Genomic DNA, 226,856 nt, shown 5'->3' on the forward strand with positions numbered 1-226,856 from the left:
CCGCCCGGCGCCGACGCCCTGTCCACCGAGCAGGTCGGCGAGCAGCCGTCCGTCCCGGCCGCGCTGGCCGGGCGGATCGCTTCGGTACCCGGGGTGCGCGCGGCGGTCGCCGAGCAGAGCTTCCCGGCGCAGGTCGTCACCCGCGACGGGCGGGTGCTCGCCGACCGGGAGTCGCTGGGGCACAACTGGGACGCGGCCGTGCTGGCGCCGTTCACCCTGCGCGGCGGGGACGCACCCGCGGCCGCCGACGAGGTCGTGCTGGACGCCGATCTCGCGCGCCGGGCCGACGTCGGCATCGGCGGCCAGGTCCGGATCACGACAGCGTCCGGCACGGTGCCGGTCAAGGTGAGCGGTGTCGTCGACGGCGGCTCGCGCCAGTCGGCGGTGTTCTTCACCCCGGAGCGGGCCGCGGAGCTGGCCGGACGGCCCGGCCAGGTGCACGCGATCGGTGTCCTCGCCGACCCCGGCGTCGCGCCGGAGACGCTGGCCGAGCGGGTGCGGGCCGTCGCCGGCGGCGCCGAGGTGACCACCGGCGTCGAGCGCAGCAGCATCGAGTTCCTCGACGTCAGCCAGACGCGGGTGCTGCTGCTGGCCATCGCCGGCTCGTTCGGCGGGTTCGCGCTGCTCGTCGCGGTGTTCGTGGTGGCCAGCACCCTCGCACTGACGATCAACCAGCGCCGCCGCGAGTTCGCGCTGCTGCGCGCGGTCGCGGCGACCCCGCGGCAGATCCGCAAGCTCATCGGGACCGAGACGACGCTGATCGCGCTCGTCGCCGGCGTGCTGGGCAGCGCGCTGGGCCTGGCCGTCGCCGGTGGGCTGCGGGACGCGTTCGCCGCGATCGGGGTCATCCCGGCCGACTTCGGGCTCGCGATCGGCCCGCTGCCGCCGGTGGCGGCGGTCCTGCTCGGCCTGGGCGCGGCCCGGCTGGCGGCCTGGGCGGCGTCGCGGCGGCCGTCGTCGATCCGGCCCGTCGAAGCGCTGGGCGAGGCCGCGGTGGAACGCCGTGAGCTGGGCCGCGGCCGGCTGCTCACCGGCTGGGGCCTGGTGCTGGCCGGGGTCGGCGGCGCACTCGTCCCGCTGTTCCTGCGCGGGGACATCGCCGCCGCGATCTCGACGATGTCCACCCTCGTCGTCGTCATCGGGCTGGCCGTGGTCGGTCCGCAGGTGACCGGGCTGGTGATGCGGTTCCTGGTGCCGGTGCTCGCGCGGCTGTGGCGGATCAGCGGGTACCTCGCAGGGGCGAACGCCCACGCCAACGCCCGGCGCGTCGCGGCCGCGGTGACCCCGCTGATGCTGGCGGTGGCGTTCGCGCTCGCCACCTTCTACGGGCCGACCGCCATGACCGCGGCCGCCCAGCAGGAGTCGGCGCGGTCGACGACCGCCGACTACGTGCTCGCGGCGCCGGGCGGGATCTCGCCGGAGGTGGCCGCGGCGGCCGGCCGGGTGCCGGGGGTCGCGGCGGCGACGCCGGTGGTGCGCACGTCCGTGATCACCGCGACGCCGGTGGGCGACAGCGTGGAGGTCCAGCGGACGCCCGCCCAGGGCGTGGCGGGCGACCAGGCGGGCGCCGCCCTGGAGCTGGGCGTCGACGCCGGGCGGCTGACCGACCTGACCGGGGACACCGTGGCGCTGAGCCGTTCGGAAGCGGACTGGCTGGACAAGAAGCTCGGCGACGACGTGGAGTTCTACTTCGGCGACGGCGTCCCGGCCAAGCTGCGGCTGGTCGCCACCTACACGCACGACCTGGCCTTCGGGGACTTCGTGCTGCCGGTCGCGCTGGCCCGCGAGCACATCGGCGGCCGGCTCGACGATTCGGTGCTGGTCCGGCGCCAGCCCGGCGCCGACGCGGGCGCGGTGGCTTCGGCGCTGAGTGCGTTGCCGTACCCCGGTTTGGTGGTGGCCCCGGCGTCGGTCCTCGCCGCCCCGGAAGGCGGCGAACGGCAGGCGCAGTTCTACCTGAACCTCGTGGCGGCCGGCGTCATCGTCGGGTACCTCGCGATTTCGGTGGCCAACACGCTGGTCCTGACGACCGCGCAGCGCGGCCGCGAGTTCGCGCTGCTGCGGCTGGTGGGCACGAGCCGCCGCCAGGTGACCCGGATGATGCGCCTCGAAGCGGTGGCCACGGTCGGGATCGCGATCGTCATGGGGACGCTGGTCGCGCTGATCCCGCTGGCGCTGCTCAACTTCGGGCTGCGGGGCAACCCGGTCCCGGCCGGCTCGCCGACCGTCTACTTCGGAATCATCGCCGGCGCGGCCGTGCTCGGCATGGTGGCGATCGGGCTGGCGACGTCGGTGGCGCTGCGGGCCCGGCCGATCGACGCGATCGGCGTCCGCGAATAGCGGAGCGGGGTGAGCCGGTCCGGCTCACCCCGCCCGTGCGTCAGCAGGCCGTGTGGGTGTCCACGCCGTCGTAGGAACTGACCAGGTACTGGGTCGTCTGCCCGATCAGCACCGCGGTGCCCGCCGGCACGCACTTTTCGCCGATCTTGGTGCGGAAGACGCCGTAGGTCACGCTGTACACGTCGATCTTCGTGGCGGCGGAACCGCAGTTGCCCCAGTGGTAGTCGCGCGCGTTCGGCCCGGACGCCCCCTGCGTCGTGTAGGTGCCGCAGGTGACCGACTCCGACGCGGACGCCGTGCCCGCCGCCAGGGGCAGGGCCGTCACGGCCAGCCCGAGCACGGCCGCGGCCGCAATGCGTTTCATGGAACCCCCCGTTGTCTGGGAAACAGTGCGGCACCCACGCTAGCGCTTTTCCGGGAACGGCAAATCCGCCGCAATTCCCGGGGTTGACGGAACAGGGGCACCGCGAGATCATCGAAAGTTTCCGAAAGTTATTGCCCGACCACTGGCCGCACTCGCATGCTTTTGCCATCCTGGCTCGCCTGCCAGCCTCGACGAGGAGGAAGCATGCTCACCAAGAAACGCGGCCGCAGCAGGGTGTTCGCCGGCGGCGCCGTCCTTGCGCTGATCGCCGCATTCCTGCCCGGAACCGCCTGGGCCGACACGGTCATCACGACCAACCAGACCGGGAACAACAACGGGTACTATTACTCGTTCTGGACCGCCGGTGGTGGCTCGGTCTCCATGACGCTCGGTTCCGGCGGCAACTACCGGACGAACTGGAGCAACGTCAACAACTTCGTCGCCGGCAAGGGCTGGAGCAACGGCAGCCGCCGGACGGTGAACTACTCCGGCAGCTTCAACCCCTCCGGCAACAGCTACCTGGCGCTCTACGGCTGGACGTCCAACCCGCTCGTCGAGTACTACATCGTCGACAACTGGGGCAGCTGGCGGCCGACCGGGACGTACAAGGGCACCGTGACCAGCGACGGCGGCACCTACGACATCTACCAGACGACCCGTTACAACGCGCCGTCGGTCGAAGGCACCAAGACGTTCAACCAGTACTGGAGCGTCCGCCAGCAGCGGCGGACCGGCGGCAGCATCACCACCGGCAACCACTTCGACGCGTGGGGCCGGGCCGGCATGCGGCTGGGCAGCTTCAACTACTACATGATCCTGGCGACCGAGGGCTACCAGAGCAGCGGCAACTCGAACATCACGGTGGGCTGATCATGCGCCGGCTGAGCACTTTCCTGGCCACGGCGGCCGTCGCCGTGGCGAGCACCGTCGCCGTCACACCGGCGCACGCCGCCGCGTGCGGCGGGTACGTCGGCCTGACCTTCGACGACGGGCCCTCGAACGCCCACACCCCGGCCATCCTGAGCGCGCTGCAGCAGAACGGGTTGCGGGCCACGATGTTCAACGAGGGCCAGTACGCGGCCGCGTACCCGGCGCAGGTCCGCGTCCAGACGAGCGCGGGGATGTGGGTGGGCAACCACAGTTACACGCACCCGCACCTCACCCAGCAGAGCCAGGCGCAGGTCGACTCGGAGATTTCCCGGACCCAGCAGGCGATTTCGGCGGCGGGCGGCGGCACGCCCCGGCTGTTCCGCCCGCCGTACGGGGAAACGAACGCGACGGTCCAGTCGGTGGCGGCCAAGTACGGCCTCCGCCAGGTCATCTGGGACGTCGACTCCGGGGACTGGAACAACGCGAGCGTCAGCGCGATCGTCGCGGCCAACGCCCGGCTCACGAACGGCCAGGTCATCCTGATGCACGAATGGCCGGCCAACACCCTGTCCGCCATCCCGCAGATCGCCCGGACGCTGGCGAGCCGCGGGCTGTGCGCGGGGATGATCTCGCCGCAGACGGGGCGGGCGGTCGCCCCGGGCTGAGGCGGGTGGAGGGTGGCGCGGCGCTTGCACCCGCCGCGCCGCCCTCCGATCTTCGACACTCCACAATGGATTCCTTCGCGGCCGCGCGGTGGTAGCCTGCCTCCCGGCACCGGGAGGGGATCATGGGGGAACCGCGGGTGATCAGGGTGGTCGTGGTGGACGACCAGCAGGCCGTGCGCGAGGGCCTGGTCGCCCTCATGGACCTGCTCGACGACGTCGAGGTAGCCGGTTCCGCGGCCGACGGCGCCGAGGCGCTCGCGCTCCTGCGGCGCCTCGACCGGGTCGACGCGGTGCTGATGGACCTCACCATGCCCGTCATGACCGGCGTCGAAGCGACCGAGCGGATCGTCCGCGACCACCCGGACGTCGCCGTCCTGGTGCTGACGACCTACGCCGACGACGGATCGATCGCCGGCGCGCTGGCCGCCGGGGCCCGCGGGTACCTGACGAAGGACGCGGGCCGCGCCGAAATCGGGGTCGCCCTGCGGGCCGTGGTGTCCGGGCAGCTGACCTTCGGCGCCGGCGTGTCCGGCCGGGTGGCGTCCGCGCTGTCCGGCCGAGGCGGCGAACCGGACCGGCTGCCGGACGGCCTGACCGCGCGCGAGGCCGAAGTGCTCGGCCTGATTTCCGCCGGGCTGAGCAACGGCGAGATCGCGGCCGAGCTGGTCATCGCCGAGGCGACGGTGAAGACGCACATCAACAACGCCTTCGCCAAGATCGGCGTGCGCAACCGGGTCGAAGCACTGCGTTACGCCGTGCAGCACGGACTGGGCCGGGGCCTCACGCGCTGACGCTCAGCGGCCCAGTTTCTTCAGGATGATCGCGATCACGCCGAGCAGCAGGACCAGCAGCAGAATTCCGCCGCCAATCACGGCGAACCGGAGAAATACGAAACCGAGCACTTCGTTCATCGAGCTTTCCCTTCCGGATGATTCCGACGGAAAGAAAAGCTAATGGGACGGCCGGGTGGAGGGGGACCACCCGGCGGTGGAGATGCGGGTGGATCACTCGGCGACGCGGGTGCGGCCGCACCAGGCGAACACCGGCACCTGGTCACCGCTGTCGGTCGTGGTGAACTCGCCGTGGTGGGAGAAGTGCTCGTAACCGGCGCCGAAGCTGACCTTCGCGACTTCGCCGATGCTGCCGACCGTCCATTCGCGGTGCCGTTCGATCAGCTCGGCGGGACCACCGGAAAGCGTCACCTTGATGTCCGTCATGATTCCTTCTCCGTGGGTTCGGCGGAGCAGTGAATGTGGCCTTCGTCTCTCGACGATGCCGGAGCGCCGAATGTCGTGTCAAGATATTCGGCGGCAGCTAGGGGAATTGCTGGAAAACAGGGGTTGACAACCCTTTTGTTTGGGGTTTTCGGTGTCGCGGCCCCGCGCCGGGCCCGGGTCGGTCAACTCGGACATTTCACCGGCCCGGCGACGGCCGTCCGGGTGCCGTTCCCGCGGCGTTCACCCCGGTCGCCCGCTCCCGTTACTTGCGGTGCCTAAGTTTCCCCGCGTGGACGCACCCTTGGCCGTCAGAGCCCGCGGGATCACCAAGTGCTTCGGCGACGTCGTCGCGCTCGACGGCATCGACTTCGACGTGGCACCCGGCCGGATCCACGGCCTGGCCGGCCCGAACGGCGCCGGCAAGACGACCCTGCTCGGCCTCCTGCTGAGCCTGGCGGTCGCCGACGAAGGGCGGCTGGAGATCCTGGGCGCGCCGGTCGGCCGGGCGCTCACCGCACCCGACGGCGTCTCGGGGTTCGTGGACGGACCGGGCCTCTACCCGTCGCTGACGGCGCGGCAGAACCTGGCGGCGCTGGCGAAGCTGGGCGGCCACCCCGTCGGTGACGTCCTCGAGCAGGTCGGGCTGGCCGACGTCGCCGACGACCGGGTCCGCGGCTTTTCCCTCGGCATGCGCCAGCGGCTCGGCCTCGCGGCGGCGTTGCTCACCTCGCCGCGGTTGCTGGTGCTCGACGAGCCGGCCAACGGCCTGGACCCGGCGGGCAAGAAGCACGTCCACGGAGTCCTGGAGCGGCTGGCGGCGGCCGGGACGGCGGTGGTGCTGTCGAGCCACCGGATGGACGACCTCGAGGCCCTGTGCACGGAGGTGACGATCCTCGCCACCGGCCGCGTGGCGTTCACCGGCCCGCTCGCCGAGCTGTCCGCGGAGAACGGCGAGCTGGAGTACCGCCTGCGGACGTCGGACCCGGCCGCCGCCCGCCGGGTGATCGAGGAGACGCGGGCGAGCATCGTGCCCCCGGAACCCCGGACCGACCCGGAGGTGCTGCTGGTTCGCGCGAAGGTGCCGGCCCTCGACGAGCTGGTCCGCCGTCTCGTGCACACCGGTGTGGCGGTCCGTGAACTCGCCCCGGTGGTCTCGCCGTTGGAAGCCGCCTTTCTGGCCTTGACCGGGCAGGAGGCCCTCCGATGACCACTCCCGCCCGGCCCGTTCCGCTCTCCCGCGCCTACCGCTTCGAGCTCGTCAAGCTGGTCGCCACCTGGCGGATCCGCCTCCTCGTCCTCGCCTGCTGGCTGGCCCCCGCCCTCTTCGTCGCCGCCGTCGGCGAACAGAGCTCGCTGCCCGTCGACACCCTCTTCGGCCGCTGGATGAACGCCACCGGCTGGGCCGGGCCGCTCGTCATGCTCGGGTTTGCCGGCACCTACGCCCTTCCGCTCCTCACCTCCGTCGTCGCCGGAGACGTGTTCGCCGCCGAGGACCGGCTCGGGACCTGGCGGCACCTGCTCGTCGCCGTCCGGTCCGCGAGGCGGCTCTTCGCCGCGAAAGCGCTTGCGAGCCTGACCGTCCTCCTCGTGCTCGTCGCCGGGATGGCCGTCTCCAGCACCGCCGGCGGCCTGCTCACCGCCGGGAACCGGGCGCTGGTCGGCTTCGACGGGCACCTGCTCGCCCCCGGTGACGCCGCCGCGAACGTCCTGCTCGCCTGGGTGAGCGTGCTCGCGCCCACGCTGGCCCTCGCCGCCATCGGGCTGCTCGGGTCCGTCCTCGGGGGACGGTCGCCGATGGGCCTGCTCCTGCCCGCCGTCGTCGCCCTCGCCATGGCGCTCGCCCAGCTGCTGCCGCTGCCCGTCGCCGTGCGCCTCGCGCTGCCCAGCTACGCCTTCATCGCGTGGAACGGCCTCTTCACCGACCCCGCGCAACTCGGGCCGCTGCTGGTCGCGGCCGGGGTCAGCCTGGCCTGGGCCGTCGTCGCCACCGCGCTCGCGTACCGGCTGTTCGTGCGCCGGGACTTCACCACCACCGCGCCGGAAGGACGGTGGTCGCTCGCCGCGCTTCCCCTGATCCTGCTCTTCGGCGCCACCGCCGCGGTCGTCGCCGTGGCGACACCCGCGCTGGGCTCCGGGATCACCCAGGACAAGGTGCAGCAGTCGGTCGCCACCGCGTTCGCGCACCTCTACCGCCTCCAGGCCGCTCAGCTGCACCGCCCCGACGTCACCGAAGCGCAGCTGGCGGCCACGGCGGCGTGAACCAAGGGCGACGGCCTGGTCGACGCCGACGGCCCCGGCAACGACTGGCGCTGCGTCGTCACCTGGCACCTGCCCGGCGTCGCGGCCACCGGAACGGCGATCTACCAGCTGGACGTCACCGCGGACGGCCGGTACGTCGCCGACGGCGACGGGCCGAAAGAAGTCAACGGCTACTTCCAGGTGCGGACCCCCGACGGGGACCAGCCCAACCCGCTCTGGCAGTTCGACGCCAACGTCGAACTGCTCGCCTCGACCAACCCGAAGGGATGAGCCCATGCAGGTAACACGCCGCAGAAGGCGGGCCGTGAAGGGCCGGTCCGGGCACCGGTTCCGGTTCGCGACGGCCGGGTCCGTCACGCTCGTGCTCGTCGCCACCGGCACCGGCGTCGGTGGCGCGTCGACGCGGCAGTTCGGCGAAGACCAGGTCGGCCAGGTCACCGCGAACGGCCAGGTCGTCGCCGCCGACCAGTACCTCCAGCCGATCGGCGACCGGCTGGTCGTGAACAACGGCAAGATCATGGCGTCCGCCGTCAGCCCGGACGGCAGCCACCTCGCCGCCTTGACCACCGACGGCGGGATCGCGCTCACCGTCGTCGACCTGAAGAGCTGGCGGGTGCAGCAGCTCGTCGGCAACTCCGCGACGGCGAACCTGCGCATCCCCGGCAACGACGTCGGCCAGGAAGGCCCGTCGTACTCGCCGGACGGCAAGACGCTGTGGCTGGCCCAGACCGACGGCTACACCAGGTTCACGGTGAATCCGGACGGCACGGTCGCGGCGCCCACCCCGGTCAAGATCCCGGCGGACGGCGCGAAGCACGCGCTGGTCGCACAGGCCGCCTTCTCGGCCGACGGGTCCACTGTGTACTCCGCGGTCAACGGCCAGAACCGGGTCGTCGCCCTCGACGCGGCGACCGGCGCGATCGAGCGGAGCTGGGCCGTCGGCAACGCCCCACGCGACCTCGTCCGCGTCGGCAGCAAGCTGTACGTCAGCAACGAAGGCGGCCGGACGGCGCGGCCCGGCGAGCCGACGCTGAACTCCTACAACACCCAGGTGCCCGCCAGCCCGTTCACCGGCGCCACCACCAGCGGCACGGTCAGCGTCGTCGACCTCGCGCACCCGGCCGCCGAGCCGAAGAGCATCGACGTCGGCCTGCACCCGACCGCCGTGTACGCCAAGGACGGCGCGCTGTTCGTCACCAACACCGCGGGCAACTCGGTTTCGGTCATCGACACCGGCCGCGACCAGGTCGTCCAGACCATCGCAACCCAGCCGTGGCCGGAGGCGGCGGTCGGCTACGAGCCGGACGGCGTCACCCTCACCGGCGACGGCCACCTGCTGGTGACGCTCGGCCGCGCCAACGCCGTCGCCGTCTACCGCTACCGCCGCGCGCAGGAACCGGTGAGCTACGTCGGCCTGCTGCCGACGGACTACTTCCCGACGGCGATCACCGCGTCCGGCCAGGACGTCCTCGTGTCCAACACCCGCGGCATCGACGCCCGCCGTCCGACCACCGCGGCCGGGCACGGCACCCACGACACGACGTCGAGCCTGCAGAAGTTCCGGCTGCCGTCCGACACCGCGATCCGCGGGTACACGGCGAAGGTGTTCCGGCAGAACGGCTGGACGCCCGGTTCGGTCCAGGTGGCCCACGACAACGGCCACCGCAAGCCCGTGCCGGTCCCGGCCCGGCTCGGCGACCCGTCGACGATCAAGCACGTCTTCCTGCTGGTCAAGGAAAACCGCACCTACGACCAGGTGTTCGGCGACGACCCCCGCGGCAACGGCGATCCGACCGTGACGCAGTTCGGCGAGAACGTCACGCCGAACCAGCACGCCCTGGAACGCCAGTTCGGCTTGTACGACAACACCTACGACATCGGCACGAACTCCGCCGAGGGCCACAACTGGCTCATGCAGGCCGACAACCCGGAGTACACCGAGTCGTCGGCGGGGGAGTACCTGCGCAGCTACGACACCGAGGACGACGCGCTCGGCCACCAGAGCTCCGGGTTCCTCTGGACCGGCGCGCTGGCGGCCGGGAAGTCGGTGCGGGACTTCGGCGAGTTCCAGCAGTTCCTGACCAAGCCGGCCGGCGCGAGCTGGCAGAACCTGTACTGCGACGCCAAGAACATGGCCGCGACCGGGGAACCGAGCGCGTACCCGCTGGTGTCGTCGTCCCCGATCCCGTCGCTGAACGACGTTTCGGTGCCGGGCTTCCCGAAGTTCGACACGGCGGTGCCGGACGTCTACCGCTACCAGATCTGGAAGGACGACTTCGAGAAGCACGGGCCGGCCGACCTGAACATGTTCTGGCTGTCCAGCGACCACACCGGCGGCCCGCCGAACGCGGCCGCCCAGGTCGCCGACAACGACCTCGCCGTCGGCCGGATCGTCGACACGATCTCGCACAGCCCGTACTGGAAGGACTCGGCGATCTTCGTCGTCGAGGACGACTCGCAGGCCGGTCTGGACCACGTCGACGGCCACCGGGCGCCGGTGCAGATCATCAGCCCGTACGCCCAGCACGGCGTCGTCGACAGCCACTACTACTCGCAGATCACGATGATCCGCACGATCGAGCAGATCCTCGGCGTCAAGCCGATGAACCAGAAGGACAGCGCGGCGACGCCGATGAGCGCGGCCTTCACCCAGCGGCCGGACTTCACGCCGTTCACCGCGCTGCCCAACCGCACGTCGCTGACGGCGGGCCTGGCCACCCCGCCGTCGTGCGGACCGGACACCCCGGCGGCACCGGACCCGGCCGCCGCACCGGTGCCGTCGTCGGCGGTGCCCGCGGACAAGCAGCAGGTGGCGGCGCAGTGGCAGGAGTGGACGGCGCACCAGCGCCTGACCGGCCCGGACGCCGTCGCCGACTACGCCAACCCCGCGCAGATGAACCACTTCACGTGGTACCAGACGCACGGGTGGCAGCTGCCGTACCCGGGGGAGAACCAGGTGTACGCCCCGGCGCAGGTGCCGGGGGCGTACCTGCCGTCCGCGGAGTCGGACGGCTGATCGCCCGAGCCGGGGGGCCTCCGGGCCTCCCGGCTCAGCGGGCCGGGCGCAGGTGTTCGGTGCGCCAGTGCCGTCCCCGCCGGGGCGTCCGCCAGTGCCGTCCCCGCCACGGGCGTACCGGGCCGCGGGCCGCCAGGAACGCCGGCTGGTGCTCCGCGAAGCCCTCCGCCGTGATCCCCATCAGCACCGGATACCGGACCTCCCCGCGCCGCAGTTCGGTGTCCCGCGGGCGGCCCTCCTCGCGGAAGCCGAGCTCTCCGTGCAGCGCCAGCGAGGCGAAGTTGCTGCCGTTGATGCTGACTGCGCACTTGCGATACCGCTGCAGCTCGAACATGTACGCCAGCAGGACCGTGACCGCGTCGGCCGCGTAGCCGCAGCGGCGGTACTGCGGCCCGATCCCGATGCCGTAGCTGAAGTGGCCGGTGGCCGGGTCGGCCTGGATCCAGATCGAGCCGACCAGCGTCCGGTTGTGCAGGGTTTCGATCGCGAAGTGGAAGTCTTCGCCGGAGTCGGCCGCGCCGCGGTGGGTGGCCCAGTGGCGGTAACCGCCGAGCTGGCGGCCGGAATCGCGGTCGAAGCCGATCAAGGTGCGGTGATCCGCCGGGCGGACCTCCCGCAACCGCACTTTCCACCCCGCCCAGCTCATCGGCAGTGATGGTACAGCCCGGGTAACGATCAGGCAGGCGAGGGCGAAGGACAGGACACGATGAACCTGCTGCCCCTGCCGGATCGTGCCGGCTCCGAGACCTTCGGACGCTGCCTGGCCGAGCTGGTCGAGCTGTGCCGCGTCCACCTCCCCGTCCGGACGGCCGAAGCCCCCGAGGACGAGGAGGAGCAGCGCATCGTCCTGCGCCGAGCACTGGGCTACCTGGACCACACCTGCCCCGACCTCCCGGAGCCGTTCTTCGACCCGCTCGTGCGCGCGGCGGTCCACGACCCGGACCCGAGCTTCAACCGGCAGTTCGTCGAGCCGCTCTGCGCGGCCTTCGGCGCGCGCCGGACGCAGGAAGCGCTGCTCGGAATCCTCGCCACCGGCACCAACCCGGAACGCGCCGGGGCGGCCCGCGCCTGGTACTGGGCCACGCTCGAGACCTTCGACGACCTCGATGACCGCTGGAACCGCGCCGCACTGCACGAGTTCGTGACCAACGAAGATCTCGACGTCCGCCGGTGTGTCCTGCCCGGGCTCACCCTCGACCCGGCCGAGTACCCCACCGAACTGCACCCGCTGGTCGCCGAGGCCGTGCGGATCGCGCGGACCCACCCCGACGACTACCTGCGGCACCGCGTCGAACTCCAGGTGGCCGACCCGGACGACTGAGTGTCACAAGGTCCGCCCCGCCGGTGTCTTGAGGTCGTTCCACCCGACGACACCAGTGAGGACGAAACCATGGACACCCGCCTCGACCTGTTCAGCACCGAAACCGGCTCCCGGCTGGGCAAGCGGTTCGCGAGCCTCGGCCAGGTGATCGACCGGGCGCCGCTGCCGAAGCTGACCCGCGAACTGGTCAGCCTGCGCGCCAGCCAGATCAACGGCTGCGGCTGGTGCCTCGACATGCACGCCAAGGAGGCCGCCGCGGCCGGGGAGTCGCCCGTCCGGCTCGCGCTCGTCGCCGCCTGGCGCGAGTCGACGGTGTTCACCGAGGCCGAGCGGGCCGCGCTCGCCCTGGCCGAGGAGGGCACCCGGCTCGCCGACGCCGCCGAAGGCGTGTCCGACGAGACCTGGGCTCGGGTGCGCGAGCACTACGACGACGAGCAGGCCGCCGCGTTGGTCGCGTTGGTGGCGCTGATCAACGCGGCCAACCGGCTCGCCGTGATCCTGCATCAGAAAGGTGGCTCCTACGAGCCGGGGCTGTTCGCCGCGTTCGCCGAGGAGCGCTGAGCAGGCTCCAGAAGACGGCGACCCCGGGCGCCGACCGGCCGTTCCACCGGGATCACCAGTCCGATGAGGACGATCGCGGCGGCCGCGAGGGGTGCCGTCCAGCCCCACAGCGAGGTCGACGCTCAGTGCGCGGCCGGCACGGTGATCGTCTTGTACTCGGTGTAGGTGCCGAGCCCCGCAGCGCCGTACTCGCGGCCGAGACCGCTGGCCTTGAACCCGCCGAATGGGCCGTCGAAGCCGATCGGGGCGCCGTTGATCGTCACCGTGCCGGTCCGCACGCGGCGGGCGACGGCGAGCGCGTGCGCCGGGTCGGCCGACCACACCCCGCCGGACAGGCCGTATTCGGAGTCGTTGGCGATGCGGACGGCGTCGTCCTCGTCGTCGTAGGCGATGACGACCAGGACCGGCCCGAAGATCTCCTCCTGCGCGATGCGCATGGAGTTGTCGACGTCGGCGAACAGCGTCGGCGTCACGTAGTTGCCCGCTTCCAGCCCGGCCGGGACGTCCGGGCCGCCGGTGACCAGCCGCGCGCCTTCCTCGACGCCGAGGCGGATGTAGTCGAGGACGCGTTGCTGCTGGTCGCGGCGGATCATCGGGCCGATGAACGTCGTGTCGTCGGCCGGGTCGCCGACACCGAGGGATTCGATCAGGTCCTTCAGCCCGGCGACGACTTCGTCGTAGCGGCTGCGCGGCGCGAGCACTCGGGTCTGCGCGATGCACGATTCCCCGTTGTTCAGCAGGGAACCGAACTTCAGGCCCTGGATCGCCGCGCCGAGGTCGGCGTCGGGCAGGATGATCGCCGCCGACTTGCCGCCGAGTTCGAGGCTGACCCGCTTGAGCTGTTCCCCGGCCAGCGACGCGATGCGGCGCCCGGCGCGGGTGGACCCGGTGAAGGCGATCTTGTCCACGTCCAGGTGCTTGACCAGGTACTCGCTGGTCTCGCGGTCGGCGGGCAGGACGCTGATGACGCCCTCGGGCAGGCCGGCCTCGGCGAGCAGTTCCGCAAGGAGGTTCATGCTCAGCGTGTTCTCCGGCGAGACCTTGAGGACGACGGTGTTGCCGGCGAGCAGCGCGGGGACGATCTTGGCCGACGCCGAGGAGAACGGCGAGTTCCACGGGATGATCGCGGCGACCACGCCGATCGCCTCCCGGCGCACGACCGACCGGAACGGCGCGGCCGGGTCCGACGGCTCCAGCGTCTCCTCCCAGCCGAACTCCTCGGCCGCCTTCAGGTAGGCGTTGGCCTGGCGGGTCAGGCTCGGCTGGCCGGCCTTGGTGAACCAGAGCGCCGAGCCGTTCTCCGCCGAGATGAGCGCCGCGATCTCGTCGGCGCGCTTCTCGCGCAGGGCGGCCAGCTTGCGGACGACGGCGATCCGCTCCGCGGGCGAGGTGCGCGGCCACGGCCCTTCGTCGAAGGCCTGGCGGGCGGCGGCGACGGCCCGGTCGACGTCGGCGGGGAGCGCCTGCGCGGCGCGGCCGATGACCGAGTTGTCGTGCGGGGACCGGATGTCCAGCAGTTCGGTACTGCTCGGGGCGGTCCAGGTGCCGCCGATGAAAAGTGCGTCGTAGGTGATCACTTCTGGCTCCCTAGGAGTATCTGTCACACCAGCGTAGCACTTAACTGCCTCACGGCTGTGGCAGTTACTGCTAGGGTGTGAGAGTGAGAGCCGACGCCGCACGCAATCTCGAACTGCTGCTGACCACGGGCGCCCGCATGCTCGCCGATGACCCGGCCACGAGCATCGCGGCGATCGCGGCGGAAGCCGGTGTCGACCGCAGGACCGTCTACCGCCGGTTCGCGAGCCGGGAAGAGCTCCTGACCGCGGTCTACCAGGCCCGCATGGACGCGATCGAAGCGGCGATCGAGGCCGCCCAGCTGCAGGAGGCGCCGGTCCTGCCGGCCCTGCACCGGTACGTCCGGGGGATCGTCCCGGTAAACCGCACCTGGCCGGCCGAGGTGAGCCGGATGCGCTCGGATCCGGAGATCTGGGCCCGCCGCCTGCACGCGATCGAGGAGGTCGATCGGTTCCTCAAGCGGGCCACCGTCGAGGGGTTCCTGCAGGCGGGAGTGCCGATCCGCTGGCTCGGGACCGTCCTGGGGTTGCTGGTGCGGTCGTCCACGAGGGACCTGATCCCCCTGAACGACCTCCAGGCCGCGGACGTCATCGTCGACACGTTCCTCCGCGCCTTCGGCACCAGCGCCGCACGAGGCTCGTGGTGAGTGGTGCGGTGGGTGGGAACCCGCCGCACCACTCACGACAAGGCTAGAAACGCTGGTTCTCGCCCGGCGCGTTGGTGCCGGTCTGGGAGCCCGAGAGCTGCCGGGCCGTGTTGACCAGCTCGACCATGCTGAATGCGGGGGTGTCCCACTCGGTCGACATGATCAGCGTGTCGCCGCGGTACGAACGCCGGGTCGCGGGGCCGCCGCTCGCGGGGGCGAGCCGCCACGTCCCGGCGTGCTCGTCGTCCAGCAGGGCGGCGAAACACGCCGGGGAGTCGAAGCGCGGCAGGCACAGCCAGTCGATCGCGCCGTCGCGCGAGAGCAGCGCGGCCGTGTGCAGGTCGCCCAGGATGGCGTAGTCCTCGATCGGGGCCATGGCGATCAGTGCTCGAGGTCGAGGACGACCTTGACGTCGTCGTCGCCCGCTTCGAAGGCCTCGGCCGCCTTGCCCAGCGGCACCCGCCGGGTGATGAGCCCGCCCAGCCAGTCCAGGTCCGCGCGGCCGAGCGCGTCGGCGGCGGCCCGGTAGTGGCGGAGGTTGGCGTTCACCGACCCGATGACGGCGTTGTTCTCGAGGACGATCTCGCGGTTGATGGTCCCGGCGTCCACCGTGAGGTTCCGGCCGGTGGGGGAGACGCCGGTGAGGCAGACGATCCCGTACGGGCCGGTGCCCGCCATCGCGTCGAACACCAGCGAGCCGACGCCGGTGGCCTCCAGCACGATGTCGGGTTCGAGCGCGGACAGCACCTTCTCGATCGGGTCGTGGTGGTAGGTCGCACCGAGAGCCTCGACCAGGCGGGGCTTCGGGCCGTCGGTGACGCGGTCGAGGACGTGCACCTCGAGGCCGCGCTGCACGCCCAGCAGCGCGCCGAGCAGCCCGATCGGACCCGCGCCGGTGACCAGCACCCGCTTCGGATCGAACCAGGCGCGGTCGCCGACGCGCTGGATCTGCTCCCACGCCTTCGCGACGACCGTCGTGGGTTCCATCAGCATGCCGACGTCCCGCAGGCGCGGATCCAGGCGCACCGCGTAGTCCGCCTCGACGGTCCACAGCTCGCTGCCGTAGCCGTCGATCTCCTTGATGCCGCGTTCGGTGTAGCGGCCGTTGCGGCACATGTCGAACTCACCGGCCGCGCACGCGCCGCACGGCACCGGGTCGGGCCGCCGGACGACCCCGACGACGAGGTCGCCATCGGCGAAGTCCCCGGCCGGATGAATCACCCGACCGAGTGACTCGTGCCCCAGCACCAGCCGCTCCCGGCCGGGCGGCGCCCAGCCGTACTCGCCGCGGGCGATCTCCTTGTCCGTGCCGCACACGCCGAGCGCGAGACCGCGCACGAGCAGTTCGCCGTCCGCCGGTACCGGGTCGGGCACCGTACCGACCTGCAGGGAGCCCTGTTGTTCCGGCACCACGGTCAAAGCCCGCATCTCTCCGCTCCTTCCGCGACGGCGCGTTCGCCCAGGAGTTGACGCTCTTGCGTTCCGCAAAACATGCGAAAAGTACGCACCGAGCGGGCAAATGCGACAACGGCCACCCGATCGGGTCGACGGCATCCATCTCATGCCGCCGCTCGCACCGCCCGATCCGGCCACGTTGGACGACCTGCATCGGGTTATTACCCGGGATGAGCTGCTCGACAACCTGATGCTCTACTGGCTGCCCGGCGCCGGTGCCTCATCCGCCCGGCTGTACTGGGAAAGCCTCCGGCAGGTCAACGAATGGATCTCCGGGTCGGCCGGCGCGCCGGTGACCGTACCCGCCGGCTGTTCGGTCTTCCCCAAGGAGCTGCAGCGCCCGTCTCGGCGGTAGGCGGAGCGCCGGTTCCCGAACATCCGGTACTGGAACGAGCCCGGCAAGGGCGGCCACTTCGCGGCGTTCGAGCAGCGGCGTTGTTCGTCGACGAGGTCCGGTCATTCTCCGGCTGGTCCGCTGATGGTCACCCGTTCTCGGTAAGCGGCTTGCTGAAGATCAACAAGTGCCCATCGGGTGTCCGTACGTTGAAGTCGCGCATCCCGTAGGGCCGGTCAGCCAGTGGCTCGACGATGTCGGCGCCGCGGGCGTGCAGCTCGTCGTGGCAGGAATCGACGTCGTCGACGATAACCGTCACCCTGGCCGGGTCGACGCTGCTTTCGGCGTACAGGTGGAACTCGGCGGTGTCGCGGACCACGGCCGCGTAGCTAGGTGGGTTCTCCCAGGTGAATATGGTGTTGAATCCGAGCACGTCCGTGAAGTACGACCGCGCTGCCTGCACATCTCGGCACGGCAGCACGGGAACCGCCACCCGCATGACCATTCCGTCACCTTACCGGACTTTGGCTCAAGATCGCTGATCTTGGGTAGGTGTTGGCTGTCGACCTGCGGTTTCGTCGTGTGAACGGCGAAAATCTGCGCACTGAGCGGCCGGTTCTGGACTGTCTCTCGTGGCGTATGTGCGCACGGTGAAGACGGCGTCGGGGGCCAGGGCAGTGCAGATCGTGCACTCCTCGCGTCGCGGGTCGCGGGACGTCGAGCACATCGGCTCGGCGCATGATGATGCGGCGTTGGAGGTGCTCAAGGCGATGGCGAGGCAGCGTCTGGCTGTGGCGCAGCCCGAGTTCCACATCGAGAAGTCGTTCCGAATGTCTAAACACGACCTACGTGCGCGGCCGATCTACCACCACAAGCGCGAGTCGATCGACGCGCACCTGACGGTCGTGTTCGCCGCCCTGGCCGTCAGCAGGTGGATCGAGCAGACCGCCGGCTGGTCGATCAAGAAGTTCGTGCGCACCACCCGACGACCTCCGCGATGTCCTCACCCGCATCCACGACCGCGGTACGCACTGAATTTGAGCCAAGTCAGGTGCGAAAAGAACGCACCGAGTGGGCAAATGCGACGTTGCGGCGCAGATGGGCCCGGACGGGGGCCGGAATCCCGGCCCCCTCCGCGCGAGCAGGCTCAGCCGGCAGCGACGATGCGCCACCGCTGGTTGGCGCTGCCGCTGTCGGCGTACTGGCCGAGCTCGGTGCCGCTGCCGGTGCGGCCCATGCCGTCGAGGTACTCGCCGGTGCTGCTGTTGCGGATGCGGACGTTGTTCGCGTCGGTCACCACCGACCACTGCTGGTTGCCGCTGCTGCTGCCGCTGTACTGGCTCACCGCGGCGCCGTTGGTGGTGCGGCCCGCGCCGTCGAGGTAGAGGCCGGTGGCGCGGTTCTTGATGCGCACGCGGTTGCCGGAGTTCTCGATGACCCACTGCTGGTCGTACCGGCCGGGGTCGCCGCTCGACTGACCGGCTGCCGAGCCGCTGGAGGTCCGGCCCAGTCCGTCGACGTACAGCCCGGTCGCGGCGTTCACGATCCGGACGTACGTGCCCCCGCCGGTGCCCTCACCCCACGCGTACCGCAGCCGGGTCAGCCCGCTGGGGTTCGACAGCGACAGCTTGGTGGCCGCACCGGTACCGGTCCTGGTCGTCATGCTGTACCAGTCGCCGTCGCGCAGGCCCGGCCAGTAAACGCTGCCGACGCCGAGGCTCCGCAGCTTCTCGCTGACGCCCCGGATGTAGTCGGCGAAGAACGACCCGCTCGGGACGCTGTAGTCGAGCGTGTCGTAGTGCACGCCGTTCTTGCTGCCGGGCGACATCGGCCCACCCCATTCGGTGACGACGGTCCGGGCCGCGTACGCGCCGATGTAGCCGCCGATGTGGTCGGCCCACTCGGTTTCGCTTTCGTAGCCGGCGAAGAACGAGTAGTCGTGGGCGGCCAGGAGCGTCCCGTCGAGCCGCCGGTCGCCGCCGACGGCGGGCACGTTCTGGGCCAGGCCGGCGCCGTCGAGGATCACCCGGCCGCGCGGTACGCCGGGGTATCGGGCCAGCCAGGCGTTGTAGAAGTTGTTCAGGTCGGTGGTGCCGAAGCCGTGCGGCTCGTTGATGACCTCGAAGTAGGCGTTCGGGTTGCTGCCGTACTTGGCGACGACCGTGTCCCACATCTGCTGGAACCGGCCGGTGTCCGGCGGTTTGCCGCCGGTGTAGGCCCAGTAGGCCAGGATCACCTTGCCCTTGGTGAGCGCGGTGTCGATCGCCCCGGTGTAGGTGCCCCAGTAGCCGGAGACCGTCGGTTCGTTGATCGGCAGCCGGACCGTGTTCGCCCCGGTGATCGAGTACAGCTGGCCGACGACCTGGTTCGCCGTGGCGGCGGCCGAGGAGTAGGTGTCCGAGGCGCTGAGCCCGGACACGTAGAGCACGCCGTTGACGAAGTTGTCCCGCGTGTCGGCCCAGTTGACGCCCTTGAGGTCGGCGGTGGACGCCTGGGCCTGCGGCGGGACGGCGGCCAGCAGCCCGCCGGCGAGCGCGGACAGCGCCAAGAACCGGAACGCCTTGGACAGCGTCCTGCGGAGCGCGGAGTGGTTCGGTCTCATCGGCTCGTTCCTCCCGGATCCTGCGCAGCCGGAATGTTCCGGACACTCGTAACACCGAATCCGGGGAAGCGGCCAGGCTTCCGAAGCAAAACGCTCAGAATCGGTCAGGAAAGAACACGCCCGTGCCGCATTGAACAGCAGCGTTGCCGTTCAATGCGGCACGGGCCGGAATGCGTCAGCCGAAGTTCACGTCACTGCACCACATGTACGTCTGGTCCTGGTGCGAAGCCTGCCAGATCGTGAAGACGACGTGGTGCCCGCGGTAACCGCCGGAGGTCTGGACGTTGAAGGTGATGTCCTTCGCCGGGGCGTAGCGGCCGGTCTGCGTGACCTGGTCGAGGTTGCCCCAGCCGAGGCGCTGGGTGGTGGGGTCGTAGCCGTTCTTGCTGACGTAGACCCGGATGAAGTCGGCGCCGTGGCTGGCCTGGTCGTAGAGGTGCATCGAGAAGCTGCTGCCGACGTTGGTGGTCCGCCACTGGCCGGGGGTGTTCAGCGCGTTGTTGCGGGCCAGCCCGTTGCTGCACAGCTGCCCGTCGGGCGTGGCGCCCTGGAAGTTGCCCTTCAGGCCGTCCCGCAGGGCGCTCATCCAGTTCCACATGGTGTCGGCGTTGGCCTGGAAAGCCGCCCAGCACATGGGGTCCTGCTGCTGCATGGCGGGGTTCGTGTGCTGGCTGCCCCAGTCCTTCCAGCACTGGTAGGCCCGGGTGGCGGGGTCGACGATGGTGCCGTGTGCCGAGGCGGCGGGCACCCCGACGAACAAACCGGCCAGCCCGGCGATCGTCAGGGCGACGAGGCTGCGCCAGGTGGTGCGAGACCCGGAGAACTTGCGCCTGCGCATGGATGATCCTCCATTCTCGAAAGAACGTGCGGTTCATGTGGGAGCGTTCCCAGGGTGGCAGCAGCTTAGAGCTTGTCTCATGTGGTGAGTTTGCGGAGTTTCTTGTAGCAGATGAGGCTGGCTCCGAGGAGGAGGAAGGCGAGGAAGTGTTCGGCTTTGCGTTCGTAGCGCAACGTGAGGCGGCGGTATCCGGTGAGCCAGGCCACGGTTCGTTCGATCACCCAGCGGTGCCGGCCGAGTTTGTCCTTGGCTTCGATGCCTTTGCGGGCGATGCGGACCTTGATGCCGCGGTCGCGGACCCAGCGGCGCAGGCCGGGCTGGTCGTAGGCCTTGTCGGCGTGGAGCTTGGCCGGCTTGCGCCGGCGCGGGCCACGGCGTGATTTGATCGCCGGGATCGCCATCACCAGCGGTTTGAGCGCGGCCGAGTCGTGCGTGTTCGCGGCGGAGACCGCGACGGCCAGCGGCAGTCCGGCGCGGTCGGACAGGGCGTGAATCTTCGAACCGGGCTTGCCGCGATCCACCGGGCTCGGACCGGTCAAAGATCCCCCCTTTTGGCCCGCACGCAGGCACCGTCCACGATCGCCCGGCTCCAGTCGATGAGGCCCTGGCTGCCGAGCTCGTCCAGCAGCGCGTGATGCAAGCGCCGCCACAGCCCGGCTTTCGTCCACTGACTGAAGCGGCGGTGCGCGGTCTGAAACGGCACCCCGAACGACGGCGGCAGATCCCGCCACGCACAACCGCTGGTCAGCACGTACACGATCGCCGTGAACACCGCACGAGCATCCACCGGCGCCGTGCCACCACCCTGCGGACGCGGCGCGAACACCGGAATCAACGGCTCCACCAACGCCCACAGCTCATCCGGCACCAACCGCAACGACAACCGATCAACCACAGCAAAGATCATCGCTCACCAGCGACCGATCACCACGTAAGACACGCTCTTATGCGCGATCCGGACAAACGTCAACCAAACTCCGGAACAGAATTGGGGTTATTCCCCGCCGAGGTGGTTTTCGAAAAGAACGGGTTCTCCGCCGAAACTTTCGGAATTGGAGAGCCGGACGGTGCGGGAACCCCTTTCGCCGGTGGGGTTCCCGCGCCGAACCTCAGCCCTTGGCGGTCAGCTCGAGCAACCGGCCGGTGAGGTCGAGGTGTTCCTCGACGCCATCGGTCAGGTACGTGAGGTCCACGAACGTGTGGTCCGGCTCCACCAGCTCGACGATCCTGGCGACCGACTCGGCGATGGCCCCCGCGTCCGTGCCGGGGTCGGTGTTCACCCGCAGGGCCACGCTGAGCGCCTGCGGATCGCGGCCGGCGCGCTCGGCGTCGGCGCGGAGCTTGGCCAGGGTCGAGGTGATCACGTCCGCGGGGTACTGCTCGGGCACCGACCAGACCGGGAGCCAGCCGTCGGCTCGTTCGGCGACCCGGCGCAGCGACCTCTCGCCGAAGCCGGCCAGGTGGATCGGCGGCTTGCGCACCGGCTTGAGGCCGATGTGGGACTCCGCGACCCGGTAGCCGACCCCTTCGTGGGTCACGGTGTCCTGGGTCCACCACTTCTCGAGCAGGTCGAGCAGGTCGTCGAGCCGCTTGCCGCGCTCGGCCATCGGCACGCCGACGGCCTCGTACTCGTCGGGGGACCAGCCGATGCCCAGCCCGGGCAGCAGCCGTCCGTTGCTGGCGACGTCGAGGCTGGTCAGCAGCCGGGCGAAGTTCACGGCCTGGTACTGGGTTGCGTTGATGGTGCTGGAACCGAGCACCGCGGTCTCCGTCACCGCCGCCGCGATGGCCAGTGCGGTGAACGGATCCTGCGCGGTGTGGAACTCCTCGGGCATGGTGTCGTAACCCGGGTACGAGACCACCGGCTTGACCGGTGACAGCAACCGGTCGCCGACCCAGAATCCGGCCGCGCCGGCCTGTTCCGCCTCGCGCGCGTACCGCGCGATCCCGCCCGGCGTGGCCGCCGCCTTGCCGAACACCGGAAGGCTGAAACCAAGTCGCATTGCTTCTCCCCTGAAGAGTGAACGGACCCGATCGGTCCTGAAGCCACTACTACTCGCATTCAGTTGCGCCTTCAAGTACTTAGCGGTTCGACTGACCGTAACGAGCGGGACTCGCTGTGCGACTGACTGGACGCGGGAAGCCGCGGTTTCCCGCGCGGACGTCACTTCCGACGAAGTGGGGGACCCCCGTGCGCGCACCGGCCCCGGAACTCCAGCCGCTGGTCGACCGCCTTTCGCGCCGCCTGCCCGGTGTCGCGGTCACCGCCTACGACGGCAGCCGGAGCGGCCCCGCGGACGCGTCGACGACGCTGGTGATCCGCACGCCCACCGCGTTCGCGCGGGTGCTGCGGGCGCCGCGCGGGCTCGGCCTGGCGCGGGCGTGGGTCGCGGGTGACATCGAGATCTCCGGCGACATCGCGCCGGTGGCGGCGCACGAAGCCGATCTCCACCACCCGGCCGTCGCCGCCGGCCTGCTCACCACCGCGCTGCGGGTGACGGCCCGGCGCGGGTTCCGCGACCTGGCCACGGCCGGGGCCACGGCGAGCGAGTACCGCGCCGCGCGCCCGGGACGGCACACCGTCGGCCGCGACCGGGCCGAACTCGACTTCCACTACGGCCTGACCGCCGATTTCTACGCCCTGCTGCTCGGCTCGTCGATGACCTATTCCGGGGCGATGTTCACGAAACCCGCGGATTCCCTGGAAGCCGCGCAGGACCGCAAGCACGCGCGGATCGGCGAAAAACTGGAACTCGGCGCGCATTCGACGGTGCTCGACATCGGCTGCGGCTGGGGCAGCTTGCTCGACCACGCCGAAACCACCTTCGGGTCGCGGGGAATCGGGTTCACGGCGTCCCGCGAACAGTACGAATACGCCTCGCGACGGTTTTCCGGCCGTTCCGGCGTGCGGATCGAGTACGGCGATTACCGGCAGCTGCTGCCGGTTCCCGGGATCACCGCGGCGGCCAGTGTCGGGATGTACGAACACGTCGGCGAACGCCACTCGCCCGCGTTCTTCTCGCTCGTCCGCCGCTCGCTGCGGCCCGGCGCCCGTTACCTCAACCAGGCGATCACGCGCCGCGAGAGCGGGCCGCGGCGGCTGCGCGCCAACGCCTTCGCGCAGCGGTACGTGTTTCCGAACGGCCAGCTGCTCCCGCTGTCGCGGCAGCTCGCCGACCTCGACCGGGCCGGGTTCCGGGTGCTGTCCACCGAAAGCTTCGGCGAAAGCTACGCGCGGACCACCGGCGCCTGGCTGGACAACCTCGAACGGAACTGGGACGCCTGCGTCGCCGCCGCCGGGCTCGAGCGGGCGCGGGCCTGGCGGGCCTACCTCGCGGGTTCGCGACGGCGGTTCGAGGACGGCAGCATCGACGTCACCCAGGTGCTCGCGGAGGCGAGGTGAGGCGATGGCGGTCTCGCTGGACAGCCTCAAACCGCAGCTGATCGGGCGGTCGTTCGGCCGGAACCGGCAGCTCACCGGCTCGACGCGCCCGCTGCGCGCGAAAGCCGGGTTCAACTCGTTCGGCGTGTTCACGGCGCTGGTGATCCTCGCGTTCGCGGGCCAGCAGCAGGTGCTGATCAACACCTCGGAGGAGCCGTCGGCGATCGCCGCGGTCGTGCGGGCGCCGGCCCGGTTCGACGGCATCGGGATGCCGCTGCTGCAGGACCCGGTGGCGCTCGTCGTCCTCTTCACGGCGCTGGCCACGCCGCTGTTCTGCCTCGAGCAGGTCGAGTCCATCCGGGACTTCATCCCGATGACCGTGCGCAACATCGGCGACGACGTCCCGCACTTCGACCCGCGCGCGGTCCAGATCCTGATCATGCGGGCCAACGGGCGGTTCCGCCGGATCGGCGGGAAGAAGGTCTCGCTCGGGCTGTTCCTGCTCAGCGGCTTCGGCGCGTACTGCCTGCTGCGCTACCTCCAGACGGGCGGCCTGCTGGCCGGGTGGAACCCGGTGCCCGGCAAGACCGAGCCGTGGCGCGCGGCCGTCTACGCCGGCTGGTGGGCGAACGGCAGCGCGCACCCGGTGATGGCCGTCCTGCTCTGGCTGCTCGGCGCATACATGTTCTACTTCGTGCTCAAGCAGCTGCTGATGGGCCTGATCTTCGCGATCTTCGCGCAGACGGCGACCACGGTCGGCTTCGGCGTCACGCCCCACCTGCGTGCCAACAACGACGGCTACTGGGGCCTGCGGACGCTGCGCCGGTTCATGCAGTGGACGTACGGCTCGACGCTCGCGCACTTCGTGACGACGCTCGGCGTGTGCATCGTGTGGCTGCCGTTCACGCAGTGGACGTTCTTCATCGTCACCGCCGTGATGATCGTCAACAGCACGCTCGTCATCTACCCGACGATGATCGCGCACAAATCGGTGCTGCAGGCGAAACAGAATTACGTCGACGACCGGCTCTTGTCCGCGAAAACAGAGGAAGAAAAGAAGACCGCGGCCGAGGAAGCGGAAAAAGTCTGGCAGAACCCCGACCTGCCGTTCCGGACGCGTGCGACGCTCACCGCGGTATTCGTCTACCTGCTCGCCCCGATCGTGCTTGCGCTTGTTTCGTGGCTGCTGAAGCGTTAGGATCCGGCAAACTCTGGCGAGGAGGCGTGTGGTGGCCGAAATTCCCAGCCTGCTGGAGCCGATCACCGAATTCCGTCCCGGCCGCCCGCTGGTCCTGTTTCTGCCGGGAATGAGCGGCAACAAACGGCAATGGGACTTCGTGATCCGCCGGCTGGACGGCGTCGACGCCGACCTCGCGTACGGCGCCCCGGTGCTGGCGCACGCGGCGTTCGGCCACACGCGCCCCACGGTCTCCCAGCTGGGCGAGGCGATCGCCGCGGAGCTGACGGCGGCCGGCCGCGACCGCGTGACGGTGGTGTCCCACTCGGTCGGCGCGTTCGTGGCCCTGGTCATCGCCCACGAGCTGCCGTCGGCGGTGCGGTCGGCGGTCCTGGCCAACGGCGGCCTGTCGAGCGTGGCCCGGTTCATCGACCGGCCCCTGCGCCGGGTGCCCGGCACCACGACATCGCGCCTGTCCTACCTGCGGTTGTTCGCGCTGGTCGGCACCCCGGTGCCGCCGGTGGTGAAGCGGGCGATAGCCAGCCGCGAGTGGTCGAGCAGGCTGCTGGTCGGGCGCCGGCTGGTCTCGCGGCCGGCGCTGGCGTCCCGCGAGGCCCGCGACTCCCTGATGGAGGAGGCGGGCAACGCGCAGACCATCGCGGGACTCTGGCAGAACCGCCACTACTGGCGCGAATTCGAGCGCACGGCCGCCGAAATCCCGGCCAAGGTGCTCTTCCTGGTCGGCGGCCTGGACCCGATGACGAGCGTCGCCGACACGGGGGTCATGGCGGATCTGCTGCCGGACGCGGAAATCCGGGTGCTGCCCGGGGTGGGCCACGCGGCGCCGCTGGAGGCGCCGGACGTCGTGGCCGCGGCGGTCGAGGACGCACTGGCGGTGACCTAGGCACGCCCGGGGTAGGTTCACCCACGGACCCGAGGGGAGCTGACCGAGTGGCACGTCTGCACGTCGGCTGCGCGATGTGGACCCACAAGGCGTGGGCCGGGCGGTTCGTGCCGTCGTCGCTGCCGGCCAAGGAGCGGCTGCGCGCCTACGCCGGCTGGTGCACCGCGGTCGAAGGCAACACGACGTTCTACGCGACTCCCGCCCGCGAGACCGTCGCGGGCTGGGCGCAGCAGACCGGTCCCGACTTCCGGTTCGTGGTCAAGGTGCCCAAGGTCGTCACGCACGAGCGCCGGTTCGCCGGGGTCGAGGCCGAGATGCGGGCGTTCCTCGACGCGCTCGAACCCCTCGGCGAACGGGCGGTCCTGTGGACCCAGCTCCCCGGCTCGTTCGGGCCGCCGGACGTCGATGCCCTCCGCCGGTTCCTGCGCCGCCTCCCCGCCGACCGCCGGCGCGCGGTGGAGGTGCGGCACCCGGGATTCTTCACCGACGCGGGCTCGGCATCGGCGTTGGAGGCCGCGCTCGCCGACGCGGACGCGGAGTGGGTGCCGTTCGACACGACGGTGTTCTTCCAGAAGCCGCCGGTCACCGAAGCCGAACAGGACACCTGGGCCAAGAAGCCGCGAGTGCCCCGGCGGACCCGCGCCCTGACCGACCGGCCGATCGTCCGCTACCTGGGCCGCGACTCGGTGGCGGAGACGGTCGAGGGCTGGCAGCCGTGGACCGAGGTGGTGGCGGGCTGGCTGCGGGAGGGCCGCAAGCCGACAGTGTTCGTGCACACGCCCGACAACGCCGACGCACCGGCACTGGCCCGCCGCTTCCACGACGACGTGCGAGCGCTGGTGCCGGACCTCGACGCCCTGCCGGAGCCGGAACCGGTCGAGCCCGCAACCTTGTTCTGAGGTCCCGATCTAGCCGGGCGCGGCGCGTGCGTGTTTTTCGGCGGCGCGAAGGATGTCGTTGCCGAGTTGTTCGAGGAACGTCCCGGCGGCGGCGAGCCGGGTACCGACGGCGGTGCCGGCGCCGAAGATGCCGGCCCCGCGCAGCGCGGTGGCGGCGAGTCGCTGGTTGGCGTGGACACCGGCCACCGCGGAACGGATACCCGCGTTCTCGTCGAGGAAGTAGCGATGACGTCGGCTGTCGCGGCCGACGCGGATCAGTCCGTGCCGGCGCAGGAGGGTGACCGCGTGCGAGACGGTCGCCGCGCTGACCCGCAGCTGCTGCGCCAGCTCGGCGGCCGTGTGGCTGCCCGTTTCGGACGTGAACAGGCACGCTAGCACGCCGGCGGCGGTGCGGGGCATGCCGGTGTCGACGAGAGCCGCGGTGAGTTCGGCGACGAAGGCCGTGGCGGCGCCGGCGCTGACGTCCGGCTTCGCGGGCGGGGCCGGACGGCGCCGGGCGCGGTGGGTGGTCGCGAGCTGCGCCAGCTCCGCGCGGTAGCGGCCCGGCCCGCCGTTGCGCGCGACCTCGCGGCTCACCGTCGAAGGGGGACGGCCGAGGCCGCGGGCGATTTCGGCGTAGTCCAGGTTCTGGGCCAGCCCTTCGGCGATCCGCTGCCGGTCGGCGCTGGTCAGCCTGCGTCCTGGCATTCCGGCAGGCTCCTCCGCTCCGGGGGTGGGTGCGGCCAGTATGCGGACCGCTCGGCGATCTTTGCAACGAACGTGCATTAGCCGTCACGGTCGTTGCAACGACCATGACCGGCGTGAACTGCGCAAACGATGTTGAATGAGAATTCCTTCGTTGACCATGGTTTTGCTGCGTACTAAATGTTCCGGGATGAGAGCTCGAGGCATCACGTACGACACCGGCTTCAACCCGGGTGGCAAATGTTCGCGGCCCGTGTTCGGCACGGAGGCGGTGCGGCGGGAGATCCGCGTCATCGCCGAGGACCTGCACTGCGACGCGGTCCGGATCACCGGCGGCGACCCAGAGCGGCTGGCCGTGGCGGCCCGGCACGCCGCCGACGCCGGGCTGGAGGTCTGGTTCTCGCCGTTCCCCTGCGAGGTGCCCGCGGCGGAACTGGTGCCGTACTTCGCCGACTGTGCGGACCGTGCCGAAGAAGCGGGAGCGGAGGTGTTCGTCGCCGGCTGCGAGCTGAGCCTGTTCACGCCCGGTTTCTTCCCCGGCCACGACAGTTTCGCCAGGATCGATGCCCTGGCCGGTGGCGCGCCCGAGGCCCTGGCTCAGGTCGCCGCGGCGTCCGCGAAGCTGAACCCGGTGCTGGCCGCCGTCGCGGCCGCGGTGCGCACCCGGTTTCGCGGCAAGCTCACCTACGCCTCCGGAACCTGGGAACAGATCGACTGGACGCCGTTCGACATCGTGAGCGCCGACGCCTACGGCGATCCCGGGGACGCCTTCCGCCAGGGCCTGCGCGGATACGCCCGGCACGGAAAGCCGCTGGCGGCCACCGAGTTCGGCTGCTGCACCTACCGGGGAGCGGCCGAGCGCGGCGGCTTGGGCTGGCTGGGCGTCATCGATCACGACGCCGATCCGCCGCATGTCAACGGGGAGTACGTTCGCGACGAGGAGGAACAGGCCCGCTACCTGCGCGAGATGATCGCGCTCTTCGACGAGGAAGGCGTGGACACGGCGTTCTGGTTCACCTTCGCCGGTTACGAATACCCGCACCACCCCGACCCGCGCTTCGACCTCGACCTGGCCTCTTACGGAGTCTGCAAGCTGATGCCCGACGGCAGCCTCGCGCCGAAGCGGTCCTTCCACGCGATGGCCGCGGCATACCGGCGAGACCGATCGCCCGGCCCCGCCGGACACGGGGGCAGCGCGGTCCGGGTCGACATCGACGGCTCGCGCGGCCCGGTCCGGCTGGTCAACGTCAGGGACGCGAGGAGGTGAACGGTGCGGCCACGGGTGTCGGTTCTGCTCGGCCGGACCGATTTCGCCACCGGGACCTGCAGCGTCACCTGGTCAGCTGAGGTTTGCCCGGCTGGTAGAGCCACGTCTGGAAGAACGAGGCGAGGTTCCGGCCGGTCAGCCGCTCGACGAACTGGATGAACTGCCGGGTCGAGACGGTGCCGTACCGGTTCGCCGTCGGCCACTGCTTCAGCACGTCGAAGAAGGCGCGGTCGCCGATCTTCGTGCGCAGTGCCTGCAGCGCCATCGCGCCGCGGTTGTAGACCAGGTCGTCGAAGATGTGGTCACGTCCGGGGTCGGCGACCTTGCCGCTCCAGTCCTTCTCGTCGGCGTAGGCCTTCGCGAAGGTCTCCTGCACCGGGACGTTGTTGAACTTCTCCTGATAGAGCCATTCCGAGTAGGTCGCGAAGCCTTCGTTGAGCCAGATGTCCGACCAGCGCACCGGGGTGAGGCTGTCGCCGAACCACTGGTGGCCGAGTTCGTGGGCGAGCAGGTCGCCGTCGACGTCGCTGGTGTCCTGGTCGTAGACCGGCCGGCTCTGCGTCTCGAGGGCGTAGCCGACGCCGACGTCGGCGAGGATGCCGCCGGTCGAGTCGAACGGGTATTGCCCGTACATCGACGATTCCCACTGGACGATCTGCGCCGTGGTTTCGTTGAACACCTTGCCCTGACCAGGTTGGGTATCGATCGACCGGCCGATCGCGGTGATGTTCGGCAGGCCGCCGACCGCCACACCGCGGGTCACGTCGTAGTTCCCGATCGCGAGCATGCTCAGCTCGCTGGCCATCGGCCGGTTCATGGACCAGCGGAAGGTGGTCTGGTGATCGTGCGTGGTGGTGGGCCCGGGTTCGCCGTTGGCCAGCACGGTGAGCCCGGCCGGCACGGTGATGGTCTGGGTGTAGGTGGCTTTGTCGGCGGTGGTGTCGTTCACCGGGTAGTAGGTCGCCGCGCCGATCGGCTGGTTGAGCGCGACCGCGCCGTCCTTGGTGGCGACCCAGCCGGAGACGCCCAGCGCGGGATCGTCGATCTTCTGCGGGACACCGGCGTAGGAAACCGAGACGACGAACGGGCTGCCCTTCCGCAGCCCGTACGGCGGGGTGATCACCAGCTCCTGGGCGCCGCTGCGGGTGAAGGCGGCGTTCCGGCCGTTCACCGAGAGCTTGCTGATCGTCAGCGGTCCCTGGAAATCCAGGTCGAACCGGGAGAGATCCTGGGTGGCCGTGGCGAAGATCGTCGTGGTCGCGTCGATGGCCCCGGTACCGGGGCTGAACGCCAGCCGGATGTCGTAGTGGCCGACGTCGTAGCCGCCGTTGCCCATGTCGGGGAAGTACGGATCCCCGGCGCCGGGCGCACCGGGGGAGAACCGCGGCGCTGGTGCCGTCGCCGCACCCGCTGGCGTGCCCGTCGCGGCCAGCAGGCCCGCGGTGAGGGCAGAGATGACCAGCAGGTGGCCACGGCCCAGGTTTGCGCCTCGCATCGGTCCTCCTCGGCAAGCATCGACGCTGAAGAGTAGGTCCGACCCGACACCCGGATCAACCCTGTTGCGGCAGGTCAGAAGTCCGGTTCGGGCGGTTGGTGGCCGGTTGTACCACTCGGGTTCCCCGGAGCGGTCAGCACGTCCTGACCTTGCCGCCCGGCACAACGCTGCTGTCGCCGCTCGCCGCAGTCATGGCCCGAGACAGCGCTGCCGTGATGGACTGCCCCGATGGTTTCCCACTACGCCCAGACCGACCGATTCCGCGGTGCTCGGATCCACCTCTGCGACCTCGCGGCCTCGAAATCCGCGATTGCGAGGTGAGCGGCCTGAAGATCGTCGACTGCTACGGCCGCGACATCTCCTTCGCCGGCCCCGCGCGGGCGCTGGCGCGAAACGCGGCTTCACCCGAGGACTACCGGGCGGCCTGGAACGCGATCGAGGCCTTGTGGGGAGCGACGCTCGACCGGGCGAAGCGGCTACCCGAGGCCAAGCTGCACGAGCAGGTCGACGGCGAGTGGTCGTTCGTCGAGACCCAACGGCACCTGCTGTTCGCCTCCGATGCCTGGCTCGGCAACGCCGTCCTCGAGGAGGAAGCGCCGTACCACCCGCTGGGCCTCCCCGCCGGGGGAACACCGCCGGACGAGGCGGCGAAGCTCGGCCTCACCCTCGAAGCCACTCCGACGCTCGACGAAGTGCTCGCACCCCGGCTCGCGCGCATGGCAACGATGCGGCGCGTCTTCGACGGGCTCACGGCGGCCGAGCTCGACCGGGTGTGCGCGCGCAAGCCGGCCGACATGTATCCCGACCAGGAGTACGTCACCCGCCGCTGCCTCAAGGTGGTGCTGAAGGAAGAAGCCGAGCACCACCGGTACGCGGTCCGCGACCTCGCGGTGCTCGAGGGCTGACGCGGTGCCCTCTACCCGGAAGCCACGCCGGTGAGGTCGAGTTCGGCCCACACGGTCTTCCCGGTGGGACGCTGCCACTGACCCCACGAGACGCTCATGCCGGCGACGAGCTTGAGCCCGTGCCCTCCTTCGGCCGAGGGCGGCCGCGGGCAGGCGGGGTCCACGCACGTGTCGTCGACCTCCACGGAGAGCCAGTTGCGTTTGCGCAGCAGGCGGACCTGGCGGGGTGGACTGCCGTGCCGGAGCGCGTTCGAGGCCAGCTCGTCGACCACCAGGAGCGCCTCGACCCGCTGCTCTTCGGGCAGGTCCTGCAGCAGCCGATCGGCCCAGGCCCGCACCCTGGCCAGCTCGGCAAGATCATCGGCGACTTCGAGCGCGACCACACGCAACGAGTCGTCCACCTGGGGCGTCTGCTGTTCGGTGGGCATCGGGGAGGCCCTTCCTGGTCCGCGACTCCGCGTTCGTAGTGCGGGGAGTCGATGTTGGACCCGTGATTACCCAGAGATCGCGACACTGAACCTGCTGACGGCGTGGTGGCCCCGTTCAGGTGGCCCGTCCGAGCAGTCGCGCGTAGATCTCGCGAGGCTTCTTCGCCCAGCGCCAGAGCTTGGTGGCGAAGACGGCTTGGAGTTCCGCCTCGAGACGGTCGCGTTCGGCTGCGGTGCGGCCCACCTCGGCCCGGAGTCGGTGGATTTCCTCGTCGAGCCGCTCGGCGTGGGCGATGGCGGCCTTTCCGGCTTCTTCGGCTTCGGCTTGTGCCGCGAGAGCGGCGGCGAGGTCGTATTCGGTTTCGCCCATGAGGGATTCGCGGTAGCGGGCGTGGGTGACGGGGACCGTGAAGTCCTTGTCGCGTGGGTCGAACGAGACGGCGATGAGGCCGTCGCCGCTGACCGATTCGCCGACGGTGTGCTCGGCGATGACGTGGGCGCCGGCGTCGAGCAGGTTCCGGAGGGCGTTCTGGTGAGTGAGGGGATCGCCGGAGATGCTGTGGTGGTGAGTGGAGACGACCAGGAACCTCACCCGGCCGGCTTCGAAGTCGCCGCGGGCGCGTTCGATCAGGATCGTCTCGGCCCCTTGGACGTCGACGAGGACCAGGTCGGCCCGCTCCAGGCCGGTTTCGGCCAACAGCGACGCCAGGTCGTGCTGGGGGACGTCGTAAACCTGTCCGTCGCTCTCGGCTTCGAACGCCAGCGGCTCGCCGGGCTCGGCGCCCATGGCACCCCGGACGAACCGGACGCGGTCCTCGTAGCCGTTGAGCGCGGTGTTGCGGCGGCCGACGTCGATCCACGCCGGGTCCGGCTCGAGGCCGACCGCCCGGCCGGTGGGGATCGCGTGGCAGAACCAGAGGCCGTAGTACATCCAGAAGCTGCCGAACTCGATCATCGCGGGCGATCCGCCGTCCGCGGCCAGGCGCTCGAGGATCCGGTGGAACACCACCTCTTCCTGGGGTTCGTGGTGACCCCGCAGAGCCCGGATGATTTCGGTCATCCAGGCGCCGTAGTAGCCGCCTTCCTCGACGAGCAGCCCGTTGTGCATGACCTGCACGCGCGTGCCGTCGTGGTCACGGCACGTCCCGGCGTCTTCGACCTTCGGGATGCCGTCGGCGTCGGTGCAGGCCACGGTGGCCCGCATCCGGCCGGCCAGCGCCGGGTCGTACCCGCTGACGTCGGGAACCAGCCGCTCCACAGAGCCTCCAAGTCGGAAAGGGAATTGGAGCCTAACGCCCAGTCAGAGCGCTCATTCCGTCAGTTCAAGATGGACAGGTCGATTGAGTCGGCCATCACGGCGTAGCCGCTGTCGTTGAGGTGGATGCGGTCGCCGCTGTCCCACGCCGGGTTGACCCAGTTCTGGTAGTCGGGTGCGCCGGCATGGGGGTAGTTCGGGTCGGTGTTGCGCACGATCGCGTCGAAGTCGATGACCGCGTCGAAGTGGTCGTCGGTGCGGATGAACTGGTTGACCTGGACACGGTTGGTGTCCTTGGCGTCGTCGTCGCCGAACCACCCGCCGCGGCGCGGGGTCACCGTGGCACCGATTACTCGGAGGCCGGCGGCGTGTGCCCGGTCGGCGAGCTGTTTGAGTCCGTCGATCAGGGTGGCGGCGTCCGTGCCCAGGTAGAGGTCGTTGGAGCCTTCGGCGATGATCACTGTTCGGGCGCCGTGGTGGCCGAGTACGTCCCGGTCGAACCGTTGGGCCGCGGTCGGGCCGATGCCACCGGGGGTGATCAGGGCGTTGCCCGCGACTCCTTCGTTGACGACCGACAGCGGCGTGCCTGCGGCCTGCAACCTGCGCGAGAGCACGTCCGGCCAGGTGCTGAAGGTGTTGACCGTGGCGTGTGCTCCGTCGGCGACCGAGTCACCGAGGACGATCACGGCGCCGGTGGTGTGGCCGCCGGCCACCTCGATGCCGGACACCCAGGCCACGTTGATCCCGCGGCCGGGATACGGGCCGGGATCGGCTGTGTGGTCCCCGGCGCCGCCGCCGAAGTCGGTGCAGTACTCACCGACCAGCCCGAGTTCGTGGTTGGGGTACTCGGTGACGGACCCGGCGGAGAACACGCTGACCGCGAGTTGCTCGCCCGCGGTGACGGGCATGGGTACCGGGTCGCTGAACACCTCGCCGCCGGCCGGGATCGTGACCACGGGTCGGCCGCCGAAGGTGACTTCGTGCAGGGTGGCGGGGACGATGGTGCTGTCGGTGCCGCGTTGCGCGACGGTGACCCGGTTGAACGTGGTGGGCGTGCGGACGAACTGGTTGGTCAGCCGGATGCGGATCTGCGTGCCGTCCGCGCTGACGCGTTCGGCGTTGCGGCAACTGAAGTTCGAGGCGTTCAGCGGCATCGCCTCGTGCATGGCAGCGCCCCAGGCCGCGATCCACTCGGTGCCGGTGGTTCCCGAGGATGCCGACCCGGCCACGCACGCCACGGCCGTCAACGCAGCCAGGCTGACGCCGATACTCCTGATCCACGGGTTCAACAACTGCTCCGGGTCGTAACAGCACAGGTGCGGTTCGTGTTCACGGCGATCCATTGCAGGATGTCCGGCGAAATGAATACGCCGTTCGCCCTCTTCGATTCCCCCATTCGTCGCAATGCGACAAATTGCCACGACTGGCCCAGGTAGGATGTATGGTCCTGCGTGACAGCGCCAGACTAAAACATCAATCTGTGAAACAGCGTTGTGAGGTCAGCCACAATTCAGGTGGCTAAATAACAAAACAGGCGCCAACCGCGTCAGGTGACGCGAAAGACCGGCCAACCGATCTCGGTGCGCCACCCAGCGGGATCGCTCGCGTCACGAGGGCCGACCACGTAGACCTCGCGCACCGGCCCGGCCACCGACATCGCGTTCTCCACCACCCAGGTCCCCAGTTCGCCGTAGGTGACCTCGACGCCGTCGTGCTCGCCGACGTGGGTGGTGACGGCCAGTTCCGCGGCCGGGAGAACCACGGGGTGCACGCGTCCGGTGCGAGGCGGCGCAGCGGTCGGCAGGTAGACGAGCGCGTGACCGCGTTCCTGTTCGAACAGGGCGTTGTCGTAGCAGCCGCCCGGTGGTCCGGTGACGGCGGTGCCGACGGCCGCCTCCAATTCGGCCATCGCGCCGGCGAACCAGGCCGCGACGTCGCCGTGCCCGACCACGGCCTCCACCGCCGCCACCGTCCGGGCGGGCTCCGCACGCAGCTCGACGTCGATCGGCGCGGGGTCGGGCCGGAGCAGGCGCCGCAGCGACACGACCGCGGCCCGGGTGCGGTCGAGCACGTCCTCGAGGCGTTGCAGGTGGTCCGCGACCAGGGCCGCCCGGACATCGGGGTCGGGGGTCCGCAGGATGCGCTGCACGTCGCTCAGGGGGACGTCGAGTTCGCGGAGCCGGTGGATGACCTGCGCGGTCGGGATCTGGTCGACGCCGTAGTAGCGGTAACCGGTGGTCTCGTCCACCACGGCGGGCTCCAGCAGGGCCGCCTCGTGGTACCGGCGCAGGGTCCGCACGCTCAAGTGGGTCAGCCGCGAAAACTCCCCGATGCTCAGCACCTCTCCATTCTGGACTCTCTCCCCCGGGGAGAGTCCACGGCTTGACCCTCCCACGCAATGAGCTCACACGATGGGCTCATGACACAGCACACCGATCTCCCGTCCGACCTGCTCCCGGCCACCGTGCGCGAGTTCTTCGCCGCCCACGTCGTCCGCGACGCCGACACCGCCTCGTCGTTCCTCACCGAGGACGCGGTGATCGTCGACCAGGACGAGACCTTCCGCGGCCGCAAAGAGGTCCACGCGTTCCTGTGGGACGCCGGGTCCGAGTTCGAGTACACGACCGAGCAGATCGGCGCTCGCCGCGTCGACGACACCCGCTGGGTGGTGACCGTGCGGCTCGAGGGCACCTTTCCTGGTGGCGTCGCCGAGCTCGATTACCGGTTCACGCTGCGGGACGACCTCATCGCCGAACTCGTCATCGCCAACCACGCAGCCTGACCTACGTCGATTTTCAGTGGAGAAAGAAATGTCTGGTTCACATCGTGATCGTCTCGACGGCCGCCGGGCGCTGGTCACAGGCGGCTCGAAGGGCTCCGGCAAGGCCGTCGCGGAGAGGCTCCGGGAAATGGGCGCCGACGTGTACGTGACGGCGCGAACGATGCCCGACGGGTACGAGTACCCCGACCGGTTCATCGAAGCGGACGTGACGACGGCCGAAGGCACCAACGCGGTGGCCGCTCGGATCGCCGAGACCGGTGGCGCGCTCGACATCCTGGTGCACGTCGTCGGAGGTGCGTCGACGCCGCCCGGTGGATTCGCGGTCATCACCGATGATCAGTGGCTCACCGAGCTGAACCTCAACTTCCTGGGAGCGGTGCGCCTCGATCGGGCTCTTCTCCCGGCGATGATCGAGTCCGGCGCGGGCGTGGTGCTGCACTTCACGTCGATCCAGCGTGAGCTACCCCTGTACGAGGCGTCCCTGGCGTACGCAGCGGCGAAGGCCGCCCTGCGCACGTACAGCAAGGGACTCGCCAACGAGCTCGCGCCGCGCGGCGTACGGGTCAACGCGATCAGCCCCGGCGGGATCGAGACCGAAGCGTACGAGAGGTTCGTGGACCGGATCGCCGAGGGCAACGGAATCACCCGTGAAGCGGCCAAGCAGACCATCTACGACTCCCTCGGAGGAGTACCGCTGGGACGATTCGCGAACACCGCGGAAATCGCGGACCTCGTCGGATTTCTGGTCTCGGTCCGCGCCTCGGCGATCGTGGGCGCCGAATACGTGATCGACGGCGGAACCGTCCCGACGGTCTGAGCCAGCGCGGCGTCGGCATCTGGGACCGGTCCTCGAACGAGACGCCGTCCACGTTCGTCGACGTCGGGTCGGCCGAAACGTTCCGGGACGAGGACGTCGCCTACGCTGGGTCGTCGTGGAGCCGCGGTCAGCGGTGTGCGGAGACGAGGTCGTAGGCGGCGGCGCCGAAGGCGTGGACGCGGGCGGTGGCGTTGTCGGTGCGCCAGAGCAGGCCCCACTGCAGGGGTGGTGCGTCGTGGAGGTGGACGTAGACGACGTCGGGGCGGGCGTAGTAGCGCCGGACGTTGGCGCCGACGGGGAAGACGCCGTGTCCGGCGCCGACGAGGGTGAGCATTTCCTGGAACGTGGCGGCCGTGCGGCCGGTGCGGATCGGGTGGCCGGCCGGGGTGGTCGCGGGGGTGCGGTCGGCGCGCAGGGAGTCGGGCAGGGTGTCCGGCAGCTGCAGCATGGTGACCGTGGCCAGGTCTTCGACGGAGACGGAGTCACGCCCGGCGAAGGCGTGACCGACCGGGACGGCGAGGAAGCGGGCTTCGGACACCAGCACGGGTCCGCTGTCGATGCCGGGCTCGTGTACGGGGAAGGTCGCCAGCGCGAGGTCGACTTCGCCGTCGCGCAGCCAGGGCATCAGTTCGGCCAGCTGGGCTTCGCGGATGCGGACGTCGCAGTCGGGGTGGCGTTCCCGGAACAGGTCGGTGGCGCCGACCAGCAGCTGGCCGGCGGCCGCGCCGGTGAAGCACACCTGCAGGGTTCCGGTGAACCCGCGGCCGGTCTCGATCGCGTGCGCCACCGCGGCGTTGACCGCGGCCCAGGCGGGCCGTAGGTCGTCGCGGAGCCGGCGGCCCACGGGGGACAGTTCGACCCGGCGGCTGGTGCGGATGAACAGCGGGACCCCGACCCGGCGTTCCAGTTTGCGGATCGTCTGGCTGATCCGGGCGGTGGACACGTGCAGCCGCTCCGCTGTGCGGCCGAAGTGCAGTTCCTCGGCCAGGGTCAGGAACGCCTCCAGCTCGTGCCGCTCGAGCATGTCCGTCCTCACTTCGTTAAGCGTGGCTTCACGATCATGGCACACATCGGCGTTGTTCCGGGGTTCTGCCCGCCGGAGAGTGGAGGCAGCGGAAACCAGTCCACAAAGGAGCAAGGATGTACGTCACCGATGACCACGCGCTGGCCGCCGGGAGCGGCGCGGCAGTCGTGGCCCAGCTGCGGGACCGGGTCGAGATCGTCGACGCGCTCCACCGGTTCGCTCTCGGCCAGGATCTGAAGGACAGGGCACTGTTCGCGTCGGCGTTCACCGCGGACGCCGAGCTCGACTTCCGGCCGGCCGCCGCGAAGTGGGGCGCGCGGCCGCCGCTGATGGCGGCCCGGGACACGATCGTCACCACCATCCTCGGCCTGTTCACCGGCCGGGTGGACACCACGCACCAGGTCACCAACCTGCGTGTCGCCGTCGAGGACGACACCGCGCGGCTGACCGCGCTCGTCGAGGCCCAGCACCTCCTGACCGCCGACCACGGGGTGTTCGCGTTGTTGAAGAACCCTTATGACGTCGAACTGGTCCGGGATGGCGCGCGCTGGCTGATCCACCGCATGCGGATCGACAACACGTGGTTCACCGGCGACCCTGTCGCGATCTTCACCGCCTGACCCCTCCGGAAACGCGAACAAAGGAAGAGCACATGAAAGCCGTCAGAATCCACCAGCCGGGCGGGCCGGAAGGGCTCGTGTACGAGGACGCGCCCGAGCCCTACGCCGGCGTCGGTGACGTGGTCATGCGGGTGCACGCCGCCTCCTTCACCCCCGGCGAGCTGGACTGGCCGGTGACCTGGGTCGACCGGCGTGGCCGGGACCGGACACCGGCCGTTCCGGCCCACGAGGTGTCGGGCGTGGTCACCGCCGTCGGATACGGCACCACCGGGCTGCGGGTCGGCGACCGCGTGTACGGGCTGACCGACCGCCACCGCGACGGGGCGGCGGCCGAGTACCTCTCCGCCGAGGCACGCGATCTGGCGGTCCTGCCCGACACGGTGACCCACGTGGCCGCGGCGGCACTGGCGATGCCGGGGCTGACCGCGTGGCAGGCGCTGTTCACCCACGGGCGGCTGAGCGCCGGTCAGTCCGTCGTCGTCCACGGCGCGGGCGGCGGCGTCGGCACGGTGGCCGTCCAGCTCGCGCGGGATGCCGGCGCGCACGTGATCGGCACCGGCCGTGGCACCCACCGGGAGGCGGCGATCGAAGCGGGGGCGCACGCGTTCGTCGACCTCGACCGGCAGTGGGTCGAAGGCCAGGCCGAGCTGGTCTTCGACACGGTCGGCGAAGACGTGCTCGCCCGCTCGGCCGCCATCGTGCGTCCCGGTGGGACGCTCGTGTCGATCTCCGCGCCACCCCCGGCGGTGCCCGGCGGACGGGCGGTGTATTTCATCGTCGAGCCCGACCGCGCCCAGCTGACCGAACTCGCCGACCGCGTCCGGGCCGGGCGGCTCCGCCCGACGGTCGGAGCCACCTACGCCCTGCCGGACACCCGGCAGGCGTTTCTCGCCAAGCAGAGCGGTGTGCCGGGGAAGGTCGTGCTCAAGGCGGTCGACGACGACTGACCTGGGCGAAACCGCCTACCATGCCCTATGTGTTCGCCGCGGCAGGCGACGCGGTTTCGCTTTCGAGAGGTGGCTGTGGGCATCGAGCAGATGAGCCCGTACGAGCTTGCGGCGTGGCAGGACATCGAGCGTTGGCGTGACGAGCGGTTGGCCGCCGGCGAGCGCCGTCTGGTGCCGCCCCGGGTTCGTGATCGCGTGGTCAAGGGTGGCCGGATGGCCAAGGGACGGCTCGAGCAAGTGCCCGGCGCGGAACAGCTGACCGAGATCGTCGGCAACGCGATCGACGGATTGCTGCGGTTGGTGAACAAGACCAGCGAGGCGACGTTGCGGCGCAAGGCGGTCGTCGCGGCTTATGCCAAGCGTGGGCACACCGTCACCGAACTGAGCGACATCCACCAGCTCGAGTTGGCCGACATCGACAAGGCCAAGCCTCGGCTGGGGCTGCGCTACACGGCGTTCAGCGCGGTCGAGGGCGCCGGCGCCGGGCTGGCGGTCTCCGGCGGTGAACTGCTCACGACAGCCGGCGGCATCTTCGGTGCGGGCGCCGGCGCGGCGCCTGGTGCCGGCACGGTCGCCGCGGCGATGGCGGCCGACGCCGTGCTGGTGCTGGGTGCGATGACGAGGGCGATCGCCCACACCGCCGCATATTACGGCTACGACACCGAATTGCCCCACGAGAGGGTCTTCGCGCTCGGCGTCCTCAACTTCGGGATGGCCCAGCAAGCCGGCAAGACCATCGCGTACGTCCAGTTGAACAAGCTCGTGAACGACCTCGCCCGCAAGGCGGCATGGGACCAGCTGAACAAGAACGGCGTCACGAGGATCGTCAAAGCGTTCTACGAGCGATTCGCACTTCGGCTGACGAAGCAGAAGCTCGGACAGGCCGTACCGGTGGTCGGCATCGTGATCGGCGCCGGACTCAACGCGCGGTTGCTGCACAACCTCACCGAGGACGCCGAGCACCTTTACCGCGAGCGGTTCCTGCGCGAGAAGCACAACCTGAGAACGGTCGATGTCGCCGTGACCACAACGGACGCCGACCTTGTCTCGGACGACGACACGATCCACATCGCGGAGATCGTCGAGGAAGCGACCGCCGCCGAGCAGCCCCCTCGCCAGTCCTAGCGGGGGAGGAGGAAGAGAAGATCCACCGCCACGATGGCGGTGGGCACCGCACACCCGAGCCTCCGGATTCCGGCACACCGAGGCCTTCGAAATAGGCTTGGACATCCGCGAGCAGCGCGTTCCGCATGCTCCGGTCGAACGAGACGTCCAGTTCGGCATCCGACCCGAGGTCGAACCTGTTTTGACCCGTATCCGGGTCGGACGCGATGGCACTGTCGATTTCCAAGGCGTAACCGTATCTGGTGAACGTGTCCCTGAATCCGGTGAAGTGCGGATGACGTTGTCATCCGCGGGTCCAGGCGTCGGATTGGGGTGGGGTAGCTTTACCGGCGCCTGTAACGCCCATCGGACGCACACCGATGGTTCGCGTGGGTCCTGTCGGGACGCACGCGGGGGGTCTTGCGGCGCTCATACCGGACGGCAGTCGCCGGGGGCCGCTGAGGAAACAGAGCCAGGGGGGCTTCGAACATCATGACGTCCACGGTCAGCGCCCGCGCGTCCGTACCCACCGCGCCCGCGAGCACCGGCCACAAACAGCGCGACGACATCCAGGGTCTGCGCGCGCTCGCCGTCGGCCTCGTGCTCGTCTACCACCTCAGGCCGGGGTGGCTGCCCGGCGGCTTCGTCGGCGTCGACGTCTTCTTCGTGATCTCCGGCTACCTGATCATCGGCACCCTGACGGGTGAACTGCGCCGCACCGGGCGGGTCGGGCTGCTCAGCTTCTACGCCCGGCGCATCCGGCGGCTGCTGCCCGCGGCGACCGTCGTGCTGCTGGCCACCGTCGCGGCGACGGTGCTGCTGGTGCCGGTGTCGCGCCGGCCGGAGATCCTGCGCGAGGTGGTGGCGTCCGCGCTGAACGTGCAGAACTGGGTGCTCGCCGTGTTTTCGTCGGACTACGCGACGGCCACCGCCTCCGCCTCGCCCGTGCAGCACTTCTGGTCGTTGAGCGTCGAAGAGCAGTTCTACCTGGTCATCCCGCTGTTGCTGCTGCTCAGCGCGGCGATCGCGCGGCGGTCCGGTTCACGTCCGGTGGCGGTGGCGTTCGGCGCGATCACGGTGCTGACGGTGGCGTCGCTGGTGTTCTCCGCGGTCTACACGCAGATCAACCACGGTCAGGCGTACTTCATCACCCCCACCCGGATGTGGGAGCTGGGCATCGGCGGCCTGACCGCGATGGTCGTCCGCCGGGTGCGCGTGCGCTTCGCCGCGCGGCTGGCGCTGGGCTGGCTGGGCCTGGGCGCGGTGCTGGTCAGCGCTTTCACCTTCGGCACGCACATGGCGTTCCCCGGCTGGATCGCCCTGCTGCCCACGCTGGGCACGGCCGCGCTGCTGGTCGCGGGCACCGCCGAGCGTCCCCGGGCCGGCGAACTGTCGCCGCTGCTGGGCGTGCTGCCGCTGCGCTACGTGGGCGACATCTCCTACAGCCTGTACCTGTGGCACTGGCCGGTGGTGGTCTTCCTGCTGGAGGAGGCGGGTGCCGCCAAGCTCAGCAAGCGTCAGGTGCTGGTCGCCGCGGTGTCGAGCCTGGTGCTCGCGGCGCTGTCGAAGCACCTGGTCGAGGACCCGCTGCGGCGACCGCGGCCCCGTCGCGGGGGTGCGCGGCCGAGGCGCCGCGCCGCTTACGCGCTGGGCGCCTGCATGGTGGTGGTCACCACGGTGGCCGCGACGGTGCCGTGGCAGCTCGCGCAGCACCGCCTCGACGCGCTGAGCGCCGACATCGCGTTGGACGCCGACCACCCTGGCGCGCTCGCGCTGGACCCGGCGCACGTGCTCACCGCGCGCGAGGACGTGCCGGTCGTCCCCGATCCGTCGGTGGCGGCCAAGGACATCGCCTCGGTGTGGCACGACGGCTGCGGCCAGTACGACCCGGTGGCCTATCCGATGAACAGTGACAAGTGCGCCTACGGCCGCGCCGGCGCGGCGAAGACGATGGTCGTCATCGGCGACTCGCACATGACCCAATTCGCCACGGCCCTGATCGACATCGCCAACCGCGCCGGCTGGCGCGTCAAGTTCATGCTCCACGACGGCTGCCCCTTCAGCGCCGCGGCCCCGACCAAGACGCGAGACGCCGACCCGAGCCGACCCGAGCCGTTCGCCGAGTGCCCGGGCCAGGACAAAGTGAAGATCGACTCGATGCTGGCGGACAAGCCCGACCTCCTGGTCACCGCGGCCATGTCCCCCGAGTCCTATCTCAACGACCTCAGGTGGGCGTGGAAGTCCCCGGAGGCGCTCACCGCGGGCTACCGCTCGTACCTCGAAAAGATCACCGCCGCGGGCATCCCCGTCGCCGTCATCAGGGACACGCCCCGCGCCGACGACAACGTCCTCAACTGCCTGCAACGCAACCCAGCCCCGCATTCCTGCGACAAGCCGAGGTCCAAGGCGGTCGACGCCTTCACCGACCCCTTGGCCACGACCGCGGCCACCATCCCCGGCGTGCGGGTCGTGGACTTGACGAACTGGATCTGCACGGCGGACCTGTGCCCGGCGGTCGTGGGCAACGTGGTCGTCTACCGCGACAACCACCTCACGGACACCTACATCCGCACCTTGGCGACCCCCCTCCGCCAGGCCCTGGGAATCTAGCCCCGCCCACTGACCGAGCCTGGCGGTGACCGCGAAACGCGGGTCCAGCGTCGCCCTGGGTGGGCTCATCGGCCGGAGGTCGCACCAGGGGCAGCAGGACCTCGTCGACGATCGCTGTCACCTCGGCCGCGGTCACCGTCCCTGCCTCCATGTGTTCGACGAGGATCAGGCGTGGTCCCACCGCGGCGATCCGGGCGGTGGCCGCGGCGGGGCGTGCCTCCCCGCGCTCGGCGGCGTCGGTCAGCAGGCCGAGGATCAGCTCTTGGCGGGGGCGCAGCACGAGGGCGCGGACCCGGGCGAACAGCTCCGGGTGGCGTGCCCGCTGGGTGATCAGTGGGCGCAGGGCCCGGCCATGCGGTTCGTCGAGCACCCGGGCCAGCCCGCCGAGCAGGGCCAGCAGGTCGCCGCGCAGGGTTCCGGTTTCCGGTGGCCGGGGCTCCCCGAAGCCCGCGTCCGGGTCGGTGAGCGCGGCCAGCACCAGCTCCTCGGGCGTCGCCCACCGCCGGTAGAGCGCCGCCTTGCCGGTCCGCGCGCGGGCCGCGACCTTCTCGAAGCTCAGCTCCTCGAACGAGGTTTCGGCCAGTTCGGCCAGTGCAGCTTCGAGGATCGCGCGGACCAGCGTGTCGCCCCGGCGCCGGGTCTCCACCATCGGGCGCTCCTCTCGGGTACGTTCGTTAGTGAACGATACCGTTCCTTATGAGAGGGTGGGCGATGACGGCCATCACGAACGTCCGCGTCTTCGACGGCGCCGGGCTCACGGAACCGCGGACCGTCTTCGTCGACGGCGGCCGCCTGTCCGGCGAAGCCACCGGTGGCCCGGTGCTCGACGGAACCGGCCAGGTCCTGCTTCCCGGCCTCATCGACGCCCACGTCCACCTGCACGGCCGAGAGAACCTCGAACAGTTCGCCCGGTACGGCGTCACCACGGCCCTGGACATGGCGACGACGTCGGCCGCGCTGCTGGCCGGCCTGCGGAACCAGCCGGGGCTCACCGATATCCGCAGCGCCGGCGTGCCCGCGATCGGGCCGGGCGGGATGCACGCCCGCATGCCCGGCATGCCCGCCGAAGCGGTCATCACCGATCCCGCGCGTGCGGCGGACTTCGTCGCGGCCCGCACCGCGGCCGGGTCGGACTACCTCAAGATCGTGCTCGAAGCACCCGGGGGCGGCGGTCCCGAACTGCCGGTGGCCCGCGCCCTCACCGAAGCCGCGCACGCGGCCGGGCTGCTGGTCGTCGCGCACGCCGCGAGCACCGGGGCGTACACGATGGCACTGGACGCGGGCGTGGACGTCGTCACACACGCGCCGCTCGGACCGCCGATCGCGGACGGCGACCTCACGCGGGCGAAGATCGTCGTACCGACGCTGACGATGATGAAAGGCATCGCGACGGCGACCGGTCGGCCCCAGCTCTACGCAGGCGCGGCGACGTCGGTGACCATGCTTCACCGCGCGGGCGTGGCCGTCCTGGCCGGTACCGACGCGAACGCCGCCCCGGGAGTACCTTTCTCCGTCGCGCACGGCGCGAGCCTGCACGACGAGCTCGAACTGCTCGTCGCCGCTGGACTGTCCACAGTAGAGGCATTGCGCGCCGCGACCGTGTTGCCGGCGAAGCACTTCGGGCTGACCGACCGCGGCGCGATCCGGCCGGGACTGCGCGCAGACCTGCTCCTGCTCGACGGCGACCCGGTCGCCGACATCCGTGCCACCCGCGCGATCAGCCGGGTCTGGTGCGCGGGGGTCGAGCTTTGATTCAGGTGAGAGGACTGCGGCGCGCTCGTTTCGAACATCTGGCGCAGCGGTCAGGCGACCCGGGCGCGGATCCACCCGGACGGATCGGACCGGCCCTGTGGTGCGGCGGGTCACCGTTATAAGCGGCTTCGACGGTGTGAGCCGGATCCTCGGCGCGGATGGCGAGTGCCGAGGTTTCCAGGTGTTGATAAAAGAGCGGAGGACAGATCGGCTCTCGGTCACCATGGACCCGTGAATGTCGCATGGCCGGAACGGCGCGAGGATGTGATCTCCGCACTCGGAGTCGTCTCGGCAGAGCCGCCTACGCTGGACGGTGCGGGCAGGGATACGCGCTTCCCCGACATCACGAACGCTGTCCACTGGCTGGTGGACGACACTTCGTGGGATTCGGAGGACCCAGCCGCGTCCATTGGGACAATCCTCCGCAACAGTGTTGAAGCTGGCGCGATCCGCGCGGTCGTAGCCGCCGTCGTCGGCGTGTCGGATCGTCAAGGTGCCGCGGCTACGGATAGAGAGCCGCGCTGCCCATGCAGCTGGCCAGGCGAAGGAGGTCATAGTGGGAGGAACGACGATCGTGTACGAGCCGTCACTCAGTGCTAGCGGCATGACCCTGTTCGGTTAGCACGGCTTCGTTATCGGGCGTGGCGCGTTCGCTTCGGATGCCGAACTCGCGAAAACCATCGCCCACGAGTCATGCCGCCTGGCGACGTTCCAATCTGCCGGCGGTGTGGGGGCAGGACTGGCGAAGGCGGAAACAGATGCGGCTTTCAAATTTGCCGAACAAGTGGGTCCGTACATTTCGGGAGGGCACTGATGACCCGCTCGGCGTGGATTGAGGCGGCCAAGCGTGTTACCGAGGGTGTTAGGGAAGGATTGCGCTGCCCGGAAATAACGACGAATTCCTTGAAGTGGAATGGTTTCCAGGTCCTCATGGCGGGAATGGCGAGTATCGAATGCGTTGCCCATCGTGTGGTGCCGAGAACTGGGTTCGAGAGGGATGACCTGCGCGGTGGCAGGTGTCCTTGAAGGCTCGATCAAGTACGTGATCGAGAAGCACGATGAAGGGCCCTGACCGTTCTCGACCACGGGAACGTCACCCCGGGCATCCTGATCCACCGGTGGCTTCTGGCCTTACTCGATGGCCAGGTGCAGCTTGGTCGTCCAGCCACCTCGCGATCGGCCCAGCGCGTGATCGGCGGGTTCGGGCTCGCCGACTCCGCCGGGCGGTTCTTTCTGCCGGCCAGTGTCGATGCGGGCGCCTGCCGCGTGCTGATGCGGCCGATTGATCGTGGAATCGGCCACTCGACCCGGGCCGGACCTAGCGGTACCAACTTCTCACCTGCGCTGCCGAGTGCTCACGAGGTCCAGCTTCCGACTCGAAGCGGAATGCGGCCACGTTGCTGTCGTCGAGCACAGCCACACCCAACCCGCTGTGGGGTGGCGGCGCGCAGTTCGCTGACCCGCCGCTACGTTCTACGTCGCGGGGGCGGCGACGTTCGCGGTCAGCAGGGCGCCGACCGGTTGCAGATCCGCCTCGGCGCTCGAACGCCTCGCCCGCGACTCCTCCGACGACCAGCCCACCATCATCGAGGTTTTCACCGCCTTCGTACGCACCAACAACCTCCGCACCGCCCACGAGAAGGACTCAGATTCTCTCTCGCCGGCTACTGACACCCAGGCCGCCCTCACCGTCCTAGGCCGGCGCGACCCCCGCTATGACCACAACACCGTCATCGACCTGCGCGACACCAACCTCACGAAAGCAGACCTCTCCAACGCGAACTTGCGCGATGCGGACGTGGAGCACGCGGTCCTGAAGTACGCGGTCATGGTGCACTCGTACTTCTTCTTGACGAAACTCAAGATCCGTCGCAACGAAAAAACCGCCCTACCTGGACTTTCAGACCCGGTGGGCGGTATTTCGTCACTGTGGAGCTAAGGGGACTCGAACCCCTGACCCCCTCACTGCCAGTGAGGTGCGCTACCAGCTGCGCCATAGCCCCGAGGCGAAGGTGAACTCCGCATCTCGTATGCCCATACAGTACACCCCGCCCAGACGCCCTCCACGCGGGGGTCCCCACAAACCCGCCTCGCGATCCACAACCGTCTGACCAGCAGGTTCACACCTTATTTTTAGTCCTGTATTGACGCCCGACTGTGGCCGCCGTTACATTTTGCGCGGTTGTGACGCCGAGGTCCCCGCCCGTTACGCCGCGTCTCCAACACCGGGCACACCTCTCGATGACGCCGCGTGCGCGGCAGAGGAGGCTTCGATGACGAGACGGCGGGTGATGACGCTGCTCGCGGCAGCGTCGGTCCTGGTCGGAAGCATGGTGACGACGAGCGCTGAAGCAGCGGTGACCCCGGACGGGTGGTACACCGTCGCCGCCAACAGCGGGAAGTGCGTCGATGCCCGGGCCGCCGGGACCGCGAACGGGACCGTCGTCCAGCAGTACGCCTGCAACCAGACCGCCTCGCAGCAGTGGCAGTTCCAGGCCACCGGGGACGGCTACTTCCGAGTCAACGCCCGCGCCAACCCGGCCGCGACCTGGGACGTCAAGGACGTCTCCACCGCCGACGGTGGCCTGCTCCAGCTCTGGACCTACGGGGGCGGCGCGAATCAGCAGTGGCAGGCCGTCGACGAGGGCGGTGGCCGGTATCACTTCGTCAGCCGCAACAGCGGGAAGTGCCTCGACGTCCCCGGGGCGTCCACCGGCGATGTCCAGCTCCAGCAGTACACCTGCAACGGCACCGCCGCCCAGTCCTTCATGCTGACCCCCATGGACACGAGCCAGCCCGACTTCGGCCCGAACGTGGTGATCTTCGACCCGTCCATGCCGAGCTCGACCATCCAGAGCCGGCTCGACAGCATCTTCGCCCAGCAGGAACGCAACCAGTTCGGCGGCCAGCGCTACGCGGTCATGTTCAAGCCCGGCACCTACGCCAACGACGTCAACGTCGGCTTCTACACGCAGGTCCTGGGCCTCGGCCTGAGCCCCGATGCCGTGAACATCAACGGCGCCGTGCACGTCGAGGCCGACTGGTTCCCACCGCAGAACGCCACCCAGAACTTCTGGCGGGGCGCCGAGAACCTGTCGGTGACGCCGAACGGGGGCGCCGACCGGTGGGCGGTCTCCCAGGCCGCGCCCTACCGGCGCATGCACGTCCGCGGCGACCTTCAGCTCGACGACGGCGGCTGGGCCAGCGGCGGCTGGATCTCCGACACGAAGATCGACGGCCAGGTCCGCTCCGGCTCGCAGCAGCAGTGGATCTCCCGCAACTCGCAGTTCGGCAGCTGGAACGGCTCGAACTGGAACATGGTCTTCGCCGGCGTCCAGGGCGCGCCCGCCAACACCTTCCCGACCCCGCCCTACACCACCGTCGGCCAGACGCCGGTCGTGCGCGAAAAGCCGTTCCTCTACATCGACAGCGCCGGCAAGTACCAGGTGTTCGTGCCCGCCACCAAGACCAACGCGTCCGGCACGACCTGGGCCAACGGCGCCGCCCCCGGTACCTCGGTCCCGATCGACCAGTTCTTCATCGCCAAGCCCGGCGCCACCGCCGCGGAGATGAACGCCGCGCTCGCCGCGGGCAAGAACCTGCTGGTCACGCCCGGTGTTTACCACCTGAACCAGACCCTGCGCGTCACCCGACCGGACACCGTCGTGCTCGGCCTGGGCATCGCCACGCTGATCCCCGACAACGGCATCACCGCGATGACCGTGGACGACGTCGACGGCGTCAAGGTCGCCGGCCTGCTGATCGACGCCGGCACGACCAGCTCGAACACGCTCATGCAGGTCGGCCCGGCCGGCTCGAGCGCCGGCCACGCGGCGAACCCGACGTCGCTGCACGACGTGTTCTTCCGGATCGGCGGCGCCGCCGTCGGGAAGGCGGCGAACAGCCTGGTCGTCAACAGCAGCAACGTGATCGGCGACCACATGTGGATCTGGCGCGCCGACCACGCCGAGCGCAACGAGTACGTCGGCTGGACCACGAACACCGCCGACACCGGGCTGATCGTCAACGGCAACGACGTCACGATGTACGGCCTCTTCGTCGAGCACTACCAGAAGACGCAGGTGGTCTGGAACGGCAACGGCGGCCGGACCTACTTCTTCCAGAACGAGATGCCCTACGACGTGCCGAACCAGGCGAGCTGGATGAACGGCTCGACGCCGGGCTTCTCCGCCTACAAGGTGAGCCCGAACGTCACCAGTCACGAAGCGTGGGGGCTGGGCAGCTACTGCTACTTCAGCACGAACCCGTCCGTGGCCAGCGCACACGCGTATGAGGCGCCGAACACGCCGGGCGTCCGGTTCCACGACATGGTGACCGTGTCGCTCAATTACCAGGGCACCATCACGCACGTGATCAACAACACCGGCCCGGCGACGCCGTCCGGGACCAAGGCCGTCAACCTGGTGAGTTACCCCTGAATCACCGGCGTGCGCCGTGGTGGCGGCCGCGGCGCACGCCGGTCCTTTGTGGAATACCCCGAAAGGGGTGTTCCGGGAGCCGGACGGGGGTAATCGTCGCAAACTGAGGTCCCCAATCGATCCGGGAGCGGCAGATGACCTCTTTCGCAGCGTTCACCGTCGTCGAACCCCGCAAGGCCTGGCCGATCGCCGCCGTCCGCGGCGTGTTCGCCGTGCTCTTCGGGCTCTTCGCGCTGATCTGGCCCGGCGCCACCGTCCTCGTCCTGGCGATCCTGTACGGCGTGTACGCGATCATCGACGGCATCGGCGGCCTGATGCAGGCGTTCCGCCCGGGTGACACCGGGCACCGGGTGGCGTACGGCGTCCTCGGCGCGCTCGGCATCATCGCCGGGATCCTCGTCCTGGTCTGGCCCGGCATCACCGTCCTGCTACTGGCCCTGCTGGTCGGCTTCTGGGCGATCATCACCGGCATCGCCGAGATCGCCGCGGCGGTCCGGCTGCGCAAGCAGATCAAGGGCGAGGCGTTCCTCATCGCGGCCGGCGCGATCTCCGTGCTCGCCGGGGTGCTCATCGTGATCAACCCGATCGCCGGCGCGTACGGCATCGCCCTGCTCGTCGGGATTTACGCGCTGCTGTACGGGATCGTGCTGCTCGTGCTGGCCTTCCGGCTGCGCAAACTGGGGGACACGGCCCGAGAAGCCTGAGTACCGTGCGGGGGTGTCGACCCGCGAACTGGTGGTGCTGGGCACCGCGAGCCAGGTGCCCACGCGCCACCGCAACCAGAACGGCTACCTCCTCCGCTGGGACGGCGAGGGCATCCTCTTCGACCCCGGCGAAGGCACCCAGCGCCAGATGCTGCGGGCCGGTGTCGCCGCCACGGACGTCACGCGGATCTGCGTCACGCACTTCCACGGCGACCACAGCCTCGGCCTGCCCGGGGTGATCCAGCGGCTGTCGCTGGACAAGGTGCCGCACCCGGTCCACGCCCACTTCCCGGCCTCCGGCGCGCACTACTTCGCGCGGATGCGGCACGCGTCGGCCTTCTACGAGCAGGCCGACCTGCGGGAACACCCGATCGCCGAGGACGGCCCGATCGCCACCGGGAAGCTCACCCTCGAGGCGAGGCGGCTGAGCCACCCCGTCGAGGCGTTCGGCTACCGGCTGGTCGAGCCGGACGGCCGCACGATGCTCCCGGAGAAACTGCGCGAACGCGGCATCGCGGGCCCGGACGTCGGCCGGCTCCAGCGGGAGGGGCGCCTGGGGGCCACGAACCTCGAGGACGTCAGCGAGCCGCGGCCCGGCCAGCGGTTCGCGTTCGTGATGGACACCCGCCTGTGCGACGCGGTCTACGCCCTCAGCGAAAACGCCGACACGCTGGTGATCGAATCGACGTTCCTCGCCGAGGATACGTCCCTGGCGGAGGACTTCGGCCACCTGACCGCCCGGCAGGCCGCCCGGGTCGCCGCCGAGTCCGGCGTCCGGCAGCTCGTGCTGACCCACTTCTCGCAGCGCTACCCCGATCCGGAACGCTTCGAAGCCGAAGCGCGGGCCGAGTTCGACGGCGAGATCGTCGTCGCGCAGGACCTGGAGCGGGTCCAGGTGCCGAAACGGCGTTCTTTCCCCACGGGGCAAGAAGCGCCGTAGGCTGCATCTCGTGAGCCAGCCGATCCTCATGACCGTCGACGACGATCCCGCCGTGTCCCGCTCGGTCGCCCGTGACCTGCGCCGGCGCTACGGGAAGGACTACCGCGTCATCCGCGCCGACTCCGGCCCGGACGCCCTCGACGCGCTGCGCGAGATCAAGCTGCGCGGCGACGCCGTCGCGGCGATCCTCGCCGACTACCGGATGCCGCAGATGGACGGGATCGCCTTCCTCGAGAAGGCGATGGACCTGTTCCCGCACGCCCGCCGTGCCCTGCTGACCGCCTACGCCGACACCGACGCCGCGATCCAGGCGATCAACGTCGTCGACGTCGACCACTATCTGCTCAAGCCGTGGGACCCGCCGGAGGAGAAGCTCTACCCGGTCATCGACGCCCTGGTCGAGACGTGGAAGGCGGTCGGCGACAAGCCGGTCGAAGAGGTCAAGCTCCTCGGCCACAAGTACTCGTCCCCGTCGTTCCACATGCGCGACTTCCTCGCGCGCAACGCCGTGCCGTACCGCTGGTACTCCGTCGACGAGGACGAGGGCAAACGCCTGCTCCAGGCGGCCGAGGCCACCGAAGCCGACATCCCGGTGGTCGTCACCCCGGACGGCACCGTCCTCAAGAACCCCAGCGGCAGCGAGATCGCCGACGCGGTCGGCCTGTCGACCCGGCCGGCGCAGGAGTTCTACGACCTCGTCGTCATCGGCGGCGGCCCGGCCGGCCTCGGCGCCGCGGTGTACGGCGCTTCCGAGGGCCTGCGCACGGTGCTCGTCGAGAAGAAGGCCACCGGCGGCCAGGCCGGCACGAGCTCGCGCATCGAGAACTACCTCGGCTTCCCGGACGGCGTGTCGGGCGCGCAGCTGACCGACCGGGCGCGGCGCCAGGCGCAGAAGTTCGGCGCCGAGGTGCTGACCGCCCGGGACGTCGTCGGCCTGGAAGCCCGCGGTTCGTCGCGGGTGATCACCTTCGGTGACGGCAGCGAGATCGCCGCGCACTCGGTGATCCTCGCCAGCGGCGTGAACTACCGCGCACTGGACGCCGAAGGTGTCGCGGAGCTCACCGGCCGCGGCGTCTACTACGGCTCGGCCGCGACCGAGGCACCCGAGTGCAAGGGCGAGCACGTCTACATCGTCGGCGGCGCCAACTCCGCCGGGCAGGCCGCGGTGTTCTTCGCCAAGCACGCCAGCGACGTGACGATCCTGGTGCGCGGTGCCTCGCTGGAGGCGTCGATGTCGCACTACCTGATCGAGCAGATCGCGGGCATCGGCAACATCCACGTCCGCACGCACACCACGGTCAAGCAGGTGCACGGCGACGGCCACCTCGAGCGGCTCACGCTCTGCGAGAACGGCGTCACCGAGACGGTCGAGACCGGGCACCTGTTCATCTTCATCGGCGCCGCCCCGCGCACCGACTGGCTCGGCGACGCCATCCACCGCGACGAGCACGGGTTCGTGTGCACCGGCCCGGACCTCCGGAGCGCCGGGCAGCGGCCGGCGGGCTGGCCGCTCGACCGTGACCCGTACTACCTCGAGTCGTCGATCCCGGGCGTGTTCGTGGCCGGTGACGTGCGGTCCCAGTCGGTCAAGCGGGTGGCCTCCGCGGTCGGCGAGGGCGCGATGGCCGTGACGCTGGTACACCGGTACCTGGAGGAACAATGAGCGCACTGCCGCGGGAAGAGCTTCGCGGCCTCTTCCTGTTCGAACACCTTTCCGAAGAGCAGCTCGACTGGGTCGCCGCCAACGCCGTGCTCGAGGAGTACGAAGGCGACAGCTTCGTCATCCGCGAAGGCGACGAGGCGACCTGCTTCTACGTGATCCTGAACGGCGCCGTCCGGATGACCCGCCTGGTCAGCGGCACCGAAGTCGAGACGAACCGGTCCGACCAGCGCGGCGCCTACTTCGGCGCGACGCAGTTCTTCGTGCACCAGGAAGCCGAGCACCGCTACGGCGCTTCGGTGCAGGCGCTGAGCGACCTGACGCTGCTCGCGCTGCCCGCCGCGGAGTTCTCCGTCGAGTTCCGCCGGTGGTTCCCGATGGCGACGCACCTGCTGGAAGGCATGTACCTCGGCTGGCGCAACAGCGACACGGTGATCGGCTCCCGCCGCCGTCTCCTGGCGCTGGGCGAGCTGTCGGCCGGCCTGACGCACGAGCTGAACAACCCGGCCGCGGCCGCCGTCCGGGCGACGTCCGCCCTGCGCGAACGCGTCGCCGGGATGCGGCACAAGCTCGCCTTCCTGGCAAAGAAGGACATCGAGCCGGAGCTGCTCTACCAGCTCATCGACGTCCAGGAACGCCTGGTCAAGCAGGTCGCGCAGGCGGAAAAGCTGACGGCGATGCAGCAGGCCGACCGCGAAGACGAGATCAGCGACTGGTTCGACGAGCGCGAGATCGACGGCGGCTGGGACCTCGCCGACATCTACGTCCGCGCCGGGCTGACCACGGCCGACCTGGACCACGTCCTCGAGCAGGTGGGCGACACCTTCATCGACGGCGCCGTGCGCTGGCTCGCCTACGCCCTCGAAACCGAGATGCTCATGGGCGAGATCGAGGACTCCACCACGCGCATCTCCGCCCTTGTCGGCAAGGCCAAGCAGTACTCGCAGATGGACCGGGCGCCGCACCAGTGGGTCGACGTCCACGACGGCCTCGACTCCACGCTCGTGATGCTGTCGGGCAAGATCGGCGGCGGTGTCCGGGTCGTCAAGGAGTACGACCGCAGCCTGCCGAAGATCCCGGCGTACCCGGCCGAGCTGAACCAGGTCTGGACGAACATCATCGACAACGCCCTCGGCGCGATGAAAGGCGAGGGCACGCTGACCCTGCGGACGTGGGGGGAGAACGACCAGGTCCGCGTCGAGATCGGCGACACCGGCCCGGGCATCCCCGCGGACATCAAGCCGCGGATCTTCGAGCCGTTCTTCACGACCAAGCCGGTCGGCGAGGGCACCGGGCTGGGCCTGGACATCTCGTGGAAGATCGTCGTCGAACGGCACCAGGGCGACCTGCGCGTCGAGTCCGAGCCGGGGAACACCCGGTTCGAGGTCTGCCTGCCGACGGTCGAGCAGGCCTCGCTCTGATGGCTTCCGTCCCGACGGTCACGACCGAACTCGGGGCGCTGGTCGGGCTGGCGGGTGACGGCGTCCGCGTCTGGCGCGGGATCCCGTACGCCCGCCCGCCGGTCGGCGAGCTGCGGTGGAAGGCGCCGCAGCCGCCGTCGCTGTCCGGCGGGGTGCACGTGGCCACCGAGTACGGCCCGCACGCGATGCAGTCGCCGGACCCGATGAACCCGGCCGCCGTGTGCGACGAGGACTGCCTGTACCTCAACGTCTGCACGCCGGAGGGACCCGCGCCGGCGGGTGGCTGGCCGGTGCTGTTCTGGCTGCACGGCGGCGGTTACCGCGTCGGCCACGGCGAGCAGCTGGGGGACGGCGAGGAGTTCGCGCGCGCCGGGATCGTCGTCGTCACGATCAACTACCGGCTCGGGTCGCTCGGCTTCCTGCACCTCGCCGGGATCTTCGGTTCCGCTGAACCGGACGCCGGTGTGTGCGGCTTCCTCGACCAGGTCGAGGCCCTGAAGTGGGTGCGCCGCAACATCTCCGCGTTCGGCGGCGATCCGGCGCGGATCACGGTTTACGGCGTGTCGGCGGGCGCGAAGAGCATCGGGAACCTGATGGGCAGCCCGCTCGGCGCGGGGCTGTTCGCGCAGGCCATCAGCAGTTCCGGCGGGGCGGACCACGTGGCGACGCCGGAGGCCGGGACGGCGCTGGCGCGGCGGCTGCTGGACGAGGTCGGCTGCCACGACCTCGCGGCGCTGCGCTCGCTGCCGGCCAAGGAGTTCGTCGAGGCGCAGGAACGGATCCTGAGCGGGTTCCAGGCGTTGTGGCTGTGGCGTCCGACGTTGCACCCGACGGCGCTGCCGGAGGTGCCGATCGGGCCGATCCGGCGGGGGAGCGCGGCCGGGATTCCGTTGCTGGTCGGCTGCAACAGCAACGAAGGCAGCACGTACGCGATGATGCTCGGCGAAGATGTCGCCACCGCGCCGGCTTCCGGTGTGCTCTCGGGCATCCTCGGTGATTCGGGCGCTTCACGGCTGCTCGAGACGTATCTTCGCCGAGTGCCCGATCTGCAGGCCGCTCGGATCGCCGCGATGGGCGACGAGCGGTACGGGATTCCGACGCAGCGGCTCGCCGACGCGCAGTCCGCGCACGCTCCCGTCTACCGGTACCGGATCGACATCGCCGCGCCCGGGGTGCCCGAGCAGCTCGACGGCGGGCACGGGACGGAAACCACGATGGCCTGGAAGGTGCCGCTTCCGTTGGCCGCACAGGGAACCGCGGTGAACCCGGCGCGCGAGCGGGCCGCGTTGCTCATCCACCGGTGCTGGGTGGGGTTCGTGCGGTCCGGCGTCGCGTCGGCCGACGGACCGGAATGGCCGTCGTACGGGCCGGAACTGCGGCCGGTCATGGTGTTCCGGGAGGACACGGACCTGGTGCTCGATCCACGGGCGGACGAGCGCGCGGCCTGGGGCGACGTCGAGTGGGCGTCGGGAACGTGGTTCCCGGTGTCCTGAGGTACCTCTACCCTTGTGAGTGATGATGTTCGAACACGTGTGCGAGTAGCGTGTTCGTTGTCCGGCATTGCCCGGCTCATCGAGGGAGGAAAGTCATGGGCGCGTACCGAGTTTCGGCAGGGTCAACGTCATGGCGGCGGTCGTCAGCCAGCTCAGCAGATCGGCGAGGGGAATGCGGGAAAGCCGGTCCGGCCATTCCTCCGCCACTGCGTGCAGCACGAGTTCGTCGTGCCGCGGCTCGACCTTCGTCAGTCTGGTGCCCGGCGGGAGTTCCGGCAGCGGCACCTCGATGGGCCGGAAGCGCTTCGGTGCGCGTAATTCCTTCTGTCCGATGTGGAGCGTCTGGGGCAGGAGGAGCACAGCGTCGTCCGCCACTTGGGGCCGCAGGGTCAGGTGGCCCCAGCGCGGGTGCTTGGCCCAGTGGATCCGGAGCAGCCCGTTCCCGGCGGGAGACGCGACGATCCCGGGCCGGACCGCCGCCACCCGTTCGCGCAGTACGTCCGCGGACACGGCGATCTGCAGTCCGACACGGGCGGGAATGGCGGCGGGCGTGGGCAGCGAGCGGAGGCGGACGTCTTCGGCGATCACGATGACCCGGCACAGCTGAATGCTGCCGCCGTCCGGTTTGTGCTCCGGCCAGTCGACGTCCTCGGCGACGATCCGGACGTCGCCGAGGCGGCCGGTGGCCAGCCGGAGGCTGTCGGCCGGGTAGTCGAGTGCGGCGAGGGTGAGGCCGACTTCGCGGTCGCCCACGGTCGTGGTCAGCCTGCGCCCGACAAGCTGTTCGGTGACCGTGCGCGCCAAGGCGGCCGGCGTGACCGGGACGTTCGGGAGCAGTGAACGCCCGGCCGCGGCCAGCCCGGCCAGCTCGGGCCACGGCGACCAGCCGTCGAACCACCTGCCGTCGCTCATCCGTCCAGTGTCGCCCACGGACACCGGCGGCGGCGACGGCGGGTGGTTCCCGGGTGGGCCAGCGGATCGCCCCCGGTCACCGGCCCGCGAAGCGGGCGATGATGCCGGTGACGACCAGCCAGAACACCGCGGCGAGGCCGTAGTCGAGGATGACGGCGAGGCTCGGGCTGTCCACCGGGAACAAGCCGGGCCAGAACAACGCGAGAGGAACGGCCAGTGACTTGATGAACTGGAAGAAGGCATTGCCGGCGTTCGCACCGGCAAGCACCATGATCATGTAGAGAACTTCGATCCCCGCGAAGATCGCGCCGATCGCCGTGATGACCCGCACGGCCGTGTTCCGTCTGGTGGTGGTTCGCCAAGGAGACATGCCGCGAAAATTCCCGGATCGGGTGACGGATCAAACGCATCCCAGCCCAGATTGCGCCGTTCGGCCGCTTCCGTTGCTCTCCGCGACCCTCCAGCACGCCTGGTGAGCACCCTCGCCGACGCCCACCGCCCCACCGACGCCCGCTGCCGAGCCTCGCCGAGCCCGCCCACTGCCCGCGCCGCCGCCCGCTGCTCGGCCTCGCCGAACCCGGCCGCCGCCGCTCGCCTCCCGACACCCGCCGCCCCGCCAACGCCGCGCCCACCGCCCAACGCCTGCCCGCACCGCCGCCCGCGCCCACTGCCCGCGCCGATGCCCGATCGCCACCGTCCGAGCCGAGCCTGCCCACCGCCGCTCGCGCCGACGGCCGCCGTGCCGTCGGCGCTGCCACCCGCCCGCCATCGCTCGCGCCCGCCGCCTCGACACCTGCCCGCCATCGCTCGCGCCCGCCGCCTCGACACCTGCCCGCCGTCGCCACCGCCCGCGCTTGCCGCCCGGCACCTGGCCGCCGCCGCCCGCGCCCTTCGGCCGCCGCTCGCCGCTGCTCGCCGCTCGCGCCGACAGCCGCTGCTCGCCGGTCGCGCCGACAGCCGCCGCCCGCAGTGTTGTCCCTCCAGGTACGCATGCCGTCATCCCAGCGGCCAACTCCGCCCGCCTTACCCACGTACGGACGAAGGACAATCGTTGCAGCACCGCGAAACGGCTGGCGGCGCGGCCGGCATCAGCACCGCCCTCCAATCCTCGTCGGCGTCGAGCATGCGCGGCCCCTCCGGCGTCTGCCGCTAGCCTGGCGGCCATGTCCGAGGCCGTGCACGAGGAGCAGCGCTTCTTCCGCGACGACTGGTACGGGGAGGAGATCACCGGCCGCCACTACGTGCGGTGTGAGTTCCACGAGACCGACTTCTCGGAGGCGGTCACCCGGAGCTCGGTCTTCACCGACTGCGTCTTCGGCAACGTGCGCTTCAACGCGTCCCGCCACACGGACTCGGCCTTCACCGGCTGCACCTTCCGGCGCTGCAACTTCTTCGACGCCGAATTCACCGGGTGCAAGCTCGTCGGCGCCACGTTCACCGAGTGCGAGCTGCGGCCGTTGCGGGTCACCGGCGGGGACTGGTCGTTCACCGGTCTGGCGGGTGCCGACCTGCGGGCGGTCACCTTCCAGGGCGTCCGGATGCGCGAGGCGGACCTCACCGGGGCGGACTGCGCCGGCGCGGTGTTCGCCGACGTCGACCTGTCCGGGGCGGCGCTGCACGCCGTCAAGCTGCCGAAAGCCGAGCTGCGCGGCAGTGACCTCTCGGCGCTCGACCCGCTGAACGCCGAGTTGGCCGGGGCAATCGTGTCACCCGAACAGGCTGCGGTGCTCGTCACGTCGCTGGGACTGCGGGTCCGGGCGTAGGCTCGTCGCGATCGGGAAGGGAGCGCCGCATGGGTGTCGTGACACCGGGTTTCCAGGGCCGGGCCCGCAGCGGTAACCCGCGGCTGCCACCCGGCCAGTACCTGGCCGAGGACTTCCCGGTGCTGTCGGCGGGTCCGACTCCGCGCGTGCGCACCGAAACGTGGGAATTCACCGTCACCACCGAGACGGGCGAGAAGCACACCTGGAACTGGGCGGAGCTGATGGCGCTGCCCAGCGAAAAGCCCACTGTGGACATCCACTGCGTCACCCAGTGGTCCAAACTAGACACCCGCTGGCGCGGCGTTTCGATCGACACGCTGGTCGGCGGGCTCGCCACCGAGGCCGACTACGTCATGGTGCACGCGTACGGCGGGTACACGACGAACCTGCCGCTGGCCGACCTGCTCGACGGCCAGGCCTGGATCGCCTACGAGTACGGCGGCAAGCCGCTGACCCCCGAGCACGGCGGCCCGGCGCGGCTGCTCGTGCCGCACCTGTACTTCTGGAAGTCCGCGAAGTGGGTGCGCGGGCTGGAACTGAAGACCCGGGACGAGCCGGGCTTCTGGGAGAACGCGGGCTACCACGACTACGGGGATCCATGGCGCGAACAGCGGTATCAGGGCGACTAGCCTGGCGGGTCGCCCGCCTGGCCGAATTCCGCGACGAGACACCGACGGCGCGCACGCTCGTCTTCGACCTGCCCGGCTGGCCGGGTCACCTGGCGGGCCAGCACGTCGACGTCCGGCTCACGGCCGCGGACGGGTATCGCGCTCAGCGCAGCTACTCCCTCGCGGCGCCGGCGGACGGCGACCGGGTGGAGCTGACGGTCCAGCGCGTCGCCGACGGCGAGGTGTCCGAGCACCTCACCGGCCCGTACGCGGTCGGCGACCCGGTCGAGATCCGCGGCCCGATCGGCGGCTGGTTCGCCTGGCGCCCGACGGACCCGGCGCCGGTCCTCCTGGTCGCCGGTGGCTCGGGCATCGTCCCCCTGATGGCGATGATCCGCGCCCGCCGCGCAGCGGGCGTCCGCACGCCGTTCAAGCTGATCTACTCGCTGCGCACCCCGGCGGAGTTGTACTACGCGGACGAGCTGCGCACGCCCGTGGCGGGCGTGGACGTCACGTACGTGTACACGCGCGAGCTGCCCGAAGGCCGCCCGGGGATACCCCGCCGCATCGACGTGGCGACGATCAACACCGCGGGCTGGCCGGCGGAGTTCGGGGCGTCGTGCTTCGTCTGCGGCCCGACGGGCTTCGTGGAAACGGTGGCGGACATCCTGGTCGCCCTCGGGCACGATCCGCACCGCATCCGCACCGAACGGTTCGGCCCGAGCCGCGACTGAAGGCATCCGATGAATAGGTGACCGCCTGCGCCGCTGAGCGGGAAATTGTCGACATCGCGCCGTAGAGATCCTATCTTTCGTCCATGCTGACCAAGTGGGGCTCGACGCGGCGCCGCACCGTGGTGACCGTTCTCCTCGGCGCGAGCGCCCTGCTCGCCACATCCGGGCCGGTGGCCGCGGCCACCGGCGATCAGGACGTCTACGTCTCGCCCGGCGGCTCCGACCGGGCGTCCGGCACCGCCGGGCATCCCGTCCGGACCCTCGAGCGCGCCCGCGACCTCGTGCGGCAGCGCGCGCCGCACCTGACCCGGGATCTCACCGTCCACCTCGCGCCCGGCGTCTTCCGGCTGACCGCCCCGCTGCGGCTCGACGCGCGGGACTCCGGGGGCAACGGCCACCGCGTCATCTGGCAGGGGAGCGGCGACACCGAGCTGAACGGCGGCGTGCGGGTCACCGGCTGGCGGCCGGTGCCCGGCCGTCCCGGGCTGTTCGCCGCGCCCGCGCCCGCCGGCCTGGACAACACCCGCCAGCTCTACGTCGACGGAGTCCGCGAGCAACGCGCTCGCGGCCCCCTGCCGGTGACCGTCAAGGCCACCGCCACCGGCTACACCGCCGACGCGGACACACTCGCCCACTGGCGGAACCCGAAGGACGTCGAGTTCGTGTACGTCTCGGGCGAGGCGCTCTGGAACGTCCAGCGCGACGGCCTCGGCCAGTGGACCGAGCCGCGCTGCCCGCTCGCCGCCGCCGAAGGCACCACGATCACCATGGCGAACCCCTGCTGGGACAACTCGACGAAACGCGTGCTGTTCCCCGACATCCCCGGCCGCAGCGTCAACATGGTCGGCCCGGCCGATCTCACCAACGGGCGCCACCCCACCTACGCCGAAAACGCCTTCGAATTGCTCGACACCCCGGGTGAGTGGTACCTCGACCGGTCCGCCCACGTCGTCTACTACCTGCCGGAGGCCGGCCAGGACCTGCGCCGCGCGGACGTCGAAATGCCCGTGCTGGAGAAGCTCGTCGACGCCCGGGGCATCCAGGACGTCGCCTTCCGCGGGCTGCGCTACTCCTACGCGACCTGGCTGAGGCCTTCGTCGCCGGAAGGGTTCTCGGAAATCCAGGCGGGGTACACGATCACGGGCGCCGACGGCTGGGCCGTTCAGGGCCTGTGCCAGTTCGTCCCCGGCGGCACCTGCCCGTACGCCTCGTGGACGCGGGAACCCGCCAACGTCTCCGTCTCGCACGGCCGGCGCGTCGAATTCAGCGACAGCGTGTTCGCCCACCTCGGCGGCGCCGGGCTGGACCTCGTCGACGGCACCAAGGAATCCCAGGTGCGCGGCGACGTCTTCACCGACATCTCCGGCAACGGCGTGCAGCTCGGCGGCGTCGACAAGCCCGTCACGGACACCGACGCCGACGTCGTGCGGGACGTCCGCGTCACCGACAACCACCTCTACGGCCTGCCGCGCGAGTTCCACGGCGGCGTGCCGATCGTCAACGGCTACACCGTGCGGAACACCATCTCCCACAACCAGATCGACCACGTCGGCTACTCGGCGATCTCCGTCGGCTGGGGCGGCTGGCCGGACAAGATCAAGCGGCCGGCGACGCCGAACCTGTCGCACGACAACGTCGTCTCGGACAACCTGATCTTCGACTACATGCAGATGCTCGACGACGGCGGCGGTGTCTACACCCAGGGCATCACCAGAAGTTCCCTGGACGACGGCGAAAAGGTCACCGGCAACGTCATCCACGGCCAGTGGGGGCTCGGCAAGGGCGTCTACACCGACAACGGCAACACGTACGAGACGATCCGCGGCAACGTCCTGTACGACATGGCGTACGCCAACGTGGGCACGGTGCACGTCGACTACCGCGACGACCTCGGCAACAACGACCCGACGCTGACCGAGGGCAACTACTGGGAGCAGGGCGACAAGGACAAGACCGACAAAGGCGCGATCACCCGCGGCAACCACCTCCTGGCGAACCCGGCCGACGCGCCGCCCGCGATCGTCGCGAACGCGGGCCTCGAACCGGCCTACCGCGGGTTGCTCACCCGCCAGGTCGGCGGCCGAGCCCCGGCCGAGGCGCCGTCGCGGGTCGGCACGTTCGCCGTCGCGGGGAAGCTGTACGCCACCTGGAACCCGACGTTCGCCTTCAACAACGCCCCGGTGACGGCCTACGTGGTGACCGCAACGGGCGGCGGCCGCACGTACTCGTCGACGATTACGGCGGCCGACTTCGCGAAGCGCGCGTACGCCGAAGTGCCCGGGCTGACGGACGGGACGCCGTACACGGTGACGGTTGCGGCGCGCAACGCGTACGGGACGAGCGAGCCGTCACTACCGTCGGCACCGGTGACCCCCGGTCCACGGGGTATGAACGCGCTGCCGGGAATCCCGACGAGCGCACGCGCCCTCCCGAGCGCAACGGCGGCCTCGATCCGCTGGAACCCCCCGGCGGGGGCGGGCGACACCCCGGTCCTGGGCTACGTGATCACGGTGTCCGACGGCCGCACGATCCCGGTCCAGGGCCGCGACGCGCTGGTCACGCAGCCGACGGTGAAGGGCATGACCCGAGTGGTGGCCGACCTGCAACCGGCAACGGCCTACACGTTCACGGTCGCGGCGATCACGGCAACGGGAACCGGCCCGGCGGCCACATTCACGACGACGACGGCGGCTGCCTGAGCCGATCGGCCTCGTTGTCCACAATCCGGCGGCGGTGTGGACAACGGGGCCGGATCACCATCGTTGGCCGGCAGGCCGTGGCGCCTTGGCCAATGCGTAGCTGGGTGCCCACCACCCCGAAGCCGCGATTGTGACTACGGCCGGCAGCGCCGCGTCAAGGCGGGAAAGCGTGCCTTGACCCGGCGCTGCCGGCCGTGTTCTGGCTTCGGATCGGGGCGGTGGGGAGGTCTGGGCGGGGTGCAGGTCCGGCTCCAGCGTTCCGTCACGCGGGCAGCACGTCATGAATGACCCATTCCTGACGTCGGACGCAGTGAATGAGTCATTCATGGCACTGGCGCGCCGCTCCCCACCACGACGGCGGCTGCCTGAGCCGATCGGGGCACTGGCGCACCGTCCCACCGCGACCACGGCACGAGGGCGGCCCCGCCTAAGTCGCATCCGGGCGGGAAAGGAGCTCCCGCAGTGTCGCCAGCAACTCCCGCCGGTCCGCGGCCCCGAGCTTCCCGCGGATCCGGGCCATGTGGTGCTCCACCGTCTTGCCCGAAATGAACAGCTTGCTGCCCGCCTGCTTGTACGTCAGCCCCTCCACCACCAGGCGGGCCACTTCCAGCTCGCGCTCGCTCAACGCCGCCAAGCCCGCTCCCGCCGCCGGCTCCGATGAGGCGCCGGGCTCGCGGCGGGCCGGTGGGCCCTGGAACTGGCGGGCCGCCTCGAGGAGCTGGACCATCGCCTTGCGGTCGGACGTCCGGATCGCCGCCTGGCCGGCCAGGCGGGCCGCGTCCCAGCGGAGGCCCAGGTCGTGGAGCTCGGCCGCCGCCGCGGTGATGGCGTCCGGGTCGAAGCCTCCGCCGAGCACCGCCAGCCAGCCCTGGGCCGCCGTGGCCAGGGCTCGGGGGTGGCGGCCGCAGTGGGCGTGGGTTGTCAACGTTGCCAGGTGGGCCTTGACCGCGTCCGCGTCCTCCAGCGTGATGGCCGCGTGCAGCTCGTGCCAGACCAGGGACACCGTCCACAGTGGAGGCTCACCGAGGCGGGCCAGCAGGCTGTGTGCGCGCTCGAACTGGCCGGACAGCTTGGCGAACGCGCCGGTGCGGGCGGCCGCGATCGCCAGCTCGCCCAAGGGCAACAGCGTGAACAGGTCCGTCTGCTGCCGCATCGAGGCCTGGTACGCCCGGTTCCACGACCGCTGCAGACCCACCAGGTCGCTCGCGCGCCGGGCGAGGCCGAGTTCCAGGGTCGCGAAGAACAGCTCGTCGCGCGCCTCCAAAGAACGGCCCGCGACGGCGTCACGGTGTTCCGCGGCCGCCGCCAGGTCGCCCGCCGTCATCGCGACCCAGCCCAGCAGCAACCGGTGCCGCACGGCCAGCAGGTCCCCGCCGGTCCCGCCGTCCAGTGCCCGGGTCAGCACGGACTCCGCCAGCGCCAGCTCGCCCGTGTGCAGGGCGACGAGCGCGGCCAGCGCCGCGGGACTGTCCGGCAGCAACATGCCACCCAGCGCCGGCTCGAGCATCGTGGCCGCGCCGAGCAGGGTCGACAACGTCTCCGTTGCGCAGCCGGACACCGAATCCACGATGCCGCGGGCCATCCGGGTGGCCGCGCCCGCGAACAGCGTCGGGGCGACGCCGGGCGCGGGGGAGTCGAGGAGGCGCCGGGCCCCTTCGAGGTCACCGGTGCCGACCAGCGCCGTCGCCGAGAAGGCGTCGGCGCGGCCCGCCCAGTGGTACAGCTCGGCGCTGCGGGCCAGTTCGCCGCGGTGGGCCAGGACCGTCGCCGCGATCTCCGCGCCCGCCGCGCGGGTTTCCGGGTCGGCGGCGCCGAGCATCCCGTCGCCGAGCCGCAACGCCGTGTCGAGGTCGCCGGACAACGCGGCCGCGCGCGCCCAGCCCGCCGTCACCGCGGGAGAACGGTCGCCCGCTTCGGCCGCGGCTTCGAACAACCGCGTCGCCAAGTGCGCGTCGGCGGGCAGCGCTTCGGCCGCCGCCGCGGCGAACGCGGCCGCCGCCGACGCGCCGGAACTGCCCGTGCCGAGCAGGGACCGGGCCAGGTCCAGCACCGGCAGGCCGTTCGCCAGCTGCAGTTCGACCAGCCGCTGCACCGTCGTGAGCCGGCGGGCGGGCGGCCCGAAGTCGCGGACGGCCGCCGCGGCCAGCGGCAGCAGCGTGTCGTCGGGGGCGAGCAGGCCGGTCGCGCGGGCGCCCTCGACGATCGCGGGCAGCTGGTCGGGACGGCGGTCGAGCAGCGCGCACAGCAGGTCGAGGTTGCGCCCGGCCCCGGCTTCGGCCGCGATCAGGTAGCGGAGCACGTCGTCGTCGAGCTCGTCGAGCTCGGGCCGGAACTCCTCCAGCCGCCCGAGCAGCGCGCGCTCGGCCAGCCGCGGCACCCCGCCGCTGCGGGCGTGCAGCTCGGCCGCGGCCGCCGGATCGGCCGGCGACCCCGTCACCGCCGAAATCAGCCGCGCCACGTCCTCGACCCCGAGCGGGCCGAGCTGCAGCACCGTCCAGCCGGGCGCCACCGCGGCCGGCCGGTGCGCGACGACGATCGGGCCGTCCGCCCCGGTGAGCAGGTCTTCGAGCTGATCGGGGCCGAGCCGGTCGGCGTCGTCGACCAGCACGGCGTCGACGCCGGCCTCGCGGTAGCGGCGGTCGAGCGCGGCGAGCAGCACGCTCTTGCCGTAGCCGCCGGGGGCGACGACGGCGAGCCGCAGCGGGGCGGCCGGGTCGGCGGCGACGCGGTCGAGCAGCTGCCGCGCCGCCGGGTGCACCGGAACCGGACGGGGAACCTGCGTGAGCAGAGTGTTCAACAGTGACCTTCCCCGGAGGGGGCGCAGTGGGTGGGGGCAGGAGCGGGCGGACCGGCGGTGGCTTCGCGGGCGGTGAGGGTGATCACCACGGCCGAGGCGGCCGCGGCGAGCAGCAGGACCGCGGCCGCGAGCGGGCGCCGCCGCCGGAACAGGTTCATCGGCCCGGTCTTCTCGGGCAGTTCGAACGGGGTGATCTCGACCGGCGGCCGGGGCGGCCGCTCGCCGAGCTCACCGAGCGTGTCCACCTTGGGGAGCAAGGTGGTTTCGACGGCGGGGGGCTCCAGCGGTGTCACCCGGTGGTCGGCGCGCAGCGCCGCGAGGGCGGCCGCGCCGAGCGCGGCGGTCGCCGGCGGAACCGGTCCCGCGAACACCGGGCACGGCGGCCGGGCCGGCAGCGCGTGCGGGGGGACGTCGCCGCAGAACACCACGCCGGCGAGGCCCTTGGGGGACGTCGACGTCGCTCCGGCGAGCGCGAACAGCGTGCTCAGCGCGGCCGCCGGGTTCACCCCTTCGGCACCTTGGCCGAGCTGCCAGCCACTGGCGCCGCTCGCCGACGCCAGCGTCACGTTCACGCCGTCGGTGCCGAACTCGCAGACGCCGGCGACCTGGGCACCGGGGCCGGGGACGGGCAGGTGCGCGGCGAGCGCGGCGATCGAGCCGGGGACCAGCGTGACCGCGGTGAACCCGGCGTCGGCCAGCGCCCGGCGCAGCACGTCACGGCGGTAGCCGCCCCAGTCGCCGGGGTGGGTCAGCACCAGGTGGTGGGGCGGGCCGCCGAACAGGTTCGCGGCGTGCTCGGCGATCCCCTCGACGAGCACGGTGGTGAGCGTTTCGGGCGGGAACGGCTCGCCTTCGACGAGCATCGGAACGTCGTCGCCGATCCGCCGGTGGAAGCCGGTGAGCAACCGGGACGGGACCTGGGCGCCCGCCTGCGCGGCGGCGTCGCCGGTGAGCAGGTACCCCTCGTCGTCGAGGAAGAGCGCGGACGCCGCGGCGGGGGACCGGTCACCCAGCCAGAGGGGTTCGGGCTCGCCCCAGCCGGAGCCCTGTCGGCGGCAGGTGGCGGCGTGGGTCCGGCCCTGGGCGACATCGATCCCGAGGACGTAGGGCAACGGCGCTTTCCTCCTCACCTCGTGGCGGCCGATCGGGGGGACGGAATCCCCCTAGGGCTCCGGGCATCCTCACCCAAACGGGTTAGTCAGGCAAGGGTCTGGAGGGATTTAACCCAACTGAACGCGTCTCGGATGACCCCCTAACTCCCTAACGATGACATATCGATCCCCTATCGGCTGACTGGGCTGCGACTCGGAGTGATCCCCGATGTGCGCTGGGGGACGGTCTCCCTACCTTGATGTCGGAGCGCCGGTCCCTGCGGCCCGTGCTGTCCCCCGAACCACCGGATCAGGAGAAATCCCCATGGACTCCGTGCAGACGTTGCACGACTTCGCCCTCAACCTGCTCAACGACCCGACCGCGCTGGCGGCCTTCGGGACGGACCCGCAGGGTGTCCTCGCCGCCGCCGGTCTCGGCGACGTGAGCGCCGCCGACGTGCACGAGGTCATCCCGCTGGTGCTCGACTACGTGCCGGTCGACAGCCTCCCGGCCGTGGGCGGCCTGCCCGTCGTCGGCGACCTGTCCCCGGTCGGCACCGACGCCCCGGGCCTGCAGGGTGCGATCGACCAGCTCACCGCCCTCACCGCGGGCCTGGGCCTGCCGGCCACCTCGGGCCTGCCGGGCGTGGGCGACCTGGGCGTCGGCGAGCTCCCGGTCGTGGGCGACCTCGGCCTGCCCGCCGTCCCGGCCGTCAACGACATCACCAACGCCGGCAACGTGACCGCGCTGGCCGGCAACGTCACCAGCGTCATCGTCGGTGGCGACCTGGCCCACGGCCTGGACTCGCAGGCGCTGGCCAACCTGACCGCGGCTCCGGCGTACCTGATCGACCCGGAGACCGGCGTGACCGGCAACGTGGCCTACGCCGCGGCCGCGGGCGTCGGCGAGGCCCAGCAGGTCCTCGCCACCTCGAACGCGGAGCTCCACGAGGTCAACGGCCACGTGGGCGACATCGCCGACACCGTCGGCAACGTGACCGGCTCCCTCGGCGTCGGCGGCGTGACCAGCGGCGTGACCAGCCACGTCGGCGACTTCTCCGGCATCCTCAAGGGCGCGGGCGACGTCGACGTCAAGCACGTCACCGGCGAGGTCTCGAACGCCGTCCACGGCCTCGGTGACGTCACCAACACGGTGACCTCCGCCACCGGCCTCAACGTCGACCACAACGTCGTCGGCCAGGTCGGCGAGCTCGCCTCGGGCAACACCACGGCCGTCCACGACGTGGTGTCCGACGTCGCCGACGTCAGCCACAACGCCCTGGGCAACCTGCACCTGGGCGACCTCGCCTCCGGCAACGACATCCACCTCGGGCACTGATCCCCGAACCGGTCACCGGTGCCCGTCCCGCGGTCTGGGTGCAGCCGCGGGACGGGCACCCGGTGTGCGTACGGGGAGTGAACCGGGGACACTCGACCATCGTGACCGCACCGGCTTGGCTCGAAGTGCTCAACGAGACGCTGGACGCGTGCCGCACGCACGGCCGCGCCGATCTCGCCGAGCGCCTGCGCAGACGCCGGGACGCCCCGGTCGGGCAGACCCGGCTCGGCGTGCTCGGCTTCCCCAAACAGGGCAAGGGATACCTGCTCAACGCCGTGCTGAACGCGCCGGTGTGCGCGGTCGGCGACGCCGCGACCCCCGCCGTGCCCACGGAAATCGCCTACTCCGCCGAACCCGCCGCGACCCTCGTCGGCCGGTCCCGCGAACGGATCCCCGTCGCGGTCGAACGGCTCACCGGCGAGCTCGGCGCCCGGCCCGCCGGCACGCTCAGCCGCGTCGAGGTCGGCGTGCCCCGCGAACTCCTTTCCGCCGGCCTCGTCCTGGTCGACACCCCGCCGGTCGGTGACCCCCGGTCGCCGCGCACGGCCGCGGCACTGGACCTGCTCGCCGAAGCCGACGCGGTGATCCTCGTCTCCGACGCGACCGCCCCGCTGAGCGCCGCCGAACTCGCGCTCGCGCGGCACGTGCGCACGTGGTGCCCGCACGTCGTGCTGGCGCTCACCAAGATCGACGCCTGCCCCGGGTGGCGCGCGGTCGCCGAACGCGATCGCGGCCTGCTCGGCGAGGCCGGGATCGACGCGCCCGTCCTGCCCGTTTCGGCCGTCGTCCGCCAAGCCGCCGCGAAGGCCGGTGACGCGGAACTCAACGCCCGCTCGGGATTTCCGGAGCTGCTGGGCTGGATCACCGAGCAGGCCGCGCGCCCGCCCGAGCAGTCCCGCGCGCTGCTCGCCGCCGTCGGTGTGCGCGCCGCCGCCGCCGAACTCGTCGAGTCGCTGCGCGACCGCATGGACGCCGTGGGCCAGGACGCCGGGCTCGGTCAGGCCGCGCTGCTGCAGCGGGCCCAGCGCCGCGCCGACGACCTGCGCCGCCAGAACACCCGGTGGCAGAACCTGCTCTCCGACGAGATCACCGACCTGCTGTCCGACGCCGAGTACGACCTGCGCGAGCGGACCCGCAAGATCGTCAACACGATCGACCGGACCTTCGACGAAGGCGACCCGGCGAAGGTGTGGGACGAATTCGCGCCCTGGCTGGACAACGCGCTGGCCGAGGCCGTCGACATCAACTACACGTGGCTGGCCGACCGGGCGGAGTGGATCGCGCAGGCGGTCGCGGCGTGCTTCGGCGCCCAATATGACCACGCGCTGCCCGACCTGCGGCTCGACGGCTCGGGTCTGGAGCACCTCGACGACGTCGGCCGGCCGAAGATCGAGAAGTTCAAGATCGGCCAGCAGGCCTTCACCGGCCTGCGCGGGTCCTACGGCGGCGTGCTGATGTTCGGCCTGGTCACCAGCCTCGCCGGGCTGCCGCTGATCAACCCGGTCTCGCTCGGCGCCGGTGCGGCGTTCGCCGCGAAGACGATCAAGGACGAAGGCGGGATGCGGCTGCAGCGGCGTCAGGCCGTCGCCAAGCAGGCGGCGCAGCGGCACGTCGACGACGTCTTCCTGCGGTTCAGCAAGGAATGCCGCGACGCCATCCGCGTCGTCCAGCGGCGGCTGCGCGACCACTTCACCGGGCTGGCCGAGGAACTCGCCGACGAGTTGACGCTCGAGCGCGAGACGATCCTGGCCGGCACCGCCGAGCGCGAACGGCGGACCGGGCACATCCGCCGCGAGATCGACCGGCTCGCCGGGCTGCACCAGCGCGCGGGCGAACTCGGCACGATCGCCGGACGGCAGCAGCGGCGGGAGCTTTCGGCGTGACGCAGGACGTCCGCGACCTGCTGCACGCCGCGGCCGGGCTCTACCGGGACGACCCGCGCGCATCGGCGATGCTGCACGACTGCCTGAACCGGCTGGAGCAGCCGTTGCGCGTCGCGTTCACGGGGGCGCCGTCGTCGGGGAAGACGACGCTCGCCGCGGCGCTCGGCGAGTGGCCGACGCGCGCACTGCGTGATCTGGTGCTGCTGGACGACCCCGGCCCGGCCGACGACGTCCCGGACGCGACGGTCCGGCTGGTCCGCCACCTCGAGCCGGACGAGCTCGCGGCGGCGCACCCGCCGGCCGGCTCGGCGTTCGCGCGGCAGAGCGCGGTGAACTCGGTGCTGGTGCTGTCGCGGGCCGACGAGGTCGGCGCGGGCCGGATCGACGCGCTCCTCACCGCGAAGCAGCTCGCGCGGCGCGCGTGGCGGGAAGACCCGTTGTGCACCGGCTTCCTGGGCGTGATCGCCGTCGCGGGACAGCTCGCGTACGGCGGACGGTCCTTGCGTGACGACGAATTCGACCTCCTGGCGGCGTTCGCCGCGGTGCCGCGCGAAGAGCTCGAACGGCACGTGCTGTCGGTGGATTCGTTCACCGATCCGGCGTTCCCGGGCCCGATCCCGGTCGAGACGCGGCGGTCGCTGGTGGTGCGGTTCGGGATGTTCGGCGTCCGGCTGGCGCTCACGCTGATCCGCACCGGCTGCGATGACCGCGTCAAGCTTTCGGCGGAACTGGTGCGCCGCAGCGGCCTGGGTGAGCTGCGCGACACCCTGGCCGGGTGCTTCGTCGCGCGCGCCGAGGCGCTGCGGGCACGCACGGCGATCATCCGGCTGGAGGCGCTGCTGGCGGCGCAGCCCCGCCCGGGCGGCGACCGGCTGGTGTCCCGGGTGGAACGGTTCGCCGCGGCCGCGCACGACTTCCGCGAGCTGCGGCTGATCGCCGACATCCGCGGTGGCCGCACGGCGCTGTCCGGCGAGCCTGCCGAAGAAGCGGTCCGGTTGCTGGGCGCGCAGGGCACGGCGCCCGCCGACCGCCTCGGCCTGGAGCCGGACGCGGACCCGAACGAGATCTACGACGCCGGCCTCGACGCGCTGCGGCGCTGGCGGCACGAGGCCGAGCGCCCGGACCGCCCGCACGCCGAGCGGACGGCGGCGCACGTGGTGGTGCGGTCCACCGAGGGACTGCTCGCGCTCTTCGCCTGACTCTTCCGGTCCGCCCGCAGTGAATGACTCATTCCTGACGTGCGACGCCAGGAATGAGTCATTCACTGCATTCGCGGCCGGCGGGTGACCTCCTGTCCGGCATTGACGTGCCCTGAGCGCCGACGCACCATAGAGCGGTCTACGGTCCAGTGCCGGCCCGAAGGGAACTCCCATGCCCGAAGACGTCCGCCCGCGGGTCCGCTTGTTCGGCGAGCTCCTGGCGCACTGGGCGCGGGAACGCCCCACGGACACCGCGCTCGTCTTCGGCGACCGGAGCTGGACGTGGGCGGAGTTCGACGAGCGGGTCCGGCGGCTGTCGGGCGCCCTCGCCGCCGCCGGTGTCACCCGCGGCGACCGGGTGGCGTTCGTCGACAAGAATCACCCCGCCTGCCTGGAGACGACCTTCGCCGCGGCCGGGCTCGGCGCGGCCGACGCCGTGGTGAACTGGCGGCTCTCCGGCGACGAACTCGCTTACGTCCTCAAGGACGCCGGGGCGAAAGTGGTCTTCGTCGGCGCCGAACTGCGGCCCGCGCTCGACGCGGTGCTCGACCGGCTGCCCGCGGTGGAGCGCGTGATCGTCGTCGGTGGGGACGCCGACGAGTACGAAGCCTTCCTCGCGTCCGGTGTGCCCCACAGCGAGGCCGATGTCGACACCGACGACGGCGTCCTGATCATGTACACCAGCGGCACCACCGGCTTCCCGAAGGGCGCGGTGCTGACCCACCGCAGCGTCCTCGCGCACGGCCTCGCCGCCGGGACCGCGTTCCCGATCGGCCCGGGCGACGTCAACCTGGTCGCGATGCCGCTGTTCCACGTCGGCGGCAGCTGCTACGCGGTTTCCGGGTTCCTCTACGGGGAACCGTCCTACCTGACGCGCGAGCCGGACGCGGCGTCGCTGTTCGCGGCGCTGCGGGCCGGGATCACGCACGCCTTCCTGGTGCCCGCCGTCGTCGCCGGGATCGCGCAGGCCGGCGAGGCCGCCCTCCAGGCGTTCTCCCGGCTGAAGTACCTGTGCTACGGCGCTTCGCCGATGCCGCTCCCGCTGCTGCGCACGGTGCTCGCCGCCTGGCCGGAGGTCAAGTTCGCCCAGGTCTACGGCATGACCGAGCTGTCCGGCGCGGTCACCGCCCTGGACCCGGAGGCGCACCGGGACACCACTCGCCCGGAGCGGCTGGCCTCGGCGGGCACCGCACTGTCCGGAGTGGACATCCGGATCGTCGACCCGGTCACCTTGGAGGACGCCGAGGTCGGCGAGGTGTGGGTGCGCACCGAACAGCGGATGGCCGGCTACCTCGGTAAGCCCGAGGCGACCGCGGAGACCATTGTGGACGGCTGGGTCCGCACCGGCGACGTCGGCCGGCTCGACGACGGCGGGTTCCTGTTCCTCGAGGACCGCGTCAAGGACATGATCATCACCGGCGGCGAGAACGTCTACTCGCCGGAGGTGGAGCGGGTCGTGGCGGAGTTCCCCGGCGTCGCCGAGGTCGCCGTGATCGGCATCCCGGACGACCGGTGGGGCGAGCAGGTCAAGGCCGTCGTCGCCGGAGACCAGCTCGACGCGGAGAAGATCGTGGAGTTCTGCCGTGAGCGGCTGGCCCACTACAAGTGCCCGCGCACCGTCGACGTCGTGGACGCCCTGCCGCGCAACGCCACCGGCAAGATCCTCAAGCGTTCGCTGCGCGAACCGTACTGGCGGGACCGGGACCGGAACGTCTGATGCCCTCGCGCCGCGAGTACTTCGAGGCTTCGCTGAAGGTGCTCGCGGAGCACGGGTTCACGGGGTTGAACGTCGGCGCGCTGTGCCGCGAACTGGGTGTCACGAGCGGGTCGTTCTACCACCACTTCCTGGGCTGGCCGGGATTCGTGACGCAGCTGCTGGAGCACTGGGAGAGCCGGCAGCTGCTCGGCTCCCCTGAGGATTTCGCCGCGCTGATGGATCTGACGCTGGGGCTGCCCCACGAAGCCGAGGCGGCCATCCGGGCCTGGGCGCTGAACGACGGCAGCGTCCGGGCGGTGCAAGAGCGCGTCGACGCGGCCCGGCGGCGAGCAGTCGGCAAGGCGGTCGAGGGGATCGTCGGTGACCGGGCGCTGGCCCGGACGCTGACGTCGCTCGGGATGGCGATGCTGGTGGGGCACCAGCAGTTGGCGTCGGCGGGGGAGCACGACGAGCTGACGGAGCTGCTGGCCGAGTACACCCGGCTGGTGCACTCGCGGGCCGGGGGCTAGGCGTTGCCGAGCACCCGGGTCACGGTGATTTCGATGACGACCCGCTGGGGGTTCGGCTTGGGCTGCCGGTAGCGGGCGGCGTACCGGTTTTCGGCGTCCCGCACCGATTCCGGGTCGTCACGCAGGACCGCACGTCCCTCCAATGTGGACCAGCGCGGGCCGTCGAGCTGGCAGACGGCGACCGGGATCCCGGCCGCGCCCGCGGCGCGCACGAGCCGGGCCTTGACCGACGGGGCGAAGGTGATCACCCGGGCGAGGCCGGCCTCGAAGTCGACGGTCACGCCGACCGCGACGACGTGCGGGGTGCCGTCCGGCCGAACCGTGGTCAGCGTGGCCAGGTGGCGCTCGGTCCAGAACGCGCGGAAGTCCGGCCCGCGGCCGTGGAGGTCGATCTTCATGGTCTCCACGCTAGTCCGTCCGGGTCGGCGAGGCGGGGTGGGACCCACCGACGGTAATAGTAAGGAAAGTTTCTTAACCCTCTTGACCTGGTCTTGAACCTTCTGTCAGGCTTCGATCACCTTCGCCGCAGCCAACGATGTCCTACGGAGGAGTCATGAGAAGAGTCGTCCGCGCGGTGGTGGTTTCGGCCGCGCTCGCTGCGGGGCTGCTGAGCGTGCCCGCCGGTGCGTCCGCGGCCGGCACGCCGTACGTGCCGGGAACGCTGCGGCCGTCCGTTTCGCAGGCCACGCAGGACGCCGCGCTGCAGAAGTACTACGACTTCTGGAAGAAGAACTTCCTGACCACCAAGTGCGGCACCGGCACCTACGCGGTGCTGTCCAAGGACGCCGACCACGCCTTCGTCGCCGAGGGCGAGGGGTACGGCATGACAATCTCCGCGATGATGGCGGAGAAGGACCCGCAGGCGCGCTCGATCGTCGACGGGATCCTGAAGTTCGTGAAGGCGCACCCGTCGGTCAACAACAAGGACCTGCACGCGGCGGAGCAGGATGCGAACTGCAAGAGCGTCAACGGCAGCGACTCCGCTACCGACGGCGACCTCGAAATCGCCTACGGCCTGCTGATCGCGGACAAGAAGTGGGGCAGCGGCGGTGCGGTCAACTACAAGGCCGAAGCCGTCCGGATCATCAACGCGATCAAGAAGAGCGAGGTCAACGGCACCACGAAGTTCACGTTGCTGGGCGACTGGGGCAACGACGCGGAGTACCGCAACAGCTCGCGTTCGTCGGACTGGATGCCGGGCCACCTCCGCGCGTTCGCGGCGGCGACCGGGGACAGCTTCTGGACGTCGGTCCGCACCCGTTCGGAGACGGCGGTGAGCCAGCTGCAGTCGTCGTACGCGCCGAACACCGGGTTGCTGCCGGACTTCGTGGTCAACACGAACTCGACGCCGAAGCCGGCGCCGGCGGACTTCCTGGAGGGCCCGTACGACGGCAAGTACAGCTGGAACGCGTGCCGAGACCCGTGGCGTCTCGGCGCAGACGCGATTTCGTTCTCCGGCAGCGCGGCGGCGGCCCAGGTGCGCAAGATGAACACCTGGATCAAGTCGGCGACGGGCGGGGACCCGGCCAAGATCCAGAGCGGGTATTCGCTGTCGGGGTCGAAGACGGAGAGCGGGCAGCACCCGTGCTTCACGGCGCCGTTCGCGGTGGCGGCGATGGCGGACCCGGGTAGTCAGGCGTGGCTGGACAAGCTGTGGACGGCCGTGTCGTCGTGGTCGCCGGATGCGACGGACTACTACGGGACCGGGATCACGGTTCAGGTGCTGTTGATTCTCAGTGGCAATTACGTGGCTGCGTAGCGTTTGGTCCGGCCGCCTTGTGCTGTTTCGGGTGCGGGGCGGTCGGAGCCGCTCTACTTCTGCCGCGGCTGGGCGGGTCTGGTGACGTCGTGGGTTGGCTTGCGTTGCCGGCCGCCGGTTCGCGATCACGTCGTCGGTCGGGTTGCGTTGCCGGCCGCCGGTTTGGGTGTGGCCTGTGGACAACCGCTGCGCGGCCTCCGATTCTTGTCGGTGCCCTCCGGTAGCGTGGAAATCGGGGGCTGCTCAGCTCGGCTGCCGGAGCGGCAGCCCCGCTGCCCGGTAGATCTCGTCGATCACCGTCATGTTCTCCACCGCGTCCTCCGGTGAGGTCTTCACCGGTGCGCCCTCCTTTACCGCCGCCGCGAAGGCGTCCAGCTGATACTCGTAGGTTGCCCGGCGGGGGAACTTCTCCGTGCGCTTCACCCCGTTGATCTCCGCCGTGAAGCGGTGGTATGCCTGGGGCATCAGGGGGTTGACCACCCGGACCGATCCGCGGGAGCCGGTCACCGAAGCGCTGATCTTCAGCACCGATGATGACCACATCGAGCACTTGATGCGGCCCGTGTGACCCGACGGGTACGCCAGCTCGGCCGTCATCGCCCGGTCCACCTGCGGCGAGCGCAAGCGAGCCGTGGCCGAGACCACCGTGGGTGTCTCGCCTCCGAACACCCGGGCCATGTGGACCGCGTAGCAGCCCGCGTCCATCGTGGCCCCGCCCGCCAGTCCGTAGTCGTAGCGGATGTCTGAGAACTTCGGCAACGGGAAACACACCGCCGTCTCGATGCGCTGAAGATTTCCCAGCTCGCCTGACGCCACGATCTCCTCGACCCGCAGCGCCAGCGGGTGGTAGCGGTAGTGGAACGCCTCCATCACCACCCGGTCCGACGCCGAAGCCAGCGTGGCGATCTCCCGGGCTTCCTCCGCGTTCGCCGTGAACGGCTTCTCGCACAGCACGTGCTTGCCCGCCTCCAGCGCCGCGCGCGTCCAGCGGCCGTGGAGGCCGTTCGGCAGCGGGTTGTACACCGCGTCGATGTCCGGCTCCGCCAGCAACTCCTCGTATCGCCCGTACGCCCGGGCGATGCCGTGCTTGGCCGCAAACGCTTGCGCTCGGTCGAACGACCGTGCCGCGACCGCCACGACTTCAACCTCGGAGCTGGAAGAGGCGGGCTTGACCAAGGCCGCGGGCGCGATGCGAGCCGCCCCCAGGATGCCGATCCGCAGGCTCATTAGGGCGAAGCTAGCACCGGACAGAATTTCAACATGCAGTTGACCTCTTCAACATGGAGTTGTAGCGTTCCGGCCAGTCGAACAGTGGAGGTCCGTTATGTCCCGTTCTCGTACCGTGCAGGCGGTGTTGCTCGCGAGCGTTGCCGTGCTGGTGACGGCTTGTGGTGGCGGTCCGGACGGCGCGGGCGGGACGTCGCAGGCCGCCGGGGCGCCCGCCTCCGGCATCCCGGACACCGCGGCGATCGTCCAGGGCGTGCAGAAGGACGCCCAGCTCAGCGACGGACTCCCGGCGAACGTCAAGCAGGCCGGCCTGCACCTGGCCTCGAACCTGCAGTCCGCGCCCAACAACTTCTACGCCGCCGACGGCAAGACGCCGATCGGCTACGAGGTCGACCTCGCCAAGGCCATCGCCGCCAAGCTCGGCGTCACCGTGACGCACCAGGACATGGCGTTCGGCTCGCTCATCACCAGCCTCCAGTCCGGCCGCATCGATCTCACCATGGCCGGCATGAACGACACCAAGGCTCGGCAGCAGCAGATCGACTTCGTCGACTACTTCACCTCAGGCATCACGATCATGATCCGCAAGGGCAACCCCGACGGCATCACCGGCCCGGACACCCTGTGCGGCAAGAACGTCGCCGTCGTGCAGGGCACCAGCCACCAGAAGTTCGCCACCGAGCAGAGCGCGAAGTGCACCCAGGCCGGCAAGCCCGCGATCACCGTCACCGCGACCGACAGCGACAACCAGAACCAGAACCAGCTGCGCACCGGCCGCGTCCAGGCGATCCTCAACGACCTCCCCAGCGCCGTCTACATCTCGCGCACCGCCGGCGACGGCAAGTTCTTCGAGGTCGTCCCCGGTGAGCCGATCGACGGCGGTCCGTACGGCATCGGCGTCAACAAGGCCAACACGGCCCTGCGGGACTCCGTGCAGAAGGCGCTCCAGGCCCTGATCGCCGACGGCACCTACGGCAAGATCCTGCAGGCCTGGGGTGTCGAGCAGGGCGCGATCAAGGAGGCGGCGGTCAATGGCGGCTCCTGAACCGCTCCCGATCGTCCGGCTGCGGCACTGGGGCCGCTGGGTCGCCGCCGCGATCATCGTCGCGCTGCTCGTCCTGCTCGGCATCGCGCTCGGCAACGCGCAGATCGCATGGGGCCAGGTCCCGGACTTCGTCTTCTACAAGGTGATGGCGACCGGCCTGCTCAACACCGTCGTCCTCGCCGTGCTGTCCCAGGCCGTCGCGATCGTGCTCGGCATCGTCATCGCCCTGCTGCGCCGCAGCGCCAACCCGGTCGCCCGGTGGTTCGCCGCCGGGTACATCTGGATCTTCCGCGGGCTTCCGGTGCTGCTGCAGATCCTGCTCTGGTACAACCTGGCGCTCGTCTTCCCGGTCATCGACATCCCGTTCCTCGTCCACGAGCAGACGAACGTGCTGATCAGCGCGTTCACCGCCGCGTTCCTCGGCTTGGCGCTCAACGAAAGCGCGTACATGGCCGAGATCGTGCGGGCCGGCTTGAACAGCGTGGACAGCGGGCAGACCGAGGCGGCCAAGTCGATCGGCATGACGCCGGCCGCGACGCTGCGCCGGGTCGTGCTGCCGCAGGCCATGCGCGTGATCATCCCGCCCACCGGCAACGACTTCATCAACATGCTCAAGGGCACGTCGATGGCGTCGGTGATCGGCGTGACCGAGCTGATCCACGCGGCCAACAACATCTCGTCCAACAACCTCCTGGTGATGGAGACGCTGCTGGCCGCGGCCGTCTGGTACATGGTCGTGGTGACCGTCGCCGGCGTCGGCCAGCACTACCTGGAACGCGCGTTCGGGCAGGCCGACCGCGGGCCGCTCGCTCGCGCGGGCAAGGCCCTGCGCGGCGTGCCGCTGGTGAGGAGTGCCCGTGTCTGAACCCCTGCTGCGCGCCGTCGGCGTCCGGAAGTCCTACGGCCACACCGAAGTCCTCGGCGGCATCGACCTGGAAGTCCACAAGGGACAGGTGGTCTGCCTGCTCGGCCCGTCCGGCGCCGGGAAGAGCACGTTCCTGCGCTGCATCAACCACCTCGAGACCATCGACGCCGGCCAGATCTGGGTCGACGGCGAGCCGATCGGCTTCCGGCAGCGCGGCGGCAAGCTCTATGAGCTGCGCGAACGCGAGGTCGCCCGCCAGCGCCGGGACATCGGCATGGTCTTCCAGCGGTTCAACCTCTTCGCGCACCGGACGGCCCTGGAGAACGTCGTCGAGGGCCCGATCCGGGTCCTGGGTCTCAAACCGGACGACGCCCGGAAGCAGGGCCTCGACCTGCTGGACCGCGTCGGGCTCGCGCACCGGGCCGACGCCTACCCGGCGCAGCTGTCCGGCGGGCAGCAGCAGCGCGTGGCGATCGCGCGGTCGCTGGCGATGAAGCCGAAGCTGATGCTGTTCGACGAGCCGACGTCGGCGCTCGACCCGGAGCTGGTCGGCGAGGTCCTGGAAGTCATGAGTACGTTGGCGGGGGAGGGGATGACGATGGTCGTCGTGACGCACGAGATGAGCTTCGCCGCGGAGGCCGCCGACGAGGTGGTGTTCCTGGCCGACGGCGCCGTCGTCGAGACCGGGCCGCCGTCGGAGGTGCTGAGCGCACCGAAGCACGACCGCACCCGGCAGTTCCTGGCGAGGATCCTCGCGTGACCCGGATTTCGCCCCGCTACCTGCTCCAGTTCGACGAGCCCGCCGGCTACCTCGACTTCGCCCGCTTCGGCCCGCCGTCGCACGCGGTGCTCGACACGACGGCCGCCCTGCTCGACCAGGCCACCACGGCCGGCCCGTCCACTGTGGACGAACTGATGCGGCAGGAGGTCCGGGCCAAGGCCGCCGCCGCGCGGCTGTCCGGCTCGGACACCGACCACACCGTGCTGCTGCCGCACACCAGCCTCGGCCTGTTCCAGGCCGCCTTCCACAGCTCCGGCGAAGTGCTCGTGTCGGCGTCGGAGTTCCCGGCCAACACCTACCCGTGGGCCCGCGCCGAACAGGCCGGGCGGCTGCGCGTCCGCCGGCTGACCAGCGGTTACGTCACGCCGGAGCGCGTCGCCCATGCGTTGACGCCGGAGATCACGACGGTCAGCGTCAGCGCGGTCGACTTCCGCACCGGCTACCGCGCCGACCTCGCCGCGCTGCGCGACGTCGTCGACGACCGATTGCTGGTCGTCGACGGCATCCAAGGCTTCGGCGTCATCGAGGAGCCGTGGGAGGTCGCCGACGTCCTGGTTGTCGGCGGGCAGAAGTGGCTGCGCGCGGGCTGGGGAACCGGCTTCGCGGTGCTGTCCGACCGCGCGCTGGAGCGGATGGACCCGGTGCTGTCGGGCTGGACCGGCGCGCGTGACCCCGGCCTGTTCGACGACGAGATCCACCCGCCGGACGCGACCGCCCAGGCCTGGTCGATCTCCAACCTCAGCCCGATCACCTCCGGCGCGTTCGCCGAGGCCTTGGAGCTGGTCGAGGACGCCGGTGCCGGGGCCATCGCGGCCCGGATCGCCGAGCGGCTGGCCTCCTTCGAAGAGGTCCTGGCCTCCTGCGGCGCCGAAGTCGTCTCGGCGGTCGACCGGCGCGCGGGAATCCTGGCGTTCACCCTGCCCGGCCACCCCGCCGAGCAGGTCGGGGCGGCGCTGGCCAACGCCGGGATCGCGGCGACCGTGCGGCCCGAGCACGTCCGGCTGTCGCCGCACGCCTCGACCCCGGCCGCGGCCGCCGACCTGCTCCGGGAAGCGCTGGAGACGCTGACGGCGCCGCGAGCGCCCCTGGTCGTCCCGGCCGCGGGGGCGACCACGCACGACGTGCTCACCGCGCTGGTGCCGGCCATCCCGGGACTCGCGGCGATGCTCGGCCCGGGCAACGAAGTCCTGCTGCACGACCTGAGCCGGCTGCCGGACTCGATCATCGCGATCGCCGGCGACCTCACCGGCCGCAGCGTCGGCGGCCCGATGACCGACCTGCTGCTCGGCCTGGTCCGCCGCGGCACCACCCAGGACCTGACGAACTACCGTACCCACGGCCCCGACGGCCGGCCGATCCGCTCCTCGACGCTGTTCCTGCGGGACGCCGACGGGGTCGCGGTCGGCTGCCTGTGCGTCAACAGCGTCGAGGAGGCCGCGTCCGCCGGCGGCAACGGCGAGCCGGAGACTTTCCCACCGGACGTCGACAGCCTGCAGCGGTTCCTCGTGGACCGGGCGGTGACGAAGGCGGGCATCCCGGTGGACCTGATGAAGAAGCGGCACAAGGCGGCCGTGGTGCGGGAGCTGGACGAAGCCGGTTATTTCCTCATCAAGGACGCGGTCGACCACCTGGCCGGGCGCCTCGACGTCACCCGGTACACGATCTACAACTACCTCAACGAGATCCGCGCCTGACGCTGCCCGAACGGACCTTGTCCCTGCGGCCGTTCGGGCGCACGATGGCGCGCATGACCGAATCGGACACGCGGGCCCTGGTCCGCCTCGAACCGGACGGCGAGGCGGACGCCGAAGAGTTCGACCTGCTCGCCCGCCGGTTGCGGGCCGAGCTGGGCGGGCTGGACGTCGACCTGCTGCCGGTGCCGGCCGAGCTCCCGGCGGGAGCCAAGGCCGCCGACCCGGTGACGATCGGCTCGCTGATGGTGGCGTTCAGCGCGGCCGGCGGCGTGTTCCCGGGGCTGGTCGAGACGCTGCGCGAGTGGCTGGGCCGCCAGGCGGGCAAGCACAAGATCAAGGTGACCATCGACGGCGACACGGTCGAGCTGGAGCGGGCGACGTCGGCCGAGCGCCAGGAGCTGATCGACGCCTTCGTCCGCCGCCATGGCTAGCCGCCACGCGCTGCTGATCGCGACGGAGACGTACGCCGATCCGGCGTTGCGGCAGCTGACCGCACCCGGCGGCGACGCACGGGAGCTGGCCGCCGTCCTGAGCGACCCGGCGATCGCCGGCTTCGAGGTGACGACGCTGGTCGACCAGCCCCACCACGTGGTGGGCGAGGCGATCGGCGAGTTCTACCGGGGGCGCCGCCGCGACGAGCTCACGCTCCTGTACTTCACCGGCCACGGCGTCAAGGACGACGACGGCAGCCTGTACCTGGCGATGGCCAACACCCGCCGGGACAGCCTGATGTTCACGGCACTGGCGGCGGAGCTGGTCGACCGCGCGATGGCGGGCTGCCCGTCGCGGCAGAAGGTGCTGGTGCTGGACTGCTGCTACAGCGGCGCGTTCCCGGCCGGGCGCCTGGCGAAGTCGGGCGCGGACGTGCACACCCTGGAGCGGTTCCAGGGCCGCGGCCGAGCGGTGCTGACGGCCTCGGACGCGACGCAGTATTCGTTCGAGGGCGACGCGGTGGTGGGCTCGGCAGCCCGCTCGGTGTTCACCCGGCACCTGGTGGCGGGCCTGCGCGACGGAAGCGCCGACCTCGACGGCGACGGCGACGTCACGGTGGACGAGCTGTACAGCTACGTCCACGAGCGCGTGGTGGCGGAGCTGCCGCGACAGCGGCCGAAGCACCAGTCCGATGTGGAGGGACGCATCGTGCTGGCGCGGAACCCGCGGTGGGAGCTGCCGGAGTACCTGCGGCACGGGCTGGCGAGCCCGATCGCTTCGGACCGGCTGAACGCCCTGGAAGGGCTGAAGCGGCTGCACCGGGTGGGAAACGAGTGGGTGCGGCAGCGGACGGCGGAGGAGATCCGCCGGCTGGTGGACGACGACAGCCGGACGGTTTCGGCGGCGGCGGCCGCATGGGTGGGGAAGGCCGAGGGGCCAGTCGAGGTGGCGGCGTCGGAGCCGCCGGTCGAGGTGGTGCCGTGCCGAAGCCGAAGCCGAAGCCGAAGCCGAAGCCGCAGCCGGAGGCCGCCATGCCGCTCCCGCCTGCCGCGGTCGAGCCGGAGCCCGCGGCCGCCGTGCCGCAGCAGCAGCCGCAGCCGGACCCGGCGGCCGCCGTGCCGCGGCCAGAGCCAGAGCCAGAGCCGAAGCCAGCGCCGGAAGCTTCGGCCGGAGTGTCGCCACCCCGGCCGAAGGCGGTCCGTGCCAGGCCGCCGACGCCACGTGAGGCGGCGGCGAGCCTGCAGGACAAGCCGTTCGCCGACCCGAAGGTCTACTTCATCGAAGCCGGCGTGCTCGCTTGCCTGACGATCGTGGTCGTCCTCGGCGGCGGCGCCGGCAGCTGGATCTTCCTGCTGCTCCTGGTGCTCTGCGCCTTCTTCCTGGGGCGGGGGATCTTCCTGCTGCGGCGACCTCAGTCCAAGTAGGACTCCACCGCGTCCGCAGCGACGGAAACCCCGCCGTGCCCCCGGATCTCTGCCTTCAGCGACGCCAGCCGCGCAGCCACCGAAGCCGACGAGGACACCTCATCGACCGCCTCCCGCAGCGATGAAGCCGTCACCGACTCCGCGGGCAGGTGCCGCCCCACCCCCAGCGCCTCGAGCTGGGCCGCGTTGCCGAACTGGTCCGCGGCCTGCGGAATCGCCACCGTCGGGACCCCGAACCACAGCGCTTCCGTCGCCCCGCCCATCCCCGCGTGCGTGATGAACGCCGACGCCGCTTCCAGCACCGCCAGCTGCGGCACGATCTCGTGCACCTCCACCGACGGCGGCAGCGGCCCGAGAGACGCAGGCGACACGTGCTTCCCGATGGACATCACCACGTGCCAGTCCGAAGCGAACGCGGCCACGCACGCCCGATAGACCTCGAGCTGGTCGGTGAACGCCGTCCCGAACGACACCAGCAGCACCGGGCGTCCCGACGACGGCGGCGTCCAGGACCGGTCGGCCAGCCGCGCCGGATCCAGGCACGGCCCGACGAACCGCACGTGCGGGCCCACCCGGTCCGCCTGGGGCTGCATTGCCCGCGGGATCAGCGAAAGGACCCGCTCCGGATGCCCCAGCCACTCCCACGGATCGGCCGAAACGCCGTGGGACGCCAGCCACCCCGAGAGGGTTTCCGCGTAGTCCACACCGGACGGTGACGCCTTGATCGGTTCCATCACCGAAGCCATGTCCTCGTCGTAGCCCTCCCACGCCACCAGCGTCGGCGACAGCTGCACCGCGGGCACGCCGTAGCGCGCACCCAGCAGCGGCGCACCCAGCCCGCCGATGTCGTACAGGACCAGATCCGGCCGGTCGGTGTCGAACCGGGACGTCAGCAGCGGGTGGATGGCGATGGCCTCGTCGAGGAAGACGCGCATGGCTTCGGCCGGCTCGTCCGGCCACACGGCCGCCTCGCCGAGCGGGAAGATCGTCGGGTGCTCGACGACCTCGGCGCCCGTCGGTGCCACCAGCGAGGCCAGCGGCGAGCCGACGACGTAGGACACCCGGTGCCCGCGCCGGACCAGCTCGGCGAGCACGCCCAGCGACGGGTAGACGTGGCTCGGCGCGGTGCAGCCGACCATGACGATGTGTTTGCGCAGCATGGTGCTCCTTCGAGGGAGAAAGACCAGACGGCGCGCAGGTGAAGGGACCCTCCCGGTACGCGGGGAGCCCGGCGGTCACGCCGTCTCAGACGAGGCGGAGCCGGATGAAGAAGATCATGGACCCGAACGTACGGGATCCCGGAACGTCCGCGCCACCCGATTTCCGCCTTTCGTAGGGCATTCGGGGGCCGCACCCGTTTGACCGTCCCGGCGCGGCCGCGCCGGGACTAGGGTTCTCCCGCCCGAAGTCGCAGGGGAAAGGGAGAAATCAGTGAGACGTGCCTTTCTGGCCGCGGTGGCCGCCGCCGCGGTGGCGTCCGCGCTCGTGGCCGCGCCGGCCGCGAACGCCGCACCCGGGGGCCAGGCCATCGCCTGGGGACCGTGCACCGATCCCACGCTGGTCACCGCCGGCGCCGAATGCGGATACCTCTCGGTGCCGCTCGACTACCGCCGTCCGGCCGGGGAACAGATCCAGCTCGCCGTCAGCCGCGTCAAGCACAAGGTGCCCGACGCGCAGTACCAGGGCGTCATGCTGACGAACCCGGGTGGCCCCGGCGGGTCCGGCCTGCTGCTCGCCACCCGCGGCCCGCGCGTGCCCAACCACGCCGGCGACGCCTACGACTGGGTCGGCTTCGACCCGCGCGGCGTCGGCGCCAGCAAGCCCGCGCTCAGCTGCGACCCGAACTACATGGACTACAACCGGCCGCAGTACGTGCCGTTCACCCCGCAGCTGGAGAAGACCTGGCTGAACCGCTCCAAGGGGTACGCCGAGGCCTGCGCGAAGAACAACTCGCGCGCGCTGCTGGAGAACATGAAGACGACCGACACGGTCAAGGACATGGACTCCCTCCGCCAGGCGCTCGGGGCGAAGCAGCTGAACTTCTACGGCTACTCCTACGGCACCTACCTCGGCCAGGTGTACGGCTCGCTGTACCCGCAGAACGTCCGGCGGATGGTGCTCGACTCGACGGTCGACCCGCGCGGCGTCTGGTACGGCGACAACCTGAACCAGGACATCGCCTTCGACAAGAACATCCTGATCTGGTTCGGCTGGCTGGCCCAGCACGACGACGTCTACCACCTCGGCAAGACGCAGGCCGCCGTGCAGCGGGTGGTCAACGAGCAGCTGCTCAAGGCGCAGTTCAACCCGGCCGGTGGCGTGATCGGGCCGGACGAGATCCTCGACGTCATCCAGCAGGCGAGCTACTACCAGCTGCGGTGGACGCTGCTGGGCGACGCGCTGTCCCGGTTCGTCAACCAGGGTGACTGGCAGAACTGGAAGACGCTGTTCGAGGCCTTCGGTGGCCGTGGCGACGACAACGGCTACGCGGTGTACCTCGCCGTGCAGTGCACCGACGTCCAGTGGCCACAGAGCTGGAACCAGTGGAAGCGCGACAACTGGCAGACCTTCGCCAAGGCGCCGTACTTCACCTGGCAGAACGCCTGGTTCAACGCGCCCTGCCTGTACTGGCCGGCGAAGGCCGGGAAGCCCACCAAGATCGACGGCCGAGGCGTGCAGAGCGTGCTGATGATCGACGAGACGCTGGACGCGGCGACGCCGTTCGAAGGCAGCCTCGAGGTCCGCAGCCGGTTCCCGGGTGCTTCGCTGATCGCGGAGCCGGGCGGCACCAGCCACGCGATCACCCCGCGCGGCAACGCGTGCGTCGACAACAAGATCGCCGACTACCTGGCGACGGGCGCGCTCCCGGCCCGCAAGCCGGGCCGCACGGCCGACGTCGAGTGCGCCCCGCTGCCGCAGCCGACACCGCCGGCCCCGACGGCCGCGAAGGCCGACATCGCGGCGACGCAGGGCATGGTGGCCGGGCGGTTCACCGGCTGACCTGCGGAGACCCTGAAAAAACGGGGTGCCGGGCACACTGCCCGGCACCCCGTTTTTCTTGCTTTCCAGTACCGGGGGCTTTGAACCTGCGCGGACTTTGTGTTACAAAGTGCGCAGCAACTTTGCGGTTCAAAGTCCACGGAAGGAGGACGCCATGACTGGGGGACCGGCGTTCGCGCTGCACGGCCTCACCAAGCGGTTCGGGCAGGTCACGGCGGTCGGCGGGGTGTCCGTCGAGGTCGCGCGCGGCGAGGTCGTCGCGCTGCTCGGGCCGAACGGCGCGGGTAAGTCGACCACCGTCGACATGCTGCTCGGCCTGACCAAGCCGGACGCGGGGGAGGTGACCGTCGCGGGTGGCAGCCCGCGCGAGGCCGTCGACCGGGGGCTCGTCGGCGCGATGATGCAGAACGGCGCGCTGCTGCCGGACGCCACCGTCGGCGAGCTCGTCGGCCTGATCGTCTCGACGCACGAGAACCCGCTGCCCGCCACCGAGGTGATCGCCCGGGCCGGGCTGGAGAACCTCGTGAAACGCCGCTGCGGCAAGCTGTCCGGCGGGGAACGCCAGCGCGTCCGGTTCGCCCTCGCCCTGGCCGGCAACCCGCAGCTGCTCGTGCTCGACGAGCCCACCGCGGCGATGGACGTCGACGGCAGGCGCGCGTTCTGGGCGGCCATCCGCGAGTTCGCCGCCGGCGGCCGGACCGTGCTGTTCGCCACGCACTACCTGGCCGAGGCCGAGGACTACGCCGACCGCGTGGTGCTGATGCGCCACGGCGTCGTCGTCGCCGACGGCCCGGTCGCCGAAGTCCGGGCCGCGGTGTCCGGCCGGGTGCTCAAGGCCGTCGTGCCGGAAGCCACCGAGGCGGACCTCGCGCGCCTGCCGGGCGTCACCGACGTCCAGCTGCGCGGCGGCCGCGCCGAGCTGGCCTGCGCCGACTCCGACGCCGCGATCCGCGCGCTGCTCGTCGAATACCCGCAGGCCGGAGACATCGAAATCACCGCGCTCGGCCTCGAAGAGGCCTTCCTGGCGCTGACCGCCGAGGAGGCCGCCGCGTGAACACGACGTACCTGAGCCTGGAGATCAAGCGGATCGTCCGGAGCCCGCAGTTCACCATCTTCACCATCGGCATGCCGGTGGCGATGTACCTGCTCTTCGGTTCGATCTTCGGCAAGCTGGAGCTGGCGAACGGCCTTCCCGCCGACGTCCAGACGATGATCAAGCTCGCCGCCTACGGCGCGAGCGGCGGCGCCCTGTTCACCGGGACGCGGGTGGCGCAGGAACGCACCGACGGCTGGCAGCGGCAGCTGCGGCTCACGCCGATGCGCGGGCCCGGCTACCTGGTGGTCAAGGTGCTGTCGGCGATGGCCGTGGCGCTGCCGGTGCTCGCGGTGCTGTTCCTCGCCGGGCTGGCGACCGGGGTCGAGATGACCGCTGCCCAGTGGGGTCTGGTGCTGGTGTCGCTGTGGCTCGCCGTGCTCCCGTTCGCCGTACTGGGCCTGGCCATCGGCCTGTTCGGCAAGGGCGACACCGTCGGCGCGGTGACCGGCGCGCTGATGATGCCCCTGGGCATGCTCGGCGGCCTGTGGATCCCGCTGGAGGTCCTGCCGAGCTGGATGTCGGTGGTGGCGCACTTCTTCCCGACCTACTGGCTCGGCCGGGTCGGTCTCGAACCGCTGGCCCACCAGGGCGGCCTCGGTCTCGCGGTGCTGGTGCTGGCGGGCTGGCTGGTCGTCCCCGCCCTGATCGTGGTGCGCCGCTTCCGGCTGGACACGGCCCGGCTGTGAATGCGTGTTAGCTTCCGTGCAGTTGAGGGAGCTGCACGGGAGAGGGCGAACCAGGTGGAAGACGAGCCGATGTCGGCCGAAGAGTCGCTGAACCTGATCGCCCAGCAAAACCGGCGGACCCGCCGGGAACTGGGCGGGGGCCCGGCACGGATGCTCGCCGCCTGGGCCCTCGCCTGGATCGTCGGCTGGGGCTTCACCTACGTCACGACGCTGCCCGGGGTCGGGGTGCCGCCCTGGGTGGCCGGCGGCATCGTCGTGCCGGTGCTGTTCCTCGGCGCCGTCGGCTACTCCGCCTACAGCGGCATCCGCACCGGCCGGGGGATCCGCGGGCCGTCCCGCACGGTCGGCGCGATGTACGGCTACGGCTGGGCGCTCGGCTCGATCGGGCTGATGGTCGTCGACATCCGGATCACGCAGTTCCAGGCGCTGTCGTCCGAGCAGGTGTCGCTGCTGTGGACCGGCACGTGGCTGCTGCTCACCGGCGTGATGTATATGGCCGGTGGCATGGTGTGGCAGGACAGGCTCATGTACGGCCTCGGTGCGTGGATGATCGTGTCGGCCGCCTTGAGCGTGCTGATCGGCTATCCGGCGAACTTCCTGGTGCTCACCGTCTGCGGCGGGGGCGGGTTCCTGCTCGGCGCGATCGTCTACTTCGTCCGCGAGAAGACCGGCCGATGAGCGACCTGCCGCAGCTCGACCCCGTCATCCACGCCCAGGCGCGGCTGCGGGTCACCGTCGCGCTCGCCGGGCTGCGCGCGGGCGACCAGATCACCTTCCCGCGGCTGCAGCAGCTGCTGGACATGACGGCGGGCAACCTCTCGACGCACCTGCGCAAGCTCGAAGACGCCGAGTACGTCGAGATCACCAAGGCCTATGAACACCGCACGCCGGTCACCCTGGTCCGGCTGACCACGGCAGGCCGGGCCGCGTTCGAGAGCTACACCAAGGCGCTGCACCAGCTGCTGGACGCCACCGGCGGGGACTGACGTGAGCCGCTGGGTGATCCACCTCGACCTGGACGCCTTCTACGCCTCGGCCGAGCAGCTCACCCGCCCGACGCTGGCCGGGCGCCCGGTGCTCGTCGGCGGCACCGGCCCCCGCGGGGTCGTCGCCGGGGCCAGTTACGAGTCGCGTGCGTTCGGCATCCGCTCGGCGATGCCGATGGCCCAGGCACGGCGGCTGCTGCCGGCGAACGGCGTGATCGTGCCGCCGCGGTTCCGCGTCTACGAGCGGCTCAGCCAAGAGGTCTTCGCGGTCGTCACGTCGGTGGCCCCGGTTCTGGAGAAGATCTCCCTCGACGAAGCCTTCGCCGAACCACCGTCACTGGTCGGCGCTTCGCTCGACGAGGTGACTTCGTTCTGTGCCTCGTTGCGCGCCCGGATCCGCGCGGAAACCGGCCTGGTGGCGTCGATCGGGGCGGGCAACGGCAAGCAGATCGCGAAGATCGCCTCCGACGAAGCCAAACCGGACGGGCTGCTGGTGGTGCCGCAGGGCACCGAACGGGAGTTCCTCGCCCCGCTGCCGGTGCGCGCGCTGTGGGGCATCGGCCCGGTCGCCGAGGGGAAGCTGCGGTTCATCGGCGTGCAGACGCTCGGGCAGCTGGCCGCACTGTCCGAACCGGACGCGGTGGCCACGCTCGGCGGCGTGGTCGGCCGCGACCTGCGCCGGCTGGCCACCGGTGTGGACGACCGCCCGGTGGCCGGCCGCGCCGAGACCAAGCAGGTCAGCGCCGAAACGACGTTCGACACCGACATCAAGGACCTCGCCTCGCTGCGGGCGGAGGTCCGCCGGATCGCCGTGGGCGCCCACCAGCGGCTGGTCAAGGCCGGCCGGGTGGCGCGGACGGTGGTGATCAAGCTGCGGCACACGGACATGCACACGGTGACCCGGTCCGAGACGATCTCGGCACCCACGGACGACCTGGCCGAGCTGGCGGCGACGGCCGAGCGCCTGCTGATCGACCCGGCGGAGTTCGGCGGCATCCGGCTGGCGGGCGTGGCCTACAGCGGGCTTTCGGTCCCGCACCAGGACGCGCTGTTCTCCCTGGCCGCGCCTTCGGTGCCGTCGACGTCGACCGTGGTGTCAGCCCCGGCTCCCGCGGCGCCTTCGGAGTGGCGTCAAGGCGACGACGTGGTCCACGAGGAGTTCGGCACGGGCTGGGTCCAGGGCGCGGGCCACGGCCGGGTGACGGTCCGCTTCGAGCGCCGGTCGTCCGGCCCCGGCGTCGCGCGCACCTTCCTCCAGTCGGACCCGGCCCTGACCCGCGGAGACCCCCGCGACTGCCTAAGCTGACCGCTCGTGAGTGGTAAGGCGGGTTCTAACCCGCCTTACCACTCACGACTACTCCGCCGAGCAGCCCTGGAGTTTCGCCACCTGCTGGCCCGCCAGCAGGAACGCGCCCACGCCGTATGCCGCCGTGTCGGTCGCGTGCGCGGTGGCCGGGCGGTCGCCCACCGGCTGGACGTACCCGACCAAGCCGTTGGGCTGCAGGGCCTTCGTCGACAGCGCCCTCCACGCCTTGTCCACCACCGGACGGAAGCGGGCCGCGTCGAGGATGCCCGCGTTGACGCCCCAGCCGAGGCCGAACGCGAAGAACGCCGTGCCGCTGGACTCGGGGCCGCCGTGGTCCCACGGGTTCAGCAGGTCGGAGTTCCAGAAGCCGTCACGTCGCTGGACCAGCGCCAGCGTGGCCGCCATCTTCTTGTACACCCGCAGGTATTCCGGGCGGCGCGAGTCGTCGGACGGCAGCACCTGCAGGACCTTCGTCAACGCCGCCAGTGCCCAGCCGTTGCCGCGGGACCAGAACACGCCCGAGCCCGTGAACCGCGCGTCGCGGTACCACAGGCCGGTGAACTCGGTGAACAGCTTGCGTTCCGACGACCGGAAGAGCTGGTCCATCGCGTCCAAATAGGACGGATCGTGGTCGATCAGGCTCATCCGCGCGAACGACGGCATCGCCATGTTCAGCGCGTCGACGTAGTTCCAGTAGTCGCGATGGCCCGCCTGGACGGACGCCACCTCGTCGCGGATCCGCGTGCGAATCGAATCCAGGGGGATTTCGGGGTGGAAGTAGGTGTACAGGTCGAGGTACGCCTCGCCGGCCGCCTGGTTGTCCGGGAAGAACGGCCGCTTCGGGTCGTCGGGCAGCAGGTACTTGTTGGCCTGGGCCCAGGGGTAGGTCTTGTGGTTGGACTGGCCGGTGGTCCGGACCAGGGCGAGGTTGCCGACGTGGAACGTGGCGTTCTGCCAGTCCGGCGCGTCGAGGTTCGTCCCGTTGGTCACCCAGTAGTTGCCCGCGGACACCATCTCGTCGGAGATGGTGCAGGTCGCGGCGGTCGCCACCGGGGCGGTGAAGAGACCGCCCGCCAGCGCCGTGGCCGCGAGCACGCCGAAACCGCGAATTGCCGGGAAACGCATGAAAGCGTCCTCCTCAACAGGTCATGGCGGCGGGCATCCGCAGCGAGTGAAGCGCGTCCCGGTAACCGTGTCAAGGTACCGATCACCGGTACGCCGCAACGGTTTCCAGCAATCGGCGGCACGCTGTTTCGGCGCCGTCGGCGTTCTTCGCCAGCACCAGCGTCAGCACGCGGGAATGCGCGACGAGCGTGTGCACCGGTTCGCCCTGCGCCCGCAGCGCCGCCACCACCGGCACCTGCAGCTGCGCGATCAGCGTGTTCCCCGCCGCGCGGACGAGCGCCGCGTGGAACTGCGCGTCGGCGGCCTCGAAGGCCGCGGTGTCCTCGGCGTCGGCCATCTGCGCGTAGGCCGCCGCCATCGCCGAAAGCTCGTCGGGACGCCGGTGCCGCGCCGCCATCCGGGCCGCCTGCGGTTCGATGGCCAGCCGCAGTTCCAGCAGCTCGCGCAGGTGCTCGCGGCCGCCGGGCCCGCCGACGCGCCAGGCGATGACGTCCGGGTCGATCGCGTCCCACGCCTCGGGCGGCAGCGTCCAGGTCCCGACCCGCGGGCGCGCGGTGACCATGCCCTTGGACTCGAGCACGCGCAACGCCTCGCGGACCACCGTCCGGGACGCGGAAAACCGCCGGCACAGCTCCTCGGGGACGAGCGGCTGCCCGTCCCCGAGAGCGCCTTCGACGATGAGCCGGCCCAATTCGTCGACGATGCGCGCGTGGAGGTTGCGCACCCGCTACTCGGGCAGGCCGACGCGCCGCTCCCCGCTGCGCAGCTGCTGCAGCACGACCGCGATCACCAGCAGCGCGCCGTGGGCGACGTTCTGCCAGAACGGGTTGATGCCCAGCCCGGACATGCCGTTGTCGAGCACGCCGAGGATGACCACCGCGAGCACGGTCGAAATGATCGACCCGCGGCCGCCCTTGAGCATCGTGCCGCCGAGCGCGGCGCCGGTGACCGCCTGCAGCTCCAGGCCTTCCGAGCCGGACGTCGGCTGGCCGGAGCCGGTGCGGGCGGTGATCAGCACGCCCGCGATCGCCGCGACCACGCCGACCAGGGCGTACACGCCGATGATGTACCGGTTGATGTTGATGCCGGCCAGCCGCGCGGCGGTGTCGTTGCCACCGATGGCGTAGACGTTGCGGCCGATGTCGGTGTACTTGAGCAGGAAGTGCAGCAGCGCCGCGACGATCAGGAACACCCACACCAGCGATGGCAGGCCCGCGATCGCGCCCTTGGCCAGGAAGATGAACAGGTCGTCGCCGCCGGTGTAGCCCTGCGCCTTGCCGTCGGAGATGACCTGCGCGATGCCCTTGTAGGTGGCGAGCATGGCCAGCGTCGCGACCACCGGGTTGACCCGGCCGAAGATGATGATCATGCCGTTGACCAGGCCGCACAGGATGCCGACGCCGACCGCGGCGAGGATGCCGACCTCGGCGTTGCCGGTCGAGGTGAACACCATCGCCGAGATGACCGAGGCCAGCCCGGCCATCGAGCCGACCGAGATGTCCAGCGCGCCCAAGATGATCACCAGGGTCTGGACCAGCGCGAGCAGGCCCATGATGGTGATCGCGCTGCCGATCAGCAGCAGGTTGTTGGTGCGGAAAAAGTTCTCGTTCAGCACGCTCAGCAGGATCACCAGCGCGATCAGCGTGATGATCAGGCTCGAGTTCTGCACGCCGATGCCGGACAGCACGCGGCGCGCGGCGGACGGCTGCGGTGGCGCGGCGGGGGCCGACGTTTCCTTGGTGGGGGTGCTCATGCGCCGATCTCCTGGGCGTCGTCCACGGCTGGTTCGGTTTCGGGGATGGCGAGGGTCAGCACGGCTTCCTCGGTCGCTTCCTCGCGGCCGAGCTCTCCGGCGAGGCGCCCGGCGCGCATGACGAGGATGCGGTCGGCGAGCGTCAGCACCTCGGGCAGGTCGGAGGAGATGACCAGCAGCGCGATGCCTTCGGCCGCGAGGCCGTCGATGATCCGGTAGATCTCGGCCTTCGCGCCGACGTCGACCCCGCGCGTCGGTTCGTCGAGGATCAGCAGCTTCGGCCGCCGCGCGAGCCAGCGCGCGAGGACGGCCTTCTGCTGGTTGCCGCCGGAAAGCTTGCGGACTTCCTGCTCCATCGACGGCGTCCGCACGCGAAGCTCGCGTACGTACTCCTCGACGAGCGCGCGTTCCTTCGCCCGCTTCACGACCCGGAAGCGGCGAAGCCGATCCAGGACGGCGATGGAGACGTTGTCGCGTACGGACCGCTGCATGAGCAACGCGTCCGTCTTGCGCTCTTCGGGCGCGAAGCCGATGCCCGCCTTCACGGCGTCGCCCGGGTTGTGCGCGCGCAGCCGCTTGCCGTCGAGTTCCACCGTCCCGGACCGGATCGGCAAGTCGCCGACGATCGCCCGGGCCAGCTCGGAGCGGCCCGCGCCGACCAGCCCGGCCAGGCAGACGACCTCGCCCGCGCGGACCTGCAGCGAGATGCCGGTGACGTCGTCGGTCGTGACGTCGGTCAGCTTGAGCACCACATCGCCGGTGTCCTGGGTGACGCGGCGTTCGAGCGCCGAGAGGTCGCGGCCGATCATCATCCGGACCAGGCCGGCCTCGTCGGTCTCCGCGGCCTGCTGGACGCCGACGAGCTTGCCGTCGCGCAGCACGGCGACGCGGTCGGCGAGCTGGAAGATCTCCTTCATCCGGTGCGAGACGTACACGACCGCGACACCGCTGTCGCGCAGCCGCCCGATCAGCCGGAACAGCGCCTCGACCTCGTGCTCGGACAGCGACGACGTCGGTTCGTCGAACGCGATCACCCGCGGCGGAGTGGCCGCGGTGAGCACGCGGAGGATCTCGACGAGCTGCCGCTGCGCGGGAGAGAGCGCGGCGCCGAGCGTCGCCGGGTTGAGGACGCCTTCGAAGCCGTATTCGACGAGGGCGTCGTGCGTGGCCTTGGTGAGCGTGCGGCGGCTGAACACCCGGGCCTTCGCGGGGAGTTCGCCGACGAAGACGTTCTCCGCCACCGAAACGTGCGGGATGATCTCGGGTTCCTGGTAGATCACCCGCACCCCGGCGGCCATCGCCGCGCGCGGCGTGTCGAAGGCGACTTCGGTGCCGTCCAGGAGCAGCCGGCCCTCGTCCGGGCCCTGGTCGCCGGACAGCACGCGCAGCAGCGTCGACTTGCCGGCGCCGTTTTCGCCCATCAGGGCCAGGACTTCGCCGGAGCGGAACTCCAGGGAGACGTCGTCGAGGGCGGTGACCCCGGAGAAGCGCTTGCCGATGCCCTCGACGGCGAGCGCGGGAGGAGAGCTGGACATGGTCGCCTTCCGTACGGCGGTCGTGAGTGCGTAACAGTGTTAGAACACTGTTACGCACTCACGAGGGGTGGGCGGTCAGGTGCAGTTGACGCCGGCCTGCTTGTAGTTGTCCTTGTTGACGATCGTGGTCTTGGCGATCGTCTCCGCGGGCAGCTCCTTGCCGTTCTTCACCTTGTCGACCAGCACCTGGATCGCCGAGCGGCCGACCTCGGCGCCGGAGATGTAGAGCGCGGCCTTGTTGCCGGTGTCCTTGTTCGCCGCCCAGTCCTTGCAGTCGAGGTAGGCCCCGAGCCCGACGCCGATGATGTTGTCCGCCTGGACGCCGGAGTTGGCCAGCGCGGTCACGACGCCGGTCTCGTTCTCGTCGTTGCAGCCCCAGACCACCCAGTGCTTGACGCCCGGGTTGGAGCCGATCACCGCGCCGGAGCGGTTCTGCGCGTCGACCGGGGAGTTGTCGGTGCCGACGTCGATGACCTGGACGTCCGCGCCCGCGGCCTTGGCGAACGCGGACTTCGCGGCGTTGACGCGGTCGGTGCAGACGGTCAGGTCCTGCTTGTACGCGCTGATGATCTTCGTGTCGGCGGCGGCCCAGCCCGCGGCCTTGAACAGCTTCCCGGCCTCGGTGCCGACCGAGTCGCCCATCTGGCTGCCGTTGAAGCCGACGAACGGGGCCTTCGCGCCGGTGCCGTCCTTGATGACGTCGTCGGACGCGATCAGCGGGATGCCCGCGCTCTTGGCCTTGTCGATCACCTGCGGGCCGATGGCCTGGTCCGGGACGACGATCGCGACGCCGTTGGCGCCCTGCGCGACCGCGGCGTCCAGTTCGGTGATCGCCTTGTTGGCGTCCTGGCCGAGGTTGACGACCTTGAGCTCGACGCCGAGCTCCTTCGCCTTCTCCTGCGCGCCCTGGGCCTGCTCGACGAAGTACTGCTGGTCACCCTGTTTCTGCAGGTAGTACAGGGTGATCTTGCCGTTGGCGGGTGCCTGCTGCTGCGGCGCGGCGGTGTCTTTGCCGGAAGAGCAGGAGGCGAGCAAGGCGCCGGAAATCAAACAACAACCAACAACGCTCCAGGTCCGGAACCTGTGCGGGTATGTGGACATCGAGTGCTCCCATGGGGGCCGAGGTCGGGTGAATCGGTCGGGTCGCGCAGTGACTCGTATTACAAAACACCCGTTCGAGGAGCGTCAAGGCGCAGTTAGCGGAGCGAGACCTACCCTCTGTAGTTCTGTCGTGACGCACGCCCGGGTGATTTATCGTATTTTTTCGCACCTGGGCTGGGCGTTGTCCAGTTTTGACATGTGGCGATGTTCTGATCGGTGTTGTCGACTGTGGTGGATGTTGCTGATCCCCGGGATGCCCTCGCTGCCCGTGCGGACCGGCTGGCAGGATGGCCGGACCACGTTAGGGGGACCCGATGACGAAGCACCGCGTTGCCGCGCTCGCCGGGGTCGCCGTCCTGGTGGCCGCGTGCAGCACCCCGCCGCAGCGGCAGGGGCCGGCGCCGACGCCGTTCCCGGAAACGGCGGCTCCGTCTTCGGATGGCGCGCCCGAGGGGTCGTTCAGCGTCGTCGCCACCGGGGACGTCCTCATCCACCCGGCGCTGACCGAGCAGGCCGAGGCCGATGGCGGCGGCAAGATCGACTACCGGCCGCTGCTGGCCGGGATCAAGCCGCTGATTTCCGGGGCCGACCTCGGGATCTGTCACCTCGAGACGCCGCTGGCGCCGGAGGGCGGGCCCTATAGCGGCTACCCGTCGTTCAGCGCGCCGCCGGAGATCGCCGACGCGATCAAGGACACCGGCTACGACACCTGCTCGACGTCGTCCAACCACACGATCGACCAGGGCGCCGAGGGTGTCACCCGGACCCTGGACAAGCTCGACGCCGTCGGCGTCAAGCACACCGGCTCCGCCCGGTCGGCGGCCGAAGCCGCGAAGCCGCTGATCCTCGACGTCCACGGCGTCAAGGTCGCGCAGGTGTCGTACGCGTTCGGCTTCAACGGCATCAAGGTGCCGGCCGGGAAACCGTGGCTGGCCAACCAGATCGACGTCGACGCCGTGCTGGCGGCGGCCCGCAAAGCCCGCCAGGCCGGCGCGCAAGTCGTCATCGCGAGCCTGCACTGGGGCGTGGAGTACCAGCACGAGCCGACGGCCGAACAGCGGTCGCAGGCCAAGAGGATCCTGGCGTCGGACGACGTCGACCTGATAGTCGGTCACCACGCCCACGTGGTCCAGCCGTTCGAGAAGATCGGCGGCAAGTGGGTGGCCTACGGGCTCGGCAACAGCGTCGCCCGCCACTCCGAACCCAAGGGCGACACGGAAGAAGGCGCGGCCGCCCGCTTCCGCTTCGTCCGCGACGGCGACCGCTGGAAGGTCGACAAGGCCGAGTACATCCCGACCCTGATCCGCCTCGAAGCCCCGATCCGCCTGATCGACTTGTCGACATCCCCCGCGTCTCCCCAGGTCACCAAGGCCCTCCAGGACACGGACAAGAACATCCTGAGCCTCAACGCCGACAAATCCGGCCTCACCCGCCCCGGCAAATAGCGTGCCCGAAGGGTCGACACGCGTGATTGGGGAGCCGACACGCGTGATTGAAGGGTCGACACGGCGGCACCGGACCTGCCGCGGGGACTGTCTCAGGATCGGTGTTTCCGGCCCGACACGCCGGGCTGAGGTCCGGCGGGATGGGCACTGTGAGTGATGACATCGGACCTTGTGAGTCCACGCAAGAGTGAGTCCAAGCCGGCGCGGGAGCTGTCGCCGGAGCAGGCCGCCGCGGCGGCGATGGTGGCCGAGGCGAAGGCCCGCGGGCTGGCGCTGACCGGGCCGGACGGGTTGCTGAAGCTGTTCACCAAGAACGTGCTGGAAACCGCCCTCAACGAAGAGATGACCGAACACCTCGGGCACGAGAAGAACCAGGCCGACCCGGACCGGGAGTCGACGAACGTGCGCAACGGCACACGCCCGAAAACGGTGATCTCGGACGCTGCGGGTGAGGTCGGCATCAACGTACCACGGGACCGGGAGAGCACGTTCGAACCGCAGATCGTGAAGAAACGGCAGCGGCGGCTCACCGAAGTGGATGAGATCGTGCTGTCGCTGTATGCGAAGGGAATGACGAGCGGGGATATCTCGGCGCATTTCGCCGAGATCTACGGATCCTCGGTCAGCAAGGAAACGATCTCACGGATCACCGACAAGGTCGTCGCCGAGATGCAGGAATGGTCCAACCGTCCCCTCGACGCGGTGTACGTGGCGGTGTTCATCGACGCTATCTATGTCAAGGTCCGCGACGGCCAGGTCGCCAACCGGCCCGTCTATGCCGCCATCGGCGTCACCATCGACGGTCACAAGGACGTCCTGGGCCTGTGGATGGGCACCGGCGGCGAGGGCGCGAAGTTCTGGATGAGCGTGCTGATCGACCTGAAGAACCGCGGCATCCGGGACGTGTTCTTCCTCGTCTGCGACGGCCTCAAAGGCCTGCCCGAGGTGGTGACGAACGTGTGGCCGCAAACTATTGTGCAGACCTGCATCGTCCACCTCATTCGCAACACGTTCCGGCTCGTGTCCCGCCGGGACTGGGAGGCGGTGAAACGCGACATCAAACCCATCTACACCGCACCCAGCCCGGACGCCGCCGCGGTCGCTCTCGACGAATTTGAGGAGAAATGGGGGGCGAAGCATGGAGCGGTGATTCGTTTGTGGCGCAACGCTTGGAATGAGTTCACGCCGTTCCTTGACTATGACGTCGAGATCCGGACGATGATCTGCTCCACGAACGCGATCGAATCATTGAACGCCCGTTACCGGCGGGCAGTCCGTGCACGAGGGCACTTCCCGACCGAGCAGGCCGCGATGAAGTGCCTGTACCTTGTGACCCGCAGCCTGGACCCGACCGGGACAGGCCGCGCCCGGTGGACGATGCGTTGGAAGCCAGTGATCAACGCGTTCGCCATCACGTTCGGTGACCGCTGGCCGGGAGCCGAAACCTACTGATCAACAACGCCGGAAACACCGATCACGGGATAGACCCTTCGGCGACGGTGACTACTGCTTCGAGGAAGCGGCGAAGAACATCGTCGTGTACTTCAGCCACCTGCGCGAACCGGCGAAGGGCCTGCTGTACCACGCCTACGACGAGGACGGCTCCGAGTCGTGGGCGTCCGGGTCCGGGCACCACTCGAAGTACCACTGGGCCCGGGCGATCGGCTGGTTCGGCATGGCCACCATCGACATCCTCGAGGTCCTGCCGGCCGACCACCCGCGGCGGGCCGCGCTGATCGACGTCGTCCGCTTCCTGGCGGCCGGTTACCAGCGCTACCAGGACGCCTCGACGGGCCGCTGGTACCAGGTGGTCGACCGCGGCGGCGACGCGAAGAACTGGCTGGAGACGTCGGCGTCGTCGATGTACACGTTCACGATGGCTCGCGGCGTCCAGCGCGGCTACCTGCCGGCGTCCTACCAGGCAGTGGCGGATCGCGGGTACGCCGGCGTGCTGCGCAAGGTGTCGCTCGGCTCGGACGGGCTCACGAACATCACCGACATCTGCGAGGGCACCAACGTCGGCGACCTGTCCTACTACTACGCCCGAGCCCGCAAGACCAACGACTTCCACGGCCTGGGCGCGTTCCTGATCATGAACGAGCAGTACGCGCACTGACCCTTGTGACGCCGCAGAAGGGGTCCCGGCCACCCGGCCGGGGCCCCTTCGTCATGTGCGGGAAGGGTCATCACGCGTGATTGGAAGGTCAACTCGCGTGATTGGGAGGTCGACACGGCGTGGCCCGGGGAGTCCGGCCGTGTCGACCCTCCAATCACGGGTGATGACCCTCCAATCACGCGTGTCGACCCTCCGATCACGGGCGAGGCCCCTTCCCGCTCGCGGGAAGGGGCCTCGGGGTGGGGTCAGCAGGCCGTGGTGGAGCTGGAGGTGGCGATCCGGAGGGCGGAGCCGGAGGTGGTGGTGGAGTCCTTGACGCAGTAGCCCGTCACCGACTGGAAGCCGATGTCGAACGGGCTCTTCGAGCCCTTCTCCGCCGTGAAGTGGTCGAACGTGATGTCGGAGCTGTTGTTGACGATGCTCGCCGGGCGGCCGTCGTCCTTGGCGAACTCGACCGAGCTGTTCACGAACCGGATGCCGGCCGCGTAGTGCAGGTACCAGCCGTAGGACGGGCGGGTGCCGATGCTCTTCGGGTTGTAGTCCGTGGCCGTGTTGCTCGGGACGCCCGTGCCCATGGTTCCGTTCCCGCCCGGCACCGAAAGCTTCACGCCGGTGAACGTGACGTCGGAGACGCGGTGACCGCTGTCCGCGCCCCAGATCGTCGGGCTGAAGCTGCTGCCCGTGTGCGTGCCGGTGACGTTGTCGAACGTGATGCCGCTGATCGACCCGACACCCGGGTCGTTGCCGCAGCGCTTGCGCGTGCCGATCTTCATCATGATCGGCGAATACGTCCCGGACATCGTGATGTCGCGGTAGTGGACGTCGGAAATCTTCGCGCCGTCCATCGAAACGATGCCGATGCCCGATTTGTGCGCGCCGGTGATCGTGATGCCCGAGAAGTGGTACCCGGTGAAGTCGCCGCAGGTCTCGGACCCGAACATCAGCGCGTTGCAGCAGACCGCCGACAGTTTCGCGCCGGTCACCGTCACGTTCCCGTTCGGCAGTTTCGCGCCGAGCGCGTAGTCGCTCTTGAACACCAGCGCGTCGTCGTTCGCGGCGATCGCGGCGTTGGTGATCGTGACGTTCGTCGTGCTGATGATGTTCCAGCCGTCGCGGTCGCTCGCCGTGTCGATGGTGAGGTGGTCGGAAACGACGTTCGTGCAGCCGTTGATCAGCGCCGCGAAGTGTCCGCCGCGGCGCAGTTTGACGCCGGACAGCGTCAGGCCGTCACACCGGGTGAGGGAGAGGATCTTGTCGGCCTCGCCGGACTTCGGGTTGCCGGTGATGAGGTGGCCGCCGCCGTCGATCGTGCCGGCGCCGGTGAAGCCGATGTTCGTCAGCCGGTCGCCGGAGAACATCGCGTTGTGGAAGTGGCTGTGCCCGTAGTCCTGGTAGTCGTCCCACTGGTTCGGCTCGGGCTTGTCGTAGGTGTCCGCGCCCGAGCCGGTGATCGTGGCCCCGGCGTCGAGCTGGATCGTGACGTTGCTCTTGAGGTGGACGGTGTTCGCCGACTTGTAGGTGCCGGAGGTGAACCGGACGGTGCCGCCGCCCGCCGCGTTCGCCGCGGTGATCGCCTTGTCGATGGCGGCGGAATCGTTGGCCGACCCGTTCCCCTTGGCGCCGTAGTCCTTCACGTCGTAAACGCCGCCGGGCGCGGCGGCGGAAACGCCGGCGCCGGCCACCACCAGCCCGGCCACCGCGAAGGTGATCAGCAAGAGTTTTTTCACTGTGGAACCGCCTTGTCATGGGATCGCAGAATTCGGCATGACGGCGGAAACCCCAGATTACGAGCGGCACGAACGGAATGTCAAGATCGCCGGGTCCGGGGACCCGCGCCACCCCCAGTCGGGGCGCGGGTCCCCCGTGTCCATTCGGGATTCTCGGAGTCTACCTTCGCCGGGCCCGGGTGCCCCGTGCGTTTTTCATGGTCCACAACGTGAATCCACCATGATCGGTGTCACGCAGGGTGACTTCAGGTCTTCTGGAGGCCCGGCTTCCCGGCCTGCACCACGTAGCTGACGTCGTTCTTGATCACCACCGCAGCCGGGTCGTAGACGCTCGTGTCGGACGTCGTCATGAAGTCCGCCCGCAGCTGCGACGGCGTGGTCGTGACGCGGACGTACCCGCGCTCGCCCTTGCAGTACTTGACGTGCGGGTTGTTCGCGTACCAGGCCGCGCTGGGCGCGGACGCGGTGTCGCTGTTGCTCGTGACCGACGTCGTGACCAGCTCCGAGCCGATCACCGGGTCGCTGTGGTCGAAGTAGTCCAGCCGCAGGTCCGCGGCCCAGTGCCGGTGGACGTCGCCGGTGAGCACGACCGGGTTGGCCACCTTCCGGTCGACCCAGCCCTGCTGGATCCGGTTGCGGGAGGCCTCGTAGCCCTGCCAGGAGTCGTTGCTCTCGCAGGTGGCCTTGTTGCCGTCGCTGTCACGCGTGGCGAAGAAGACCTGCTGGCCGAGGAAGTCCCAGGTCGCCGGGTGCGACTCGAACTGCTTGAGCAGCCACGCCTCCTCCGTGGCGCCGAGGATGCTGCGGGAGGTGCTGCGCATGTCGGCGCAGGCCGGACCGGCGTCACCGGACGGGTCGGGCACCTGGGCACTGCGGTACTGGCGCGTGTCGAGCATGTGGAAGCGGGCCAGGTTGCCCCACATCAGCTGCCGGTAGAGCTGGATCGACGCGCCGTTCGGCTTGGCCGTCGACCGGATCGGGGTGTTCTCGTAGAAGGCCTGGAACCCGGCGGCCTTGCGCGCGGCCGGCGCGGGCGAAGTGGTGCCGTTCCAGTTGTTCATCACCTCGTGGTCGTCGAAGACCACGATCCAGGGCGCGATCGCGTGCGCGGCCTGCAGGTCGGCGTCGGTCTTGTGCTGGGCGTGGCGGGCGCGGTACTGCGCGAGCGTGGTGACGTCCTCGGTGAAGGCCAGGCTGCGCGGGTTGCGCTCCTGCGCGGTGCGGCCCGACTTCTTCTCGTAGATGTAGTCGCCGAGGAACAGCACCAGGTCGGGGTCGTCGGCCACGATGCCCTTGTACGCGTGGTAGTAGCCCTCCTCCCAGTGCTGGCAGGAGCTGAAGCAGTACTTGAGCTGGTTGACCGCGGCCCCGGCGGCGGGCGCGGTGCGCGTCCGGCCGACCGGCGAGATGTAGCCCGAGCTCTTGAACCGGTAGAAGTACTCGCGGGCGGGCTGCAGCCCGGTCGGTTCGATGTGGACGCTGTGCCCGGACGCGCGGACGGCGTCCACCGACCCGCGCTGCACGATCGAGCTGAACGCCTCGTCGTTCGCGATCTCCCAGTCGACCGCGTAGGTGGCGTCCGGCATGCCGCCGAAGCCGTCCGGGTTGAGCGGCGCGGGGGCGAGTCTCGTCCACAGCACCACGCTGTCGGGCAGTGGATCGCCGGAGGCGATGCCGAGCTGGAACGGATCGCGGACGGCGGGGGCGGCCGCCGTGGTGCGGGCGTTCGCCCACGACGGCAGCGCCGCCGAAGCCGCGGTGGCGGTGACCGCGGCGAGCCCGCCGAGCAGCACCTTGCGCCGGTTGACCTGACCCATGGGAAAACCCTTTCTCGTGGTGGACGGGCCTCAGGCCGCGTAGTCGGTGATGCCGTCGCTGCAGGACTTCAGGTCGGGCTTGGCGGTCGTGTAGTTCGCGACGCAGACCTTGTAGAAGACCCAGCCGCCGTGCGGGACCGTGACGGCCTTGTCGACCTTCGTGCCCTCGCCGCCGGAGTTCCAGACGTAGAACGGCCCGGCGCCGCCCTTGGTCCAGTAGGCGACCACGGCGGAGTAGCCGTCGGAATTCGTGTCGTAGACCAGGAAGTGCGAGTCGGACGAGCGGTACTGCGCCTCGCCCGCGCAGGCGTCGGCGCACTGGCCGCTGCCCGAGCCGACGCCGCAGTCGGGCGCCACCCGCGTGTCGGAGTTGGTGAAGACGTAGGTGTCCGAGATGTACCCGCCAAGCGCGGGCACGTAGTCCCACAACGTGCCGGTGCCGTACGGGCCGGTCACCGACGAGCCGTTGACCTGGCAGTCGATGGTGACGGTGGCGCCGTTGGCGACGGTCTTGACCGCCGTGGCGGCCGTGGTGGGTGCCCGGCGGACGTTGAGGGGGTCACCCGCGGTCTTCACGGTCCCGCTCGCCGCCGCCGACGCCTCGATCGCGCCGCCGGCCAGGAGCGCGCCGACCGCGGCCAGTACCAGGCCGGAACCGGCGATACGCCGGAGTTTCGATCGCTTCATGGCGGCAGCGTCGCTCCGCGCCATACAGATTCCGTACAAAGCGCGCACGTGTGCGCACAGACACTCCGAATGGATCTAGCCGGTGCGCCCGGGCGGTCTTAGAGTCCGGCTATGGGGGAACTCATCGGGCAGGTTGAGACCACCTCGCTGACCATCCGCGTCCTCGGCCCGCTGGAGGTCACCGCCGCCGGGCGCGTGATCGCCCTCGGCGGGCCGAAGCCCCGGCTGCTGCTGGCCGCGCTGGCCCTGCAGCCGAACGTCGTCGTCTCGACCGACGTGCTGGTGGAAGTGCTGTGGCCGGAATCGGCGCCGCGGTCGGCCGCGGCGAACATCCGCACCTACGTGCATTCGCTGCGAAGACGGTTCGCCGAGATCGACCCCGGCCTTGGCGAGCGGATCAGCAGCCGGGCCTCCGGCTACCTGCTGACCGCGTCGCCGGACGAACTGGACCACCTCGCCTTCGCCGCCTTGGCCGGCGAAGCCCAGGAAGCGCTCGACGGCGGCAAAGCCGAAAGCGCCCTCAAACTCCTCGACAAGGCCGACGCCCTCTGGCGCGGCGAAGTCCTCGAAGGCCTGCCGCACGACCACAGCTGGGGCGCGACCGTCGCCCGCCTCGCCGAACTGCGGCTGTCGGTGCAGGAACAACGCCTCCGCGCGCGGATCGGCCTCGGCCGCTCCGGGGAGGCCATCGCCGAATTGCGCGGGCTGGTCACCGAGCACCCGCTGCGCGAAGAGCTCTGGGCGCAGTTGATCGTCGCCCTGCGCGCCGCGGGCCGGACCGGAGACGCGATCGAGGCGTACGAGTCGGCCGAGCGGGTCCTGCGCGAGGAACTCGACGCCGAACCGGGCGCCCGGCTGCGCGAGCTGCGCGCGACCCTGGTGCCGGAAAACGTTCTCCCGCCGCGCCTCGCCGACGTCGCCCCGGTCTGCCAGCTGCCACTGGACCTGCCGGACTTCACCGGCCGCGACACGCTGATCCGCGACGTCGTGACCCTGCTGCGGGAGCGCGCGGACGCCGGCACGCCCGCCGTGGTCGTGCTGTCGGGCGCACCCGGCGTCGGCAAGTCGGCGGTCGCCGTCCGGGTCGCGCACGCGGTCCGCGACGAGTTCCCCGACGGCCAGCTGCACGTGGACCTGGCCGGCACGTCGTCGTCGCCGCGGGCGCCGATGAGCGTGCTCGCCGAACTGCTGCGCACGCTGGGCATCCCGGACGCCGGCCTGCCGCGCGAGCTGGCCGAGCGGTCGGCGCTGCTGCGGTCGCGGCTGGCCGGGCGGCGGATGTGCGTCGTGCTCGACGACGCCGGCAGCGAGGCCCAGGTGCGGCCGCTGCTGCCCGGGGCGGGCGCGTGCGCGGTGCTGGTGACCAGCCGGATCCGGCTGCCCGGGCTGGCCGGCGCGAAGCCCGTGGACGTCGACCTGCTGCCCGAGGCCGAGGCCGCGCGGCTGCTGGAGGGCATCGTCGGTGCCGGTCGGGTGGCCGCCGAGCCGGAGAGCGCCGCGGCGATCCTGCGCCAGTGCGGGCACCTCCCGCTGGCGATCCGGGTGGCCGGCGCGAAGCTGACGCACCGGCCGGGCTGGACGCTGCGGCTGCTGGCCGACCGGCTGGGCGACGAACGCCGCAGGCTCGACGAGCTGCGCGTCGGCGACCTCGCCGTCCGCGCGAGCGTGACGCTGTCCTACGACCTGCTGCCGATGTCGGCGGCCACCGCCTTCCGCGGGCTCGGCCTGCTCGGACCGGTCCAGTTCCCGGCGTGGGCGGTCGCGGCCGTGCTGGGCCGCCGTGACGCCGAAGACGTCCTCGACGTGCTGGTCGACGGCCACCTCGTCGAGCTGGTCGGCTCGGATTCGGCCGGGCAGCCGCGCTACCGGCTGCACGACCTGCTGCGCGTGTACGCGGTGGAGCTCGCCGAGCGGAGTGACGCGGCGAAGACCCGGGCCGGTCTGCGGCGGGTGCTGGAGGGCTACCTGGGGCTCGCGCTCGAGGCGGCGCGCCGGATGCCGCTGCACTTCTTCGGGGCCTACTGCGACGACGAGCTTCCCCGCCCCGGCGTGCCCGAAGGCGTCCTGCCCGAAGACCCGGCCGAGTGGTTCGCCGCCGAGCGGCACACGACCGTCGCGGCGGTCTCGCTGGCCGCCCAGCACGGGTTCGACGACCTGGCCTGGCAGCTGGCTTCGGCGCTGACGCCGTACTTCGACCTGCGGGGCCCGCAGGACGACTGGCACAGCACCCATCTGGTCGCGCTGGCCGCGGCCCGCCGGGCCGGCTCGGCGCGGGCCGAGGCGATCGTCCAGCGCAACCTCGGGCAGTACCTGCTCTACCAGGACGAGTACGCCGAGGCGCGGGTGGCGTTCGAGGAGTCGAAGAAGCTGTTCGACGAGGTCGGTGACATCCAGGGCGTGGCGGTCGCGCTGACCGGGGTCTCGACGATCCTCCGCATCGAGGGCGAGGACGACCTGGCCCTCGACCACTGCCACGAGGCGCTGAAGCTGTTCGCGGAGGCCGACGACCCCAACGGCGAAGCGGTGGCCCGCCTCGGCGCGGGCGCGGTGTGGATGTCCCGAGGGTGTTACGCGGTGGCGAAGCGCTGGATCACCGACGCACTGGAGCTGTCGGCCTCGATCGGCGACCGCCACCGCGAAGCCCACGCGCTCAAGCGGCTGGGCCTGTTGTTCCAGCACCAGGGCAACCTGGCGGCGGCCCGCGAGCACGTCGACCGGGCGATCGCGATCTTCACCGACCTCGGCGACGACCACTGCGTGGGGTACGCGAACCAGAACCTCGGCGAGCTGTGCCTGCACAGCGGGGACTTCGCGCACGCGCAGCTGCTGCTGGTGAACTCGCTGGCGGTGCACCGCCGCAACGGCGACCGGCGGTCGGAGGCCGAGGTTTCGCAGCTGCTCGGGGAACTGCACCGGGCGCTTTCGCAGCCGGAGCGGTCGCGGGACTACTCGGAGCGGGCGCTGGCCATCTGGCGCGAGTTGTCGACGCGGCCGAAGGAGGAGCCCGGTGCCGCTCTCGGTGTGGGCCGCGGCGTCCACCCTGCCGCAGCCTCGTGAGTGGTAAGGCGGGTTAGAACCCGCCTTACCACTCACGAGCCGTGGGGTGAACCGCCCTTCCGGCGGGTCCGGGTGCCCTAGGATTCCGCCGTGACTTCGACGTCCCGGCGTGCGCGGACCGCCGGACTCTGGCCGATCGGAAGACACCTCGCCGCGGTGGTCTGCACCGGGCTCGGCGTGTTCGCGGTGGCGACCGTGCTCCTGTGGCTGGCGCTGGGTCTCCCGGCCGCGCCCGGCCCGGACACCAGGCTGAACGTCATCAAGGTCGCGTTGTCGGTCGTGGCGGGCGTCGGCGGAGTGGTGGCGCTCGTCGTCGCCTACCGCAAGCAGCGCATCGGCGAGGCGGCCGAAGCACGCGAGCACGTCAAGGTCCTGAACGAGCGCTTCGCCACCGCGTGCGCCCAGATCGGCCACGAAAAGCCGACCGTCCGGCTCGCCGGCGTGTACGCCGTGGCGAGCCTCGCCGACGAGTGGCCCGAGCAGCGCCAGGTGTGCATCGACGTGCTGTGCGCGTACCTGCGCATGCCGTACGAGCCCGCGCTGGATTCGCCGTGGTACCACGACGAAGAATCCGAAGTGCGCTTCTCGATCACGAGCGTGATCAGCGACCACCTCCGCCCGGGTGCGCCGGTCAGCTGGCAGGGCCACGAGTTCAACTTCCTCCGCGCCGTCCTCCGATCCGCGGACTTCGCGGACATCGAGGTGAGCAGCGGCCGGCTCCTGTTCAGCCTGGCCCGGTTCCGCCGCGGCTGGACATCGTTCGACGGAATGCGCGTCACCGGTGGCGAGGTCTGGTTCGGCGGCGCGCAGTTCGCCGACGGCGCCCGGGTCACCTTCGACAACGCCGAGTTCAGCAGCGGCCGCGTCCAGTTCGAAGGCGCCGCCTTCGAAGGCGGTGAAGTGACCTTCCGGGGCGCGAAGTTCAGCGGCGGCGAAGTCGACCTCTCGGAGGCCAGCACCGACGACTACACCGCCCCACCCGTGTTCGACGAGTGGGAGACCCCGCCACCGGGGCTCCTGCTGCCCGGCGCCTGACGCACAATCCGCTTGTACGGATCATGTACGCCGTCCCGTCAGTCTTTCGCCACCTTCGAAACAACAGGTGCGAGAGGAGAACCGGGGATGATCCGGATCATGAAAGCCGGCCGCGTGACCGCGGCGGTTCTGGCCGCCGGGGCGGTGACGGCTCTGGCCGGAACCCCCGCGCAGGCCGCGACCGGCACCGGCTGGACCGCCGACTTGTCCACAGTGGACAGCAATGACGTCAACGTCACCGGGGCGGGTGGCACGCTCACCCTGGCCGACGCCGCGTGGCATCGGACCGCCCGCGTGTTCGCCGGCAGCGAGGGCAGCCTCATCACCGACGGGCACGGGCTCGGCTCGCCGGCCAACCGCGTCAGCGCCGAACTGACCGCCGACACCCCCAAGGGCACCTCGGTCGACGTCGACGTCCGCGGCCGGACCGGGGCGGACGACTGGACCGAGTGGACCCCGGCCGGGACCACGCTGAAGAGCGCCGTGAACGAGGTGCAGGTGCGGATCAGCCTGCACAGCTCCGCCGACGGCGTGCGCCCGTCGGTCACGAGCGTCAAGCTGGACGCCGACAACGCCCCGCAGGTCAACGCCCTCACCGCCGGCACCGAACTGACCTACAAGGTCTACGGCACCCGCGAAGGCCTGCCCGGCGGGACCACCGCCAACGGCCACGTCATCACCAACCGCGACCACTTCGTCGCGCTGCCTTCCGGCAAGGCGCTGGCCCCCAAGGGCACCGGCAATTACTCCGTGCGCGTCTGCCGGACCGACGGCAGCAAGTGCGAATACGCGCCGGTGTGGGACGTCGGCCCGTGGAACGAGCAGGACGACTACTGGAACCCGTCGTCGGTGCGGACGAAGTTCAAGGACCTGCCGCAGGGCCAGCCGGAAGCGTATGCCGCGTACCACAACGGTTACAACGGCGGCAAGAGCGGCCTCGGCTACAAGGTGCAGAACCCGGCCGGCATCGACCTCGCCGACGGTGTCTTCTGGGACGGGCTCGGCATGTCGGACAACGGCAACGTGAACGTCACCTACCTGTGGACCGGCTCCGGTCCGACCGGTGTCGTGAGCACGGCGGGCGACCCGATGAACGTCCGGGCGAGCGCGAGCACGTCGGCCGCCATCAAGGGTCTCGCGGCGAACTACGCCAAGGTGAACATCGAGTGCTACGTCGAGGGTGACACCGTCACCGGCAAGTTCGGCACCGGCAACATCTGGGACCGGATCGGCCCCGGGCACTACGTGTCCGACACGTACCTGCAGACGGGTTCCGACCAGCCGGTCGCCCCGCACTGCTGAAAATCGTCGCGCGGCTGACTGCCCTCACCCCGCGACAACGGCGAAGGCCCGGTGTCCCCCGCCGGGCCTTCGCCCATTTCCCCGCCATTCCGCTCAGCGGCACACTTTTCACAAACGTGAACGGACTTCCGCCGGGTGTACAACGGCCCATCCGCCGTGCAAAAATTCCGGACACTCTCCTCCCCCCGAAAATCACGGAATGGCGGGTACCTGTGAGCGTTTCCCGGAGAACCCTGCTGACCACCGCGGCCGGTGCCGCGGTGGCGGTGGGCGCCAGCCCCACCACGGCCGCTTCGGCGGCTGCCCCTGACCAGGCCTCGGCCACCCGGACGCTCCGCCAAGCGGCCGATTACGCGGTGGCCAAGCTCCGCGCGGTGGCCCCCGGCGTCACCGCGTTCCCGGTCGGCACGAAGTTCGAGAAATGGACCTATTCGCAGAACGGCGACTGGGTCGGCGGATTCTGGCCCGGCCAGTTGTGGCTGGCCTGGCTGCACAGCGGCGAAGAACAATTCAAGACGCTCGCACTGGCCTCCGCGGAAAAACTCGCGCCGCGCCAGAACGACACGGGCACGCACGACCTCGGTTTCCTCTTCTACCCCTCGTGGGTGACCGCGTGGCGGCTCACCGGCGACGAGAAGTGGAAGGCGGGCGCGGTGCAGGCCGCGTCGTCGCTGATCAAGCGCTACAACCCGGCGGGCCGGTTCATCCGCGCCTGGGGTGCGCTGTCCGACCCGAACAACGCCGGCCGGGTCATCATGGACACGATGATGAACCTCGATCTGCTCGCTTTCGCCAGTGCGCAGACCCAGGATCCGCGCTACCTCGAAATCGCCGTCGCGCACGCGAAGACCGCCCAGCGGAACTTCCTGCGCCCCGACGGGTCGACGCCGCACGTGTTCGACTTCGACCCGGTCACCGGCGCGCCGATCGGCCCGAACACGGTGCAGGGCTACAGCCCGGCATCGTGCTGGTCGCGCGGGCAGGCCTGGGGCGTCTACGGGTTCACCACCATCCACCGGCGCACCGGGGACCCGGAGTTCCTGGCCACGGCCCGGCGGCTCGCGGACTTCGCGCTGTCGCGGCTGACCCCCGACCACGTGCCGGTGTGGGACTACCTGGCCCCGCAGGCGCCCGACGACGTCAAGGACGCCTCCGCGGGCGTGATCATGGCGTGCGGCCTGCTCGACCTCGCCGAGCTGACGCACCGCCCGCAGTACCGGGAGAGCGCGCTGCGGATCCTCACGGCGGTCTCGCGGACGTGCCTGACCACGAAGTCCACTCGGGCCGAGGCGAGCGTCGCGCGCTGCACGCGGAATCGCCCGGCCGAGGACGGCGTCGAGGTGTCACTCCCCTACGCCGACTACTACCTGCTGGAAGGCATCCTGCGGGTGCTCGACCGGCGCAAGGTGGACCGCGCGATCGACCTTTCCAGCGTGTAGCGGCGTCCGGGGAGGCCGCCACCTCCCCGGACGCGTGCTGTGTTCAGTGGTGGTGGTGCGCGTGCACCTTGGCGTGGCCGAGACCGCGCCCGATCATCCACTTGTTGACCGGCACCGTGACGACGAACGCGACCGCCAGCGAGAGCACCAGGGCCAGCCAGAACAGGACACTGGCCAGCCCGGCGTCCATCGCCCCGGGAATCGCCACGACCACGGTGTTGTCGATCAGCTCCATCACGGCGATCGACACGGTGTCCGCGGCCAGCGCGACCTTGAAGGCCGCCTGCAGGTTCATCCCCGACTTCAGCACGCCCCGCATGGTCAGGCCGTAGCCGAAGACGAAGGCCAGCGCGATCGACAGGACCACCGTCGCCGCGTTGTGCAGGTCGAACGCCGTGCCCAGCACCATGCCGAGCACCTCACCGATGGCACAGCCGGTCAGGCAGTGCAGAGTCGCCTGGATCGCCGTCGCCCACGAAGCCCCGTGCTGTTCGTTCATGCCGGTGACTATACCCCTGGGGGGTACTTAATGCACGTTCCGCGCGTCACAGTGGCCGACGGTCCGGCGCAGGCACAGACAGACGGACCGTAGTCACGCATCGTGATCAATTGGGGCCGACCAGGGGATATCTGCCGGAGCAGAACTCACTTCCGTAACCCTTTGCGCACATCCCGTTGACCACAGTTACCCGGGGCCCTACGTTCGCCCTTGGTCTCCACCATGCGCAGACCCATCGAACTGATCGAAATCCTGAGGAACGGGTGGGGATGCGAGCGCCGACGAAGACCTTCCGGCTGGTCGCGATGCTGCCGCTGGTGGCGGCCCTCGCGCTCGGAGGCTGCTCGGACCAGCTGGGCAACGCGCCGGCCGCGCCGCCGACCCGGATCGAGTTCGTGCCCAAGGTGCGCGGCATCCCGTACTTCGAGGCGATGGACAACGGGGGCCTCGAGGCGGCGAAACAACTGGGCGTCACCTGGCACTCGACCGGCCCGGCGACCGTCGACCCGGCCGCGCAGGTGACGATCCTGCGCGACCTGATCGCGAAGAAGGTCGACGTCATCGTGGTGGCCCCCAACGACCCGGCCGCGCTCGCGGGCGTGATCGCCGAGGCCAGGGCGAAGGGCATCCACGTGATCACCTCGGACACCGACGCGCCGGGCACGCAGCGCGAGGTGTTCGTCAACCAGGCCAGCGCCCAGGGCATCGGCACCGCGCTCGTGGACGCGCTGATGGCGAAGACCGGCGGCGCCGGCCAGTACGCGATCGTCTCCTGCGGCCCGGCCGCGGCGAACCTCAACTCGTGGATCGCCGTCCAGAAGGAGTACGCGGCCGCGCACTACCCGAAGGCCGAGCTCGTCGACACCGTGTACGCGGGCGAAGACGAGGCCGCCGCGACGGCCATCGCCAAGCAGCTCATGACCAGCCACCCCGGCCTGACCGGGCTGATCGGCGAGTGCACGACGTCCGCGCCGGGGGTCGCGAAGGCCGTCGGCGACGAGGAGAAGATCGGCCGGGTGTTCACCGTCGGCGTCGGGACGCCGCAGGCCATCAAGCCGTTCCTGCTCGACGGCTCGTGCTCGCAGTCGGTCCTGTGGAACGTCGAGTCGCTGGGCTACCTGACCGCGTGGACGGCGAAGCAGGTCGCCGACGGCAAGCCACTGGGCCCGGTCAACAAGGTGAGCCTGGAGCTGCCGGCGGTGAAGTACGACGCCGCCACCAAGACCGTCCTGCTGGGCGACCCCCTGCTCATCACCGCCGACAACGTCGACCAGTTCAAGTACTGACGCCGGCTCACCGGTGCCGGCGCACGTGGGCGACCGCGGCGCCCCCGCCGAGCACGAGCAGCAGTGCCGTCAGCCCCCAGCGGCGTTTCTCCTCGGTCCGCCGTGCGGTGTCCCGGACCACCGGCTCGGCCGGCTCCTCCGGACGCGCGCGCGGGGTCGGCGGCGGCGGGGGTGGCGGGGCCGAGGTGGACGGCGTGGGCGTGACCACCGGGGCCGGCGTGGGGGCCGGCACCGGGGTCGGCGGCACGACGACGGGCTGTTCCACCGGCGGTGGCGGCAGGGGTGACGGCTCCGGTGCCTGCGTGGCGGGCGGCACCTCGGTCCGGGACGGGGTCGACGGTGGTGGTGACGACTGCTCCGGGGGTGTGCTCGGCGGAGGTGACGACTGCTCCGGAGGTGTCGTCGGCGGGGGTGGGGGCGGGGGCGCGGGTGCCTCCGCGAGGCACCCGGCGGCGTCGCCGCTCACCAGCGGCGGCCCGGTCGCGACCTCGGTGGCCGGACCCGAGCCGTCGCGGGGCAGGCGGAACGTGACGCTGCGCTGCCCGTAGTGGTTGGCCGTGGCGTAGAGCACGCCGGAGGCCAGCACGACCGACCCGTACGCGCCGCCTTCGGGGAACCGCAGCCCCGGCACCACCGCGACCTTCCCGCTCGCCGGGTCGATGGTGACCACCGAACTGCCGCCGCGTGAAGTCGCGGAGACGCCGTAGAGCAGCCCGTCCGCCGGGTCGACGGCGAAGTCGTCGACGCCGACGGCGAGCGAAACCGGCCGCAGCGCGGTCCGGTGCACCACCCGCAGGTAGTCCGCGTCCCCCGGATCGATGTCCACTGTGTACAGATCACTGCCCTGCCGGACGTACCAGCGGTCGCCGTCGATCGCGCCCGCGGTGGCGCCGGTGACCGGGCTCCATACCGGGTGCGGCGTGCCGGCCCGGCCGATCACGCCCAGATCGGTGACCACGCCGGCGACGTCGATCCGCACCGCGTGCGCGCCGTGGTACCGGCCGGCGCGGGTGCCGTCGGCGACGCCGTAGACCACGCCCTGCGCGGCGGAGTAGCCCATCGCGTTGATCCAGTACCCGGCCTGGCTCACCCGCTGCGTGACCCCGCTGGGCAGGGAGAGCCGGCGCAGGGTCGTCGGCGCGCCAGTGCGTTCGTTCTCCGCCTGCAGGATCGTGCAGCCGCCCGGCGGCCGCGCCACCGCGAGGTGGGCCGCCGGGGGCGTGAGCCAGCCCGACGCCGCGAGCAGCGCCGAGACCGCCGCGGCCACGCCGAACGCCGCCGCCCAGCGGGTGGTCCGCGTGCCGGTCAAACCAGCCTGGCCAGCGCCGAGGTGAACGCCTCGGGGGGCACGCTCACCCCACCGCTGAACGGGCTCTGCAGCTGGTAGATCGCGAACAGCAGCAACGTGATCGTGCCGGCCAGGGTGGACACGATGATGACGTGCGCGGCCAGCCGCGTGCCGCCGAACAGGTTGGGCAGCAGGATCGCGGTGATCAGGCTGCCGAGGATGAGCGCGAACCAGACGACCGCGCCGACCCCGCCGGCGCCGGAGTGGCTCAGCCGCTGCTGCCGGGCCTGGTAGACCGACCAGAGCTGGTTGCTGGCCTCGGTCTTGCGGTCCAGCAGCCAGTCGTCGTCGGCCGGTGCTTCCGCCACCGCCAGGCGCATCTGGTCCAGCTGGGTCGCGCCGGTGGCCGGTACGTCGCTGCCCTCGGCCAGGCGCGGCCACTCCTGCTCCTGGACCGTGCGCGCGTACGCCGTGGCGAGCTGGTGGACGCGGTCCTTCGTCGCCTCCGGCAGCGCGTCGGCCGCCCAGGTGGCCGCGACCAGGCTGTCGGCCTCGGTCTGCGCGTTCTGGCTCACGGTGCTCACCGAGTCGTACAGCGAGATGAGGACGAAGGCGACCAGGACCGCGTGCAGCCCGCCGACGATGGTGAACACCTGGCCCGCCGCGTCGTTGTTGCCGGGCCTGCCCTCGTCGTCCCGGCCGAACCGGCGGACCAGGTAGGCGATCAGTCCGCCGACGCAGGCCGCACCGGCCACCCAGAGACCGCCGGCCACGAAGATGTTCATCCAGGTCCTTTCGCCCGCGGACTGCGGGAAGCGCGGCCCGGCATTCCACAACCGGGCACGCTCAAGTTAGTCACCCGTTTCCGGGCGGACAACAGAAAACACCGAATTCATCCGGGTGGCCGCACCGGCGGGCGAAAGACGCCGATTCGGCGCAGCCAAAGCGGGGTATCCGCCACCGCGTCGTACCGCTGGGCAACCGTGAACCGCGCTGTCGAGCAGGGTTTTTCACGACCGAGTGACGTCCGCGAACAGCCGGTGACCAGGCCCGTCGAACATCATCCGGGAATGATCAAGTACTGTGCCCGCCATTAACCCGGTGACCCGATCGTGTCATTGTGCGGCCGGACGCGGTTGCTATGTTGATTTCGCGGCGCCACGAAACCCGCATATCAGTGAATAGCAGGTCTGACCGGCGTGCCGGCTGGGGCGGGCACGTGCCGAACGCGAATGATTGGGTGGTCCTCGTTGTGACTGTCACCGACCCGGTGGGATCCGAGCAGGTGGAATCCGAGCTGGCGCCGTCGAGCCTGAGCCGGGCGGCGGCCCGGACCCTGGCCACGACGACCAAGTCCGTCCCGCAGATGCAGGGCATCTCCTCCCGCTGGCTGCTCAAGCTCCTGCCCTGGGTCGAAGTCTCCGGCGGTGCCTACCGCGTCAACCGCCGCCTCTCCTACGCCGTCGGCGACGGACGCGTCACCTTCACCACCACCGGCGCCCACGTCCGCGTCATCCCCCCGGAGCTGGGCGAACTGGCCCCCCTGCGCGGCTACGACGACGAAGACGTCCTCACCGAACTCGCCGACCGGTTCACCCAACGCGAATACGCCCCCGGCGACACCCTCGTCGAATTCGGCTCCCCCGCCGACGAAGTCTTCCTCCTCGCCCACGGCAAGATCACCAAAACCGGCACCGGCGCCTACGGCGACCAAGTCGTCCTCGGCACCCTCGCCGACGGCGACCACTTCGGCGAAACCACCCTCACCCAAAACGACGGCATCTGGGAATTCACCGCCAAAGCCGTCACCACCTGCACCGTCCTGTCCCTCCCCCGCGCCGCCTTCGACGACGTCCTCGCCCGCTCCGAAACCCTCCAAACCCACCTCACCGCCTACCGCGCCCGCGGCGCCGCCGCCAGCAACGACCACGGCGAAGCCGAAATCTCCCTCGCCTCCGGCCACGACGGCGAACCCGTCCTTCCCGGCACCTTCGTCGACTACGAAGCCCGCCCCCGCGAATACGAACTCTCCGTCGCCCAAACCGTGCTCCGCGTCCACTCCCGCGTCGCCGACCTCTACAACCAGCCCATGAACCAGATCGAACAACAACTCCGCCTCACCGTGGAAGCATTGCGGGAACGGCAGGAACACGAACTGGTCAACAACCCCGACTTCGGGCTCCTGCACAACGCCGACTTCGCCCAGCGCATCCCCACCCGCACCGGCCCACCCACCCCCGACGACCTCGATGCCCTGCTCACCCTCGTCTGGAAAGACCCCAGCTTCTTCCTCGCCCACCCCACCACCATCGCCGCCTTCGGCCGCGAATGCACCAAAGCCGGCATCTACCCTGCCAGCGTCGACCTCGCCGGCCACCAAGTCCCCTCCTGGCGCGGCATCCCCATCCTCCCCTGCAACAAAATCCCCGTCACCGAAACCCGCACCAGCTCCGTCCTGCTCATGCGCACCGGAGAACAAGCCCAAGGCGTCGTCGGACTCCACCAAACCGGACTCCCCGACGAATACCAACCCGGACTCAACGTCCGCTTCATGGGCATCAACGAACAAGCCATCATCTCCTACCTCGTCTCCGCCTACTACTCCGCCGCCGTCCTCGTCCCCGACGCCCTCGCCATCCTCGAAAGCGCCGAGATCGGCCGGGAAACGCCGTGACCGTCACCGAAGAGACCACCTCGGTCCAGCTGTCGCTCAGCGTCACCGCGGCGCGGACGCTGACCACGACCACCAAGACGCTGCCGCAGATGCGCGGCATCACCACCCGCTGGCTGCTCTCGCAGCTCCCGTGGGTGGAGGTCCCGGCAGGCAGCTACCGGGTCAACCGGCGGCTCACCTACACCCTCGGCGACGGCAAAGTTTCCTTCTACAACACCGGCGCCCGCGTTCAGGTGGTGCCCGCCGAGCTGACCGAACTCGCGCTGCTGCGCGGCTTCGGCGACGAAACGGCGTTGGGTGCGCTGGCGGAGGCGTTCGAGCAACGGGAATACGAGCCCGGCGACACCCTGTTCACCGCCGGCGCCCCGCGGGACACCCTGTTCCTCCTCGCGCACGGCAAGGTCACCCGCCACGGCACCGGACCCTACGGCGACGACCTGCGCCTCGGCGCCGTCACCGACGGCGACCACTTCGGTGAAGAGCTCCTCGGGCCCGAACCCGGCGTGTGGCCCTACACCGCCCGCGCGGCCACCCGCGTCATCGCGCTGGTGCTGCCCGCCGGCGTCTACGCGCGGCTCAACGGCCGGTCCGAAGCTCTGCGCACCCATGTCGCCGAAGCACTGTCTCGGCCGCGGAAACCGCAGAACGCCAAGGGAGAAGCCGCGATCGACCTGGCCGCCGGCCACGACGGCGAGCCCCTGCTGCCCGGCACCTACGTCGACTACGACCCCTCGCCGCGCGAGTACGACCTGGCCGTCGCCCAGACTTTGCTGCGGGTGCACAACCGGGTCGCCGATCTCTACAACCAGCCGATGAACCAGCTCGAGCAGCAGCTGCGGCTGACCGTGGAGGCGTTGCGGGAACGCCAGGAGCACGAACTGGTCAACAACACCGACTTCGGGCTGCTGCACAACGCCGACCTCAAGCAGCGGCTCACCACCCGCACCGGCCCGCCGACCCCGCTGGACCTGGACGACCTGCTCTGCCGGCGGCGCAAGACCCGCTTCTTCCTCGCCCACCCCCAGGCGATCGCGGCGTTCGGCCGGGAATGCACCGCCCGCCGGATCTACCCGGACACGACCGTGCTGGCCGGCAAGCGCGTCACCGCCTGGCGCGGGGTGCCGATCCTCCCCTGCGACAAGATCCCGATCAGCGCGACGGGGACCACGTCGATCCTGGCCATGCGCACCGGCGAAGACGACGCCGGCGTGATCGGCCTGCGCCCGAAGTCGCTGCCGGACGAGTACCAACCCGGGCTCAACGTCCGGTTCATGGGCTCCGACGACCGCGCGATCACCTCGTACCTGGTCAGCGCCTACCATTCCGCGGCCGTGCTCGTTCCCGACGCTCTGGGCGTGCTCGACGACGTGCAGATCGGCCACTGATGACCACGATGAGCACGAGAACCGCGGCGCGCCCGCTCGCCGGCGTCCTCGCGTGGAGCAAGGAGCTGGTCGACCCGGCGCTGCGGAGGGCCGCCGAGCGGCTGCCGGAGGTGATGCGGCGGATCGCCGGCTACCACTTCGGCTGGCAGGACGCCCTCGGGCGGCCGGCGGCCGCCGACGGCGGCAAGGCGCTGCGGCCCGCGTTGGTGCTGCTGTGCGCGGAAGCGGCGGGCGGCGACGCGGCCGACGCCGTGCCCGCCGCCGTCGCGGTCGAGCTGGTGCACAACTTCTCGTTGCTGCACGACGACGTCATGGACGGCGACACCACCCGGCGGCACCGCGCGACGGCGTGGACGGTGTTCGGCACCGGACCGGCGATCCTGGCCGGGGACGCGTTGCTGAGCCTGGCGTTCGAAGTGCTGGCCCCGAGCGGGGCGGCGCACGCGAAGGTGCTGTCGGCCGCGACACTGGCCCTGCTCGAGGGCCAGGCCGCGGACCTGGACTTCGAGCAACGCGACGACGTCACCCCCGGCGAGTGCGTCCGGATGGCGGAGGGCAAGACGGCGGCCCTGCTGGGCGCGGCCTGCACGCTCGGGGCGGCGACCGGACCGGACGGCACGGACGACCGCTTCGGCGCGTTCGGCCGCGCGGTGGGCCTGGCGTTCCAGCACGTCGACGACCTGCTCGGCATCTGGGGCGACCCGGCCGTCACCGGCAAACCCGTGTACTCGGACCTCCAGAACCGCAAGAAGTCCCTGCCGGTGGTGACGGCCCTGTGTTCCGGCACCCCGGCCGGCGCGGACCTCGCCGCGCTCTACGCCCGGAGCGAGCCCCTGGACGAGACCGAGCTGGCCCGCGCGGCTTCCCTCGTCGAGGCCGCGGGCGGCCGCCAGTGGAGCCAGGCCCAGGCGGACGCGTTGCTGGCCAAGGCCCTGCGCGACCTCACCGCCGCCGTCCCACCCTCCCGCGCCACCACCGAACTCGCCGCCCTCGCCCGCCTCATCACCACCCGCACCCACTGACCCCGTAACTCGCGTGATCAGAACGCCGACTCACGTGATTGGAGGGTCGACACACGTGATCAGGGGGTCGACACACCGTCGCCGAAAGCCGCGCCGTACAGGGCGAGGAACGGCTGGGCCATGTAGACGCCGTCGCCCCACAGCTGGCCGACCTTGCTCGTCGCGTGGAACATGCCGCCGTCGGACGTGCGGGGGTAGGACGGGAACCGCTTGCGCAGCTGGTCGGCCGCCGTCTTGTACTTCTTGCGGCCCGTTTCCGCGTACAGCAGCGGCAGCATCTGGCACGAGCGCATCGAGTCCAGGTTGGTGAAGCTGTTGGAAATCCCGCTGTCGGTGATGAACCGGTCGTACCACGCGATGATGTAGTCGAGGTACTTCTTCTCGCCGGTGCGCTTGTAGAACAGGTACTGGCCGTAGAGGTACAGGCCCAGCGTGTAGCCCCAGCCGCCGATCTTGTCCGGTGTGTAGCGCTTCATCGTCGAATCGATCACCGCGCGCGACCAGTCGGGCGGCGGTGCCGCGCCGCCGATCGGGGGCAGCTGGTCCGCTGCCCGCGCGAGGGGGCCCGCCGCGGTGAGCGCGCCCAGGGCGCCGAGCGTCCCGGCCAGGACCGCACGCCGGGTCGGGCGAAGGGGATGTTCGGACATGCGTCGTCCCTTTCCTGCGCTGGCCCCGCGACGCGGTGGAAGGGTGGCCGGGATGCCGATCCGCCGTCCGTCGGCATCCCGACCAGCTCTGGGGGGCGCGGCGTGCTGCCCGTGTCGCCGGAGCGATGGTCTGGGAGAGCGAAAGCGCTCTCGGGGAAAACATCTACTCGCATCTCGGAGGTGGAGTCAAGAGAGATCGGATCTCTTGCGTCATATATCAGATATTTAACCCGAACGGCGGCAGTAGAGATGTACCGGCCAGCGAAACTCGGCGGAAAGGTCGGATCTAAGCCTTGACCGCCCCTCCTCGCCAGGAGTACACCACCGAGTGGACCAGACCACTGGAGGTCGCTCATGGCAGACAGGTTCCTCCGCCGGGTGCTCGTCGCGTGCGCGGCGATGCTGACGGCGTCCGGGCTCATCGCCGCGCCGGCTTCGGCCGACCTGCAGAAGCCGTCACAGCAGTGGCTGCGCGACAGCCAGGCCGGGCTGTTCCTGCACTGGGGCATGCGCACGGCACCCGGCTACACCAGTTGCGGCGCCTGGGAAAAGGCGATCACCGACGGCGGGTGGAGTCCCGGCTACTGGGTCACCGAAGCCGAGAAGCTGCACGCGTCCTACCTCGTCCTCGCCTCCTTCCACAGCCGGCTCGGCTACTCGCGCGCCTGGCCGTCGAAGATCCCCGGCAGCTGCAGCACCAAGCGGGACTTCCTCGGCGAGCTGATCGCCGCCGCGAAAGCCCGCGGGCTCAAGGTCATCCTGTACATGACCAACGACGCCCAGTGGCACGACGAGGGTGGCCACGAGTGGCTCGACTCCGTCGGCTACTCGAAGTACAAGGGCAAGGAGGTCGACCTCGACAGCCAGGACGGCTTCGGCCAGTTCAGCTACGACAACTTCTTCGAGGTCATGAAGAACTACCCCGACCTCGGCGGCTTCTGGATCGACAACGACAACACCTACTGGGAGTCCCACGACCTGTACCGGCAGATCTACCAGCAGCGCCCGGACTACCTGCTGAGCAACAACAACGAAGACACGCCGATCATGGACACGATCAGCAACGAGCAGAAGACCGGCATGACGCCGTCGTACGACTACCCGCAGGCGACGTACACGGCGATGCCGCGGCTCACCGAAGCCTGCTTCAAGCTCCCCGACACCGGTTCGTGGTGGTACGGCGGGTCGAACCCGCCGGTGAACAAGATGCTCAACCTGGGCCGGCTCATCACGAACGCGGGCTCGTCGATCAAATCCCTGATGGCCGAAACGGCGATGGTGAACGGGAAGTTCCCGTCGAACCAGGAGGCGTTCAACAACTTCGCGAAAACCTACCTGGACGCGATTGGGGAGTCCCTCGGCGGCACCGAAGGCGCCGGGTACATGTACGGCGGCATGCAGCCGGGCTTCTGGAACGACGGCGCCCACGGCGTCATCACCATCAAGGGCGACACGCAGTACGTGCACGTCCTGACCAAGCCGTCGGGGAGCACGCTCAAGATCCGCGACAACGGCTACCGCGTCCGCCGCGTGACGAACCTGCGCACCGGCACGGCGATCGCATTCAGCCAGGGCGGCGGGAGCCTGACCCTGACCGGGCTCTCCGGCTGGGACAGCTACGACACGGTGTTCAAGGTCGAGACCGCCGGCCGCGCCGGAATCTACGACCCGAAGACCGTCACGCTCAAGGCGAGCGCGTCGGCGAGCGGACACAGTGGACAGTCCGCGAGCGACGGCGACTACCTCACCTGGTTCGACAACAACAAGACGCTCCCGGTCAACCTCGACTACGACCTGGGGACGGCGAAGAAGGTGCAGTACCTCGGGATCAACCAGCGGGAGGATTCGGTCAGCTACGCCCGGTCGGACACCGAGCAGTCGGCGCGGATCAAGGCGTACAAGGTGTTCGTGTCGGGTGACGGCAAGGACTGGGGCAGCGCGGTGAAGTCCGGGACGCTACCGAGCCACCGTGGCGTCCAGTTCGTCGACCTCTCCGCGGTGAACACCCGGTACGTCCGGCTCCAGGTGACGAGCACGTACGCCGCATCCAGCGACAGCTCGCGCTACAAGCGGCTGAGGATCGACGAGACCTGGTTCGGCTCGGACTACGCGACGGCGGCGGGCTGAACGGGTCGCCCGGCCGCCCCAGACGCGGCCGGGCGACCCGTCACTTCCCCTCGGACAGCAGATCCACGGTCAAGGCGGCCGTCCAGCTGAACGACCGGGCGCCGTGCCCGGCCCCGGTCAGCGGGTCGGCGTACTCGGCGAAGCCGGTCTGCGCGGCCGTCTCGACGAGGTCGTCGCGCAGCTGTGCGGCGAGGGCGAACTCACCGTGGTGCAGCAGGCCCTGCCGGACCAGCCAGCCGACGTTGGACCACGACGGCCCGCGCCAGTAGCGGGCCGGGTCGAAGCCGGGCGCGGTCAGGTCGTAGCTCGGGACGCCGTGCACCCGCCCGAGCCGGAACCGCGGGCCGGTCGCGGTCGTCAGCAGGGCCGGGGCGACCGCCAGGTCCGGCAGCATCAGCGGCAGCAGGCCCGCGCAGGTGTGCTCGCGGATCAGTGAGCCGGTGTGGACGTCTCGGGCGAAGAAGAAGCCGTCTTCCCACAGTGTTTCCTGCAACGCCTTTTCGACGCGGGCGGCGGCTTCGCGGTGCGCGCCGGACGGCAGGCCGAGCTCCTCCGCGATCTCGGCCAGGGCCAGCTCGGCGTCGGCCAGCAGGGCGTTGAAGCCGGGATCCTCCACGACGAAGTCCCCGAAGTCCCGGTAGCCGCTGTCCCGGTAGGCGGCGGCGAGCCGGACGTACCGGCCGTAGTCGTCGTCGCTCGGCCGGTCGCCGGGGTCGCCGTGCGCCAGGTCGCGGCGGACGAACCCGGTGGCGAGCGGGACGCGGGAAAGCGGCTGGTCCCACGCCGGGCTGTTGTCCATTCCGGACTCCCACGGGTGCACGATCGCGACCAGCCCGCGGCCGCCAGCGTCGCGGCCGGTCCGCAGGTGGTCGTGCCAGGCCACCAGCTTCGGGTACAGCGCGGCGAGGAACGCGTGGTCCGGCTCGGCCTCGTGCACCGCGAGCACGGCGCGGGCGTGCACGGGCGGCTGGACCAGGCCCGACGTCCGCCCGGCCCGCCAGAACGACGGGCCCGGGAAGTACGCCTCCGGCGGGGTCTGCGGGTCGAACACGATGTGCGGGACGCGGCCGTCGGGCCACTGCGCTTCGAACAGCGTCAGCAGCTCGCGCCGGGCGTGCCCGGGGGACAGGTGGCGCAGGCCGAGCGCGATGAAGGCGGAGTCCCAGCTCCACTGGTGCGGGTAGAGCGCCCGCGAGGGCACGGTGGACGCGCCGAGCCAGTTGCCCGCCAGGACAGCCGCGGCCCGCTCCCGTGTTACGTTCATATGTCCAATCTATCTCCGACTTGTGTCTTGTCAATGGACAAAAGTCTGAAGGGGGCCGCGGGATGACCACGCCGACCAGCGCCGGAGAGCTGCTGCAGCTGGTCCGGACCGGGCAGGCGAGCACGCGGAAGGCCCTCCAGGAGCGCAGCGGCCTGTCGCGCTCGACGCTGACCGCGCGGCTGGAGCAGCTCCAGGTGGCTGGCCTGCTGACCGAGGGTGGCCAGGAGGATTCGACCGGCGGCCGTCCGGCGCGGCAGCTGCGCTTCGACGAGCAGCACGCGGTCGTCCTCGCCGCGAGCATCGACACGACGCACGCCGAAGCGGCCATCACCGACCTGGGCGGGCGGGTCCTGGGCCGCCGGGCCGGTGCGCTGCGGGTCGCCGACGGCCCGGAACCGGTGCTCGACCGGATCGCGGAGTGGTTCGAGGAGCTGCGGGCCGAGGCGGGGCGGCCGGTGTGCGGCGTCGGCGTGTCGGTGCCGGGCCCGGTCGAGCCCGGCCGCGCGCGGGTCACGCAGCCGCCGATCATGCCGGGCTGGGACGGCTACCCCATCGACGGCCACCTCGGCGCCCGGTTCGGCGCCCCGGTGCTGGTGGACAACGACGCGAACCTGATGGCGCTGGGCGTGCACCGGGCCCGCTACCCGGATTCGGCGGCCCTGGTCGTGGTGAAGGTGTCCACCGGCATCGGCGCGGGCCTGGTCCTCGGCGGTGAGGTGTTCCGCGGGATCGACGGCGGTGCGGGCGACATCGGCCACATCCGGCTCCCGGGGCACTCCGACGCCCGCTGCCTGTGCGGTTCCCTCGGCTGCCTCGCGGCCGTCGCCGGCGGCGGTGCGCTGGCGGCGAGGTTGACCGAGCTGGGGCTGCCGACGGAGTCCGGCTCGGGCGTCCGCGACCGGATCGCGGCGGGGGACCCGCTCGCGGTGCGGCTCGCCGAAGTGGCCGGCCGCCAGGTGGGGGAGGTGCTCGCGACGCTGGTGTGCGTGGTCAACCCGGGCGTGGTGGTGATCGCCGGCGACCTCGCCGAGCCGCACTTCGTGGCGGGTGTGCGGGAGGTGCTGTACCGGCGGGCGCTGCCCAGGGCGACGCAGCACCTGCGCGTGGAAATCGGCGGCCGCGGCGAGGGAATGGCGGTGGCCGGCGCGGTGGCGATGGTCGTCGACACCGTGTTCGCTCCCGCCGAGGTGGACCGGTGCCTGGCGTGACGGCCGAAGTACCGCCACCGCCCGACTGTCCCGAGTGGACGGAGCAACCGACTTTAGTAGGTGGCGCACGCCCGTGGCGCGTGGTCCGCCGTACCGGCGCAAACCGGACCAATCGCGCATCGCGCCCTATTCCTCGCGTTTTCTCCGCGACAAATCGGATTTCCGTACCACGCTTCACGGTTCGCGAATTCCCGGTCAGATAACGGTTCCGCACGCACTTCCCCGCGAGCGGAACACCGGCTTAGTCTCACCCGGTGTTCCAAGGCCCATTTTCTGGGGGCCGCATTCGAAGAGGGAGATTTCTGTGCGAAGAAGCTCCACCCTGCTCCTTTCGCTCGCGGTGGTGGGTGGCCTGACCGGCGCCCTGCCGGCGACGGCGTCCGCGCAGGGGCGTCAGGACATCCCGCAGTCGCACCCGTTGTGGGCGAACGCGCAGGCGAAGGTCGCCGACACGGCGCCCGCCGCGAAGCTGAGCTTCCGGGTCTACCTGAACCAGCGCGACAACGCCGGCGCCGAGGCGCTGGCGCAGGCCGTGTCGGACCCGGACAGCAAGACCTACCGCCAGTACCTCAGCCCCGACCAGGTGCGTGACCGGTTCGCGGCCACCGACGCGACGGTGAACGCCGTCAAGGCGTGGCTGACCGGCAACGGCTTCAGCATCGGCGAGATCCCGTCGAACAAGGCGTACGTCGAAGCCACCGGCACCGCGGCCCAGACGGAGAACGCCTTCGCCGTCGACCTCGGCAAGTACCGGGTCAAGGGCCAGACGCTGCGCGCCGCCGACAAGAACCTGTCGGTGCCGGCGAACCTGGCCGGTGACGTGCTCGGCGTCGTCGGCGTCGACCAGGCGACTAACCTGTTCAAGCCGGACCACGCGACCGGCTCCGGCACGCCGTCGGACGTCGCGCCCGGGCCCGGGTTCCGCAACGCGCCGCCGTGCAGCGCCTACTACGGCGAGAAGATCGACACCACCGATCCCGCCTACAACGGCAAGCAGCTGCCGTACGCCCCCTGCGGCTACACCCCGGCGCAGCTGCGGTCGGCCTACGGCGTCGACAACGTCGGCGCGGACGGCAAGGGCACCACGATCGCCATCGTCGACGCGTTCGCCTCGCCGACCATCTACTCGGACGCGAGCACGTACGCGAAGAAGAACGACCCGCAGCACCCGCTGAAGCCGAGCCAGTTCAAGCAGCACGTCTTCCCGGTGAACCCCGACCTGGAGCCGCCGGACCAGTGCGACGCGGCGGGCTGGTACGGCGAGGAGACCCTCGACGTCGAGGCCGCCCACGGTCTCGCGCCGGGCGCGGACATCCTGTACGTCGGCGGGTCCGACTGCCAGGACAACTCGCTCGACATCGCGCTGAACTACGTGGTCGCCGGCCACAAGGCCGACATCGTGTCGAACTCCTACGGCGACACCGGCGAGGACATCCCGGCCGACGAGGTCAAGGTGTTCAACCAGATCTCGCTGCAGGCGGTCCTCGAGGGCATCGGCGTGTACTTCTCCTCGGGCGACAACGGTGACGAGGTCGCGCGCCTCGGCACGCCGTCGCCGGACTTCTCCGCCTCGGCGCCGTGGATCACCGCGGTCGGCGGCACGTCCATCGCGATCGGCAAGGACGGCAAGCGGATCTTCGAGACCGGCTGGGAGACCAGCAAGTCGACGCTGACCAACGGCGTCTACGGCCCGGCCAACTACACCAGCGGATCCGGCGGCGGCACCAGCCGCCTGTTTGAGCAGCCCTTCTACCAGAAGGGCGTCGTCCCGGACGCGCTGGCGAAGAAGAATCAGACCGGCAACAAGAAGGGCCGCGTCGTCCCGGACATCTCCGCGGTCGGCGACCCGAACACCGGCTTCCTGGTCGGCCAGACGCAGACCTTCCCGGAGGGTGCGCACTACGACCAGTACCGGATCGGCGGCACGAGCCTCGCGTCGCCGGTGTTCGCCGGCATCATGGCGGTGGCCGACAGCTTCGACCACTTCCACCACGGCTTCATCAACCCGGTGATCTACAAGCTGACGTCCCGCACGCCGGCGATCACCGACGTGAAGCACGTGGACGCCGCGGTGGCCCGCGTCGACTACGCCAACTCGGTCGACGCCTCGGACGGCCTGCTCCGCTCGGTCCGCACGCTGGACTACCAGGGCCTGACCATCCACACCACCCCCGGCTACGACGACGTGACGGGTCTCGGCACGCCCAACGGCCTGCTGTTCCTGCTGCTCGTCTAGCTCGCTCTGCCGGTCTGCCGCGGCTGGTCGTGAGTGGTAAGGAGGGTTCTAACCCTCCTTACCACTCACGACCCCGGGCCGCGGCAGACTTCACGGCTTTTCGGCGGCCAGGGGGATGACCGCCGTCACCGTGGTGCCGTCGGTCCCGGAGGCGACCGCGAGCTCCCCGCCCAGCGCCTGCACCCGGTCGCGCAGGCCGGCCAGCCCGCTGCCCCCGACGTCCGCGCCGCCGACGCCCGCGTCCGTCACCGCCACCCGCAGCTCGGCGCCCGCCACCTCGATCCGCACGTCGGCACGGTCGGTCCGGGCGTGTTTCAGCGCGTTGGTCAACGCCTCCGACGTCACGAAGTAGGCCGTCGCCTCCACCGCCGCGTCCAGGCGCGGGACCGTGCCGACGGTCAGCGCCACCTCCATCGGCATGCGGTCGGCCAGCGACCGGACCGCCGCGACCAGGCCCGCTTCGGTCAGGATCGCCGGCCGGATGCCGCGGGCCAGCTCACGCAGCTCGGTGATCGCTGTCTGCAGCTCGTCGACCGCGCCAGTGAGCAAGGCGCGGAGCTCCGGCGGCAGTTCGGCGCCGGAGCGGCGGGCGGCCATCCGCAGCAGCAGCACGACGCTGACCAGCCGCTGCTGGGCGCCGTCGTGCAGGTCGCGTTCGAGCCGGCGGCGCTCCTCGTCGCCGGCCGCGACCAGCCGCGCCCGCGACGCGCGCACCTCGGCCAGCCGCTGCTCGAGCTCGTCGGTGAGCCGCTGGTTGTCCAGCACCAGCCCGGCGGCCGCGTTGAGCGCGTCGATCGACCGGCTGTCCTTCCACACCTCGTCGTCCTGCACCAGCGCGGCCAGCCCGGTGCCGTCGCGCTCCAGCAGCAGCCGGATCATCTCGGCGTTGCCGACCCGGGCCCGCATCACGCCGGCCAGGAACGCCAGCGGCCACAGGCAGAACAGGATCCGGTACGCCATCAGCAGCGGCCCGGACAGCGGGTGCCCGTCGCCGAGCGCCGTGCCCGCCCCCGACGTCAGCGCCCCGGCCAGTGCGATCACCACCACCGGCGACAGCAGCCGCCGCTGCGGCAGCCGTCCGGTCAGCCACCGGTAGAGCAGCACGACGACCACGCCCGCGCTGATCACCGTCGCGGCGAGCCCGAGGGCGCGGCCGACCACGGGCGCGGCCTGCGAGTCGGCCGCGACGGCCAGCAGGTCGCGCGGGTCGTCGGCGGTCAGCAGGCCGACCACGCCGATGCCGAGCACCACGGCGTAGGCCGCGGCCACCAGCAGCCGCTCCCACCGCGAGCGGAGCCTGCCGTGCGGGAAGGCGAGCACCAGGTGCGCGATCACCGGGCTGGACGCGGCCCGCAGCGGCACGGCGATCGTGTACAGCACCGGGTCGGTCGTGAACTGCAGGTCCTCGAGGAACAGGGCGACGCCGGCCAGGGCGATGAGCACCCCGATCGGGTTGGCCGGGCGCCGCACGTGCGCGACCGCGCCCGCGAGCAGGAAGAGGAACCCGGTCGTGGTGCTGAGCGCGGTGTCGAGTCCCGAGTGGCTGCCTTCGCCGGCTTTGAGCGTCAGCGCGACGACGCCGAGCGCGCACCCGGCCGCCAGGAGACCGGTCATCACCGACGTTCGCGGGTGCTGCACTTCGCGACCCTCCCGGTGGGTCTTGGCGGCTGGGTGGCGCAGTCCGGCAACGGCCAACCGTGATTCGTCCGTTCGGGCCGTCGCGTTACACCACGCGGCTGCGCTTTAGGGTGATCTCGACAGGAGGCAGGACATGAGCGGACGCGGATTGGGCGCCGAGGTTTTCGGCGGGCGGATGCCCGCGGGCGGGCGGGACCTGGCGATCGAAACCCACGGCATCGCGCCGGTGCCGGAAGGCAATCGGTTCGGGCGGCCGTGGCGGCTGTTCAGCGTGTGGTTCGCGCCGAACCTGACGATGACGGCGGTGTTCACCGGCACCCTCGCGGCGTCGCTCGGCCTGGGGTTCTGGACGGGCCTGGCCGCGATGCTGGCCGGCACCGTGCTCGGCTCTCTGCCGGTGGCGTACCTGTCGACGTGGGGCCCGCGCACCGGCACCGGCCAGCTGCCGCTCGCCCGGCTGCCGTTCGGCGGCGGCGTCGTGCTGCCCGGCCTGGTGCAGTGGCTCGGCTCGATCGCCTGGGACGCGCTGGTCGGCCTGTTCGGCGGCGAGGCCCTCGCCGAGCTGACCGGGCTGCCGTTCTGGGTGGCGGTGCTGATCGTGCTCGTGCTGCAGTGCGCGCTCGGCGTGTTCGGCTACGCGCTGATCCACCGCGTGCAGGCGGTGATGAGCGTGCTGCTGGTGCTGGCGTTCGCCGCGCTCGCCGTGAAGGTCCTTTCCGGACACCCGATCGCCGTCGCCGACACCGCTTCCGGCGCGGACCTGGCGGGCGGCGTCGTCCTGTTCACGACGATCACGTTGTCCCTGGCCATTTCCTGGGCGCCCTACGCGTCGGACTTCAGCCGCTACCTGCCGGTCTCGGCGTCGTCCCGGGCGATCTTCTGGGCGACGCTGCTCGGGCTCGTCGTCTCGTACGCGATCGGCGAAGGGCTCGGGCTCGCGCTGGGGTCGTCGCTGGGCGACCACACGACGTCCGGGATCGCCCAGCTGCTGGGCGGCGGGTTCATGGGCGCGCTGGCGCTGGCCGTGATCGCGCTGGCGGCGGTGTCGTCGAACGCGATGAACGACTACAGCGGTTCGCTGGCGTTGCAGACGGTCGGCGTCCGGCTGCGGCGCCCGGTGTCGGCGGTGGTCGTGACCGTGCTGGCGTTCGCGCTGATCCTGTGGATGCACAGCGGCGACCTCTCGGCGAAGTTCGAGAACGTGCTGCTGTTCGTGTCCTATTGGATTCCGCCGTTCCTCGGCGTGGTCGTCCCGGACTGGCTCGCCCGCACCCGCGGCGGCCGGCGCGTGGACGTCCTGGCGGCGGATTCCGTGCGGCCCTGGGCGGCGGTGATGGCGTTCGTGGCCGGGTTCGGCGCGGCGGTGCCGTTCATGAACACCTCCCTCTACACCGGACCGGTCGCGGCCGCGCTGCACGGCGCGGATCTGGCGTACTACGTCGGCCTCGTCGTTTCGCTGGCAGCGTACTTCCTGCTGCGCGGCCGCCGCGCGGTTGACCTCGACTAACGTAGAGGTTTCACGATGGTGGGGCACCCCCTCTCGAAGGAGGAACCATGCCCACCGCACTCGTCACCGGCGCTTCGGCCGGGTTGGGCCGCGCGCTCGCGGCCGCCCTGGTGCGTCGCAATTGGACGGTCATCGGCGACGCCCGCGACGCGGACGCGCTGGCTTCGGCCGCTCGTGAGGACGGCTTCACGGCGGTCCCCGGCGACGTCACCGACCCGGCCCACCGCGCTGCGCTCGCCGAAGCCTGTCCTTCGCTCGACTTGCTCGTCAACAACGCCAGTTCCTTGGGCGTCAGCCCGCTGCCGCCGCTGGCGCGCTATCCCTTGGCAGCGCTCGAAGACGTCTACCGCGTCAACGTCTTCGCGCCGCTGGCCCTGACGCAGCTGCTGCTCCCGGCGTTGGCCGGTGGTGTCGTGATGAACGTCAGCTCCGACGCGGCCGTCGAGGCGTACGAGGGCTGGGGCGGCTACGGCTCGGCCAAGGCGGCCCTCGATCAGCTGACCGCCGTCCTGGGCGCGGAACACCCGGACCTGTCCGTGTACGCGATCGACCCGGGCGACCTGCGCACGGCGATGCACCAGCGCGCGTTCCCGGGCGAGGACATCTCGGACCGGCCGCTGCCGTCGTCCGCGGTCCCGGCGTTCCTGCGCTTGCTGGACGAGCGCCCGCCGAGCGGCCGCTACCGCGCGGCCGACCTGCTGGTGACGGCATGAACATCCGGTTCGACCTGCCGCCGGAGCTGTCGGCATCGGCCCCGCCGGAGGCCCGCGGCCTGTCCCGCGACGAGGTCCGCCTGCTGGTCGCCTCCCCGGCCGGCGTCCACCACACGGCGTTCACGTCGCTGGGGGCGCATCTGCGGCCGGGTGACCTGCTCGTGGTCAACACCTCCGGAACCCTCCCGGCGGCGGTCGACGCACGCCGGGCGGGTCACCCGATCGTGGTCCATTTCGCGACACCGCTCGACGACGGCGCGTGGATCGTCGAGCTGCGCGCACCGGGCGGCCCTCTGCTCGACGGCCGTCCGGGCGAGCGCCTTTCGCTGGCCGGGGACGCGTCGCTGACGCTGCTGGCCCCCGTGGTCCCGGGGGAGGCCCGGCTGTGGCGGGCGTCCTCGTCGGTCGACGTGCTGTCGTTGCTGGAGGAAGCCGGCCGCCCGATTCGCTACGGGTACGTCCCGCGGGCGTGGCCGTTGTCGGACTACCAGACGGTGTTCGCGCGCGAACCGGGCAGCGCGGAGATGCCCTCGGCGGCCCGCCCGTTCACGCCGGAACTGGTGACGGGCTTGGTGGCGGACGGGGTGTTGTTCGCGCCGCTGCTGCTGCACACGGGGGTGTCCTCCCCGGAGGCGGCCGAGCCACCCCAGGCGGAGAGGTACCGAGTCCCCCCGACGACGGCGGCGCTGGTCTCGTGGGTCCGCGCCCGCGGAGGGAGGGTGATCGCGGTGGGCACGACGGCGGCCCGCGCCCTGGAATCGGCGGTCTCCGATGGGGAGGTGCGCGCTGCGTCGGGGTGGACGGATCTGGTTCTGGGGCCGGACCGCCCGGCGCGGGTGGTGGACGGGATCATCACGGGCTTGCACGCGCCGGAGGCATCGCACCTGTTGCTGCTGGAGTCGGTGGCGGGGGCCGAGGTGCTCCAGCGCGCGTATGCGGCGGCGGTTGAGGAGCGGTACTTGTGGCATGAGTTCGGTGACGTGTCACTTCTGTTGCGCCACTGAGGGGCTCTCGCTCTCCGGGCCCGGCGGCTCGCGTCCGGTGTCTTGAATGACTCATTCCTGGCGTCAGACGCCAGGAATGAGTCATTCATGGCGTTGCGGTGCCTGCGCTCAAGCGGGGCAGGGGGGAGGTCTGGGTGGGGTGCGAGCTGGGCGTCGGCGTCCCGTTTACGGCGGCGAGTTATCCACACCCTCCGCCACCATGTGGACAACCCGGCGCAAACCCCTACTGACCAGCCTCAACCCGCCGCCGCGACCGGATCGCCCCGGCAACAACCACCGCCGCGATCCCCAGCCCGACCCCGCTCACGATCGACGACACCCAACCCGCCGTTCCCGTCGCCAGGCCGAACGCCCCACCCAGGTACACCGGGATCGACATCGCCACCGGCAGCCAGTTGCGCAGCAGGAACGCCCGGTCCGACGCCACCCACAGCACCAGTGCCACCGCCGCCCCGGTGATGACCGGGATCGCCCAGACGACGGCGCTGGTCAGCGCGTCCATGCCCAGTGACCTCAGCCACTCGAACGACGCCTGGCCCAGCCCGATGAACAACACGACCAGCGCCACGCGGACGCCGGCGGCTCCCTGGCCCCTGCTCGTCATGTCTTCCTCCCGAATCCGTGGTCCACCCTGTACCACGTCCGGGTGACGCGAGCGGTTGCCCTCTTCGTCGACTTTCTCCCCGGCCCTAAGTGCCGCCGCCGCCGATGTCAAGAAATCTCACCACCTTTCCCGGGATGCGGATGGCTATGCGCCTGAGTGGGTGACCGTGCGAACCTCGCCCCCGACACCGACGAAAGGCGATGCTGACGTGCGCACCCCTCGAAGAACTCTGGCCTTGGCGTTGGCCGCCCTGACCGTCGTGGGCGCGCTCGCCGGCTGTTCGCGGGCCGACAGCAGCGCCGCCCCGGCCGCGAACCAGGGCGCCGCCGGCGAGGTCCGGGTCGGCTTCTTCCCGAACGTCACGCACGCGCCCGCGCTCATCGGCGTCAAGAAGGACTTCTTCAAGAACGAGCTCGGCGCGACCAAGCTCACCACCCAGACCTTCAACGCCGGCCCCGAAGAGGTCAACGCCCTGCTCGGCGGCTCCCTCGACGTCGCCTTCATCGGCTCCGGCCCGGCGATCAACGCCTTCACCAAGTCCAAGGGTGCCATCCAGCTCGTCTCCGGCGCCGTCTCGGGCGGCGCGCAGCTGGTCGTCAAACCGGACATCACCAGCGTCGAGCAGCTCAAGGGCAAGAACATCGCCACCCCGCAGCTGGCCAACACCCAGGACGTCGCGCTCAAGAAGTTCCTCGCCGGCCAGCAGCTGACCGACCAGGTCAAGATCACCAACCTCGACAACCCGAAGACGCTCGACGCCTTCAAGAAGGGCGAGGTCGACGGCGGCTGGCTGCCCGAGCCGTGGGCGTCCCGGCTGGTCCTCGACGCGGGCGCAAAGGTCCTGGTCGACGAGAAGACGCTCTGGCCCGGCGGCCGCTTCCCGACGACCGTCGCGATCGTGCGCAGCGAGTTCCTGCAGCAGCACCCGGACACCGTCCGCGCACTGCTCAAGGGCGAGCTCGCCGCCATCGACTGGGCCAAGGCCAACCCGGCCGACGCGAAGACCGTGGTCAACGGGGCGCTCAAGGAGCTGGCCGGCAGTACCCTGAGCGCAGCGGTCCTGGACCGCGCCTTCTCCGGCATCGAGCTGACCACCGACCCCATCGCCGCCGAATTCCCGCAGCTCGCGCAGGACTCGGTGACGGCGGGCGTGGTGAAGTCGGCGGTCGCGCTGAAGGGCTTCGCGGACTTCGGTCCGTTGAACGAGGTGCTCAAGGCCAAGAACCTGCCCGCCGTCGAAGCTCCCGAACTGACCAAGTGAGAGGCAGTCAGCGATGACCACCACCCTCCCGACCGGCCGCACCCACGTCACCGGCGCGGCAGCGGTGCGCCTCGACGGCGTGCGCAAGGCGTTCGGCACGGCAGGCCGCGCGGTCGTCGCGCTCGACGGCGTGGACCTGACGGTCGCGCCCGGCGAGTTCGTCTGCCTGCTCGGCGCGTCCGGGTGCGGCAAGAGCACGCTGCTGAACCTGGTCGCCGGGCTGGACGCGCCGTCGGCGGGGGAGATCACTCTGAACACCTCCCGGCCCGCGGTGATGTTCCAGGAAGCCGCGCTGATGCCGTGGCTGACCGCCGCCCGCAACGTCGAGCTGCCGCTGCGGCTGGCCGGCTTCGGCCGGGCCGAGCGCCGCGAAAAGGCCGCCGAGCTGCTGGAACTGGTCCGGCTGAACGGCGCAGGCGGCAAGCGGCCGCACGAGCTGTCCGGCGGCATGCGGCAGCGCGTCGCCCTCGCCCGCGCCCTGGCCGCGACGCTGCGCGTCGGCGGCGACCCGGAGCAGTCGCTCCTGCTGATGGACGAGCCGTTCGCCGCGCTCGACGCCATCACCCGCGACGTCCTGCAGAGCGAGCTGCTGCGCGTCTACCGCAGCACCGGCACGTCCGTGCTGTTCGTGACGCACGACGTGCGCGAAGCGGTCCGCCTCGGCCAGCGCGTCGTGCTGCTGTCGTCGCGGCCCGGCCGGGTCGTGCGGGAGTGGACGGACGTGCCGCTGGCCGACGCCGAAGAGCTGACCGAGGAAATCACCGGGCACCTGCGTGAGGTGATCAGCACCCATGCCGCAGCTTGACCGGTCCGCCGAAGCCGACCTCGACGCGGTCGGCGCCGGACTGGATTCGCTCGACGCCCCCGTCGGCGAGCGCCGCCCGGGCTTCTGGAAGCGGTTCGCCTGGGGCTTCCTGCCGCCGGTGGGCGCGCTCGTGCTGCTGCTCGTCGTCTGGCAGCTCCTCTGGGCCGCGGCCTTCTGGCCGGAGTCCCAGCTGCCGGCCCCGGCGTCGGTCTGGAACGAGTTCTGGGGCATCGTCGTCGACGGCCAGGTGTTCGGCTTCGTCTGGACGTCGGTGCACCGCGCCGCGCTCGGCTTCGTCGCCGGCGTGCTCATCGGCACCCCGCTCGGCCTGGTCGTCGCGAAGGTCCGCGTGGTCCGCGCGGCGATCGGCCCGCTGCTGACCGGCCTGCAGAGCCTGCCGTCGGTGGCCTGGGTGCCGGCGGCGATCCTGTGGTTCGGGATCAACGACGCCGCGATCTACTTCGTGGTCCTGCTCGGTTCGGTGCCGTCGATCGCGAACGGCCTGGTGTCCGGCATCGACCAGATCCCGCCGATCCTGCCGCGCGTCGGCCAGGTGATGGGCGCGAACCGGCTGTCGTCGGCGCGGCACATCCTGTTGCCCGCGGCGCTGCCGGGCTTTCTCGCCGGGCTGAAGCAGGGCTGGGCGTTCTCGTGGCGCTCGCTGATGGCCGCGGAGCTGATCGCGCTGTCCCCGCAGCTCGGCATCGGCCTCGGCGCGTACCTCAACCAGGGCTCGTCGTTCAACAGCATGGAGACGGTGATCGCGGCGATCTTCCTGATCCTGCTGGTCGGCGTGGGAATCGAGCTGGTGGTGTTCCGCCCGCTGGAGCGCGCGGTGCTGCGGGCTCGCGGGCTGACTTCGTCGCTGTAGAAGTTTTCCGCGCCCGGATGTCGAAGCCGGTTGCGCGGCGCCGACGTCTCCTTCGAATCTCGACGAGCGAAGGAGGCGGACAGTGGTGATCGCGGTATTGGTGACGTCGGTGGCGGCGTTCGCGGCGAGCGCGGCCTGGTACGGGGTGTTCGGGCCGGTCTGGGCCCGCTTGAGCCCGGCGGGCGCGGCGGCCGCGCCGTCCCCGTGGCGGATGGGCGCGGAGTTCGCGCGGACGGTGGTCCTGGTGACGGCGTTCGCGCTGCTGGCGCGCGCGGTGGGGGTGGACGGCGTGCCGGGCGCGCTCGGGTTGGCGCTGGCGGTGTGGGCGGGCTTCCCGGCGGTGATCCTGGCGGGCTCGGTGCTGCACGAGCGGGTCCCGGTCCGCCTGGCGGCGCTGCACGCGGGAGACTGGCTGGTGAAGATCGCGGTGGTGGCGGTGCTGCTGGGGGTGTGGCGATGACGGCGCTGGTGCTCGACGGAGTCGCGTTCGGCGAGTCCCCGCGCTGGCACGACGGACGGCTCTGGTTCGCCGACTGGCTGGCCCACGAGATCGTGGCGGTTTCGCCGTCGGCCGAGCGCGAGGTGGTGTTCCGCGCGGACTTCCCGACGATGCCGATGTGCTTCGACTTCCTCGACGGGCAGCCGGTGATCGTGTCGTCGTCCGACGGCCTCCTGCTGCGGCTGTCGGAGTCCGGCCTGACGACCCACGCCGACCTGGGTGGCACCGGGTTCAACGAGATCGTGGCGACCCGCGCCGGAGGCTGCTATGTCAACGGCGGCGGGTTCGACCTGATGGCCGGGGAGCCGTACCGCCCGGGCGCGATCCTGTTCGTCAACCCGGCGGGCGAGGTCCGCAGGGTGGCGGAGGACATCGCCTTCGGCAACGGCATGGCCCTGACCCCGGACGGCTCGACGCTGATCGTGGCCGAGTCGTACGCGAACCGCCTGACCGCCTTCTCGGTCCTCCCGGACGGCGGCCTGACGGACCGCCGCGTGTGGGCGGACCTTGGTGAAGGAGTGCCGGACGGCATCGCGCTCGACGCCTCGGGCGCGGTGTGGGTGTCGGACGTGCCCCACCGGTCGTGCACCCGGGTCCGGGAAGGCGGGGAGGTGCTGGAAAAGCTGACCTTCGACCGAGGCTGCTTCGCGTGCGCGCTGAGCGACGACACGTTGTACGTGGTGGTCCAGGAGTGGCGCGGGCTGGACGGGGTGGGGGAGGCGGCGGAGCGGACGGGGCAGATCCTGGCGCATCCGGTCTCGGTGGGCCGCGCTTAGCTGCCAGGCAGGACGGTCCGGGCCCCGGCAACGAGTGCCGGGGCCCGGACCTGTCGGCTGAGGTCAGCGCGAGCGGCGCGAACCCGCGCGGGTGCCCGACGAGAACGCCGCCGCGCCGCCGGAACCCGACCGCCGGTTCCCCGCGGGCGCACCACCGGAGCGCCGCGCGTTGCCCGAAGCAGCCTCGCCACCGGAGCGGCGCCCGCCTCCCGAAGCCGGGGACGCGACCGACTTGCCCGACGTGCCCGACCGGCGGGACCCACCCGAGGCACCCTCCGCGCGGCGCGAACCGGACCCGGCCGACCGCTCCTGCGAGGCCGCGCGGGCCCGCTGGCCACCGCGGTTCTCCTTCGGCGCCGCAGAACGGCGACCGCGGCCGCCACCCGGCGCCGCGCCCGTGGCGGAGACCTTCTTCGGCCGGTTGTCCACCGCGGGCGCCTTCGAGAACGTGCGCTCACCGGGCGCCAGCTCCGCCAGCAGCGGGTGGCCCGGGCCGAGCTGGGTCGTCGTCGGCTTGATGCCCGCCTTGCGGGTCAGGTCCCGGACGTCGCGGACCTGCGCGTCGGTCATCAGCGTCACCACCGTGCCCGACGCCCCGGCGCGCGCCGTGCGGCCGGAACGGTGCAGGTAGGCCTTGTGCTCCACCGGCGGGTCCGCGTGGATCACCAGCCGGACGTCGTCGACGTGGATGCCGCGGGCCGCGATGTCCGTCGCCACCAGGGTGCGGGCCGTCCCGGACGAGAACGCCTCGAGGTTGCGCGTGCGGGCGTTCTGGCCCAGGTTGCCGTGCAGCTCCACCGCCGGGACACCCGAAGCGTTCAGCTTCCGCGTCAGCGCCTTCGCGCGGCTCTTCGTCCGCGTGAACACCAGCGTGCGCCCGGGCGCCGCCGTCAGGTCGACCAGCACCGGCAGCCGGTGGGTCTCCTCCAGGTGCAGGACGTGGTGCTCCATCGTCGCCACCGGGGACTGCGCCGAGTCGACGCTGTGCAGCACCGGGTCGTCCATGAAGCGCTTGACCAGCACGTCGACGCCGTTGTCCAGGGTCGCCGAGAACAGCAGCCGCTGGCCGCGCTCGGGCGTGGCGTCCATGATCCGCCGGACCTCGCGCAGGAAGCCCAGGTCGGCCATGTGGTCGGCCTCGTCCAGGACCGTGATCTCGACGGCGTCGAGCTTCACGTGCCCGGAGCGCATGTGGTCGGCTAGCCGGCCGGGGCAGGCGACGACGATGTCGACGCCGTCACGCAACCGGGTGATCTGCGGGTTCGCGCTGACGCCGCCGAAGATGGTCGTCGCCTTGAGGCCCAGCGGGCGGGCCAATGGCAGGATCGACGCCTCGATCTGCGTCGCGAGCTCGCGGGTCGGCGCCAGGATCAGCGCGCGGGGACGGCCCGGCTTGCGCCGCGTCGGGCCCGCGGCGAGGCGGGCCAGCACGGGCAGCACGAAGCCGTACGTCTTGCCGGAGCCGGTGCGGCCACGGCCGAGGACGTCACGCCCGGCGAGGGTGTGCGGCAGGGTCGCCGCCTGGATGGGGAAGGGCTCGGTGACGCCCTGGGTGGCCAGCGCGGCCACGAGCGGGGTGGGCAGACCGAGTTCGGAAAAAGTGCTCATAAGTGCGTGCGGGCAAGCGAATGCCCTGGTCTCCATAACGTCGAGAAGGGTTGTCCTGCCCGGCGCAGACCGGTCAACGGCCGCGGCGCGTGGTAGTCGACAACAGCAGCGGACCGAGGCAGAACTGAGCGGCCCGCAAGATCAGTGTACCAACGAGAGTGACCTGGCCCCAGTGAGATTGCCCGCACTCGGACGGGCTTGCTAAGTTACCGGTCGGTAATCGAGGAGGACGACCATGCTGCTGAACCCGCGCGAGTACGACCCGGCGCACTTCGACGCCGAGACGCGGCGCCTGCTGCGCGCCACCATCGACTGGTTCGAACAGCGCGGCAAGGCGAAGCTCGCCGAGGACTACCACAACCGCACCTTCTACGCGGACTTCATCGAGTTCGCGGGCAAGGAAGGGCTGTTCTCGACGTTCCTGACGCCGTCGGCGAACGCTGGGGGCAACCCCGACAAGCGCTGGGACACCAGCCGCGTCGCCGCGCTGTCGGAGATTCTCGGCTTCTACGGCCTCAACTACTGGTACCCGTGGCAGGTCACCATCCTCGGCCTCGGCCCGGTGTGGCAGAGCGCCAACGCGGAGGCACGTGAACGCGCGGCGGCCGCCCTCGACGCCGGCGGCGTCGGCGCGTTCGGACTGTCCGAAAAGGACCACGGCGCCGACATCTACGCGTCCGACATGGTCCTCACCAAGGACGGCGACGGCTACCGCGCCACCGGCTCCAAGTACTACATCGGCAACGGCAACTGCGCCCGCACGGTGTCGGTGTTCGGCCGCATCGACGGCGTCGAAGGCCCGGACCAGTACGTCTTCTTCTACGCCGACTCCGAGCACCCGAACTACCACGTCGTGAAGAACGTGGTGCCGTCGCAGATGTACGTCGCCGAGTTCCGGCTCGAGGACTACCCGGTGCGCGCCGAGGACATCCTGCACGTCGGCGCCGAGGCCTTCAGCGCCGCGCTGAACACCGTCAACATCGGCAAGTTCAACCTGTGCTTCGGCGGCATCGGCATGGCCACGCACTCGCTGTACGAGGCCATCACGCACGCGCACAACCGCGTCCTCTACGGCAAGCCCGTGACCGACTTCCCGCACGTCCGCCGCGAGTTCGTCGAGGCCTACGCGCGGTTGACGGCGATGAAGCTGTTCTCCGACCGCGCCGTCGACTACTTCCGCAGCGCGAACCCGGACGACCGCCGCTACCTGCTGTTCAACCCGATCACCAAGATGAAGGTGACCACCGAGGCGCAGAAGGTGATCGGCCTGGTCGCCGACGTCGTCGCGGCCAAGGGCTTCGAGGCCGACACCTACCTGGCGATGTCCAAGAACGACATCGACGGCCTGCCCAAGCTCGAGGGCACGGTGGCCGTCAACCTCGCGCTGATCGCGAAGTTCATGCCGAACTACCTCTTCGCGCCGCAGGAGTACGCCCCGGTGCCGACCCGCACCGACGCCGCGGACGACGAGTTCCTCTTCCGCCAGGGCCCGGCACGCGGCCTGTCGAAGGTGCGGTTCCACGACTGGAAGACCGCTTACGCCGAAGCCGCGCACATCCCGAACGTCGCGCTGTTCACCGAGCAGGCCGGCTACCTGGTCAAGCTGCTCACCGAGGCGGCGCCGGACGAGGCACAGCAGGCCGACCTCGACTTCGGCCTCGCGCTGACCGAGCTGTTCACGCTGATCGTGTACGGCCAGCTCGTCCTGGAGCAGGCCGGCATCACCGGCCTGGACGACGAGGTCGTCGACCAGATCTTCGCGGTGCTGGTGCAGGACTTCAGCGTCGCGGCGGTGGACCTCAACGGCAAGGCGAGCTCGACCGAGGCCCAGCAGGCGATCGCGCTGGCCGCGCTGCGCAAGCCGGTGGTGGACGCCGGGCGGTTCGAGAACGTCTGGGCGCGCGTGCGGGCGCTTTCCGGGGTCTACGCTATGAATCCGTGATGGCGAAGAAGTACCGGCTGGGGGTCGTGCGGAAGGCCGTGAACGTTCTGGTGACGGCGTTCCTGAACCGCGGTGTCCCGATCGCGGGGAGCACCGGGTGGCTGCTCACCACGCGGGGACGCAAGAGCGGCACCGACCGGACCACGCCGGTCAACGTCATCGAGGTCGGCGGCGAGCGGTGGCTCGTTTCGCCGTACGGGCGGGTCGGCTGGGTGTACAACCTCCGCGCCGACGCCACCGCCCGGCTGCGGCGCGGTCAGACGACCGAGACGTGGGAAGTCGAGGAGGTCGACGCCGCGACGGCCGGCCCGGTGCTGCGCGCGTACGTCGGCAAGCTCCCGGTGACGGCGCCGTTCTTCGACGCGAAGGCGAGCGACCCGGCCGAGGCGTTCGCCGGGGAAGCCGATCGACACCCGGTGTTCCGGTTGGCAAGATCGCGGGCGTGAACCGAGAGCGGGCGGCGGAGCTGATCTGGGACGCGTGGCTGACCGGCAAGCGGCTGGAGGGCCTCCCGGCCGACGTCCGCCCGGCCGATCTCGCCGGGGGCATGGCGGCGCAGGCGGCGCTCGCCGAGCTGGCCGGACCCGTGTCGGGCTGGAAGATCGCCGCGACCACCGCGTACGCGCGGCAGTACCTCGACGTGCCCGGGCCGTTGCCGGGCGCGATGTTCGAGCGGTTCCACCATGTCGAGGGCGAGCCGGTGCCGGCCGACACGATGACGATGGGCGTCGCCGAACCGGAGTTCGCCTTCCGGCTCAAGGCCGACCCGGGGCTGTCGCCGTCGCTGGCCGCGGTGCTCGACGCGGTCGACACGATGTTCCTGGCGATCGAGCTGCCCGACAGCCGCTACACCGACCACCGCCACGCGGGCGGTCCGCAGCTGCTGGCGGACGTGGCGTGCGCGGGCCGGTTCGTCGAGGGCCGCCCGGTGCCGGGGTGGCGCGAGCTCGACCTGCCCCGCCGCCCGGTGGCCCTGCACGCCGACGGCGAAGAGTTCTCGCGCGGCAGCGGCAGCCTGGTGCTGGGCGACCCGAGGCTGGCCCTGCACTGGCTGGCGATGGAGCTGCCCCGCCACGGCCGCGCGCTGCGTCCGGGCGACATCGTGACGACGGGAACGGCCACCCCGCCGTGCCCCATCCGCGCGGGCGGCCACGTGGTGGCGGACTTCGGTGAGCTGGGGAGCGTGGAAGTGCGGTTCGCCGCATGACCTTCCGGCCCGGGTTCGTGGTGCTCGCCGCGGTGGTCGTGGCCCTCGACGCGGTCTTCTGGTGCCTCGCGCGCGGCCCGCACCCGGCGACGGCACGCAGCGGCTTCCTCGTGGCGTTCGTCCTGCTGCTGGCGCTGCTCGCGGCGGCCGCGGGCGTGGTGCGCTGGGAGGTCGCGGCCCCGCTGGGCGCGGCGTCCGCGTCGGGCCTGCTGGTCGCCGGCGCGGTGGCGATCTTCGGCGTCGGCCTCGGCTTCGTGCTGACGGCCGTGGTGGAGGTGGGGCTGGTCCGCCGGATGGTCGCGTCGGCGGCCGGCTGGCGCGGCGGAACGGGGCTGATCAGCGCGACGGCCGCGGTGGTGCCGGTCGTGTTGCTCGCCGCCGGCCTCCTCGCGCTCCGCTGATTTTTGTCGGTACCCCCTGCCACGATGTCCCGGTGACGTCTTGGAGAGATCGACTTGACACCCTCGCCCACGAGCGGCTGCCCGCGGAGCTGGCTTCCGCGTGGACCGCGCTGGCTCGCCCGGGGATTCGCCTGGTGTCCGCGGGCGAAGGGCCGCCCGTGGGCCGGATCGGTGGTGCGCCGGCGCTGCCCGAGGACGTCGGGTGGCCCGAGTGGCCGGGGCGGGGCCCGCTCGACTTCGTAGCCGCAGTGGACTGCGCCGCGCTGCCGCGGGAGTTCCTGAGCATCCCGCTACCGGAGGCAGGCACGCTGCTGTTCTTCTACTTCGACGCCGAGCGCCGCCAAGCCGACGACATCCCGGAGTTCGGAGACGCCGAAGCCGCCCGGCTGGTCTTCGTGCCGGCGGGAGTACCGGTTGCCGAGCGGGCAGCACCCGAAGGCCTCGACCCCTACCCGGCGCGTGACCTGTTCGGCAAGGTCGAGGCCACCGCCCCGAGGAACTACCACGTCCTGCTCGACGAGACGAAGACCGCGAGTGGCGAAACCCTCGCCGAGGCGGCCAAAACGGTGCTTCTGCCCGGGAACCACCTGGGCACCGGAGTGTTCGGGCAGCTGGTCTGGCACCTGCACCCGGAGGGGCCGCACCACCAGGTCGGCGGGTTCGCCGACCCCATCCAGAACGCGGTCGAAAAGGAGGTCGCGACGGAAGTGCTGGGGGACTACCGGGACCCGCGGCTGATTGAGGAGGCGGCCCGCTGGGTGTTCCTCGCCCAGATCGACAGCGACGAAGCTGCCGACATGATGTGGGGCGACGCCGGAATGCTCTATTGGATGATCCGCTCCGACGACCTCGAAGCGGGCCGTTTCGACCGCGCGCGATGCATCCTGCAGTGTTGCTGACGGTGCCTTGCGGCTGAGGGTTCCTCGGCCGCCGGCAGGCCACCCCGGCTCGTCCGGGGCGGCCTCCCGCTTGCCCTTTACTTCCCGAAACCGGCCCGCCGGAGCGCGTCGGCCATCGAGCCGCTCGCGTTGCCGCCGCGATCCCGGCCGCCGCCACCCTGCCCGCGCCGGTCGCCGCCGCCCTGGCCGCCGCGGCGCTGACCGCCGCCACCCTGGCCGCGGTCCCGGCGCTCGCCACCGCCGCCACCACCGCGGTTGCCCGAGCCGGCGCCCGGCTCGTCGTCCAGGCGCAGGGTCAGCGAGATCCGCTTGCGCGGCACGTCGACGTCCAGGACCTTCACCTTCACGATGTCCCCGGGCTTGACGACCTCCCGCGGGTCCTTCACGAAGTTCTTCGACAGTGCCGAAACGTGGGCCAGCCCGTCCTGGTGCACGCCCACGTCGATGAACGCGCCGAACGCCGCCACGTTCGTCACCACGCCCTCCAGGCGCATGCCCGGCTTCAGGTCGGAGATCTTGTCCACGCCCTCGGCGAACGTCGCCGTCTTGAACGCCGGGCGGGGGTCGCGGCCCGGCTTGTCCAGCTCCGCCAGGATGTCCGTCACCGTCGGGAGACCGAACTGCTCGTCCACGAACTCGGCCGGGCGCAGCGAAGACAGCGTCCGGGTGTTGCCGATCAGCGACCGGATGTCGGTGCCGGTCTTGGACAGGATCCGCCGGACCACCGGGTACGCCTCCGGGTGGACCGCCGACGAGTCGAGCGGGTCGTCGCCGTCCGGGATGCGGAGGAAGCCCGCGCACTGCTCGAACGCCTTCGGCCCGAGCCGCGCGACCTCCTTCAGCGCCATCCGGGAGCGGAACGGCCCGTTCGTGTCGCGGTGGGCCACGATGTTCTCCGCCAGGCCCGTCGTGATGCCCGAGACCCGGGTCAGCAGCGGGGCCGACGCGGTGTTGACGTCCACGCCGACCGCGTTCACGCAGTCCTCGACCACCGCGTCGAGCGAGCGCGACAGCGACACCTCGGACAGGTCGTGCTGGTACTGCCCGACGCCGATCGACTTCGGGTCGATCTTCACCAGCTCGGCCAGGGGGTCCTGCAGCCGCCGGGCGATCGAGACCGCGCCGCGCAGCGAGACGTCCATGTTCGGCAGTTCCTGCGAAGCGAACGCTGACGCCGAGTACACCGAAGCGCCCGCCTCGGACACGACGGCCTTCGTCAGCTTCAGTTCCGGGTGCTTCTTGATCAGCTCCTGGGCGAGCTTGTCCGTCTCGCGCGACGCCGTCCCGTTGCCGATCGAAATCAGGTCGACCTTGTGTCGCGCGCACAGCGCCGCGAGCTCGGCGATCGACTGGTCCCACTTGTTCGCCGGCTGGTGCGGGTAGATGACGTGGGTGTCGACGACCTTGCCGGTCGCGTCCACGACCGCCACCTTGACCCCGGTCCGGAAGCCCGGGTCGAGGCCCATGGTGGCGCGGGTGCCGGCCGGCGCGGCCAGCAGCAGGTCGCGCAGGTTGGCGGCGAACACGCGCACGGCGTCGTCCTCGGCCGCCTGGCGCAGCCGCATCCGCAGGTCGATGCCCAGGTGCAGGAGGATCTTCGTGCGCCACGCCCAGCGGACGGTGTCGCCGAGCCACTTGTCGCCCGGCCGCCCCTGCTGGGTGATGCCGAACTTCGCGGCGATGCGCTGCTCGTAGTCGGTCGGCCCGACCTGCGGCTCGTCGGTGGGCTCGTCCGGCGCCATGGTGAGGTCGAGGACCTCCTCCTTCTCGCCGCGCAGCATCGCGAGGATGCGGTGCGAGGGGAGCTTGGTGTAGGGCTCGGAGAAGTCGAAGTAGTCGGAGAACTTCGCGCCTTCCTCCTCCTTGCCGGCGCGGACCTTGGCGACCAGGTGGCCCTGGCCCCACATCTTCTCCCGCAGCTCACCGATGAGGTCGGCGTCCTCGGCGAAGCGCTCGACCAGGATGGCGCGGGCGCCGTCGAGGGCGGCCTGCGCGTCCGCGACGCCCTTGTCCGCGTCGACGAACACCGCCGCGGCGGCCTGCGGGTCCGTGTTCGGGTCGTTGAGCAGGCCGTCGGCCAGCGGTTCGAGCCCGGCTTCGCGCGCGATCATGGCCTTCGTGCGGCGCTTCGGCTTGTACGGGAGGTAGATGTCCTCCAGCCGCGACTTCGTGTCCGCGGCGAGGATCGACGCCTCGAGGGCCTCGTCGAGCTTGCCCTGGCTGCGGATCGACTCGAGCACGGCGAGCCGGCGCTCGTCGAGTTCCCGCAGGTAGCGCAGCCGCTCTTCGAGCGTGCGCAACTGCGCGTCGTCGAGCATGCCGGTGACTTCCTTGCGGTAACGCGCGATGAACGGCACGGTCGAACCGCCGTCGAGCAGCTCGACGGCGGCCTTGACCTGTCCTTCGCGCACGCCCAGTTCTTCGGCGATCTTCTGCTCGACCGACACGCTCACTGCAACACGCTCCTGCTTCGCCTGGATCCGATCGTCACATTCTGCCGTTTCGGGCACCCCGACTTTCGGATGGGGTTGCTTGACATTCAGATTGGTCTAGTCCACTTTGTGGTGACCTGCCTCACCAGTGTCGTGGAGGTCCTCCGTGGTCCCCAAGGTCCGCTTCGCTCTGCTTTCCTTACTTTCCGTGGTGGCGCTGTCTCTCGGCGTCACCTTTGTGCTCGCCGGCAGTGCTTCGGCGGCGAACATCCTGGCCAACCCCGGCTTCGAAGCCGGCACCACGGGCTGGACGTGCACCGGCACGTCGGCCGCGGTGGGCTCGCCGGTGCACAGCGGCAGCCGGGCCCTGAACGCGACGCCGTCGTCGTCGGACACCGCCCAGTGCGCGCAGACGCTCACCGTCTCGGCGAACACGGCCTACAAGCTGTCCGCGTGGGTCCAGGGCAGCTACGTCTACCTCGGCGTCTCCGGCTCGGCGACGACCAGCACGTGGACGCCCGGCACCAGCGGCTACCAGCAGCTGTCGCTGAGCTTCACGACCGGCTCGAGCACGTCGCTGACGGTGTACCTGCACGGCTGGTACGGCCAGCCGGGGTACTACGCCGACGACGTCAGCCTCGACGGTCCCGGCACCCCGCCGACGACAACACCGACGACGCCGACCACACCCACCACCCAGCCGACCACCACAACCACCACCCCGCCGACGACGACCACGTCGACGCCGCCGACCCAGGGTGACCTGCCGAAGCACGTCCTGACGGGTTACTGGCAGAACTTCTACAACGGCGCCAAGGCGCTGAAGCTCGCCGACGTCCCGACGAAGTACAACATCATCGCGGTGTCCTTCGCGGACGCCACCGGCACGCCGGGCGCGGTGAGCTTCACCCTCGACTCCGGCCTGTCCTCGCAGCTCGGCGGCTACACGGACGCGCAGTTCAAGGCCGACGTCAAGACGGTCCAGGCCCGCGGCCAGAAGGTGATCATCTCGGTCGGCGGCCAGAACGGCACGATCAGCGTCGGCGACTCGACCTCGGCGAACAACTTCGCGAACAGCATCAAGTCACTGATCGCGAACTACGGCTTCGACGGCGTCGACATCGACCTCGAGAACGGCATCAACGCCACGTACATGGGCCAGGCGCTGCGCAGCATCTACAACGGCGGCGGCAAGGTCATCACGATGGCTCCGCAGACGATCGACATGCAGTCCACGGCGGGCGGCTACTTCCAGCTGGCGCTGAACATCAAGGACATCCTGACGATCGTCAACATGCAGTACTACAACTCGGGTTCGATGAACGGCTGCAACGGCAACGTGTACTCCCAGGGCACGGTCGACTTCCTGACGGCGCTGGCCTGCATCCAGCTCCAGGGCGGCCTGCGCGCCGACCAGGTCGGCCTCGGCCTCCCGGCCTCCCCGCAGGCCGCGGGCGGCGGCTACCAGGCCCCGGCGAACACGGTGTCGGCGCTGAACTGCCTGGCCCGCGGAACGTCCTGCGGCAGCTTCAAGCCGTCGACGACCTACCCGACGATCCGGGGCGCGATGACGTGGTCGATCAACTGGGACGCGTCGCAGGGATACGCGTTCGCCAACACGGTGTCGGCGGGGCTCGCGGGCCTGCCGTGACCGTGCGCTGAGTGTGGCCCTCCCGGCGGCGCGGTCCGGGAGGGCCTTCTCACGCCATCGGCAGCCGAAGGGCCCCCGGTGCCTCCGAGGGCACCACCGGGTTCTTCGGGGCCACCGCCGCCACGCGCCGGTACTCCGCGCCGAGCGGCGGCCGCGGGTCCGCTTCTCCCCGGTTCGGCCAGAACGCCATCGCCCGCTCCGCCTGGGCCGTGATCGTCAGAGACGGGTTCACCCCGAGGTTGGCCGAGATCGCCGACCCGTCCACCACGTGCAGGCCGGGGTACCCGTACAGCCGCTGGTAGGGATCGATCACCCCCGAAGCGGGGGAGTCGCCGATCGTGCAGCCGCCGATGAAGTGGCCCGTGATCGGGATGTTCGCCATGTCCGTCCACGCGCCCTGCGGCAGCCCGCCGATCTTCGCCGCCACGCGGCGGGTCACCTCGTGGCCCGCCGGGATCCAGTCGGGCGACGGCGTCCCCGCGCCCTGGCGGGTGGTCATGCGCCGGCCGAACAGCCCGCGTTTCGTGTACGTCGTCACCGAATTGTCCAGCGTCTGCATCACCAGCAGCCCGATCATCCGCTCGGACCACCGGCGCGGGTTGTGGATGCGCAGCAGGTTCCGCCGGGCGCGCCACAGTTCCCGCAGGCCCAGCACCCAGCGGCGACGGCCCGGCGAGCCGTCCACCAGCACCGTCGCCAGCAGGCCCATCAGGTTGCTGCCGCGCCCGTACCGCACCGGCTCCACGTGCGTCACGGCGTCCGGGTGGATCGACGACGTGATCGCGACCCCGCGCGAGTAGTCCGTGTCCGCCCGCAGTGACCGCGCCGCCAGCACCGCTTCGGAGTTGGTGCGGGCCAGGAGCCCGAGCCGCGGGGACACGAGCGGCAAAGTGCCGGTGTCACGCATGCGGTGCAGCAACCGCTGCGTGCCCAAAGCCGCTGCCGAGAACACCACCTGCGACGCGGTGAACGTGCGGCGGGAAAGACCACCCGTGCGCCGCGTGTCCACCGCGTACCCGCCGGGAATCGGCCGCACCGACACCGCCGTCGTCAAGGGGTGCACCTCCGCGCCCGCCTGCTCGGCCAGGTACAGGTAGTTCTTGACCGTCGTGTTCTTCGCCCCGACCCGGCACCCGGTCATGCATTCGCCGCACAGCGTGCAGGAAGCACGCCGGGGACCGGCACCGCCGAAGAACGGATCCACCCCGGACTGTCCGAAGTAGACGCCGACCGGCGTGCGGCGGTATGTGTGCCCGATGCCCATGTCGTCGGCCACGTCCTGCAGGACCCGGTCCGCGGCCGTCGTCGCCGGGTTCTCGACCACGCCGAGCATCCGCTTCGCCTGGTCGTAATACGGCGCCAGCTCGGCCTTCCAGTCCGTGATGTGCGCCCACTGCGGGTCTGTGTAGAACCCGTCCGGGGGCTCGTACAGCGTGTTCGCGTACACCAGCGAACCCCCGCCGACGCCGGAGCCGCTCATCACGAACGTGTTCTTCAGCAGCGTCAGCCGCTGGATGCCGAAGCAGCGCAAGGCGGGCGCCCACAGGTACTTCCGCACCCGCCACGACGTCTTCGCGAACTCGTCGTCAGCGAACCGGCGGCCGGTTTCGAGCACGCCGACGCGGTAGCCCTTCTCGGTTAGCCGCAGCGCCGTGACGCTGCCGCCGAACCCCGAACCGATCACCAGCACGTCGTAGTCCATCACGCCACCCGGTAGTCGGCGACGTCGAAGCGCCGGGTCCGGCGGTCGTACTCGGTGACCAGGCCGGGCCAGTTGGTCGTCACCCGGCCGTCCGCCTGCCGGTACCAGCTCGTGCAGGCGCTCCACACGCTCCGGCCCAGCCGCCCCTGCACCTCCCGGTCGTAGCGCTCTTCGACCTCCGGCCGCACGTCCACATAGGACACGCCCGGCCGCGAGAGCCGTTCCACCGCCTGCCGGATGTACCGCGCCTGGCGCTCGATCATGTAGATGATGGACCCGGCGCCGAGGTTGGTGTTGGGCCCGTAGACGCAGAACAGGTTGGGGAAGCCGGGCACGGTCATGCCCAGGTAGGCCCGCGCGCCGCCGGACCACTCGTCGTCCAGGGACCGCCCGCCGAGGCCGCGCACCTCCATCCGGCCGAGGAACTGCGTCGCGGCGAAACCGGTGCCGTAGACCAGGACGTCCGCCTCGATCTCGGTCCCGCCCTCGACCCGCACGCCCTTCTCGGTGATCTCGGCGATCCGCCGCGTCTCGACGTCCACGTTCGGCTGCGCCAGCGCGGGCAGGTAGTCGTTGGTGAAGAGGATCCGCTTGCAGCCCAGCGGGTACGCGGGCGTCAGCTTCGCCCGCAGCTCCCGGTCCTTGATGTGGCGGCGCCGCAGCTGCGCGGTCCGCAGCTCGAACATCTTCGCCAGCGCCGGGTGGCGTGTCATCGCGTACGTGGCGTACTCGGCGAGCAGGAAGATCCGCAGCCGGCCGAGCAGCTGCGTCGGCGGCAGGTGCTCGAACAGCCAGTGCTGCCACCGCCGGTAGCTCGGGTCGGACTTCGCCATCACGTACGGCGGCGTGCGCTGGAAGACGGTGACGTGCTGCGCGCGTTTCCGCAGCTCGGGCACGAACTGCACGGCGCTGGCCCCGGTCCCGATGACGGCGACGCGCTTGCCGGTCAGGTCGACGCCGTGGTCCCACCGCGCGGAGTGGAAGGCGTCGCCGGCGAAGCTCTCCCGGTTCGGGATGTCCGGCAGCACCGGCCGCGACAGCTGCCCGACGGCGGGCACGAAGACGTTCGCCTCGAACGTCTCCCCGGTGCCGGTTTCCACGCGCCAGAGCCCGCGGTCTTCGTCGAACGCGGCCGCGGTGACCTCGCGGTGGTACCGGATGTGCGGTTCCAGGCCGTACTTCGCGATGACGCGCCGCAGGTAGGCGAGGATGTCGGGCTGGTGCGAGAACCGCTTCGGCCACCGCGGGTTGGGCTCGAAGGAGAAGGAGTACAGCGGCGACGGGATGTCGCACGCGGCGCCCGGGTAGGTGTTGTCCCGCCAGACACCGCCGGGTTCGGCTGCGCTCTCCAGGATGGTGAAGTCGGTGAACCCCGCGCGCTTCAGCTCGATCGCCGTCCCGATGCCGCCGAACCCGGTGCCCACGATCAGCACCGACGGCCCCTTCGCCGAACCAGTCATGTCCGAAAAGCTACGGACTCCCCGGCTGTGACAACAGGCCACGAACGGTCACTCAATCGAGATTTCCGGCCAGCCCTCACGCCGGCGGGTGGACGCGCACCTCGTGCGTCTCCGCGCCCTCTTCCGCCCACTTCACCAGCTCGCCCGCCGACTTCTCCAACGCCGACACGGTCCGCTTCGCCAGCTTCTCGAACGGCGACAGCTCGATGACCGCCGCCTTCCGCGTTGCCTTGATGTCCCAGAACCCGCACACCTGGCCGTCGACCAGCAGCGTGCCCTTGACCAGGCCGTTGTGCGAGATCACGCGCTTGCGGTAGGCGTCCGAGATGACCCGCGTCCGGTCCGCGTACGACAGGATCATCTGGTCGAACGGCCCCAGCAGCCGCGGCGGTGCCGGGGTGTCCTCGTCGGGCACCGTCAGCTCCGGCAGGTCCAGCAGCTCGCGGCCGTCCGGGTCGCGGTAGCGCCGGAGGTCCATCGAAGACGCCACCTCGCCCAGGCGAGTGATGCCCGCCCACGTCTGGACGTCCGCCACCGTGGCCGGGCCGAACGCGCGCAGGTACCGCGCAATCAGCGAAGCGGGCGAAGGCGGCGACAGGGGAGCGCCCACCCACTCGTCCAGGCACGCGTACGTCGTCTGCCCGGCCTTGCCCCAGATCGCCCGCGGCGGGGTCTGCACCAGCGGCAACCGGCCGCGGGCCAGGTGCGTCAGGGACGACGGCGGGGCGTCCCAGGTACGGGCCAGCTCGGCACCCAGCGCGTTCCCCGGCATCGGGCCGCCGAGGAGCAGCTTTCGCGCCGCCTCGGCGACGAGATCGTGGTCGAGCCCTGCCAGCGCACTCGCGTGCAGCGTGTTCTGCTTCAGATCACGGTCGTAGATCGCCTGGACCACCGGCCGCCACGCCAGCGCGTCCGCCGCCGTCACCAGGTGGACCGTGCCGCGCATCAACGCGATCCGCACCACGCGGCGGCTCTCAAGCAACTCCACGAGCTCCGCCGGCCGGAACCCCTCCAACCGCGACCACAGCCCGAAGTACGGCGGGAACGGCGCCTGCGCCTGGAGCCCGGCCAGGTGCTCCACCGCGTCGAAAGCGGACATCTTCGCCCGGCTCAGCAGCAGTTGCCGCTCCAGCGTGGCGCGGTTGACGGCTCGTCGGCTCAAGGTCTCCACGCGGTCACCCTAACGATCATCCCGGACAGTTCCGGTCCTCGATTGGACACGTTCTCCCGGCGTGATCCAGAATTCCGGCCATGGCCGAGCTCGCCGCGCCCGCCGTCGGGGACTGGGACTTCCCGCGCGGGACCGCGAGCATCGAGCTGATGACCCGGTTCGCCGCCGAGCGCGGCCTCCCGGCCGGACGGCTCCTGGCGAACACCACGCTGACGCCGGAGCTACTCGCTGATCCGGCCGTCCAGGTCGACGCGCGCCAGGAGCTGGCCGTCGTCCGGGCACTGGCCGATCTGGACGGTTCGGACGCGGCGGCCCTGGAGCTGGGGCGCCGCTACCGTGTCACCACCTTCGGCATCTTCGGCTTCGCCTGCATCAGCAGCCCGACGCTGCGGGACGCGATGCTCTTCGCCCTCCGCTACTTCGACCTGAGCTTCGCCTTCTGCATCCCGCACGTCGTCCTCGGCGCCGACCGGCTGACCCTCGAACTCGACGACAGCCGCGTGCCCGCCGACGTCGCCCGCTTCCTCGTCCTTCGCGATCTGGCCGCGATCTTCGCCGTCATGCGCGACCTCCTGCCCGAGATCGCGCTGGACGAGCTGACGTTCCGGCACGAGACGGCCACCGTGGAGCCGTACCGGGCCGCGTTCGGCGTCCGGCCGCGCTTCGGCGCCGACGCCTGCCGGGCGACGCTCGACCCGGCGCTGCTGAGCCGGCCGCTGCCGCAGGCCAACGACCAGACGGTCGCCCTGTGCGCCGCGCAGTGCGAAGCGCTCGTCACGCGGCGTCGGCAGCGTTCGGGCATTTCGCAGCAGGTACGCGAACGGCTGGTCCGGCTCGGCGGCGTCGACGCCGGGATGGACGAAATCGCCCGCCAGCTGACGCTCAGCACCCGCACCCTGCGCCGCCGCCTCACCGAAGCCGGCACGAGCTACCGGGCCCTGGTCGACGAAGTCCGCCAGACGCTCGCCGAAGAGCTCCTGGACACCGGGGTGCTGTCGGTCGAGGACGTCGCCTACCGGCTCGGGTACGCCGAGGCGTCGAGCTTCATCCACGCGTTCAAGCGCTGGACCGGGATGACGCCGGCGGCGTTCGCCCGCCGGTTCCGCGCCGCTCGGCGAGGACCGCCGGGTAGGTGATCTTCAGCAGGTTGAGGAGCGCGTCGGTGAGGAAGGTGCGCAGCGCCGCGCGGTCCAGCGTGCCGCGGATCAGCCACTCCCGTGACGCCGCGCGCAGCATCCCGCCGAACGACCGGATCATCGCGCGCAGCTCTTCGCGGCCTTCGGTCACGCCGGTCATCAGCGCGGCTTCCAGGACCCGGTCGGCGGCGATCTCGTCGGCCTCCAGCATGATCCGCTCGATCTCGGGGTCGCGTCCGGCCGCCTCGGGCCCGATCACGGTCAGCCAGGCGTCGCGGTTGCGGTCCACGACCTCGATCCACCGTTCGACGCCGATCGCCAGCCGCTGCTCCATCGTCGTGTCCGGAAGCGCTTCGGTGACCGGCGCGGGCACGATCATCATCTGCCGCACCACCTCCAGATATAGCTCCCGCTTCCCGCCGAAGTAGTGGTTGATCAGCGGCCGCGCCACCCCGGCGGCCTCGGCGATGTCCGAAGTGGACACCGAGGCGTAGCTGCCCGCCCCGAACAGCCGCCGGGCGGCGGCGAGGATCTCCGCACGCCGTTCGGCCGGCTCGAGCCGACGGCGCCGGGGCCGGGTCCCACTGGTCATCCGCTCAGCCTCGCGGGGGATCGGCAGGCTGTCAACAAGTAGTTGACCCGTCGTCAAAAGAGTGACTCCGGTGGCGGGCAAGCGGTGTTTCGCGCCAACCTTTGTCGTTACGCAACCGGAACAACCCGCCGGTAACTCCGCGGCACCCGGATGCGACGAGACGGCAGGGGGCCCGGACCGGGGGTAGGAGCAGATGAACGAAGAAGGCGCGCCGATCCGGCCGGCCGGGCGCTGGGTGAGCGTCCGCCTGCAGCATCGCCACGTCAGCTTCGACGACGCCTTCGAAGCCGGCGAGCCGCTGCCGGACGGCGACTGCGCGGACGAAGCGTCCGTGTCGTACTCGGGCATCGTCATTTCCAGTTACGACCGGGGCGAGAAGGTGTCCGAGCGCTGGATCCCGCTGGGCGTCGACCCGTCCGAAGCGGACGACGAGCGGCTCATCGGCCAGCTGCGCGAAGCCCTGCTGTGGCAGGCCCGCCGTCCACCGCAGACCGCCGAGGAGTGACCCTCGTGAGTGGTAAGGCGGGTTCTAACCCGCTTTACCACTCACGAGCCGGTGCGGAGGCCCTCGAAGGCCACCTTGCACACCGCGTCCGCGACCTCGGCCGCCGAGGAGCCGCGCCGGGGCTTGTACCACTCGATCAGCGAGTTCACCATGCCGAACACCAGCCGCGCGGTGACCGCCGGGTCGACGTCCGGGCGGACGTCGCCCTCCGCTTCGGCCTGCTTCACCAGGTCCGTCACCAGCCGGTCGAACTCGCGCCGCCGCGCCAGTGCCGCCCGCTCCACCTTCGTGTTGCCGCGCACGCGCAGCAGCAGCGTCACGAACGGCAGCCGGTCCGCCAGCACCACCACGCTGCCGCGCACCAGGTGCTCCAGCCGGTCGATCGCCCGTCCGTCGAGCAACGCCGTCTCGGAGGCGACTTCGAACAGCCCGTCCAGGGCCCGGTCCACCGCCAGCCGCAGCAACTCCTCCTTGCTCGGCACGTGGTGGTAGATCGCGGACTTCGTGATGCCGAGCTTGCGGGAGAGGTCCTCCATGCTCGTGCCGTCGTAGCCGCGCTCGTTGAACAGCTTCACCGCCACCTGCAGCAGCGATTCGAGGTCGTAGCCCGGCCGACCGCGCCGCGGGGTCGTCACGGCTTGTCCCGCTGGTCGACGATCCGCCGCATCTTGCCCATGGACCGCTCCAGGGTGTCCGGATCGACGACGTCCACCGACACCGTCACGCCGACGCCGTCCTTCACCCCGCTCACCAGCGACGCGGCCGCCTGCTCCCGGTCGGCGGAAGAAGCGTCGTGGCGGGCCTCCACCCGCACGGTCAGGTGGTCGAGCCGGCCGCGCGTGGACCGGACGAGCTGGAAGTGCGGGCTCAGCGCCGGCGTCCGCAGCACGATCTCCTCGATCTGCGTCGGGAAGACGTTGACGCCGCGCAGGATGATCAGGTCGTCGGTGCGCCCGGTCACCTTGGCCATCCGCCGGAACGCCGGCCGCGCGGTGCCCGGCGAAAGCGCCGTGAGATCCCGGGTGCGGTAGCGGATGATCGGCAGGGCCTGCTTGGTCAGGGAGGTGAACACGAGCTCGCCGGTTTCCCCGCCGCCCAGGACCTCCTCGGAGTACGGGTCGATCACCTCGGGGTAGAAGTGGTCCTCCCAGATGTGCAGGCCGTCCTTCGTCTCGACGCACTCCTGCGCGACACCCGGGCCCATCACCTCCGACAGCCCGTAGATGTCGACGGCGTCGAGCGCGAACCGCTCCTCGATCTCCGCGCGCATCTGCTCGGTCCACGGCTCGGCGCCGAAGATGCCCACCTTCAGCGACGACTTACGAGGGTCGACGCCCTGGCGCTCGAACTCGTCGAGCAGCGTCAGCATGTAGGACGGCGTCACCATGATGACCTCGGGCCGGAAGTCGGTGATCAGCTGCACCTGCCGCGCGGTCATCCCGCCGGACGCCGGGATCACCGTGCAGCCGAGCTTCTCGGCGCCGTAGTGCGCGCCGAGACCGCCGGTGAACAGGCCGTAGCCGTAGGCGACGTGCACCTTGTGCCCCGGGCGGCCGCCCGCGGCGTGGATCGAGCGGGCCATCACCGTCGCCCACGTGTCGATGTCCTGCTCGGTGTACCCGACGACGGTGGCCTTGCCGGTCGTCCCGCTGGAGGCGTGGATGCGCCGGACCTGCTCCTGCGGCACGGCGAACATCCCGAACGGGTAGTTCTCCCGCAGGTCCTGCTTGGTGGTGAACGGGAACTTCGCCAGGTCGGCGAGCTCCTTGCAGTCGTCAGGGTGGACGCCGGCCTCGTCGAACTTCCGCGTGTAGGCGGGCACGTTGGCGTACGCGTGCCGGAGTGTCCACTGCAGACGTTCCAGCTGGAGGGCGGCCAGCTCGTCCGCGCCGATGTCCGTCTCGATCATGGTCAGTCCCGTTTCGCGGAGAGGACGCGGCTGCGGCCGCGGAATTCGGCGACGACCTCGGGCCCGGCGGGGGTCTCCCGGTGCACCGTGACGTCGTAGATGCCGTTGCGGCCGTAGCGGGTGCGCTCGGTGGCCGTGGCGACGAGGTGGTCGCCGAGCCGTCCGGCCGCGACGAAGGAGATTTCGGCGCCCGCGGCGACCGTGACCGGGCCGTGGGTGTTGCAGGCGCAGGCGAAGGCCGTGTCGGCCAGCAGGAAGACGTACCCGCCGTGGGCGATGTCGTGTCCGTTGACCATCTCGCGGGTGATCGTCATGGTCGCCACGGCCCGGCCGTCGCTCGCTTCGACGAGTTCGATGCCCAGCGCGCGCGACGCCTCGTCGGCGGCGAACATGGTGTGCGCGGCGTTGGTCATGCGCTGTCCTCCGATCGAACACTGCGGCGCGAAGCGCCTCCGCTGAGGGTGGTGGCGGGGGCATGGATGGACTGACCGAATGGACGGTCACCTCGCGGTGCCGCTCAGTAAAGGCAGTGGTCCGGGCCGGTGTCAAGCGCCGGCCTCTTCCGATCTTCGGGCCCGGCGGCTACCATGCGATTAACTGAACGTCCGGTAGGTAATTCGGCGAGAGGGACCTGATGGCATTGCTGCGCAGCTACGTCTCCGGGAGCTGGCACACGGCGGCGGACGAGGGCGTCCCGCTGCACGACGCGGCCACCGGCGAGGAGGTCGCCCGGATCTCGTCGAAGGGCGTCGACTTCGCTGCCGCCCTCGAGTACGGCCGCCGCGTCGGCGGCCCGGCCCTGCGGGAACTGACGTTCCACCAGCGTGCGGCCCTGCTCAAGGCGCTCGCCTCCCACCTGCGCGAGCACCGCGACGAGCTGTACGCCCTCTCCGCGCGCACCGGCGCCACCCTCGGTGACTCGAAGTTCGACATCGACGGCGGCATCGGCGTCCTGTTCAGCTACGGCTCCAAGGGCAAGCGCGAGCTGCCGAACGACACCGTCTACGTCGAGGGCAACGTCGAGCCGCTGAGCCGCGGCGGCACGTTCGTCGCCCAGCACATCGCGACCCCGCTGCGGGGCGTCGCCGTCCAGATCAACGCGTTCAACTTCCCGGTGTGGGGGCCGCTGGAGAAGTTCGCGCCCGCGTTCCTCGCCGGGGTCCCGAGCCTGGTCAAGCCGGCCAGCCAGACGGCGTACCTGACCGCGCGGGTGGTCGAGCTGGTCATCGAGTCCGGCCTCCTGCCCGAGGGCTCGCTGCAGTTCGTCGCGGGCAGCGCCGGCGACCTGCTCGACCACGTCACCGCGCAGGACCTGGTGTCCTTCACCGGCTCGGCGTCGACGGCCCAGAAGCTGCGGACCCACCCGGCGATCATCCGCCACGCGGTCCGGTTCAACGCCGAGGCCGACTCGCTGAACTGCTCGATCCTCGGCCCGGACGCCGTGAAGGGCACGACCGAGTTCGACCTGTTCGTCAAGCAGCTGACCACCGAGATGACGGTCAAGGCGGGCCAGAAGTGCACCGCGATCCGCCGCGCGTTCGTCCCGGCTTCGCTGCTGGATGACGTCGCCGCGGCCGCGTCGGAGCGGCTGGCGAAGGTGACGGTCGGCAACCCGGCGTCCGAAGGCGTCCGGATGGGCGCGCTGGCCAGCCTGGAGCAGCGCGAGGAGGTCCGGCGGTCGCTGAAGGCGCTGCTGGACGCCGGCAGCGTCGTGTTCGGCGACCCGGAGAAGGTCGACGTCGTGGACGCCGACGCCGAGCGCGGCGCGTTCATCTCGCCGGTGCTGCTCAAGGCCGACCCCGAGCGCTCCGAGCCGCACGAGGTCGAGGCGTTCGGGCCGGTCTCGACGCTGATGCCGTACACGTCCACCGAGCAGGTCGTCGAGTTCGCCGCACGCGGCGGCGGCAGCCTGGCCGGGTCCGTGGTCAGCGCGGACAAGGAGTTCGTGCGCGAGGTCGTCCTCGGCGCGGCGCCGTACCACGGCCGCCTGCTGGTGCTGGACGCCGAAGACGCGAAGGAGTCCACCGGGCACGGTTCGCCGATGCCGCAGCTGGTCCACGGCGGCCCCGGCCGCGCGGGCGGCGGCGAGGAAATGGGCGGCATCCGGGGCGTGCTGCACCACATGCAGCGCACCGCCGTGCAGGGGTCGCCCGCCGTGCTTTCCGCGGTCACCGGCCGCTGGGTCACGGGTGCCCCGCGCACCGAAGGCGACGTCCACCCGTTCCGCAAGTCCCTGGCCGAGCTGCGCATCGGCGACTCGGTGGTCGCCGGGCCGCGGGTCGTATCCCAGGAAGACGTCGACCACTTCGCCGAGTTCACCGGCGACACGTTCTACGCGCACACCGACCCGGAAGCCGCAGCGGCCAACCCGCTGTTCGGCGGGATCGTCGCGCACGGCTACCTGGTCGTCTCGTTCGCGGCAGGCCTATTCGTCTCGCCCGAGCCGGGGCCGGTGCTGGCCAACTACGGCCTGGAGAACCTGCGGTTCCTGACGCCGGTCAAGGTCGGCGACTCCCTGACCGTGACCCTGACCGCCAAGCAGATCACCCCGCGGATCGACCAGGAGTACGGCGAGGTCCGCTGGGACGCCGACGTCACCAACGCCGAGGGCGAGTCCGTGGCGAAGTACGACGTCCTGACGCTGGTTTCGAAGGAGCAGCCGTGACGGCCACTGTCTCGCTGGAAGAACACTTCGAGCACACCATCGAGCGTGACCAGCGCATCGAGCCGCGCGACTGGGTGCCCGAGGGCTACCGCAAGACGATGATCCGGCAGATCGCGCAGCACGCGCACTCGGAGATCATCGGCATGCAGCCCGAGGGCAACTGGATCACCCGGGCGCCGTCGCTGCGGCGCAAGGCGATCCTGCTGGCCAAGGTCCAGGACGAGGCCGGGCACGGGCTCTACCTGTACTCCGCGGCGGCGACGCTGGGCGCGGACCGCGCGGACCTGACCGACAAGCTCATCAACGGCAAGCAGAAGTACTCGTCGATCTTCAACTACCCGACGCTGACCTTCGCCGACGTCGGCGTGATCGGCTGGCTGGTCGACGGCGCGGCGATCTGCAACCAGGTGCCGCTGTGCCGGTCGTCGTACGGGCCGTACGCGCGGGCGATGATCCGGATCTGCAAGGAGGAGTCCTTCCACCAGCGGCAGGGCTACGAGCTGCTGATGACCATGATGAAGGGCACCGATCAGCAGCGGGAAATGGTTCAGGAGGCCGTGAACCGCTGGTGGTGGCCGTCGCTGATGATGTTCGGGCCGCCGGACGCCGACTCGCCGAACACCGCGCAGTCGATGGCGTGGAAGATCAAGCGCCACACCAACGACGAGCTGCGGCAGCGGTTCGTGGACATGTCGGTGCCGCAGGCCGAAGCCCTCGGCGTCACCTTCCCCGATCCCGACCTGAAGTGGAACGCTGCGCGGGGGCACTACGACTTCGGCGCCGTCGACTGGGACGAGTTCAAGAACGTCCTGAAGGGCAACGGGCCCTGCAACGCTTCGCGGATCGCGCACCGGCGTCGCGCCCACGAAGACGGCGCGTGGGTGCGGGAAGCCGCCGTCGCGCACGCTGAAAAGAAGGAGCGCAAGTGACCGACCTGACGGCCGAAGGCGGCCACGGCGCCGTCCCCCTGGAAGGCGTCCCCGCCGCTCCGGGGCCGGTCAAGCACGACTGGCCGCTGTACGAGGTGTTCGTGCGCGGGAAGCGCGGGCTGAACCACGTGCACGTCGGGTCGCTGCACGCGGCCGACGACCAGATGGCGCTGCACCACGCTCGCGACCTCTACACGCGGCGCAACGAAGGCGTGTCGATCTGGGTCGTGCGCGCGGCGGACATCACGGCGTCGTCGCCGGACGAGAAGGACCCGTTCTTCGCGCCCAGCGGCGACAAGGTCTACCGGCACCCGACGTTCTACGACATTCCCGAGGATGTGCCGCACATATGAGTTTCGACAACGTGTACGAGGCCATCACCGAGGAGAACGACGCCCGCTGGGCGTTCGGCACCGGCTTCGAGGACCCGCTGTCCGGAGTGGACACTTCGGTGCCGTCCGGGGTGGACGCCGCTTCGCTGGCGGCGTACTGCCTGATGCTGGGCGACGACGCGCTGATCTTCTCCCACCGGCTCCAGGAGTGGTGCACGAACGCACCCGAGCTGGAGGACGAGGTGGCGATCGCGAACATCGCCCTCGACCTGCTGGGCCAGGCGCGGCTGCTGCTCGCCCGCGCGGGCAAGGCCGACGGCAGCGATCGCTCGGAGGACTCGTTCGCGTTCCAGCGGGTGGAGAACGAGTTCCGCAACGTCCGGCTCGCCGAGCTGGGCGGCGGGCACTTCGGGCACCTGATCGCGCGCTTGTTCGTGTTCTCGACGTGGCGGCTGGCCCTGTTCCAGCGGCTCGAGTCGTCGGTGGACCCGGTGCTGGCGGCGATCGCGGACAAGGGCGTCAAGGAGCTGGCCTACCACCGCGACTACGCGGCGCAGTGGCTGGTCCGCCTCGGCGACGGGACGCCGTTGTCGCATTCGCGGATGCAGGAGGGCCTGGACGAGGTCTGGCCGTACGTGGGCGAGCTGTTCCGCACGCACCCGGCGGAGTTCGTCGACGCGGCTTCGCTGCGCCCCGAGTTCGATGCGGTGCTGGACCAGGCCCTGGCCGCGGCGACGCTTTCGCGGCCTTCTTCCGGCGAGCTCGCCGGCGTTTCGGGCCGGATGGGCCGCGACGGCGTCCACACCGAGTCTTTCGGGTACCTGCTGGCGGAGTTGCAGAGCGTGGCCCGGGCGATGCCGGACGCCCGATGGTGACCGCCGCGGCCGTGGCCGCCACGGTCACCGACCCGGAGCTGCCGATGCTGACGCTGGCGGACCTGGGCGTGCTGCGTTCGGTGTCGGAGTCCGAGGGCCGGGTGGTCGTCGCGATCACGCCGACGTACACGGGCTGCCCGGCGATGGACACCATGCGCGACGACCTGGAGCACGCGCTGGTTTCGGCGGGCTACGCGGATGTCGAGATCCGGACGCAGCTGTCACCGGCGTGGACGTCGGACTGGATTTCGGCCGCGGGGCGCGAGAAATTGGCCGCGGCCGGCATCGCCCCGCCGGGCGCGGCGCCGCGCCGGTCGGGTCCGATCCCGCTGACGCTGTCGGCGCCGGTCTCGCGCGTTTCCTGCCCGCGTTGTGGTTCCGCGGACACCGAAGAACAGTCCCGGTTCGGCGCGACGGCGTGCAAGGCGCTGCGGCGCTGCTGTGCGTGTCTGGAGCCGTTCGAGCACGTCAAGGAGATCTAGGTGGCGCGGTTCAACTCGCTGAAGGTGGCCGGGGTCGAGCGGCTGTGCGACGACGCGGTCGCGGTGACGTTCGACGTGCCCGCGTCGCTGGCGTCGGAGTACGCGTTCAAGCCGGGCCAGTCCCTCACGTTGCGCCGCTCGATCGACGGCCGCGACGAGCGCCGGTCGTACTCGATCTGCGCCCCGGCGGGCGCCCCGCCCCGGGTCGGCGTCCGCCTGGTCCCGGACGGGTACTTCTCGTCCTGGCTGGTGAACGAAGTCCGCCCGGGCGACACGATCGAGGTGGCCCCGCCCACGGGATCGTTCACCCCGGACCTCTCTTCGGGCGGCCACCACGTCCTGATCGCGGCGGGTTCGGGCATCACGCCGGTGCTGTCGATCGTGTCCTCGCTGCTGCGCTTTTCGACGGCGACGGCGACGGTGCTGTACGGCAACCGCCGCACGGACACGGTGATGTTCGCGGACGAGCTGGCGGACCTGAAGGACAGCGCGCCGTCGCGGCTCGAGCTGATCCACGTGCTCTCGCGCGAGCCCCGCGAGGCGGAGCTGTTCACAGGGCGCTTGGACGTCCCGAAGCTGCGCACGCTGTTTTCGACGTTGGTGCCGGTCGAGTCGGTGGACCACTGGTGGCTGTGCGGGCCGTTCGAGATGGTGTCGGGCGCGCAGGAGCTGCTGACGTCGCTGGGCGTGCCGTCGGCGAAGGTGCACCAGGAGCTGTTCTACGTGGACACCCCACCGGCGCCGGTGGAGCACCTCGACCCGGCGGTGGCGGGGGAGTCGTCGGAGGTCTCGGTGGTCCTGGACGGCCGCTCGACGCCGATGACGTTGCCGCGTTCGTCCTCGGTGCTCGACGGGGCGCAGAAGTTCCGGCCGGACCTGCCGTTCGCCTGCAAGGGCGGGGTGTGCGGCACGTGCCGGGCCCGGGTGACGGAGGGCAAGGTGGACTTGCGGCGCAACTTCGCGCTGGAGGAGGCAGAGGTGGCGGCGGGGTTCGTGCTGACGTGCCAGTCGTACCCGGTCTCGGAGACGCTGACGGTGGATTTCGACGCCTGAGCCGGGATTCCACAACGTGACCTTGCTGTGGACAGCTGGGCCCGGATGTGGCTTTGGGGCGAGTTTGGTCGGTGGGCGCCGATAGACTGGACCTGGGGACGCCCCCGGAGAGGGTGGGGGAGTTTCCGGCGAGGTCGGCCGCTGTTGCGTGGTGGGAGCTGGGGGCTGCTGGTTGGGTTTGGTCCTAAGGTACGGCTGACCTGGGTGGTATTAGGTCGGTGACTGCGGTGCCCACCACCCCGAAGCCGCGATTGTGACTACGGCCGGCAGCACCGCGTCAAGGCGGGAAAGCGTGCCTTGACCCGGCACTGCCGGCCGTGTTGTGGCTTCGGATCGGGGCGGTGGGGAGGTCTGGGTGGGGTGCTGGTTTGGGCGTCAGCGTCCTGTTCACTCCTGAGGGGGCGCTGCAACTCTGCCGGAACCCGGCCTGGGAGGGCGGGCCTGCGCCCACGGGCTCGGGTCAGAGGATGCGGCGCCGTCGGCGGCGGGGGCGTGGGGTCTCCGGCACCTCGGCCTCCGGCGGCGTTCCGGGCTCCTCGGGCACTGCCTCTCGGGCCGACGGGTCCGCCAGGCCCAGCATCTCCGCCGCCAGTTGCTGGGAACTGGCGAACATGCCCGTCGGTGCCTCGCTCGCCCGGCGCAGCGCAGCCGGGCGGAGGCGGTTGTAGCCCCTCACCGTCACCGGCCTGCGGGCGCGCAGCTCGTACGCCTTCTCCTCCGCCAGCTCCGCGGCCAGTTCGCGGTCGACCAGGATCGTGCCGGGGCGGGCCACTGAGGTCAGGCGGGCCGCCAGGTTGACCACCGAGCCGTACACGTCGCCGAACCGGGACAGGATGCGGCCCGAAGCCATGCCCGCGCGGACCGCCGGCAATGTCTCGTCCGCCGAGGTTCGCTCGGTCAGCGTCAGAGCTATCTCGGCCGCGTCGACCGGTGCGTCCGCCACGAACAGGACCTCGTCGCCGATCATCTTCACCACGCGGCCGTGGTGCTCGGCGATCACCTCCGTCGCCAGGGTCTCGAACGCGTCGAGCACCCGGCTGAGCTCGTCTTCGCCGATCTGGCGCGTCAGGCGCGTGTAACCCACCATGTCGACGAAGCCGACCACCTCGGTGCGTGTCTCCAGGTACTCGTCCGGAGCCGCGAACGCCCGCCCCGCGTACGCCGCCAGGTGGCGGCGCCACACGAAGTTCTGGACGCGCTCGAGCTCCGGCAGCAACCGGTCGACCAGGCGCGTCACCTGGCGTTCGCTGCGGCCCAGCTCCGGCTGTTGCCGGATCAGCTCCCACAGCATGTCGACCTGCCACTCGGCCAGCCGCGACAGGTGCTGGCCGAGCGCGCGCGTCACCGACACCTCGATGCTCGGGTCGATCAGTCCCGACTGCACCAGCTGGTCGGCGGTCCGCATCGCTTCGACGTCCGCGTCGGTGAAGACCACTTCGTCGTCGCGCACGGTCGCGAACCCGAGGGCGCGCCAGAGCCGGCGTGACCGGTCGTCGGGCACGCCGGCCTTCTCCGCCACTTCGAGCCGGGTGTACTTCCGCCTGCCGCCGAGCAGGACGCGTTCGAGCCGCTGCTGAAGCTCCTCGCTCGGATCGGTCACGTCAGGTCGTGTGGACGATCAGCACGTCCACGCCGGACTTGCGGGCCACCTCGGACGGCACCGAGCCCAGGATCCGGCCGGCGATCGTGTTCAGCCCGCGGTTGCCGACCACCAGCAGGTCGGCCTCGCGCTCGTGCACGACCTTGCGCAGCGAGTCGACCGGGTCGCCCTTCACCGCGACCGTGTCGATCTTCTGCGCGCCCGCCTTCGTCGCGCGGTCCCGCGCCGACTGCAGCGTGTCCTCGGCCGGCGCCGAGCCGACGACCTGGTACGCCTCGTCGCCGAGGACGTCCTGGGCCTTGTCCACGTCGGACTTGCTGGCCGGGTAGTACGCACACGCGATGACCAGCGTGGCGCCCGCGTCGCCGGCCACCGCCGCCGCGCGGTCCACCGCCGCGAACGACGACTCCGAGCCGTCCGTGCCCACCACCACGGTCCGATATGCCGCACCCATGCGCAAAACCTCCAGGTGATCCCGCGTGAGCAGGGACGTCAGCCGGTCGAAGCCGACCGCGCAGGCTCGTCCGCGCCCGTGTCGGGTGGAAGGTTACTCGCCAGTCGCTTTCTGCGCTCCGCTTGCCCGGGGAGCCGGCTTCGGCGCCGGTTTGGGGGCCGCACCGGGGGCGGGCTTGGCCGCGGGCTTCGCGCCGGGTTTCGGCTTCGGCACGTCGGAGGCGCGGATCCGGATCGTCTCCTCGATGTCCGTGACCCGGACCGTCTTTTCGGTCTCGTCGACGGGGTCCGGTTTCTTGTCCGTCCCCAGGTCGGCGGTGACTTCGGCGGGCACCTTGACGTCGTCGCCGAGGACGGTGTGGGCCTCGGCCAGCACCGCCCGCGCCGCACGCACCTGCTCGGCCAGCCCGCCGCGCACCTTCCGCAGCGCGTCGACGCGCTCGTTCGCCTGGGTGATCCGCCGGTTCGACTCTTCCGTGGCCGACGTCACGCGGCGCCGCGCCTCGTCGGCGGCCTCCGCGAGCCGGGCGTTGGCCTCGGTGATCGAGTCCTGACGGCGCTTGTTCGCCTCCGCGACCGACTCCCGCTGACGGCGGTCGATGTCGGCCTTCGCGGCCTTCTCCTCTTCGAGGACCTTCGCGCGGATGTCGGCGGCGTCCTGGGTGGCCTCCTGGACGCGCCGCGCGGCTTCGGCCTTGCTCGCCGCCTCCTGCTCGGCCAGCACCCGCATGGCCTCGGTGCGGCGCGAGGCCATCGCGATCTCGAAGTCCTCTTCGACCTTGGTGCGGCGGTCCTGCGACTCGGTGTCGAGCCGCTTGCGCTCCGCCTCGGCCTCGTCGGTGATTTTCTTGGCCTGCGCGCGGGCGTCCTCGAGGACCTTGCGGTGCTCGGCCTCCATCTCCTTGCGGCGGAGGTCGAGCTCGGTCAGCAGCTGCTCGTAGCGGGCCCGCATGGCGCTGGCGTCCGTTTCGGCCTTCGCCCGGATGTGCCCGGCCTCGGCTTCGGCGCGGGCCCGGGTGTCCGCGGACTCGTCCTGCGCCAGGCGCAACATGCGCTGCAGCCGTTCGGACAGGCCTTCGACGCTCGTCGGCGGCTGCGCGAGCCGATCGACCTGCCCGCGCAGGTCCGCGATCTCGCCGCGCGCGATCTCCAGCTGGCGGGCGAGGTCGCCCGCCTGCGCGATGGCGGCGTCCCGATCCGCGGTGAGCATCTTCAGATCGGCGTCCAGCCGTTCGAGGTGCTCGTCGACCTGCGCTCGGCTGTACCCGCGCTTCGCCACGTCGAAGCCGGCTCCCAGCGGCACAAGCTCCCGTTCATCGCCAAGGCTCATGGGGCCTACCGTAGTCGCAGTCCGGTCACGGAAGGGTGAGCACCCGTGCGGTGCGCCGAACGTGCCGTCTGCTGCGGCGGGAGGAACTGCCCCGAACGGGCCGGACCCCGGCGGTTTTCGACACCGGGGCCCGGCCCGCAGGCGCGGCTCAGGCGCCGCGGAAGGCGTTGATCCCCTCGATGTGCTTCGCGCGCTTCTCTTCGTCGCGGACGCCGAGGCCCTCCTGCGGGGCGAGCGCGAGGACGCCGACCTTGCCCTGGTGGGCGTTGCGGTGCACGTCCAGCGCGGCCTGCCCGGTCTCTTCGAGCGCGTAGGTCTTCGACAGCGTGGGGTGGATCAGCCCCTTCGCGATCAGCCGGTTCGCCTCCCAGGACTCGCGGTAGTTCGCGAAGTGGGAGCCGATGATCCGCTTGAGGTTCATCCACAGGTAGCGGTTGTCGTACTGGTGCATGTACCCCGACGTCGAAGCGCACGTGACGATCGTGCCGCCCTTGCGCGCGGCGTAGACGGACGCGCCGAAGGTCTCCCGGCCCGGGTGCTCGAACACGATGTCCGGGTCCTCGCCGCCGGTGAGCTCGCGGATCCTCGCCCCGAAGCGCTGCCACTCCTTCGGGTCCTGCTCGTCGTCGTTCTTCCAGAACCGATAGCCCTCGGCGCTGCGGTCGATGATCAGCTCCGCGCCGAGCTTCCGGCAGATCGCCGCCTTCTCGGGGCTGGACACGACGCACACGGGGATGGCGCCGCCGTTCAGCGCGTACTGCGTCGCGTAGGAGCCGAGGCCGCCCGAAGCGCCCCAGATCAGGACGACGTCGCCCTGCTTCATGTCCGCCCCGTTGCGCGAGACGAGCTGGCGGTAGGCGGTCGAGTTGACCAGGCCGGGGGAGGCGGCCTCTTCCCAGGTCAGGTGGTCCGGCTTCGGCATCAGCTGGTTGGCCTTGACCAGCGCGATCTCGGCGAGGCCGCCGAAGTTGGTCTCGAAGCCCCAGATGCGCTGCTCGGTGTCGAGCATGGTGTCGTTGTGCCCGTCCGGGCCCTCGAGCTCGACGTTCAGGCAGTGCGCGACGACCTCGTCGCCCGGCTTCCAGTTGTGCACGCCGACACCGGTCCGGAGCACGACGCCGGACAGGTCCGAGCCGACGACGTGGTACGGCAGGTCGTGCCGCTTGGCCAGCGGCGAGAGCTTCCCGTACTTCTTCAGGAACTTGAACGTCGGGATCGGCTCGAAGATCGACGTCCACACGGTGTTGTAGTTGATGGCGCTCGCCATCACGGCGACCAGCGCCTCGCCGGGGCCCAGTTCGGGCACGGGGACGTCGTCGACGTGCAGTGACTTGCGGGGGTCCTTGTCGCGGCTTTCGAGGCCCTCGAACATGTCGACCTCGTCGGCGTGCACGGTCACCCCGCGGTAGCTCTCGGGCACGGGCAACGAGCCGACCGCGGCGGACTCGCCGGTCAGGATGGCCTGCTGGATCTCGCCGAGCTGCGTCATCGGTTCCTCCGCGGAGATGGGGGGCGTTGGCGGCAGAAATTACTCGCCGGTAACACGCGCCCACAACTGTACGAGACGGACAGCACGATTACACGCCGGAAATCTTGACCGGCTGGCCAGTCAAGCGGATCATCGTCGGTGGGTACACCCACCCGACCAGCAGTTTCACCGACGGAGGTAAGCACGAATGAGTGAAGTCTCTACGCGCGCGTGGACCCGGCCGCACGATTGGGCCGAGGTCGTCATCGGGGTGGTCGCCGCTCTTTCACCCCTTTGGCTGAGCACGGACACGACCGCGATGTGGACGATGGTCGTCCTGGGCGCGCTGATCGCACTCGACGGCCTGGTTTCGCTGGCGATGCCGGGCATGGTCTACGGCGAAGGCATCCAGATCGCGCTCGGCGTGCTGCTGTTCATCGCGCCGTGGGTGATGGGATACACCGAGTTCAACGGCGCATCCTGGACGTCCTGGATCGCCGGGGTGCTGACGGTGATCGCGGGTGCGGCAGCGATGCCGGTCGCGAACGCCGCGCACCGCACGGCAGGTCAGCACTGACGACGCAGGAGGCACGGGAATGACCGAGGATTCGGCGAAGGAGCGCATCCTCTGCGCCGCCGAGGCGCTCTTCGCCGAGTCCGGCTTCGACGCCACCCCGACTTCGCGCATCGCGGAGCGGGCGGGCGTGCCGAAGGGACTGGTGCACTATTACTTCCGGCACAAGTCCGACCTGCTCACGGCGCTCGTCGCCCGGTTGCCCGACGAGCGCATCGAGCCGGCCGTGGTGGTGGTCCCGGGCGACCTCGCGGGCAGCCTGCGGCGCCTGGTCCGCGAACTCGACCACCGGTTCAGCAGATCGCTGGGGCTCTCGCACCTGTTGTGGCGGGAGGCCGACACGCACCACGTGGTCCGCGACGCTCTCCACGAGCGGTTCCAGGTCCTGGTCCGGCAAGTCCGGGCGGTGATCGTGGCGGCGACGGGTGGAGGGTTGCCGACGGCCGATGTGGATCGTGCCTCGGGCCTGCTGGCCCGGGCGGTCAGCCATCGGCACGCTACGGCCCGTCATTCGGAAGATGACCTCCCGGCGGAGTTCGACGGTGAGCTGACGTTCATCGCCGATGCGCTGTCTGCCAAAGCCGCGCCCGCTTAGCCGGTTTGGGCGCGTTTGGCGGGGGCGTCGGCTCGGGCGGGCGCGGCGCCGTCGGCTGCACGTCACCCCGCTCGATCTTGCCCGCGACACCAGCTGGGCCGAGTGCGCCGGGCACGCTCGAGACGGCGCTTCGTTCGGCGCCGACCAGCCGCTGGCGTGCGGGGCCGACCGGCCGCTGGCGTGCGGGCGCCTGGCGTCGCGTAGCCCGTGCGCCACGCAGCAGGAGCAGTCGGCGCAGTGCGCGACGGTCGAGGTGCCGATCGACCGTGCGCGGCCGGAGCTGGGGTTGGCGCAGCTGCAGCTGGCCCGGCTGCGGTGGGCGGCTCCGGCTCGAGCCGCGGCCCCGGTTGGGCGCCGCTCGAGTCGTGGTCCGGCAGGGCGCCGATTGCCGCTTGAACGGCGGCCCGGGCTGGGCGCCGGTCGCCGCATCTCTTGGGGCCCCCGCCCCGCCCCTCCCGCCCTCCCCCTCCTCGGCCGCCTTGCTCGTTTGTCAGGCGGATGCGGCTTCGCCGGGCCGGTGTTGTTGCCGGCGAACGGACGCGAACTCAGTGCGCCGTGGCGTCCTTGGCCGGCTCCACCAGTTCCACCAGGACGCCGCCCGCGTCCTTCGGGTGGACGAAGTTCACGCGGCTGTTCGATGTGCCCCGCTTCGCCTCCTCGTACAGCATGCGCAGGCCCTTCTCGCGCAGGGCGGCCGCTGCGGCGTCCACATCGGACACGCGATAGGCCAGCTGCTGCAGACCCGGGCCGCTCTTGGCCAGGAACTTGCCGATCGCCGAGTCTTCGCGCAGCGGGGCCAGGAGCTGGATCTGCGTCTCCGTGCCCGCCGTGCCCGGGGCGCGCAGCATCGCCTCGCGTACCCCCTGCTCCTCGTTCACCTCCTCGTGCGCGACCTCCAGGCCGAAGTGCGTGCGGTGGAACTCGATGGCCGCGTCCAGGTCCGGGACCGCGATGCCGACGTGGTCGATGGCCGTCACGAACGGCCGCAGGGCGTCATTCATGGGGGCAGGATAGGGGGCCCGCGGCCTACTTCACGGCGGAATAGTCGCGTGCCCCGCCTCACACTGGCTCCATCAAGAAGCCCTGCTCCCGGGTATGGTCGGGAAAACTGCCCATGCGCCGATGCTTGGAGGACGCCGTGTCCGGTTCCGTGATCCTGGGTGCCGCCCGTACGCCGATCGGGCGCCTGCTGGGCTCCCTCAAGGACTTCACGGGCGCTCAGCTGGGCGGGGTCGCGATCAAGGCGGCCCTCGAACGCGCCGGGGTCTCTCCCGAAGCGGTGCAGTACACGATCATGGGCCAGGTGCTGACCGCCGGCGCCGGCCAGATCCCGGCCCGGCAGGCCGCGGTCGCCGCCGGCATCCCGATGAACGTGCCGGCGCTGACGATCAACAAGGTCTGCCTCTCCGGCCTCGACGCCATCGCGCTCGCCGACCAGCTCATCCGCGCCGGCGAGTTCGATCTCGTCGTGGCCGGTGGTCAGGAGTCGATGACCCAGGCGCCGCACCTGCTGCCCAAGTCCCGCTCCGGCTTCAAGTACGGCGACACCACGCTCGTCGACCACATGGCCTACGACGGTCTCTTCTGCGCCTTCGACCAGGTCGCCATGGGCGCCTCGACGGAGAAGTACAACTCCCGCTACGGCGTCACCCGCGAGCAGCAGGACGCCTTCTCCGCCCGCTCCCACCAGCGCGCCGCCGAGGCGATCAAGAACGGCTGGTTCGCCGACGAGATCGCGCCGGTCTCCATCCCGCAGCGCAAGGGCGACCCGGTCGTCTTCGACACCGACGAGGGCGTCCGCGCCGACACCACCGCCGAAGGCCTCGCCAAGCTGCGCCCCGCCTTCGCCTCCGACGGCACCATCACCGCAGGCTCGGCTTCGCAGATCTCCGATGGCGCCGCCGCGGTGATCGTGGCCAGCAAGGCGAAGGCTGAGGAGCTCGGGATCACGCCGCTCGCCGAGATCGGCGCGCACGGTGTCGTCGCCGGGCCCGACGCGAGCCTGCACGAGCAGCCGTCGAACGCCATCCTCGCCGCGCTGGCGAAGGCGAACCTGACCGCCGACGCGCTCGACCTCGTCGAGATCAACGAAGCCTTCGCCGCGGTCGGGCTCGTCTCCACCGAGAAGCTCGGCCTCGACCCGGAGAAGGTCAACGTCAACGGCGGTGCCATCGCCCTCGGCCACCCGATCGGCGCCTCCGGTGCCCGGCTCGCCGTGCACCTGATCCACGAGCTGCGCCGCCGCGGCGGCGGGCTCGGCGCGGCCGCGCTGTGCGGTGGCGGCGGCCAGGGCGACGCCCTCCTGCTGCGGGTGCCGTCGGCGTAAGTGGCCGGACCACTCGACCTCGACGACCTCGTCGGCCGCGCGCGGGACGGACAACCCCGTGCCGTCGCGCGGCTGCTGTCGCTCGTCGAGGACGCCCACCCCCGCGTCGCGGAGATCGCGCGGGCGCTGACCCCGCACACCGGGCGGGCCCGGGTCGTCGGGCTCACCGGTCCGCCCGGTGTCGGCAAGTCGACTTCGACGTCGGCGCTGCTCACCGCGTTGCGCGCGGAGGGCAAGCGGGTCGGGGTCCTCGCCATCGACCCCTCTTCGCCGTTTTCGGGCGGGGCGCTGCTCGGCGACCGGATCCGGATGACCGAGCACGCCACCGACCCCGGCGTGTTCATCCGCTCGATGGCCACGCGCGGGCACCTCGGCGGGCTCTCCTGGGCGACCCCGCAGGCGGTGCGCGTGCTCGACGCGGCCGGCTTCGACATCGTGCTGATCGAGACCGTCGGGGTCGGGCAGTCCGAAGTGGACGTCGTGAAACTCGCCGACACCACGGTGGTGCTGCTCGCCCCCGGCATGGGCGACGGCATCCAGGCCGCGAAGGCCGGCGTGCTGGAGATCGCCGACGTCTTCGTCGTGAACAAGGCCGACCGCGAGGGCGCCGACGCCACCGTGCACGACCTCAAGCAGATGATCTCCCTGGCCCGCCGGGAGATCCGGGGACCGAGCTGGCGCCAGCCGATCGTGCGGACCGTCGCGGCGAAGGGCGAAGGCGTCGACGAGGTCGTGCACGCGCTGGCCGCCCACCACGACTGGCTGGCCGGGCACGACGAGCTGGCCCGGCGCCGGGTGGCCCGAGCACGCGACGAGGTCGAGGCCATCGCGCTCCGGCGGCTGCGGGCCGAGCTCGTGGACCTGCGCGGCGGGGGACGGCTCGCCGGGGTCGCCGAGCGGGTCGTGGCGCGGGAGCTCGACCCGTTCGCCGCCGCCGAAGAACTGATCGCGGACCTGCGCACGTAGCGCGGACGCGAGGCGCGCGAGAAGAAACCGTGCTGCCGCAACGGGTCTTCGCTGAAATTCCATGGGTCCTCCCCTCGTGGGCGGCGGGTTTGCCGCGTGCTAACCATCGTGCGCCGGGGGTCCGACAATTTCTCGGGTGCGGGCCCCGAGGTTCACCCGATGGACTGACAGGGGCGACTTTCGCCGGTTCTGGCTGTCGGTGCCGGGCCCTAGACTGCGGGGCGCTCCGGAACCGGGCGATCACTGGGAGGGCGTGCACATGAAGAGGACACTTCTCACCGCGCTGGCGGCGGGCGCGTTGTTCGTGGCCGGGAACGGCGTCGCCGCGGCGGCCGACGCCCCGCCGCCGAAGACGACGCACGGGCCGTGCCAGTACACCGAAACCCCCGACGAACCGCCCGCGCGGCCGGTGCCGTTGCCGCCCGACCCGCGGCACACGCCGAGCCACGGCAAGGTCGACGTCGCCGTCCCGACCAGCCAGGGCGCGCTTCCGCTGCGGCTCGACCGCGCGAAGGCCCCGTGCACCGTGCAGAGCTTCCTGCACCTGGCGAGGCACCGGTTCTACGACCACACGGTGTGCCACCGGCTCACCGCGTACCCGACGTTGAAGGTGCTGCAGTGCGGCGACCCGACCGCGACCGGCGAAGGCGGGCCGGGCTACAAGTACAAGGACGAACTGCCGGTCGACCTGCCGCCGGCGCCGACCGACCCGACCGGCGCCCGGCGCGTCTACGCGCGCGGCCTCCTCGCCATGGCCAACGCCGGGCCGGACACGAACGGTTCGCAGTTCTTCGTCGTCTACGGCGATTCCGCGCTGCGGCCCAACTACACGGTGTTCGGCACGGTCGGCGCGGAAGGGCTGAGGACCCTCGACAAGGTCGCGGCCGGCGGGATCCAGCCGACCGCGGAGGACCCGGCGCCGGTCGACGGCACGCCGGTGCTGCGGACCGAACTGCTGCGAGTCCGGCCGGACTGCTGGTTCTGACGGTGGCCGCGGGCCGCTCCGGTGGGGCGGCCCGCGGGTATCGGGTGTGCCTGGCGAGGCACCTCGCGTGCTTGGGCGGGCTTCATGCGTGATTGAGGGGGCATCACACGTGATTGGAGGGGCATCACGTGGGATTGGGCGGGCGACTTGCGTACCTGGAGGGTCGGTTTGCGTGCCTGGAGGGTCGGGTTGCGGGATTGAAGCCGGAAGTGGGCTTGGCTAGGAGGTTATTTCGGCTAGGGCTTCCACCAGGTTTTGGGTTGCGCCGGTGAAGGCGTGGGCCGGGGTTGCTGCGTAGCCGACGATCAGGCCGCCTGGGCGGCCCGGGGTCATCCAGTGGCCGGACAGGCCCTCGATGCCGATCGAGCGGCGGCGGCAGGCCGCCAACGCCGTCGCCTCGGAGGGGCCGTCCGGGGGCAGCATGAGCAGGAGGTGCAGGCCCGCCGCGATGCCGTGGGGCCGGACGGAAGCCGGTAACGCGGCCAGGAGGCGGGTGCGGCGGGAGCGGTACTCCGCGCGGCTGCGGCGGACGTGCCGGTCGTAGGCGCCTGATTCGATCAGCTCGGCCAACGCCAGCTGGTTGAGCAACGCCGGACGCGAACCGCTGTCGGCCATCGCCGCGCGGACCGGCTCCACCAGCGAGCGCGGCAGCACCAGCCACGCCAGCCGCAGCGCCGGCGCCAGGGTTTTGCTCGCCGTGCCCGCGTACACCACCCGCTCCGGCGCCAGCGCCTGCAACGCCCCGACCTGCTGGCGGTCGAAGCGGAACTCGCCGTCGTAGTCGTCCTCCAGCACGTACGCGCCCGAATCGCTCGCCCAGCGGGCCAGCGCCGCCCGGCGCGGCGGGGCCAGCGTGACGCCGGTGGGGTACTGGTGCGCCGGGGTGACGACCACCGCCGGACTGTCCAAACCGGACAGGTCGAGGCCGTCGCCGTCGACGTCCACGCCGACGATCCGCGGGCCCTGCGCCGCCGCGATCGACCGGTATATGCCCAGCGAGGGGTTTTCGAACGCCATTTCGCCCGTGCCCAGAGAGAACAAGGCCCGGGACACCACCGCGATGGCGTGCGAAAACCCGTGGCACACCACGATCCGCGCCGGGTCGGCGACCACCCCGCGAGCGCGGGCCAGGTAGCCGGCCAGGCTGTCCCGCAGCTCCGGCGCGCCCAGCTCCGACTCGTAGCCGAACGCCGACGCCGGCGTTCGCAGCAGGGCCCGGCGGGTCGCGGTGAGCCACGCCTGACGCGGGAACGCCGTCAGGTCCGGACGGCCCGGCCGCAGGTCCCAGCGCGGCGCCGGGTCGCGCGGGGCCTGCCGCGGCGCGGACTGGGGCAGCGATCCCGCCGTCGCCACCCGGGTCGGCGCGCCCTGGGCCGTACGCAGGTACCCCTCGGCGGCGAGGTCGGCGTACACGCGGGTGACCGTGCCCCGGGCGACCCCGAGGTCGTGGGCCAGCGAGCGCGTCGAGGGCACCGCCGCGCCCGCCTGCCACCGGCCGTCCCGGATGGCCGCGCGGATCGCCGCCGCGAGCCCGGCCCGGCCCGAAGCGGGCTGCCAGCCGAGGTGGACGTCGAGGCCGGAACTGGACCACGATTCCGTCATGTGACTGGACCATACCCGTGGACCAGTTCGCACTAGCGTGGACGCCATGAGCAAGCGAATCGCGCTCGGGGGCGCCCCCGAGCTCTACCAGGCGATGGCGAACCTGCAGGCCACGGTGAACAAGGCCGGCGCCAACGCGGGGCTCGACCCCAAGCTGCTGGAACTGGTGAAGACCCGCGCGTCGCAGATCAACGGCTGCGCGTACTGCCTCGACATGCACTCCCGCGACGCGCTCGAGCTGGGCGAGTCGCCGCGGCGGCTGTTCGTACTCGACGGCTGGCGCGAGACCGACCTGTTCAGCGAGCAGGAGCAGGCCGCCCTCGCCCTCACCGAAGCGATGACCAAGCTGCCGGTGACCCAAAGCGTGCCCGACGACGTCTACGAGCAGACCGCGAAGGTGTTCACCGAGGAGCAGTACCAGGCCGTCGCGTGGGAGATCATCGCCATCAACAGCTGGAACCGGATGACCATCACCAGCCACACGCCGCTGCCGAAGCGGGACGCATGACCGCCGCCGCGCTCCGGGCGCTGCACGTCCCCGGCAAGCCGGTGGTCCTGCCGAACGCCTGGGACGCCGACACCGCGAAGCTCGTCGAGGCCGCCGGGTTCCCGGCCATCGCGACCAGCTCGGTCGCCGTGGCGGCCGCGCTCGGCTTCCCCGACGGCGAGCAGGCGCCCGTGGACGAGATGTTCGCCGCCGCCGCGCGGATCGCGAAGGCGGTCGGCGTCCCGGTGAGCGTCGACGCCGAATCGGGCTACGGCCTGTCCGGCGCCGAGCTGGCGGGCCGGCTGCTCGACGCGGGAGCCGTCGGCTGCAACTTCGAGGACACCGACCACACGACCGGCGACGTCCGGCCGGTCGAGGAGCAGGCGACCCGGATCGCCGCCCTGCGCGAGGCGGCGGGCGACGGCCTGGTGATCAACGCCCGCGTCGACTCCTTCCGCGGAGTCGACCCGGAAGAAGCGCTCGAAGCAGGCGTCGCCCGGGCGAAGGCCTACCTCGAGGCGGGCGCCGACTGCGTCTACCCGATCCACCTGCGCACGCCGGAGCTGATCGCGCGCTTCGTGCAGGGAACGGGCGGTGCGGTCAACGCGCCGGCGTGGCCGGGCAGCCCGGGCCTCGAAGGCCTCGCCGAACTGGGGGTGGCGAGGATTTCGCTGGGTGGCGGGCTGTGGCAGTACGTGCGCAAGCAGCTGGAGGCCACCCTGAAGGGGGTCGCCGAGGGCAAGCTTCCGTACTGAGAATGGCCGAAGGCCGCCGCGAGGGGATCGGGAACACCCTCGCGACGGCCTTCGGGGTCGATGCACCTAGTGGACGACCGCCTTCTCGGCACCCGCACCGGTGAGGGAGCGGACCTCCATCTCGGCGTACTTCTTCTCGTCGTGCTCCTTGGACAGGATCGTGCCCAGCCAGCCCAGGATGAACGCGGCCGGGATCGAGACGATGCCCGGGTTGCTCAGCGGGAACCAGGCGAAGTCCGCGGTCTTGATCATCGACGTGCTCTTGCCGGACACCGCCGGCGAGAAGATGATCAGCACGATCGTGATGGCCAGGCCGCCGTAGATCGACCACAGCGCGCCCTGGGTGTTGAACCGCTTCCAGAACAGCGAGTAGAGGATCGTCGGCAGGTTCGCCGACGCCGCGACCGCGAAGGCCAGCGCCACCAGGAACGCCACGTTCTGCCCGTTGGCCAGGATGCCGCCACCGATGGCGAGGGCGCCGATCACCACCGCGGTGATCCGGGCGACCTTGACCTCCGAGTCGGGCGAGGTCTTGCCGCGCTTGACGACGTTCGCGTAGACGTCGTGGGCGAAGGACGCCGACGCCGTGATCGTCAGGCCGGCGACCACCGCGAGGATCGTCGCGAAGGCGACCGCGGAGATCAGGCCCAGCAGCACCGGGCCGCCCAGCTCCAAAGCCAGCAGCGGAGCCGCGGAGTTGACCCCGCCCGGCGCCTTCTTGATCGTGTCCGGGCCGACCAGCGCACCGGCGCCGTAGCCCAGCACCAGCGTGAACAGGTAGAACACCCCGATCAGCACGATCGCCCAGACCACCGAGCGCCGCGCGTCGCGGGCCGTCGGCACCGTGTAGAAGCGCATCAGCACGTGCGGCAGGCCCGCCGTGCCCAGCACCAGCGCGATGCCGAGGGAGAGGAAGTCCAGCTTCGAGGTGCCGGTGGCGCCGTACTGCTTGCCCGGGCCGAGCAACGTCTGCCCGGCCTTGCCCGCCTTGTCGACGGCGGCCTGCAGCAGCTGAGAGAAGTTGAAGCCGTACTTGCCGAGCACCCAGAGCGTGATCACGAGCGCGCCGACGATGAGCAGCGCGGCCTTGATGATCTGCACCCAGGTGGTGCCCTTCATGCCGCCGATCAGGACGTAGGCGATCATGATGATGCCGACCACGGCGATCACCAGCGCCTGCGCGCCGGAGCCTTCGACGCCGAGCAGCAGGGCCACCAGGCCGCCGGCGCCCGCCATCTGCGCCAGCAGGTAGAAGAACGACACGGCCAGCGTCGAGGTCGCCGCGGCGGCCCGCACCGGGCGCTGCTTCATCCGGAACGCCAGCACGTCGCCCATCGTGAACTTGCCGGTGTTGCGCAACAGTTCCGCGACCAGCAACAGCGCGACTAGCCACGCCACGAGGAAGCCGATGGAGTAGAGGAAGCCGTCGTAGCCGTTGATCGCGATCGCGCCGGCGATGCCGAGGAACGACGCCGCCGACAGGTAGTCACCCGAGATCGCGATGCCGTTCTGCGGGCCGGTGAAGGCGCGGCCGGCGGCGTAGTAGTCCGACGCCGTCTTGGTGTTGCGGCTGGCCCGGAACACGATCACCAGGGTGATGATCACGAAGAGGGCGAAGATGCCGATGTTGAGGAGCGGGTTGCTGCCCTCGACGCTCGCAGCGATGTTCGTCATGCCTGCTCCTTCGCAGAGTCACCCTCGATGTCCTCGCGGATCTTCTCCGCGACCGGGTCCAGCTTCCGGTTGGCGTACCGGACGTAGAGGCCGGTGATCACGAACGTCGAGACGAACTGCAGCAGGCCGAAGATCAGGCCGACGTTGATGTTGCCCCACACCTTCGTGCTCATGAAGCCGTGCGCGTAGTCCGCGAGGAGCACGTACAGCAGGTACCAGAGGAGGAATACCGCCGTCATCGGGAAGACGAACCGGCGCAGGCGGCTGCGCAGCTCGCGGAACTCCGTGCTTTCGTGTGCTCGTTCCCAGATGGTTTCGGAGGTGTCCGGGGGCCCGCCGGTGTTCGTCGTGCTCATCGCTGCTCCCTGCGACGCTGCGGAAAGTGACGTGCGACACCGTAGGGACGCGTGAGGCGCGCGTGAAGATTCAGCGGTTCAACAGCCGGGTCAGACGACGAACGGTTGACGAACGGTCGCGCGGGCGTGTCGAACGGGGTTCGTCGAGGTGGAGGCGCAGCATGGCTGCCGTCGACCAGCCGGGGGGTCTGCCCCGCAGGGAGACCAGCGCCATTGCGCCGAACGCCAAGGGTACCGACCAGGGTGCCGGTTGCTGCACCAAGATGGCCACCCAGCCGTGCAGCGGCGGCCCGGCGAGGGCGAACAGGATCGAGCCGGACGAGGCCACCAGGCCGGTCAGCACGCCCGCGATGCCGCCGGTCGCGGTCAGCCGCGGCCACCAGATGCCGAGCACCAGCAGCGGGCAGAACGTCGACGCGGCCACCGTGAAGCCCCAGGTGACCAGGACGCCGGCGTCGAGCTCGGCCGAGCGCAGGGCCAGCAGCACCATCACCCCGGCGACGCCGAACACGGCGATCCGCAGCCGCCGCAGCCCGCCGGGGACGAGGTCGTGCGCGAGCGCGCCGGACATCACCAGCAGCAGGCCGAGCGACGTGGCCAGGAACGCGGCGAACGCGCCCGCGGTCAGCAGCGCCGTGAACAGCCCGCCGGCCCAGCCGGTGTCCACTTGGGACGGCAGCGCGACGACCACCGTGTCCGTCGCGCCCGAGAGGTACAGCCCCGGGACGAGGACCCGGCCGAGCACGCCGTAGACGCCGGGGAAGAGGTAGAAGACGCCCAGCAGCGCGACCGTGATCGCCGCGGTGCGGCGCGCGGCGCGGCCGTCCGGGCTGGTGTGGAAGCGCATCAGGACGTGCGGCAGGCCCATCGTGCCCAGCATGGTCGCGATGAGCACGGCCCAGGTGCCCAGCAGCGGGTAGCCCTGGTCGCCGAGGTCGAGCAGCGGGCGCCGCCAGTCGGGGCCGCCCAGTGCGGCGCCGCCGCGGACCGCGGGGACGGCCGCGCCCGTGCCGAACACGACCTCGTCCTGGCTGTGCGCGGTGAACTCGCCCGGCGGCAGGGTCTCGATGACGCCGTTGCGGCGCACCGGGGTCGGCTCGTGGATCTCCATCGTGACGTCGACTTCGAACCGCACCGGCGTCTCGCGGGCGAAGTGGGTGAACTCGACGGGGTTGAGCGCGTCGGTCCGGTTGACCGCGCCGGCCTGCAGCACCAGCCAGATCGCCGGGATGAGGAACAGCAGGAGCTTGAGGACGAACTGGAACGCCTGCACGTACGTGGCCGCGCGCATGCCGCCCAGCGCCAGGGTGACGCTGACCGCGGCGCCGGCCAGCACCACGCCGACCCAGTACGGCGTGCCGCCGACCGCGGCGAGCACCAGGCCGGCGGTGCGGAATTGCGGGACGACGTAGATCGTGCCGATCACCAGGACGACCACGGCGGCCAGGCGGCGCAGCGCGGGGGAGTTGAGGCGGGCTTCGGCGAAGTCGGGGACGGTCAGGGCGCCCGAGCGGCGCATGGGGGCGGCGACCAGGACCAGCATCGCGATGTACCCGGCGGTGAAGCCGACCGGGTACCAGAGGGCTCCGATGCCGTCCTTGACGACGAGCCCGGCGATGCCGAGGAACGACGCCGCGCTCAGGTACTCGCCGGAGACGGCCGCGGAGTTGACCAGCGGGGAGATCCGGCGCGAGGCGACGAGGAAGTCCGACGTCGTGCGCATGGCGGCGACCCCGCGGACGCCGATCAGCAGCGTCACGAGCACGACCGGCGCGACGGCGAGCGCGACGCCCACTACTCGTCCTCGAGACGCTCGGCGCGGCGGAGCTGCCAGCGGGCCAGCAGCGCCATCGCGGGGTACGGGAGGACCGCGAGCATCAGCCAGGACACCGGAATCCCCAGGAACCGCACGGTGTCCAGGGCCGGGAAGAGCGCGAAGACGCCGGGAAGGCCGAGCAGCAGCGCGAACATGAGGACGAGCGCGGGGATGCCGCGACGGCGCTGAGCGGTGTAGAGGGCGGTGGCACGCTGGGTGTCTCCCGCGGGCAGGCGGGGCTGGCGCCAACGTCCGCGCGACCGGCGGCGCGCGTGCGCGAGCCGGGTCTGCGGGCTGGTGACGGCGACCCGCCGGATCCTGCTCATCGCGAATCGGATCCGAGCTGACCGCGCTGGGCCGCTTCCAGCAACCGGTCCCGCAGGTCGCGCGCGTGGCGGCGGCTCACCGGCACGTCGCCGGCCTCCGTGTGGGCCAGCAGCCCGCCCGCCGTGTCGCTGCGCAGCTCCAGCACCGCCCCCACCGCCAGCAGGAAACCGCGGTGCACCCGGCTGAACCCGGTGCCCTCCCAGTACTCCTCCAGCCGCGAGATCGGCATCCGCACCAGGTGGACCCCACCCCGCGTGTGCAGGCGGACGTAGTCGCCGTGAGCCTCCACGAACAACACGTCGTCACGGCGGACGTACCGGGTCCGCCCGCCCGACTCGACCGGCAGCGCCGCCATCGCGTCCGGGGTCGGCCGCGACGCCGGGGTCGCCATCCGCAGCACCTTCGCCAGCGCCGCGGACAGCCGTTCGGTGCGGACCGGCTTGAGCAGGTAGTCGACCGCGCCGATGCCGTACGCGGTCACCGCGTGCCCGTCGTGCGCGGTGACGAACACGATCACCGGCGGCTCGCTCAGCTTCGCCAGCAGCGACGCGAGTTCGAGCCCGTCGAGGCCCGGCATCGAGATGTCGAGGAACACCGCGTCGAACCGATCCGCCTGAAGCAGCTTCAACGCCTTCAGCGCATCTGCGGCGCCGACGACTTCGCCGACTTCGGGCGCTTCGCGCAGCATCCGGCAGAGCTCGTCCAGCGCGGGCGGCAGGTCGTCGACGGCCAGCACCCGGAGCCCGCTCACGGCAGCACTCCCGGCTGGAACCGCGGCACCCGCACGATCACCCGGGTGCCCGCGCCGACCTCGGTTTCCACGGTGAGGCCGTACCAGGCGCCGTAGACGTCCCGCAGCCGTCTGTCCACATTGGCCAGCCCGAGACCCGCGGGATCGTCTTCGCCGGTGCGCCCGGCGAGGATGTCCGCCGCCCGTTTCGGGTCCATGCCGACCCCGTCGTCCTCGACGAAGATCACGCAGTCGTTCCCTTCCGCCTGGCCGTGCACCTGGACCTGCCCGGTGCCCGACCGCGGCTCGATGCCGTGCCGGATCGCGTTCTCCACCAGCGGCTCCAGCACCAGGTACGGCACCGCGACGGCGAGGATCTCCGGCGCCACCCGCACCTGGACGCGCAGCCGCTCGCCGAGCACCGCCTTCTGCAGCGCCAGGTACGTCTCGATCGCGCGGAACTCCTCGGCGACGACGGTGTACTCGCCGTGGCGGGCCAGGCTGTAGCGGGTGTAGTCGGCGAAGTCGAGCATGAGGTCGCGGGCGCGGTCGGGGTCCGAACGCACCAGCGACGCGATCACCGTCAGGGCGTTGTAGACGAAGTGCGGCGACATCTCCGCCCGCAGCGCCCGCAGTTCGGCCTGCGCCGCCTGTTCCGCCGACGCCTCGAGCCGCCCGCGTTCCAGCGCCTGCACCACCAGGTCGGCGGCCTGGGCCGCGACCGCGTCCCGGACGTCCCCGACGACCAGCAACGCCCCGGCCAGCTCGTCGCGGACGTGCAGCGGCAGCACGAGGACGTCCGGCGCCGAGCCGGGTTCTTCGCTGTGGAGCACGCTTTCGAGCACCGTCGCGACGACCGCGTCCGGCCCGGGCCGCCCCGACCACAGCAGGGACCCGGACAGGTCGGTGAGGCCGAGCCCCGGGAAGCCGAAGAGCCGGCGCAGGCGGTGCGCGGCGCGGCGGGCGGGCATGCCGGACAGGCCGTCGCGCAGGTCGTCGGTGATGCGGCGGGCGGCGGCGAGCACCGGCAGCGGGTCGGCGCGGGACGCCGGGCGCAGGTGCACGGTCGGGCCTCCCCTCGGCGGCGGTGTCCAGGGCAGTAGATCCTACGGCTACACGGGCCCGTCGCGGTCGGCCAGCACCTGGGCGTGGCGGCGGAACCGGCGCCAGGTCCGGTAGTGGTCGATCGCCGTGACGTTGCCGAGCAGGCTCGAGTTCGCCGGGTACGGCCGGTCCGGCAGCGAAATCCACCCGGTCGTGCGGGTTTCCTTGACCGCCACCGGCACCGGCCGGAACGTCGTCGGGTCGAGACCGTCGCTGTGCCGGACGACCTCGTCGAAGAACCACGCCGACGTGATCAGCGCCAGCACGCCGCGGGAGGCCTTGAGCGCCTCCTTCAGGGGCCTGGCCTCCAGCAGCCGGAAAGTCTGGTTGATCGCCGGCGCGGTGACACCGTGCTCGTCGTAGGCGACCTCGCCCGCGTGCAGCGCCATCCGGAGCCGGATCCGCGCGCCGGGGTCGTGCGTCCGGTTGTGCCGGTGCAGCGCGACGGCGAGCGCGGCGGGCAGGAACTCGACGAACAGTCCCTTCGGGATCTCCGGCGGGACGAGGACGAAGACGCCGTCGCCGCAGTCCTCGCGCCGGCAGGCCGCCCACGGGACGCCGGCGTCGTCGAACGAGCGGCTGAGCGCGCGGTAGAGCCCTTCGCGCAACGCCAGCCGGTGTGGTGTGGTCCTGTTCTGGTCGCCGTAGCCCTCGACGTCCACGGCGAAGATCGTCCGGTGCAAAGCCGGCCGTTCGTACTTCATCGCACCCTCCCTGCGATCATGCATCTGGAAGTGCAGATGCATGTGCAGATGAGTGTGACGCAGGACACCCGTCCGGGGAAACGGGCGGTGCGGTGAGCGGTTCTCCCACCGCGGTGACCGGCTGCGGGTGTTCACCGCCGGTGAACACCGCTGGTCAAAGCCCTGCGGAGGCACGCACACCACCCGCAGGGCTCTGACGGACGGGTCAGCAAGACTGCTTGTAGAAGTACTGCGAGTTGGCGTCCATGTCGTCCTTGGTGATCGAGTGCAGCTGCGCGGTGAGGTTCCGCGTCACCGGCTTGCCCTCGATGGCCGCGACGGCCTGCTGGACGCCCTGGGTGCCGATCGAGGCCGGGTCCTGGGCGATGAGGGCCTGGTACTGGCCGTTCTTGAGGCCTTCGACCTCCGACGGGCTGGCGTCGAAGCCGATCAGGTTGACCGCGCCGACCTTGCCCGCGTTGCGCAGGCCGGTCGCGGCGCCTTCGCCGGTGTTGAGGTTGGTGGCGAAGACGCCGATCAGGTCCGGGGTCGACGACAGGGCCGCCGTCACCTTGGCCGCGGCCTGCTCCGGCTCGTTCTGGGTGAACTGGATGCCGATCGACTTGAGGTTCGGCGTGTTCTTCAGCTCGTCCTCGAAGCCCTTGGCGCGCGCGGCCGTGGTGGACGTGCCCGCGATCGTGTCGAGCACCAGCACCGAGCCGCTCTTGCCGCCGGCCAGCTTGGCCATCGTCTGGGCCGCGAGCTTGCCGCCCGCGGCGTTGTCGGACGAGATCGACGAGACCGCGACCCCGGTGTCCTTCAGCGCGGTGTCGACCTCGACGATCTTTGTCCCGCGCGCCTTGACCTGCTGGATCGGCGCCAGCATCGCGGTGTCGTCGGTCGGAGCGATGAGCAGCGCCGCCGGCGGGTTGGCGCCGAGGGCGTTGACCAGCTGGGTCTGCAGGGGCGCGTCGAACTTCTGCGGTGCCTGGGTGGTCAGCTCGTAGCCGAGCTTCTTGGCTTCGGCCTCGGCACCGCACTGCAGCGAGATGTAGAACGGCTCGGCCTGCACGCCCGGGATCAGCGCGAGCTTCTTGCCGCCGACCGGCTGGGCCGTGTTGCCGGACCCGCTCTGCCCGACCGTGCCCGAGCCGCACGCGGTGAGCAGGGCGGCGGCGGAGACCACGGCACCCATGGCGGTGAGAGTCTTGGTCAGTTTCATAAGCACCTCTTTGTACTTGTGGGGACTCAGCGGGAGTTGCGGCGACGGCGGCGGCGCTGGTCGAACCAGACCGCGGCGACCAGGACCCAGCTGACGATGAACATCTGCCAGAAGTCCTGGACGTGGATGATGTTGAAGCCCTTGCGCAGCACCGCGGGGATGAAGACCCCGATCACCGTGCCCAGTATCGTGCCGACGCCGCCGAAGAGGCTCGTCCCGCCCATCACGACCGCGGCGATCGCGTTGAGGTTGTCGGTGGTGTGCCCGGAAATGGTGGTCGAGTTGTAGTAGGCCAGCGAAAGGAACCCGGCGATCCCGGCCAGGAAACCCGTCAGCGTGTACACCTTCAGCAGGTGCGCGGTGACGCCGATGCCCGCCCGCCGCGCGCCTTCGGCGTTGGAGCCGACCGCGAACGTGTACCGCCCGAACTTCGTCGTCCGCAGCAGCCACGCCCCGATCACGGTGATCACGATGGCCACGATCACCAGGTTGGGCACGATGCCGAAGGACGTGCCGTAGCCCAGGGTCTTGGTCAGTTCCGCCGGCACGGTGCGCAGGTCCGAGCCGCCGTTGAGCAGGTACGCGGTGGCCAGCGCGGCGCCCATCGTGCCGAGGGTGACGATCAGGGCCGGGATCTTCGCCACGGCGACGAGGACGCCGTTGATCAGTCCCCAGATCGTGCCGGTGACCACGGCGACGACGAGCCCGACGAGGATCACGCCCCAGCCCGCCTTCGACGCGTCCCCGCCGGACAGCGCCTCCATCACCTTGCCCGCGACCATGCCCGCGAGGATCAGCACCGAGCCGACCGAGAGGTCGATGCCCGAGGTGATGATCACGAACGTCATGCCGACCGACAGGATCAGCAGCACCGAGGACTCGATGAACAGCGTCTGGAAGGTGAACAGCGTCGGGAAGCTGTCCGGCGCGATCGCGCTGAACAGGATGACCAGCGCCAGCAGGACCAGCCCGATCCAGAACGTGTTGGCCTCGATCAGGCGTTTGCCCAGCGGCCGCTTGCCGAAGCCCGCTTCGGGGCTCTCCTGGATGTCCTTCTGCGGGGGACTGGACACGCTCACGCGGCCTCCTCCTGCACGAGGGCGCCGGTCATCGCGGCGACGAGGTCTTCGAGCTTCGTGTCCGACCCGGTGAACCGGGCGACGCGCCTGCCGAGCCGCAGCACCTCGACGCGGTCGGCGACCGACAGCACCTCGGGCATGTTGTGGCTGATCAGCACCACGGCGATGCCCTTGTCGCGCACCTTCTTGATGACGTCGAGCACGCGCTCGCGCTGCACGACGCCCAGCGCGGCCGTCGGCTCATCCATGAACACGACCTTCGACGCCCACACGACCGAGCGCGCCACCGCGACGCTCTGCCGCTGGCCGCCCGAAAGCGACCCGATCGGGACGTCGGTGCTCTGCAGGGTCACGCCGAGGCGCTGGAACTCCTCGACGGCCTGCCGCCGCATCTCGGCCTTGTCGAGCATCCCGAGCTTGCCGAGGATGCCCTTGCGGTGGATCTCGCGGCCGAGGAAGAGGTTGGCCGCCGGGTCGAGCTCGGGTGCGACGGCGAGGTCCTGGTAGACGGTCTCGATGCCCAGCCGCCGCGCGGTGGTGGGGGAGTCCAAGTGCACTTCGGCTCCGTCGAGGAGGATCTTCCCCGACGTCGGCTGTTCCGCGCCGGAGAGGCACTTGACCAGCGTGGACTTCCCGGCGCCGTTGTCGCCGATCAGGGCCGTCACCTCGCCCGCGCGGGCCTGGAACGACGCGCCGCGCAGGGCTTCGACGGATCCGTAGTGCTTGGTCAGGTCGACCGCGTCCAGGAGGAGTTCGCTCATCCGTGCCTCTCTTCCGGCGCCGGCGGCCGGCAGCGGATCACCGTCGCCGTGCCGGACAGCTCGGTCTGGCCGGCGTCGAACGGGACGACGTAGGTGTCGCCCTTCGCCAGCGCGTGCTCGCCGCCGTGCTCGGTCCGCAGCGTGCCTTCGCCGTCGAGAACGACCAGCACCGCGAAGGACGGATCGAGTGACAACGTTGTCGTCGCGTCGGCGCGGAGCTGGTCGGCGCGGAAGAACCGCTCCGATCCGCCAGCCAGGAGGTCCACAGTGGACGCCCGGTCGCCCGCGGTGCGCTTGATGATCGTTTCGAGGCGTTCGGCGTCCCAGCCCGACGTGTCGAGCGCCTCGATGGCGGTGTCGAAGCCGAGGCCGAGGTGGCCCTTCTCCGGCGACGCGAGAAAGTCGCGCCACTCGATGGTGAGCGAGAAGTCGGTCGGCTGCTGCAGCTCGACGACGAAGACGCCTTCGCCGATCGCGTGCGGCAGCCCGGCCGGGATGTAGACGGTGTCGCCGGGGGACACCGGGATGCTGTTCAGCGCGCCCAGCATCGACGGCACGTCCTGCTCGCGCGTCCACTCGGACACCGTCGCCTTCGACAGCGTCTCCTTGAAGCCCGGGTAGACGCGCGGGTCGTCGCCGTGGGTGCCCACGACGATCCACGCCTCGGTCTTGCCGAAGTGCGAGTCGAAGTGCTGCTTCGCGAACGTGTCGTCCGGGTGGAAGTGCACCGGCAGCCGCTGGCCCGCGTCGAGGAGCTTCACCAGCAGCCCGGTCGACGTCCCGAGTGCCTCGACGTGCTTCGCGCCGAGCCAGCCGTTCGCGTTCGCCTCGACCGCGTCGCGCAGCCAGGCGCCGTCCGGGAGCCGGGTGAGGCCGTTGGTCTCCTGGCCGAACATCGTGGTCGCCGAGGCGACCCAGTCCTCCGGGCCGAACTTCTTGTCCGGCGACGCGCCGCGCAGGCCTGCGATGGCGTCGCCGCCGCGGTAGAACTGCGGCGGCTGGTTGGCGGGGAGCCGGATCGGTTCGAGGGTCACGGGGCGACCTCACCGGAACCACGGGCGACGAGATGCACGGGCAGGACTACCTTTCTGGGCGGGGACTGGTCTCCTTGGACGCGGGCGAAGAGCAGCTCGGCCGCGGCGTGGCCCAGTGCGCTGACGTCGTGTGCGACCACGGTGACCGGCGGGTCCAGCAGGTCCGCCAGCTCGAAGTCGTCGAACCCGACCATGGCCGGGCGGCGCTCGGCGTGCGCGAGGGCGCGCAGCAGGTGCACGGCGATCCGGTTGTTGCCCGCGATCACCGCGGTGGCCGCCTCCGGGCCGTCGAGCAGCCGCTTGACCGCGTTGCCGACGGCGTCCGGCGTGGGTGTCCCCATCGAAACCAGCGACTCGTCGTAGGTGATCCCGTTGCGCACGCAGCCCTCGCGGAACCCGCGCAGGCGCTCGGCCGCGGTGAAGATGTCCGGGCTGTCGCCGAGGAAGGCGATCCGCCGGTGGCCGTGCTGCGCGAGGTGGGTGACGGCTTCGATGGTGCCGCCGAGGTTGTCCACCAGCACGGTGTCGGCCACGATGTCGCCGGCCGGGCGGTCGATGAACACCACCGGCGTGCCCGCGCGCATCTCCGGCACGAGGTAGCCGTGCTGGAGCCCGGCCGGGACGACGAGGATGCCGTCCACCCGCCGTGCGCAGAACTCCAGGACGAGCTCCCGCTCGCGGTCGGAGTTCTCCTCGGACGAGCCGGTGAGCACTTGGCGCCCGAACGACGTCGCGATGCGCTCGACCGCGCGGTTCAGCTCGGAGTAGAAGGGGTTGCCGACGTCCTCGACGATCAGCCCGATGGTGCCGGTCGTCGACCCGCGGCGCAGGTTGCGCGCGCCCAGGTTGCGCCGGAACCCCAGCTGCTCGATGGCCGCCATGACCCGCTCGGCGGTGTCGGGGTGCACCGCCGGTTCGTCGTTGACCACGCGCGAGACGGTCTTGATGCTCACGCCCGCCAGCCGGGCCACGTCGCTCATCGTGGCCCGCCTGCTCGCGGTGCGCGTGCTGCCGTCCCGGTCCCGGCCCAGAGGAGACAACGTTGTCATAGTGACGGGGATTGAACGCCACCCGCCCGGTGCTTGTCAACGCCTGGTGCGTGGATTGTGCCGATTCGGCTACCGAAGGCGTAGGGCAGACGGTTGATGACGCTGTCCGGAACCGGACAGGTCTTGACGTGTCCCTTGACTGTCCGGTGAGTGGTTATCGAAGGTGGCCGGGTTCGACCGACTGCGCGACAAGGTTGTCATGACACCGTTTCTGGTCGCGCTGACGAGGTGGAGAGGCGATGGCCATGGCGCGAGCGCGCTTCAGAGCCGGTTTAGCTTTCCTGACCCTGGCGGTGACCGCAGCGGTGGCTCCCGCTGTACCCGCCGCTGCCGCGACCAGCACGGATTACGCGAAGTGGGTCAACCCCTTCGTGGGCACCCGGCCCGGCGGGGCCGACCACGGCACCGGGGGCGGTGCCGGCAACACGTTCCCGGGCGCGGTGGCGCCGTTCGGCATGGTGCAGTGGAGCCCGGACACGGTGAAGTCCCAGCCGGGCGGCTATTTCTACGACGACAACGCGCTGACCGGGTTCAGCCTGACGCACCTTTCCGGCGCGGGCTGTTCGACCTATCAGGACATCCCGTTCATCCCTTATGTCGGTGAAGTGACGACCTCCCCGGCGACCGACCCGGCCCACTACACGTCGAAGTTCTCGCACGCCAACGAACACGCGACGGCCGGCGCTTACGACGTCACCCTCGACAGTGGCGCGAAGGTCGAGCTCAGCGCGACCCAGCGCACCGGCTCGGCCCGGCTGACCTACCCGGCCGGCGCGTCCTCGACGTTGCTGGTCAACACCTCCGGCTCGGTGAACGGCACCGACGACGCGTCGATCACCATCGGCAAGGACACCATCAGCGGCTGGGCCACCAGCGGCCGATTCTGCGGCGCGCGCAACAGCTACCGCGTCTACTTCTCGGCGAAGTTCGACACGCCGTTCGCCTCGATCGGCACCTGGAAGAACGGCGCCGTGACGCCGAACAAGGCCGCCGAAACCGGCGGGGCCAAGGCGAAGGTCGCGCAGCCCAACGGCGTCGACGCTTCGATCGCGCGCCCGGCCAAGGCGGCGCCGCAGAACACCACGGTCAGCGGTCCGGGCAGCGGCGGGTACGTCACCTTCGCCAACCTCAACGGCGTCCAGGTGAACGTCCAGGTCGGACTGTCCTTCGTGTCCGTCGACGGCGCCAAGGCCAACCTCAAGGCGGAGAACACCGGCAAGTCGTTCGACACGGTCGCGTCGAACGCGCGCAAGGCGTGGAACGCGCAGCTCGGCAAGATCGCCGTCACCGGCGGTTCGGACGCCGACCTGACGACGTTCTACACCTCGCTGTACCACTCGCTGATCCAGCCGAACGTCTTCTCCGACGTCAACGGCCAGTACATCGGCTTCGACGGTCGGATCCACACGGCCGACAAGGGCCACGCGATGTACACGAACTTCTCCGGCTGGGACATCTACCGCTCGGAAGCCCCGCTGCTGGCGACGATCGCGCCGAAGGAGACTTCGGACATCGTCCGGTCGATGATGGCCTACGCCGAGCAGGGCGGCTCGTGGGACCGCTGGACGGTCGCGAACGACTACACCGGCGTGATGAACGGCGACCCGTACCACATCATCGTCTCCAGCGCGTACGCGTTCGGGGCGCGTGACTTCGACGCCCAGAAGGCGTTGCTGCTCATGATCAAGGGCGCGACCCAGCCGACGCAGGGCTACACCGAGCGGCCGGGTCTCGAGGACTACCAGAAGCTCGGTTATGTGCCGGGCGCCGGCGCGGACACCCTGGAATACACCAGCGCCGACTTCTCCATCGCCCAGTTCGCCAAACGGCTCGGCGACAGCGCGACGTACACGACGTTCATGAAGCGCGCGCAGAACTGGCAGAACCTCTACAACCCGGGCACCGGCCACCTGCAGCCGCGTAACGCGGACGGCTCGTTCTCCGGCACCTACGACCCCGCCAGCTCGCAGGGCTGGGTCGAGGGCAACGGCGCCCAGTACGAGTGGATGGTGCCCTACGACCTCGGCGGCGTCGTGACGGCGTTCGGCGGGAACACCGCGACCCAGTCCCGGCTGGACACCTTCTTCACCCAGCTGAACGCGGGCACGCAGGAGCCGTACGCCTTCATGGGCAACGAGCCGAACTCCAACGCGCCGTACGTCTACTCCTACGCGGGCGCCCCGGCCAAGACCCAGGCGATCGTGCACCGCTCGATGGACGAGCTGTACAACCCGCGTCCCGAAGGCCTGATCGGCAACGACGACCTCGGCCAGATGTCGGCCTGGTACGTCTGGTCGGCGCTCGGCATCTACCCGGAGATCCCGGGCCGCGCCGAGACGCTGCTCGTCACGCCCCGCTTCGAGCACGCCGTGCTCACCACCGGCGCGGGCAAGAAGATCACGATCAACGCTCCGGGCACCGGTGACTACGTGGGCAGCCTGAAGGTCAACGGCAGTGCCGCTTCGAAGGCGTGGCTGCCGGAGGCGCTGCTTTCCAGTGGCGGCACGCTCGACTACACCCGGTCCGCCACGGCGACCGCGTGGGGCAGCGCGGCGGCCGACGCCCCGCCGTCGTTCCGCGAGCAGGAGAAGCCCAGCCTGTCCTTTGTGGACCCGGCGCGCGCGGTGACGCCCGCGGGGTCGACGTCGAAGGCGTCGGTCGGGGTCCAGGACCTTTCGGGGACCGCCCGGACCTGGACCTACTCCGCGGGCAGTGTCGACGGGATCACGCTGACGCCGTCGACGGGCAGCATCGCGGTGCCCGCCGCGGGCAAGGCCCAGGCCGAGCTCACGGTCAGCGTCCCGGCCGGGCTGGCCGACGGCGCCCGCCGCATCCCGGTGACGTTCTCCGCGCCCGGCGTGGCCTCCTCGCAGGCCGTCCTGACGGTCCTGGTGGCCCAGCCGAACAGCTGGCTCGCCACGGTGAACAACGCCGGCATCTCCCCGGATTCGAACTCGGGCGCGGCCAACTTCGACGGCGGCGGCTGGAGCTACTCGGCCGACGCCCTCGCCGCGGCCGGGGCCACCCCGGGCGCCACGATCACCAGTGACGGGCTGAAGTTCACCTGGCCGTCGTTCCCGGCCGGGGACCCGGACAACGTGGTCGCCGGCGGCCAGACGGTGAACGTCACCGGTTCCGGGCGGCTGGCGCTGCTCGGCTCGGCGTCGAACGGCAACGCGTCGGGCACGCTGACGGTGACCTACACCGACGGCACGACGTCCACCGCGACCATCGGGTTCTCCGACTGGACCCTCGGCGGCGGTGGCGCGCAACCGGCGTTCGGCAACCGGATCGCGCTGTCCACGCCGTACCGCAACGCCTCGGGCGGCGACCCGCAGCAGATCCGCACGATGGTGTTCGGCACCAACCCGATCACCTTGGCCGCGGGCAAGACGGTGGCGAGCGTGACGCTGCCGTCGAACGTCAGCGGCGGTGCCCTGCACGTGTTCGCGATCGGCATCGGCGCATGAAGCGCACGGTCCTGGCGGGCGTCCTGACGCTCGCCGCGGCGGCGACGGTGGTCACCCCCACCGTCGCCGCCGCGGCCGGCGGCGACGCCCTTGACGCGGTCAACACGTTCATCGGCACGCAGGACGAGGGCAACACCTTCCCGGGTGCCTCGGCGCCGTTCGGGATGACGCAGGTCAGCCCGATCACCTCGCACTACGCCGGCTACCGCTACACCGACACCGCGATCCGCGGGTTCGGGCACTTCTTCCTGTCCGGCGCGGGCTGCTGGGAGCAGGGTGGCCTGGTCTCGACCCTGCCGACGACCGGGGACGTGGGCCCCGGCAAGGCGTTCGACACGACCAAGCCGTCCACTTTCGACCAGAAGCAGTACGCCTCGCCGTTCACGCACGACGGAGAAGTGGGGAAGCCCGGCTACTACAAGGTCCACCTGACCGGCTACGGCGGCGTGGACGTCGAGACGACGGCGGCCACCCGGGCGGGTGTCGAGCGGTACACGTTCGCCAAGTCCGGCGAGGCCAACGTCTTCGTCAACGTCGGGCAGGCCAACGACAAGGAACCGGTGACGGGCAGCAGCATCCGGGTCGTGGACGACCGGACCGTCGAGGGCACCGTGGAGTCGCAGGCGTTCTGCGGCGGCAAGGCCTACACGACGTACTTCACGACGAAGTTCGACAAGCCGTTCAAGGCGTTCGGCACGTGGTCGCCGGACGGCGGCACACCCGGCTCCCGCTCCTCGTCGGGGGGCGCCGGGCTGCGCGGCGCGTGGCTTACGTTCGGTGGCGGGCAGGTGACCGCGACCACGGCCATCTCCCAGGTGGACGCGGCCGGTGCGCGCCTGAACCTGGCCTCGGAGCGCATTCGGTCGTTCGACGCGGCCAAGGCCGACGTCCAGCGCACCTGGCGGCGTGAGCTGTCCTCTGTGGACATCAAGGGCGGCACGACCGACGACCGGACGGTCTTCTACACCTCCCTGTACCACGCGCTGCTGCAGCCGCTGACGGCCAACGACGCCGACGGCCGCTACTACGGCTTCGACAAGAAGATCCACCGCGCGGCCGGCTGGACCTACTACGACTTCTTCTCGCTGTGGGACACCTACCGCACGCAGAACCAGCTCCTGGCGCTGCTGCGGCCCAGCCGCGCGAAGGACATCGCCAAGAGCATCCTGGCCATCCACGACCAGGGCGGCTGGCTGCCGCGGTGGGCGTACGCGAGCCAGGAGACGAACACGATGACCGGCGACCCGGTGACGCCGTTCCTGGTCGACCTGTGGCGCTTCGGGGCCTTGTCGGGGGAGGAGGTGCACGCCTACCAGGCGCTCCTGCAGAACTCGACGCAGATCCCGCCCGCGTCGTCGCCGTTCCAGGGCCGCTCGGGCAACGCGAGCTACCAGCAGGACGGGTTCGTCCAGTACGACCCGGACTTCCCGAAGAAGGGCCAGGACACCGACCCGAACCACGGCGCTTCGGCGACCCTGGAGTACGCGCTCGGTGACTGTTCGCTGTCGGTCATGGCGGCCGCGCTCGGCAAGAAGGACGACGCGGCAGCGCTGGCTGCGAAAGGCCGGACATACCGGACGTTGTGGGATGCCACTCAAACCGATCGCGGCTTCACCGGCTTCTTCCGGCCGAAGGTCCTCGGCGGCGCGTGGTTCTCCCCGGCGGACAAGCCCTACAGCCCGCAGAGCCAGGACGGCTTCCACGAGGGCACGGCCTGGCAGTACCAGTGGCTCATGCAGCAGGACGTACCCGGGCTGGTGCAGCGGATGGGCGGCCCGGCGGCCACCGGCAAGCGCCTCGACGACTTCTTCGCCTACGACGAACTGGTGAAGAACCCGGCGACGGCGGTCCGCGAGAACTGGGTGGTCGGCCCGTACGACTACTACGACCAGTTCCGCTACAACCCGAACAACGAGCCGGACCTGCACTCGCCGTGGATGTACGCGCTCACCGGGCAGCCGTCGAAGACGTCGACGGTCGTGCGGGCCGCGCACACGCTGTTCACCAACGCGCCCAACGGCGTCACCGGGAACGACGACCTGGGCACGATGTCGGCGTGGTACGTCTTCAGCGCGCTGGGGCTGTACCCGGCTGTCCCAGGCACTGGGAACTTCGTGCTCAACGCTCCGCGGTTCGCGAAGTCCGTTTTGCACCTGGAGAACGGGCACGACATCACCATCAAGGCGCCGGGTGCTTCCGGTGCGGAGCTGCAGTACGTGTCGTCCCTTCGGGTGGGCGGCAAGGCCAGTGACCGCGTGTACGTCAACGTGGACCAGCTGAACCGCGGGACGACGCTGGACTTCGGCCTCACGTCCGACGCGACGGCGAAGTGGGGGACGTCACCTTCCTCGGCTCCGGCTTCGCCCTGCGCGGAGTAACGAAGGGACGCTCACGGCCGTGGTTCAGACCACAGTGGACCACGGCCGTGAGCATCGTCACGGGACCCGGTGTTCCCGTGAGGGGCATCACGCCTCACACTGGGTATCAGTACGTCCGACAGCGCCGTTGACGTTCGAGGCAAGTCCGCCTTGGACGGTGTGTCGGGCGTTTTTTGGTGTTCCGGTACGAACGTGGTGAGACCCCACAGGAGGAAGCAGTGTCCAGCAAGGCCGCTCTAGTGTTCCGCGTGGCCGCAGTAGCCGAAGCCCTGTCCTGGGCCGCGCTGCTGGTCGGGATGTTCCTCAAGTACGTCGTCCACTCTTCCGGCGAGGGCGGCGTGCCCGTCATCGGCATGGTGCACGGCGTGATCTTCGTCCTCTACGTGGTGGTCTCCCTGTCCGTGGCGAAGCCGCTCGGCTGGCGCCCGAAGACGCTGGTCCTGGCCCTGCTGGCGAGCATCCCGCCGCTGTTCACCTGGCTGTTCGAGAAGTGGGCGCTGCGCAACGGCAAGCTCGACGGCCCGCAGCGGCTGTCCCACGGTGGTGTCGGCCTGTTCCAGGCGAAGGAACCCGTCGCCGCCTGATCCCGGCATGTGAGAAGGGCCCGCACTCGCCGAGTGCGGGCCCTTTGCTTACTCGCTGAAGTCCCCGGCCGCGCGGCGCACCTTGGTCAGCAGGTCCGTCAGCTGCTCGGTCTGCCGTTCGGTCAGCCCGCTCAGCCCGAAGTCGATTTCGGTGACGGCCTCGGTGGCGGCCTCGCGGCGCTTGCGGCCCTCGTCGGTGATCTCCACCAGTGTCGTGCGGCGGTCGGTCGGGTGCGGGACCCGCTTGACGAGCCCGTCGCGCTCCAGCCGGTCCACTATGTTGGTGACACTGGTGGGGTGCAGCTGGAGCCGCTCGCCCATCACCCGCATCGGCAGGCTGGCGCTGCGGGCGAAGGTGAGCAGCACCAGTGCTTCGTACCGGGCGAAGGTCAAGCCGTGCGGCTTGAGCGCGCCGTCCACCGCGGACTGGATGATCTGCTGGACCCGCATCACCCCGGTCACCGCGGCCATGGTCCCGGAGGGCCCGATCCGGTCCTCCCAGATCCGGGCCGCGCGGGCGATCGGGTCGAACGGCAGCGGACGGTTCATGACACGCGAAGTTACCAGCGGGTACCGGCGGGTGTCGCACGACTGGCGGAAATGACCACCGAAGAAGGGACTTCCGAGCATGATCGTCGCGTTCAGCGTCAGCCCGTCCGGCGGGGACCCCGACGGCGGGGTGAGCGAAGCCGTGGCCCGCGCGGTGAAGGTGGTCCGCGACTCCGGGCTGCCCAACTCGACCAACGCGATGTTCACGAACATCGAGGGGGAGTGGGACGAGGTCATGGACGTCGTGAAGCGCGCGGTCGAGGCCGCGGGCGAGGGCTCGGCCCGGGTCGGCCTCGTGTTGAAGGCGGACATCCGGCCGGGCTTCTCCGGCCAGCTCGAGGCCAAGGTGGACCGGGTGGAAGCGCACCTGCGCGAAGCGTGATCAAGGAAGCGGCGGGGTGAAGGCGACCGTCCACCGGCCGTCTTCGCTCGTCACCGTCAGCGGGTAGCTGAACGGCTTGCCGTCGCCGAGGGCGCCCGAGACGGTGGCGCGGGTCGGCGCGCCCGAGTCCGGCCCGAGGTCGACGCGCACATCGTGGACGCCGCGATCGGCGAGCACCGAGACGTAGTCCTTCGCGAAGTCGTTGCCGCCCGAGCCCGGGTAGTCGAGGAGATCGGCGAAGGAGTCGGCATCGTGCCCGGAGAGGGCGGCGGCGAGCCGGTCGCGCAGTTCGCCGGGCGAGCCCGCGCCCGGATCGGGTTCGTGCACGATGAGCAACGTCACCGCGCCGACCCACACGACGGCGGCCGCGACCGACAGACCCACCTTCACGTCACGCCGGATGTGCACCCGGCCGAGCCTGCCCCAGCGGTGCCGTCCTGCCAAGCGGACGGGCCGCGCAGGTGCGCAAACCCACGGCGCGGGTCGGTGAGCAGCCCCCGATTCCAGCCTACCGGTGGCCACCGACAGTTCACGGGGCTGCGCGCGCGGTCCGGAATCGTCGGTGGTGGCCGGTAGAATTGATACCGGGGGCCGGAGGCCAGCGCGGAAACCGAGGCCGCTCGCCCGGCTGCCGCCCGCTCCTCGGGGCAGGCGCCGGAGCCCGTCCACCGAGCTCCCGCCACGGGCCCCGATCTCAGGCCCCCGCCGCAGACCGCTCGCCCAAGCGCGCGGCTGGAAACCGGGGCCGCTCGCCCGGCCGCCGACCCGGCCGAGCCCGGCCACCGGCAGGACCCGCCCGAGCCCGCCCACCACCCTCCCCGCCACGCAGGCCGAACCCACCCCACCGCCCGGACATGTCAGACCATGGACAGGCCGGGCACCCGGTGAAACTTCTCCGGCGCGCGTGCCAGGATGGAACCGTGACACAACCACGCGGATCTGCAGCGAAGTCAGCGGCCCTGTCCGCCGCCCTTTCCGGCGCGGTCGACCTGTCCGCGCTCAAGGCCCGTGCCGAAGCGGCGCAACGCCAGCCGGCCCCGGCCGCGCGTCCGGACGGCCCGCCTCGGCCCTCCGGCGAAGGCGCGGGCGCGGGTGCGGCCGTGATCGATGTCACCGAGGCCACCTTCCAGGCCGAGGTCGTGGAGCGGTCCCTCCACCAGCTGGTGGTCGTCGACCTGTGGGCCGAGTGGTGCGGCCCGTGCAAGCAGCTGTCCCCGGTCCTGGAGCGGATGGCCGCCGAGTCCGGGGGCGCCTGGGTCGTCGCGAAGGTCGACGTCGACGCCAACCCGCGGATCGCGCAGCTGTTCGGCGCGCAGTCCATCCCGACGATCGTCGCCATCGCCGGCGGCCAGCCGGTCGACGCCTTCTCCGGCGCGCTGCCCGAGCCCGAGATCCGCAAGTGGATCAACGCGCTCCTGGACGCCCTGCGCGACAAGCTGCCGGGCATCCGCGACGCCGAAGCGGCCGGCGGCCCGGTCGAGGAGCCCGAGGACCCGCGCTTCACCGAGGCGGAAGAGGCCTTCGAGCGGGGCGACTTCGCCGCCGCGCAGGCCGCCTACGAGCGCATCCTCGACGTCGAACCGGCGAACGAGCTGGCCAAGAACGCCCTGGCCCAGGTCAAGTTCACCGCCCGCGCCGAAAACGCCGACCCGGACGCCCGCGCCAAGGCCGACGCCGACCCGTCGGACCTGGCCGCCCAGCTCGACGCGGCCGACCTGGAGATCGCGGCCAACGAGGTCGAGGCCGGCTTCAAGCGCCTGATCGACACCGTCCGCCGCACCGCGGGCGAGGACCGCAACAAGGTCCGCGAGCACCTGGTGGCCCTGTTCGACCTCTTCGACCCGGCCGACGACCGGGTCATGAAGGCCCGCCGCGACCTGGCCAGCGCCCTGTTCTAGACGCAGAGGGCCCCCACCGGCGCGGTGGGGGCCCTCTGCGGCGAAGATCAGGCGTACGACTTCGAGCAGACCGACGAGCCCTCGAGGTACCCGCGGCGCAGCGCCTCGACCCGGTCGAAACCGCTGTCCGGGCGCTTCCCGTTGACGTCCGCCGACACGAGGCTCTCCGGCTGCAGCAGGTCCGCGATGGCCTCGTCGAGGTCGCCCGCCGACAGCCGCAGGTCGCCCGGCCGGTTGGTGAACGCCGCCCAGGCACCCACCAGGCAGGCCGTGCGCAGGCCCGCGTTCGCGTTGTCGATCGACGCGCCGACGCCCTTCTGGATGCCCAGCGCATACCGGGCCGCGACCTCCGAGAACGCCGCGAAGTCACCCATGCCGCCGGGGTCTTCGCCCTTCATCTCGGCGTCGCGGTCGATCGGCTGGGCGAGCTGGGCCAGCTTCGCCATGTCGATGCTGACGGTGTTGTCCCCGGGGCAGTACGACGCCGGCGGCGTGGTCTGGCAGCTGCCGCCGTCGGTGATCTCCGGTGCGGCCACGTTGGCGCCCTTGAACGCCTCGTCGAGGCTCTTCTTCAGCAGCGCGACGGTCTGCGCGTTGAACTTCGCGTCACCCTTGCCCTGGTCGCCCTTGTCGAACGGGCGCTCGGTGAGCCGCGGCTTGACGTTCTCTTCGGTCATCCCCGCGCACTCCTTCGGGCCCTTCTCGAACCCGGCCTGGAAGGCGTAGGTGCGGTCGAACGCCGTGCCGTGCGCGCCCTTGTCGGCGGCGCTGGTGCCCGCCTGGTCGCGGATCAGGAACATCGACGCCATCACCTGGTTCAGGCCCTCGGACGTCGAGACGCGGTAGTACTTGCTTTTGTCCTCGGCGACCCAGCGGAAGTAGCCGCCGGCGAAGCAGTCGGCCTGCTGCTCCTTGACCACGGTCGGGGTGTTCTTGGCGATCCCGGCCTTGTCCCCGAGCCGGTACTGGACGGCGTGGCCGAACTCGTGTGCGAGCACCACGACCACCGACATCGGGCCGAACCGCTGGCGCAGCATCGGCAGCAGCACGCCGCGGTCCCACGCCACCGAGTCGTCGACCGGGCAGTAGAAGGCGTTCACGAGCTTCTTCACGCTGCCGCAGCCGGTCTTCTCGGTGTCGGTCTGCGCGTCGTAGGACAGCAGGGACTTCACCGGCTCGAACTGCTGGCCGAAGTTCGACGGCAGCATCTCGCCCCAGTAGGTCTGGACGTCGTCGATCGCGGCGGTGGCCAGCTTGTCGTCCTCGCCGCCTTCGGCGTTGCGGACGTTCAGGCTGGGCGTCGGCGCACCCGGCTTGAGGCCGCTCTCGAAGTGCGTCACCGGCAGCCCGGAGACCGAGTCCGCGCCGGTGTCCTTGGCCGGGTCCCCGCTGGCCCCGCCCTTGTCCTTGCACCCGCTCACGGCGACCGCCGCGACGCACAGCAGCGCGACCAGCGCCCGCCGCCCTCCCCCTGGGATCATCTGTTCCACTCGCTCTCGTGCCCACCCGTACCCGACGGGCAGGACCATACCCAGGGCATACGCGGAGTGTGCACGTTATCCCCGAACTCCTCCTGCGCACGGCGGCCCACGGCCCGATATCGTCGCTTCCCATGCGTGCAGTCCGCCGGTTCACCGTCCGCGCCAGCCTCCCGGATTCCCTGTCCGGACTGGGCGCGCTGGCCACCAACCTGCGCTGGACGTGGCACCCGCCGACGCGGGACCTGTTCGCGTCGATGGACGCCGAGCTCTTCAACGCCGTGCGCGACCCGCTGCGGATGCTCACCGCGCTGCCGCCGGCCCGGCTCGACGAGCTCGCCGTCGACGACGACTTCCTCGAGCGCGCGAGAACCGCGGCCGAGGACCTGGAGAAGTACCTGTCGGAGCCGCGCTGGTACCAGCAGCGTGCCGACGCCGACCTGCCGTCCGCGGTCGCCTACTTCTCGATGGAGTTCGGCGTCACCGAGGCGCTGCCGAACTACTCCGGCGGCCTCGGCGTGCTGGCCGGCGACCACCTCAAGGCCGCGTCCGACCTGGGCGTGCCGATGGTCGGCGTCGGGCTGCTCTACCGCAACGGCTACTTCCGGCAGTCCCTGTCGCTGGACGGCTGGCAGGTCGAGCACTACCCGGTGATCGACCCGAACGCCTTCCCCCTCGAACTGCTGACGGCGGGCGGGCGGCCGGTGCTGATCGGCGTCGCCATGCCGGGCGGGCGCGAGCTGTGCGCGCAGATCTGGCAGGCCCGCGTCGGGCGCGTGCCGCTGCTGCTGCTCGACACCGACACCGAGGCCAACGACGAAGACCTGCGCGGCGTCACCGACCGGCTCTACGGCGGCGACGCCGACCACCGGCTGCGGCAGGAGATCCTGGCCGGCATCGGCGGCTTCCGCGCGGTCCGCAAGTACTGCGAGCTCACCGGGCACCCGCAGCCCATGGTGTTTCACACGAACGAGGGACACGCGGGGTTCCTGGGCCTGGAACGCGCCCGCGAGATCGTCCAGGCCGACGGGCTCGCGTTCGACGAGGCCATGCCCGCCGTCCGGGCCGGGACGCTGTTCACCACGCACACGCCGGTCAGCGCGGGCATCGACCGGTTCCCGGTGGACCTGGTGCAGCGCTACTTCGCCGACGGCCGCCTGGTGCCCGACATCGACCCGCGCCGCGTGCTCGCACTCGGTGCCGAGGACAACCCCGGCCTGTTCAACATGGCGCACATGGGCCTGCGGCTGGCGCAGCGCGCGAACGGCGTCTCGCAGCTGCACGGGCGCGTCACGCGCAAGATGTTCTCCCGGCTGTGGCCCGGGTTCGACCACGACGAGGTGCCGATCTCGTCGGTGACGAACGGCGTCCACGGCCCGACGTGGGTGGCCCGCGAGCTGAGCACGCTGCTCGGCCGCGAGTGGGGTCTCGACGTCGGCGAGGGGCCGCTGCGCGAGGGCGTGTCCGACGCCCAGCTGTGGGAACTGCGGCGCGAGCTGCGCGAGAAGCTGGTGCACGAGGTGCGGCGCCGGGTGCGCGCGGCGTGGCTGCAACGCGGCGCGTCCCCGCTGGAGCTGGGCTGGGTGGACTCGGTGTTCGACCCGGACGTGCTGACCGTCGGCTTCGCCCGCCGCGTCCCGACGTACAAGCGGCTGACGCTGATGCTGCGCGACCCCGAACGGCTGCGCACGCTGCTGCTGCACGAGGACCGGCCGATCCAGGTCGTCGTCGCGGGCAAGTCGCACCCGGCCGACGAGAACGGCAAGCAGCTGATCCAGCAGATCGTCCGGTTCGTCGACGGCGCGGACGTCCGGCACCGGATCGTCTTCCTGCCCGACTACGACATGTCGATGGCGCGCTACCTCTACCGCGGCTGCGACGTCTGGCTGAACAACCCGGTGCGGCCCCTGGAGGCGTGCGGGACGTCGGGGATGAAGTCGGCGCTGAACGGCGGGCTCAACCTGTCCATCCGCGACGGCTGGTGGGACGAGTGCTACGACGGCAGCAACGGCTGGGCGATCCCGACCGCCGACGGCGTCGCCGACCCGCTGCGCCGCGACGACCTCGAGGCCGCGGCGCTGTACGAGCTGCTCGGCCAGCAGATCGCGCCGCTGTTCTACGACCGCTCGCCCGACGGCGTGCCCACAGGCTGGCTGTCGATGGTGTGGCACACGCTGGAGACGCTCGGCCCGCGGGTCCAGGCGTCCCGCATGGTGCGCGAGTACGTCGACAACGGCTACCTGCCGGCGGCGCGCACGGTCGCGGCCGCGACGGGTGACGGCTACCGCGGCGCGCTGTCCCTGGCGGACTACCGCACGAAGCTCGAGGTGTCCTGGCCGCGGCTGCGCATCTTCGACTCGGAGCTGCTGGTGGAGGCGACCGAGCCCCTGGTGGTGGGCACCGAGGTGACGATCAGGGCCCGCATCGACCTGGCCGGCCTCGACCCGTCCGAAGTGGACATCCAGGCGGTGGTCGGCCGCGTGGCCGACGACGACGAGCTCCGCGACCCGGTGACGGTCCCGATGACCGCCGACGGCGTCGGCGCGTTCGCGGCCCGCGTGAAGCTGCCCCGCCCGGGGTCGATCGGGTACACGGTCCGGGTGCTGCCGAAGCACGGCCTGCTGGCGACCCCGGCGGAGCTGGCGCGCGTCGTGCTGGCCTGAGGTCGGGGGGCTTTCGGAAAACCGGAGTGACCTGGAGTTACTCCACGTGGCGGTGGCCGGAAATCAGGCCGCGCGCGGGGCAGTGGCCGCGTTAGATTGGACGCATGCGCTTCGGATTGTTCGTTCCCCAGGGCTGGCGGCTGGACCTGGCCGGCATCGACCCCGCGGACCACTGGAAGACCATGCTCGGCCTCGCGAAACACGCGGAGGCGGGCCCCTTCGAATCGATCTGGGTCTACGACCACTTCCACACCGTCCCCGTCCCGACCGAGGAGGCGACGCACGAAGCCTGGTCGCTGATCTCGGCGTTCGCCGCGGCGACCGACACCGTGCGGCTCGGGCAGATGTGCACCTGCATGGGATACCGCAACCCCGCCTACCTGGCCAAGGTCGCCGCGACCGCCGACCTGATCTCGGGTGGCCGCGTCGAGATGGGCATCGGGGCCGGCTGGTACGAGCACGAGTGGCGGGCCTACGGCTACGGCTTCCCGTCCGCCGGTGAGCGGCTCGCCCAGCTCGACGAGGGCGTGCAGATCATGCGTGACCTCTGGACCACCGGAACGTCCACACTGGACGGCAAGCAGTACCGCACCGACGGGGCGATCCTGCGCCCGCTGCCGCCGCAGGAAGGCGGCATCCCGCTGTGGATCGCCGGCGGCGGCGAGAAGAAGACCCTCCGGATCGCCGCGAAGTACGCGAAGTACACGAACTTCGCCGGCGACCCGGAGACGTTCACCCGCAAGTCGGAGATCCTCGCGCAGCACTGCAAGGACGTCGGCACCGACTTCGACGCGATCGTCCGCTCGGTCAACCACAACGTGGTCATCGGCGAGACGGAGAAGGACGTCCAGGACAAGCTGGCCTGGCTCCGGTCCCACCTCGACAAGTACGTGCCCGCCGACGCCGCGGAGCGGTGGCACGGCGTCTTCGCCAACAGCCCTGCCACCGGCACCCCCGAGCAGGTCACCGAGAAGCTCGCCGCGCTGGGTCAGCTGGGCATGTCCTACGCGATCTTCAACTTCCCGGAAGCCGCGTACGACCGCTCGGGCATCGACCTGTTCGCCGAGAAGGTCGCTCCGGCGCTCGCCTAGGGCACCGCCGGGCTGCCGCCGGCCTGCACGGGCAGGCCGGCGGCAGCCCAGGCGCGGAAGCCGCCTTCGAGGTCGGTCGCCTTCGGCAACCCCAGCCGCTGCAGGTCGGCGGCCGCGAGGCTCGACGAGTAGCCCTCGTTGCACAGCACGACCACCGTCGAATCCGGGGTCACCCCGGGCAGCCGCCACTCGCTGTCCGGCGCCAGCCGCCACTCCAGGTGGATCCGCTCGACGATCACCGCGCCCGGGATCTCGCCCTCCGCCTGCCGGTTCGCCAGCGGCCGGATGTCGACGAGCAGCGCGCCCGCCTCCTGCAGCTCGCGGGCCCGGGCGGGGCCGACGCGGTCCAATCCGGACCGCGCGGCGGACAGGAACGTCTCGATGGCGCTCATCCGTGGACGATAGCGGGCAGCGGCGGGATTTCCGCCGGAACGTCGGCGAGCGAGGCGTACTCGCGTGTCGGCACCAGCGGCGGCGAATACGCGTGGACGCTGGCCGCGGGCCGGTCGCCGAGGCCGGTGACCTGGTGGGCGCGGCCCGCGCCGAAGCCGAGGCCCTGGCCGGCGAGGTGCGTGCGGCGCCGGATCGGGCCACCGGGGTAGCGGTACTCCTCGCCGAGTTCACCCTGCAGGACGGTGAACGAACCGGACGCGCCGCCGTGGTCGTGCGGCTTCGTGTGCTGGCCGGGCAGCCACGACAGCAGCCACAGCTCGACGCCGTCGGTCAGCGCCAGCCGGGCCCACCAGCGGCGGTCCTCGTCGAACCGCAGGATGCCGCGCAGGCCCTCGGTCAGCTCGGTGGTGACGGTGGCGGTCAGGTCGGCCAGCTCACGCGGCGTCCAGAGCAGCCGCGACGGGTGCAGCAGCTCGGGCAGCAGCGGGTCGGTGAGCTGCGGGTGGATCTCGACGGGCGGACGAACCAGGGACGTGGTCAACGCGGGTGCTCCTCGGACGCGAAGGTGATCGGGACGCCGGGACAGCACGGCACCGCACGCGCCGGAAGGGGACGCGAGGGATCAGCGGAGCCGCGCCCGGGTACACCCGGCCGAGGCGACGAGGAGCAGGTCGATCGTGCGACGGCGCCAGAACGAACCCCGGGTGATCCCGGTGGTGGGCGCGTCGGCTGACATGCCGGCAATCCTGCCACAGCGACGCCCGGACCTGCTCTCTCGCGGTGCGGTGTTCCACGTCGTGGACAGTTCCGACCCGCCGGATCGCCGTCTCACCCGGGCGGGTGCGCACGCGCGCGCGACGACAGACAGAATGGGCCTCGTGAGCGAGCCGATCCAGCCCAGCGAACTTGACGACCTCGTGGTCCGGATGGCCGGTGTCGGCGTCCGCCGCGGGACCAACGACCTTCTCGCCGGCCTCGACTGGAGCGTCGAGCTGGACGAGCGCTGGGTGGTGCTCGGCCCGAACGGCGCGGGCAAGACCACCCTGCTGCGCCTGGCCGCGGCCGAGCTGCACCCGACGACCGGCGAGGTCGACCTGCTCGGCGAGCGGATCGGCCGGGTCAACATCTTCGACCTGCGCCCGCGCATCGGGTTCACGTCGGCGGCCATCGCGCAGCGCGTTCCGGGCGACGAGCTGGTCAAGGACGTCGTGGTCAGCGCCGGTTACGCGGTGCTCGGCCGCTGGCGTGAGGAATACGACACCCTCGACACCGCGCGCGCGACCGAGCTCCTGGAGGCGATGGGCATCGGGCACCTGGCCGAGCGCACCTTCGGCACCCTGTCCGAGGGCGAGCGCAAGCGGGCGCTGATCGCCCGGTCGCTGATGACCGACCCGGAGATGCTGCTGCTCGACGAGCCCGCCGCGGGTCTCGACCTCGGCGGCCGCGAGGACCTGGTCGCCCGCCTGTCGGACCTGGCGCTGGACCCCGACGCGCCGGCCCTGGTCCTGGTCACCCACCACGTCGAGGAGATCCCGCCCGGGTTCACCCACGCGCTGCTCCTGCGTGACGGCCACGCGGTGGTGTCCGGGCTGGTCGAGGACGTCATCACCAGCGAAAACCTGTCGAAGACGTTCGACCAGGACCTCGTGCTCGAGCGTTCCGGGGATCGCTTCTTCGCCCGCCGTCGCTAGGCTGTCCCTACCGACCGGTAGCGTGCTGGCAGATCGTCAACGAGGAGGATGGGCGTGGGAGAGTTCGTAACCCTGGAGGTCAAGGACGGGGTCGGCACCGTCCGGCTCGACCGGCCGCCGGTCAACGCCCTGAACGCCCAGGTCACCGCCGAGCTCGCCGAGCTGGCGAAGGAGGCCACCGAGCGCGACGACGTCCGCGCGGTGATCCTCTACGGCGGCGAGAAGACCTTCGCCGGCGGCGCGGACATCAAGGAGATGGCCACCCGCACCTACCCGGAGATCGCCAAGTTCGGCGCCAACCTCACCGGCACCCTCGCCGCCATCGCGAACATCCCCAAGCCGGTCGTCGCGGCCATCACCGGCTACGCCCTCGGCGGCGGCCTCGAACTTGCGCTGACCGCGGACTGGCGGGTCGCCGGCGACAACGTCAAGGTCGGCCAGCCCGAGATCCAGCTCGGCGTCATCCCGGGCGCGGGCGGCACCCAGCGCCTGGCCCGCCTGATCGGCCCGAGCAAGACCAAGGACATCGTCTACACCGGACGGTTCGTCAAGGCCGAAGAGGCGCTGCAGCTGGGAATCGTCGACCAGGTCGTCGCCCCGGACGACGTCTACGCGGCCGCGCACAAGTGGGCGGCCCAGTTCGCGAACGGCCCCGCCGTGGCGCTGCGCGCGGCGAAGGCGGCCATCGACGGCGGCCTCGACATGGACCTCCCGAACGCGCTCAAGCTCGAATCGCACCTGTTCGCCGCCCTCTGGGCCACCGAAGACCAGCAGAACGGCATGAAGTCGTTCATCGAAAACGGGCCCGGCAAGGCCACTTTCGAAGGGAAATGACGCCTTGACCGACGTGAACGACCCGGCGCCGAACCCGCACGCCACCGCCGAAGAGGTCCAGGCGGCCTACGCCGACCCCAAGCTGGCGAACGTGCTCTACCACGACTGGGAAGCCGGCACCTACGACGAGAAGTGGTCGATCTCGTACGACGAGCGCTGCATCTCCTACGCCACCGACGTGTTCAACGCCGTCGCGGGCGAGGACGGCCAGCCCTACCAGCACGCGATGGAGCTGGGCAGCGGCACCGGCTTCTTCCTGCTGAACCTGATGCAGGGCGGCGTCGCCAAGAAGGGCTCGGTCACCGATCTCTCGCCCGGCATGGTCCAGGTCGCGCTGCGCAACGCCGAGAAGCTCGGCCTCGACGTCGACGGCCGGGTCGCCGACGCCGAGCGTATCCCGTACGACGACAACACGTTCGACCTGGTGGTCGGGCACGCGGTGCTGCACCACATCCCGGACGTCCAGGCGGCGTTTCGCGAGGTGCTGCGCGTGCTCAAGCCGGGCGGCCGGTTCGTCTTCGCGGGCGAGCCGACCAAGGTGGGCGACTTCTACGCCCGCAAGCTCGGCCAGCTCACCTGGTTCCTGACCACCCGCGTGACGAAGCTGCCCGCGCTGCGGGGCTGGCGGCGGCCGCAGTCCGAACTGGACGAGTCGTCGCGCGCGGCCGCTTTGGAGGCCGTGGTCGACATCCACACCTTCGACCCGTCGGAGCTGGAGTCGTGGGCCCGCGGGGCCGGCGCCCAGGACGTCCGCGCGGTCACCGAGGAGTTCGCCGCCGCGCTCGCGGGCTGGCCGATCCGGACCTTCGAGGCCGCGGTGCCGTCGGAGAAGCTGACCGTGCGCTGGCGGATGTTCGCCTACCACCTGTGGCTGCGGCTGTCCGCCGTGGACAAGAAGGTGTTGTCGAAGATCCTGCCGCGCGAGCTGTTCTACAACGTCATGATCACCGGGACCAAGCGGCCGTCCTGAGTTGGGGTATTCGTTCAGCCTCGGCGACGTCGCCTACCTGCGCTCCGGCGCGGGTGCGGCGGCGCTCGCCGAGGTTTCGGCGTGGCCGCTGACCGACCCGATCAAGTCCGTGGCGCAGGTGCGCCGTCTCGTGGGCGAGGAGCACGCGGCCGCCGTCCTGGAAACCGTGCAGCTGCGGCGGAAAGCCGTCGGTAAGCTGTCCGGTGTGGACTGGCTGTTCACCTCCGACGCGTTCCAGCAGGCGAGCGCGTCGATCGTGGCTCGGCACCGGGCTTCACGCCTGGCCGGTCTCGATGTCCACGACGTCACGTGTTCGGTGGGCGCGGACCTCGTCGAAATCGCCCGCGTCGCGCGGCGCGCATTCGGGTCCGATGTGGACGCCGTCCGGCTGGAAATGGCCCGCCACAACGGGACTGCGGCCGGTGTCGCGTTCGGACTCGCGCGAGCCGACGCCCTGCGTCCGGCCAGCCGGTCCGGGGTGGTCGTCGCCGACCCGGCGCGGCGCGACTCCGCCGGACGCCGGGCGTGGAAACCCGCCGACTTCGCCCCGCCGCTGGACGGGCTCGTCGAGGCCTACGCGGGCCGCGCGCTGGCGATCAAGTGCGCCCCCGGCCTCGACTTTGCGCTGACGCCGTGGGCGGAGGAAGTCGAACTCGTGTCCCTGGACGGCCAGGTCCGCGAATCCTGCCTCTGGCGGGGCCTGAGCACCGGCGTCACCCGCCGGGCGACCGTGCTGCGCTCGGACGGGACACAGTGGACGGTCACCGACGCGGAACCGGACGAACTGCCCACGCGGGAGCCGGGGGAGTGGATCGTCGACCCCGACGGTGCCGTCGTCCGCGCCGGGCTGGTCCGCCACTACGCGGCGCGGCACGGGTTGTGGCAGCTGGACGACCGCATCGCGTACCTGACCGGCGACACGCCGCCACCGGGTGTGCGCGCGTTCCGCGTCCTCGAGCACGGGCCGTACACCGAGAAGGTGCTGAAGGCGGTCCTCAAGCGGCACGACGTCGGACGGCTGGAAATCCTGGTGCGCGGCCTCGACGTCGACCCGGACGCGCTGCGGCGACGGCTGAAACCCCGTGGTGGCGCGGAGGCGTCGGTGGTGCTGACGCGGATCGGGCGGTCGCCCGTCGCGTTCCTCTGCCGTGCCGAACGCATCACGTGAACAAAAACTTTCGAGGGGTGGAACTCCCGGTGAACGTGACGTAGGTTCCCCGGGTCGTCAAGTTCCACTGGAGGGTTCGCCGTGTCCGGAAAATGGTCAAGTCTCGTCAAGCTCGCCGCCGCCGCGGCCATCGGCGCCACCGTCGCCTCGGGGGCGACCGCGCTCGCGGGGTCGGACGACGCGACCGCCGCCCGCTCGAAGGAACCGGCCAACATCGGGCAGGTCAAGCTGGACGTCAAGGCCTACTACGGCGACTACGTCGACGCCGCCGGCAAGCACCACTACTCCGACACGAGCCGGTTCGTGAAGGACACCAACCGGATCGTCTCGGACGCGAAGCGCTACCTGCAGCAGTCGCTGGGCCGGGTGAAGAACCCGGCGATCGTGCTGGACGTCGACGACACGTCCGAGGTCACCTACGGCTGGGAGGCCGACAACGACTTCGGCTTCGACCCGGTCAAGCAGCAGCAGGCCATCGACAACGGCACGTTCGTCGCCAACAAGCCGGTGCTGGAGCTGGCGAACTGGGCGGCGCAGCACGGCGTCCAGGTCTACTTCCTGACCGGGCGCAACGAGTTCCAGGGCCCGCAGTCGCTGAAGAACCTCGCCAACGAGGGTTTCCCCGCCCCGGCCGGCGCGTTCTTCAAGCCGAAGACGACCGCGCCGGACTACCTGCCGTGCGGGCTGACCTGCACCACCGTCCAGTACAAGTCGGGCACGCGAGCGCACATCGAGGCGACCGGCGCGAAGATCGTGCTCAACCTCGGCGACCAGTTCAGCGACCTCGAAGGCGGCCACGCGCTGCGTCCGGTCAAGCTGCCGAACCCGATGTACTACCTGCCCTGATCGCGGAATATCGGCCGGGCCCGGCGCGCTGCTCACTGAACACAGAACTCTTAGGGAGCTGAGATGGCGAAGAAGGTTCTGCAGCCGGGTCCGGACCACCCGATCACCGTCGAGCCGACCAAGGCGCGTGTGGTGGTCAAGGCGGGCGGGCGCGTCATCGCGGACAGCCGCAACGCGTTCACCCTGCAGGAATCCACCTACCCCGCGGTCCAGTACATCCCGCTGGCGGACGTCGACGCGAGTGTGCTCGAGCGGACCGACCACGAGACGTACTGCCCGTACAAGGGCGAGGCCAGCTACTACTCGCTCAACGCGGGTGACGTGCAGGGCGAGAACGCGGTCTGGACGTACGAGAAGCCGTACGACCCGGTCGCGCCGATCAAGGACCACGTCGCGTTCTACCCGAACGTGGTGGACTCGATCGAGCTGATCGAGGACTGAGCTGGACCTCGACCTGCTGCGCACGTTCCTGGCCGTCCACCGGGCCGGCTCGCTGACCGGCGCGGCGCCGTCACTGGGACTCTCCCAGCCGACGGTGACCGCGCAGGTCAGAGCCCTGGAGGACCAGCTCGGCCGGCAACTGTTCGTCCGGCGCGCCCGCGGCGTCACCCCGACCTCGGCCGCCGACGACCTCGCCGCCCGGATCGCCCCGCACATCGACGCGCTGGCGTCGGTGACCGTCGGTGAGGCGGACCCGTTCGCCGCACCGGTGCACCTGGCCGGCCCCGCCGAGCTGACGGCCGAGCGGGTCCTGCCCGCGCTGGCGGGCCTGGTCGCGTCCGGCCTCGAGCTGCGCGTGACGTTCGGCCTGGCCGACGACCTCCTCGCGGGCCTCACGCAGCGGCGCTTCGACCTGGTCGTCTCGACGATCCGCCCCCGCGGCCGCGGCTTCACGGCGACCCCGCTGACCGACGAGGAGTTCGTCCTGGTCGGCCCGGGCGGTTTCACCGGCGACCCGCGTACCGCGCCCCTGGTGGCGTACGCGGAGGACCTGCCGATCATCCGCCGCTACTGGCGTTCGGTACTGGGCACCCGCCCGCCCGCGGGGCCGGCGGTGGTCGTCCCGGACCTGCGCGCGGTCCTGGCCTGCGTGCGAGCGGGCTTCGGCGTCAGCGTGCTGCCGAGGTACCTCTGCGCGGCCGAGCTGGCTTCGGGGGCGCTGATCGCGCTGCTGGAGCCGGAGGAGCCACCGATCAACACGCTCTTCGCGGTCACCCGGGCGGAGCCCTGCCGGCCGGGGCCCGCGGCGGTGCGGGACGCACTGCTCGCGGACGCCGCCCGGTGGTGACTCAGCCGGTGTACCCGGCGAAGATCTTCGCGAACTCGTACTTCGACTGCGGCACGTTGGTGCACTTGTAGAGCGCGCCGGTGCACGCGTTGGCGTCGCGGCCGGCCTCCCAGAACGACAGCATGCCCAGGTGGACCGTCTTCGCGAAGGCCACCAGCGCCTTCGCGTCCTTCTGGTAGAAGATTTCGTTCTGCGAGTCGTTGACGCCGATCATCGGGGTGACGCCGACCTTCTTCCACGCCGCCGCGTCGCTCAGCCCGTAGAGCGACTTGAGCTGCGCCTGTGTGGCCTTGGCCGCCGAGATCGCCTTCGCGCCCTGGTCGCCGGCGCCCTGGTAGTAGTCCATCGCCATGATGTTCACGAGGTCCAGGTTCACCCCGGCGTTCTTCGCGGCCTTGACGACGTTGAGCCCGTCCGCGGTGAGGCCGTCGGGCAGCACCGGCAGGGTCAGGGAAATCTTGAGTCCCGGGTTGTTGTCCTGAAGCGTCTTCAGCGCCTGGGAGCGGCGCGCGATCGACGTCGGGTCCGCGACGGCCGCGCCTTCGATGTCGAAGTCGGCGTACTTGAGGCCGTAGGCCTTGACGACGGCGTCGTACTCGGCCGCGACCTGCGCGGACGTGCTGCACGCCTGGGCCAGTTCGATGCCGGACGCGCCGCCGAAGGAGATCTTGACGTCGCCGCCCGCGGAGCGGATCTTCGCGATCTCCTCCTGCTGCCACGCCGTGCGCGGGTCGTAGGCGGCGAACCAGCTGGCCTTGCAGCCGTAGGAGTTGACGAACGCCAGCGTGAAGCTCTTGACGCCGCTCGCGGCCGACATCGCCGACAGGCTGGGCGTCGGCCAGGCGCCCATGTCGACGTAGGGACCGACCGGGATCGGCGACCCGGCCGCGGCATCGGCGACCCCGGTGCTCAGCAAGGTGAAACCGGCCAGCGCGGCCAGCAGGGAACGGAGACGCATGGGAACCCTCCACGACTCGAAGCGCGGCGGCGGAAACCTGTCCCCATTGGTATAGACCTTTTACTGTGGTGTGGACCATAGGCTGATCGGGCTACCCCGGTCACGCTGGGTCGCTCAGGCCGCCGCGCGACGCCGTCCCCGGCCCAGCCACCACTCGGCGGCCAGCAGCGGGAGCACCCAGCCGGTCCACGTGGTGATCCCGGCGATCGCCTGGCCCAGCGCGACTTCGCTGCCGCCGAACGTCGTGTCCAGCTGCGGCGTCAGCACCATCACCCAGATCACGCCCCAGATCCGGTTGCTGATGATCGACATGCACAGCGCGAAGCTGCGGATCATCCAGCGCCGGTGGTCGCCGAACCGGCGTGCCCGCGCCATCCGGTAGCCCTGCACGGTGCAACCGAACCAGAGGATCGCGAGCAGGACGTTCGACACGGCCCCGACCGGGCCGAACGGCGCGGCGAGCGCGATGGCGAAGCCGGCGATCGACGCCGGGATCGCGCCGGCGAAGACGTACACACGCCCGGTGCGGCGGTGCACCGCCGGGTGCTTCTGCCGCAGCCACGGCCAGATCTGCAGTGCGCAGGTCACCATGGCGACGGTCGCGAAGCCGATGTGCGTGACGAGCACCGGGTAGTACCAGCCGGTGGGGGCGGGGATCCGCGACTGCGCGGGGTCGAGCCCGAGGTAGGGCGGCAGCGAAAAGACCAGGAACGCGGTGACCAGCAGCCCCAGCGGGAACACCCACGGGCGGCGCACCCACGGCTTCGGGCGGCGGACTTCGGTCGTCGTCATGGTTCCCCCTGATTTCTCATACGGTGTATTCGGACCGTATTGCGTGACCTTTCGCAGCGGCAATCTTTGGTGCGGACATTGGGGGAGTACCCTGGAAGTGTTCTAGGCTCTGGCAGCAACTGTTCTAGTACGGAGTGGCTGTGACCGAGGCGCCCTACCTCCGGATCGCGGCGGACCTGCGCCGCCGGATCAGCGCGGGCGAGCTGCGGCCGGGCGACCGCGTCCCGTCGACGCGGGCGCTGGTCCGCGAGTGGGGTGTCGCGATGGCGACGGCCGCGAAAGCGCTGTCGGCGCTGGGCGAGCAGGGCTGGGTGCGTGCGGTGCCGGGCAGCGGCACGGTCGTCGCGGACCGGACGCCGGTCAAGCCGCCGCTGGGCCGCGACAGCCTGGTGCGCGCGGCGATCGCGCTCGCCGACGCCGAGGGCCTGGCCGCGCTGTCGATGCGGCGGCTGGCGGCCGAGCTGGGCGTCGGCCCGATGGCGCTGTACCGGCACGTGCCGGACAAGGACGAGCTGCTGCGGCTGATGGCGGACGTGGCGCTCGGGGAGGCGGAGCTGCCGGAGCCGGGCCCGGCGCCGTGGCGGCCGCGCCTCGAGCTGGCCGCCCGCGCGCAATGGCGGGCGTACCGCCGTCACCCGTGGCTGGCGCCGATCCTGCTCAATTCCCTGGTCCGCCCGCCGGTGCTGGCGGCGGGCTTGCGCCTGGTCGACTGGTCGCTGCGCGCGCTGGCCGGAACCGGTCTGAAGCGGCGGGTCAAGCTGCAGGTGATCATGACGCTCAACGGCTGGGTCGGCGGCCTCGCGGCGAGCAACGCGTTCGAGGTCCAGGCCGAGCAGGACACGGGCATCACGGGCGACCAGCGCCTCGAGGCCGACATGGCGCTGCTGACCCGGTTCCTCGGATCGGGCCGGTTCCCGACACTGACCGAGGTGATGACGGGCGTCGAGAACGTCGACCTCGACGAGGCGTTCGAGTTCGGGTTGCAGCGTCAGCTCGACGGGATCGGCGTGCTCCTCGGATAAGGTGGCTCGGTGTTGATCGCCACGGAACGGCTCACGCTGCACGCGTGGTCCGAAGCGTTTTTCGACGACCTGTTCGCGTTGGCCCAGCTGCCGGAGACGGTCCGCTACGTGGGGACCGGTGAGCCGTGGAGCCACGAGTACACGCTGGCCAAGCACCGCGCAACGCTGGCGCACTGGGCCGAACACGGCTTCGGCTGGTTCGCCGTGTCGGCGGCGCCGGGATCGTTCGACGGAGTGGTCTCCCTGGTGCGGCGGGCGGCGACGGAGTCGGGCCTTGGCGTGCCGGCGGTGGAGATGGGCTGGTGGATAGCGCCCTCGGGCTGGGGCCGCGGGTACGCGACGGAGGCGACGGCCGCGGTCCGTGACCGCGCGTTCGAGTCAGGCTGGACGGATCGGCTGCTGGCGGTCTACGAGCCGGCGAACAAGCCGTCGGCCCGGGTGGTCGAGAAGCTGGGGTTTTCCCCGCACAGCAAGTTCGTCCTGGACGGGCGGGTGGAGCAGCGGGCGGTCCTGGACCGCCCGCGCTGACCCGGGTCAGACCGACGCCGGCACTTGCCCCACCCACCGGCGCACCGCTTCCGCCAGCCCGGCGTCGCCCGAGTCCGGCGTGCCCACCCAGGCGACGTGCCCGTCCGGCCGCAGCAGCACCGCCTCAACGTCCACAGGGGACAGACTCGATGCGGCCACCACCTCGACCCCACCGGACCAAGCCGCGAACGACCCCGAGGCCGTCAGATCCAGCAGCACCGGCCGCCCGGCGTGCAGCAAGGCCGCCAGGTGCGTCTCCGCTCCCGAGACCAGCAGCGGCACGTCCGGAGCCAGCCGCCCGGCCCAGGGGTGGCCGCCCGGCTCGTAACACGCGTCCAGGCCCGTGATGATCTCCGCCAGCGCGCGGTTCCCCGCCGGGTGCGCCGCCACCCGGCGCATCAAGTCAGCCCACGGCTCCTCGGCGGCTTCCTCCAGCGCCACCTGCGCCCGCGTGTTCGCCAGGATTTGCTCGCCCGCCGCGTGTCGTTCGTCGTGGTAGGTGTCTAGGAGGCCCTCGGGTGCCGTCCCCCGCACCGTTGCCGCCAGTTTCCAGCCCAGGTTGAACGCGTCGTCGAGTGCGACGTTCACGCCGATCGCCCCGGCCGGTGGGTGGATGTGGGCCGCGTCGCCCGCCAGGAGCACCCGGCCTTCGCGGTATCTCGAGGCCAGGCGAGCCGCGTCGCCGAAGCGGCTCAGCCAGCGGGGTGCGCGCAACTCGACGTGGCGGCCGAGGACCGCGTCCACCTGGGCCTGCAGCCTCTCCAGCGTGACGGGCGTGTCCTTGTCCGACGGCGGGTCGTCCTCCCGGACCACGATCCGGACGTACCCCGGCCGCGGGATCACGAACAGGCTCCGCCCGTCCGGGCCCGCCGAAGGCCCGTACGGCAGTTCGCATTCGACGTCGCCGAGCAGCGCGTACCAGCGTGCGTCGACGCCGGGGAAGCCGATGCCCGCCTGCTTGCGCACCGTGCTGCGGCCGCCGTCGCAGCCGACGAGGAACCGGGCGCGGATCGTGCGGCCGAAGCGTCCGTTGTGGACTGTCGTGGCGACCTCGTCCGCGGACTGGGTGAACGAGCGCAGGTCGTGGCCGCGCAGGATTTCGACGCCCAGTTCGAGCGCCCGCGCCTCCAGGACCTCTTCGACGCGGGTCTGCGGGATGCCCAGCGAGAACGGGTGGTCCGTCGCCGCGCCGTCGAGCAGCAGCGGGCCGGGCAGGCCGGTGACCGGTGCGTGCGGCACCCGGTGTCCCTCGGCCACCAGCCCCTCGGCCAGGCCGCGGCGGGCCAGCAGGTCCAGCGCCCGCGCGTTCAGGTTGAAACCGCGGCAATACGGCGGACGTTCCGGCAGGCGTTCGACGATCGTGGTGCGGACGCCGGCCAGCGCGAGCTCCGCGGCGAGCAGCAGGCCGGCCGGACCGGCGCCGGCGATGAGGACATCGGTGTCGGACATGGTTCCCCTCAGAAGTTCTCGGGCCACGGCAGGGCGCCGGACCGGATTTCGGCGACCGTGCGGCGCGCCCAGTCGAGCTCCGCCTGCCACGCGTGCCGGACGAACTCGACCTCGATCATGAACAGCCGCGGCGCGCCCTTGCCGACCGTTTCGGCCAGCGCCGTGTCCGCGCCGTCGATGCGTTCGGCGAGGTGGCGGGCGCGTTCCTCGAGCGCGTCGGCGGCGCGCTCGGGGCCGAGCGCGCCGAGGTAGCTCACCGCCGCGACGAACTTCGGGTACTCCGCGACCGGTTCGCGGACCAGTTCGTCGAGCCAGGCGACGAACTCCTGGCGGCCCAGTTCGGTGTGCGCGTAGACCGTCCGCTCCGGCCGGTTGCCCTCCCGGACCGTCTCCACGGGCTCGATCCAGCGGTGCTTCGCCAGCGACTCCACGGTGTCGTAGAGCGACCCCGGGTTGATCTTGAACGTCGAGCCCTTGTGACGTTCGCGCAGCGTCGACGCCATTTCGTACGGGTGCATCGGGCGTTCCAGCAGCAGCCCGAGCAGGGCCAGCGCGAGGGTGTTGCGGATCTTGCGTGGCGGCACTAGTCGCTCCCTATTAGTCGGAACCGACTATACGACCGTCGTCAAGTCAGGTTGCCGACGCAGGCGTGCAGGAGGTCGGCCAGGTAGCGCTTCTGGTCGGCCGACAGCGTGGTCAGCATTTGCGCTTCGACCTGCGTGATCAGGTCTTCGGCGGCGTCCAGGTGGGTGCGACCCTGCGGGGTCAGCGTCACCGGGCGCGCCCGGCCGGTGGTCGCTTTTTCGGCGACGGCGACCAGCCCGGCCGACCGCAGGCCGCCCAGGACGTCCCGCAGCGACTGCCGCGTGACGAACGTGATCCGCGCGAGTTCGGCCGACGACGCGCCCGGGTGGTCGTCGAGCGCGCGCAGCACGGCGTACTGCGACATCGACAGGCCCAGCGGGCGCAGCCGGTCGGTGCAGGCCTGGTTCAGGGCCTGCTGGGCGCGTTTGATCAGGTAGCCCGGTCGATCGCCGGTCGGGGCTGCACTCATGACAGGAGCCTTACACATTTCGGCGACCGCCACCATCAGGGCGCCTAGAAGCGCGTGTGCTCGCGCCAGTGGTGGAACAGGGCCGCGTCGCCGGACACGGCGAGCCGGGCGTCCTCCGCGGCGAGGCGCCCGGTCAGGGCGAGCAGCAGGTCGGCGGCGCGGCCTTCGACGACGACGTCGGCTTCCGAGCCGGTCTCCTGGCTCACCTCCACCCCCGACGGCGTCCGCCGGACGAGCCAGCCGACCTCGGGTTCGGTGGCGTGGAACAGCAGCGTCTCGCCGGTGCCCCGCAGCGACGTCCGGTCCAGGGCCGGGTGCTGTTGCCGCGAAAAGACGACGACCAGGTCCAGGCCCTCGGAAATCCCGTCGGCGGCGAGGTCGGCGTCGACGTCGTACGGTGTGCCGGTCGCGAAGGCGGCGTCCGCGCGGTGGACGACCGTCTCGTGGGTCAGCCGCCGCGTCCAGAACCCGGCGCGCCGATCGGGGGTCCACGTCGACGTCGGGGTCTCGGGCCCGACCTCGGCCACCGCGGCGACGAGCCGCTCGGCACCGTCGCGCAGCCAGCCGCCGAGAGCCTCGAACGCGGGCGGCTCGTCGATCGTGACGGCCTCGAACGGCACGTATCCGCTGGGCCGGCTCGCGATGATCGCGGCCGACTTGTGGTAGGCGACGCCGACGTGGCAGGTCAGGTCCCGCAGTGTCCATTCCGGACACGTCGGGACGCGCGCGTCCGGATCGGCGCCGGCGATCACCGCCCCGAACCGGTCCGCTTCGGTGACGAGGGCGCCGGCCAGCCGGTCGTGGCTCAAAGACATCACCCCGCCACGGTAGGCCGGGCGACGGCGGCCGTGGGGTCATGATCGAGTGCCCCGAAGACGTCCTTCCCGGACCTGGACGGCCGCCTCGCAGCGGACAAAGCTACCTCACTGGAGCGGTGAGCCGAACCAGCGGGCCAGGTGGTCGTCCAGGTCCCGCTGGTCATCGCCGATCCAGGCGACGTGACCGTCGGGGCGCAGCAGGACGGCCGGAACGTCGAGGGCCGCGGTCGGGTCCGGGAGGTGATCGACCCGATCCGACCAGGCGCCGGTGCCGAGGCGTTCGGTGCGGTCCAGCAGCAGGCCGCGGCCGCGGTGCAGCCGGTCGTAGAGACGCCCCTGCTTGACGTCGATGTCGCGCAACCGGCGGCCGAGCAGGTCGGGGCCCGGGCCGAAGTCGTAGCGGATGTCGATCGCGGCGATCTTCTCGATCAGGTGGCGGTTCACCTCGGCGAAGTCCATCAGTTCGGTGAGCAGCCGGCGCACGGCCCGCGGGCCCGGTTCGGGGGACATCAGTTCCATCTGGGCCCGGGTGTTGTCCAAGACGGCCTCGGCGACCGGGCGGCGTTCGGCTTCATAGGTGTCCAGCAGGCCGCCGGGTGCCCAGCCGCGGATCCGCGCGGCGAGCTTCCAGCCGAGGTTGAACGCGTCCTGGACGCCCAGGTTGAGGCCCTGGCCGCCGGTGGGCGGGTGGATGTGCGCCGCGTCGCCGGCCAGCAGGACCCGCCCCGCCTGGTACCGCTCGGCCAGCCGGGTGGCGTCCCCGAACCGGGACAGCCAGCGCGGGGAGTGCACGCCGAAGTCGGTTCCGGCGACGGCACGCAGCTGTTGCCGGAAATCGTCCAGGGTCGGCGGGGTCGCGCGATCGCCGATGCCGTCGGCGGGGACGACGACGCTGTAGACACCTCCGCCGAAGGGCCGGAGCCAGAACGGCCGGTGGGTCTCGCCGACCTCCCGCACCTTGGCGGCGATCGCCGCCGGCGGCGCCGTCGCCGCCATTTCGCCCATCAGCGTCTCGGTCCGCGAGGGCTCGCCGGGGAAGCCGATGCCGCTCAGTTTGCGCACCGTGCTGCGCCCGCCGTCGCAGCCGACGAGGTAGCGGGTCCGCAGCCGTTCACCGCCGGCCAGCTCGACGGTCACGCCGTCGTCGTCTTGCTCGAAATCGACCACGGCCGCACCGTGGCGGACCTGGGCACCCAGGGCGACCGCGTGGTCTTCGAGGAGCCGGACGACGACCGGCTGCGGGATGCCGAGGAGGTAGGCGTGCGCGGAGTCCAGGTCCGGGGGCGCGGGCTTGGGGATGGCGGCGAAGAACCCGCCGGCCGGCCGCTGCCGCCCGTGCTCGAGGAGACGGTCCAGCAGGCCGCGCATGGCCATCAGTTCGAGGCTGCGCACGTGCAGCCCGACGATGCGGACGAAGGACGCGGGCTCGGTGTCCTGTTCGAGGACGAGGACGCGCACGTCGTGCAGCCGCAGTTCGGCGGCCAGGGTCGCGCCGGTCGGGCCGCAGCCGGCGATGACGACGTCGAAGGGCGAAGAGTCCATGGGGGTGCCTTTCGGGAGTGCCTGGTGGTCGAGGCGCTCCCGGCGACACCTACGTCAATCGCCCGGCCGTGACTGGAGGGGGAGCACCCACGTCGATCCTGCGTTCATGGGTCTCACCTCCTCGGGCGTGTCACGGACGACCGCAAGCTACAACCCCGGACCGGGGGCCGTCCATTTCTTTTCGAGCCGGGTTGTCAAGTCCAGTTAGTTTGGAACATACTGAACTAACTGAACAACACGGGAGGTTCGAGTGGCGGAGCGCGAGCAGGAGCTCGAGTGGGTCGAGCGGATGGCGATGTTCTGCGCCGCGGAGTACGCGGTGCCGCCGATCGCCGGCCGGATCCTGGGGTGGCTGATGATCTGTGACCCGCCGGAGCAGTCCGCGGGGCAGATCGCGGAGGCGATCGGGGCGAGCAAGGCGTCGCTGGCCACGAACATGCGGGTCCTGGCCGACGCGGGTTTCGTCCGGCGGCGCACCAGGCCGGGCGAGCGGACGAGCTACTACCGCGTGGACGACGACGCGTGGGACACGGTGATCCGGCGCCGGGTCGCCGGCCTCGCGGAGTTCCGTGACCTCGCCGCCGACGGCATCGGCCTGGCCGGGGCCGGAAGCGGCCGCGCCGAACGGCTGCGCGTCGCCCACGACGTCTACGACTGGATGACCAAGCTCCTGACCGAAACACCGCGTCCTGAGAAGGGGAAGACGAAATGACCGGCCGGGAGAACACGGCGCTGATCGCGGGCGGCGGAATCGGCGGGCTCGCCGCGGCGATCGGCCTGCGGCGGGCCGGCTGGACGGTGACCGTGCTGGAACGGGCGGCCGAACCCGGCGAGGCCGGCGCGGGCTGGTCGTTCGCGCCCAACGCGGTCCGCGCGGCGGACGCGCTGGGCGTGGGCGGAGAATTCCGGGCGGTCTCGGTGCCGACCGAGGCCGGAGCCACCCTCCGCACCCCGGACGGCGGCTACCTCATGCGGTTCCGGCCGGGGCGGGACGCGCCCTTGCTGGCCAACCACCGCGCCGACCTGCACCGGGTGCTGGCCGGCCACCTGCCGGCCGGCGTCGTGCACGCCGCGGCCGAGGTGACCGGAGTCGAGCAGTCCGGCTCCGGGGTGACCGTCGCCTACCGGACCCCGGGCGGGTCCCGGACCGCGCACGCCGACGTCCTCATCGGGGCGGACGGGCTTCGCAGTGCGGTCCGCCGTGCGGTGTGGCCGGACGTGCCCGGTCCCGTCTTCCAGCGGATCCTCTGCTGGCGTGGGGTGACCGAACCCGGTGCCGTGTGGCCGGTCGCGGGGTTCCAGACCTGGGGACGCGGCGCCCGGTTCGGCGCGCACCCGATCGGCGGGCAGCGGGTGTTCTGGTTCCTCACCATCCGCCAGGACGAGCCCGGCCGGCGCTACGGCGACAACCTCGCCGAGGTCCGGGCCCGCATCGGCGACTGGCATGACCCGATCCCGGCCCTGCTGGCCGCGACCCCGGCGGCGTCCGTGCTGTGCCACGACATCTTCGACCTCGACCCGTTGCCGTCCTATGCGGACGGCCGGGTCGCGCTGCTCGGCGACGCGGCCCACGCGATGACGCCCTTCCTCGCCCAGGGCGCGTGCCAGGCGCTGGAGGACGCGGCCGTGCTCGCCGCCGAACTCGCGGGCGCCACCGATGTCCCGGCGGCGCTGGCGCGCTACGACCGTGCCCGGCGTCCCCGCAGCCAGCGGGTGGCGCGGATGGCCCGGCAGGACCCGAAGGTCAGCCTGTCCACCAGCCCGCTCACCCACCGGCTGATGACCCGCCTGACCCGCGTCGCCGGTGGCGGCGTGGCGGCCCGCAAGGCCGCCCGCCTCTGGGACTGGTTCCCACCCACCGAACGGGCGGAGACGAGCGGGCGGTGACGGTCTCGCCGGGCCGCCGGGAACTGCGGTATCCCGGAGCGCAGCACCTCAGGCCGTCGGGCGGCCCGCTCCCGCGTAGTCGTCGCCGTCCCGGCGGTACGAGTGGACCTGGACCGCCTGGCCGGTCTGGGGCGCGTCGATCATCTGCTGGTTGCCGATGTAGAGACCGACGTGGTGGATCTTGGTGGCCGGCTCGCCGTAGAAGATCAGGTCGCCCAGCTGCGGGTCGGTCACGTGCGGCACGCTGCGGAACTGCGTGTCGGCCGTGCGCATCAGCTTGATCCCCGCACTCGCGTACGCCGCCGTCGTCAGGCCCGAGCAGTCGAAGCCCGGGTCGTTGCCGCCGGTGCCGTTGCCGCCCCAGATGTACGGGAGGCCGATCTTGTCGATCGCGAAGTTCACCGCGCTCAGCACCGCCGGGTTCGGCGCCGCCGAGCCCTGGCCGACCGTGCCGTAGACGTTGACCGTGGCCAGCGTCCGGTGCAGGAACAGCGGCGCCGCCTGCAGCGTGGCGACCGAGTTCCACCACACCTGGCCCTGGGACAGGTCGTGGCCGTCGGCGCACAGCGCGCGGCCCGTGGTCAACGCGGCGTCGTCGATGTTTTGGACATCGGGCTGCCCGCCGGACGCGCTCGCCTGGTACTTGCCCCAGATCGCCGGGGACAGCTGCATCGGCCCGGCGGCGTTCGCCGTCGAGACGACCTTGTTGTAGAAGTCGCGCACCTCGATCGTGCCGAGCGGCTTGTCCAGGACGCCGGTGGTGCCGAACTGCCCGCCGCGCGCCCGGCCGTGGTCCGTGGTCACTTTTCCGACCGCGGCCAGCGTGACCCAGGAAAGGTGGCACCCGGGGATGTCCTTGCTCAGGGTCGTCGTCGCCTTCGCGTAGCCGACCATCGCGCGCAGCGGGATGTCGAGCCACTGGCTGGTCTTGGACGCCCAGGCGTCGAACTCGCTCGCTTCGGGCACCTTCGGCGGCGTCGAGGTCTGCGGTGGCGTGGTCGTCGGCGGCGTGGACGGTTTTGGCGATGTCCCCGACGTCGACGACGTCGGGCCGGCCGTCGCGGCGGCGTTCGTGGTCTCCTGCTGCTTCGGCGCGAGCGAGATCCCCGCCACCAGGGCACCGGCGACGACGACCACCGCCGCGATCACGACCACGGGCTTCCGGCGGCGCGCTCCGGGCGTGCCGGTCTCGATCTCGGCCGGGACGATCTCGGGTTCCTCGCTCACCGGGCCGCTCCCGTGAGCCGGTCGAGGACGAAGCCGCGCAGGCCGTCGAGGTCGGTGTCCAGCGCCACCTCGATCGGGCGGCCGGGGGAGAACTGCGGATCGTCCTCGCCGAGCCGCCGCCGGTCGACCAGGGTCTGGCCGCGCGCCGGGCCGAGGCCGCAGTCGACGTCGACCCGGAAGGTCTCGGTGTGCAGGATGCCCGGCGAAATCGCCTCGGCGACCGCGACGGCGTCGTGCATGACCATCCGGTCTTCGCCGAACACGCGCGTGTAGTGCTGCCGGTAGGTCGACGTCAGTCCTTCGAGGATGGCGCCGACCGGGCCCGACGACGCGAGCTTCGCCAGCCACTCGCCGTCGACGGCGCAGCGGTGCGTGAGGTCCAGCGGGACCAGCACCACCGGGACGTCCTCCTCGACCAGCACGCGCCGGGCCGCCTCCGGGTCGCTCCAGATGTTGAATTCGGCGGCGGTCGTGCTGTTGCCGAACGTCACGCCGCCGCCCATGATCACCAGCCGCGCGATCTTCGCCGCCGCGCCCGGGTGGGCCGCGAGCAGCGCGGCGATGTTCGTCAGCGGCCCGATCGGCGCGATGGTCACCGGCTCGTCGGCGGCTTCGAGCAGGTCGAGCATCAGCCGGACGGCATCCCGCTCCTCCAGCGGACGGCTCGCCTCGGGCAGGGTGTAGGAGTGGCCGGACAGGCCGTCGCCGCCGTGGACCTCTTTCGCGTCACGCGGCTTCGAGTAGACGAGCGGGCGAGCCGCCCCGGCGGCCACGGGCACGTCGGCGCGGCCGAAGAGCTCGAGCAGCTTTCGCGCGTTCGACGTCGTGCGGTCGAGGGGGACGTTGCCGAAAACCGACGTCACACCCAGCAGGTCGACGTCCGGCGACAGCGCCGCCAGCGCGATCGCCAGCGCGTCGTCGACGCCCGGGTCGGTGTCGATGATCAGCTTCGTGCCCATCCCGCTCCCCTTGCCTGCGAACTCGTCCCGCACACAGGTTACGGTCACGGGCATGACGTCGATGTGGGGTGCGCCCGCGCTGTCGCGGGTGCGGGCCTGGCGCCGCGCCCGGCAGGACCCGCGGCAGGCCAAGTTCCTGACCGCCGACTCGCTGCGCTGGGTGCTGCGCAACCGCGCGTACACGCCCTGGTACCTGGTCCGGTACTACCGGCTGCTCAAGTTCCGGCTCGCCAACCCGCACATCATCCTGCGGGGGATGCTCTTCCTCGGGAAGGACGTCGAGATCCACTGCCGTCCTGGCTACGGGCGCCTGGAGATCGGCCGCTGGGTCCACATCGGCGACGGCAACGCCATCCGCTGCCACGAGGGCTCTCTGCGGATCGGCGACAAGTCGGTGTTCGGCCGCCAGAACGTGATCAACTGCTACCTCGACATCGAGCTCGGCGCGGCCACCCTGGTCGCCGACTGGGTGTACATCTGTGACTTCGATCACGTCATTTCGGACATTCACGTCCCGATCAAGGACCAGGGGATCGTGAAGTCCCCGGTCCGGATCGGCCCGGACACCTGGCTCGGCACCAAGGTCAGCGTCCTGAAGGGCACCCGCATCGGCCGCGGCAGCGTGCTGGGCGCGCACGCGGTCGTCCGTGGTGACATTCCGGACTACTCGATCGCGGTCGGTGCGCCGGCGCGAGTGGTGCGTAACCGCGAAGACGACTACGCGGCCGACGCCGCGCGTCGCGAGGCGGTCGCGGACATGGCCCGCAAGGCGAACAAGGCCCTGCAGAAGACCCTCGGGGAGCAGTAGATCCACTCAGGCCGCGTGGTCGCTTTTCGCGACATAGTGGTCGGGTGAAGGAGCTTCGCGAGGTCGCCGCGTCGGCCCTGCTCGCCGTGGGCGCGGTGGTGTGGCTGATCGTCGTCCCGCTGATGTTCTTCCGAGGCCTGTTGATGGCGTACGGCATCGGACTGGGATCCGGTGACCCCGCCGCGGCGAGCCCGACGTTCACCTGGGCGAGGTGGCTCGGCGCGGGTATCCCGGTCGTGGGACTGGTCGTTTCGGCGACCACGCGGCGGCGGGGCTGGATCTGGTTCTACGGGATCGGAGTCGTCGTGGTCGCCGTGGTGGCGGGGGTTCGCTGGGCTCAGACCCACCCCGGCCCGCCGCCGCCCCCGGAGCCGACCCACTGCGTCGAGCGCAGCGGCGGCGGCAACGAATGCCCGGGCGACTGACCTGCGGTTTTCCTGCGTGGTCGAGAAACGACCACGCCGTTTCCCGGCCGTTCGGCGGTGCTCCCCGGCTGATCGGCCGATCTCCGCCACACCGGTCCGCGGCAGCCTGGGGCCCATGTCGATCACCCGGTTCGCCGTCCCGCTGCTCGCCGCCGCGGCATTGCTGCCCGCCGTCCCCGCGGTCGCCGTCGCGGACGGGCTCTCCTGGCAGCTGTGCGCCACCGTCGCTCAGGGCTGGGACCCCGGCGACCACCGCACCGAATGCACGCTGGTCCCGGTCCCGCTCGACTACGCCGACCCCGATGGCCGGAAAATCGACATCGCCGTCAGCCGGATCCGGGCGACCGGCACGCGGACCGGCGCGATCCTGCTGAACCCCGGCGGTCCCGGCCAGTCCGGGCTCACCATGCCCGGCAGCATCGCCGACAGCCACGCCGGCGGCCTCGGCGTCCACCACGACCTCGTCGGGTTCGACCCGCGCGGCGTCGGCTACAGCGCCGACCTCCCGTGCCCGGCCGAATTCCCCGAGCCGAGCACCGACAAGGAGAAGGCGCGCGAAGCCGCCGAGCGGTTCGCCGAGGCGAACCGCAAGTGCGTCGACGCCGACCCGGCCTTCGTCCGGAATCTGACCACGCCGACGATCGCCCGCGACCTGGACCGCATCCGCGTCGCCCTCGGCGAGGACAAGATCGGCTACTACGGCGTCTCGTGGGGGACCGCGCTCGGCGCCCAGTACCGGTCGCTCTTCGACGACCACGTCGACAAGATGCTGCTCGACTCCGTCATGCCGCCGGACTTCAGCGTCACCGCGATGGACGACGGCCAGGCGACCGCGGGCGAGAACACCTTCCACGAGTTCGCGGCCTGGATCGCCAGGTACGACGCCATTTACCGATTCGGGACCACGGAGCCCGCGGTCGCGAAAGCCCTGCTCGGCCTGCGGGACGAGTACGGCGAGAGCGTCAACGGCATGCTCGCCGACCCGCGCCGCGAGTGGGCCGGTCTGGCGAAGCAGCTCGCCGCCATCCGCGACGGCGGAACGCCCGTTGCCGGAAAACCGACAACGGGCGGCCTGGGCTGGGACGGCGAGCCGCACGCCTTCAACCACTTCCAGCAGACGGCGCTGCTCTGCAACGAGTCGCCGAGCCCGCGCGACTTCGAGACGGTCTGGCAGCACCGCCTCGACCGCATACAGCGCCTCCCGGTCGCGGGCGGCTACGGCTTCTACGAACAGCTCTGCATCGGCTGGCCCCTCGCCGCCCGGCCGTGGTCGTTCGAAAATGGGACAAGCCCGCTGCAGCTCGTCGGCCACCTCTACGAGCCGGTCACGCCCATCGGCTGGGCGCTCGCGATGCAACGACGGATCGGCGGCGCGCTGATGACCGTCGAGGACGACGTCCACGGCTCGCTGTCGTCGCTGCCCTGCGCCGACGCCGTGGTCACTTTCTTCGACACGGGCCGGACGACGTCGGCGTCGTGCCCGGGCGCGCCGGTCCCCGGGCCTTGAGTCAGACGCGCGCCCGCAGCTGGTCGCGGACCTCCATCAGCGCGAAGCCGAGCAGGTTCAGCCCGCGCCAGTAGTCCGGCTTGGTCGCGTTCTTCTCCTCGCGCGCGAGGCCGGTGCCCCAGACGAGATCCTTCTTGGACGCCTCGACGAGCACCGCGTCCCCGGTTCCGAGCAGGAACCGGCGCAGGTCGCGGTGTTGCCGGAATTTGGCCAGGTTGCCGTCGACGACGATGTCGAACCGGTGCCGCTCCCAGGTGGCGGCGTCGAACCCGGCGACCTCGCGGCCGAGCACCTTCGCCGTCTTCGGGTCGGGCGTCGACCGGATCAGTTCGGCCTTCTCGACGTCACCGAACAACAGCGCCTTGCCCGCCATCATGTAGTGCTCGGCGGTCGGGTAGACGAGGCCGTCGGCCTCGAACGGGTCGGCCCACCACTGGCTCAGGCAGCTCGCCGTCACCCGGCCGGACTTCGAGGGCGTGTGCCCGTAGAACAGCAGGTATTCGGGCTCCGCACCCTCGTGGACTTTCTCGCGCAACGCCTCGACACTGCGGACACCGTCGACCTTCACCATCCGCCTAGTGGACCACGCGCTCAGAGCAGGAAGTGGAACAGGGGGCTGCCCGGCTCGATCCGCTCCACCTGCAGCGGGCTCGCGTCCATCCGGGCCAGGAGCCCGGCCAGGTCGGACGGCCGGGCGATTTCCAGGCCGACCAGCGCCGGGCCCAGCTCCCGGTTGGTGCGCTTGACGTACTCGAAGCGGGTGATGTCGTCCTCGGGCCCGAGGACCTGCTCGAGGAACCGCCGCAGCGCGCCCGGCTCCTGCGGGAACCCGACGAGGAAGTAGTGCTTCAGCCCTTCGTGCATCAGGGAGCGCTCAAGGATCTCGCCGTATCGGCTGACGTCGTTGTTGCCGCCGGAGACCAGGCATACCACGGTCTGGCCGGGCTCGACCTCGACGAACGTGCCGAGCGACGCCGCGGCGAGCGCGCCCGCGGGTTCGGCGATGATCCCGTCGGACTGGTACATCGCGAGCATCTCGGTGCACACCGCACCCTCGGCGACCGCGGTCAGCTCCGCGCCGCTCTCGCGGATCAGGGGATAGGTGACCGCGCCGGCCTCGCGCACGGCGGCGCCGTCGACGAACGAGTCGAGCTCGGGCAGCCGAACCGGGTGCCCGGCCTCCAGGGCCGCGGCCATGCAGGCCGCGCCGGCCGGTTCGACGCCGACGATGCGGACGTCCGGGTGCCGCTCGCGCAGCCAGCTGCCGACCCCGGCCAGCAGCCCGCCGCCGCCGACCGGCACGACCACGACGTCGGGCACGAAGCCGAGCTGCTCGACCACCTCGAGAGCGACCGTGCCCTGACCGGCGACGGTCCGGACGTCGTCGAACGCGGGCACCAGGGTCGCGCCGGTGCGCTGGGCGTCCTCGTTGGCCGCGGCGAAGGCGTCTTCGTACGTTTCTCCGACAACGATCACTTCGATGTGCGCGCCGCCGAGCGTCGCGATGCGTTCGCGCTTCTGCCGCGGCGTGGTCCCGGGGACGTACACGCGGCCGGTGGCGCCGAGCCGGCGGCACGCGTATGCGACGCCCTGGGCGTGGTTGCCGGCGCTGGCGCAGACGACCCCGCGGGCGCGGACGTCCTCGTCGAGCTGGACGATGAAGTTGTAAGCGCCGCGGATCTTGTACGACCGGACGGTCTGCAGGTCCTCGCGTTTCACCCAGACCTGGGCGTCCACCCGGGACGACAGCCGGGCGCTGGGCTCCAGCGGCGTCCGGGTCACCACCCCGGCCAGCCGCTCGGCGGCCTTTTCGATGGTCGCCGCGGTCACCGTGTCGATGTCGTGCACCCCGGTGAATCTACGACTCGCGCGTCCCGGGCAACCGCTCGGGCCTCCGGGCCCATCAAAGGGGTGTCGAACGAGATGGGGGGCGCCGATGGACGCCGGATTCACCGAGTACGTGACCGCGCGGGCGGCCTGGCTGCGCAAGGTGGCGTACTTGCTCTGCGGCGACTGGCACCGGGCCGACGACCTGGTCCAGTCGTCGGTCACCCGGCTCTACGCGCATTGGCCACGGGCGTCCCGCGCCGCCAACGTGGACGGCTACGTGCGCCGCACGCTCGTCAACACCTACCTGGCCGAGCAGCGGACGTCGTGGTGGCGGCGGGTGGATTTGCGCGAAAAAGACCACGAGCCGCCCACGCCTGCCGCGGACGTCGAACTGGCCCTCGACCTGCGGGCCGCGCTGGAGCGGCTGCCGGCCCGGCAGCGCGCGACCGTCGTGCTGCGCTACTTCTGCGACCTCCCGGTCGCGGAGACCGCGCGGGCGCTGGGCTGTTCCGAAGGCACCGTCAAGAGCCAGACCGCCAAAGCCGTGGACGCGCTTCGCGATCTGCTGCGCGAACCGATCCGGGAGGGACGAGCATGACCGACCACGAGCTGGCCACCAAGCTGAAGGAACTGGCCGAAACGCCCGCCCCGCCGTCCCGGCTCGACCTCGACCGCGCGCGCCGCCTCGGGGGACGCCGTCGCCGCGTCCGGACCGCCGCGCTGGTCGTGGGCTGCGCCGCGGTGGTGACGGCCGGGGGGCTGACGGCGGTGTCGGCGTTCCGGCCCGCGCCGCCGGCCGCGCCGGCGGCGGTGCTGCCCGGACCCGGCCCCGCACCCGTCCCCGTCCCGCCGGCGCCCACCGACAACCCGCTGGTGGCGAAGGCGAGCTTCGGCTGGCTGCCGGAGCCGATCAAGGGCATCGAGTACGGCGTCGGCGACCACGGCGACTACGCGCTGGCCATCGGCCGCGGCGAGCTGGCGCCGATGATCTGGCTCGGCGTGTTCGACCGGGAACCGCCGCTGGACCGCAGGCACGACATGGGCGGGCAGGCGGTGCGCGTCCCGGTCCGGGTCGGCGACCGTGACGGGTACTGGGTGACGACCGATGCCGGGGACCCGCTCAACCACGGCGACAGCTACCTGCGCTGGCCGACCCCGGACGGCCGCTGGGCCGAGCTGAACGCGTACTACCTCGCCTTGCCCGACCTGCAGCAGGTCCTGCTGAGGGTCGCCGGAGAGGTGACGATCGGGAACCGCCCGGTGCCCCTGCCGCTGCACATCTCCGGACTGCCGGAGACGTTCCGGGTCGCCGACATCGGCCTGTGGCGCCGGCCGGACTCCGACGGTGTGCCGTGGCGGGCGGTGCTGCAGTACTCGTCGAACGGCGCACTGGCGACGATCACCGTCTCCCTCCCCGGCGGGCGGGCGGACGGTCTCGGCAAACCCGTGTGCACGACGAAGAACGGGCTGAAGGCGTGCGTCGCGATCGACCAGCCGAAGGCGGCGGGCATCACTTCGCAGGAGCTGCTGAGCCGGATCACGCTGCTCGGCCCGGACGAGACCAAGTGGACGACCCACGTGATCGGGTGATCAGCCCTTCGGCACCGCCGGGTACGGGACGAAGGTGCTCGTGTTCTCGTCCACGGTGAGCTGCTTGCCGATCGTCGGGAAGGCGCGCTGGGAGCAGGCCGGCCGTTCGCAGACTTTGCACCCCATCCCGATGGGGGTCGCGGCGGCCGGCTCGTCCAGGTCGAGGCCGGTCGAGTAGACGAGCCGTCCGGCGTGGCGGAGTTCGCAGCCCAGCCCGACGGTGAACGTCTTGCCCGGGCTGCCGTAGCCGCCGATGTTGCGCGACACCGTGCGCGCGATCCAGAAGTAGCTCTTGCCGTCGGGCAGGGTGGCGATCTGGGTGAGGATCTTGCCGGGCTGGGTGAACGCCTCGTAGATGTTCCAGAGTGGACAGGCGCCGCCGACGCGGGAGAAGTGGAACCCGGCCGCGGACTGCCGCTTCGACATGTTCCCGGCCCGGTCCACCCGCACGAAGGAGAACGGCACCCCGCGCTGCTTCGGGCGTTGCAAAGTCGACAGCCGGTGGCAGACGGTCTCGAAGCCGACGCCGTAGTGGTCGCAGAGCCGCTCGATGTCGTAGCGGAAGCGCTCGGCCGCGGCCAGGAACGGTCCATACGGGAGGATCAGCGCCCCGGCGAAGTAGTTCGCCAGGCCGACACGGGCGAGCGACCGGGCGGCCGGCCCGGAGAACGCCCACGAGTCGGCGAGCTCGGTGATGAGGTCGTCGTACTCGAGCAGCGCGATCTGCGAAGCCATCCGGAACGCCTGCTGCCCGACCCGCAGGCTGGGCGCCAGCCGCAGCACGCGCGTCACCGGCTCGTAGCGGTGCTGCTGGCCGGCGGCTTCGTCGATGCCTTCGCTGGTCACCTCGACGCCGTAGCGCTGGGAAAGGCGCTCCTTCAGCGCGCCGAGCACCTGCCCGCGCTGCAGCGGGATCTCCGCGGCCATCTTCTCAGCGCGTTCGTCCAGTTCCGCGACATAGTTCTCGCGCTCGTAGAAGAAGTCGCGGACCTCCTCGTGCGGCAGCGGCGCGGCGGCGCTGCCGTGCAGGCCCAGGCCGTTTTCGGTGGTCAGCACGGCGGTGTTCTCGACGGCGTTGCGGTAGCTGCGGTGCAGCTTGACCAGCGCCTGCGCGATCGCCGGGAGGTTCGTCGCCAGGTCGTTGAGCTCGCTGGTCGTGACGTCGACCCCGAGGACCTCGTCGAGCAGCGCTTCCTTGACGTCGGCGACCAGCCGGGACGTGTCGTTGTTGGCGAAGAACTCGGTGTCGACGCCGAACGCCTGCGTGATCCGGAGCAGCACCGGCACGGTCAGCGGGCGTGAGTTGTGCTCGATCTGGTTGAGGTAGCTGGGTGAGATCTCCAGCACACGAGCGAGATCGGCTTGGCTCATCGAGCGGCTTTCCCGAAGGTGCCGCAGCCGCGCCCCGGCGAAAGTCTTCTCCATGCGAGCCCTCTTTCCCGGAAGGTTTCCGGTCCTGAACGGTTACGTGAACGGTCAAGAACGCGGATTTTCGATCACTTGCGAACCGGGCGATTCGCAAGCTTTGCAAAGAGCGTACGTACCCTTCGCACAAATTGGCAAATTGGACGACTGGACCTCGTTTTCGCTGGCGTGTCAGGGTCACACCAAGCAAGGCGAGCAATCGCAAACTTCGCAACACCGGGAGATCCGATGACGGAACAGGCCAAGCAGGCGGCCGCGGAGCTGGCCGCGCAGTGGGCGAGCGACCCCCGCTGGGCGGGCGTGCAGCGCTCCTACTCGGCCGAAGACGTGATCAAGCTGCGCGGCAGCGTCGTCGAGGAGCACACCCTGGCCCGCCGCGGCGCGGAGAAGCTCTGGGACCTGCTGCACACCGAGGACTACATCCACGCGCTGGGCGCGCTCACCGGTAACCAGGCCGTCCAGCAGGTCCGCGCGGGCCTGCAGGCGATCTACCTGTCCGGCTGGCAGGTCGCCGCCGACGCCAACCTGGCGGGCCAGACCTACCCCGACCAGAGCCTGTACCCGGCCAACTCGGTGCCGGCCGTGGTCCGCCGCATCAACAACGCGCTGGGCCGTGCCGACCAGATCAGCTGGGCCGAGGGCAACACCGACATCGACTGGTACGCCCCCATCGTCGCCGACGCCGAAGCCGGCTTCGGTGGCCCGCTCAACGCGTTCGAGCTGATGAAGGGCATGATCGCGGCCGGCGCCGCGGGTGTGCACTGGGAGGACCAGCTCGCGTCCGAGAAGAAGTGCGGTCACCTCGGCGGCAAGGTCCTCATCCCGACCAAGCAGCACGAGCGCACGCTGAACGCCGCCCGCCTCGCCGCGGACGTACTGAACGTGCCGTCGCTGATCGTCGCCCGCACCGACGCCCAGGCCGCGACGCTGCTGACCAGCGACGTCGACGAGCGCGACCAGCAGTTCCTCACCGGCGGCCGCACCGCCGAGGGCTTCTACGAGGTCCGCAACGGCATCGAGCCGTGCATCGAGCGCGGCCTGGCCTACGCCCAGTACGCCGACCTGCTCTGGATGGAGACCTCCGAGCCGGACCTCGAGGTGGCGCGCAAGTACGCCGAGGCGATCAAGGCGAAGTTCCCGGACCAGATGCTGGCCTACAACTGCTCGCCGTCGTTCAATTGGAAGAAGCACCTGGACGACGCCACGATCGCGAAGTTCCAGCGCGAGCTCGGCCACATGGGCTACAAGTTCCAGTTCATCACGCTGGCCGGCTTCCACGCGCTGAACTACTCGATGTTCGACCTGGCGCACGGTTACGCCCGCGAGGGCATGACCGCCTACGTCGACCTGCAGGAGCGCGAGTTCGCTTCGGAGAGCCGCGGCTACACCGCGACCAAGCACCAGCGCGAGGTCGGCACCGGCTACTTCGACCAGGTCGCCACCGCGCTGAACCCGGAGAGCTCGACCACCGCGCTCAAGGGCTCCACCGAAGAAGCCCAGTTCCACTGATCCCGGCCGCGGCCTGACGACGGCAACCCCCACCGTCGTCAGGCCGCGACCTTCCCCCTTCTTTCCTTCCCTGCCCACAGCTCGCGGAGGCACCCCATGGTTGATCGGCTGAACTACCGCATCGAGGTCACCGGACCGG

At 70.9% G+C, this 226,856-nt stretch carries 208 protein-coding genes, 1 tRNA gene and 3 pseudogenes (2 of these 212 only partly in view); 124 read left to right on the forward strand and 88 right to left on the reverse strand.

Features of this window, described 5'->3' with window-relative positions:
- Positions 1–2,340 carry the 3' portion of an ABC transporter permease gene (locus tag ACFPLC_RS21600; RefSeq protein WP_378203868.1) on the forward strand. It extends 201 nt beyond the left edge of the window, so the window shows 2,340 of its 2,541 coding nt (coding positions 202–2,541); the start codon falls outside the window, past its left edge; the stop codon is at positions 2,338–2,340.
- A gap of 40 nt (positions 2,341–2,380) precedes the next feature.
- Here ACFPLC_RS21600 and ACFPLC_RS21605 read toward each other — a convergent pair whose 3' ends face one another.
- Positions 2,381–2,704, reverse strand: a complete 324-nt coding sequence (locus ACFPLC_RS21605) for a hypothetical protein (RefSeq protein WP_191314562.1) — start codon at positions 2,702–2,704, stop codon at positions 2,381–2,383.
- A gap of 204 nt (positions 2,705–2,908) precedes the next feature.
- Here ACFPLC_RS21605 and ACFPLC_RS21610 point away from each other — a divergent pair, with 204 nt between their 5' ends.
- The 3 genes from ACFPLC_RS21610 (at position 2,909) to ACFPLC_RS21620 (ending at position 5,030) form a co-directional block, all read left to right on the forward strand.
- The gene (locus ACFPLC_RS21610; RefSeq protein ID WP_378203865.1) at positions 2,909–3,574 is read left to right on the forward strand and encodes a glycoside hydrolase family 11 protein; all 666 of its coding nucleotides are present in this window, start codon (positions 2,909–2,911) and stop codon (positions 3,572–3,574) included.
- A gap of 2 nt (positions 3,575–3,576) precedes the next feature.
- Entirely contained in the window at positions 3,577–4,239 is a 663-nt protein-coding gene (locus ACFPLC_RS21615) for a polysaccharide deacetylase family protein (RefSeq protein ID WP_378203862.1), read from the forward strand.
- A gap of 122 nt (positions 4,240–4,361) precedes the next feature.
- Positions 4,362–5,030 (forward strand): response regulator, encoded by a 669-nt coding sequence (locus ACFPLC_RS21620; RefSeq protein WP_191314565.1) that lies wholly within the window; start codon positions 4,362–4,364, stop codon positions 5,028–5,030.
- Between the two features lie 213 nt (positions 5,031–5,243).
- Here the strand turns inward: ACFPLC_RS21620 and ACFPLC_RS21625 are convergent, their stop codons facing one another.
- Entirely contained in the window at positions 5,244–5,456 is a 213-nt protein-coding gene (locus ACFPLC_RS21625) for a DUF5988 family protein (protein ID WP_378203858.1), read from the reverse strand.
- Between the two features lie 289 nt (positions 5,457–5,745).
- Between ACFPLC_RS21625 and ACFPLC_RS21630 the strand changes: the two genes are divergently transcribed.
- The 3 genes from ACFPLC_RS21630 (at position 5,746) to ACFPLC_RS21640 (ending at position 10,731) form a co-directional block, all read left to right on the forward strand.
- The gene (locus tag ACFPLC_RS21630; RefSeq protein ID WP_378203855.1) at positions 5,746–6,663 is read left to right on the forward strand and encodes an ABC transporter ATP-binding protein; all 918 of its coding nucleotides are present in this window, start codon (positions 5,746–5,748) and stop codon (positions 6,661–6,663) included.
- Positions 6,660–7,715 (forward strand): ABC transporter permease, encoded by a 1,056-nt coding sequence (locus ACFPLC_RS21635; RefSeq protein ID WP_446681653.1) that lies wholly within the window; start codon positions 6,660–6,662, stop codon positions 7,713–7,715. Before ACFPLC_RS21630 ends, ACFPLC_RS21635 begins: the two co-directional genes overlap by 4 nt.
- 274 nt (positions 7,716–7,989) lie before the next feature.
- Positions 7,990–10,731 (forward strand): bifunctional YncE family protein/alkaline phosphatase family protein, encoded by a 2,742-nt coding sequence (locus ACFPLC_RS21640; protein ID WP_378203852.1) that lies wholly within the window; start codon positions 7,990–7,992, stop codon positions 10,729–10,731.
- Positions 10,732–10,765: 34 nt separating this feature from the next.
- Here the strand turns inward: ACFPLC_RS21640 and ACFPLC_RS21645 are convergent, their stop codons facing one another.
- Positions 10,766–11,377: a GNAT family N-acetyltransferase gene (locus tag ACFPLC_RS21645; protein WP_378203849.1), complete on the reverse strand. Its 612-nt coding sequence runs from the start codon at positions 11,375–11,377 to the stop codon at positions 10,766–10,768.
- Between the two features lie 60 nt (positions 11,378–11,437).
- On the opposite strand from ACFPLC_RS21645, the gene ACFPLC_RS21650 reads away from it, so the two are divergent.
- Both ACFPLC_RS21650 and ACFPLC_RS21655 read left to right on the forward strand, forming a co-directional pair.
- On the forward strand, positions 11,438–12,052 hold the full coding sequence (locus tag ACFPLC_RS21650; protein WP_378203846.1) for a hypothetical protein: 615 nt from the start codon (positions 11,438–11,440) through the stop codon (positions 12,050–12,052).
- A 69-nt stretch (positions 12,053–12,121) separates the two neighbouring features.
- The gene (locus tag ACFPLC_RS21655; protein ID WP_378203844.1) at positions 12,122–12,613 is read left to right on the forward strand and encodes a carboxymuconolactone decarboxylase family protein; all 492 of its coding nucleotides are present in this window, start codon (positions 12,122–12,124) and stop codon (positions 12,611–12,613) included.
- 122 nt (positions 12,614–12,735) lie between these two features.
- On the opposite strand, the gene ACFPLC_RS21660 is transcribed toward ACFPLC_RS21655, so the two are convergent.
- Positions 12,736–14,190 (reverse strand): aldehyde dehydrogenase, encoded by a 1,455-nt coding sequence (locus ACFPLC_RS21660; RefSeq protein ID WP_378203841.1) that lies wholly within the window; start codon positions 14,188–14,190, stop codon positions 12,736–12,738.
- Between the two features lie 83 nt (positions 14,191–14,273).
- On the opposite strand from ACFPLC_RS21660, the gene ACFPLC_RS21665 reads away from it, so the two are divergent.
- Positions 14,274–14,834 carry a TetR/AcrR family transcriptional regulator gene (locus ACFPLC_RS21665; protein WP_378203837.1) on the forward strand — a complete coding sequence of 187 codons (561 nt, stop codon included), beginning with the start codon at positions 14,274–14,276 and terminating at the stop codon, positions 14,832–14,834.
- Between the two features lie 43 nt (positions 14,835–14,877).
- On the opposite strand, the gene ACFPLC_RS21670 is transcribed toward ACFPLC_RS21665, so the two are convergent.
- Complete coding sequence (locus tag ACFPLC_RS21670) at positions 14,878–15,210, reverse strand: trehalase-like domain-containing protein (protein ID WP_378203834.1); 333 nt, start codon at positions 15,208–15,210, stop codon at positions 14,878–14,880.
- 5 nt (positions 15,211–15,215) lie between these two features.
- Positions 15,216–16,262, reverse strand: coding sequence for a glucose 1-dehydrogenase (locus tag ACFPLC_RS21675; protein ID WP_378203831.1), 1,047 nt, complete (start codon positions 16,260–16,262; stop codon positions 15,216–15,218).
- A 133-nt stretch (positions 16,263–16,395) separates the two neighbouring features.
- Between ACFPLC_RS21675 and ACFPLC_RS21680 the strand changes: the two genes are divergently transcribed.
- Entirely contained in the window at positions 16,396–16,644 is a 249-nt protein-coding gene (locus ACFPLC_RS21680; RefSeq protein ID WP_378203828.1) for a hypothetical protein, read from the forward strand.
- Positions 16,645–16,771: 127 nt separating this feature from the next.
- On the opposite strand, the gene ACFPLC_RS21685 is transcribed toward ACFPLC_RS21680, so the two are convergent.
- Positions 16,772–17,128 carry a bleomycin resistance protein gene (locus ACFPLC_RS21685; RefSeq protein ID WP_378203825.1) on the reverse strand — a complete coding sequence of 119 codons (357 nt, stop codon included), beginning with the start codon at positions 17,126–17,128 and terminating at the stop codon, positions 16,772–16,774.
- Between the two features lie 301 nt (positions 17,129–17,429).
- Between ACFPLC_RS21685 and ACFPLC_RS21690 the strand changes: the two are divergent.
- A pseudogene (locus tag ACFPLC_RS21690) lies at positions 17,430–17,612 on the forward strand (IS1634 family transposase); the annotation flags it as partial.
- A gap of 158 nt (positions 17,613–17,770) precedes the next feature.
- Here the strand turns inward: ACFPLC_RS21690 and ACFPLC_RS21695 are convergent.
- The 4 genes from ACFPLC_RS21695 to ACFPLC_RS21710 form a co-directional block, all read right to left on the reverse strand.
- Positions 17,771–19,225, reverse strand: coding sequence for an RICIN domain-containing protein (locus ACFPLC_RS21695; RefSeq protein WP_378203822.1), 1,455 nt, complete (start codon positions 19,223–19,225; stop codon positions 17,771–17,773).
- Between the two features lie 175 nt (positions 19,226–19,400).
- A complete protein-coding gene (locus ACFPLC_RS21700; RefSeq protein WP_378203819.1) occupies positions 19,401–20,063 on the reverse strand; it encodes a lytic polysaccharide monooxygenase auxiliary activity family 9 protein in 663 nt (220 codons plus the stop codon).
- Positions 20,064–20,140: 77 nt separating this feature from the next.
- A protein-coding gene (locus ACFPLC_RS21705) for an IS5 family transposase (protein ID WP_378235683.1) occupies positions 20,141–20,970 on the reverse strand; the annotation gives its coding sequence in 2 pieces (ribosomal slippage) (positions 20,141–20,616 and positions 20,616–20,970; 831 coding nt in all).
- A gap of 202 nt (positions 20,971–21,172) precedes the next feature.
- On the reverse strand, positions 21,173–22,066 hold the full coding sequence (locus ACFPLC_RS21710) for a TIGR03619 family F420-dependent LLM class oxidoreductase (RefSeq protein WP_378208063.1): 894 nt from the start codon (positions 22,064–22,066) through the stop codon (positions 21,173–21,175).
- A gap of 188 nt (positions 22,067–22,254) precedes the next feature.
- On the opposite strand from ACFPLC_RS21710, the gene ACFPLC_RS21715 reads away from it, so the two are divergent.
- The 4 genes from ACFPLC_RS21715 (at position 22,255) to ACFPLC_RS21730 (ending at position 26,425) form a co-directional block, all read left to right on the forward strand.
- A complete protein-coding gene (locus ACFPLC_RS21715; RefSeq protein WP_378208060.1) occupies positions 22,255–23,466 on the forward strand; it encodes a class I SAM-dependent methyltransferase in 1,212 nt (403 codons plus the stop codon).
- Between the two features lie 4 nt (positions 23,467–23,470).
- Complete coding sequence (locus ACFPLC_RS21720; RefSeq protein WP_378208058.1) at positions 23,471–24,643, forward strand: hypothetical protein; 1,173 nt, start codon at positions 23,471–23,473, stop codon at positions 24,641–24,643.
- 31 nt (positions 24,644–24,674) lie between these two features.
- Complete coding sequence (locus ACFPLC_RS21725; RefSeq protein WP_378208055.1) at positions 24,675–25,526, forward strand: alpha/beta fold hydrolase; 852 nt, start codon at positions 24,675–24,677, stop codon at positions 25,524–25,526.
- 74 nt (positions 25,527–25,600) lie between these two features.
- Entirely contained in the window at positions 25,601–26,425 is an 825-nt protein-coding gene (locus tag ACFPLC_RS21730; protein WP_378208066.1) for a DUF72 domain-containing protein, read from the forward strand.
- 9 nt (positions 26,426–26,434) lie between these two features.
- Here the strand turns inward: ACFPLC_RS21730 and ACFPLC_RS21735 are convergent, their stop codons facing one another.
- On the reverse strand, positions 26,435–27,112 hold the full coding sequence (locus tag ACFPLC_RS21735; RefSeq protein WP_378208052.1) for a helix-turn-helix domain-containing protein: 678 nt from the start codon (positions 27,110–27,112) through the stop codon (positions 26,435–26,437).
- 187 nt (positions 27,113–27,299) lie between these two features.
- Between ACFPLC_RS21735 and ACFPLC_RS21740 the strand changes: the two genes are divergently transcribed.
- Positions 27,300–28,376: a hypothetical protein gene (locus tag ACFPLC_RS21740; protein ID WP_378208050.1), complete on the forward strand. Its 1,077-nt coding sequence runs from the start codon at positions 27,300–27,302 to the stop codon at positions 28,374–28,376.
- A gap of 64 nt (positions 28,377–28,440) precedes the next feature.
- Here the strand turns inward: ACFPLC_RS21740 and ACFPLC_RS21745 are convergent, their stop codons facing one another.
- Positions 28,441–29,871, reverse strand: a complete 1,431-nt coding sequence (locus ACFPLC_RS21745; protein ID WP_378208047.1) for a M1 family metallopeptidase — start codon at positions 29,869–29,871, stop codon at positions 28,441–28,443.
- Between the two features lie 317 nt (positions 29,872–30,188).
- On the opposite strand from ACFPLC_RS21745, the gene ACFPLC_RS21750 reads away from it, so the two are divergent.
- Entirely contained in the window at positions 30,189–30,776 is a 588-nt protein-coding gene (locus tag ACFPLC_RS21750) for a DinB family protein (RefSeq protein ID WP_378208045.1), read from the forward strand.
- Positions 30,777–30,787: 11 nt separating this feature from the next.
- On the opposite strand, the gene ACFPLC_RS21755 is transcribed toward ACFPLC_RS21750, so the two are convergent.
- From ACFPLC_RS21755 to ACFPLC_RS21770, 4 genes are all read right to left on the reverse strand, one after another.
- Positions 30,788–31,204, reverse strand: coding sequence for an ATP-binding protein (locus ACFPLC_RS21755; RefSeq protein ID WP_378208042.1), 417 nt, complete (start codon positions 31,202–31,204; stop codon positions 30,788–30,790).
- Between the two features lie 115 nt (positions 31,205–31,319).
- A complete protein-coding gene (locus ACFPLC_RS21760; RefSeq protein WP_378208039.1) occupies positions 31,320–32,462 on the reverse strand; it encodes an FkbM family methyltransferase in 1,143 nt (380 codons plus the stop codon).
- 59 nt (positions 32,463–32,521) lie between these two features.
- Complete coding sequence (locus tag ACFPLC_RS21765; RefSeq protein WP_378208036.1) at positions 32,522–33,802, reverse strand: GDSL-type esterase/lipase family protein; 1,281 nt, start codon at positions 33,800–33,802, stop codon at positions 32,522–32,524.
- A gap of 203 nt (positions 33,803–34,005) precedes the next feature.
- Positions 34,006–34,800, reverse strand: a complete 795-nt coding sequence (locus ACFPLC_RS21770) for a MerR family transcriptional regulator (RefSeq protein ID WP_378208034.1) — start codon at positions 34,798–34,800, stop codon at positions 34,006–34,008.
- A gap of 78 nt (positions 34,801–34,878) precedes the next feature.
- Here ACFPLC_RS21770 and ACFPLC_RS21775 point away from each other — a divergent pair, with 78 nt between their 5' ends.
- Entirely contained in the window at positions 34,879–35,241 is a 363-nt protein-coding gene (locus tag ACFPLC_RS21775) for a nuclear transport factor 2 family protein (RefSeq protein WP_378208031.1), read from the forward strand.
- Between the two features lie 28 nt (positions 35,242–35,269).
- Positions 35,270–36,058 carry an SDR family oxidoreductase gene (locus tag ACFPLC_RS21780; RefSeq protein ID WP_378208028.1) on the forward strand — a complete coding sequence of 263 codons (789 nt, stop codon included), beginning with the start codon at positions 35,270–35,272 and terminating at the stop codon, positions 36,056–36,058.
- 127 nt (positions 36,059–36,185) lie between these two features.
- Here the strand turns inward: ACFPLC_RS21780 and ACFPLC_RS21785 are convergent, their stop codons facing one another.
- Positions 36,186–37,094, reverse strand: coding sequence for a LysR family transcriptional regulator (locus ACFPLC_RS21785; RefSeq protein ID WP_378235891.1), 909 nt, complete (start codon positions 37,092–37,094; stop codon positions 36,186–36,188).
- A 104-nt stretch (positions 37,095–37,198) separates the two neighbouring features.
- Here ACFPLC_RS21785 and ACFPLC_RS21790 point away from each other — a divergent pair, with 104 nt between their 5' ends.
- The 4 genes from ACFPLC_RS21790 (at position 37,199) to ACFPLC_RS21805 (ending at position 42,363) form a co-directional block, all read left to right on the forward strand.
- Positions 37,199–37,702, forward strand: a complete 504-nt coding sequence (locus tag ACFPLC_RS21790; protein ID WP_378235892.1) for a nuclear transport factor 2 family protein — start codon at positions 37,199–37,201, stop codon at positions 37,700–37,702.
- A gap of 32 nt (positions 37,703–37,734) precedes the next feature.
- Positions 37,735–38,649 (forward strand): NADP-dependent oxidoreductase, encoded by a 915-nt coding sequence (locus ACFPLC_RS21795; protein WP_378205415.1) that lies wholly within the window; start codon positions 37,735–37,737, stop codon positions 38,647–38,649.
- A 90-nt stretch (positions 38,650–38,739) separates the two neighbouring features.
- On the forward strand, positions 38,740–39,774 hold the full coding sequence (locus ACFPLC_RS21800) for an EcsC family protein (protein ID WP_378235893.1): 1,035 nt from the start codon (positions 38,740–38,742) through the stop codon (positions 39,772–39,774).
- Between the two features lie 471 nt (positions 39,775–40,245).
- Positions 40,246–42,363, forward strand: coding sequence for an acyltransferase family protein (locus ACFPLC_RS21805; RefSeq protein WP_378205409.1), 2,118 nt, complete (start codon positions 40,246–40,248; stop codon positions 42,361–42,363).
- Here ACFPLC_RS21805 and ACFPLC_RS21810 read toward each other — a convergent pair.
- Complete coding sequence (locus ACFPLC_RS21810; RefSeq protein WP_378205406.1) at positions 42,305–43,012, reverse strand: TetR/AcrR family transcriptional regulator C-terminal ligand-binding domain-containing protein; 708 nt, start codon at positions 43,010–43,012, stop codon at positions 42,305–42,307. The two genes, ACFPLC_RS21805 and ACFPLC_RS21810, sit on opposite strands and share 59 nt — an antisense overlap.
- 62 nt (positions 43,013–43,074) lie before the next feature.
- Between ACFPLC_RS21810 and ACFPLC_RS21815 the strand changes: the two genes are divergently transcribed.
- On the forward strand, positions 43,075–44,115 hold the full coding sequence (locus ACFPLC_RS21815; RefSeq protein WP_378205403.1) for an amidohydrolase family protein: 1,041 nt from the start codon (positions 43,075–43,077) through the stop codon (positions 44,113–44,115).
- 231 nt (positions 44,116–44,346) lie between these two features.
- The gene (locus ACFPLC_RS47545; RefSeq protein ID WP_417281634.1) at positions 44,347–44,715 is read left to right on the forward strand and encodes an SCO4402 family protein; all 369 of its coding nucleotides are present in this window, start codon (positions 44,347–44,349) and stop codon (positions 44,713–44,715) included.
- An 873-nt stretch (positions 44,716–45,588) separates the two neighbouring features.
- Here ACFPLC_RS47545 and ACFPLC_RS21820 read toward each other — a convergent pair.
- Positions 45,589–45,729 (reverse strand): hypothetical protein, encoded by a 141-nt coding sequence (locus ACFPLC_RS21820; RefSeq protein ID WP_378205400.1) that lies wholly within the window; start codon positions 45,727–45,729, stop codon positions 45,589–45,591.
- Between the two features lie 124 nt (positions 45,730–45,853).
- On the opposite strand from ACFPLC_RS21820, the gene ACFPLC_RS21825 reads away from it, so the two are divergent.
- Complete coding sequence (locus ACFPLC_RS21825; protein WP_378236276.1) at positions 45,854–46,054, forward strand: pentapeptide repeat-containing protein; 201 nt, start codon at positions 45,854–45,856, stop codon at positions 46,052–46,054.
- Here the strand turns inward: ACFPLC_RS21825 and ACFPLC_RS21830 are convergent.
- A tRNA-Ala gene (locus ACFPLC_RS21830) sits at positions 46,046–46,118 on the reverse strand. The genes ACFPLC_RS21825 and ACFPLC_RS21830 overlap by 9 nt on opposite strands.
- A 270-nt stretch (positions 46,119–46,388) precedes the next feature.
- Here ACFPLC_RS21830 and ACFPLC_RS21835 point away from each other — a divergent pair.
- From ACFPLC_RS21835 to ACFPLC_RS21860, 6 genes are all read left to right on the forward strand, one after another.
- Positions 46,389–48,554: an RICIN domain-containing protein gene (locus ACFPLC_RS21835; protein WP_378205397.1), complete on the forward strand. Its 2,166-nt coding sequence runs from the start codon at positions 46,389–46,391 to the stop codon at positions 48,552–48,554.
- 134 nt (positions 48,555–48,688) lie between these two features.
- On the forward strand, positions 48,689–49,258 hold the full coding sequence (locus ACFPLC_RS21840; protein ID WP_378205394.1) for an HdeD family acid-resistance protein: 570 nt from the start codon (positions 48,689–48,691) through the stop codon (positions 49,256–49,258).
- A 13-nt stretch (positions 49,259–49,271) separates the two neighbouring features.
- Entirely contained in the window at positions 49,272–50,198 is a 927-nt protein-coding gene (locus ACFPLC_RS21845) for a ribonuclease Z (RefSeq protein ID WP_378205391.1), read from the forward strand.
- A gap of 10 nt (positions 50,199–50,208) precedes the next feature.
- Positions 50,209–51,861, forward strand: coding sequence for an FAD-dependent oxidoreductase (locus ACFPLC_RS21850; protein WP_378205388.1), 1,653 nt, complete (start codon positions 50,209–50,211; stop codon positions 51,859–51,861).
- Entirely contained in the window at positions 51,858–53,279 is a 1,422-nt protein-coding gene (locus ACFPLC_RS21855; protein WP_378205386.1) for an ATP-binding protein, read from the forward strand. The genes ACFPLC_RS21850 and ACFPLC_RS21855 overlap by 4 nt, the downstream gene beginning before the upstream one ends.
- A complete protein-coding gene (locus ACFPLC_RS21860) occupies positions 53,279–54,772 on the forward strand; it encodes a carboxylesterase/lipase family protein (RefSeq protein WP_378205383.1) in 1,494 nt (497 codons plus the stop codon). Before ACFPLC_RS21855 ends, ACFPLC_RS21860 begins: the two co-directional genes overlap by 1 nt.
- A gap of 93 nt (positions 54,773–54,865) precedes the next feature.
- Here the strand turns inward: ACFPLC_RS21860 and ACFPLC_RS21865 are convergent, their stop codons facing one another.
- The 3 genes from ACFPLC_RS21865 to ACFPLC_RS21875 form a co-directional block, all read right to left on the reverse strand.
- Positions 54,866–55,684: a hypothetical protein gene (locus ACFPLC_RS21865; protein ID WP_378235894.1), complete on the reverse strand. Its 819-nt coding sequence runs from the start codon at positions 55,682–55,684 to the stop codon at positions 54,866–54,868.
- 76 nt (positions 55,685–55,760) lie between these two features.
- Positions 55,761–56,015, reverse strand: a complete 255-nt coding sequence (locus tag ACFPLC_RS21870; protein ID WP_003083120.1) for a hypothetical protein — start codon at positions 56,013–56,015, stop codon at positions 55,761–55,763.
- A 69-nt stretch (positions 56,016–56,084) separates the two neighbouring features.
- Positions 56,085–56,696, reverse strand: coding sequence for a hypothetical protein (locus tag ACFPLC_RS21875; protein ID WP_378235895.1), 612 nt, complete (start codon positions 56,694–56,696; stop codon positions 56,085–56,087).
- Positions 56,697–56,847: 151 nt separating this feature from the next.
- Here ACFPLC_RS21875 and ACFPLC_RS21880 point away from each other — a divergent pair, with 151 nt between their 5' ends.
- The 4 genes from ACFPLC_RS21880 (at position 56,848) to ACFPLC_RS21895 (ending at position 61,488) form a co-directional block, all read left to right on the forward strand.
- Positions 56,848–57,447 carry a pentapeptide repeat-containing protein gene (locus ACFPLC_RS21880; RefSeq protein ID WP_378205375.1) on the forward strand — a complete coding sequence of 200 codons (600 nt, stop codon included), beginning with the start codon at positions 56,848–56,850 and terminating at the stop codon, positions 57,445–57,447.
- Between the two features lie 29 nt (positions 57,448–57,476).
- Entirely contained in the window at positions 57,477–58,076 is a 600-nt protein-coding gene (locus ACFPLC_RS21885) for a sulfite oxidase-like oxidoreductase (RefSeq protein WP_378205373.1), read from the forward strand.
- Entirely contained in the window at positions 58,046–58,789 is a 744-nt protein-coding gene (locus ACFPLC_RS21890; protein WP_378205370.1) for a ferredoxin reductase, read from the forward strand. Before ACFPLC_RS21885 ends, ACFPLC_RS21890 begins: the two co-directional genes overlap by 31 nt.
- Positions 58,790–58,872: 83 nt before the next feature.
- A complete protein-coding gene (locus ACFPLC_RS21895; protein ID WP_378205367.1) occupies positions 58,873–61,488 on the forward strand; it encodes a fibronectin type III domain-containing protein in 2,616 nt (871 codons plus the stop codon).
- A 427-nt stretch (positions 61,489–61,915) separates the two neighbouring features.
- On the opposite strand, the gene ACFPLC_RS21900 is transcribed toward ACFPLC_RS21895, so the two are convergent.
- Positions 61,916–64,285 carry a helix-turn-helix transcriptional regulator gene (locus ACFPLC_RS21900; RefSeq protein ID WP_378205364.1) on the reverse strand — a complete coding sequence of 790 codons (2,370 nt, stop codon included), beginning with the start codon at positions 64,283–64,285 and terminating at the stop codon, positions 61,916–61,918.
- On the reverse strand, positions 64,282–65,397 hold the full coding sequence (locus tag ACFPLC_RS21905) for an Hsp70 family protein (protein ID WP_378205361.1): 1,116 nt from the start codon (positions 65,395–65,397) through the stop codon (positions 64,282–64,284). The genes ACFPLC_RS21900 and ACFPLC_RS21905 overlap by 4 nt, the downstream gene beginning before the upstream one ends.
- Positions 65,398–65,701: 304 nt before the next feature.
- Here ACFPLC_RS21905 and ACFPLC_RS21910 point away from each other — a divergent pair, with 304 nt between their 5' ends.
- From ACFPLC_RS21910 to ACFPLC_RS21930, 5 genes are all read left to right on the forward strand, one after another.
- Positions 65,702–66,715 (forward strand): IniB N-terminal domain-containing protein, encoded by a 1,014-nt coding sequence (locus tag ACFPLC_RS21910; RefSeq protein WP_378205358.1) that lies wholly within the window; start codon positions 65,702–65,704, stop codon positions 66,713–66,715.
- 101 nt (positions 66,716–66,816) lie between these two features.
- Positions 66,817–68,598 carry a P-loop NTPase family protein gene (locus ACFPLC_RS21915; protein WP_378205355.1) on the forward strand — a complete coding sequence of 594 codons (1,782 nt, stop codon included), beginning with the start codon at positions 66,817–66,819 and terminating at the stop codon, positions 68,596–68,598.
- Positions 68,595–69,797 carry a GTPase gene (locus tag ACFPLC_RS21920; RefSeq protein ID WP_378205352.1) on the forward strand — a complete coding sequence of 401 codons (1,203 nt, stop codon included), beginning with the start codon at positions 68,595–68,597 and terminating at the stop codon, positions 69,795–69,797. The genes ACFPLC_RS21915 and ACFPLC_RS21920 overlap by 4 nt, the downstream gene beginning before the upstream one ends.
- Before the next feature lie 172 nt (positions 69,798–69,969).
- Positions 69,970–71,514, forward strand: a complete 1,545-nt coding sequence (locus ACFPLC_RS21925; RefSeq protein WP_378205349.1) for an acyl-CoA synthetase — start codon at positions 69,970–69,972, stop codon at positions 71,512–71,514.
- Positions 71,514–72,023 carry a TetR/AcrR family transcriptional regulator gene (locus ACFPLC_RS21930; protein ID WP_378205346.1) on the forward strand — a complete coding sequence of 170 codons (510 nt, stop codon included), beginning with the start codon at positions 71,514–71,516 and terminating at the stop codon, positions 72,021–72,023. Before ACFPLC_RS21925 ends, ACFPLC_RS21930 begins: the two co-directional genes overlap by 1 nt.
- Here ACFPLC_RS21930 and ACFPLC_RS21935 read toward each other — a convergent pair.
- Positions 72,020–72,421: a PPOX class F420-dependent oxidoreductase gene (locus ACFPLC_RS21935; protein ID WP_378205343.1), complete on the reverse strand. Its 402-nt coding sequence runs from the start codon at positions 72,419–72,421 to the stop codon at positions 72,020–72,022. The two genes, ACFPLC_RS21930 and ACFPLC_RS21935, sit on opposite strands and share 4 nt — an antisense overlap.
- 155 nt (positions 72,422–72,576) lie before the next feature.
- On the opposite strand from ACFPLC_RS21935, the gene ACFPLC_RS21940 reads away from it, so the two are divergent.
- Positions 72,577–73,782 carry a glycosyl hydrolase family 8 gene (locus ACFPLC_RS21940; protein WP_191316782.1) on the forward strand — a complete coding sequence of 402 codons (1,206 nt, stop codon included), beginning with the start codon at positions 72,577–72,579 and terminating at the stop codon, positions 73,780–73,782.
- 243 nt (positions 73,783–74,025) lie between these two features.
- On the opposite strand, the gene ACFPLC_RS21945 is transcribed toward ACFPLC_RS21940, so the two are convergent.
- Positions 74,026–75,009 (reverse strand): Gfo/Idh/MocA family protein, encoded by a 984-nt coding sequence (locus ACFPLC_RS21945; RefSeq protein ID WP_378205340.1) that lies wholly within the window; start codon positions 75,007–75,009, stop codon positions 74,026–74,028.
- A 97-nt stretch (positions 75,010–75,106) separates the two neighbouring features.
- On the opposite strand from ACFPLC_RS21945, the gene ACFPLC_RS21950 reads away from it, so the two are divergent.
- Genes ACFPLC_RS21950 through ACFPLC_RS21980 form a run of 7 tightly spaced genes read left to right on the forward strand, consistent with a single transcriptional unit; the run spans position 75,107 to position 81,250 of the window.
- A complete protein-coding gene (locus ACFPLC_RS21950) occupies positions 75,107–76,054 on the forward strand; it encodes an ABC transporter substrate-binding protein (protein ID WP_378205337.1) in 948 nt (315 codons plus the stop codon).
- Positions 76,041–76,919, forward strand: coding sequence for an amino acid ABC transporter permease (locus tag ACFPLC_RS21955; RefSeq protein WP_378205334.1), 879 nt, complete (start codon positions 76,041–76,043; stop codon positions 76,917–76,919). Before ACFPLC_RS21950 ends, ACFPLC_RS21955 begins: the two co-directional genes overlap by 14 nt.
- Complete coding sequence (locus ACFPLC_RS21960) at positions 76,912–77,679, forward strand: amino acid ABC transporter ATP-binding protein (RefSeq protein WP_378205331.1); 768 nt, start codon at positions 76,912–76,914, stop codon at positions 77,677–77,679. The genes ACFPLC_RS21955 and ACFPLC_RS21960 overlap by 8 nt, the downstream gene beginning before the upstream one ends.
- Complete coding sequence (locus ACFPLC_RS21965; protein ID WP_378205328.1) at positions 77,676–79,394, forward strand: aminotransferase class V-fold PLP-dependent enzyme; 1,719 nt, start codon at positions 77,676–77,678, stop codon at positions 79,392–79,394. The genes ACFPLC_RS21960 and ACFPLC_RS21965 overlap by 4 nt, the downstream gene beginning before the upstream one ends.
- A gap of 53 nt (positions 79,395–79,447) precedes the next feature.
- Positions 79,448–79,825, forward strand: a complete 378-nt coding sequence (locus ACFPLC_RS21970) for an effector-associated constant component EACC1 (RefSeq protein ID WP_378205325.1) — start codon at positions 79,448–79,450, stop codon at positions 79,823–79,825.
- Positions 79,818–81,131, forward strand: coding sequence for a caspase family protein (locus tag ACFPLC_RS21975; protein ID WP_378205322.1), 1,314 nt, complete (start codon positions 79,818–79,820; stop codon positions 81,129–81,131). The genes ACFPLC_RS21970 and ACFPLC_RS21975 overlap by 8 nt, the downstream gene beginning before the upstream one ends.
- The gene (locus ACFPLC_RS21980) at positions 81,116–81,250 is read left to right on the forward strand and encodes a hypothetical protein (protein ID WP_378205319.1); all 135 of its coding nucleotides are present in this window, start codon (positions 81,116–81,118) and stop codon (positions 81,248–81,250) included. Before ACFPLC_RS21975 ends, ACFPLC_RS21980 begins: the two co-directional genes overlap by 16 nt.
- On the opposite strand, the gene ACFPLC_RS21985 is transcribed toward ACFPLC_RS21980, so the two are convergent.
- The gene (locus ACFPLC_RS21985) at positions 81,238–82,410 is read right to left on the reverse strand and encodes a macrolide family glycosyltransferase (RefSeq protein WP_378205316.1); all 1,173 of its coding nucleotides are present in this window, start codon (positions 82,408–82,410) and stop codon (positions 81,238–81,240) included. The genes ACFPLC_RS21980 and ACFPLC_RS21985 overlap by 13 nt on opposite strands.
- Positions 82,411–82,705: 295 nt before the next feature.
- On the opposite strand from ACFPLC_RS21985, the gene ACFPLC_RS21990 reads away from it, so the two are divergent.
- The 6 genes from ACFPLC_RS21990 to ACFPLC_RS22015 all read left to right on the forward strand — a co-directional run bounded on the left by ACFPLC_RS21990 (position 82,706) and on the right by ACFPLC_RS22015 (position 88,324).
- Entirely contained in the window at positions 82,706–84,250 is a 1,545-nt protein-coding gene (locus ACFPLC_RS21990; protein WP_378205421.1) for an alpha/beta hydrolase, read from the forward strand.
- A 154-nt stretch (positions 84,251–84,404) separates the two neighbouring features.
- Positions 84,405–85,304 (forward strand): ABC transporter ATP-binding protein, encoded by a 900-nt coding sequence (locus tag ACFPLC_RS21995; protein WP_378205313.1) that lies wholly within the window; start codon positions 84,405–84,407, stop codon positions 85,302–85,304.
- Positions 85,301–86,032, forward strand: coding sequence for an ABC transporter permease (locus ACFPLC_RS22000; RefSeq protein WP_378205310.1), 732 nt, complete (start codon positions 85,301–85,303; stop codon positions 86,030–86,032). Before ACFPLC_RS21995 ends, ACFPLC_RS22000 begins: the two co-directional genes overlap by 4 nt.
- A 54-nt stretch (positions 86,033–86,086) precedes the next feature.
- Positions 86,087–86,710, forward strand: coding sequence for a hypothetical protein (locus tag ACFPLC_RS22005; RefSeq protein WP_378205307.1), 624 nt, complete (start codon positions 86,087–86,089; stop codon positions 86,708–86,710).
- Entirely contained in the window at positions 86,707–87,018 is a 312-nt protein-coding gene (locus ACFPLC_RS22010) for a transcriptional regulator (RefSeq protein ID WP_191316771.1), read from the forward strand. The genes ACFPLC_RS22005 and ACFPLC_RS22010 overlap by 4 nt, the downstream gene beginning before the upstream one ends.
- 1 nt (position 87,019) lies before the next feature.
- Positions 87,020–88,324: a DNA polymerase IV gene (locus ACFPLC_RS22015; RefSeq protein ID WP_191316770.1), complete on the forward strand. Its 1,305-nt coding sequence runs from the start codon at positions 87,020–87,022 to the stop codon at positions 88,322–88,324.
- Between the two features lie 48 nt (positions 88,325–88,372).
- Here the strand turns inward: ACFPLC_RS22015 and ACFPLC_RS22020 are convergent, their stop codons facing one another.
- The 5 genes from ACFPLC_RS22020 to ACFPLC_RS22040 form a co-directional block, all read right to left on the reverse strand.
- Positions 88,373–89,449, reverse strand: a complete 1,077-nt coding sequence (locus ACFPLC_RS22020; RefSeq protein ID WP_378205303.1) for a glycoside hydrolase family 88 protein — start codon at positions 89,447–89,449, stop codon at positions 88,373–88,375.
- An 82-nt stretch (positions 89,450–89,531) separates the two neighbouring features.
- Complete coding sequence (locus tag ACFPLC_RS22025; protein WP_378205300.1) at positions 89,532–90,173, reverse strand: FadR/GntR family transcriptional regulator; 642 nt, start codon at positions 90,171–90,173, stop codon at positions 89,532–89,534.
- 3 nt (positions 90,174–90,176) lie between these two features.
- The gene (locus ACFPLC_RS22030) at positions 90,177–91,202 is read right to left on the reverse strand and encodes an ABC transporter permease (protein ID WP_191316767.1); all 1,026 of its coding nucleotides are present in this window, start codon (positions 91,200–91,202) and stop codon (positions 90,177–90,179) included.
- Positions 91,199–92,737 (reverse strand): sugar ABC transporter ATP-binding protein, encoded by a 1,539-nt coding sequence (locus tag ACFPLC_RS22035; RefSeq protein WP_378205297.1) that lies wholly within the window; start codon positions 92,735–92,737, stop codon positions 91,199–91,201. The genes ACFPLC_RS22030 and ACFPLC_RS22035 overlap by 4 nt, the downstream gene beginning before the upstream one ends.
- Before the next feature lie 75 nt (positions 92,738–92,812).
- Positions 92,813–93,787, reverse strand: coding sequence for a substrate-binding domain-containing protein (locus ACFPLC_RS22040; RefSeq protein ID WP_378205294.1), 975 nt, complete (start codon positions 93,785–93,787; stop codon positions 92,813–92,815).
- A 365-nt stretch (positions 93,788–94,152) separates the two neighbouring features.
- Here ACFPLC_RS22040 and ACFPLC_RS22045 point away from each other — a divergent pair, with 365 nt between their 5' ends.
- The 3 genes and pseudogenes from ACFPLC_RS22045 to ACFPLC_RS22055 all read left to right on the forward strand — a co-directional run.
- Positions 94,153–95,283 carry a CapA family protein gene (locus ACFPLC_RS22045; protein ID WP_378205292.1) on the forward strand — a complete coding sequence of 377 codons (1,131 nt, stop codon included), beginning with the start codon at positions 94,153–94,155 and terminating at the stop codon, positions 95,281–95,283.
- A gap of 156 nt (positions 95,284–95,439) precedes the next feature.
- Complete coding sequence (locus ACFPLC_RS22050) at positions 95,440–96,735, forward strand: IS256 family transposase (protein WP_378235896.1); 1,296 nt, start codon at positions 95,440–95,442, stop codon at positions 96,733–96,735.
- A gap of 37 nt (positions 96,736–96,772) precedes the next feature.
- Positions 96,773–97,399 (forward strand): annotated as a pseudogene (locus ACFPLC_RS22055) (glycoside hydrolase family 88/105 protein); the annotation flags it as partial.
- Positions 97,400–97,644: 245 nt separating this feature from the next.
- On the opposite strand, the gene ACFPLC_RS22060 reads toward ACFPLC_RS22055, so the two are convergent.
- The 3 genes from ACFPLC_RS22060 to ACFPLC_RS22070 all read right to left on the reverse strand — a co-directional run bounded on the left by ACFPLC_RS22060 (position 97,645) and on the right by ACFPLC_RS22070 (position 101,630).
- Complete coding sequence (locus tag ACFPLC_RS22060) at positions 97,645–99,126, reverse strand: glycoside hydrolase family 28 protein (protein ID WP_378208023.1); 1,482 nt, start codon at positions 99,124–99,126, stop codon at positions 97,645–97,647.
- Between the two features lie 245 nt (positions 99,127–99,371).
- Positions 99,372–100,943 carry an alkaline phosphatase D family protein gene (locus ACFPLC_RS22065; RefSeq protein ID WP_378208020.1) on the reverse strand — a complete coding sequence of 524 codons (1,572 nt, stop codon included), beginning with the start codon at positions 100,941–100,943 and terminating at the stop codon, positions 99,372–99,374.
- Between the two features lie 30 nt (positions 100,944–100,973).
- On the reverse strand, positions 100,974–101,630 hold the full coding sequence (locus ACFPLC_RS22070; RefSeq protein WP_378208017.1) for a hypothetical protein: 657 nt from the start codon (positions 101,628–101,630) through the stop codon (positions 100,974–100,976).
- 111 nt (positions 101,631–101,741) lie between these two features.
- On the opposite strand from ACFPLC_RS22070, the gene ACFPLC_RS22075 reads away from it, so the two are divergent.
- The 4 genes from ACFPLC_RS22075 to ACFPLC_RS22090 all read left to right on the forward strand — a co-directional run bounded on the left by ACFPLC_RS22075 (position 101,742) and on the right by ACFPLC_RS22090 (position 108,463).
- Positions 101,742–104,687, forward strand: coding sequence for an AfsR/SARP family transcriptional regulator (locus tag ACFPLC_RS22075; RefSeq protein ID WP_378208014.1), 2,946 nt, complete (start codon positions 101,742–101,744; stop codon positions 104,685–104,687).
- 90 nt (positions 104,688–104,777) lie between these two features.
- Positions 104,778–105,722 carry a pentapeptide repeat-containing protein gene (locus tag ACFPLC_RS22080; RefSeq protein ID WP_378208011.1) on the forward strand — a complete coding sequence of 315 codons (945 nt, stop codon included), beginning with the start codon at positions 104,778–104,780 and terminating at the stop codon, positions 105,720–105,722.
- An 87-nt stretch (positions 105,723–105,809) separates the two neighbouring features.
- A complete protein-coding gene (locus tag ACFPLC_RS22085) occupies positions 105,810–107,024 on the forward strand; it encodes a hypothetical protein (protein WP_378208008.1) in 1,215 nt (404 codons plus the stop codon).
- Positions 107,025–107,236: 212 nt separating this feature from the next.
- Positions 107,237–108,463, forward strand: a complete 1,227-nt coding sequence (locus ACFPLC_RS22090) for a glucuronyl hydrolase (RefSeq protein ID WP_378208005.1) — start codon at positions 107,237–107,239, stop codon at positions 108,461–108,463.
- Between the two features lie 43 nt (positions 108,464–108,506).
- Here ACFPLC_RS22090 and ACFPLC_RS22095 read toward each other — a convergent pair whose 3' ends face one another.
- Positions 108,507–108,962, reverse strand: coding sequence for a DUF4396 domain-containing protein (locus ACFPLC_RS22095; protein WP_378208002.1), 456 nt, complete (start codon positions 108,960–108,962; stop codon positions 108,507–108,509).
- 269 nt (positions 108,963–109,231) lie between these two features.
- On the opposite strand from ACFPLC_RS22095, the gene ACFPLC_RS22100 reads away from it, so the two are divergent.
- Positions 109,232–110,248: an autoinducer 2 ABC transporter substrate-binding protein gene (locus ACFPLC_RS22100; RefSeq protein ID WP_378207999.1), complete on the forward strand. Its 1,017-nt coding sequence runs from the start codon at positions 109,232–109,234 to the stop codon at positions 110,246–110,248.
- Between the two features lie 7 nt (positions 110,249–110,255).
- Here ACFPLC_RS22100 and ACFPLC_RS22105 read toward each other — a convergent pair whose 3' ends face one another.
- Together ACFPLC_RS22105 and ACFPLC_RS22110 are read right to left on the reverse strand one after the other, a co-directional pair.
- Positions 110,256–111,557 carry a DUF6923 family protein gene (locus ACFPLC_RS22105; protein WP_378207996.1) on the reverse strand — a complete coding sequence of 434 codons (1,302 nt, stop codon included), beginning with the start codon at positions 111,555–111,557 and terminating at the stop codon, positions 110,256–110,258.
- A complete protein-coding gene (locus ACFPLC_RS22110; protein ID WP_378207993.1) occupies positions 111,554–112,321 on the reverse strand; it encodes a bestrophin-like domain in 768 nt (255 codons plus the stop codon). Before ACFPLC_RS22110 ends, ACFPLC_RS22105 begins: the two co-directional genes overlap by 4 nt.
- Positions 112,322–112,788: 467 nt before the next feature.
- Between ACFPLC_RS22110 and ACFPLC_RS22115 the strand changes: the two genes are divergently transcribed.
- From ACFPLC_RS22115 to ACFPLC_RS22125, 3 genes are read left to right on the forward strand one after another with little or no spacing between them, the layout of a single operon-like run.
- Positions 112,789–114,210 carry a family 2B encapsulin nanocompartment shell protein gene (locus ACFPLC_RS22115; RefSeq protein WP_378235897.1) on the forward strand — a complete coding sequence of 474 codons (1,422 nt, stop codon included), beginning with the start codon at positions 112,789–112,791 and terminating at the stop codon, positions 114,208–114,210.
- Positions 114,207–115,595 carry a family 2B encapsulin nanocompartment shell protein gene (locus tag ACFPLC_RS22120; RefSeq protein ID WP_378196459.1) on the forward strand — a complete coding sequence of 463 codons (1,389 nt, stop codon included), beginning with the start codon at positions 114,207–114,209 and terminating at the stop codon, positions 115,593–115,595. Before ACFPLC_RS22115 ends, ACFPLC_RS22120 begins: the two co-directional genes overlap by 4 nt.
- Positions 115,595–116,617 (forward strand): family 2 encapsulin nanocompartment cargo protein polyprenyl transferase, encoded by a 1,023-nt coding sequence (locus ACFPLC_RS22125; protein ID WP_378235898.1) that lies wholly within the window; start codon positions 115,595–115,597, stop codon positions 116,615–116,617. Before ACFPLC_RS22120 ends, ACFPLC_RS22125 begins: the two co-directional genes overlap by 1 nt.
- Before the next feature lie 74 nt (positions 116,618–116,691).
- On the opposite strand, the pseudogene ACFPLC_RS22130 reads toward ACFPLC_RS22125, so the two are convergent.
- Positions 116,692–117,264, reverse strand: a pseudogene (locus ACFPLC_RS22130) (glycoside hydrolase family 88 protein); the annotation flags it as partial.
- A 354-nt stretch (positions 117,265–117,618) separates the two neighbouring features.
- Here ACFPLC_RS22130 and ACFPLC_RS22135 point away from each other — a divergent pair.
- Complete coding sequence (locus tag ACFPLC_RS22135) at positions 117,619–119,391, forward strand: alpha-L-fucosidase (RefSeq protein ID WP_378196452.1); 1,773 nt, start codon at positions 117,619–117,621, stop codon at positions 119,389–119,391.
- A gap of 40 nt (positions 119,392–119,431) precedes the next feature.
- On the opposite strand, the gene ACFPLC_RS22140 is transcribed toward ACFPLC_RS22135, so the two are convergent.
- Complete coding sequence (locus ACFPLC_RS22140) at positions 119,432–120,655, reverse strand: amylo-alpha-1,6-glucosidase (protein ID WP_378196449.1); 1,224 nt, start codon at positions 120,653–120,655, stop codon at positions 119,432–119,434.
- 62 nt (positions 120,656–120,717) lie between these two features.
- On the opposite strand from ACFPLC_RS22140, the gene ACFPLC_RS22145 reads away from it, so the two are divergent.
- Together ACFPLC_RS22145 and ACFPLC_RS22150 are read left to right on the forward strand one after the other, a co-directional pair.
- Positions 120,718–121,863 carry an ROK family transcriptional regulator gene (locus ACFPLC_RS22145; RefSeq protein WP_378196447.1) on the forward strand — a complete coding sequence of 382 codons (1,146 nt, stop codon included), beginning with the start codon at positions 120,718–120,720 and terminating at the stop codon, positions 121,861–121,863.
- A gap of 304 nt (positions 121,864–122,167) precedes the next feature.
- Entirely contained in the window at positions 122,168–124,099 is a 1,932-nt protein-coding gene (locus ACFPLC_RS22150; RefSeq protein WP_378196444.1) for a S53 family peptidase, read from the forward strand.
- A gap of 90 nt (positions 124,100–124,189) precedes the next feature.
- On the opposite strand, the gene ACFPLC_RS22155 is transcribed toward ACFPLC_RS22150, so the two are convergent.
- Positions 124,190–125,713: a sensor histidine kinase gene (locus ACFPLC_RS22155; protein ID WP_378196491.1), complete on the reverse strand. Its 1,524-nt coding sequence runs from the start codon at positions 125,711–125,713 to the stop codon at positions 124,190–124,192.
- A 157-nt stretch (positions 125,714–125,870) separates the two neighbouring features.
- On the opposite strand from ACFPLC_RS22155, the gene ACFPLC_RS22160 reads away from it, so the two are divergent.
- Genes ACFPLC_RS22160 through ACFPLC_RS22170 form a run of 3 tightly spaced genes read left to right on the forward strand, consistent with a single transcriptional unit; the run spans position 125,871 to position 128,961 of the window.
- Complete coding sequence (locus ACFPLC_RS22160; protein ID WP_378196442.1) at positions 125,871–127,244, forward strand: purine-cytosine permease family protein; 1,374 nt, start codon at positions 125,871–125,873, stop codon at positions 127,242–127,244.
- A 47-nt stretch (positions 127,245–127,291) separates the two neighbouring features.
- Entirely contained in the window at positions 127,292–127,957 is a 666-nt protein-coding gene (locus ACFPLC_RS22165) for an SDR family NAD(P)-dependent oxidoreductase (protein ID WP_378196439.1), read from the forward strand.
- A complete protein-coding gene (locus tag ACFPLC_RS22170) occupies positions 127,954–128,961 on the forward strand; it encodes an S-adenosylmethionine:tRNA ribosyltransferase-isomerase (protein ID WP_378196436.1) in 1,008 nt (335 codons plus the stop codon). The genes ACFPLC_RS22165 and ACFPLC_RS22170 overlap by 4 nt, the downstream gene beginning before the upstream one ends.
- 223 nt (positions 128,962–129,184) lie before the next feature.
- On the opposite strand, the gene ACFPLC_RS22175 is transcribed toward ACFPLC_RS22170, so the two are convergent.
- Positions 129,185–129,565, reverse strand: a complete 381-nt coding sequence (locus ACFPLC_RS22175; protein ID WP_378196433.1) for a hypothetical protein — start codon at positions 129,563–129,565, stop codon at positions 129,185–129,187.
- A gap of 208 nt (positions 129,566–129,773) precedes the next feature.
- Here ACFPLC_RS22175 and ACFPLC_RS22180 point away from each other — a divergent pair, with 208 nt between their 5' ends.
- The 5 genes from ACFPLC_RS22180 to ACFPLC_RS22200 all read left to right on the forward strand — a co-directional run bounded on the left by ACFPLC_RS22180 (position 129,774) and on the right by ACFPLC_RS22200 (position 133,777).
- Positions 129,774–130,826: an ABC transporter substrate-binding protein gene (locus tag ACFPLC_RS22180; protein ID WP_378196430.1), complete on the forward strand. Its 1,053-nt coding sequence runs from the start codon at positions 129,774–129,776 to the stop codon at positions 130,824–130,826.
- Positions 130,827–130,839: 13 nt separating this feature from the next.
- Complete coding sequence (locus ACFPLC_RS22185; protein ID WP_378196427.1) at positions 130,840–131,631, forward strand: ABC transporter ATP-binding protein; 792 nt, start codon at positions 130,840–130,842, stop codon at positions 131,629–131,631.
- The gene (locus tag ACFPLC_RS22190) at positions 131,618–132,502 is read left to right on the forward strand and encodes an ABC transporter permease (RefSeq protein WP_378196424.1); all 885 of its coding nucleotides are present in this window, start codon (positions 131,618–131,620) and stop codon (positions 132,500–132,502) included. Before ACFPLC_RS22185 ends, ACFPLC_RS22190 begins: the two co-directional genes overlap by 14 nt.
- A gap of 82 nt (positions 132,503–132,584) precedes the next feature.
- Positions 132,585–132,962 carry a DUF1761 domain-containing protein gene (locus tag ACFPLC_RS22195; protein ID WP_378235899.1) on the forward strand — a complete coding sequence of 126 codons (378 nt, stop codon included), beginning with the start codon at positions 132,585–132,587 and terminating at the stop codon, positions 132,960–132,962.
- On the forward strand, positions 132,959–133,777 hold the full coding sequence (locus ACFPLC_RS22200) for an SMP-30/gluconolactonase/LRE family protein (protein WP_378196418.1): 819 nt from the start codon (positions 132,959–132,961) through the stop codon (positions 133,775–133,777). The genes ACFPLC_RS22195 and ACFPLC_RS22200 overlap by 4 nt, the downstream gene beginning before the upstream one ends.
- Before the next feature lie 63 nt (positions 133,778–133,840).
- On the opposite strand, the gene ACFPLC_RS22205 is transcribed toward ACFPLC_RS22200, so the two are convergent.
- Complete coding sequence (locus tag ACFPLC_RS22205; RefSeq protein ID WP_378196415.1) at positions 133,841–135,385, reverse strand: DEAD/DEAH box helicase; 1,545 nt, start codon at positions 135,383–135,385, stop codon at positions 133,841–133,843.
- Positions 135,386–135,620: 235 nt separating this feature from the next.
- On the opposite strand from ACFPLC_RS22205, the gene ACFPLC_RS22210 reads away from it, so the two are divergent.
- The 5 genes from ACFPLC_RS22210 to ACFPLC_RS22230 are packed head-to-tail and all read left to right on the forward strand — an operon-like array spanning position 135,621 to position 139,834.
- On the forward strand, positions 135,621–137,327 hold the full coding sequence (locus ACFPLC_RS22210; protein ID WP_378196412.1) for an acyl-CoA dehydrogenase: 1,707 nt from the start codon (positions 135,621–135,623) through the stop codon (positions 137,325–137,327).
- Positions 137,327–137,773 (forward strand): nitroreductase family deazaflavin-dependent oxidoreductase, encoded by a 447-nt coding sequence (locus ACFPLC_RS22215; protein WP_191310132.1) that lies wholly within the window; start codon positions 137,327–137,329, stop codon positions 137,771–137,773. The genes ACFPLC_RS22210 and ACFPLC_RS22215 overlap by 1 nt, the downstream gene beginning before the upstream one ends.
- Positions 137,770–138,534, forward strand: coding sequence for a 2-keto-4-pentenoate hydratase (locus tag ACFPLC_RS22220; RefSeq protein ID WP_378196409.1), 765 nt, complete (start codon positions 137,770–137,772; stop codon positions 138,532–138,534). Before ACFPLC_RS22215 ends, ACFPLC_RS22220 begins: the two co-directional genes overlap by 4 nt.
- A complete protein-coding gene (locus ACFPLC_RS22225) occupies positions 138,531–138,935 on the forward strand; it encodes a hypothetical protein (protein ID WP_378196406.1) in 405 nt (134 codons plus the stop codon). Before ACFPLC_RS22220 ends, ACFPLC_RS22225 begins: the two co-directional genes overlap by 4 nt.
- A 32-nt stretch (positions 138,936–138,967) precedes the next feature.
- A complete protein-coding gene (locus tag ACFPLC_RS22230) occupies positions 138,968–139,834 on the forward strand; it encodes a YwqG family protein (RefSeq protein ID WP_378196404.1) in 867 nt (288 codons plus the stop codon).
- Between the two features lie 77 nt (positions 139,835–139,911).
- Here the strand turns inward: ACFPLC_RS22230 and ACFPLC_RS22235 are convergent, their stop codons facing one another.
- Positions 139,912–142,287 (reverse strand): Tex family protein, encoded by a 2,376-nt coding sequence (locus tag ACFPLC_RS22235; protein WP_378196401.1) that lies wholly within the window; start codon positions 142,285–142,287, stop codon positions 139,912–139,914.
- A 145-nt stretch (positions 142,288–142,432) separates the two neighbouring features.
- On the opposite strand from ACFPLC_RS22235, the gene ACFPLC_RS22240 reads away from it, so the two are divergent.
- Positions 142,433–143,917: a chitinase gene (locus ACFPLC_RS22240; RefSeq protein ID WP_378196398.1), complete on the forward strand. Its 1,485-nt coding sequence runs from the start codon at positions 142,433–142,435 to the stop codon at positions 143,915–143,917.
- Between the two features lie 49 nt (positions 143,918–143,966).
- On the opposite strand, the gene ACFPLC_RS22245 is transcribed toward ACFPLC_RS22240, so the two are convergent.
- From ACFPLC_RS22245 to ACFPLC_RS22255, 3 genes are all read right to left on the reverse strand, one after another.
- A complete protein-coding gene (locus ACFPLC_RS22245; RefSeq protein WP_378196395.1) occupies positions 143,967–145,619 on the reverse strand; it encodes a GMC oxidoreductase in 1,653 nt (550 codons plus the stop codon).
- Positions 145,619–147,079 carry a flavin-containing monooxygenase gene (locus ACFPLC_RS22250; protein ID WP_378196393.1) on the reverse strand — a complete coding sequence of 487 codons (1,461 nt, stop codon included), beginning with the start codon at positions 147,077–147,079 and terminating at the stop codon, positions 145,619–145,621. Before ACFPLC_RS22250 ends, ACFPLC_RS22245 begins: the two co-directional genes overlap by 1 nt.
- A gap of 76 nt (positions 147,080–147,155) precedes the next feature.
- Positions 147,156–148,250, reverse strand: a complete 1,095-nt coding sequence (locus ACFPLC_RS22255) for a winged helix DNA-binding domain-containing protein (RefSeq protein WP_378196390.1) — start codon at positions 148,248–148,250, stop codon at positions 147,156–147,158.
- Positions 148,251–148,330: 80 nt separating this feature from the next.
- Here ACFPLC_RS22255 and ACFPLC_RS22260 point away from each other — a divergent pair, with 80 nt between their 5' ends.
- On the forward strand, positions 148,331–149,386 hold the full coding sequence (locus ACFPLC_RS22260) for an AraC family transcriptional regulator (RefSeq protein ID WP_378196387.1): 1,056 nt from the start codon (positions 148,331–148,333) through the stop codon (positions 149,384–149,386).
- Here ACFPLC_RS22260 and ACFPLC_RS22265 read toward each other — a convergent pair.
- Positions 149,307–149,978, reverse strand: coding sequence for a TetR/AcrR family transcriptional regulator (locus ACFPLC_RS22265; protein ID WP_378196384.1), 672 nt, complete (start codon positions 149,976–149,978; stop codon positions 149,307–149,309). The genes ACFPLC_RS22260 and ACFPLC_RS22265 overlap by 80 nt on opposite strands.
- 193 nt (positions 149,979–150,171) lie before the next feature.
- Here ACFPLC_RS22265 and ACFPLC_RS22270 point away from each other — a divergent pair, with 193 nt between their 5' ends.
- On the forward strand, positions 150,172–150,483 hold the full coding sequence (locus tag ACFPLC_RS22270; RefSeq protein ID WP_191310109.1) for a hypothetical protein: 312 nt from the start codon (positions 150,172–150,174) through the stop codon (positions 150,481–150,483).
- A gap of 41 nt (positions 150,484–150,524) precedes the next feature.
- Here ACFPLC_RS22270 and ACFPLC_RS22275 read toward each other — a convergent pair whose 3' ends face one another.
- The 3 genes from ACFPLC_RS22275 to paaI are packed head-to-tail and all read right to left on the reverse strand — an operon-like array spanning position 150,525 to position 152,805.
- Positions 150,525–151,118 carry a TetR/AcrR family transcriptional regulator gene (locus ACFPLC_RS22275; RefSeq protein WP_191310107.1) on the reverse strand — a complete coding sequence of 198 codons (594 nt, stop codon included), beginning with the start codon at positions 151,116–151,118 and terminating at the stop codon, positions 150,525–150,527.
- A complete protein-coding gene (gene paaK / locus ACFPLC_RS22280) occupies positions 151,115–152,392 on the reverse strand; it encodes a phenylacetate--CoA ligase PaaK (protein ID WP_378196380.1) in 1,278 nt (425 codons plus the stop codon). Before paaK ends, ACFPLC_RS22275 begins: the two co-directional genes overlap by 4 nt.
- A 2-nt stretch (positions 152,393–152,394) precedes the next feature.
- The gene (paaI, locus tag ACFPLC_RS22285) at positions 152,395–152,805 is read right to left on the reverse strand and encodes a hydroxyphenylacetyl-CoA thioesterase PaaI (RefSeq protein WP_378196377.1); all 411 of its coding nucleotides are present in this window, start codon (positions 152,803–152,805) and stop codon (positions 152,395–152,397) included.
- A 221-nt stretch (positions 152,806–153,026) separates the two neighbouring features.
- On the opposite strand from paaI, the gene paaZ reads away from it, so the two are divergent.
- The 6 genes from paaZ to paaE are packed head-to-tail and all read left to right on the forward strand — an operon-like array spanning position 153,027 to position 158,728.
- Positions 153,027–155,057 (forward strand): phenylacetic acid degradation bifunctional protein PaaZ, encoded by a 2,031-nt coding sequence (paaZ, locus tag ACFPLC_RS22290; RefSeq protein WP_378196375.1) that lies wholly within the window; start codon positions 153,027–153,029, stop codon positions 155,055–155,057.
- Positions 155,054–155,986 (forward strand): 1,2-phenylacetyl-CoA epoxidase subunit PaaA, encoded by a 933-nt coding sequence (gene paaA / locus ACFPLC_RS22295; RefSeq protein ID WP_378196372.1) that lies wholly within the window; start codon positions 155,054–155,056, stop codon positions 155,984–155,986. The genes paaZ and paaA overlap by 4 nt, the downstream gene beginning before the upstream one ends.
- 38 nt (positions 155,987–156,024) lie before the next feature.
- The gene (paaB, locus tag ACFPLC_RS22300; RefSeq protein ID WP_167454960.1) at positions 156,025–156,339 is read left to right on the forward strand and encodes a 1,2-phenylacetyl-CoA epoxidase subunit PaaB; all 315 of its coding nucleotides are present in this window, start codon (positions 156,025–156,027) and stop codon (positions 156,337–156,339) included.
- On the forward strand, positions 156,336–157,193 hold the full coding sequence (gene paaC, locus ACFPLC_RS22305; RefSeq protein WP_378196369.1) for a 1,2-phenylacetyl-CoA epoxidase subunit PaaC: 858 nt from the start codon (positions 156,336–156,338) through the stop codon (positions 157,191–157,193). The genes paaB and paaC overlap by 4 nt, the downstream gene beginning before the upstream one ends.
- Complete coding sequence (paaD, locus tag ACFPLC_RS22310) at positions 157,187–157,675, forward strand: 1,2-phenylacetyl-CoA epoxidase subunit PaaD (RefSeq protein WP_378196366.1); 489 nt, start codon at positions 157,187–157,189, stop codon at positions 157,673–157,675. The genes paaC and paaD overlap by 7 nt, the downstream gene beginning before the upstream one ends.
- Positions 157,676–158,728 carry a 1,2-phenylacetyl-CoA epoxidase subunit PaaE gene (paaE, locus tag ACFPLC_RS22315; RefSeq protein ID WP_378196363.1) on the forward strand — a complete coding sequence of 351 codons (1,053 nt, stop codon included), beginning with the start codon at positions 157,676–157,678 and terminating at the stop codon, positions 158,726–158,728.
- 460 nt (positions 158,729–159,188) lie between these two features.
- Here the strand turns inward: paaE and ACFPLC_RS22320 are convergent, their stop codons facing one another.
- The 4 genes from ACFPLC_RS22320 to ccrA all read right to left on the reverse strand — a co-directional run bounded on the left by ACFPLC_RS22320 (position 159,189) and on the right by ccrA (position 163,600).
- The gene (locus ACFPLC_RS22320) at positions 159,189–160,328 is read right to left on the reverse strand and encodes an adenylate/guanylate cyclase domain-containing protein (protein WP_378196361.1); all 1,140 of its coding nucleotides are present in this window, start codon (positions 160,326–160,328) and stop codon (positions 159,189–159,191) included.
- A gap of 1 nt (position 160,329) precedes the next feature.
- A complete protein-coding gene (locus ACFPLC_RS22325; RefSeq protein ID WP_191310090.1) occupies positions 160,330–160,782 on the reverse strand; it encodes a universal stress protein in 453 nt (150 codons plus the stop codon).
- A 93-nt stretch (positions 160,783–160,875) separates the two neighbouring features.
- On the reverse strand, positions 160,876–162,084 hold the full coding sequence (locus ACFPLC_RS22330) for a coiled-coil domain-containing protein (RefSeq protein WP_378196488.1): 1,209 nt from the start codon (positions 162,082–162,084) through the stop codon (positions 160,876–160,878).
- A gap of 175 nt (positions 162,085–162,259) precedes the next feature.
- The gene (ccrA, locus tag ACFPLC_RS22335; protein WP_191310088.1) at positions 162,260–163,600 is read right to left on the reverse strand and encodes a crotonyl-CoA carboxylase/reductase; all 1,341 of its coding nucleotides are present in this window, start codon (positions 163,598–163,600) and stop codon (positions 162,260–162,262) included.
- Positions 163,601–163,787: 187 nt separating this feature from the next.
- Between ccrA and ACFPLC_RS22340 the strand changes: the two genes are divergently transcribed.
- Together ACFPLC_RS22340 and ACFPLC_RS22345 are read left to right on the forward strand one after the other, a co-directional pair.
- Positions 163,788–164,156, forward strand: a complete 369-nt coding sequence (locus ACFPLC_RS22340; RefSeq protein WP_071831581.1) for an SPW repeat domain-containing protein — start codon at positions 163,788–163,790, stop codon at positions 164,154–164,156.
- A gap of 19 nt (positions 164,157–164,175) precedes the next feature.
- Complete coding sequence (locus ACFPLC_RS22345; protein ID WP_378196356.1) at positions 164,176–164,748, forward strand: TetR/AcrR family transcriptional regulator; 573 nt, start codon at positions 164,176–164,178, stop codon at positions 164,746–164,748.
- Positions 164,749–165,293: 545 nt separating this feature from the next.
- Here the strand turns inward: ACFPLC_RS22345 and mce are convergent.
- Positions 165,294–165,749, reverse strand: a complete 456-nt coding sequence (gene mce, locus ACFPLC_RS22350) for a methylmalonyl-CoA epimerase (protein ID WP_191310084.1) — start codon at positions 165,747–165,749, stop codon at positions 165,294–165,296.
- A 137-nt stretch (positions 165,750–165,886) separates the two neighbouring features.
- On the opposite strand from mce, the gene ACFPLC_RS22355 reads away from it, so the two are divergent.
- The 3 genes from ACFPLC_RS22355 (at position 165,887) to ACFPLC_RS22365 (ending at position 169,025) form a co-directional block, all read left to right on the forward strand.
- The gene (locus ACFPLC_RS22355) at positions 165,887–167,074 is read left to right on the forward strand and encodes an acetyl-CoA C-acetyltransferase (RefSeq protein WP_378196353.1); all 1,188 of its coding nucleotides are present in this window, start codon (positions 165,887–165,889) and stop codon (positions 167,072–167,074) included.
- Entirely contained in the window at positions 167,075–168,040 is a 966-nt protein-coding gene (gene meaB, locus ACFPLC_RS22360) for a methylmalonyl Co-A mutase-associated GTPase MeaB (RefSeq protein WP_378196350.1), read from the forward strand.
- A gap of 259 nt (positions 168,041–168,299) precedes the next feature.
- The gene (locus ACFPLC_RS22365) at positions 168,300–169,025 is read left to right on the forward strand and encodes a peptidylprolyl isomerase (protein ID WP_378196347.1); all 726 of its coding nucleotides are present in this window, start codon (positions 168,300–168,302) and stop codon (positions 169,023–169,025) included.
- Positions 169,026–169,244: 219 nt separating this feature from the next.
- Here ACFPLC_RS22365 and pdxR read toward each other — a convergent pair whose 3' ends face one another.
- The gene (gene pdxR / locus ACFPLC_RS22370; protein ID WP_378196344.1) at positions 169,245–170,627 is read right to left on the reverse strand and encodes a MocR-like pyridoxine biosynthesis transcription factor PdxR; all 1,383 of its coding nucleotides are present in this window, start codon (positions 170,625–170,627) and stop codon (positions 169,245–169,247) included.
- A gap of 46 nt (positions 170,628–170,673) precedes the next feature.
- On the opposite strand from pdxR, the gene ACFPLC_RS22375 reads away from it, so the two are divergent.
- A complete protein-coding gene (locus tag ACFPLC_RS22375; protein WP_378196341.1) occupies positions 170,674–171,135 on the forward strand; it encodes a carboxymuconolactone decarboxylase family protein in 462 nt (153 codons plus the stop codon).
- Positions 171,132–171,869: an isocitrate lyase/PEP mutase family protein gene (locus ACFPLC_RS22380; RefSeq protein WP_378196338.1), complete on the forward strand. Its 738-nt coding sequence runs from the start codon at positions 171,132–171,134 to the stop codon at positions 171,867–171,869. The genes ACFPLC_RS22375 and ACFPLC_RS22380 overlap by 4 nt, the downstream gene beginning before the upstream one ends.
- A gap of 66 nt (positions 171,870–171,935) precedes the next feature.
- Here the strand turns inward: ACFPLC_RS22380 and ACFPLC_RS22385 are convergent, their stop codons facing one another.
- The 12 genes from ACFPLC_RS22385 to ACFPLC_RS22440 all read right to left on the reverse strand — a co-directional run bounded on the left by ACFPLC_RS22385 (position 171,936) and on the right by ACFPLC_RS22440 (position 183,635).
- Complete coding sequence (locus tag ACFPLC_RS22385; RefSeq protein WP_378196335.1) at positions 171,936–173,543, reverse strand: solute symporter family protein; 1,608 nt, start codon at positions 173,541–173,543, stop codon at positions 171,936–171,938.
- Positions 173,540–173,899 (reverse strand): DUF485 domain-containing protein, encoded by a 360-nt coding sequence (locus ACFPLC_RS22390; protein WP_191310068.1) that lies wholly within the window; start codon positions 173,897–173,899, stop codon positions 173,540–173,542. Before ACFPLC_RS22390 ends, ACFPLC_RS22385 begins: the two co-directional genes overlap by 4 nt.
- 70 nt (positions 173,900–173,969) lie before the next feature.
- Positions 173,970–175,694: a sodium/solute symporter gene (locus ACFPLC_RS22395; protein ID WP_378196331.1), complete on the reverse strand. Its 1,725-nt coding sequence runs from the start codon at positions 175,692–175,694 to the stop codon at positions 173,970–173,972.
- A complete protein-coding gene (locus tag ACFPLC_RS22400) occupies positions 175,694–176,041 on the reverse strand; it encodes a hypothetical protein (RefSeq protein WP_378196328.1) in 348 nt (115 codons plus the stop codon). The genes ACFPLC_RS22395 and ACFPLC_RS22400 overlap by 1 nt, the downstream gene beginning before the upstream one ends.
- Positions 176,038–176,793 carry a LytR/AlgR family response regulator transcription factor gene (locus ACFPLC_RS22405; RefSeq protein ID WP_378196326.1) on the reverse strand — a complete coding sequence of 252 codons (756 nt, stop codon included), beginning with the start codon at positions 176,791–176,793 and terminating at the stop codon, positions 176,038–176,040. Before ACFPLC_RS22405 ends, ACFPLC_RS22400 begins: the two co-directional genes overlap by 4 nt.
- Positions 176,790–177,836 (reverse strand): sensor histidine kinase, encoded by a 1,047-nt coding sequence (locus ACFPLC_RS22410; RefSeq protein ID WP_191310060.1) that lies wholly within the window; start codon positions 177,834–177,836, stop codon positions 176,790–176,792. The genes ACFPLC_RS22405 and ACFPLC_RS22410 overlap by 4 nt, the downstream gene beginning before the upstream one ends.
- 48 nt (positions 177,837–177,884) lie before the next feature.
- A complete protein-coding gene (locus tag ACFPLC_RS22415; RefSeq protein WP_378196322.1) occupies positions 177,885–178,580 on the reverse strand; it encodes a hypothetical protein in 696 nt (231 codons plus the stop codon).
- Between the two features lie 205 nt (positions 178,581–178,785).
- A complete protein-coding gene (locus ACFPLC_RS22420; RefSeq protein WP_378196319.1) occupies positions 178,786–179,781 on the reverse strand; it encodes an ABC transporter substrate-binding protein in 996 nt (331 codons plus the stop codon).
- Positions 179,782–179,807: 26 nt separating this feature from the next.
- Positions 179,808–180,860, reverse strand: a complete 1,053-nt coding sequence (locus ACFPLC_RS22425) for an ABC transporter permease (RefSeq protein ID WP_378196316.1) — start codon at positions 180,858–180,860, stop codon at positions 179,808–179,810.
- The gene (locus tag ACFPLC_RS22430; RefSeq protein WP_378196313.1) at positions 180,857–181,621 is read right to left on the reverse strand and encodes an ATP-binding cassette domain-containing protein; all 765 of its coding nucleotides are present in this window, start codon (positions 181,619–181,621) and stop codon (positions 180,857–180,859) included. The genes ACFPLC_RS22425 and ACFPLC_RS22430 overlap by 4 nt, the downstream gene beginning before the upstream one ends.
- The gene (locus ACFPLC_RS22435; protein WP_378196310.1) at positions 181,618–182,655 is read right to left on the reverse strand and encodes a class I mannose-6-phosphate isomerase; all 1,038 of its coding nucleotides are present in this window, start codon (positions 182,653–182,655) and stop codon (positions 181,618–181,620) included. Before ACFPLC_RS22435 ends, ACFPLC_RS22430 begins: the two co-directional genes overlap by 4 nt.
- Positions 182,652–183,635 (reverse strand): LacI family DNA-binding transcriptional regulator, encoded by a 984-nt coding sequence (locus ACFPLC_RS22440; RefSeq protein WP_378196485.1) that lies wholly within the window; start codon positions 183,633–183,635, stop codon positions 182,652–182,654. The genes ACFPLC_RS22435 and ACFPLC_RS22440 overlap by 4 nt, the downstream gene beginning before the upstream one ends.
- A 314-nt stretch (positions 183,636–183,949) precedes the next feature.
- Between ACFPLC_RS22440 and ACFPLC_RS22445 the strand changes: the two genes are divergently transcribed.
- From ACFPLC_RS22445 to ACFPLC_RS22455, 3 genes are all read left to right on the forward strand, one after another.
- Complete coding sequence (locus ACFPLC_RS22445) at positions 183,950–187,174, forward strand: GH92 family glycosyl hydrolase (RefSeq protein WP_378196482.1); 3,225 nt, start codon at positions 183,950–183,952, stop codon at positions 187,172–187,174.
- A complete protein-coding gene (locus ACFPLC_RS22450; RefSeq protein ID WP_378235900.1) occupies positions 187,171–189,552 on the forward strand; it encodes a GH92 family glycosyl hydrolase in 2,382 nt (793 codons plus the stop codon). Before ACFPLC_RS22445 ends, ACFPLC_RS22450 begins: the two co-directional genes overlap by 4 nt.
- A 218-nt stretch (positions 189,553–189,770) precedes the next feature.
- Positions 189,771–190,136, forward strand: a complete 366-nt coding sequence (locus ACFPLC_RS22455; RefSeq protein ID WP_004562934.1) for a DUF3817 domain-containing protein — start codon at positions 189,771–189,773, stop codon at positions 190,134–190,136.
- Between the two features lie 48 nt (positions 190,137–190,184).
- On the opposite strand, the gene ACFPLC_RS22460 is transcribed toward ACFPLC_RS22455, so the two are convergent.
- Positions 190,185–190,685, reverse strand: a complete 501-nt coding sequence (locus ACFPLC_RS22460; protein ID WP_191310046.1) for a MarR family winged helix-turn-helix transcriptional regulator — start codon at positions 190,683–190,685, stop codon at positions 190,185–190,187.
- A 79-nt stretch (positions 190,686–190,764) separates the two neighbouring features.
- Between ACFPLC_RS22460 and ACFPLC_RS22465 the strand changes: the two genes are divergently transcribed.
- Positions 190,765–191,067: a thiamine-binding protein gene (locus ACFPLC_RS22465; RefSeq protein WP_378196302.1), complete on the forward strand. Its 303-nt coding sequence runs from the start codon at positions 190,765–190,767 to the stop codon at positions 191,065–191,067.
- On the opposite strand, the gene ACFPLC_RS22470 is transcribed toward ACFPLC_RS22465, so the two are convergent.
- Complete coding sequence (locus ACFPLC_RS22470; protein ID WP_378196299.1) at positions 191,068–191,475, reverse strand: hypothetical protein; 408 nt, start codon at positions 191,473–191,475, stop codon at positions 191,068–191,070.
- A gap of 512 nt (positions 191,476–191,987) precedes the next feature.
- Here ACFPLC_RS22470 and ACFPLC_RS22475 point away from each other — a divergent pair.
- The gene (locus tag ACFPLC_RS22475; protein ID WP_378196296.1) at positions 191,988–192,965 is read left to right on the forward strand and encodes a tetratricopeptide repeat protein; all 978 of its coding nucleotides are present in this window, start codon (positions 191,988–191,990) and stop codon (positions 192,963–192,965) included.
- 47 nt (positions 192,966–193,012) lie between these two features.
- Here ACFPLC_RS22475 and ACFPLC_RS22480 read toward each other — a convergent pair whose 3' ends face one another.
- Positions 193,013–194,446, reverse strand: coding sequence for a neutral zinc metallopeptidase (locus tag ACFPLC_RS22480; RefSeq protein WP_378196294.1), 1,434 nt, complete (start codon positions 194,444–194,446; stop codon positions 193,013–193,015).
- Positions 194,447–194,577: 131 nt separating this feature from the next.
- Here ACFPLC_RS22480 and glgP point away from each other — a divergent pair, with 131 nt between their 5' ends.
- Both glgP and ACFPLC_RS22490 read left to right on the forward strand, forming a co-directional pair.
- Positions 194,578–197,106: an alpha-glucan family phosphorylase gene (glgP, locus tag ACFPLC_RS22485; protein ID WP_191310037.1), complete on the forward strand. Its 2,529-nt coding sequence runs from the start codon at positions 194,578–194,580 to the stop codon at positions 197,104–197,106.
- A gap of 104 nt (positions 197,107–197,210) precedes the next feature.
- On the forward strand, positions 197,211–198,197 hold the full coding sequence (locus tag ACFPLC_RS22490; RefSeq protein ID WP_191310035.1) for an LLM class F420-dependent oxidoreductase: 987 nt from the start codon (positions 197,211–197,213) through the stop codon (positions 198,195–198,197).
- Here the strand turns inward: ACFPLC_RS22490 and ACFPLC_RS22495 are convergent.
- Together ACFPLC_RS22495 and ACFPLC_RS22500 are read right to left on the reverse strand one after the other, a co-directional pair.
- Positions 198,194–198,589: a rhodanese-like domain-containing protein gene (locus tag ACFPLC_RS22495; RefSeq protein WP_378196290.1), complete on the reverse strand. Its 396-nt coding sequence runs from the start codon at positions 198,587–198,589 to the stop codon at positions 198,194–198,196. The genes ACFPLC_RS22490 and ACFPLC_RS22495 overlap by 4 nt on opposite strands.
- A complete protein-coding gene (locus ACFPLC_RS22500) occupies positions 198,586–199,131 on the reverse strand; it encodes a cysteine dioxygenase (protein ID WP_378196287.1) in 546 nt (181 codons plus the stop codon). The genes ACFPLC_RS22495 and ACFPLC_RS22500 overlap by 4 nt, the downstream gene beginning before the upstream one ends.
- 328 nt (positions 199,132–199,459) lie before the next feature.
- Between ACFPLC_RS22500 and ACFPLC_RS22505 the strand changes: the two genes are divergently transcribed.
- From ACFPLC_RS22505 to ACFPLC_RS22535, 7 genes are all read left to right on the forward strand, one after another.
- A complete protein-coding gene (locus ACFPLC_RS22505; RefSeq protein ID WP_378196284.1) occupies positions 199,460–200,281 on the forward strand; it encodes an ABC transporter ATP-binding protein in 822 nt (273 codons plus the stop codon).
- Between the two features lie 54 nt (positions 200,282–200,335).
- Positions 200,336–201,115: an enoyl-CoA hydratase/isomerase family protein gene (locus tag ACFPLC_RS22510; protein ID WP_191310028.1), complete on the forward strand. Its 780-nt coding sequence runs from the start codon at positions 200,336–200,338 to the stop codon at positions 201,113–201,115.
- A 4-nt stretch (positions 201,116–201,119) separates the two neighbouring features.
- Positions 201,120–202,085, forward strand: coding sequence for a class I SAM-dependent methyltransferase (locus ACFPLC_RS22515; RefSeq protein WP_191310027.1), 966 nt, complete (start codon positions 201,120–201,122; stop codon positions 202,083–202,085).
- Position 202,086: 1 nt separating this feature from the next.
- Positions 202,087–203,253 (forward strand): class I SAM-dependent methyltransferase, encoded by a 1,167-nt coding sequence (locus tag ACFPLC_RS22520; RefSeq protein WP_378196279.1) that lies wholly within the window; start codon positions 202,087–202,089, stop codon positions 203,251–203,253.
- Between the two features lie 81 nt (positions 203,254–203,334).
- Positions 203,335–204,099, forward strand: coding sequence for an HAD family acid phosphatase (locus ACFPLC_RS22525; protein WP_378196275.1), 765 nt, complete (start codon positions 203,335–203,337; stop codon positions 204,097–204,099).
- Between the two features lie 63 nt (positions 204,100–204,162).
- Positions 204,163–204,540: a DUF427 domain-containing protein gene (locus ACFPLC_RS22530; protein WP_191310021.1), complete on the forward strand. Its 378-nt coding sequence runs from the start codon at positions 204,163–204,165 to the stop codon at positions 204,538–204,540.
- A 16-nt stretch (positions 204,541–204,556) separates the two neighbouring features.
- The gene (locus tag ACFPLC_RS22535; RefSeq protein WP_378236277.1) at positions 204,557–205,387 is read left to right on the forward strand and encodes a LysR family transcriptional regulator; all 831 of its coding nucleotides are present in this window, start codon (positions 204,557–204,559) and stop codon (positions 205,385–205,387) included.
- A 1-nt stretch (position 205,388) separates the two neighbouring features.
- On the opposite strand, the gene ACFPLC_RS22540 is transcribed toward ACFPLC_RS22535, so the two are convergent.
- Positions 205,389–206,345, reverse strand: coding sequence for a chitinase (locus ACFPLC_RS22540; RefSeq protein ID WP_378196272.1), 957 nt, complete (start codon positions 206,343–206,345; stop codon positions 205,389–205,391).
- Between the two features lie 114 nt (positions 206,346–206,459).
- On the reverse strand, positions 206,460–207,137 hold the full coding sequence (locus ACFPLC_RS22545; RefSeq protein ID WP_378196269.1) for a DUF2306 domain-containing protein: 678 nt from the start codon (positions 207,135–207,137) through the stop codon (positions 206,460–206,462).
- Between the two features lie 140 nt (positions 207,138–207,277).
- On the opposite strand from ACFPLC_RS22545, the gene ACFPLC_RS22550 reads away from it, so the two are divergent.
- Together ACFPLC_RS22550 and ACFPLC_RS22555 are read left to right on the forward strand one after the other, a co-directional pair.
- The gene (locus ACFPLC_RS22550) at positions 207,278–208,159 is read left to right on the forward strand and encodes a TetR/AcrR family transcriptional regulator C-terminal domain-containing protein (RefSeq protein WP_378196266.1); all 882 of its coding nucleotides are present in this window, start codon (positions 207,278–207,280) and stop codon (positions 208,157–208,159) included.
- 9 nt (positions 208,160–208,168) lie between these two features.
- Complete coding sequence (locus ACFPLC_RS22555; RefSeq protein ID WP_378196263.1) at positions 208,169–208,687, forward strand: GNAT family N-acetyltransferase; 519 nt, start codon at positions 208,169–208,171, stop codon at positions 208,685–208,687.
- Positions 208,688–208,693: 6 nt separating this feature from the next.
- Here the strand turns inward: ACFPLC_RS22555 and ACFPLC_RS22560 are convergent, their stop codons facing one another.
- The 5 genes from ACFPLC_RS22560 to rox form a co-directional block, all read right to left on the reverse strand.
- Positions 208,694–210,136, reverse strand: coding sequence for an FAD-dependent monooxygenase (locus ACFPLC_RS22560; RefSeq protein WP_378196260.1), 1,443 nt, complete (start codon positions 210,134–210,136; stop codon positions 208,694–208,696).
- Between the two features lie 8 nt (positions 210,137–210,144).
- Positions 210,145–210,720 carry a PadR family transcriptional regulator gene (locus tag ACFPLC_RS22565; protein ID WP_378196257.1) on the reverse strand — a complete coding sequence of 192 codons (576 nt, stop codon included), beginning with the start codon at positions 210,718–210,720 and terminating at the stop codon, positions 210,145–210,147.
- A gap of 41 nt (positions 210,721–210,761) precedes the next feature.
- On the reverse strand, positions 210,762–211,190 hold the full coding sequence (locus ACFPLC_RS22570) for a MarR family winged helix-turn-helix transcriptional regulator (RefSeq protein ID WP_378196254.1): 429 nt from the start codon (positions 211,188–211,190) through the stop codon (positions 210,762–210,764).
- Positions 211,191–211,234: 44 nt separating this feature from the next.
- Positions 211,235–212,005 carry a maleylpyruvate isomerase family mycothiol-dependent enzyme gene (locus ACFPLC_RS22575; RefSeq protein WP_378196476.1) on the reverse strand — a complete coding sequence of 257 codons (771 nt, stop codon included), beginning with the start codon at positions 212,003–212,005 and terminating at the stop codon, positions 211,235–211,237.
- Between the two features lie 108 nt (positions 212,006–212,113).
- Positions 212,114–213,550 carry a rifampin monooxygenase gene (rox, locus tag ACFPLC_RS22580; RefSeq protein WP_378196251.1) on the reverse strand — a complete coding sequence of 479 codons (1,437 nt, stop codon included), beginning with the start codon at positions 213,548–213,550 and terminating at the stop codon, positions 212,114–212,116.
- 250 nt (positions 213,551–213,800) lie between these two features.
- Here rox and ACFPLC_RS22585 point away from each other — a divergent pair, with 250 nt between their 5' ends.
- Both ACFPLC_RS22585 and ACFPLC_RS22590 read left to right on the forward strand, forming a co-directional pair.
- Positions 213,801–214,262: a GbsR/MarR family transcriptional regulator gene (locus ACFPLC_RS22585; protein WP_378196249.1), complete on the forward strand. Its 462-nt coding sequence runs from the start codon at positions 213,801–213,803 to the stop codon at positions 214,260–214,262.
- Entirely contained in the window at positions 214,259–215,437 is a 1,179-nt protein-coding gene (locus ACFPLC_RS22590; RefSeq protein ID WP_378196246.1) for an FAD-dependent monooxygenase, read from the forward strand. Before ACFPLC_RS22585 ends, ACFPLC_RS22590 begins: the two co-directional genes overlap by 4 nt.
- Positions 215,438–215,485: 48 nt before the next feature.
- Here ACFPLC_RS22590 and ACFPLC_RS22595 read toward each other — a convergent pair whose 3' ends face one another.
- Entirely contained in the window at positions 215,486–216,592 is a 1,107-nt protein-coding gene (locus ACFPLC_RS22595; RefSeq protein WP_378196473.1) for a C40 family peptidase, read from the reverse strand.
- Positions 216,593–216,660: 68 nt separating this feature from the next.
- Positions 216,661–217,623 carry a nucleoside hydrolase gene (locus tag ACFPLC_RS22600; protein ID WP_378196470.1) on the reverse strand — a complete coding sequence of 321 codons (963 nt, stop codon included), beginning with the start codon at positions 217,621–217,623 and terminating at the stop codon, positions 216,661–216,663.
- 52 nt (positions 217,624–217,675) lie between these two features.
- Here ACFPLC_RS22600 and ACFPLC_RS22605 point away from each other — a divergent pair, with 52 nt between their 5' ends.
- The 3 genes from ACFPLC_RS22605 (at position 217,676) to ACFPLC_RS22615 (ending at position 220,363) form a co-directional block, all read left to right on the forward strand.
- Positions 217,676–218,431: an acyltransferase gene (locus tag ACFPLC_RS22605; protein WP_003058890.1), complete on the forward strand. Its 756-nt coding sequence runs from the start codon at positions 217,676–217,678 to the stop codon at positions 218,429–218,431.
- Between the two features lie 44 nt (positions 218,432–218,475).
- The gene (locus ACFPLC_RS22610; RefSeq protein ID WP_378196242.1) at positions 218,476–218,856 is read left to right on the forward strand and encodes a hypothetical protein; all 381 of its coding nucleotides are present in this window, start codon (positions 218,476–218,478) and stop codon (positions 218,854–218,856) included.
- Between the two features lie 115 nt (positions 218,857–218,971).
- Positions 218,972–220,363, forward strand: a complete 1,392-nt coding sequence (locus ACFPLC_RS22615; RefSeq protein ID WP_378196240.1) for an alpha/beta fold hydrolase — start codon at positions 218,972–218,974, stop codon at positions 220,361–220,363.
- Position 220,364: 1 nt separating this feature from the next.
- On the opposite strand, the gene ACFPLC_RS22620 is transcribed toward ACFPLC_RS22615, so the two are convergent.
- Together ACFPLC_RS22620 and ilvA are read right to left on the reverse strand one after the other, a co-directional pair.
- Positions 220,365–220,934 carry an NADAR family protein gene (locus ACFPLC_RS22620; protein WP_378196237.1) on the reverse strand — a complete coding sequence of 190 codons (570 nt, stop codon included), beginning with the start codon at positions 220,932–220,934 and terminating at the stop codon, positions 220,365–220,367.
- 20 nt (positions 220,935–220,954) lie between these two features.
- Positions 220,955–222,211, reverse strand: a complete 1,257-nt coding sequence (gene ilvA, locus ACFPLC_RS22625; RefSeq protein ID WP_378196234.1) for a threonine ammonia-lyase IlvA — start codon at positions 222,209–222,211, stop codon at positions 220,955–220,957.
- Between the two features lie 88 nt (positions 222,212–222,299).
- On the opposite strand from ilvA, the gene ACFPLC_RS22630 reads away from it, so the two are divergent.
- Together ACFPLC_RS22630 and ACFPLC_RS22635 are read left to right on the forward strand one after the other, a co-directional pair.
- Positions 222,300–222,791, forward strand: coding sequence for a SigE family RNA polymerase sigma factor (locus ACFPLC_RS22630; RefSeq protein ID WP_378196232.1), 492 nt, complete (start codon positions 222,300–222,302; stop codon positions 222,789–222,791).
- Positions 222,788–223,783, forward strand: a complete 996-nt coding sequence (locus ACFPLC_RS22635; protein ID WP_378196228.1) for a hypothetical protein — start codon at positions 222,788–222,790, stop codon at positions 223,781–223,783. The genes ACFPLC_RS22630 and ACFPLC_RS22635 overlap by 4 nt, the downstream gene beginning before the upstream one ends.
- On the opposite strand, the gene ACFPLC_RS22640 is transcribed toward ACFPLC_RS22635, so the two are convergent.
- Positions 223,784–225,208, reverse strand: coding sequence for a short-chain fatty acyl-CoA regulator family protein (locus tag ACFPLC_RS22640; RefSeq protein WP_378196225.1), 1,425 nt, complete (start codon positions 225,206–225,208; stop codon positions 223,784–223,786). It abuts the gene before it with no gap.
- 228 nt (positions 225,209–225,436) lie between these two features.
- On the opposite strand from ACFPLC_RS22640, the gene aceA reads away from it, so the two are divergent.
- Complete coding sequence (gene aceA, locus ACFPLC_RS22645; RefSeq protein WP_364571377.1) at positions 225,437–226,717, forward strand: isocitrate lyase; 1,281 nt, start codon at positions 225,437–225,439, stop codon at positions 226,715–226,717.
- Positions 226,718–226,813: 96 nt separating this feature from the next.
- Positions 226,814–226,856 carry the beginning of a malate synthase A gene (gene aceB, locus ACFPLC_RS22650; RefSeq protein ID WP_378196222.1) on the forward strand. The gene runs 1,565 nt beyond the window's last position, so the window shows 43 of its 1,608 coding nt (coding positions 1–43); the start codon lies at positions 226,814–226,816; its stop codon lies off the right edge, out of view.

It is taken from the genome of Amycolatopsis plumensis, from assembly GCF_042652605.1.
Taxonomy (GTDB): domain Bacteria; phylum Actinomycetota; class Actinomycetes; order Mycobacteriales; family Pseudonocardiaceae; genus Amycolatopsis; species Amycolatopsis plumensis.

Bases quoted from the DNA above. Each gene is read 5' to 3' on its own strand.
- ACFPLC_RS21605 (WP_191314562.1), bottom strand. From the start codon at position 2,704: ATGAAACGCATTGCGGCCGCGGCCGTGCTCGGGCTGGCCGTGACGGCC.
- ACFPLC_RS21610 (WP_378203865.1), top strand. From the start codon at position 2,909: ATGCTCACCAAGAAACGCGGCCGCAGCAGGGTGTTCGCCGGCGGCGCC.
- ACFPLC_RS21615 (WP_378203862.1), top strand. From the start codon at position 3,577: ATGCGCCGGCTGAGCACTTTCCTGGCCACGGCGGCCGTCGCCGTGGCG.
- ACFPLC_RS21620 (WP_191314565.1), top strand. From the start codon at position 4,362: ATGGGGGAACCGCGGGTGATCAGGGTGGTCGTGGTGGACGACCAGCAG.
- ACFPLC_RS21625 (WP_378203858.1), bottom strand. From the start codon at position 5,456: ATGACGGACATCAAGGTGACGCTTTCCGGTGGTCCCGCCGAGCTGATC.
- ACFPLC_RS21635 (WP_446681653.1), top strand. From the start codon at position 6,660: ATGACCACTCCCGCCCGGCCCGTTCCGCTCTCCCGCGCCTACCGCTTC.
- ACFPLC_RS21640 (WP_378203852.1), top strand. From the start codon at position 7,990: ATGCAGGTAACACGCCGCAGAAGGCGGGCCGTGAAGGGCCGGTCCGGG.
- ACFPLC_RS21645 (WP_378203849.1), bottom strand. From the start codon at position 11,377: ATGAGCTGGGCGGGGTGGAAAGTGCGGTTGCGGGAGGTCCGCCCGGCG.
- ACFPLC_RS21650 (WP_378203846.1), top strand. From the start codon at position 11,438: ATGAACCTGCTGCCCCTGCCGGATCGTGCCGGCTCCGAGACCTTCGGA.
- ACFPLC_RS21655 (WP_378203844.1), top strand. From the start codon at position 12,122: ATGGACACCCGCCTCGACCTGTTCAGCACCGAAACCGGCTCCCGGCTG.
- ACFPLC_RS21670 (WP_378203834.1), bottom strand. From the start codon at position 15,210: ATGGCCCCGATCGAGGACTACGCCATCCTGGGCGACCTGCACACGGCC.
- ACFPLC_RS21675 (WP_378203831.1), bottom strand. From the start codon at position 16,262: ATGCGGGCTTTGACCGTGGTGCCGGAACAACAGGGCTCCCTGCAGGTC.
- ACFPLC_RS21680 (WP_378203828.1), top strand. From the start codon at position 16,396: ATGCCGCCGCTCGCACCGCCCGATCCGGCCACGTTGGACGACCTGCAT.
- ACFPLC_RS21685 (WP_378203825.1), bottom strand. From the start codon at position 17,128: ATGGTCATGCGGGTGGCGGTTCCCGTGCTGCCGTGCCGAGATGTGCAG.
- ACFPLC_RS21695 (WP_378203822.1), bottom strand. From the start codon at position 19,225: ATGAGACCGAACCACTCCGCGCTCCGCAGGACGCTGTCCAAGGCGTTC.
- ACFPLC_RS21700 (WP_378203819.1), bottom strand. From the start codon at position 20,063: ATGCGCAGGCGCAAGTTCTCCGGGTCTCGCACCACCTGGCGCAGCCTC.
- ACFPLC_RS21710 (WP_378208063.1), bottom strand. From the start codon at position 22,066: ATGCGACTTGGTTTCAGCCTTCCGGTGTTCGGCAAGGCGGCGGCCACG.
- ACFPLC_RS21720 (WP_378208058.1), top strand. From the start codon at position 23,471: ATGGCGGTCTCGCTGGACAGCCTCAAACCGCAGCTGATCGGGCGGTCG.
- ACFPLC_RS21730 (WP_378208066.1), top strand. From the start codon at position 25,601: ATGTGGACCCACAAGGCGTGGGCCGGGCGGTTCGTGCCGTCGTCGCTG.
- ACFPLC_RS21735 (WP_378208052.1), bottom strand. From the start codon at position 27,112: ATGCCAGGACGCAGGCTGACCAGCGCCGACCGGCAGCGGATCGCCGAA.
- ACFPLC_RS21740 (WP_378208050.1), top strand. From the start codon at position 27,300: ATGAGAGCTCGAGGCATCACGTACGACACCGGCTTCAACCCGGGTGGC.
- ACFPLC_RS21745 (WP_378208047.1), bottom strand. From the start codon at position 29,871: ATGCGAGGCGCAAACCTGGGCCGTGGCCACCTGCTGGTCATCTCTGCC.
- ACFPLC_RS21755 (WP_378208042.1), bottom strand. From the start codon at position 31,204: ATGCCCACCGAACAGCAGACGCCCCAGGTGGACGACTCGTTGCGTGTG.
- ACFPLC_RS21765 (WP_378208036.1), bottom strand. From the start codon at position 33,802: ATGGATCGCCGTGAACACGAACCGCACCTGTGCTGTTACGACCCGGAG.
- ACFPLC_RS21775 (WP_378208031.1), top strand. From the start codon at position 34,879: ATGACACAGCACACCGATCTCCCGTCCGACCTGCTCCCGGCCACCGTG.
- ACFPLC_RS21780 (WP_378208028.1), top strand. From the start codon at position 35,270: ATGTCTGGTTCACATCGTGATCGTCTCGACGGCCGCCGGGCGCTGGTC.
- ACFPLC_RS21790 (WP_378235892.1), top strand. From the start codon at position 37,199: ATGTACGTCACCGATGACCACGCGCTGGCCGCCGGGAGCGGCGCGGCA.
- ACFPLC_RS21795 (WP_378205415.1), top strand. From the start codon at position 37,735: ATGAAAGCCGTCAGAATCCACCAGCCGGGCGGGCCGGAAGGGCTCGTG.
- ACFPLC_RS21800 (WP_378235893.1), top strand. From the start codon at position 38,740: ATGAGCCCGTACGAGCTTGCGGCGTGGCAGGACATCGAGCGTTGGCGT.
- ACFPLC_RS21805 (WP_378205409.1), top strand. From the start codon at position 40,246: ATGACGTCCACGGTCAGCGCCCGCGCGTCCGTACCCACCGCGCCCGCG.
- ACFPLC_RS21810 (WP_378205406.1), bottom strand. From the start codon at position 43,012: ATGGTGGAGACCCGGCGCCGGGGCGACACGCTGGTCCGCGCGATCCTC.
- ACFPLC_RS21815 (WP_378205403.1), top strand. From the start codon at position 43,075: ATGACGGCCATCACGAACGTCCGCGTCTTCGACGGCGCCGGGCTCACG.
- ACFPLC_RS21835 (WP_378205397.1), top strand. From the start codon at position 46,389: ATGACGAGACGGCGGGTGATGACGCTGCTCGCGGCAGCGTCGGTCCTG.
- ACFPLC_RS21840 (WP_378205394.1), top strand. From the start codon at position 48,689: ATGACCTCTTTCGCAGCGTTCACCGTCGTCGAACCCCGCAAGGCCTGG.
- ACFPLC_RS21855 (WP_378205386.1), top strand. From the start codon at position 51,858: ATGAGCGCACTGCCGCGGGAAGAGCTTCGCGGCCTCTTCCTGTTCGAA.
- ACFPLC_RS21860 (WP_378205383.1), top strand. From the start codon at position 53,279: ATGGCTTCCGTCCCGACGGTCACGACCGAACTCGGGGCGCTGGTCGGG.
- ACFPLC_RS21865 (WP_378235894.1), bottom strand. From the start codon at position 55,684: ATGAGCGACGGCAGGTGGTTCGACGGCTGGTCGCCGTGGCCCGAGCTG.
- ACFPLC_RS21880 (WP_378205375.1), top strand. From the start codon at position 56,848: ATGTCCGAGGCCGTGCACGAGGAGCAGCGCTTCTTCCGCGACGACTGG.
- ACFPLC_RS21885 (WP_378205373.1), top strand. From the start codon at position 57,477: ATGGGTGTCGTGACACCGGGTTTCCAGGGCCGGGCCCGCAGCGGTAAC.
- ACFPLC_RS21890 (WP_378205370.1), top strand. From the start codon at position 58,046: ATGGCGCGAACAGCGGTATCAGGGCGACTAGCCTGGCGGGTCGCCCGC.
- ACFPLC_RS21895 (WP_378205367.1), top strand. From the start codon at position 58,873: ATGCTGACCAAGTGGGGCTCGACGCGGCGCCGCACCGTGGTGACCGTT.
- ACFPLC_RS21910 (WP_378205358.1), top strand. From the start codon at position 65,702: ATGGACTCCGTGCAGACGTTGCACGACTTCGCCCTCAACCTGCTCAAC.
- ACFPLC_RS21925 (WP_378205349.1), top strand. From the start codon at position 69,970: ATGCCCGAAGACGTCCGCCCGCGGGTCCGCTTGTTCGGCGAGCTCCTG.
- ACFPLC_RS21930 (WP_378205346.1), top strand. From the start codon at position 71,514: ATGCCCTCGCGCCGCGAGTACTTCGAGGCTTCGCTGAAGGTGCTCGCG.
- ACFPLC_RS21935 (WP_378205343.1), bottom strand. From the start codon at position 72,421: ATGAAGATCGACCTCCACGGCCGCGGGCCGGACTTCCGCGCGTTCTGG.
- ACFPLC_RS21940 (WP_191316782.1), top strand. From the start codon at position 72,577: ATGAGAAGAGTCGTCCGCGCGGTGGTGGTTTCGGCCGCGCTCGCTGCG.
- ACFPLC_RS21945 (WP_378205340.1), bottom strand. From the start codon at position 75,009: ATGAGCCTGCGGATCGGCATCCTGGGGGCGGCTCGCATCGCGCCCGCG.
- ACFPLC_RS21950 (WP_378205337.1), top strand. From the start codon at position 75,107: ATGTCCCGTTCTCGTACCGTGCAGGCGGTGTTGCTCGCGAGCGTTGCC.
- ACFPLC_RS21955 (WP_378205334.1), top strand. From the start codon at position 76,041: ATGGCGGCTCCTGAACCGCTCCCGATCGTCCGGCTGCGGCACTGGGGC.
- ACFPLC_RS21970 (WP_378205325.1), top strand. From the start codon at position 79,448: ATGACCGAATCGGACACGCGGGCCCTGGTCCGCCTCGAACCGGACGGC.
- ACFPLC_RS21975 (WP_378205322.1), top strand. From the start codon at position 79,818: ATGGCTAGCCGCCACGCGCTGCTGATCGCGACGGAGACGTACGCCGAT.
- ACFPLC_RS21985 (WP_378205316.1), bottom strand. From the start codon at position 82,410: ATGCTGCGCAAACACATCGTCATGGTCGGCTGCACCGCGCCGAGCCAC.
- ACFPLC_RS21995 (WP_378205313.1), top strand. From the start codon at position 84,405: ATGACTGGGGGACCGGCGTTCGCGCTGCACGGCCTCACCAAGCGGTTC.
- ACFPLC_RS22010 (WP_191316771.1), top strand. From the start codon at position 86,707: ATGAGCGACCTGCCGCAGCTCGACCCCGTCATCCACGCCCAGGCGCGG.
- ACFPLC_RS22020 (WP_378205303.1), bottom strand. From the start codon at position 89,449: ATGCGTTTCCCGGCAATTCGCGGTTTCGGCGTGCTCGCGGCCACGGCG.
- ACFPLC_RS22030 (WP_191316767.1), bottom strand. From the start codon at position 91,202: ATGAGCACCCCCACCAAGGAAACGTCGGCCCCCGCCGCGCCACCGCAG.
- ACFPLC_RS22035 (WP_378205297.1), bottom strand. From the start codon at position 92,737: ATGTCCAGCTCTCCTCCCGCGCTCGCCGTCGAGGGCATCGGCAAGCGC.
- ACFPLC_RS22045 (WP_378205292.1), top strand. From the start codon at position 94,153: ATGACGAAGCACCGCGTTGCCGCGCTCGCCGGGGTCGCCGTCCTGGTG.
- ACFPLC_RS22050 (WP_378235896.1), top strand. From the start codon at position 95,440: ATGACATCGGACCTTGTGAGTCCACGCAAGAGTGAGTCCAAGCCGGCG.
- ACFPLC_RS22065 (WP_378208020.1), bottom strand. From the start codon at position 100,943: ATGGGTCAGGTCAACCGGCGCAAGGTGCTGCTCGGCGGGCTCGCCGCG.
- ACFPLC_RS22070 (WP_378208017.1), bottom strand. From the start codon at position 101,630: ATGAAGCGATCGAAACTCCGGCGTATCGCCGGTTCCGGCCTGGTACTG.
- ACFPLC_RS22075 (WP_378208014.1), top strand. From the start codon at position 101,742: ATGGGGGAACTCATCGGGCAGGTTGAGACCACCTCGCTGACCATCCGC.
- ACFPLC_RS22085 (WP_378208008.1), top strand. From the start codon at position 105,810: ATGATCCGGATCATGAAAGCCGGCCGCGTGACCGCGGCGGTTCTGGCC.
- ACFPLC_RS22095 (WP_378208002.1), bottom strand. From the start codon at position 108,962: ATGAACGAACAGCACGGGGCTTCGTGGGCGACGGCGATCCAGGCGACT.
- ACFPLC_RS22100 (WP_378207999.1), top strand. From the start codon at position 109,232: ATGCGAGCGCCGACGAAGACCTTCCGGCTGGTCGCGATGCTGCCGCTG.
- ACFPLC_RS22110 (WP_378207993.1), bottom strand. From the start codon at position 112,321: ATGAACATCTTCGTGGCCGGCGGTCTCTGGGTGGCCGGTGCGGCCTGC.
- ACFPLC_RS22125 (WP_378235898.1), top strand. From the start codon at position 115,595: ATGACCACGATGAGCACGAGAACCGCGGCGCGCCCGCTCGCCGGCGTC.
- ACFPLC_RS22135 (WP_378196452.1), top strand. From the start codon at position 117,619: ATGGCAGACAGGTTCCTCCGCCGGGTGCTCGTCGCGTGCGCGGCGATG.
- ACFPLC_RS22140 (WP_378196449.1), bottom strand. From the start codon at position 120,655: ATGAACGTAACACGGGAGCGGGCCGCGGCTGTCCTGGCGGGCAACTGG.
- ACFPLC_RS22145 (WP_378196447.1), top strand. From the start codon at position 120,718: ATGACCACGCCGACCAGCGCCGGAGAGCTGCTGCAGCTGGTCCGGACC.
- ACFPLC_RS22155 (WP_378196491.1), bottom strand. From the start codon at position 125,713: ATGACCGGTCTCCTGGCGGCCGGGTGCGCGCTCGGCGTCGTCGCGCTG.
- ACFPLC_RS22160 (WP_378196442.1), top strand. From the start codon at position 125,871: ATGAGCGGACGCGGATTGGGCGCCGAGGTTTTCGGCGGGCGGATGCCC.
- ACFPLC_RS22165 (WP_378196439.1), top strand. From the start codon at position 127,292: ATGCCCACCGCACTCGTCACCGGCGCTTCGGCCGGGTTGGGCCGCGCG.
- ACFPLC_RS22170 (WP_378196436.1), top strand. From the start codon at position 127,954: ATGAACATCCGGTTCGACCTGCCGCCGGAGCTGTCGGCATCGGCCCCG.
- ACFPLC_RS22175 (WP_378196433.1), bottom strand. From the start codon at position 129,565: ATGACGAGCAGGGGCCAGGGAGCCGCCGGCGTCCGCGTGGCGCTGGTC.
- ACFPLC_RS22185 (WP_378196427.1), top strand. From the start codon at position 130,840: ATGACCACCACCCTCCCGACCGGCCGCACCCACGTCACCGGCGCGGCA.
- ACFPLC_RS22190 (WP_378196424.1), top strand. From the start codon at position 131,618: ATGCCGCAGCTTGACCGGTCCGCCGAAGCCGACCTCGACGCGGTCGGC.
- ACFPLC_RS22200 (WP_378196418.1), top strand. From the start codon at position 132,959: ATGACGGCGCTGGTGCTCGACGGAGTCGCGTTCGGCGAGTCCCCGCGC.
- ACFPLC_RS22205 (WP_378196415.1), bottom strand. From the start codon at position 135,385: ATGAGCACTTTTTCCGAACTCGGTCTGCCCACCCCGCTCGTGGCCGCG.
- ACFPLC_RS22210 (WP_378196412.1), top strand. From the start codon at position 135,621: ATGCTGCTGAACCCGCGCGAGTACGACCCGGCGCACTTCGACGCCGAG.
- ACFPLC_RS22215 (WP_191310132.1), top strand. From the start codon at position 137,327: ATGGCGAAGAAGTACCGGCTGGGGGTCGTGCGGAAGGCCGTGAACGTT.
- ACFPLC_RS22225 (WP_378196406.1), top strand. From the start codon at position 138,531: ATGACCTTCCGGCCCGGGTTCGTGGTGCTCGCCGCGGTGGTCGTGGCC.
- ACFPLC_RS22245 (WP_378196395.1), bottom strand. From the start codon at position 145,619: ATGGACTACGACGTGCTGGTGATCGGTTCGGGGTTCGGCGGCAGCGTC.
- ACFPLC_RS22250 (WP_378196393.1), bottom strand. From the start codon at position 147,079: ATGACTGGTTCGGCGAAGGGGCCGTCGGTGCTGATCGTGGGCACCGGG.
- ACFPLC_RS22260 (WP_378196387.1), top strand. From the start codon at position 148,331: ATGGCCGAGCTCGCCGCGCCCGCCGTCGGGGACTGGGACTTCCCGCGC.
- ACFPLC_RS22265 (WP_378196384.1), bottom strand. From the start codon at position 149,978: ATGACCAGTGGGACCCGGCCCCGGCGCCGTCGGCTCGAGCCGGCCGAA.
- ACFPLC_RS22270 (WP_191310109.1), top strand. From the start codon at position 150,172: ATGAACGAAGAAGGCGCGCCGATCCGGCCGGCCGGGCGCTGGGTGAGC.
- paaK (WP_378196380.1), bottom strand. From the start codon at position 152,392: ATGATCGAGACGGACATCGGCGCGGACGAGCTGGCCGCCCTCCAGCTG.
- paaI (WP_378196377.1), bottom strand. From the start codon at position 152,805: ATGACCAACGCCGCGCACACCATGTTCGCCGCCGACGAGGCGTCGCGC.
- paaZ (WP_378196375.1), top strand. From the start codon at position 153,027: ATGGCATTGCTGCGCAGCTACGTCTCCGGGAGCTGGCACACGGCGGCG.
- paaC (WP_378196369.1), top strand. From the start codon at position 156,336: ATGAGTTTCGACAACGTGTACGAGGCCATCACCGAGGAGAACGACGCC.
- paaD (WP_378196366.1), top strand. From the start codon at position 157,187: ATGGTGACCGCCGCGGCCGTGGCCGCCACGGTCACCGACCCGGAGCTG.
- ACFPLC_RS22325 (WP_191310090.1), bottom strand. From the start codon at position 160,782: ATGGGTGCGGCATATCGGACCGTGGTGGTGGGCACGGACGGCTCGGAG.
- ccrA (WP_191310088.1), bottom strand. From the start codon at position 163,600: ATGACGCAGCTCGGCGAGATCCAGCAGGCCATCCTGACCGGCGAGTCC.
- ACFPLC_RS22340 (WP_071831581.1), top strand. From the start codon at position 163,788: ATGAGTGAAGTCTCTACGCGCGCGTGGACCCGGCCGCACGATTGGGCC.
- ACFPLC_RS22345 (WP_378196356.1), top strand. From the start codon at position 164,176: ATGACCGAGGATTCGGCGAAGGAGCGCATCCTCTGCGCCGCCGAGGCG.
- mce (WP_191310084.1), bottom strand. From the start codon at position 165,749: ATGAATGACGCCCTGCGGCCGTTCGTGACGGCCATCGACCACGTCGGC.
- ACFPLC_RS22365 (WP_378196347.1), top strand. From the start codon at position 168,300: ATGAAGAGGACACTTCTCACCGCGCTGGCGGCGGGCGCGTTGTTCGTG.
- pdxR (WP_378196344.1), bottom strand. From the start codon at position 170,627: ATGACGGAATCGTGGTCCAGTTCCGGCCTCGACGTCCACCTCGGCTGG.
- ACFPLC_RS22375 (WP_378196341.1), top strand. From the start codon at position 170,674: ATGAGCAAGCGAATCGCGCTCGGGGGCGCCCCCGAGCTCTACCAGGCG.
- ACFPLC_RS22380 (WP_378196338.1), top strand. From the start codon at position 171,132: ATGACCGCCGCCGCGCTCCGGGCGCTGCACGTCCCCGGCAAGCCGGTG.
- ACFPLC_RS22385 (WP_378196335.1), bottom strand. From the start codon at position 173,543: ATGACGAACATCGCTGCGAGCGTCGAGGGCAGCAACCCGCTCCTCAAC.
- ACFPLC_RS22390 (WP_191310068.1), bottom strand. From the start codon at position 173,899: ATGAGCACGACGAACACCGGCGGGCCCCCGGACACCTCCGAAACCATC.
- ACFPLC_RS22400 (WP_378196328.1), bottom strand. From the start codon at position 176,041: ATGAGCAGGATCCGGCGGGTCGCCGTCACCAGCCCGCAGACCCGGCTC.
- ACFPLC_RS22415 (WP_378196322.1), bottom strand. From the start codon at position 178,580: ATGAAGTACGAACGGCCGGCTTTGCACCGGACGATCTTCGCCGTGGAC.
- ACFPLC_RS22420 (WP_378196319.1), bottom strand. From the start codon at position 179,781: ATGAAACTGACCAAGACTCTCACCGCCATGGGTGCCGTGGTCTCCGCC.
- ACFPLC_RS22430 (WP_378196313.1), bottom strand. From the start codon at position 181,621: ATGAGCGAACTCCTCCTGGACGCGGTCGACCTGACCAAGCACTACGGA.
- ACFPLC_RS22440 (WP_378196485.1), bottom strand. From the start codon at position 183,635: ATGAGCGACGTGGCCCGGCTGGCGGGCGTGAGCATCAAGACCGTCTCG.
- ACFPLC_RS22445 (WP_378196482.1), top strand. From the start codon at position 183,950: ATGGCGCGAGCGCGCTTCAGAGCCGGTTTAGCTTTCCTGACCCTGGCG.
- ACFPLC_RS22450 (WP_378235900.1), top strand. From the start codon at position 187,171: ATGAAGCGCACGGTCCTGGCGGGCGTCCTGACGCTCGCCGCGGCGGCG.
- ACFPLC_RS22460 (WP_191310046.1), bottom strand. From the start codon at position 190,685: ATGAACCGTCCGCTGCCGTTCGACCCGATCGCCCGCGCGGCCCGGATC.
- ACFPLC_RS22465 (WP_378196302.1), top strand. From the start codon at position 190,765: ATGATCGTCGCGTTCAGCGTCAGCCCGTCCGGCGGGGACCCCGACGGC.
- ACFPLC_RS22480 (WP_378196294.1), bottom strand. From the start codon at position 194,446: ATGATCCCAGGGGGAGGGCGGCGGGCGCTGGTCGCGCTGCTGTGCGTC.
- glgP (WP_191310037.1), top strand. From the start codon at position 194,578: ATGCGTGCAGTCCGCCGGTTCACCGTCCGCGCCAGCCTCCCGGATTCC.
- ACFPLC_RS22490 (WP_191310035.1), top strand. From the start codon at position 197,211: ATGCGCTTCGGATTGTTCGTTCCCCAGGGCTGGCGGCTGGACCTGGCC.
- ACFPLC_RS22495 (WP_378196290.1), bottom strand. From the start codon at position 198,589: ATGAGCGCCATCGAGACGTTCCTGTCCGCCGCGCGGTCCGGATTGGAC.
- ACFPLC_RS22505 (WP_378196284.1), top strand. From the start codon at position 199,460: ATGGGCCTCGTGAGCGAGCCGATCCAGCCCAGCGAACTTGACGACCTC.
- ACFPLC_RS22530 (WP_191310021.1), top strand. From the start codon at position 204,163: ATGGCGAAGAAGGTTCTGCAGCCGGGTCCGGACCACCCGATCACCGTC.
- ACFPLC_RS22540 (WP_378196272.1), bottom strand. From the start codon at position 206,345: ATGCGTCTCCGTTCCCTGCTGGCCGCGCTGGCCGGTTTCACCTTGCTG.
- ACFPLC_RS22545 (WP_378196269.1), bottom strand. From the start codon at position 207,137: ATGACGACGACCGAAGTCCGCCGCCCGAAGCCGTGGGTGCGCCGCCCG.
- ACFPLC_RS22560 (WP_378196260.1), bottom strand. From the start codon at position 210,136: ATGTCCGACACCGATGTCCTCATCGCCGGCGCCGGTCCGGCCGGCCTG.
- ACFPLC_RS22570 (WP_378196254.1), bottom strand. From the start codon at position 211,190: ATGAGTGCAGCCCCGACCGGCGATCGACCGGGCTACCTGATCAAACGC.
- ACFPLC_RS22575 (WP_378196476.1), bottom strand. From the start codon at position 212,005: ATGTCTTTGAGCCACGACCGGCTGGCCGGCGCCCTCGTCACCGAAGCG.
- rox (WP_378196251.1), bottom strand. From the start codon at position 213,550: ATGGACTCTTCGCCCTTCGACGTCGTCATCGCCGGCTGCGGCCCGACC.
- ACFPLC_RS22590 (WP_378196246.1), top strand. From the start codon at position 214,259: ATGACCGGCCGGGAGAACACGGCGCTGATCGCGGGCGGCGGAATCGGC.
- ACFPLC_RS22600 (WP_378196470.1), bottom strand. From the start codon at position 217,623: ATGGGCACGAAGCTGATCATCGACACCGACCCGGGCGTCGACGACGCG.
- ACFPLC_RS22605 (WP_003058890.1), top strand. From the start codon at position 217,676: ATGACGTCGATGTGGGGTGCGCCCGCGCTGTCGCGGGTGCGGGCCTGG.
- ACFPLC_RS22615 (WP_378196240.1), top strand. From the start codon at position 218,972: ATGTCGATCACCCGGTTCGCCGTCCCGCTGCTCGCCGCCGCGGCATTG.
- ACFPLC_RS22620 (WP_378196237.1), bottom strand. From the start codon at position 220,934: ATGGTGAAGGTCGACGGTGTCCGCAGTGTCGAGGCGTTGCGCGAGAAA.
- ACFPLC_RS22630 (WP_378196232.1), top strand. From the start codon at position 222,300: ATGGACGCCGGATTCACCGAGTACGTGACCGCGCGGGCGGCCTGGCTG.
- ACFPLC_RS22635 (WP_378196228.1), top strand. From the start codon at position 222,788: ATGACCGACCACGAGCTGGCCACCAAGCTGAAGGAACTGGCCGAAACG.
- ACFPLC_RS22640 (WP_378196225.1), bottom strand. From the start codon at position 225,208: ATGGAGAAGACTTTCGCCGGGGCGCGGCTGCGGCACCTTCGGGAAAGC.
- aceA (WP_364571377.1), top strand. From the start codon at position 225,437: ATGACGGAACAGGCCAAGCAGGCGGCCGCGGAGCTGGCCGCGCAGTGG.